The organism is Streptomyces sp. JLBT605 (genome assembly GCF_058215555.1).
The window spans coordinates 502,285-732,970 of the sequence record NZ_CM177087.1; the positions used below are offsets into that span (position 1 = coordinate 502,285).

A 230,686-nucleotide genomic window follows, 5' to 3' on the forward strand; every position below is an offset into this window, starting at 1 on the left:
GGTGCGGCCGGCCGGGACCCGGTGCGCGTCGAGGTCGGCGGTGGGGGCCAGCGCGCCGGACGGCAGGGGTTTGCCGTAGATGTCCTCGCCGAGCGCGTAGCCGATCCGCGCGCTGTTCCCGGCGCGCGCCCGGATGGCGTCCAGCGGGCCGGCGGCGCGGTCGGGGACGACATGCGCGCTGCCGCCGCCGCTGACGAAGGGCACCGCGCCGGTGGGGCCGATGACGGCGATGCTGCGCGCGGCCGCGCCGGTGAGCGGGAGGGTGGCGCGTTCGTTGCGCAGCAGGGTCGCGCCGGCGAGGGCGACCTTCAGCGCGGTGCGGGCGCCGGCGGCCGGGTCGCGGCGGGGGCGGGGCCGGGCGCGGCCGTCGAGCAGCCGGAAGCGGTCCAGGACGGTCAGCAGCCGGCGTACCGACCGGTCCACCAGCGCCTGCGGGACCCGGCCGTCGGCCACGGCCTCCTTCAGCGCGGCGCCGAAGAACCGGCCGTCGGGCATCTCCATGTCGAGCCCGGCCGCGATGGCGGGGGCGGTGCCGTGCGCGGCGAACCAGTCGGTCATCACCCAGCCGGTGAAGCGCCAGCGGTCGCGCAGCACCTCGGTGAGCAGCTTGCGGCTCTGGCAGGCGAAGTCGCCGTTGACCTTGTTGTACGCGCCCATGACGGCGCCGACCCCGGCGTCGACCGCGGCCTCGAAGCCGCGCAGCTCGGTCTCGTGCAGGGTCCGCTCGTCGACGATCACATTGATCGATTCCCGCTGGTACTCCTGGTTGTTCGCCGCGAAGTGCTTGACGGTGGCGATCAGCCCCTCGCCCTGGATGCCGCCGATCTCGGCCGCGACCAGGTCGGCGGCGAGCAGCGGGTCCTCGGTGAAGGTCTCGAAGTTCCGCCCGGCGTAGGGGGTGCGGATGAGGTTGACCATCGGCGACAGCAGCACGTCCTGGCCCAGGGCCCTGCCCTCGCGGCCGATGGTGCGCCCGTACTCGCGGGCCAGCTCGGGGTCGAAGGCGGAGGCGAGCATGACGGGGGCGGGCAGGGCGGTGGCGTGGGCGGTGACCCGGACGCCGGCGGGCCCGTCGGCGAGCCGCAGCGGCGGGATGCCCAGTCGGGGCACTCCGGGCACGTATCCGGCCTGGCCGAGGGGTGCGGGGTCGGTGGCGCCGTGCAGCAGGGAGATCTTCTCGTCCAGGGTCAGCCGGTCGAGGAGGGCGTCGACGCGTGCCCGGTCCGCGGGGCGGGGGGCGCGCAGCGGGTCGGGGTGGTCCGGCTCGGCCGCCTGGGCGTCGCCGGTCCCGCTCAGGCCGCCGGTCGCCGCGGTGGCGACGGAGATCGCGCCGCCCAGGAGTCGGATCGCGGACCTGCGGGTCACGGCGTCGGTCATGGGCCGGCACTCCTTCATCGAAAGGGGTCGCGCTGGTGGCGTGCGGGGCACGGCCGTGACCAGTGTTCGGGCATCGATGAGCGGGGGTGGGTTGACTCGCCGAGCCGTCCCGGCAACGGCGTGCACATTCCACCCGCTGGCCTGCCCGCGCCGGGAATGGGCGTCGCGGTCGTGCCGGGATGGGCGTCGTTCCCTGGGGCCGGGACGCACGTCGGCCGGGGCGCGATGGGCCCCGGCCGACGGTGGAAGGAGGACGTCGCGAGGACGTCGGGAGGTGCGGGCGGACGTCAGGAGTTGGGGCGGAGCGTCCAGGTGATGGACATTTCGCCGGTGACCGCGCCGTCCTCGCGGGTTATGGCGATGTTCACGGGGAATTCGGGGCGCTGTCCGGCGTCGAGCTCGGCGACCACCTCGGCGACCGGGCGACCGATCTCGGCAGTCGCGGTGACCGGGCCCTTGGCGAGCTTCTTGTAGCCGATCTCGGCACGCACGGCGAGCGGCACGGCGCGCGAGAGCTGGTCCTGGAAGGCGGCGAGCACGATGGCACCGCTGGCGGACTCGGCGAGCGTGAACATGGCGCCCGCGTGCGGCCCCGCGACGTGGTTGTGGAAGTCCGGCTGGTCGGGCAGGCGCAGCACGGCACGCTCGGTCGAGGTCTCGACGAACTCCAGGTTCAGGGTGCGCACCATCGGAACGGTGGCGGCAAGCAACTCGCCGATCGACGGCTGGTTCTCTGACATACCCGAAAGTTACCAGTCAGTAGCGTCTGGGGGGAAGGGTGGGCATGTCCGCCCGCCGGCCCCCGCTCTAGGGTTGTTGCCCATGTGGCCAGGACAGCAGCCGCCCGGGGGCGGGCAGAACCCGCAGGACCAGAACCCCTATCAACAGCCGGGATACCAGCCGCCGGGGTATCCACCGCCTGGCTTCCCGCACGCCGGAGCCCACCCGGCGCCGGGTCCCTACCAGCAGCCGCAGCAGCCTCAGCAGCCAAACCCGTATCAGCAGCCGCCGCACCCTCAGCAGCCTCTGCAGCCGAACCCGTACCAGGAGCCCGGCGGGTGGGGCCCCGGGGCGGCGGGCTGGCAGGCACCGGCCGGCCCGCCGGGTCCGCCCAAGCCGCCGCGCGGCGGCAGGAAGCGCACCGCCACCCTCGCCATCGTCGCGGCGGTCGCCGTCGTCGCCGCGGCCGTGGTGACCGGTGTCGTCGTCCTCGGCAAGGACGACGGCGGGAAGAGCGGGGCGCCGGGTGCCCGCCGGACCTCGACGCCGTCGTCCCAGCCGCCCGCGACCGAGGACACCGTCGTCCCGGAGGACGACAATCCGCGCACCGGCGGCGGCGAGGAGACGGACATCGACCCCGTCATCCCCGGCTGGCAGGTGGTGGTCAACCCCAAGCGGCACAGCGCCTTCGACGTGCCCCCGGGCTGGACGGTCAAGGGCTCCAGCTGGTCCACGGGGTTCTCCGACGACAAGGACAAGTCCGGCCTGAAGTCGCTCGTCGCGATGTCCTCCCCCGCGTATGCCGACGAGGACTACTGCACCTACAAGCACAAGGACGGCTACGAGGACAGCACGGCCCTGGCGGGCACCGGCACCAAGGGCGCGCAAGGCGCCGGCACACAGGCCGAGGCCGCCAAGAGCGAGGCTCTGAACTGGGCGTTCGCCGCGTACGACCAGGGCCGGACCGGTGATCTGCGGCTGGTCCGGTCCGAGGTGAAGCCGTTCAAAAGCGATCACGGCCTCTCGGGCTACGCGGCCAAGGCCGTCGTCACCGGGGTGAAGAAGAGCAACAAGTGCAGCACGGACGGCAAGGCGTTCGCGGTCAGCTACACCGACACCGAGGGTGACTTCGCGACGTGGGTGCTCTACGCCGCCAAGGGCGTCAAGGACGAGGTGCCGGACGCCACGATCAAGAAGATCATGAGTTCGCTGCGCCCGCTGAAGCGGGCCTCCTGACCCCGCTTCCTGACCCAGCTTCTGGTCCTCAGCCGACGCTGAACGCCCCACCCGGCGGTTGCGGGGACGGCACCGCCGCCGCGTCCGTGACCTGCGCGGCACCGGCGGCGAACCGCTCCAGCTGCGGGCCGTACTCGACCCGCGCCGGGAAGACGTCGGCGGCCGTCCGGCGGGCCAGGGCATGCACCGGCAGCTCCGTCTGCGCGGCCACCAGCACGGCGTTGCCGAAACGGCGCCCGCGCAGCATGGCGGGCTCGGCGATCAGGCACAGATGCGCGAAGGCGGCGCGGAAGGTGGCCAGTTGGGAGCGGAGGAAGGCGAAGGGGGCGCCATCCGCGAGGTTGGCCGCGTACAGGCCGCCGGGCCGCAGCGCCCGGGCCGCGGCCCGGGCGTACTCGACCGAGGTGAGATGGGCGGGCACCCGGGAGCCGCCGAAGACATCGGCGATGATCAGGTCGACGCCGGCAGGCGGCGCCTCCTCCAGTGCGGTACGGGCGTCCGCCGCGCGCACCGCGATCCCGGATCCGGGCTCCACCGGCAGGTGCTCGGCGACCAGCTCGATCAGCCGGCGATCGGCCTCGATCACCTGCTGGCGCGAGCCCGGCCGGGTGACCGCGGCATAGCGGGGCAGGGTGAGGGCCCCGCCGCCCAGGTGGAGGATGTCCAGCGGGGCGCGCTCGGCCGCCATGGTGTCGATGACGTGCGCCAGCCGGCGCGCGTACTCGAACTCCAGGTGCGTGGGGTCGTCGAGGTCCACATACGACTGGGGCGCGCCGTCCACGGTGAGCAGCCAGGCCCGCTCCCGGTCCACATCCGGCATCAGCTTGGCGGTGCCGCAGTCCACGGCCCGGCTCACGGGTATCGGCTCTGTCACCCTCATATTGTGACCGCGCTCGGTGCGGTGACCGTACCGGCGGCCCGCGGGTCGCCCCTCCCGGGCCGGGCCCTTCCTCGACCGGGTCAGTCCTCCCGTACTGGGTCAGTCCTCCGTGACCGTCAGCACGGTCCCCACGCCGACCGTCACCCCGCCCTGGCGCATCGCGAAGCCGAGCCCCGGCTCCAGGGGCAGTCCGTGGTCCAGCTCGACCGGGACGGTGACCCCGCCGCCCGGCCGGGCCGTCCGGCGATGGCCGAGGTGGACGGCACCAGGGACGTCGGCCGTACGGATGTGGAAGCGCATGCGCCGGCCGGGAGACGCCAGGCGGTGCGGCCCGCCCTCCCCCGCGGAGCCCAGCGACACCCGGGCGGTGAAACGGCGATGGGCCACGGCACTGCCCGCGGCCACCGCGACCTGGCCGCGGCGCACCGCGCTGGGCGGCACCGCCTCCAGCAGCAGCGCCACCGGGTCACCGGCCTGCGCGAATTCCATCGGCCTGCCGGACATCCCGACCTCGCCGACCGTGGTCCGGACGGGCTGCCCGGTCGCGCCGCCGAGCAGGTCGAGGCGGTCGCCGGGCCGGACGGTGCCGCGTTCGACGACGCCGGTGACGGCCGTGCCGCGCCCCGCGGTGTGCGTCACGCCGTCGACCGCGAGCAGGAACGGCCCGTGGAGGGAGCGCGTCGGCGTCGGCACGAAGGTGTCGACGGCGTCCAGCAGTGCCTCGACGGCCCCGGTCCAGCGCGGGTCGCCGTCCAGCGCCCGCACCCCGCTGACATGGACCAGGGGGGTGGTCGGTCCGGGATATCCGTGCGCGGACAGCAGCTCGCGGACCTCCCGCTCGACCTGGCCGCAGTGCTCCCGGTCCCCGGTGTCGGCCTTGCTGAGTGCGACGACGATGTGGTCGACACCGGCTTGCCGGGCGAGCAGCATGTGTTCTGCGGTCTGCGGCATGATGCCGTCGGCCGCGGAGACGACCAGGATCGCGCCGTCGAGCCGGGCCGCGCCGGCGACCATGTCGCTGATGAGATCGGCATGGCCGGGCAGGTCGGTGTGGGCGTAGTGCCGGGTGCCGGTCTCGTACTCCAGCTGCGCGGGGTGGATGGTGATGCCGCGCACCCGCTCCTCGGGGGACCGGTCGATCCGGTCGACCGGGACGTAACGGCCGGATCCGCGCTCGCTGAGCACTTTGGTGATCGCGGCGGTCAGGGTGGTCTTGCCGTGGCCGAGGTGGCCGAGGGTGCCGATGTTCAGGTGGGGCTTGGTGCGGACGAAGCTCTGCGGCGACATGCCGGGCGTTTCCTTCCTGATGGAGCCGCCGGACCGCGGCGGACAGGGCGGCGAAGGGGTCACGGAGAGTGCGGAGAGTGCGGAGTGAGCGCCTCGGCGACCGCGCCGCCCCGCCGCTCGCGGGTTCGCTGTCTTCCGAGGTCCTGCGAGGCCCTGCAGGCCCTGCGAGGCCCTGCGAGCTCCTTCGAGGTCTCTCGACGACGTTCGAGGGCTTCGAAAAGGCTTCTTCGAGGTCTTCGCGGGGATCGGCTGGGGGCCGGCGGGCGGGCTGCCGCGGGCTCCGAGCGGTGGACGGCCGCCTTCGGCGCGTCCGCGGTCGCGGACGTCGGCTTCGCGAGGCGTACCGGGGTATCCCGTCGATCATGGCGCCACGGCCGACCGGGGGCGAATGGTTTTCGGGGCCGGAATGTCCGGTTTCTGTCGCAGCTCACCGCACTCCCGGTCCGCTCGCGGCCGGGTCGGATACGCTCCTTCGGTGCTCGAACCCGCTGCCACGACCCAGAATCCGGCCCGGCGCCTGGCCCGCGTGCTGCTGTCGCCCTGGTCGCGGCTGGCCCTGCTCGTCGCACTGCTGGCGGGCGCGGCGAGCGCCGTGCTGGTGTGGCAGCCGCACCGGCTGATCGCCGACGGCTGGCCGGAGCGGCTCTCCGGCGGTGGCGCCGTGGTGGTGTTCGCGCTCGCCTATGGCGTGTGCACGGCGGCCCTGGTGCCCCGACCACTGCTGAATCTGGCGGCGGGCGCGCTGTTCGGCGCCCAGGCGGGGCTGCCGGGCGCGGTGGTGGGGACCGTGCTGGGCGCGGGGATCGCCTTCGGGCTCGGCCGGGTGCTCGGGCAGGACGCGCTGCGGCCGCTGGTGCGCGGCCGCTGGCTGACGGCGGCTGACCGGCAGCTGTCGCGGCACGGCTTCCGCTCGATGCTCGCACTGCGGCTCTTCCCCGGAGTGCCGTTCGCCGCGGCCAACTACTGCGCCGCGATCTCCCGCATGGGCTGGCTGCCCTTCCTGCTGGCGACCGGGCTCGGCAGCGTCCCGAACACCGCCGCGTACGTGGTGGCGGGCAGCCGGGCCGCCACCCCCACCTCGCCGGTCTTCCTCGCGGCGGTGGGCTTCATCATGCTCACCGCGACCGGTGCGCTGGCCGTGGCCTGGCGCAGGCGGGGCCGCCTGGCGCAGGCGCGCGAGCACTGAGCCGGCTACCTCCCCCGCCATGGAGCGGCCGAGCCGACCCGGCCGCTCCCCTCCCTGCTCCCCTCCCCCGCGCTCCGGTGCCGGGGGCTGTGGCTCGCGTCGTCCGCAGGGGCGCTACGCTGCCTCCCGACTGGCGCGCGATCACCGCCCGTTTACCGCGCCACCAGCCATCCAGAGAAACTGACTCGCCGTCAGTCACGTCAGCAAAGGCTCAGCATGCGTAAGGCCGCACCCTTCCTCACATGATCGAACGCGCACTTCGTCCGGCTGCCCACAACCGGCCCCCGACCTGTGAGCTCACCGGTCAGGCCATGATCACCTCTCGGATGGCCTAGTTTTCATGTCTTGGTTCGAATCCTTCATCCTCGGACTGGTCCAGGGGCTGACCGAGTTCCTGCCGATCTCCTCCAGCGCACATCTGCGGCTCACCGCCGCCTTCTCCGGCTGGGAGGACCCGGGCGCGGCGTTCACCGCGATCACCCAGATCGGCACCGAGGCCGCCGTGCTCATCTACTTCCGCAAGGACATCGCACGGATCATCTCGGCCTGGTTCCGCTCGCTCGTCAACAAGAGCATGCGCTCCGACCACGACGCCCAGATGGGCTGGCTGGTGATCGTCGGCTCGATCCCCATCGGCGTGCTGGGCATCACCCTCAAGGACCAGATCGAGGGTCCGTTCCGCAACCTGCTGGTGACCGCCACCATGCTGGTGGTGATGGGCATCGTGCTCGGCATCGCGGACCGGCTGGCCGCGCGTGACGAGACCGGCGGACGCCACCGGGCGGTCAAGCAGCGCAAGACGCTCCAGCAGCTGAACGTCCGGGACGGCCTGATCTTCGGCGTGTGCCAGGCGATGGCGCTGATCCCCGGCGTCTCCCGGTCGGGCGCCACCATCAGCGGCGGGTTGCTGATGGGCTACACCCGGGAGGCCGCGGCGCGGTACTCCTTCCTGCTCGCGATCCCCGCGGTGCTGGCCTCCGGCCTCTTCGAACTCAAGGACGCCTCGGAGAGCGGACACGTCTCCTGGGGCCCGACGATCTTCGCGACGATCATCGCGTTCGTGGTGGGTTACGCGGTGATCGCGTGGTTCATGAAGTTCATCACCACCAAGAGCTTCATGCCGTTCGTCTACTACCGCATCCTGCTCGGCCTGCTCATCTTCGGGCTGGTGGGCTTCGACGCGCTGAGCCCGCACGCCGGCGAGGCCGCCGACTGACCGTCGTCTCCCACCGGTCTCCCATGAAGCCGGTCCCATACGTCCCCTGGGCGTGCGGGACCGGCTTCCCTGATACTGGGAAGCAATCTGCCCGGCGGGGACAGGCCCCCCACCAGCCAGGAGCACGATGGGCGCCAACGCAGGCATCGAGCGCCCCGGCGACGGGGCGGGTCTCTTCGATGCCGTCGCGACCGCCGTACTCGACGCCGACGGCACGGTGCTCCGCTGGTCCGCCGCCGCGGCGGCGATGCTGCAGCTGCCGGCCGCGGAGGTCTGCGGTCGCCCGGTGCGCGCGCTGCTGGCCGACCCCGACCCGGAGGCGGAGGCAGCGGCGGCGGGCGCATTCCCGGAGTCCGGACGGGCCCGGCTGCGGCACGGGGCCGGCGGCACGGTCGACGTCAGCTTCCGGATCATGCCGCTGGACGGCTCCACCGAGTCCCTGGTGGTGGCGGTGGAGACCCGGCGGGCCACGGAGTGGGAGCAGAGCACGGCCTTCGTGCGCGCGCTGTTCGCCCAGGACATGTTCGGGGTCGGGATCCACGACACCGACCTGCGGACGGTCCGTACCAATGCCACCGCGGCGATGATGTTCGGCGACCGGACGGCACCGCCGGCGGCCGGGCTGGAGGAGGTCCTGGCGTCCGGGGGCATCGAGGGCACCCTGCGGCAGGTCCTCCGGACGGGCATGCCGGTGCTCGGCAACCAGCAGCGGGTCCCTCCGCCCGGATCCCCGGGGCAGTGGCGCACCGTGGCACTGTCCGCGTTCCGGCTGGAGGACGGCCGGGGGCGGCCGTCGGGCGTCGCCTCCGCGTTCTTGGACATCACCGAGCAGCAGCGGGCCCGTGACCACCTGGACCTGCTGAACGAGGCCGCCACCCGGATCGGCGGGTCGCTCGACGTCACCCGCACCGCACAGGAGGTGGCGGACGTCCTGGTCCCGGCCTTCGCCGATCTGGTGGGGGTGGACATCGCCGCGGCGGTGCTGGAGGGCGAGGAGCCGCCGACGGTGCTGGGCCGCCGGCAGCATCCGCTGCGCCGGGTGGCGGTCGCCTCCTCCTCCGGGGTCTGGCCGCCCGGCTTCCTGGACCGCGGCGCGATCGTGCCCCGGCTCCCGGACTTCCCGCTGCTGCGCCAGGTGCAGCAGGGCCACGCCGTGGTGACCGACCGGGAGCATGTGATCGCCGAGTTCGGCAAACCGCACCTGGTCAAGGCGCTGGTGCCGCCGGGCGGGCACTCCCACGCGGTGGCGCCGCTGTTCGCCCGTGGCCTGATGCTGGGCACGGTGATGGCCTGGCGGATCGAGCGCCCCGAGCCGTTCGACGGGGAGGACGCCGAGCTGCTTCTGGAGATCGCGTCCCGGGCCGCCCTGACCGTCGACAACGCCCGGCGCTTCACCCGTGAGCACCGGACCGCGATCGCGCTCCAGCAGAGTCTGCTGCCGCCGGCCGTGACGGACACCGCGGCGGCGGAGACCGCGGGCATCTACCAGCCGGCCGGTGGCGGGGTCGGCGGCGACTGGTTCGACGTGATCCCGCTGCCGTCGCTGCGGGTGGCCCTGGTCGTGGGGGACGTGGTCGGCCAGGGGCTGCACGCCACCGCCACCATGGGGCGGCTGCGCACCGCGATCCAGACCCTCGCCGATCTGGAGTTGGATCCCAAGGAACTGCTGACCCACGTCGAGGACCTGGTGCTGCGGCTGGCCCGGGAGGCCGGGCCCGGTGTCCCGGACGCGGTGGGCACCACCTTTCTGTACGCGGTCTACGACCCGGTCTCCCGCCAGGTCACCTTCGCCGGCGCGGGGCACCCGCCGCCGGTGGTGGTCGGGCCGGACGGCACCGCGCGGGTCGTCGAGATCGCGCCCGGCCCGCCGCTGGGCGTCGGCGGCCTGCCCTTCGAGACGACCACGGTCGATCTGGCGCCGGGCAGCGTGCTCGCCATGTTCACCGACGGGCTGGTGGAGCGGGAGGCGGAGGAGCCGGCCGCGGCGCTGCGGCTGCTGACGGAGCGTCTGGCCAGGCACTGCCGACCGGACCGCGCCCTGGACGAGGCGGGCACCGGGCTGCTGGCGGATGCCGGCGGCCGCCCGCCGCACGACGACATCGCCCTGCTGCTCGCGCGGACCCGGGCGGTGGCGCCCGAGTCCACCGCGGACTGGGAGTTCCCCGCCGACCCGGCCGCGGTGGCGGACGCCCGCGAGGCGGCGAGCCGGCAGCTCGCCGCCTGGGGTCTGGACGACATCGCCTTCACCACCGAGCTCGTGGTGAGCGAGCTGGTCACCAACGCCATCCGGTATGCCGGCGGCCCGATCGGGCTGCGGCTCATCCGGGGGAACGTGCTGGTCTGCGAGGTGACCGACCCGAGCAACACCCAGCCCCGGCTGCGCCGTGCGCTCACCACCGACGAAGGCGGCCGCGGTCTGTTCCTCGTCGCCCAGCTCACCGCGCGCTGGGGCTGCCGGTACGGCCACCGGGGCAAGACCATCTGGGCCGAGCAGCCGCTCACCCCCCAGGCGGGGTGAAGCGGCCGCCGGTGGGGTAGGACCCGGGCCGTGCCAGGCCCTGTGCGTGATCGCTTCCGTCGCGCACACTGGTGACCAGCGGAGTTTGGAGGCAGGAGGGACGTGCCCATCCCGGTCGACCGCGGGAAGCGCTGGGGGCGCCGCTCGTCCCCGGGGCTCACCTCGGCTCAGCGAACCGGCTCGTCATCCCGGAGAACGGGTTCGGCGGACCGGGCCGGCGCGCTCGGGCCGCTCGCCTCCCCGTGGGCGCGTGGCGGCGCCGCGGTCGTGGCGGGGGCGCTGCCCGCGCTCGCCTTCCCCGAACCGTCCCTGTGGTGGCTGGCGTATGCCGCGCTGGTGCCCTGGCTGCTGCTGGTGCGGTCGGCCGGTACGCCGCGGCGGGCGGTGCTGGACGGCTGGCTGGGCGGGGCGGGATTCATGCTCGCCGTCCACCACTGGCTCCTGCCCAGCCTGCACGTCTTCCTCTTCGTACTCGCCGCGCTGATGGGGCTGCTCTGGGCGCCGTGGGGCTGGCTGGTGCACCGGCTGCTGCACGATGCGCCGGGCCCGGGCCGGGTGGCCGCCGCGCTGGTGCTGGTGCCGTCCGGCTGGCTGATGGTGGAGCTGCTGCGCTCCTGGGAGTACCTGGGCGGGCCGTGGGGGCTGCTGGGGGCGAGCCAGTGGCAGGTGGAGGTGGCGCTGCGGCTGGCCTCGGTCGGCGGGGTGTGGCTGGTGAGCTGGCTGATCGTGGCGGTGAACACGGCGCTGGCGGTGCTGATCGCCCTGCCCCGGGCGCGGTACGCGGCGGTGGCCGGCACGGCGGCCGGGGCGTGTGCCGCGACGGCCGCCGGGGTGTGGGCGTGGGCGCCGGAGCCCCAGCGTGCCGGGACGGTGCGGGTCGCGGTGGTCCAGCCGGGGGTGGTCTCCGGGTACGAGAAGCGCTTCGACCGCGATGCGGAGCTGACCGCGCGGCTGGCCGGTCAGGACCTGGACCTGGTGGTCTGGGGCGAGAGCAGCGTCGGCCAGGATCTGACCCGGCGGGCGGACCTGCGGCAGCGGCTGGCCGCGCTGTCCCGCGCGGTGGACGCGCCGCTGCTGGTGAACGTGGACGCGCGGCGCCGGGACGCGGCCGGGATCTTCAAGAGCGCGGTGCTCGTCGGCGCCCAGGGGCCGACCGGGGAGCGCTACGACAAGATGCGCTTGGTGCCGTTCGGCGAGTACATCCCGCTCCGTTCGGTGCTGGGCTGGGCCACCTCGGTCGGGAAGGCCGCGGCCGAGGACCGCAAGCGCGGCACCGCGCCGGTGGTGATGGCGCTGCCGGGGGCTGGGGGCCTGCGGATCGGCCCGCTGGTGTGCTTCGAGTCGGCGTTCCCCGACATGAGCCGGGCGCTGGTGCGCAAGGGGACGCAGCTGCTGATCGCCCAGTCGTCGACCTCGACCTTCCAGCACAGCTGGGCCCCGGAGCAGCATGCCTCGCTGGCCGCGCTGCGGGCCGCCGAGACCTGGCGGCCGATGGTGCACGCGACGCTGACCGGGGTGAGCGCGGTGTACGGGCCGCGCGGTGAGGCGGTGGGCCCGCGGCTGGGCACCGGCCGCAGCACCGCGGTGGTGTACACGGTGCCGCTGGGGCGGGGCACCAGCCCGTACGTGGCCCTGGGGCCCTGGCCGGTGTACGGGTCGATGGGCGCGCTGGTGGTCTTCGGCGCGGTGCTCGGGGCGCGGGCGGTCAGCGGGCCTGGTCGAGCACGTCCCGCACGATCCGCTCGCACAGCTGGTGTGTCAGCAGGGCGTCCTCCGCGGTGACCAGCACCTCGGCGCGGACCGCGTCGAGGAAGGCGAGGGTGATCTGCTCGATGCCGCGCTGCCGGGCCACCGGGACCCAGTCGCCCCGGCGGCGCACGCTGGGCTGGCCCTTGTGGTCGATGACCTCGGCGAGGTTGACGACCTGGCGCTTGGTGTCGTGGCCGGCGACCTCCAGGATCTCCTCGACCGAGCCGGACCGGCGGTTCATGCTGCCCAGCGCGGTGAAGCCGTCGCCGGAGAGCTGGAGCACGATGTGCTCCAGCAGGCCGTCGCGGACCCGGGCCGTCACGCCGACCTGGTCGATGGGGCCGGGGGCGAGGAAGCGCAGCGTGTCGACGACGTGGATGAAGTCGTCGAAGACCATGCTGCGCGGGTCCTCGGGGAGGCCGACGCGGTTCTTCTGCATCAGGATCAGGTCGCGGGCGTGTTCCCGGCACTGGGCGTAGCCGGGGGCGTAGCGGCGGTTGAAGCCGACGGTGAGGCTGACGCCGCGCGCGGTGGCCAGCTCGACGAGCCGCTCGCAGGCGGGCAGGTCGTAGGCGAGCGGCTTGTCGACGTAGGTGGGGACGCCGGCTTCGAGGAGCCGGGTGACGATCTCGGGGTGGGTGTCGGTGGGGGCGTGGACGAAGGCGGCGTCCAGCCCGGCCCCGAGCAGCGAGTCCAGATCGGGGTGGCGGTGCAGCGCCGGGATGCGGTGGGCGTCGCCGACCCGGTCCAGGGTCGCGGGCGTACGGGTCGTCAGGTGCGGCTCCACGCCGGGCTGGGAGGTCAGCACCGGAAGGTACGCCTTCTGTGCGATGTCGCCGAGCCCGATGACCCCGACCTTCACTGCGCTCTCCCTGTGTTGGCGGTGTGCGGACCCGTATCGCCGGAAGGGGCGGCCGGGCTGTTCCGCGGCGTCTTCTCCCCGGGCAGCATACGTGCGGGCCGGCGGCGGCCCATCGGCGGTCCCGGCCGGCGTGCGCGGCACGGCACGGCACGGCAGCGGAACGGCCAGGGAGCCGTCGCGCGGCGGGCGGTGCCGATAATCGCTGGTGGGCCGTACTGCCCGTTGCCATGATGACCGCCATGACGACGACCGAACGCATCGAACGCATCGACCCGCCGCTGCGGACCGATGAACGCACCATGCTGGAGAGCTGGCTCGACTACCACCGGGCCACCCTTGAGTTGAAGTGTGAAGGGCTGGACGACGCGCGGCTGCGGGAGGTGTCGGCGCCCCCCTCGACGCTGTCGCTGCTCGGGCTGGTGCGGCACATGGCGGAGGTGGAGCGCAGCTGGTTCCGCCGGGTGCTGGCCGGTGAGCAGGCCCCGCCGCTCTACTACAGCGAGGAGCATCCGGACGGCGAGTTCGACCTGGCCGGGCAGGACACCGCCGAGAAGGCGTTCGCCACCTGGCGCGCGGAGATCTCCGCCGCGCGTAAGGCCGCCGCCGGGCGCTCGCTGGACGACACCGGGCTCCGCGGCGAGAGGGAGTACAGCCTGCGCTGGATCTATGTGCACATGATCGAGGAGTACGCGCGGCACAACGGCCACGCCGACCTGCTCCGCGAGCGGATCGACGGCGTCACCGGCGACTGAGCCCCGTTGGGGCGTCACCCCTGGGGCGGGGTGGGCTCTCCGGGCGTGCCGCGCCGGGCGCCGTCCCCGGCCGGCTCGTCGAGCCGCAGGCCGAGCCGGGCGATGGCCGCCCGGACCCCGTCGCTGTACTCGTCCTGGCCCAGCATGCCGCAGGCCGCCCGGGCCAGAGCCAGTTGGCTGCGGGCGGCGGCGAGCTGACCGAGCTTCACGTAGTCGGCGGCGAGGTTGAGGTGGAGCGAGGGGTAGAAGGCGCGGACCGCGATCCGCGCCGTGTTCCGCTCGGCGCCGTCCCCGGCGACCGCGTCGGCCGCCGCCAGCGCCAGCAGGTCCCACATCAGCTCGTCGGCCGGATCGTCCTGGGTGTCGGCCATGTAGTGGGCCAGGGTGCAGCGGTGGTACGGATCGCCGTCCTCCCCGATCTCCTCCCACAGCTTGCCGAGCCGGTTGCGAGCCTCCTCCCGGTCACCGCCCTGGTGCAGCATCGCCGCCTGGCCGATCCGGGTCATCACGGCGTCGTCCGCCGGGTCCTGCTGCGCTGGTGCCATCACGGGCTCCCGTCCGTCTGCCTCTGCCGCGCCTTCCGCCGTCCTCCCGACGCTAACCGCAGCCAGGGAAAATCCTGGTCAGGCGCTCGTATCTCCGGGGCGGTCGGCCCACAGCACTCCGCCGCCCCGGTGATGGCGAGCCGGTGATGCCCGGCCGGTGACGGCGCCCGGGGCGAGGTCCGGCCGGCGACGGCGAGCCGCCGTCAGGCACCCAGGTCCGGGATCCGCCAGTCGATCGGCTGGTGCCCCTGGGCGGCCACCGCCGCGTCGATCTGGGTGAAGGGCCGGGACCCGAAGAACTTCTTCGCGGAGAGCGGGGAGGGATGCGCGCCCTTGACGACCGTGTGCCGCGCCTCGTCGATCAACGGCAGCTTCTTCTGCGCGTAGTTCCCCCACAGCACGAACACGGCCGGATCCGGGCGGGAGGCCACGGCCCGGATCACCGCGTCGGTGAACTTCTCCCACCCCTTGTTCTTGTGGGAGTTGGCCTCGCCGCCGCGCACCGTGAGCACCGCGTTGAGCAGCAGCACGCCCTGGCGGGCCCACGGCATCAGATAGCCGTTGTCCGGGATGGGGTGGCCCAGCTCCGCGTGCATCTCCTTGTAGATGTTGCGCAGCGAGGGCGGGGTCTTGACGCCGGGCCGCACCGAGAAGCACAGACCGTGGCCCTGGCCCTCGCCGTGGTACGGGTCCTGGCCCAGGATCAGCACCTTGACCTGGTCGTACGGCGTGGCTTCCAGGGCCGCGAACACCTGGTCGCGCGGGGGGTAGACCGGGCCGTTCGCCCGCTCCTCCTCGACGAACTCGGTGAGCTCCTTGAAGTAGGGCTTGTCCAGTTCCTCGCCGAGGACGGCCTGCCAGGACTCGGGCAGTGTGTCGGTCACGTGGGTGTTCCTCCGGTGCGTGTCTGCGTAACGGGAAGAACGTACCGGCGACCACTGACAACGCACGGCCGGGGGCGGACCGTGCCCGGGAGGCCGTGCCCGGGAGGTGGGAGCCGGGGGGTGGGAGCCGGGGGTGGGGCCGTGGTGCCGCCGGGGGTGTCCGGCACCACGGCCCGCCCCGGGTCTCAGGCCCCGACGCCGGCGTTGAGGAAGATGCCGCCGTCCACCACCAGGGTCTGGCCGGTGATCCAGCCGGACTGGTCGGAGGTGAGGAAGGCGGCCGCGCCGCCGATGTCCTCGGGCACGCCCAGACGGCCCAGCGGGTAGGCCGCGGCCGCCTCCTCCTCGCGGTTCTCGTACAGCGCCTGCGCGAACTTGGTCTTCACCACCGCGGGGGCGATGGCGTTGACCCGCACCAGCGGGGCGAACTCGTGTGCCAGCTGCGCGGTCAGGTTGATCATCGCGGCCTTGCTGACCCCATAGGCGCCGATGAACGGCGACGGGGCGAGTCCGGCGATGGACGCGATGTTCACGATCGCGCCGCCGTTCTCCTTCTGCCAGGCCGCCCACGTCCGCTGGGCGAAGCCGAGCGCGGAGACGACGTTGATCTCGAACACCTTGCGGGCCACACCGAGGTCGAGTTCCGCCAGCGGTCCGAAGACCGGGTTGGTGCCGGCGTTGTTGATCAGGAAATCGATGCGGCCGAACGCCTCCATGGCGCGCTCGACGGCGGCCGCCTGGTGCGCCTCGTCGTGCGCCTTGCCCGGCACCCCGATGGCCCGGTCCGTGCCGAGCCGCTCGACGGCCTCCTTGAGGGCGTCCTCGTTGCGGCCGGTGATGCAGACCCGGTCACCGCGGGCCACCAGGGCCTCGGCGACGCCATATCCGATGCCCCGGCTCGCCCCGGTGATGAGGGCGACCTTGCCGGAGTCCGGTACCTGTGCGGTCATGTGCTCTGGTCCCCTGTTCAGTTGAGCGGGCCGCCGGCCACGTACAGGACCTGGCCGGAGACGAATCCTGCGGCGTCGCCGGTGAAGAAGGCGATGGCGTTGGCGATGTCGTCGGGCTCGCCGACGCGCTGGACCGGGATCTGGGTGGCCGCGGCGGCCTTGAAGTCCTCGAACTCCATGCCGACGCGGGCCGCGGTGGCCGCGGTCATGTCGGTGGCGATGAAGCCGGGGGCGACCGCGTTGGCGGTGACGCCGAACTTGCCGAGCTCGATGGCGAGGGTCTTGGTGAAGCCCTGGAGGCCCGCCTTGACGGCCGAGTAGTTCGCCTGGCCCCGGTTGCCGAGCGCGGAGCTGCTGGAGAGGTTGACGATCCGGCCGAATCCGGCGTCCACCATGTGCTTCTGGCAGGCCCGGGACATCAGGAACGCGCCGCGCAGATGGACGTTCATGACCGTGTCCCAGTCGCTCTCGCTCATCTTGAACAGCAGGTTGTCGCGGAGCACACCGGCGTTGTTGACCAGGATCGTCGGCGCGCCGAGCTCCTGCGCGACCCGCGCGACCGCGGCGGCCACCTGCTCGGAGTCCGAGACGTCTGCGCCGACCGCCAGCGCCCGGCCGCCGGCCTCGGTGATCTTCGCCACGGTGTCCGCGCAGGCCGCCTCGTCGAGGTCGAGTACGGCGACGGCGCGGCCCTCTGCGGCCAGTCGCGCAGCGGTGGCCGCGCCGATGCCGCGGGCCGCGCCCGTCACGATGGCAACGCGCTGCTCGGTGGTGGACATGCGGGTTCTCCTCGCCTCGGTAGCGGCTCACCGCCCGAGCCGGAGACCCCAGCCGGTGAGCAACCGCTTAGTCGCTTCAGCAGACGAGACGCTAGAAGCCCCACCACCGCATGTCAACGCCGCGCCCCGGCCTGCCGGGGAGCGCGATCCGGTCAGCGGACCAGCAGCTCCAGCAGCCGCTCGACCTCCGCCTCCGGGTCGCGGGTCAGGCCGGTGTGCACCGGGCCGGGCTGGACGACCGTGCTGCGCGGCGCCACCAGCCAGCGGAAACGCCGCCCGGCGTCGTCCCCGGCGGCCTGCCCGGCCTGCGCGCCGCCCCGGCAGACACCTTCGACGGCGTGCAGCGCGGCCTTGACCCCGTCCAGGTCCGCGGCGGGGTCCAGGGCGCGCAGCCGCTCCTCGTCCAGGTGGGTCCGGGCCGCCACGAAGGACGCGGCCTGGCAGTAGAGGACCACACCGGCGTTGATCTGCTCGCCGCGCTCGACGCGCGGGACGACACGCAGCAGCGCGTACTCGAAGACCTCGCGGCGGGCCGGCTGTCCGCTGTGCTGTTCACTCATGTCACTGCCTTCCGGTGCAGCCGGGCGGCGACCCAGTCCGGTGCCTGCGCTGTCTTGTCCTCGGTGCGCTCACCGATACGGATCCGGTCGCCGATCACCGCTGCCCGCTCCAGCAGCACCTCGACGTAGACGCGGCGCACCGCGTCGGGGCCCTCGAAGCCCGGCTCGTCGGCCAGCCACTCGTCCGGCACGTCGGCCACCACCTCGGTCAGCAGCTCCTCGGTGATCTTCGGAGCCAGCTCGGCGGCGGCCGCCGCGACGTCGGGGTCGAAGGAGGCGAGCACATGGTCGGAGGCGTCGTACGGCTTGGCGGCCGCGGCCTGGGCGCCACGCCAGCTGTGGTGCCAGATCATCGTCGCGCCGTGGTCGATGAGCCACAGCCGGCCATGCCAGACCAGCAGGTTGGGATTGCGCCAGGACCGGTCGACGTTGTTGATCAGCGCGTCGAACCACACCACCCGGCCGGCCTCGGCGGAGCCGACCTCGAAGGCCAGCGGGTCGAAGCCGAGGGAGCCGGGGAGGTAGTCCATCCCGAGGTTCAGCCCACCGCTGGCCTTCAGCAGCCCCTGGACCTCCTGGTCCGGTTCGGCCCGGCCGATCACCGGGTCGAGCCGCATCCGCACCAGGCCCGGCACGCGCAGCCCCAGCCGCCGGCCGAGCTGCCCGCAGATGACCTCGGCGACCAGGGTCTTACGCCCCTGCCCGGCGCCGGTGAACTTCATGACATACGTACCGAGATCGTCGGCTTCGACGATCCCCGGCAGCGATCCGCCCTCCCGCAAGGGCGTGACATACCGGGTGGCGACGACTTCTGTCAGCATTTACCCAGGCTCCGCGACTCTTTTGCCCTGCAATCCATGGCCACCTTCAAACCGGTCCAACCGGGCGAACCACCCGCGATCAGCCCCGGGGAGAATCCGGGGGAGTTTCGACAGGCACGCCGAGCCCCCTTCCCCCCGAGCAGCCCGTCAGTGGTGGTGCGCCCCTTCCTGCCGGCCTCCGGCATGAAGTGAGCATAGTAACCGAGCGTGACCACCGGCGAGGAGTGGCCGAGCCGCCGCACCAACGTCACCTGCTCCACCTGCTCCACCTGCTCCACCTGCTCCACCTGCTCCACCTGCTCCACCTGCTCCACCTGCTTGAGGAGACCACCGGGAGGCTGCGGCACTGTGGCAGGGCGCCGCAGCCAGCGCAAGGTGACGGGGCGGGCGCAAAGGGTTGCACGATATGCCCGGAATGCGGGCATGAGAGAAGGGTCACCGCCCGAACAAAACGGATTATCTGGATCTTCCGCCCCTGTTCGGCCTACGGTCGTAGGGCTACCCCTGACTTCTCACCACACCGGGAGGGTGTGTGCGCCGCCGCTCCACGACCGACCACGCCGCCGCGAGCCCGACCGGGTACCGCGGTCACATACGCAAGGCGGCGATCGCGACCGGCGCGGTCGCGGCCGTCGCCGGCGGACTGTACGTAGCGGGTCTCGTCACCACCGGGGACGACATCTCGGCGGGTACCCGGGTCAACGGGATCGACATCGGCGGCCTGAGCCGTGCCGAGGCCGCCGCCCGGCTCGCCTCCGCGGCCCCCGCCGCCTGGAAAGACCCGATGCGGGTCACCGTCGGTGACGCGACGACCACTGTCGACCCCGCCTCGGCCGGGCTGACGGTCGATGTCCAGGCCACCGCGGATCGGGCGGCCGACCCGTCCCGCGGTCCGTTCGCCGCGATCGGCCGGCTCTTCTCCTCCGGTGCCCGCGACATCGAGCCCGTCGTCTCCTTCGACAGGACCAAGGCACACGCGGCCGTCGCGGCGGCCGCGAAGGAGCACGACCGCCGGGTCCGCGAGGGCGCCGTCGCCTTCAAGGACGGGAAGGCGGTCGTGACGCAGCCTCGCGACGGGCAGATACTGGACACGGACAAGGCCGTCGAGGCGTTGCGCACCGCCTACCCCGCGGCCGGCGATGGCGCGCCTGTGGCGCTTCCGGTCTCCGTGACACAGCCGCATGTGCGGGGGGCCGAGCTCTCCCGCTTCGTGAACGAGTTCGCGAAGCCCGCCATGTCGGGCCCGGTCACGCTCACCTCGGACGACAAACGGCTCCAGATCCCGGCGGCCACCCTGGGCGACCACCTGACCGTGAAGGCAGACGGCGGCCGACTCACCCCGTCCCTCGACGCCCGGGCACTGATGCGCGACCCGGCGATTTCCCATCCGCTCGACACGTTCACCGGCGCGCCCGTCGATGCTCGCACCAGGGTGCGGGACGGCAGGCTCGTCGTGGAGCGGGACGGCCGACCCGGCCGTCAGGTGTCGGCCGAGGCCCTCGGCCGGGCCGTGGAGCCACTGCTGACCAAGAAGGGCGCGGCGGCCCGTACCGGCCCGGTCGCCGCCACGGTGACCCAACCGAAGCTGACGGCGCAGACGCTCGCCCGGCTCGGGATCACCGAGCAGATGTCGACGTTCACGGTGAACTTCCCGACCACGCCGTACCGCACGACCAACATCGGTCGGGCGGTCGAGCTGATCAACGGCTCGGTGGTCCAGCCGGGCGAGGTGTGGAGCTTCAACCGCACGGTCGGTGAGCGCACCGAGGCCAACGGCTTCGTCGACGGCACGATGATCATGGACGGCCAGTACCGGAAGGCCCCGGGCGGCGGTGTGTCGGCGGTCGCCACCACCGTCTACAACGCCCTCTTCTTCGCCGGGGTCGAGCCCCTGGAGCACGGCGCCCACTCCTTCTACATCGAGCGCTACCCGGCGGGACGGGAGGCGACCGTCGCCTGGGGCACGCTCGACCTGAAGTTCCGCAATGACTCCGGCAAGCCGATCTACATCAAGGCCAGTTCGACGGACTCGTCGGTGACGGTGAGCTTCCTCGGCACGAAGAAGTACGACTCGGTGACGGCGCACGCCGGCCCCCGAACCAACATCACGCCGCCGAAGGAGCGCAAGGGCACCGGCGAGACGTGCGAGGTGCAGGAGCCTCTGGAGGGCTTCGACACCAAGGTCGATCGCGTCTTCACCAACGACGGCGTGGAGGTGAAGCGCGAGACATTCAGCACGCACTACACCCCGCGGGACAAGGTGACCTGCGACTGATCGACAGCCGGGGCGCGGCGACCGCCCGCGCGCACCGGCACCCAAAGAAGCCCTGAGAATCTCACCGTGGCGACATGGAGGCCATGGCCTCGTGAGGCTTGGAGGGTTTCACGAACTCGCCCCTGGCCGGCGTGGACGCCGCGATGTTGGACGAGGGCGGACACGTTCTCGTTGGGCGCGCGTACGACGGCTACTCGGTAACCGAGATGCCGATGTACCCGGCCGCATCCCTTACGTTCAGGAGGTGGGCTACCCCATGACCGATCGGGCCGCGTCGAGGAACGCCAGCCGGTTCTCCTCCAGGTAGTCCCGTACGCTCTCGCCGTCGGGCAAGCCTTCCCATACTGTTCGGTTGAGGTCGAGGAAGTACGCACGCGCCGCGTCATGCACGGGCAGGGGGAACTGAATGCGGATGAGTCGCTCGGCGACCCAGAGCCTGTTCATGACGTCCTGAGTCTTCAGGCACCAGGGGTGGGTGTCGTCGAACTCGGAAGGCCGGCTGAACGCGGAGCGTTCGGCCTCGGCCCCCAGCTCCACGAACCGCTCCAGTAGCGCCAGCCGTTCCGCGCGCCGCGCCTCCGCCAGGGCGTTCCGCTGCCGTTGTTGTTCACCGCGTTCCGCTGACAGATGGGTCCTGTACTGAACGAGGTAGGACAGCATGCCGCCGAGCGCAACGCCGCCCAACGATATGAGTGAAACCCAGACCTGACCTGACATGGTGGTTATCGTTGCACGCCGTCGATCCGGGCGGACGTGCCCCACGATCTTGGGGGACGACACCCGGAGCCGATGACTACATGACCTGCCGCGACGCGTTCGCCGGCAGATCCCGGAGGGTCGCTGAGCCTACGCGAGTTCCTTCCGCATCAACGTGCAGATCGTTTCGTAGCGGCGCAACGATCCATCAGGGGCTTGCTCATCCCACGAGTCCGGCTGACGGTCGTACGCGACATATCCCAGTCGTTCGTATAGTGCCCGTGCCCGGGGGTTGTTCTCCTCCACCGCCAGCTCGGCCTGCCGCAGACCGCGGCTCCTGATTCGCAGTTCTGCAGCTTCGACAAGGAACGTGCCGATCCCGCACGACTGCAATGCGGGGTGGACCGCCAGCTGCCACAAAGTGCCGACACCGCCCTTGACCTGGTAGTCGACGCCACCCTTCGCCACAGGAATGTTGGTTGCGGGGCAGACCGCAAGGTAGTCGACCTCACCGATCCGCGCACGTTCCAACTGCTTGGCGACGCCGGCCAGGTGGTGGTCAGACCCTGCCCACCCGCACGATGCAAGGTCCGCATGCACCAAGTCACGGGCTGACAGCTTCAACACGATGTCGGTCATCTTCAGTACCTCCGGCGAGCCAGCTTCCACGCTGATCACACGGGGCGCAAAGCCGTTTCCTCGGCCCGCACTCGTGGCTCACCGGTCACCGCGATTGGCCGGTAGTTGACACTCGGGCACCGCCACCAGGGTCTGTCCGGCGGATCATGTAACTGCGAGTGCCCGGTCGTTGAGCCCCTACGAGACAGCCTTCATCATCGCGGGACATGGCGCGTCACCCGGTGCACCGCCCACGCGGCAAGCGCCCACCCTGCTGCGGCACTGCCGTAGCGTGCCAGAGGGCCGCGCCCTTCACCACCGATACCGTGACCGGGCAATAATCCCCCACGCACTGCGCCCTCCTGCCCGGCAAGAACACGCAGAACAGCGCGCGCCTGGTCCATGGCGCTGTCACCGACCGCCAGCAGCTCCAGCCCTCGCCGTGCCACCTGATCTTGTGACAGGTGCTTGCGCGCGAGCTCACCCATGACATCCATCAGCGCCTCACGGAAGACTTCCGTGGCTGACAGGTTCGGGGCCATGCCGCGCACGGTGCCCTCGACGTTGGCCATGGACTTGCCCAACATGCCGATCATGGGGCTGGTACGGATCCCGCGCCGGGCGGCGCAACGCAGAATCGTGGACAGGGCCGAGCCGAAGTTCATGTCGTCGAGCCGGCTCGTGGCCAACTGCGGCACCAGGCGCGTCAGATCGTCCCGGAAGCCCGGCATGTCCGTGCGCGGGGTCGACCGGCCGAGCTCAAGCCAGGCAGCGGCCAGCCCGCGCGCGTCGTTCTGGGCAATGCTGGTGAACGCGAGCGCTCCCAGCGTCCCGGTATGCCGGTCGACGCGCCCGGCCATCCCCCAGTCGATCAAGGTCGCCCCTGTCTCGGGGTGGAGAAAGACATTTCCCGGATGCGGATCGGCGTGGAAGAAGTGCTCGACGAAGTATCCCCGGTACATGTACCTGAGCAGTTCGGCGCCCACCCGCTCACGCTGCTCCTCGCGCAGGTCGGCCGCCGCCCCGGCGCTGAGTGCCCGTCCGGGCGCAACGCTCTGGATCAGCACCCGCCGCCCGGCCTGCCGTACCGCAGGCACCGTAAGGTATTCAAAGCCCCGGGCCGCCCGGCGGCCGGCCTCCATGTGAGCGGCCTCAGCGGTGAAGTCCAGCTCCGGACGCATACAGTCAAAGATCCCTTGCAGGACCGCGTCGAGGTCCAGCACCTCTGCGAGCCGGGGAACCGCCCGCCCCGTCATCCGGGCCGCTCGGCTCAGCGCCGCCATGTCCGCCTGCATCCGGCCCCCGGCCTCGGGCCGCTGCACCTTGAGCACCGCATGGCTGCCATCGTGCAGCACCACGGGATACACCTGGGCCAGCGATGCGGACCCGCAGGGCCGACCGGTGTCGACCTCGCGGAACAGCTGCCGCCAGTTGCGCCCCAGTTCCTCCTCGAGGACCGGCTCGAAAACGGCGAACGGCGCGACCTTCACCGTGCCTTGCAGCCGTTCCAGTTCCGTCACCAAGGCGCCGGAGACCAGATCCGGTCGGGTGGCCAGTACCTGTCCGACCTTGATGTAAAAAGGCCCCAGCCCCTCCATCGCTTCGCGGATCCGCCGCGCCCGGGAGCGGTGCGCATCCGCTCTTCCCTCAGCCGTATCGGCATTCTCCTGGGCCGTGAGCACGTCGTGCGCAAGCAGTCTGGCCAGCCGGACCACGGCAACGCCCCGAACCGCGTCCATTACTCGGGCCCAGCAGGCATATTATTTCTCACACCCCGACCATGCCCCGCGAGAACGCGGTACAACCAATTGTCGTGACACATCGTAAAACGCGGCAGTTGACCGACGCGGGGAATGGCTCGATCACCGAGTTCGCTCCTCCATTACTTCGCCGGTAATGACCTGGATGACCTCAGGCCCGTCCCAGCAACTGGGTTCCGGCCACGCTTGATTTCCGGGCCATGAAGAAGGCGGTGAAGCCGTCCAGGAGTTCGGGCAGGCTGATCGTGCCGTCTTTGTCGACGTCGAGTTCGTCGAAGCCGCGGTCGAGGTCACCTGGGTCGATACGGCCGCCCGCGAACACCGTGCGGTATTCATGCCGCTCGATCACCCCGCTGCCGTCGGTATCCACTGCCTCGAACATGGCGCGCACAGCGTGGTGCACGCCGTCGCGCACATATCCGGGATCTGCGTCGCAGTTTCGGAGGGTTGCCGTAATCCACTCGTTCTTGCTGATTCTTGCGTCACCGTCGGTATCCATGGTGGAGCGCATGTGCTCCCACCACGCGGTGAATCCGGCGTACACCCTGTCTTCCTGCTCCGGCGAGAGTTCCAGCGGCCAACAAACGGCACGGGCCATCGCTTGGAGGTCGTGGGCGTCGATCCTGCCGTCACCGGTTTGATCGAGCACCTGGGAGAAGAAACGGCCCAGCCGGTCCGCCCTGGAGTCGCGGTCCGGCCCGCGGACGGCTGCGGAAGCCACCGCTTTGACCAGCCCCAAGGGCCGGGCCAGTAAACCAGCGCCGGGAAGTTTGAAGCCGCCGGGGCGGCCCTCGTCCGTCTCGTCCAGGGCCTGGCCCGTCATCGCGGCAGCGGCGATCGGCATGTACCTGCCGCGCACGGGCAACGGTTCCATCGCGGTGCGCGCGGTGTGGTGCACGGTGCGCACCAGCGTGCGGTCGGCCTGACCCACGTGCAGATGGAGCCGCTCCCGGTAGGTCCGCGGCAGTTGTGCGGCCACCGCGCCGGGCATCAGCATCGCCGCTGAGGAGCGCATCAGTGCCCACAGAGGCGGGCACCAGTCCAGCAGTGACGGTGTCGCGGCACCTCTGTACATGTCCCGCATCAGGAAACGGACCTCAGTGTTGTCCTCCAGCACATCACGCTGCATCCGCTCGAAGTAGTCCCAGAAGCCGTCGAGATCGGGCGGCAGCAGGTCGTGGTCGAGACCGAAGGCGCCCAGAGTGGCACGCCACTCGTCGTACAGCCTCGCCTCGTAGGCAGCCTTGAGCGGCCTGCCGGCGAACCGCTCCATGCTGCTCATCGCCTCGAAGACGGTGCCGAGCACCCAGGCCCGCACCTCCGGCTGCTCGGCGGTGTAGGCGCGGCCCCGCTCATCGGTGCCCTTGATGCGCCGGTGGGCGCGCAGGATCCGCTGCACCTCCTTGTGCCGCTGCTCGGGCGGGGCGTAGACGAATCGCTGAAGGCTGATCAGGGTGTGATCGACGCGTCGCCAGGGATGGGTGCGATAGGTGGAGTGCTTCGCCAGGCCGGCACCGACCACGGGGTGAGCCGCTTGCAGCACCAGCAGGCGGGGCATCACCAGTGCCATCCGCCACTGGCCCAGCAGGTTCCAGGTCACCGACCCGGGGCCGGGGAAACCCGTCCAGTCGATGGGGACGTCGGGCTGGGAGGTCGGCAGGGGTGCGGTCATGACGGGATGCCTTCCATGTGCTGTCGCCGGGCGCTGAGGAGGACTCTGAGCGAGGGCATCAGGGGGGTACGGATGGTGTTCCGCGTCAGGTGGCGTCCGGCTCGTCCGACTGCCCGCAGCTGGATCTGGTGCACGTCGAGGAACGCCGTCATGACAGGGGCGAACTCCGGTGGCAGGAGCGGCAGGATGTCACGGGCCCGGTCGAGGGCCGCACCGGCGAGCTCGATCTGTTCGTGCAGCTGTCGGCCGGTGTGCGGCAGGCAGGGCAGCCCGGCCCGCAGGTCATCGGCGAGGTCGCTGAGGCAGTCGATGCGCTGCGCCGCCTCGGCCGCGTCGCGCAGGGCGCGGACCACCTCCGGCGTGCGGCATCCGGGGTGGACTCCGCTGAGCAGGAGCATCAGGGGATGCGAGACGCGGTCCACGTAAGCCTGGAAGCCGGCCTCCGAGCCGAAGTCACGGTAGCCGAGGTCGCCGGCCATGCCGTCGATGAAGTTGCCCACCCACGCGTCGGGCAGCCCGGTCCGATCCAGGGTGTGCAGCAGCGCGGCCAGCCGGGGATCGTCCGCACGACGGTCGGCGAGAGCTGCCCGTACGGTGGCCTCCCACGCACGGAAGCGGTGCGGGCGCCAGGCGACCGGCCCACTGTCGGCAGCGGTGTCCGTGGCGTGAGCGAAGGCGTACACGCACAGGATGTGCGGCTGCAGCCGGGATGGTGCGAGGAGTCGAGTGGCCGCGTAGTAGGGGGGCTCGAGTCGGCGAACCTCGCGGGCGATATCCCGATACGTGTTCCGCACCCAAGGCTCGTGAACTCCGGCACGATCCAGCACGGCCCGGTACGAGGCGGGCGGCACGAGCTTCATTCAGGCCGCCCCTGCGCTTCCGAACCGGCGTTCCCGCCCGGCATAGTCGGCCACCGCCTGCCAGAGGGCGAAGCGGTCGAAGTCCGGGAAGAGAACGTCGGTGAAGTACAGCTCCGCATAAGCGCACTGCCATAGCAGGAAGTTACTGATCCGGTGCTCGCCCGAGGTACGGATGAGCAGGTCCACATCGGGTACACCGGGTTGGTACAGCCGGCTGGTCAGCGACGCGACATCGATGCGGTCAGGGCTCAGCCGTCCGTCGGCGGCGTCCCTGGCCAGCTCGGCGGCCGCCCTCAGCAGTTCGTCGCGGGCGCCGTAGTCGACACAGAAGACCAGGTCCAGAGTCTGGTTGCCTCGGGTGAGCTCTTCGAACTCGGCGAGGGTACGGCCCAGCGCGACAGGTACCCGGTCGCGTCGGCCGCACCACAGCGCACGTATGCCCTTGGCGTGCAGCGCAGCACGATGGTCGGTGACGAAATCACCGATGATCTCCAGAGTCCTTGCGACTTCCTCCGGCTCGCGTCGCCAGTTCTCGGTGGAGAACAGATAGAACGACAGGTACCGGATCCCCGCCTCCACAGCACCGTCGATGGTGTCGAGCAAGCGCGGCACGGCGGCGGCATGCCCGGCGTTGCGGGCCAGTCCGCGACGAGTGGCCCACCGGCCGTTGCCGTCGACGATCAAGGCAACGTGTGCGGGGAGACGCTCCGGCACCAACAGGGGCGACCGGCCTCCGGACTGATGAGACTCGGACGATAACGGTGTACCGGCCATTCAATTCCATTCTCTCTTTCGCGCTGCTTCCGGCCTCGTTCGTACCCAACCCCCATCAGCCTGAATCGCTCTGACTTTTCGGCCGCACTGTTGTGCGACGCCAGAGGGGAGGATCCACGCGGGAATTCAGATTGACGTAACGCTTTGCGACGGTCCGCCGGGAGTGTTCGCCGACCTTTGTTCGATAAGGCGATAACACGAAAGGGGGAGTTTATACATGCGCCACAGGAGAAGGCGAAAAGGACGTGAGGCGAGAGCCCGAGGTATGGACGGGCGGCGCTGTCTACCGCCCTGGGCCCGGGCGGCCTCGCGCAGCTGCTGCGGCCCGGCGGGGGAAGCCGCTCTGGATGCCGCGCAAGAGGCACGCATGGCCGCGCTGGGGTCAGGTGATCGACGTGTCCCCGAGGGCCTCACTGATTTCGCGCAGCGCGTCTGCGGCCCGCGCGACCGTGTCGCGGTCGACGTCGGCCAGCAGCCGCTCGTAGTTGCGCAGGTGGTCGGCCATCGCGGAGTCGATGATGCCGGCGCCGTGCTCGGTGAGGCGGATGTACACGATCCGGCGGTCACCGCCCTCCCTGACCCGCTCGACCAGCCCTTTCGCCTCCATCTTGTCGATGCGGTTGGTGATGGCGCCGGAAGTCACCATGGCGGCCTTGAGGAAGGCACCGGCGGTCAGCTGGTACGGCGGGCCGGAGCGCTTGAGCGTGGTGAGCACGTCGAACTCGCCGTAGTCCAAGCCGTGCTGGGCGGCCGTCGTCTTGCAGCTCTTCTCGACCACGCGCGCGAGTCGCTGAATCCGGGCCAGTGCGTGGACCGGCCACAGGTAGGGGATCAGGTCGGGGCGCTCCTTCTCCCACTGCCCGACGATCGCGTCCACGGCATCGCTCATCATGACCCCTTCCTGTTCATCCCAGCGAACACAATCTCAATGTTAAGACACTTGACGTTGAGATGACAGTCGTGCTGTTATCTCAACGTTGAGATTGTTAACGCTGAAGGACTGGAGCGACACGCCATGAGCCTCGTTGTGGTACCCGCGCTCCCCGCGCCTCGCCTACGAGGACGTCGTCACCACCGTCTGAACCTCTCTCCCCGCCTCCTGCTCCTGCCTCTGCTCCTGCTCCGCCTGCCGATGGAGACCGCCATGTCCTTGCTCACCCGTACGAAGGCCGCTACGACGCCCACTCCCCCAGCAGCGTCTCCGCCTCCGGTCCTGTGGCTCGCACTGCTGGCCACGCCGATCGCCCTGAGCGCCAACAGCCCGGTGCTGATCCTCCCGGAGATGGCGGCCGCGCTGAACGTCCGTACCGCCACGGTCACCTGGATCGTCACCGCCTTCGCCTGGGCGATGGCCGTCGGCACCCCGCTGATGGCGAACGTGCTGCGCCGCCGTGGCCTGCGCACCGCCCTGCGCACAAGCGCCGCGGCCGTCGTGGCGGGCACGGTGCTGGTGGCCTTCTCGCCCTGGCTGCCGCTCGTGATGGGCGGCCGTGCGGCCCAGGCCGTGGGCGGCGCGGGCCTGGTGACCGTGGCGATGAGCCTGGCCGGCTCGGCCCGACGGATGGGCGTCATCACGGCCGGCTTCGGAGTCCTGGGCGCGGTCGGCCCGCTGCTCGGCTCGCTCCTCGCCGAGACCGTCTCCTGGCGCCTCTCGCTCTCCGTGTCCGTGCTCGCGCTGCCGGCCGTCCCCGCGGTACTGCGCCGGGCGGACACCACGGCCCCCACGACGCGAACACCCTTCGACGCCCGCGGCGCCCTGCTCCTCGTCCTGACCGCGACGGCGCTGGTGTTCCTGCCGCGCTACCCGCTGGCGGCCCTGCCCGCCGCGCTCCTGGGAGCGGTCCTCCTGGGCCTCCACGTACGCGCGGTCCCGCACGGCTTCGCGCCCCTCGCGGTGCTCCGCAGCCCGGTGTTCGCGGTGTCCGCCCTGCTCGCGATGGCCCTGTCGACCTCGTACTTCACCCTGCTGTTCACGATCCCCCAGTTGCTTCGCGACCGCACCGACTGGTCGACCCCGGCCATTGGCACGGGTCAGATGGCCGCCCTCCTCGTCGGCTCCCTGCTCTCCTGGCTCCTCGCGGCCGCGTCCGCCCGGATGAACCGCTCCCGGGTCATCACGATCCTCCTCGTCCTCGGCGCCCTGGCACCCCTCACCACCCTCCTCACGCCCTGGGCCCCGCTGCTCCTCCTCGCCGCCTCCCTCGCGGTCTTCGCCACCACGGCCGGCAACGGAGTCCTCGCGGTGCAGGCCGCCCAGGCCGCTCCCGCCTCCGACCGCCCCACCACCATCGGCCTCTTCAACCTCGCCTACCAACTGGGCGGCGCCTTCGGACCGGCCTTCGCGGCCCTGCTGACCCTGGGGACATGAGCCCAGCCGGCGAAGTGCCACGACGGCAAAGCCGTGTGACGCGGAACGCATCGTCGTCGGCCGGCGGGGCGGGACCAGGCGTACCGCGGCATGGGTCTGCAGGCGGGATCGACCGACTCGTGGTCAGTCGTGCTGTTCCCGGATCAGGGCCGCCAGCCGGTCAAGCCCCAGTTCGATCCGTTCCGGTGTGAGCAGGCTGTAGGAGAGCCGGATCTGCGTGGCGGCCGACTCGCCCTCGTAGAAGTGGCGCATGGGTGTCCAGAGCACGCCGTGCTCTCTGGCGGAGTGCTCGAGGAGGGCGTCGTCGGCTCGGAACGGCACGGTGACGACCAGGAAGAACCCTCCGCCGGGGGTGTTCCAGCCGACCCGGGGTTCGCTGCCCGGAGGGAAGCGCCTGGTCAGGCCGTCGAGCATGAGGCGGAGGTTGCTCCGGTACACCTCGATCTCGCGCTGGTTGGCCTTCTCCAGGCTGTATCCGTGTTCCAGCAGCTTGCCCGCGATCACTGCCTGGGAGAGGGGCGAGGTGTTCACGGTCACCATGCTCTTGAGCTTCGAGAGCTCGTCGGCGAAGAGCCCGGTCCGTCCGTCGGCGGTCCGGACGAGCTGGTCGGCGACGGCGAAGCCCACCCTGGCTCCGGGAAAGCCGGTCTTCGCGAAGGATCCGAGGTAGACCACCTGCCCTGTGGTGTCCAGGGCCTTCAGGGTCGGCAGGCGCTCGGCGGTGGCGTTGAACACTCCGTAGGGATTGTCCTCCAGAAGCAGCAGGTTTTCCCGGCCCGCGAGTTCGAGGAGGGCGCGCCGGGTCGGGAGGTCCAGGCTGACGCCGGTCGGGTTCGAGAAGTCCGGAACCACGTAGCAGGCCCTGGGCCGCAGCCCTTCGCGCCGGGCGCGGTGCAGTGTGGTCGTCAGGTCCTCGAGGTCCACCCCTTGCGGTCCCGAGGCGACGGGCAGCACCTCCATGTCCACCAGGCGTGCGGCACCCGCGAGTCCCACGTACGCCGGAGCGACGGCCAGGACGGCGTCCCTGTCGTCGGCGCGCAGCGCTCGCAGCACCAGGTACATCGCCTCCTGGCAGCCCACGGTGATGACGAGTGCCTCCGGGTCCGTGCTGATGCCCTCGTCCACCTCCAGGTAGTGGGCCACGACCTCGTGCACGATGCCCTTGGTCCGGCCGTACTGGAACAGCGTTCGCCGCACCTGGTCGGGCGACTGCTTCCGCTCGTCCGTCAGATAACGCTCGTAGCGGCGCAGGTGGCCGTGGATCTGCTCGACTTCGAAGAACTCCTCGTACGGCCGGCCGGGGGCGAACGAGATCGCGTCGGGGTACCGTCCCGCGACCTCGTTGAGGAAGTTCATGGACTCCATGGCCGGGTCCCGCAGTCCCGCGTGCAGGTCCGCGAGGTCGAGCTGTAGGTGTCCGATTCCGGATGGCGGTGTTGCGGTCATCGGTGATCGTCTTCCTCGTGTTCGGGGGAGGTCTGCCGGGGCCGCGCCGGGGTGCCGACGGTGCCCAACCGTGCCGCGTCGGCGACGGAGGCACAGCCTGCCAGCCCCAGTGCAGTGTGCAGTTCGGTGGCGAGCAAGCGCAGGACGTGCTCCGCACCGGCCGCGCCGCCGGCCGCCAGGCCCCAGAGCACCGGGCGGCCGACGAGCACACCGTCCGCGCCCAGGGCGAGGGCCTTCAGGATGTCGAGGCCCGAGCGGATCCCGCTGTCGAACAGCACCTGGCAGCCGGGGCCGACCGACCGGCGCACAGGGTGCAGCGCGTCGATGCTGGGCACGGCGCCGTCGAGCTGCCGCCCGCCGTGGTTGGAGACCACCACGGCATCGGCACCGCACTCCTCGGCACGCCGGGCGTCGGCCGGGTCGAGCACCCCCTTGACGACCAGGGGCAGCCGGGTGAACGCCCGCAGCCGCTCCAGTTCGGCCCAGCTCACGGCCGGCGAGAACGCCTCCCTCGTGTGCGCCGCCAGCGCCGAGCCGCCGGAGCCGGTGCGGTGCGCGGCGGTTCCGGCGGGCTCGGAGAGGTTCGCCGCGGTGACGTCCGCGGGCAGGGCGAACTGGTTGCGCATATCGCGCAGTCGGCGCCCCATCCACGGCACGTCGACCGTGAGCACGATCGCCGTGCAGCCCGCTTCTTCCGCCCGGCGGACCAGTCGAAGGGACTCCTCGCCGTCGCGCAGCCAGTAGAGCTGGAACCAGGTCTCGGCGCCGATGCCGGCGATCTGCTCCACCGGCCGGCTGCTCAGCATGGCCGCGGCGAAGGGAATGCCCGCCTGTGCGGCGGCCTTCGCCGCGGCGATCTCCCCGTCGGGGTGGACCAGCCGGTGGTAGCCCATGGGGGCGACCACCACCGGCATCGACACCGCCTTGCCCAGGAGGGTGGTCGAGCTCCGGCACCGGGAGACATCCCGCAGCACGCGGGGCAGTAGGTGGACGCGGTCCAGCGCGGCGCGGTTGGCCGCGAGGGTCAGCTCGGCGCCGCTGCCCCCGGCGACGAAGTCGCGTACCGCCGCGGGCAGTACCGCCGCCGCGATACGTTCGACGTCGTCCAGGCACACCGCGTCCTGCCACCGTTCGCGCACCTCGTCCGCGGGCACGGGTGGGCCGGCGTGCGCGGCGGCACCCGTCATCGCCGCGCCCCGCTGTGCTCGCGCAGGCGCTCCACTTCGACGGCCTCGTACAGGGCCTTGATGTTCGAGCTGCCGAAGGTGCGGGCGCCGATCCGTTCGATCACCTCGAAGAACAGCGTCCGCCGGGGGTGTTCGGACCGGGTGAAGATCTGGAACAGCTGGCCGGCGTGGTCCTCGTCCACCAGGAGCCCGAGCTCCCGGAGCTCGGCCTCGGCGTGTCCCCGGGGCGCGATCCGGTCCGCCAGTGCGTCGTAGTAGGCGCCCGGGGTCGTCAGGAAGTCGACGCCCGACCGGCCCAGGGCGCGCACCGCCCGTACCGCGTCGTCGGTCCGGAAGGCGACGTGTTGCACCCCGGCCCCCGCGTGGTTCGCGATGAACTCGTCGATCTGGCCCGGCTCGGCGGTGGGATCCGGCGCGATCACCGTGAAGGTGACGCCGCCCGCCGCGCTGCGTACGACTTTGGAGACCATCGCCTGGTTTCCGACGACGATGTGCTCCTCGAAGGCTTCGTGGAAGCCGAGGGCCCGCTCGTAGAACTCGATGGTGCGGTCGAGTTCACCGACCCCGACGCACACCGCGAAGTGGTCGACGTCGAGGAGTACCGGGTCGTCCGCCGCAGGCCGCCGGGCCTCCGCTGTCTCCGGCAGGGGCCGGAATCCCGCGGGCCGGCCCGGCTCCTCGCCCGGGGCGCGCTCCACGAGGGTGTGCACGACGTCGCCGAAGGTGGCGACGGTCGCCGTCACGACCGGCCCCGGGCGCGGCGCGGGTTCGGCGACCGGCCTGGCGCCCCGCCGGACGGCGGCCGCGAAGGCGGTGCGGACGTCGGCGCAGCGCAGCGCGATGTCCGCGACTCCGTCGCCGTGCGCGTCGACGTAGACGGCGGCCGGATGGCCGGGCGCCGTGCCCTCGGTCAGCACCAGGGAGATGTTTCCCTGGCGCAGCTGCGCGCTGCGGAATCCCAGCTCCGCCGAGCCCGCCGTGGCCACTGTGGTGAAGGCGTAGCGCTCGGTCCATTCGGCCGCGGCGACGTCGAGGTCGCTCACGTACATCTCTGTGTAGTCGAGTTCCAGGTCGTGGGGGAAGCCGTTGGAAGATGCCGTGCGCATGGGTTCCTCGTCTCAACTCGACATGGGGGATCGCCCGCGGTCGGCCGCGGCGACGGTGTACGCGCCGAACCGGCGCGCGTGCCGGCCGAGGGGGGCGGCGATGCGGGGCGGCGGCGGGAGGTCGGGCGCGCTGAGGACGCAGCGCAGGAAGGCCGGGCTCCGGCAGTCGGCGAGATGTGCCTCCAGGTGCTTCCTCAGCTCCGTGGTGTCCCGCACCGTCGCCACCGTCGGGAATCCGGCACCGCGTGCCATGGCCTCCAGGTCGACGCCGTCCGCGCCGGTGCGTTGCCCGCCGGTGGAGGCGTACCGGCCGTCGTCCAGGACGATCTGCACGAGAGGGAGGTCGGGGTGGTGTGCGGCTGCGAGCAGTCCGGCCGGGTTCATCAGGACGCTCCCGTCGCCGTCGACGACGACGGTGGCGGCCTTGGCCGTGAGGGCGACGCCCACACCGATGGGCAGTGCCAGGCCCATGGAGCCGGTCATGTAGAAGTGTCCGGGACGGTCGACGATGGATGCGCCGATCCGGGCGGCGTAGCCGGTGGTGAAGACGGTCGGAGCGGTCCGGGCGGTGTCGAGGACGGTCGCGATGGCCTCGGTCTTGTTCACGCGGTCACGCCTTCCATCCAAAGGTGTCCGGGCGTACCAACAGGGCTGCCGCGGAGCGGTGTTCATGGAGGACCTGGCGGGCCCAGTCGACCCGTTCCGCGACGTTTCCGGGGTCCAGGACGCGGTGCGGGATGCCGAGTGCGTCCAGGACGTTCGCGGTGATCCGGCCCATGCCGAGGTTCTCCGGCGTGGGGTCCGGGTCGACACCGCGCAGGCTGACGATCAGGAGCATCGGGATCTCGTACGGGACGACCAGCGACGCGAGGGCGTTGACGGACTGTCCGAACCCGGAGTTCTGCATGAGTACCACCGGCGCCGCGCCGGCGAGTGCGGCTCCCGCTGCTTGGCCGATGGCGTTGTCCTCGCGGGTCACGACGTGGTAGTCGGGTTCGGCCTCCAGCCGGTCCAGGAGCGGCGCGAGGATGCCGCACGGGGTGGCGAAGTACGGTCCGAAGGCGTGCCGGACCAGCGCCTCATGGGTGTCGTGGACCGTACTGACGGCGGTGGTGGTGCTCTGCTCTGCCACTGTCCCTCCTGCTGTCCCTGGGCGATGGGCCCCGGGCGGGTGTGCCATGGGGGGCCTCCGCGCGGCGTTCATGATCCGGTGCCGGCGGCGGGCAGCCTGGACCACAGGAAGTAGTAGTCCTGAAGGCCCGGGCCGCAGTCGAAGACGCCGACGTGGTCGAGCCCGGCCTCCCCGGCGAGGACGGTGAAGTCCTCCGGGGAGGAGAACCGGTGGTTCTCCTGGAGGATGACGTTGCCGCCGGGGCGCAAGCGGTCGCGCACCTGCCGGTAGAAGCGCCGGTGGATGGCCCAGTCGCTGTCCTGCCAGATCAGCGGGGAGTGCCGGCGCCGGTAGTCGGTCTGCGCGTCCTCCGAGTTGACGTGCGGCGGGTTCCCGATGATCAGGTCCCAGCTCAGCTCTGGCGGAATCTGCGCGAAACAGTCCGATACGTGGGCGGCTGCCCGCCCGTCCAGGCCGTTCGCCAGCACCGTGTCCCGGACGACCGGTTCGGTGTGCTCGTTGATGTCCGCCAGGTCGAGGGATTGGCACAGCCCGGCGGCGAGCAGGGAGAAGCCGATGAACCCCGGGCCGGCGCACCACTCCAGGAGCCGGTCGACCGGGCCGAGGTGCTTTTCCACGAACGGCACGTAGGCCTGCCCGAACTCCCTTCCGCCGCCGTCGAGTTCGGGGGTATACGACACCCGGATGTCTCCGAATGTCACATGGCGGTATGACGACGTCACGGACTCTTCCTCTGCCATCAGGGCCGGACCAGGCTCTGCGGTCGCGTATCGGTCCAGTTCTCGTTGATGTAGTCGATGCACGCTTGACGGGGTCCGGCGAAGGCCGGTTGCCAGCCCGTCGGCACACTGGCGAATTCGGGAAACAGCGAGTGCTGCCCTTCCCGATTCACCAGGACCGTGCATGCGCCGTTCTCGTCCTCGAATGGATTGCTCAAGGTTCACCTTCTCTGCGAACGGATTCGCGCTCTCGGCACACGCCGTCCGGGACGGCCCTCAGCGCAGGAACTCGTCCAGCTCGACATGGCGTACGCGGTACCCGTCCGGCGACTTCGCCGACAGTTCCACTCGGGCGGGGCGGTCCTGGTCGCGGAAGTAGACCGCCTCCATGGACCCGTCATCGGCCTCGGCGAGAATCGGGTTGGCCACCAGGAAGTCGCGTACGGCCGGGGAGTCACGCTTCACCTGGAGCCAGAGCCGCTTTTCTCCGAAGTGGTTCGGGGGCAGCACGATGCGGGTGCCGAATCGGCGTTTCCACTGGAAGGTTCCCTTGCTGAGAAAGGGTTCCGTGCCGCCGAAGTCCAGGCGCCGCACGCCGTTCTCCGCCGACCACATGATGAGGAAGTGGAAGATCGCGCCGAGGGCACCGCTCTCGTAGTGCTTCTTCTCGCCGTCCAGCACGCCGAAGAGCCTGAGCGTCATGACCTCGGCCGACGCGTTCCAGTGGCAGAGCGCTCCGCCGATGCGCTCGCCGCCCTGGCAGAGGAAGAACAGCCGGCCGGTTCGGAAGAGGCATTCATAGGACGCCTCCTTCTCTTCGACCCGCTCTCGGTCACCGTGGCTCTGCCACATGGTCGGCCGGTAGATGCGGTCGTAGAAGAAGTCGAACAGTTCCGGGTCGTCCTCCGTTTCCCACGTCCATTGCGCCAGGCGCTGGTTGCGCAGATACTGCGCGCGTTCCCGTTTCGAGATGCGTTTGTGGAGGGACTCGGCGTCGTCGTCGATGTCCACCACGAAGTGGAACCGCATGGGGAAGACCAGGGAAGCGGCGGAGGGCAGTTGCCTCGCCTTGGCCGCACTGGTGCCGACGATCACGATGTCCGCGTCCGGTAGTCGCGCCGGGTCGGCCAATTGGTGCCCGCGCACTGTTCCGCCGGCCCGTTCCGTCGCCGGGCCGCCCCAGTTCTCCCGCTGCAGCTCTGTGAACTCCAGGGTGTATCGCAGCCCTTCAGGGAGTCCGGCGTAGGCGACGGACATGCCTCCCATGCGGGAGACCACCGCGGGAAACTCGGCGCCGTCGCGGCTCTCCCACCGCGTGCGCAGGCCGGTGAGGATCGGGTTGCCGCTGTTGCGCCACTGATATCCCGCGTGCAGGCGCAGTCGGCGCAGCGGGTTCACCTGGCTCACGGCGATCCCGCCGTTGTGCCATGCCTCCATCGTGCCTTTGCTCCCTTCGTGAAATGGACCGGCTTTCGCTGCCGGCGGGCCGTCGGAGTCAGGCCACCGTTTCCCTGTTCGCGGCACGCGTCCAGGGATATGCGCCCCAAACGATCAGGGAAGCCAGGGCAATCGCGGCCACCGCCAGGAGCAGCCCCGCACGCACATCGACGGCGACCGTCACCGAACTCGCGACCAGCGCTCCCAGCGGGACCCCGAGGCCCGACGAGAGCATCCGCCGGGTCGTGTTCACCCGGCCCTGGAGTTCCTCGGGGGTGACTTCCTGGGCGTAGGTCATGGTGTTGACGATGACCATCAGATAGGTCGAGCCCCATGCGGTGATCGCGACCAGCGCGACGCGCCAGTCGGTGGCCAGCACGGCCGCGAGGCCGAGCACCGTACTCGCCGGCAGCGCGACCAGCATGATCCGCAGGGCGCTGACCCGGCGCCGCAGCCGTGGCAGCAGCAGCGATCCCAGGATGCCGCCGGCGCTCCACGACGTGAACAGCAGACCGATCCGGGCGTCCGACGCGCCGATGCCGAGCTCACGGTCGGCGAAGATGACCAACTGGCCGATGAAGGCGCCGCCCGCGAAGGACTGCAGGCTGCCGGCGAGGGTCATGGTCCGCAGCACGGGGTGCCCCCACAGGAAGCGCAGCCCCTCGGATATGGACGCCACCAGGCCGGGCCGGTCCCCCGTGGCGTCGCCCAGGTGGGCCGGCGTGTAGGTGATGCCTCGGATCAGCAGCGCCGAGGCGAGAAAGGACAGTGCGTCCAGGGCGAGCGCGCCGGAGGCGCTGGTGACCGCGATCAGGGTGCCGGCCATCGCCGTGCCCGCGATCCGCACGGCCGTTTCGCCGCCCCACAGCGCGCTGTTGGCCTCGGAGAGCCGGTCGCGGCCCACGGCTGCCGGAATCAGTCCATAGCCGGCGGCGTCGAAGAAGATATACAGCGTGGACGACAGGAACGCGGCCGTGAGGATATGGGCGGGCGTCAGCGCGCCCAGGGCGGCGGCGAGGGGCACGCTGCCGATGCAGGCGCAGTTGAGCAGGTCGGCGGCGACCATGAGACGGCGGCGGTGCACACGGTCGGCGATGGCTCCGGCAATCAGCCCGAAGAAAACGTAGGGAAGAGCCTCGCCCGCGGCAACCAGGGAAACGAGAAAGGGAGATTTCGTCTCCTGATAAACCAGTACCGGCATCGCCACGAGCGTGACGGCCGAGCCTGATACGGAAAGCACCCGGGACAGCCAGAGGTTCCGGAAATTGTGCATCTTGCGGAGCGGAGGCTTTACGGTCACCGACTGGCTGCCCGCCGGATCAGCTGGTGATGTGGTCATGAGAAGTTGTACACATATCGCAACCCTGTCTGTCAAAGCGCGAGAGATCACAGGTCGAAAACGTAGGCCCCCGGGCCCGTACGACGTGTCGAGACCTTTTCCGCCATCGCCACCAGTGTCCGGCGGCTTCCGGTGTAGGGGCGCCGGCCGTGCGATACGAGGAGATTGTTGACGAGCAGCAAGTCGCCGCGCTCCCAGGGAAAAGCGAAGGAACACGCATCGTACGCCGCCCGGATCAGCTCCATATCCTCGTCCGGGATCGTCGTGCCGTCCCCGTAGTGGGCAGCGCGCGGCATGTCCTCCTCCGCGTACAACTCGGCGAGTGTTTCGCGGACATCGGGCGGAAGGTTGGAGGAATGGAAGAGGTGGGCCTGGTTGAACCAGGACTCCTCTCCGCTGCGCGGGTCCGCGACCAGGGCCGGTCCGTGCTGCTGGGTGCGCAGTCCGTCCGCGGTCCATTCGAGGTCGATGCCGTGCGCCCCGCAGTACCGCTCCACCTCCCGCGGATCGTCGGTCTGGAATGCCTCCTGCCAGGTCAGGCCCATACCCTCGCGATAGCTGCGGGAGTAGCGGACGCCCTTGTCCCGGAAGCGGTCCACCAGCTCCCGCGGCAGGTGCCGGGCCAGCGCACGGCTGTCGGCCAGCGGCGTCTCGCCTCCGGACGTGGCGGTCTCCAGTGCGGCGAAGAACAGCCATCGGGGGTAACTGAGGGCGTATGCGTTCTCGTTGTGCTGCGCGATCGTCTGGGCGGCCGGATATTCGGTGGACGTGTAGACGTGGCCGCCGACCCGGCTGCGCGGCGTGGATCGCTCGGTGTAGTCGAGCAGTTCACCGCCCACGCACGCGGCCACCTGGTCGAGCGTCTCCGCACTGTCGATGGCCCGCCGCACGAGCACGGCCCCGGACCGGTCGAGGGCGTCGATGAGGTGCGACCGGTGCTCCGCCACCCACTGGGTCGTGCGCAGTCCGGCCGGACCGGGTTCGTACACGATGACGCGGGTGTGCGCGCTGCCCTGGACATAGCCGGAGCACTCTCCGAGCGCGGCCGGATACGGCGGTGGTTCCGTTGGCATGGCCCCTTGTCTCCTTTGGCGCTCAGTGGTTGGCACGCACGGGCGTCGTCGGCCCCTCGGCCACGGCGGCAAGGGCGCGGATGTTCTGGCTGCGGTAGACATCGGTGGGGGTCAGGGCGTATCCGGCACGCCGGGCCCGTGCGGCGAGCCGGATGGCGAGGATGGAATCGCCCCCCACGGTGAAGAAGTTGTCCGTGACGGATACCGCGTCGAGCTCCAGGAGCTCGCGGCAGATTCCGGCGAGCACCCGTTCCGGTTCCGTGGCCGGCACGGCGACCTCCGGCGGTGCTTCGGAGGCTCCCGCGGCCGGGCCGCCGGCGGACCCGGGAGGCGGCAGCGCCTCGCGGTCCACCTTGCCGTTGACGGTCAGTGGCAGCCGGTCCAGGACGACGATGTCCGCCGGGCACATGTACCGCGGGAGCCGGTCCTCCAGGTGTTCGCGGAGCCGGTGCACATCGAGCGTGGCGGTGTCCGGGTCCGGGGCCACGTAGGCGACGAGGCGCGCGCCCCCGGGTCCGTCGGCGGCGATGACGCAGGCCTGGCCCACGCCCACCCCGCCGACCAGGCAGCTCTCCACCTCGCCGGGTTCGATCCGGTAGGAGCGGATCTTGAGCTGGTCGTCGGTCCGGCCGAGGAATTCAAGGAGCCCGTCGGAGGTCTGCCGTACGAGATCACCCGTGCGGTACATCCGCGCTCCGGCCGGCCCGTACGGGTCGGCCACGAATCGCTCGGCCGTCAGGTCGGGCCGCCCCAGATAGCCGCGGGCCAGCTGCTCACCCGCGATGTACAGCTCTCCGGGTGTTCCGGCGGCCACGGGGCGGAGTCGCTCGTCCAGCACATGGGTGCGTGTGTCCCCGCGAGGCACGCCGATGGGCACCGCGCCGGTGCCGGGGTTCTCCCCCGGTGCCACCCGGTGCGCCACACAGCCGACGGTGGCCTCGGTGGGCCCGTACTCGTTGACGACCGAGACCTGCGGGTGCCGAAGGCGGAACCGCGCCAGGGACTCGCCCCACAGCTGCTCTCCGCCGACGACCAACTCGCCTGTGGTCAGCGCGCCTTGGGGCAGCGCTTCGAGCAACGGCAGATGGCTCGGCGTGACTTTGAGAAAGGTGGGAGCGGGCCGTCCGGCGCGCCACAGCCCCGGGTCGAGGTCGCTCAGGTCGCCCAGGTAGAGGGTGCCGCCGGCGGTGAGCGGCCCGAAGAGTGTGGTCACGGTGAGGTCGAAGGAGACCGAGGAGTGCAGGATCGCGCCTCCGCCCAGGCCCGGATATGCCTCTCGGGCCCAGCTGAGATAGCCGCTGAGCGCGTGGTGGTCGACCACCACGCCCTTGGGCCGGCCGGTCGATCCGGAGGTGTAGATGACGTACGCCGCGTTCCCCGGCCGCAAAGGGCTGCGCCGGTCCGCGTCCGTGAGGTTCTCGGCGGGCAGCTCCGCGAGCGTGGCGCGGGTGACCGGCGAGTCGGGGCGCAGGAGCTCGGCACCGGAGGCCGCCGTGTACGCGTCGAGGCGCTCGGCGAGCGACTCGTCGGTGATCACGCAGACCGGCTGTGCGTCGTCCAGGATCGTCGCGATGCGGTCGGCCGGATACTGCGGATCCACCGGCAGACAGGCGGCTCCGGCCTTCATCACCGCATACAGGGCCACCAGCAGTCCGGCGGTCCGCTCCAGCGCGACGGCCACGATGTCCTCGGGCCCGACGCCGCGGGAAATCAGCAGCCGGGCCAGTCGGTTGGCGCGTGCGTTCAGCTCGGCATAGTCGTACTCGGCGCTGTCCGAGGCCACCGCGATGCTGTCCGGCGTGCGAGCGGCCTGCGCCTCGAACCGATCGATGACGAGGGCCGTCGGCCGGGATGCCGGGGCGGTCACAGGCCCGAAGCCTTGAGTACGACGTCCTTGAGCGAGGACTCGTCCTCGACGGGCCACATGTCCTGGACGGAGAGCGGGGCATAGTCAGTGGCCGCATAGCTGCCGGAGCCGTGCACGAGGATGTCCCGCTCCTGGACGAGGTCGCGGTCGATGGCGTTGAGGATTCCGGTCATCGCCATGACCAGTGACCATTCGCGCACCGCGCGCGGGTCGGCCGGCAGCTCCACTCCGGCGTCGCCGAGCACGGCGCGGATGTGGGGGTAGCGCTCGAGGCACTCGTGGAACGAGACGACGATGCCGCCGCCGCCCTGTTCTCGGATGAGCTCGTTCATGCGCGGCGAGGTGACCGGCTTGCGCGTGTAGAAGGTCGTGTCGAGGACTTCCCTCGGGTCGAACGTCAGCGCCGGGAAGCGCTTGTCCCGCTGCTGGCCGTAGAGGCCCGAGGCCGGGTCGTAGACGTAGGCGGGCGCGTGCTCGGGGTCGGCCGACCCGTGGTAGAGGCTGAGCACCATGTCCGGGGCGCCGAGGTGCTGGACGAGGAAGTACCGCGGCGGCAGGCCGCGTTGGGGATGCGTCTCCCCCAGGAGGCTGTGACCTCGGGCATGGCCGAGCAGGCCGTACGCGCTGGACACCGCGTGCACATGGAGGCGGGGTTCGTCGGCGGCGGGCGCGAAGTAGTCCGCCTCGGCGTAGGCGCGCACCACATCGGCCGCGATGTAGTTCTCCAGCTGCAGCGTGTACCAGAGGTTGGTGCCCACGGCCTTCCGTATGTGCCGGCCGTGCTCCTCGACGACGTTCTGCGCGAGGGCCTTCACCGTGCCCGGCTCGTCTCCCGCGTAGACGGCGATGGGGTTGCGGGCCCGCAGTTCGGAGTCCGTGAACAGCTCGGAGTCGCGCATCTTCGGGACCGACCCCGCGGGCACGACGACGACCACGTTGAGCTGCTGCGGGGTCACGAGCCCGGTCTTGATCGCGCGCAGCACCGCGTCGCGCAGGGCGGTGGCCTTGTTGGCCGAGGAGGGGGTGACGATCGTGACCCGCTCCCCCGTGTCCTGGATGAAGCGGATGGCGCGGGCCACGATGACCAGTGAGGCGAAGGTCTTGGTGGTGAGCGTCGCCGGATTGCGCATCAGGTCGAGGAGCGCGAGGCTCCTGCCCCGGTATTCGCGCAGGGGTGTGTGCGCCAGATCGGAGGCGGCGAAGTACTCCCGGACCTCTTCGGTGAGCTCCGGCAGTTCGATGCCCGGTGAGAAGGCGGATCCGGAATCGTTTCTCGATTCCGGAAGCAGCCGGCGCAGTACCGGCCCGAGGCGCTCGTAATAGTGGGAGATGGCGTTCTCAAGAAGCATGCGAATCCCTTTTCATGCGCCGCCTGGTGGTCATACGCCGCCTAGTGGCTGCCGATTCCGTGGAGTTGCCCCCTGCAAATGCATCCGGGCCCATGATGCATGGGCCGCCCAGGCAAAAACTAGCCACGGGCTGCACATCGACTGATAAGAGATGTTCTCAACTGACCGATTCGCAGGCTAACTTGGCGCAGATCGACCAATATCTGACAGAACCTGCAGCGCATGTAACACAAGAGGGCGCGCGGTGACAAGGTCGCCTGTCCAGACAACTTGCCTTACGGGCTTGCCCACCCGACAACCCCTGGCGTTGTGTATGCCTTCGGTCTCACGACTCCCCACGTCCCCACCCCTCCACCACTTCACGGACGGCGTCAGGAAGAGGCACCATGGCATTCTCGGGCGAGAAAACTTCAGGGCTGCGGAAAGCAGCGGAGGGCTGCCCCGGATCCGGTCTCATCACATGGATTTATCAGGCCGAGGATCTGGCCCCCGGAGAGGCCGTGGAGTTCGAGAAGAGCCTCTACGAGCGTTACTCCACGGCAGCCGCGACCATCGACTTCGACTTTCGGGTGCTCAGGGCGGGCGAGCTCATACCGTCATGCCTCGGGAAACCGGTACTGCGTTACCAGGGCACAGATATTCTCGAGCAGCGGCAATGCTTCATCGTCGAGGATCAGAGCCAGGACCCGCAGGGCCTGCAGGGATTGCGCGCCATCTACCGCACGATCCAGGCCAGCGATTCCGTGTTGCTCAACCGCTCGTTGACCGGTCCGGACTATCTGGAGCGCGACAAGCTCGCACTCCTCCAGCATGCCGTCGGGCTCGGAATACCCACGCCCAGGACCATCGCAGTGCCCTTCGGCCGGTACGCCCGCAGCGTGGTCACCGAGGCCGTACGAGAAATCGGCGACGGGCCCTACATCGTCAAGCCCCGCGAGATGGGCATGGGCGTCGGTGTCCTCAAGGTCGACTCCGAGCGGCAACTCACCGCCACCATCGACATCGTCGCGCAGGCCACCGGCGGATATATCGTGCAGCCCTTCATCCCGCACTCCGGTGATATGCGGGTGTACGTGGCCTGCGGGGAGGTGGTCACCTCCCTGACCCGCAGGCCCAAGCCCGGCGACTACCTCGCCAATATCAGCCAGGGCGGCAGCGCGGCCGCCACGGACGACCACCGTCTGGTGGCGGACATGTGCCGCCGCATCGCCGAGAGCCTCGGAGCGGAGTACATCTGCATCGACTGGCTGATGACCGAGCAGGGCCCTGTCCTCAACGAGTGGAGCACGGCCAGCGCCGGCTTCACCGTGCTGCCGGAGCCCCAACGCACCCAGGTCGTCGAGGCGTTCTTCGGCTGGATCAAGCGCACATTCGAGAAGGGGGCGTAACCCATGGCACTCCGCCACTGGTACGGGACCGATGGAGTCCCCCTTTCCACCCGGATGCCGGTACCCGAACTCACCGACCACCTGCACCGGGCCCTGGACGACCTGGACTATCCGGTGAATCTCCGGTCGATGCGGCCCGTGGTCCTGCCGCACTCGTCGTACCAGGAACTCTTCACCGCGACCCGCCGCGTTCTGGGCCTCCTGCGAAGGGCACTGCTCGACAGCGCCCCCGACGCCCCGGGCCGGATGGCGGCGCTCGGCATGTCGGAGGAGCACTACCCACTCTGGGTGGACAGCCCGTGGGAAGAGGAATACGCGACGTGCATGGCCCGCCCGGACATCTCCGTGACCGCCGGCGGCCCCAAGTTCCTGGAGATGAACGTCGGTTCCGGTATCGGCGGTGTGGTCGAGACACACGTCAACACCCTTGCCTGGCAGACCGCGTTCGGCGGTGCCGACCAGGCCCCCTTCACCGGATACGACCCGCTGTCGGCCCGCGCCGAACTCTTCGCCCGCGCGGCACGGGAGTTCGGTGTCACACCGGCCGTCGCGGTGGTCGGCACCCTGCGCGACCTGGGCTCGGTGCGGACCACGCGCTACTTCGATCTGCAGGTGGCGGCGCTCCGACGCCATGGGCTGCAAGCCGAGTTCTTCGAACCCGAGGATCTCCTCGACGGCCTGGGCCTTCCGGGCACACAGCGCTACGCACTCGGGCTGCGCCACCTCACTGTCTACGACTGGACCCGCCTCGGCCTCGACCTCACCCCGATCCGTACGGCCCTCGACGAGGGGTGTGTGCTCCTCGCCCCGCAGAGCGCCTATCTCATCGCCAACAAGCAGGTACTGGGCTGGATTTCCGAAGGCCGGCCCTGGATGACCGAGGACGACCGGGCCGTGGTCGACCGCTATGTGCCCTGGACGAGGGTCGTGGGCGACCGGCCCACCGAGTGGCGGGGCATCACCAAGTCGATCCCCGACCTGCTCCTGGCCCATCCCGAGAAGTTCGTCCTCAAGCCCGGCCTCGGCCTCGGCGGCCACGGCGTGGTGTTCGGCCGCTCCAGCGACGAGAGCACATGGCAGGACGCGGTCGCCCATGCCGTGCGCACCGGAGGCTATATCGCCCAGGAACACATCGACTCCGTCCCCCACCGGATGGAGCTCGCGGCCGAGGACGGCTCCGGAACCTACGAGGACGACGTCTTCCCCCTCCTCAGCCCCTACCTCTTCGACGGCCGGCCCGCCGGCTGCCTGGTCCGCTACCTGCCCCCGGGCGGGGACGGCCTCATCAGCGTCCAGGGCACCGGGGCCCTGCCCTCGATAGCCGTCGCGGCGCGCCCGTAACACGCGTCAGCTGCGCCGCCCACAATCGGCGTGGTTGGCGTCGGTGCTCAGCGACGGGCACGGGCTACGGATCCAACGGGACTGGATTCGGCCTTCACTTCATATCGCACACTTTTCCGATAGCCATTCTCCGAGCACTCCAAGACCATTGCGGATCCCGATGAATGCGCCGGGTTCTGCTAGTGGCGGCGAGACTCCACGGGATACGATATCGCGCGCTGCTCGCGATGGCGGTCGGTGAGTCAGGGGTGGGGGCGAAGGCGCCGTGATTGAGCTGCGAAAACAGGCAACCCAGGGCGGTCCTGCTCGAGGCCGTGAACACGCGTTCGCTTTCCCTGGTCTGCGGCGCTTACCAGTCACCCGCAATAGCCTCATTTGCTCACCACAAAACGGTCCACGCAACACTAGTGGGCCGTTTTTTCTTCTGTGACATTCGCGACCGGTGTCCGCGCCTGGGGTCACGAAGTGACCGTGTAGCGAGGCGGGTTCCTCGTTTTCACGACAAGCGAAGTGTGGAGTGTGATGCCATGAACCGACTCGGGAGAGACTCGCACTGGTTAGCCTGGAGGCTTGTGGAGCCGCCGGCGCGCATCGCGTTGTCTGTTCTTTTGCTCGCAGGCGGCGCCGTGGGAGCGACGGCCGCACCGGCCGCCGCTTCGACCACAGACGGCACGCTGACGGTTGAGGTGCTGCGCGACTTCTTCGGCACCGGCGTGCTCAACGCGACGATGGACGTGCCGCAGCGGGGCATGAAGGTGGAGATCTCCGACCCCGCCGGGCACATTGTCACCGGCGTCACGGATGCCACCGGAAAGGTCGTGGTGTCGCGGTCGACCGTGCTGAGCGGCGGCCAGTACCGCGTCGACGTCAGCATTCCGGCGCCGTACAGCGGCTATCTGCGCGCGGCGCCCGCGTCGACGGAGACGAACCACTTCGACAGCTTCACGTCGTTCGTGGATGTGTCGGGCGGGAAGAACGCCTCGGTGGTGACGGGGGTGTGGGATCCGGCCGATTACGCGCTGCCGGACTCGCGGTACTTCGTACCGATCCACAACGGCGCCAACGGGACCGACAACCGGGCGTTGGTGGCGTTCGGGACGAAGACCCGGGGCACGTGTCCCACCGATGTGGCGTGCCCGACGACGCTGGCCACGCAGGACCAGGTGGGCACGACGTTCGGGTTGGCGTACGACACGTACCGGACCCGGCTGTTCCAGAGCGCGTTCGCCCGCCGGTACGCCCCGTACGGGCCGCAGGGCGGGGGCGCGATCTACACGGTGCCGGTCGACGGCTCGGGGGCGCCGGAGCTGTTCGCGCGGGTGCCCGACGCCACGGTGACGCGCCACGACACCGGCAACATGATCAAGGATGCCGGGTTCACCGACGCGCCGGGCAAGGAGAGCATCGGTGGCCTGGCCCTGTCGGAGGACGGCTCCACGCTGTACGCGGTGAACCTGCGGACCCGCAGCCTGGTGAGCTTCGACGCGACAGGGGCCACCGCCGCGGCGCCCAGGTCGACGGTCCCGATCCCGGACCCGGGGTGCGCGAGCCCCGAGGACTGGCGGCCGTTCGGTCTCCAGGTCCACGACAACACGCTGTACGTCGGCGGCGTGTGCAGCGCGGAGAGCACGCAGCAGCGCGCGGACCTGAAAGCCTTCGTCTCCACCTACGACGGCAAGCGGTTCACCACGGTGCTGAGCCACCCGCTCACGGACGAACGCGGCAGCGTCTTCGGTTCCGGCGACAAGGCCACCCACTGGAACCCGTGGAACACCAGCCTGGACACGTGGGACGACCGGAAGGCGGGCAACGTCTTCATCGATCCGCAGCCGGAGCTGTCCTCCCTCGCCTTCGGCCGTGACGGCTCGATGGTCCTGGGTTTCCGCGACCGGTTCATGGACGTGCTCAGCTGGGGAGGGCTGGACCCCCGCCCGGGGAACGGCACGGCGGAAAACGGCATGTCCGGTGGTGACATCACCATGGTCTGCGCCACTCCCACCGGTGAGTACCAGTGGGAAGGCACCGGGAGCTGCCCCAACCACGCCACCCCCGCCAACAGTGGCGGCCAGGGCGCCGGTGTCGTCGAATACTTCCCGGGTGACTCCTACGCCAACGCGCACCAGGAGACCGCGCTGGGGTCGGTGGCCTATATCCCGCGGCAGCAGTGGGTCGTCAGCACGGAGTTCGACCCGGTCGCCGACGTCGCGACCTCAGGTACCGGGTACCACGACATCACGACCGGTCAGGGCCCGGGCAACGACCCGACCCACAACGGGTTCCAGTTCGTCAGCCGGGAACAAGGCGGGTTCGGCAAGGCCGGCGGGCTCGGTGACATCGCGTACGCGGCGGCGAACGCGCCGATCCAGATCGGCAACGTCGTGTGGTTCGACGGCGACCACAACGGGATCCAGGACCCGGGGCACGTGCTGCTGCCGGGTGCGACGATCAAACTGCTGGACGCGGACGGCAAACAGGTCGCCACGACCAGGACCAATGCCGCCGGCGAGTACTACTTCGGTGGTGTCGGCGCCGCGTACGAGCTCACGCCCGGCGCGGAGTACACGGTGCAGTTCGACGTGTGCACCGCGGACACCAGCCAGGTGCCCGAGCAGCCCCCGGCGAGCGAGCTGAGGTTCACGCTCCCGCGGGCCGGTGCCCACCGTGCGCACGACTCCAATGTGGCCCCACCGACCACCGGACCGTTGTGCAACGGCTACGCGCCTGTCACGGCACCGGACAAGCCGGGCGGGGTCGATCACACGATCGACGCCGGGGTCTACATCCCGAAGGAGACGCCGACCCCGACGCCGACTCCCACACCGACGCCGACTCCGACGCCACCCGCGGCCTCCACGCCGCCGTCGCCCGCGCCATCCGCCAACCACCCGGCCCCGGCCGGTGGAGACGGGGGTTCGCTGGCGAACACCGGTGCGCCCGGGCTGGCGGAGATGATCGGCATCGTCGGTTCGCTGGTGGGTGCGGGCCTGGTCATCGCGTTCGTGACCCGGAATCGTCGCGCCCGGCAACACTGAACCAACCGCACAACGGTGATCTGCCCGTCCGCGATCCGGACGGCGCGGACAGGCAGATCACGTCTCGGCCGGTCCACGAGGGCCGGCCCTCGGCGTCGCCCCTGCCACCGGACTGCCGAGTGCCGCCGCGAGCTCGCGGCGGCCGGACGGTGTGGTGATCGAAAGGATGAATCGGAGAGTGTCAGCGTCGAACCGCGTGCGGAGCGCGAGAATCCGGCAAGCCCCACCGGCTCGTCCGGCCGACCGGCGCCGATGGCCGCGGTCGCGCCGGGCCGCGGCCGTCGTCGGCATCGCGGCCGTCGCGCTGGCCGCCGCGGCCGCGGTGGCCGCGTTCCTCGTCGCCGACGGCGGCTCCGGCGCCGGCGGTCCGCGCCCGCTCACCGGGGATGAGGCGAGCCGGCTGGCGATCACGCGATTCCGCAACTACCAGGCGCAGGGCCGCGCGGTGACGATCAACGTGCCGGGCACTGCCGGCGGGCTGACCGTCACCGGGTCCGTCGACTACCGGCGCAAGACCGGTTACGGCGTGGTGCACGGCACCGGGCGCGAGAAGTCCAGCGACGGGCTGATCCAGTGGACGCCCACCTCGGTGCACGTCCACCCGATGACGGACGCCCCGGCGCACGCCCCCGCGTCGCCACCCCGTTCGGGCTGGTACGACCGTCCGATGCTGTCGTCCGGCAGCGCGCTGGACACCTCCCTGTCCATCGCGCTCGGTCTCGGCGGCGACCGGCCGGACAACGCCGAACTGCTGCCGCAGAACGGCGCCGCCTGGTGGGGGCGGGAGCAGCTCGACGGGCGCCGGGTGGACGTCATGACCGGGCCGTCCTCCCCTGACCGCTCCGGTACGGCGGGCAACGTGCGCTACTGGATCGGCTCCGACGGCACCATGTACCGGGTCCGCGTCAGTCTCGGTTCGCAGCCGGAGCCGGTGGTCATCGACTTCGACACCCACACGTACGTTCCGGTCGAGCCGGTACCCGGAACCATCCCGACCCGGTAGCCGCTGTTCAGGACGTCCGCACCCGCGCGTTCGCGGCGAGCAGGGACGCCGGCGGCAGCCGGATGCCCTCCGTCTTCGGCAGGTCCGGCACGGGCGGGAGAGCGGTGGCGCCCGCGGTGGCGGCGTCGGGGAACTGCGGCTGCCCAGCGGGCGCCGCGACCTCGGTGAACGGGATGCCACCGGGTGCCGTCGGCGCCGCCCAGGTGCCGGCCGGCGAGGACGACCCGACCGGAAGTGGGCAGGCCGCGGTCGTCGCGAGCCGGGCGGGCACGGTGGTGCGCAGCTCGTTGCCCCGCAGGCAGTTGCCCCGTCCCCGCGTGGCGGTGGGGAACGTCCAGCCGACGTCGACACCGTTGCCGGTGAACGTGTTGTCCTCGATCTGGTTGCCGAGCGGAGGCATGTCGGCGGTCGCGGTGATCACCAGCCCGGCGTTGCGGTTGCCGGCGACGCGGTTGCGGATGAACCGGTTGTCGCTGCCGCCGTCGATACCGGCGCCGATGCCCCACCCGCCGTCGGCCTGCTCCGGGGTGGCCGTCTGCTGGTTGGCGGCGATCAGGTTGCCCGCGATGACGGAGCCCTTCTGCGGGAGCAGTTTCTCCTGGTGGTCGGAGTTGGTGGTGAGCCCGACCCGGTTGCCGACCAGGCGGTTGCCGACCACGTACATCTCCTCGCTGGCGTTGGTGCCTTCGTAGCCGACCGCGTTGAGTTCGGCGACGTTGTCCCGCACCACGATGTTGCAGGGCTTGCACTGGCCGACGTAGATCCCCGAGTCGGCGCCACCCGACGCGTACGAGTGCTCGATGACACCGTTCTGGGCGGAGAACGCGTAGATGCCGTACAGACCGTTGCGGGTCGCGGTCACGTGGGAGACCAGGAACGACCTCAGGAAGGTGACGGGCTCGTCGCCGGTGTCGTAGCCGCCGCTTGCCCCCGGCAGACCGGCGGCCGCCTTCGCCGAGCCGGTGACCAGGACCCCGTTCTGCGTGTTGTTCTGCACGGTCAGGTTCTCCACGGCCACCCCGGGCGCCGAGACGACGACGCCGTTCGGCTGCCGCAACCGCCCGTCGATGACGACCTTGTCCCGGGACGAACCACGAAGAGTGATGCGCGCCGTGTCGATCCTCACCGACTCGTGGTACACGCCCGGCCCGACCAGAACCAGGTCACCGGGGTGGGCCAAGGACACCGCATCCGAGATCGTCGGGGCATCGGCAGGTACTCGGATCGTCACATGCGCACCGGCCGGACGCCGGCTTTTGTTCGATTCGCCATCGCCGCCGCAGCCTGCCACCAGTGTCAGCGTGCCCACTACCGCCGCCAACACGCGAAGGGTTAATCGAGGCATGATCCCAGTCTGGCATGGTGCCCAATTCCCCGCCAGAATCCCGAGGTTGACCGGCAGGCGCGATTCGGTTGTGGCACTCTGCACCCCATGCGCCGAGCCGATCACCACCCGTCACGCCGCGCGTTCCTCGATATCACCGGCGCCATGATGGCCGCCGGTCTGGCCGCCGGGTGCACATCGGACTCCGCCCAGCCAGGCCGGCACGCCCCCGCCCCAGGGGCCACGCCGATACCGGTTCCGGCGACGGGCCGCCATCAGGCGGGCATCACACTCCCCCAGCCGGCCCAGCCCAACCTGCTCGCCGTGGTGGCCGACCTCGGCGCCACCGTGGCTCCCGGTCCGTTACTGGCCGAACTCGGCCAGGCCATCCGCACGCTCACAGCGGGGACCGACACGCGGCTGCTGGGTCTGCCGCCGGGCGACCTCACCGTGACCGTCGGCGTGGGCCCCCGGCTGGTGCGCACGGCCGGTGCCTCGCTGCCCGGCGCGGCCGACCTCCCGCGATTCTCCCGCGAGCGGATCGCCCCGCAAGCACGCGGCGGAGACCTGCTGATACAGATCTGCGCCGGCGACGCGCTGCTCCTACCGGTCGTCGCCGCCGCGCTCGCGGACCAGGCCGGTGACCGCATCCGCGAACGCTGGCGCCAGTCCGCACGCCGCGGTACGAACGTCTCCGTCGGCGAGGGCCTTACCGCGCCACGCAACCCGCTCGGTTTCATCGATGGCATCGTGGGCCCGCACACGACCGCCGAACAACAACGCGACCTGTGGCTGGCGGGGCCCCCCGCGGTCGCCGGCGGCACCCTTGCCGTACTGCGGCGTATGGAGCTCGACCTGCCGCGGTTCGCCGCCCTGTCCGTAGCCGAACAGGAAGCGGTCTTCGGGCGGCGCCGGGCCAGCGGCGTCCCCCTCTCCGGCGGCACCGCCGCCTCGGGCCCGGAGCTGGGAGCCAAGACACCAGACGGGCGCTATCTCGTCCCCGCGGACGCCCACGTGCGCAGAGCGCACGCCGCCGTGGTCGGGGTCGGGCTCATGCTCCGCCGCTCCTACAGCATCGACGAGCCCGCCCCGGGCCTGCTCTTCATCAGCTTCCAGAACGACCCGCGGACCTTCACCGCCACCCTCACCCACATGGACACCACCGACGCACTGCTGCCCTTCACCACCACAACCGCCAGCGCGACATTCCTGATCCTCCCCGGCTTCGACCGGCAACGCCCGCTCGGTTCCCAGCTGTTCGGCTGATCACGATCAACTTCAGGGCGGGGAGACCGCGATGCCTCACGCCGCCTGTCGATTCGCACCCGAACGGGAGAGCGCGGATGCGACCCGCAGGCGTCTTCGATCAACTTCAGGGCGGGGAGACCGCGATGCCTCACGCCGCCTGTCGATTCGCACCCGAACGGGAGAGCGCGGATGCGACCCGCAGGCGTCTTCGATTCACTCGCGGATCCGACTGGTACGTTGATCCCCATGACGGTGGCATTGATCGACTCAGGATTCGGCCTCCTCTCCACCGCCGGCTGGCTTCGGCACCTCGCCCCGGAACTCGATCTGCTTCTGTTTCTGGATCCCGAGGGCGCCCCTTGGGGCCCGAAGACCGCCTCCTTCGTCACGGACCGCCTGCTCACCGCCGCCCAACTGGCCGCACAGCGGGGCGCGGAGGCCATCGTGGTCCCCTGCAATACCGCCACCGTCACCGCGATCGACGCCCTGCGCGAGCGGTTCGAGCCTGGCATTCCCGTGATCGGAACCGTCCCCGCCGTGAAGCCGGCCGCGGCAACCAGTGAAAACCTCGCCGTGTGGGCGACCGTCCGCACCACCGCAAGTGACTACCAGGACCGTCTGATCAGGGACTTCGCGAACGGCAGGCAGGTCGCGCGGGTCGCGTGTCCCGGCCTGGCCGAGGCGATCGACCACGGTGACATGGCTGCCGTAGCGGAGGCGATCGCCGATGCGACCGAGCGAACCCCCCGGGATTGCGACGCCGTGGTGCTGGGATGCACGCACTACCCCCTGGTGGCTCCGGAGATTCTGCGGAGCCTGCCCGCCGGAACCATCCTGCACGACAGCGCCGAGGCGGTCGCCCACCAAGCGCTGAGACGGTTGAACCGCACCAGGGAAGCAGCCGGCGTCCTCGGCTCCATCGAGGTGCTACTCAGCGGTCGCCCCGGCCGCCTCCCGGCAGGCGCGCACGCCTATCCGGTAGGCCGCGCCCTGGCCGCCGCGGCGCGAGTACCTCGCGAAGCTCTCATCTCCGCCACCACCCGAGCCTCGGTGACCGCTCCGGCCGTCTGAGCGAACCCCCCGTCCCTGTCCGCACCGTATGGACGGAACGCTCAGATGCCGCCTAACGTCTCCGCCATGATCCACAGAATCGAACCTCCGGTAGAGCCCCCGGTGACCCTCACCGACCCGACCGAACTGCTCACCGGCTACCTCGACTTCTACCGAGACGCCGTACTGCGCAAGCTGGAGGGAATGTCCGACGCGGAGCTACGACACAGCCGGCTGCCTTCCGGCTGGGCACCGCTCGGCCTGCTCAAACACTTGGCGTGCGTCGAGCTGCGCTGGATGAGGTGGGGGTTCTCCGGGGAGCACATCGAAGAGCCCTGGGGCGACGTGAAAGCCAAGGGCGAACCATGGCACTTCACGTCGAACGAGACCTTCGATGACATCAGGGCGTTCTTCCAGGAGCAGTGCGCACACTCCCGCGCCATCGTCGCCGGGGCGCGGCTGGAGGACAAAGCAGCCACGCTCGGTGGCCGCGTGCCGGCCGAAGAGGATCGCCCGACGTTGATCTGGATCCTCTTTCACCTCCTCCAGGAGTACGCCCGGCACGTCGGCCACCTGGACATCGTGCGCGAACTCGCCGATGGCACCATCGGCGAATAACCGCCGAACGGAACCGGGGAATACCGGGCGATGATCGCCCGGCCGGGTAGTCGTGGGGAGGGGAGAACAAGCTCAGCGAGCCGTGAGTGCCTCGTCAGTCAGGCCCAGGTGCCGTCGGAAGGCGTCGCGCCCCTGGTCCGTCAGCCGCACGACACGGGAGCCTTCGGCCGGGACGAGCCAGGACTCCTGAACCGCATGGTGGAATACGGCCGCGGCGACCGCGCCCGCCAGATGCAAGCGCCGCTCCGTCCAGTCCAGGCAGGTGCGTACGTGTGGCGCCGTTTCCTGGGTGATGCCCCTGTCCGTGAGCCATGCGGCGCCCGAGAGAGTAAGGACCGGGCCGGACTCCCAGGCCAGAAACCCCCGTTCGGTCATCGCGTCGGTGATCGCCACGGACAAGGAGCCGCCGAGATGGTCGTAGCAGACGCGGGCGAAGGCCACGGCACGGTGCCGGCGGGCGGCATCGAGCGAGCGGACCGGGACGAGCTGCTGCGGTGCCCGGGCGGCAAGGGCTTCGATCATCTCGGCGACGGCGGGGTCCGCCAGGCGCACATAGCGGTGCCGCCCCTTGCGCTCCTCGGCCAGCAGGCCGCCGGTCACCAGCCGGTTCAGGTGGCTGGTCGCTGTGGACGGTGCGATCCCCGCGAGCTGTGCCAGTTGCGTCGCTGTCCATGCGCGGCCGTCGAGCAGCGCGAGGCAGAAGGCGGCGCGGTTGCGGTCGGCCAGCAACGCCCCCAGGGCGGCGAGGTCCGGTTCCTTGGCGTACACATAGGGGCTGATCACAGCACCATTGTCGTCGGCCGATACTTCGACGCACATCGAAACGTCCCGCCCCTAGCGTCTTGAGGCATGACGACTGACACCCACCGAGTGGTCCGGCCGAGCATCCTCTACTTCGGCACGCCCGTGGTCCTGCTGACCACCGAGAACGATGACGGCACGTTCAACCTTGCCCCGATCTCCTCCGCCTGGGCGCTGGGACAGCACATAGTGCTCGGCCTGGGCAGTGAGAGCCAGACCGCGCGCAACCTCTCGGCACGCTCCGAGCTGGTGATCAACGTGGCCTCGCCGGAGCAGTGGGAGCAGGTGGAGCGCCTGGCCCCGCTCACCGGGGCCAACCCGGTGCCCGAGAGCAAGCGAGCGGTGTACCGGTACGAGCCCGACAAGTTCGCCGCGTCCGGCCTCACCCCGGCCGATTCCCACATCGTGAAGCCGCCGCGGGTCGCCGAGTGCGGGCTGCAGTTGGAGGCACGGGCCCGTGCACTGACGCCGGGCGGAACGGGGCTCTTCTTCAGCGTCGAGTGCGACGTACTGCGCGTCCACGCCGACGAACGCATCGTCGTGCCGGGCACGCACCACATCGACCCCGCTCTCTGGAGCCCGCTCATCTACAACTTCCGCCACTATCACGGTCTGGCACCGGAGGTCGGCTACGGCTTCCGATCGGAAACGGTGAACACAACGACCCGCGCCGCATGACGGCGTTCGGCATCCAACCGAACGGCAAAACGGCAAGCAGAGCCGCGGCCGCGAGAAGCTAGCGTCGACACAGCTGCACCGCGAGCATCTGACCTGCGAAAAACGGATCAGCGGCACCGGCTGCCGGTAGGGTCAGCCGGTATGGCTGTCGCTCGTTCCGTTGCCCTGTTCGTCGTCGCCGCCCTCTTCGAGATCGGCGGCGCCTGGTTGGTCTGGCAGGGCATCCGCGAGCACAAGGGCTGGATCTGGGTCGGCACCGGCGTCATCGCCCTCGGCCTGTACGGGGTCGTGGCCACCTTCCAGTCCGACGACGACTTCGGCCGCATCCTCGCCGCCTACGGCGGGATCTTCGTGGCCGGGTCGATCGCCTGGGGCATGGTCGCCGACGGTTACCGCCCCGACCGTTTCGACGCCATCGGCGCCCTGGTCTGTCTCGCCGGGATGGCCATGATCATGTACGCCCCGCGCGGCCACTGACCAGCCGGGATCGGACAACGGCACATCGCAGACTCTAGGAGCGGGTGGCGTTCGCGCAGCCGTTGCCCGCGGCCGTCGTGCCGTTGCTCGTGTCGATCGGCTTGCTGCGGTCGTACGGATCGACCTGGCGGGCCTCCTCGGCGGGGTGCTCGTCGGCCGTGCCGAAGGGCGGCGCGAAGTAGCCGGTCGAGGCGGAGCAGCCGCCGTTGGTCATGTCGAGCGCGTACGAGACGAGGGACATCGTGCCCGGTTCGGTGATGACCTTGGCCGGGTCGTCCCAGCTCATCACCACCTCGCGCCGCACGATCGTACGGACGATCTCGCCATCCCGCCCGCCGCCGTCCCCCGGGGTGACCGGGTACACGAAGGTGACGTCCGCCGTCACCTGGACCGCCCCCCGTTTCCCCTCCCGATAGGTGAGCCGACCGCGCGTCTTGACCACGTCACCGACCAGCCGGGTCTGCTCCGGCCGGAAGCGGCTGAACAGCAGCAGCGGGTCGGTCTCGGGAGCGGGCGCCGTCGTTGACAGGGCGGTACGGAGATACTCCTGGACGTCCTTCTGGTGCGGGTTCAACAGCGCGATCGCCTTGGTGGGCCGCTCGCCGCGCAGTACGCGGGAGTCGAGCCCCGCGGCCACCAGGAAGTCCCGGCTGTGCCGCAGTGCCCGCTCGACCTGGGCGGCGTCCATCCAGCCGGTCGCCTTGGCCGGTGGCACCGTGATCCCTGCCGCTCCGTCGGCCCAGCGGGCGGCAGGCGAACCCCGGAAGGGTTCGGCGAGGGTGGGGCGCAGCTCCGGCTCGGCGCCAGGCGCCTCCCGCGGGGCTTCCGACTCGGCGGCCAACGGCGTCCCGTCCTGCCCGCCCTCGTCGCCACCGAACCAGCCGACGACCTGTTGCGGGAAGAGCCCCACGGCCAGGAGGGCCACGGCCGCCACCAGCCCGGTCAGGTACCAGCCGGTCCTCCGCCGGGGCCGGGCCGGTGAGTACGTACGCCACCCCTCCGGCTGCCCGGAGGGCTCCCGCAGCCGCCGCTCCACCTCACGGGCGCGCGCCGACGGCTCCACAGGGCCCCCGGCCGCACCCGCCACCGATTCACGGAGGAACCGCTCCCACTCCTCATCGGACACCGACGACCCGTCCTGCCCCCCAGCCCCGCTCACACCGCACTCCCGTCCTCGCTCGATTGCTCGATGCATTCGATGACTCGCTGGCTCGACCGTCTGATCAGTTGACCGTGCACGGTCGATCGAGAGCCGCCCGCATGATCGCATGAGCAAGCCGCCGGCCTGCCGGGGCGGTGGGTGAAGTGTCACCCGACCCGTGCGGCTGTTCTCCTATCACGGCCCGACGGGACGGTCACCGTGTCCGCCGAGGCCGTGAAGCCGCTCGGTCTGAATCGCGTCTACCGGAATCTCGAAGACGATCGCGAGCCCGTCGCGCTCGTTCCCCTTCTCGCCGACACGCGTGAAACCGAAGCCCGCGATGGTGGCCAGGGAGGCGTCGTTGTCGGAGCTGATCGTGGCCCGCACGGTCCTGACACCGGGTTCGGCGGCGGCCCTGACGAGCAGCGCCCTCAGCATGGCGCGGGCATAGCCCTGGCGGCGGTACCCGGGCACGACGGTGTAGCCGACCTCGACAACGCCGGCCTCGTCCGGCGGCCCATGGAACCCTGCGTCGCCGACGACGGCCCCGTCCGGCTCGGACACCGCGGCCCGCGTGAGCCAGGGCGCGGCAGACGGGTCCTTGGCGAGCTGGTCAGCGCGGTAGCCGAAGATCCAGCGGGCCCGGTCGCAGACGAAGTGTTCGTCAAGAGCGACCCCGGCCTCGGCGCTGCCGCCGGCGAGGTCACCGTCGGCAAGCGCCCGCAGCGCCTTTGCGCTGAGCTCGACGAAGCGGACGCGTTTGGGGACGGAGAGAGGTTCCTGGTTCATCGCGGAGATGCTCGCCCAGTGCCGGAGGGCTGTCCACCGCTTTACGATCCCGGCGGACACGCACGCAGCAACCCCCACCGGCCTGACCTGCGAAAACGCTGCTGATCTAGACCACCTGGACGGCACAGGGCGCTCCCGACAACCTGTGCCAGGCGGTACCGCGGGAAGCCCTTGCCCGCATCGAGCGCCTGTTTCATTGACCACACCAGGGACAGACCAGCCCTCGTAGGAACCCACGAAGCATCGGTCTCGTGGCACCCACATTTCATGTTTTCGGCGCCTGGCTGATTCCCGCCGGACGGCTGTGTACTGCTCAAGCAATCCCGACCGACGAAGAACTGGGAACGCCTTGCCAAAGACGCTGCCCGATCGAGACACCGAGATCGCCTGGCCCGACCTCGGCACCATTATCACCGCGGAACTCGATGGCCGAAACCCGGCCGACGCGCTGTGGGAGTCCCTGCCCCGCCGGAGGCCGGGCGCGCCATCCGGGATGCCGTCCGCCATGGCGTCGGCGAGCCGCCCACCCTCTCCGCCACCCCCGCCGTCGTCACCCCACCGCGTCTGACCGGACCCCCCTGTTCGCGCGGGTGCCGCCGCCTCCCCGATGGCGCCCGCATCCACTCCACCCCACCGTATTCGACAAGGAGCAACCGTGACCGTGAGCACCGCGACCATCGTCCAGGACGAGCAGGCATGGATGCAGCAGGCCATCGCCGTGGCCACCGACAGCGCGAACAGCGGAGGCGGCCCCTTCGGTGCCTTGATCGTCAAGAACGGCACAGTCGTCGCGACCGCACACAACCAGGTCACCGCGACGAACGACCCGTCCGCGCACGCCGAGGTCAACGCGATACGCGCCGCCTGCACGGCACTGGGCACCTTCATCCTCGAAGGCTGCACCCTGATCACCTCGTGCGAGCCGTGTCCGATGTGTCTGTCCACCGCCCTGTGGGCGCGCGTCGACCGGCTCGTGTTCTCCGCGGACCGCGACGACGCCGCGGCGGCCGGCTTCGACGACCGCAAGTTCTACGACCTGTTCGAGAAGCGGCCCCAAGAAGCGTGGCCCATGGAGGTCGTCCACCTGGACTTGCCCAACCGCACCGCGCCGTTCGACGCGTGGATCGCGAAGTCCGACCGCATCGACTACTGACCGCGGGACGAGGAAACGGCGGCGTAACGGCTACGCCCCATCCGGCCGGAATGTCGGGGCGCGCCACCGATCACAGCGGTGGCGCCCCCCGACCGGCCTCTTCGCGCTCCCGACTGGGCCCTTCCCGCTCCCGACCGACCCCTTCCCGCTGTCCGCGCGATTCGAGATCGAGTGCGCGCGACCACCCGGCGGTGGCTCCTCAGCCTCGAATCCGATCGGCTCTCGATTGACCAAGGTCAATCTCTTGACCCCGGTGGCACCAGCCACTAATTTGCGGTGAACGTCGACCCATGGCTACCGAAAGGAGGCGACCAGCGGATGTACACCAGCTCTGATCTCGGTCGCCTCGCCCAGTGCACGGTCTGGGTTCCGGGTCGGATCGCGCACGGCTGCTGAGCACGCCGTTCTGAGGTGCCCGCTCGTGGCACATTCCGGGTTTCCCGTCACCATTTCTCGGCACGTCGCTGTCGCGTGGTGTTGTGCGCCCGCTCCTCTCACGTGGCGTGTCTGAACACAGAAAGCTGCCTGACATTGGCGAACATAATGAATCGACCGATCGCGCACCGAAACGAAGGCCTGTCATGGTAGCGGCGCGGATCACGGTCAATGGGGAAGTAGCACCGATTTCACCGGCTGCGCCGCACACCACCGTGCTGGAATTTCTGCGCGAGCGCGGGCTCACCGGCACGAAGGAGGGCTGCGCCGAGGGTGAGTGCGGCGCCTGTTCGGTTCTGGTGGCCCGTCCGGGGGTGAACAAGCCCACCGACTGGGTGGCGGTCAACGCCTGTCTGGTCCCGGTCGCGGCGCTCGACGGTCAGGAGATCATCACCTCCGAGGGTCTCGCCACCGCCGGTGAGCCGGGCATGCCGCCCACCCTGCACCCGGTGCAGGAGGAGATGGCGGTCCGCGGCGGATCCCAGTGCGGCTACTGCACGCCGGGTTTCGTCTGCAGCATGGCCGCCGAGTACTACCGGCCCGACCGCTGCGCGCACGCGGACCCGGCTGAGGGCACCGATGCCGAGCACGGTCCGAACGGCTTCGATCTGCACGCGCTGAGCGGAAACCTGTGCCGCTGCACCGGCTACCGCCCGATTCGCGATGCCGCGTTCGCCGTTGGTACGCCCACCGATGAGGACCCGCTCGCGCGGCGTCGCGAGCAGTCCCCGCCCCCGCCGGTTGCCACCGAATACGCAAGGGACGACAGCGCGTTCTGGCGGAAGAGCACCCTGGCCGAGACGCTGGAGCTGCTGCGCGAGCGGCCCGACGCGGTGGTGGTCGCCGGCTCCACCGACTGGGGTGTGGAAGTGAACATCCGTTCCCGCCGGGCGGATTGCGTGGTCGCCGTCGACCGGCTGCCCGAATTGCGGGAGCTGCGAGTCGAATCCGATCACATCGAGATCGGCGCGGCACTGACGCTCACCGAGATCGAGCGTCGCCTCGACGGTGAAGTCCCGCTGCTCGCCGAGCTGTTCCCGCAGTTCGCGTCGCGGCTCATCCGCAACGGTGCGACCCTCGGCGGCAACCTGGGTACCGGCTCCCCCATCGGTGACAGCCCGCCGGTGCTGCTCGCGCTGGAGGCGTCGCTGGTCCTGGCCGACGCCGACGGTGAGCGCGAGGTTCCGCTGGCGGACTACTTCACCGGCTACCGGCAGAGCGTGCGCCGTCCTGGTGAGCTGATCCGCGCGGTGCGCGTTCCGCTGCCGTTGTCGCCGACCGTGGCCTTCCACAAGATCGCCAAGCGGCGCTTCGACGACATCTCCAGCGTGGCCGTCGCTTTCGCGCTCGACATCGAGGACGGGGTCGTCCGCAAGGCACGCATCGGCCTGGGCGGTGTGGCCGCCACCCCGATCCGCGCCCTCGCCACCGAGGCGGCCCTGGAGGGCAAGGTGTGGTCGGCGGAGACTGTCGAGGCCGCGGCGCGGGTGCTGCGGGGCGAGGGCACGCCGATGGACGATCATCGCGCCAGCTCTCTCTACCGCTCCGCGATGCTCGGCCAGAGCCTGCTGAAGCTGCACGCCCAGACCACCGAGGCGGTGTCGTCATGAGTCATCTGTCCGAGCGCCCCGAGAAGCCCGTCGTCGGCGTCTCGATGCCGCACGAAAGCGCCTTCCAGCACGTCACCGGCACCGCGCTCTACACCGACGACCTGGTGCATCGCACCAAGGACGTGCTGCACGTGTACCCGGTCCAGGTCATGAAGGCCCGCGGCCGGATCACCGCGCTGCGGACCGAGCCCGCGCTCGCCGTGCCCGGCGTGGTCCGCGTGCTGACCGGGGCCGACGTGCCCGGTGTCAACGACGCCGGGATGAAGCACGACGAGCCGCTCTTCCCCGACGAGGTCATGTTCCACGGCCACGCGGTCGCCTGGGTACTCGGTGAGACCGTGGAGGCGGCCCGGCTCGGGGCCGCGGCCGTCGAGGTGGAGCTCGACGAACTGCCGTCCCTGATCACCTTGCAGGACGCGATCGCGGCCGAGAGTTTCCACGGCCCTCGGCCCTTGATGGTGCACGGCGACATCGACGCCGGCTTCGCCGACTCCGCTCACGTGTTCACCGGCGAGTTCCAGTTCTCCGGTCAGGAGCACTTCTACCTGGAGACGCACGCGGCGCTGGCCCAGGTCGACGAGAACGGGCAGGTGTTCATCCAGAGCAGCACCCAACACCCTTCGGAGACCCAGGAGATCGTCTCCCACGTGCTGGGCGTGCCCGCCCACGAGGTGACCGTGCAGTGTCTGCGGATGGGCGGCGGCTTCGGCGGCAAGGAGATGCAGCCGCACGGGTTCGCGGCCATCGCCGCGCTCGGCGCCAAGCTGACCGGTCGGCCGGTCCGGTTCCGGTTCAACCGGACTCAGGACATGACCATGTCCGGCAAGCGCCACGGATTCCACGCCACGTGGAAAATCGGCTTCGACGCCGACGGCCGCATCCAGGCTCTCGACGCCACCCTGACGGCGGACGGCGGCTGGAGCCTGGACCTGTCCGAGCCGGTGCTCTCCCGCGCGCTGTGCCACATCGACAACACCTACTGGATCCCCAACGCGCGCGTCGCCGGTCGCGTCGCCAAGACCAACACGGTCTCCAACACCGCCTTCCGCGGCTTCGGCGGACCGCAGGGGATGCTGGTGATCGAGGACATCCTGGGCCGCGTCGCGCCGCGGCTCGGCCTGGACCCCATGGAGCTGCGGGAGCGCAACTTCTACCAGCCGGGCCAGGGCCAGACGACGCCGTACGGACAGCCGGTCACGCAGGCCGAACGGATCTCCACCGTCTGGCAGCAGGTGCGGAACGACGCCGGCATCGCCGACCGCAAGCGCGAGATCGCCGCGTTCAACGCCGCGCACCCGCACACCAAGCGGGCTCTCGCCATAACCGGCATCAAGTTCGGCATCTCGTTCAACCTCACCGCCTTCAACCAGGGCGGCGCGCTGGTGCTGATCTACAAGGACGGCTCGGTCCTGATCAACCACGGCGGCACCGAGATGGGCCAGGGCCTGCACACCAAGATGCTGCAGGTGGCCGCGACCACGCTGGGCATCCCGCTGCACAAGGTCCGCCTCGCCCCGACGCGAACCGACAAGGTGCCCAACACCTCCGCCACCGCCGCCAGTTCCGGGGCGGATCTCAACGGCGGGGCGGTGAAGAACGCCTGCGAGCAACTGCGCGAGCGGCTGCTTCAGGTGGCCGCCACCCAGCTGGGCGCGAACGGCTCGGACGTGCGCATCGTCGAGGGCGTCGCGCGCGCCCTGGGCAGCGACAAGGAGCTGGCCTGGGACGACCTGGTGCGCACCGCGTACTTCCAGCGTGTCCAGTTGTCGGCGGCCGGCTTCTACCGCACCGAAGGTCTGCACTGGGACGCGAAGTCGTTCAGGGGCTCTCCGTTCAAGTACTTCGCCCATGGCGCCGCCGCGACCGAGGTGGAGGTGGACGGCTTCACCGGCGCGTACCGCATCCGGCGGGTCGACATCGTGCACGATGTCGGCGACAGCCTCTCCCCGATGATCGACATCGGCCAGGTCGAGGGTGGTTTCGTGCAGGGCGCGGGCTGGCTGACGCTGGAGGATCTGCGCTGGGACACCAGCGCCGGGCCGAACCGCGGCCGGCTGCTGACCCAGGCCGCGAGCACCTACAAGCTGCCGAGCTTCTCGGAGATGCCCGAGGAGTTCAACGTCACGCTCCTGGAGAACGCCGCAGAAGAGGGGGCGGTCTACGGTTCCAAGGCGGTGGGTGAGCCTCCGCTGATGCTGGCGTTCTCGGTGCGAGAGGCGTTGCGGCAGGCCGCCGCCGCGTTCGGGCCGAGCGGGGTCAGCGTCGATCTGGCCTCGCCCGCGACGCCGGAGGCGGTGTACTGGGCGATCCAGGAGTCCCGCCGGAGCGCCGCCTCCGAGAACGGTCACGCCACCGATGGATCCGCCGTCAACGGCGAGGTCCGGGCCGCCACAGAAGCGTTGAGCGGTGCCTGACATGACGTGGGTCGCCGCGGTCGCACGGTTGCGAGCACGCCGGGAGTCCGGCGTGCTGGTGACCGTCGCGACCGTGCGCGGCCATGCCCCGCGCGACGCCGGTGCGAAACTCGTGGTGGGGCAGACCGAGACATGGGGCTCGATCGGTGGCGGCAACGTCGAGGCCGTCGCGATCGATCGGGCCCGGGAGATGATCGCCGCGTCCAAGCCGGAGCCGGAGCTGATCGATTTCGCCCTGAACGACAAGGTGACCAACCAACACGGCGTGCAGTGCTGCGGCGGCACGGTCTCGGTGCTGCTCGAACCGCTGCCGGTGGTACGGGCGGTGGCGATCTTCGGCGTCGGGCACGTCGGGCTGGAACTGGCGCGCGTCCTGGCCCGTCAGGACCTCGACCTCCACCTGATCGACAGCCGCTCCGACATCCTCACCAAGGAACGGCTCGACGTGCTGGCGGACGCGGTGGCGCAGGTGCACGTGCATCACACGCCGTTGCTGCCCGAGGAGGTGCTGGCCCAGTTGCCGCGCGGCACCCACATCCTGATCATGACTCATGATCACGCCGAGGACGCCGCTCTGTGCGACGCCGCCTTGCGCACCACCCACCTCGGCTCCATCGGGCTGATCGGCTCGGCGGCCAAGTGGGCGCGGTTCCGCAAACGCCTCACCACCGAGGGCGGCCACGACGAGGCCACTATTCGCCGGATCAAGACCCCGATCGGACTGGCCGACATCACCGGCAAGGAACCCGCGACCATTGCCGTGAGCGTCGCCGCCGATCTGCTGCGCACCTTCGAAACCGAAGGGAACTGACTCCTACGGCCCTGACGACCCGCATCCCCGCCGGTGCCCGCACTCAGCGCGCGGTTCCCTGCGGCTTCGCCGCCCAGCGGGGAAATCAGTGGAGCCGCACTCCCGTGTGCCGTTAGCATCCTCCCGCCCGCAACCACCCTGTCAAGGACGTGCCGTTGTACACCAAGTGAGACCCCCCGAGCGCTGATCCGTCGCGCGTCGCACATATGCGCCGCGCCCCTTTTCGCTGCGGTTATCTCACTGGAACCGGTGTATCTCTGTGTCCGAAAACTGGGTGGTCATGCCCACCTGCCTGCCGATCCTTCTCCGCCATTGCCATGGGTGCGCCTCCGGGCTCCTGAACCTGCCGCACGGCCGCGGCCTGCCGGCCGAACTGCTCCAAAACCCGGCCGCACACCGCCGCGACGTGGGCGGCTCGGGTCGAGCCGACCGGCCGGCCTGGCAGTCGCCGTACGGTCCGCCGCCGCGCCGGGCGCACCGCGGCCGGTGGGCGCCTGTGCCGGTGTTGCCCAGCTCTCGGTCCGCGTTGCGGCCCGGACACCTGTGCGGCCGGTGCGACTGATCCGTACGGTCCCGACTGCTGGGCACGCGTGGGGGCCAGGGCCATCAGGGCTGCCTCGGCCCCGACGCGGTCGAGCTGTTCCCCTGCCGTAATTCGTTTGACCGGGCCACGGGTCACCGCTGCACTGTGGCGGGGCACCATGAATCGTGGTGCCGGCATTCCGGGGAGGCAGCGGCAGCAATGGAGATCCGTCCCACCACCGACAAGGATCTCGAGGTCTTCGTCGACACACTTCACGGCGCGTTCGGGCGCTTCCCGGAGACCCCGGCCGAGGGTGGCGGCGGGGTCTGGTGGTCGGCGCTGGAAATGGACCGCAACCTGCTCGCCATGACGGCGGACGGGCGGCCCGTCGGCACCGCCGGTGCCTACTCCTTCGAGCTCACCCTGCCCGGTGAGATCCTCGTCCCGGCGGCCGGGGTGAGCTTCGTCGGTGTCCTGCCCTCGCACCGACGCCAGGGCGTACTCAGCACGATGATGCGGCATCAGCTCACCGAGCTGCGGGCCCGAGGGGAGTTCCTCTCCGTACTGCTGGCCTCCCAGGCGCCGATCTACGGCAGGTTCGGCTACGGACCGGCGACCTACACCCAACGGCTGACGGTGCCGCGCCACCAGGCCGCTCTCGCCGTCCCCCGGGCGCGCGGAACGGCCGACGCCGCAGCGACCGGCTCGGACACCGGCTCGGACACCGGCTCGGTCGAGCTGCTGCGGCGCGCCGAGTGCGGCGCGATCCTGGAAGAGGTCTACGACCGGTACCGCCGCGCCCAGCCCGGCGCGCTGTCCCGGCCCCACCGCTGGTGGGCCTTGGGCGCGGGGCAGCCCCCGATCTCTCCGGCGCCGCGCTACGTCGCCGTCCACCGTGACGCCGACGGCGTCCCGGACGGGTACGCCAGCTACTCGGTCGAGTCCGGCACCCTGAAGGTCGACGAGACCATCGCCACCGACGACGCCGTCTCCATGGCCCTGGTCCGGTTCGTACTCGGACACGACCTGATCACTCAGGCCGTGTTCAGGCACTTCCCGGCCGATCACCCGCTGCGCTGGCAGCTCGCCGACTTCCGCGCCGGCCAGGTGAGCGACGACACCGACTGGCTCTGGGTGCGGCTGCTGGACGTCCCGCGCGCCCTGACCGCGCGCGGCTGGTTCAGCGACGGCGAGCTCGTCCTCGACGTCGACGACCCGTTCCTCGGCGAACACGGCCGCTACCTGCTGACCGTCCGGGACGGCAAGGCCGACTGCGTCCCGACGGACCGGGAGCCCGACCTGTCCCTGGACGTGCGCGATCTGGGCTCGGTCTACCTCGGCGGCACCGCCCCGAGCAGGCTCGTACGTGCCGGACACATCCGGGCCCACCACCCAGGCGCGGCCGCCCTCGCCGACGCCCTCTTCCGCACCGACCGCCCCCCGCACTGCCTGCACTGGTTCTGACCGAAGAGCCGGGGAAGGCGGTCCGGCGTTCGGCCTGCACGACGCACGGCATGACCGCCGCTACCGCGGCGCGCCCTCGTCAGCCGACGTCCCGGCGTCGGAAGAGGACGGCGGCCAGGCCGGTCCGCGGCGAAGGTGCCTGGCAGGAGGGTGGCGGCGAGTACGGCCTGCCAGAGCACCGCGGTGACGAACGCGGCGCCGGTGAGCGCGCCGTCAGGCGGGCGGCGAAGACGCGGCGTCGACGGCCTTCCCAGGTCAGCACGGTCGGCATGAGTCCGGCGTGCCAGTCGGCGCCGATGGAGGAGGCGCCGATGACGAAGGAGCCGGCGATCAGCAGCGGGCCGGTGGTGCGGTAGACCTGGTCGAGCTGGCGCAGGTGGAAGTCCGGGTCGAGGGCGGGGGTGACCTTGCGGCACAGGCGGTCGCGCTCGGCCGGGTCGGCCGACCAGGCGGCGCGCTGCCAGCGGCCGCGGCTCCACCCACAGCAGCCGCCCCACGCCTCACGCCCTCCCTCATGGTCGTCCCCGGACTCGTGGTCGTCCCCGGGCCGCTCGGGCCGCTCGGACTGCTCACGATCCGGCCCTGAACCCGCGCGTACTCGCTGGCGGAATCCGCGCCCAGCACCCGGCACGAGCCCGCCGTCGGACGCGCCAGTCCGAGCAGGCACCGGATCGTGGTCGTCTTGCCCGAGCCGTTCGGCCCCAGGAACCCGAACACCCCACCGGTGGCACACGCAGGTCCAGCCCGTCGACCGCCGCGATCCGGCGACCGCGGCCGTGCCGGTACTCCTTGCGCAGCCCCCGGACCTCGATGGCGTACAACGACCAGACCTCCGCCCACACCGTAAGCAGCTCCCCCGCCGGCGGCGACCCGAGCGACCGCCCCGGCCCTCATCCGCGACGACAACCACATCCGGTGCGCGGAGACGCTTCGGGGGATACGGAGGTGACGGTCCCGTCACGCCCGGGTCGGCACACTGCGTCGGGGTGTCCCTGAGGCACCGAGCTCTGGTCGCCACCGAGACGCTGGGGGAGGGATTCCGTCCGATGCCGGCGCCGAAGGCTCTCGCGGTGCGGCCGGCGGTCTCGACAGCGGTCTCCGCGCCGACGAAGCAGCGGCCGGAGACGAGCGGTTCCGCACCGCCGACGGCCACGTCCAACGCGGTGGTGACGGCCGCCCTGGTGGGCGGGGGCGGGCCGGTCCTGGTGGGCGGGGGCGGGCCGGTGACGGCTCCGCCCTTCCCTGGGCGGCCGGCGCCCGCCGCCCAGGACATGGTCGGCAACGGCGCCGTCGCCGCGGCCGGCCGCCGCGAGGAGGGTGCCGCCCGGGCGGCGACCGCCGTCGCCCCACCGGCGCAGGGCGCGGAGGCGGAGGCTCCCGCGGTCCACGGCGCCGGACAGGAAGTGAAGGCCCGGCCGGGCCCGGACGCGGACCCGAAGTTCGCCTCGTTGAAGAAGGACGTACGGCGCAAGAAGCGGGCGCTGGCCGCCTCGCACCCGCCACCGCGCGCGGAGGCGGTGGCGGCACAGGACGCCGCGCTGCCCCCCAAGGACGACGAGGAGGCGCAGGGCAAGACCGCCAACGCCGAGAAGATGAACGAGGCCCAGCCCAAGGAGTTCGACAAGGACGCGTTCATCAAGGCGGTCGAGAAGGCGATCGCGGACAAGGCGCCGAAGAACCTCGACGAGGCGGACAAGTTCGCCGACTCCGGCAAGGCCGACGAGGTCCGCGCGGAGGTGCACGGCAAGGTCGGCGAGGGAAGGTCGGACTCGGCCGAGCAGATCGCCACGACGACCGCCGCCGCACCGGACACATCGGCGGCCGTGCCCAAGAAGGTCGTACCGATGGGCGCGGACCGGCCTCCTGGCACGCCGGGCGCGCCGAACCCCGCGCAGGCCGTGCCGGACAGACTGCCGCCGTCGGCCACCGACATGTCGGCGGGACCCGCCGAGGTCAACCAGCGGATGACGGACGCCCAGGTCACCGAGGCGCAGCTGCGCAAGTCCAACGAGCCCACGTTCAACCAGGCGCTGGGCGAGAAGAAGGCCGCCGAACGGCACTCCGACACGGCCCCCGGGCGGCTGCGCAAGCACGAGGCGGCCGAGCTGCGCTCGTCCACCGCGCAGGCCAGGCGGCTGGGCACCGCCGCGATGAACGCGATGGGCGCCCAGCGGGTGCGCACCGGGCAGCAGGTCGACATGGGCAAGACCGGTACCAAGAGCCGGGACGAGGAGAAGCGGGCGCAGGTCACGGCGGTCCTGCAGGGCGTCTTCGACACGATGAAGAAGGACGTGGAGGGGATCCTGGAGGGCCTCGACAAGCTCGTCGACGACCAGTTCAGCCGGGGCGAGAAGGCGGCTCGGGAGGCGTTCACCGCCGAGCACCGTCGGAAGATGGACGAGTACAAGGACCGCCGTTACAAGGGCGCGATGGGCAAGATGCGCTGGCTGCGGGACGCGTTCGCCGGGCTGCCGGCCGAGGCCGACAAGATCTTCGAGGAAGCCCGCGACCATTACGTACGCCGGATGCGGCAGGTGATCTCCGAGGTCGCCGACACCATCGGCGCGGAGCTGAACCGGGCCAAGCGGCGCATCGCCCAGGGCCGGGCCGAGCTGCGGGACGCGGTGCGCAGGCTCCCTGCCGAGCTGCGGACCATCGGGCAGCAGGCGGCGGCCGAGTTCACCGACAAGTTCGACGCGCTCACGCAGACCGTGGACGACAAGGGCACCCAGCTCGTCGACACCCTGGCCACCAAGTACACCGAGGCGCTCAAGTCCGTCGACGACGAGATCGCCACGGAGAAGGAGAAGAACAAGGGGCTGGTCGCCAAGGCCGTGGACGCGGTCAAGTCCGTGATCAACACGATCCTGGAACTGAAGCGGCTGCTGCTGGCGGTCCTCGCCAAGGCCGCCCAGGCGGTCCTGCTGATCCTCAAGGACCCGATCGGGTTCCTGCGCAACCTGGTCTTCGCCGTCGGCGCCGGTCTGCGGCAGTTCCTCCAGAACATCGGCCGCCATCTGCAACAGGGCATCATGTCCTGGCTGCTGGGGAAGACGGCCGAGGCGGGCATCGAGATGCCGGCGCGGTTCGACACGCAGGGCGTCCTGCGGATGCTGGCGAGCCTGCTCGGGCTGACCTGGCAGAACATCCGCTCCCGGATCGTCCGCAAGGCCCCGGGGATGGAGCCGGCGATCAGCCAGGCCGAGTCGGCGGTGCCGCTGGTCGCGGAGGTCCGCAAGCGGGGCGTCGCCGGGATGTGGGACGACCTCAGGACGCGCGTGGGCGACCTGCGCAAGGACCTGCTCGACAAGGTGATCGCGTACGTCACCCCGACAATCGTGGTGGCCGGGATCATGTGGGTGATCTCGCTGCTCAACCCGGCGTCCGCGTTCGTCCGCGCCGTGAAGCTGATCATCGACATCGTCCGGTTCGTCGTCACCCAGGCCCGGCAGATCTTCGAGTTCGTGAACGCGGTGCTGGACGCGGTCATCGCCATCGCGCGCGGCGGCAGCGGGGGCGTGCCGGCGATGATCGAGCGCGCCCTGGCCGGCTCGATCCCCGTCCTGCTCGGCGTCCTCGCCGCGATCCTGGGCGTCGGCGGCATCGCCGCCAAGGTCAAGGGCATCGTCCAGGCGATGGCCAAGCCCGTGAACCGGGCGGTGGACTGGGTGATCGACAAGATCGTGGGGCTGGTGAGGAAACTCTGGGCCAGGATCAAGTCCGGGTTCGAGAAGAAGAAGCCGCGCAAGGACCGCCCGGGCCGCAAGCGGCCGGACAGGCCGCGCCGCCGCAGGCGTCCGGACCAGCGGCGACGTCCGGACCGGCGCAGGCCGAAGCCGCGGCGCGACCCGAAGAGGAAGCGGCCGGACAAGCGCTCCGAGCAGGCCAAGAGGCGCGCCTTGGACGCCGCCGTGCGCGACGCGACGCGGCTGCTCAACGAGGAGTCGGCGACGGTGAAATCCGTACGGGCCGGGCTTCCGGCCATCAAGCGGCGCCACCGCCTCACGCGCATCCAGCTCAAGAAGGTGGCCGGCGACAAGCACCGCATCAAGGTGTCCATCAACCCGGACGCGGAGACCCCGATCGAGGACCTGGGGGAGAAGTTCCCCTACAAGATCGGCTCAGCGGAGGGGCATTTCAAGATCAGGAAGCATGGGAAGGTGGCCGACCAGCTCAACGAGATCAAGAACCTCCCCATGGCGGGGCGCGACAAGCGGACCGGCTTCGTCGTCAACATCGCGGCGATCCCGGGCGAGGTCAAGAAGAACCCGGGCATGGCCGCCCGCTATCTCCACGACGCGTGGAAGCACCCCGAGACCAAGCACTTCGGGGCGGTGAGCACCGCCGTCGTGATCGGCGTCAACACATTCGAGCACCTCGACCAGAAGAACGACAGCAAGGTCCTCAACGAGGCCATCGACACCGTCAAGCGGCCGCTCAAGCTCATCATGGCCGTGTTCGGCTTCATCTGGACACCGAGGTGGCTGCACAAGGACGGTCATGAAGTCCCCATGGCGGAAGTGCGCAAGAAGTACCGGGAGCTGAAAACGGCCGACGAGAAGCGGATCGCCGAAGAGCACGAAAAGGGCCTGCGCGACAAGGGCGCGCTCCCCTACGGCCTCTTCCGCGAGCAGGTGATGAACTCCTCGTACACCCGCGAGGCGGCCGCCATCCTGTCGCACGCGAACGACCAGGTCCACATCCTGGGCCAGGACGCCGACACCGCGGCCGCGGTCTCCGAGACCACGGGTGTCATCGCGGCGTACAAGCAGATCCTGGACGCGATGGAGAGCCATCCGCAGATCACGATCGGCGGCTACCACTTCAAGGGCTTCGACTGGAGCCCGGAGGGCGACCAGCGCCCCAAGCAGCTCACGCTGCTCGCCAACGAACTGGATCGGGCGATCCGGGTGGCCATCTCCAAGCGGTTCCCGCAGATGCTCTACCCGACCGAGCCGAACATGCTCATCAAGGCGTGGGACCGCCGCCGGCCCGACGGCCTCTTCCAGAACAGCCGCATCGATGCCCTGCGCCAGATCCAGGGCGGGCTCTACGGAGTGGGCAGTGCGGAAGGACGCCACCTGCGGGTCCAGTTCATGGAGCTCTTCGGCCGGGACTTCACCGTCGCCTACACCCCCGAGGCCTCCACCACCACCAGCCCGGAGCCGAAGGACGACGACCGGGGCCTGACGGTGCAGCCGGCGGCCGTCCACCGCGCCGATCGTGGCGTGATGCGGGTCAAGGGCGGCGAGGAGAAGGCCATCCGCGTCGCGCACCGCATGTACGCGATCATCATCCAGTCGCAGTCCTACGCCAGTGCCCGTACCCTGACCAGGGAGTTCTTCTACGCCAATCCCGGGATGCTTCCCAGCATCCGGAAGAAGCTGGAGAAAACGGTGTTCCCCCATGTCGAGGACATCGCCATGCTCATGGCCGACAACCCCGGGCTGAGCACGAGCAGCGGCCCCGTCCAGGCGCACCTGCGACGACTCGCGGAGACCGTCGGCCGGCTCACCCGCGGCGCCGAGCAGCGGGGCGACGAGCAGACCAAGCAGATCGTCGAACGGGCACATGCCGTGACGCGGGAGATCGTCACGGCGATGACCGCACCCCAGATGCGCCAGTTCTGGGAGAGCATCGGCACGGCCCTGGACGAGGCGATGAGAGACGCACCGGGACGGGGAGAACAGCCGCAGTGACACCGGAGACCGTCAACCGGCTGCGGAACGAGGCGTCGCGCGGCGACTACGCGTCGATGGCACGGCTGGCGCAGGCGCTGTACGAGAGCGGTCTCGGCTCGCGCGAGGTGGTGCGGGAGTGCTACGGCGTCGGCCTTCCCGAGGAGTTCTTCGCCCTCACCGAGGCCGGGTCACGGGTTCGGTACCTGCTGGCCTACTTCACCAACCAGCCCTGGCAGCTGGCCGTACCGCCCCGACGGGGTGGCCCGGCCGACACCCCCGACGAGATGGCTGACGTCGAACTGCTGCTGCTGGCCCGTGACCCCGATCTGATGCCGCTGTTTCAGATTCCGGCGCACGATCCGGCGGAGGATGACCGTGTCGTCTGCTACCGGCTCGAGGAGCTGCGGGCGGGCCGCTCCACGGTCTACTGCCTCGCCATGTCGGTCTACCCCGACGTCGAGCTCCGTCACGCGGAGCCGGTGCGATGCGGGGGGACCATGCTCGCAGCCTTGTACGACGCGCACGCCGACCACCTCCGCAGCCTGGAGGAGGAAGCGAGCCTCCCGTCGAACCGGGGCGCCGGGTCGGTCGACCGCAGCGAGGTGGAGCAGGCGCGGGAATCGGTCGAACTGCTGGCGGAGTTGATCCGGAGGGTGGCCGGGTCCCCGTCTCAGGAGGGATGAACGCTCTTCGGTTTCGCCGCCGGGAGCACGGCCACGGGCAGCGCCATGACTGCGCCCGCATGGGCCGCCGCGTCCGCCACTGCCGCGTTGCCCACCTGGTTCTGGCCTGCCAGGAGCAGACGTTCGAGGACGGTCGGCGGTCTCGTGGGAGCTGGGGCGGGCGAGGCCGCCGGGGCCGGTGTCTGGCGGGTCGCCGTCGCGGTCTCCTGGGGGCGCGCCGGTGGGACCGGGGCCAGGAGCCGGTGCAGGGAGAGCGGGGGTTCGGTGGGCAGCATCGGCGTCACCCCTGGGATGCGTCGTCGAGCAGATGGGCGTGGGGACCGAGTTCGGACGGACGCAGCAGGCGGGCCTCGCGCTGGAACTGGCGCGCCACCCCGCGTACGACATGCCGCATGGCGATAGCGTCGCCGCCGCCGTCCGCCGCGGCCAGGGCGGCGGTGCGGGCAGCCGCCGTGATGCCGGCGCCCGTCATGTCCAGGCGGGCCAGCGCGGCCAGGTCCACATCGGCACAGAGCGGGGCCTGTTCGGGAAAGGCCAGCCGCCACAGCCTGCGTCGCTCGGCCACGCCCGGGCGGGGGAAGTGGACCACGAAGTGGAAGCGCCGGGTGAACGCCGGGTCGATGTTGTCCTTGAGGTTGCTGGTGAGGATCACCAGGCCGTCGCTGGCCTCCAGGCGCTGCAGCAGGTAGCCGACTTCCAGGTTGGCGTAGCGGTCGGTGCCGTGCTTCACCTCGCCGCGCTTGCCGAACAGCGCGTCCGCCTCGTCGAAGAGCAGCACCGCGTGGCTCTCCTCGGCCTGCCGGAAGGCGGTCTCCATGTTCTTCTCCGTCTCCCCCACCCACTTGGAGACGACCTGGGCGAGGTCCACCTTGAGCAGTTCCAGGCCGAGCATGCCGGTGACGATCTCGGCGGACAGGGTCTTGCCGGTGCCTGGCTCCCCGGTGAACAGCGCCTTGACCCCGCCGTGCGCCGAGCGGCGGGCGAAGCCCCAGGTCTCGGCGATCCGGGGCCAGGCGCGGAAGGCCGAGGCGATCTCCAGGATCTGGCGGAACTGGACCTCGGGCAGGACCAGGTCGTCCGCGGTGCGCCGGGGCGCGATCGCCTGCACGGCGCTTCCGCCGCGCCCTCGGGTGACGGTGGCGATGGCGGGTTCGACATGGTCGGCGACCGGTTCGGGGCGGCCGTTGCCCGCCAGCCGCGCCGCGGCGTCCGCCACCGACGCCACGGCACGCAGTTCGCCGCCGCTCATCCGGTACCGCACGGCCAGGTCTTCCAGGAGCGTTCCGTTCAGGTCGGGGAGGGCTGCCGACCACATCGCGCGCCGGTCGGAGAAGCCGGGGACGGGGACGGTGAGTTCGGCGTACGCGCGCGCGGCGAGCAGGGCGGCCGGGCGCCAGGGTTTGAGGCCGGTCAGGCAGACCGGCACGCGCGAGCGGAGCAGCGCGGCGGACACGGTGTCGAGGTGCTGCCGCTGCGGCTCGGCGCGCAGGTCGTCGGTGGGGATCCACAGCACCGCGCCCAGCGCGGCGGCCGTGCGCAGGTCGGCCTCGGGGTCGCCGGTCAGGGTCCGCAGCGGTGCTCCGGCCGCTTGGGCCAGGGCCTGTACGGCGTCGAGCTGGCCGTCGGGTGGAGTGCCCCACAGCCCGGCCAGGTCGATGGCGCCCGATCCCAGCGCGCGGCCCAGCCGGCCCAGCCGCTCCGAGGACAGATGCGGGGTGAGGGCCTGTGGATCCGGTCGCGCGACCTCGCCGGGGTCGTGGCCGAGCAGACCGGCGTCCGAGCCCCAGCCCAGCAGGAAGTCCAGGACCCCGGGGCCCAGGACGAGCTCCTGGGCGAGTCCGACCGCGGCCTCCTGGTAGGTGCGCAGCAGGCCGTACCGGCGCAGTGGCCCGGCCGGTCCGAGCGCGCGGCGCAGGGCGAGCCGGGCGGCCGCGCTGGGCTCCTGCGGCGCCTCCGCCGCAGCGGGCTTCCCCGGCGCTGCCGCCGCGCTGGACGCCCCCACGGTGACCAGCAGTTCCACGCTCGGCAGCCGGCGGTTGAGGTTGTCCACGATGTAGGCGTAGATCCGCTCATAGCCGCGGTCGAGTTCGGGCGCGGCAACCAGCAGCAGCGCGTCCTGCTCGGCGCGGGTGAGGCCGAACCGGGTGGCGAGCGCGTCCAGCGGAAGGGTCCGGCCCTCGGCCGACGCGCGCCGCCTCAGCTCCCGTTCGGCCTCCGGCTCCGGGCGCTGGGGTGCGCGGCGCTCGGCCATCGCGTCGGTGAAGGCGCCGACCTGGCCGAGCAGCACGTCGACCTGTTCATCGGTCACGCAGTACGGCGTGAGGTCCGGCCGGGTGAGCCGGGCCGCGATCCGCGCCTGCCGCTCGACGGCGGCGCGCAGCGCCCGGTGGAGCTCCGCGAGGCGGATCCGCAGGTGTTCCAGCGCCGGTTCGGCCATGTGACTCACCCTCCCGAGAACGTGAGGGTCCGCCCACCCAGCCAGACCACGTCGGGCACGTCGGCGAGCAGTCCGCCGCGCAGCAGATCCGCGTGGCGCCGCCCCATCGGGACGCGCACCCGGACGGCGGCGGGCTCGAACCGGACGGTGGCCTCCAGGTCGGCGAAGCGGCGCAGGGCCAGTAGTGGATCGGGGGTCTCGTGGTCGCGCCAGAGCGTCCAGGCGATCGTGGACAGGCCCAGGGCCGCGGCGAGGGTGACGGTGCGCTCTAGGGGGTGTCCGACGGGTCTGCGCGGCGTCGCGACGCCGACCCATCGGACATCCCCTGGTCCACCGTCCGGTGCGAGTGGTACCGCCCTGCGCTCGGTGACCAGGGCGGTGACCAGCCCCGCGAGCCGGTCGGCGTGGCCGGGCAGTTCGGCGGCGATGCGCGGATCCGGCAATCGCTTGGCGGTGCCTGTCCACAGGGGCGTACGCCAGGGAAGCCGCTCGACCGGATCGCCGCGCAGCGGCCGTACGCCGGTCAGGAACGGCACGCCCGCCGCGTCCAGTTCGCGGAGCGAGCCGGGGGGAAGGGGGCCGCCGCAGACCAGCACGGGGGGCCGCCCGCAGCTTGGCCAGTGCGGCAGCAGCGCGGCGACGTCCGCCGCCCAGGCGATCGGGAACATGCCCTGTCCGTCGACGAGGAGCAGCCCGTCGTCGGCGCCGGTGAGCAGGAGCGGGTCGGCGGGGTCGTGGCCGCGGCACACCGAGAGCGCCAGGACGCCGTCGAGCACCGGGAGCGCGGGGCGCACGACGCGGGCGAAGGCGGCAAGCCGCTCCTCGGCGACGGGGGGTTCGAGTCCGGCGAAGGCGGCCGCGGCCTCGCTGTCCTGTTCGCCGCGGCGCCAGCCGCGCGCGGTCACGCCGAGCACCTTGTACGCCAGGGCGGCGGCGAACAGCGGTGCGTCCTCGGCCAGTTCGGCAGCGGCCAGGGCGGGGCCGATGGCGTCGAGGTAGCCGATGCGCGCCAAGGGGCCGGCGAGCAGGAACGGCAGCGCGGACGTCACGTGTACTTCTCCGGTGGTGCGGACCAGGGCGGCGCCGTGCGCCGGCGACGCCGGCTCCCCCGCCGCAGGCTCATCCGGGTCGGCCAGGGCCCGCACCAGCCGTGCCGTCTCCTCGCGTCCGGCCGACCTCAGGTACTCGGCGACCGGCTCGGGCAGGGCCTGGGCGCCCGCGCCCCCGGCGCCGGCCCTGGCCCCTGCCTCGGCCTCGGCCTCGGCGAGCAGGCGCTCGGGCAGCACCTCGGCGAGCCTGTCGGGGCCGGCGTGCCGGCAGAGCTCCACCAGCAGCCGGGCGGCCGTCATCTCGTCGGCGTCCAGCAGGGCGAGCGCGCACAGCCGGAGCGACCCGGGGGGCAAGAGCGTGAGCAGCGCGTCGAGTTCGCCCCGTTCGGCGAGTTCGCCGAAGAGCGCGGCGGCCGAAGGCGCCTCCCATGGCGCCGCCTCGGCCGCGAAGGAGTCCGCAAAGGAGTCCGGAAACGACCACGCCTGTGCCTGCTCCTCGCCGGGGAGCTCGACCGTCGCGACCGGCGCGAAGTACGCCTCGGCAGGCGCCCGATCGGCGCCGGGCCACCCGGGCCCGCCCGGCCGGACGGTGACGGTCACCGGCTCGGTGATCTCCAGGTCCGGGCCGTCGCCGTCCAGGTGCGCTGCGAAGTGGTCCGCGAGCAGCTCCGGGAGGGTGTCGATCACCTGCCGCACCAGGCCGCGCGGGTCGGGCCCCCAGCTCCACCCACCGCGCCGGACCACGGTCACCGTGCACCGGTGAACGGTGATCTCACCGGTCTCCCCGGCGGCCGGTGCGGTGGGCGCGGTCACGGCACCCTCCCCTCCTCCAGGCGGCCCGCCCAGCCGGCCACCAGCACCAGCACGCCGTGCACGCTCTTCGCCGCGAGGCTCACCGGCAGCTTCACCTGGGTCTGCCGGGCGGGGAGTTCCCCGGCGAGCACATGCGTGTCCTGCTCGTCGGAGATCAGGGCGATCACCTTGGCGGTGCCGGTGGACTCGACGGGCACCTTGATCGTGAGCCCGTCCGTCCCCAGTCCGATGGTGCCGCCATCGGTCCACGACGCGAGGTGTTGCAGCGTGGGTTTGGGCTTGCCCTCGGCTGTGACCTCCACCCCGAAGGCCAATGGGTCGGCGAGCGCGGCCGGTTCGTCGTCCACGACCGCCACGGCGAGCTCCCTGGCGTTCAGCGGGAGGGTCGCGACGCGGCCGTCGTCGAGCGAGACGCGCAGCGGCAGGGCGCGTCCGACGAGCGCGGCCACGTCGGGCCGGGCGCTCGCGCTCGCGCCGGTCAGCGCCAGCGCGCCCAGCACATGGCCGGTGTCGGCCGCGTACACCACGGTGAGAGCCATAGTCAGCCACCGCCGTTCGTCGCCGCGACCGTCGCCAGGACGAGGAAGTCGACGGCCCCGGGCCGTTCGGTGATCGGGGCCGTCGCGTTGAGGGGATCGTACAGACGGGCCCGGCACCTGACCCTGCGGTCGCCGTCCACGGCTGCCTCCACCGTGCTGACCAGCGTGGAGCGCGTCGTGGTCGGCGGGATACGCGGGGTCAGCTGGACATGGATCACGACCCGGCCGTCGGCGATCTGCTCCGGGGTGACGCCGGAGGGCAGCGGGAGCAGCATTCCGTCGGTGGCCGCCCCGGACGTCACCAGGGTGCTGCCGGCCGGCATCCGGCCGCTGAAGCTGCCCTCGATGGTGAGGTTGCCGTTGGCCGCGAGGGTCATCAGCGGGGCGACCGTGCCGCTGCCCTGGTAGAGGCCGAAGACCAGGCTCGGCTTGTCGCCTCCGGAGAGTACGAGCGCGGGCTTGCCTTCCTGGGCTGCCGGACCGGTGCGCAGGGTCAGCGAGCCGGAGCGGGCCGAGAGGGTGTCCGCGCGCACGCCGGCGAAGCGCACCCCGATCCCGCGCGCCTTGGTCTCCACCCCGCTGAAGTGGCCTTCCGTCCAGCGGACGTAGCCGAGCAGGACGAGCCAGCGGGAGGGGGGATCGGCCGGCGGGGCACCGACGGCGGGCGGCCGCTGCTCCTGCACCAGCCGCTCGTCGCCCAGGCGCCCGAAGAGGATCTGGGAGGACTCCTCCACGCGCGTGCCCGTGGCGCTGCCGGCGCAGGGGACGGGCCCGGCGGTCTGGGCGGGCTTCCGGTCGGCCGCGGTGAGGAAGACCGGGTAGGGCTCGTCCGTCGGCTGGTCCGCGCCGTTGACCTCCTCGAAGTCGCTCTCGCGCAGCACGACCGGCTCGGTGACGACCACCTCGCGGCCGGTACCGTCCAGGGCGATCCCCGGCGCCACGCTCACTTCGACATAGCGGGCGCCCGTCAGCGGGTCGGTACGGGGCGCGGTGAGCAAGCCGAGCCCCTCGGCGATGCCCCAGTCGTGCAGATGGCGTGCGTGCCGGACGGCCAGGCCGCGCGCGTACTCCACCGTGGCCGACAGGTCCGCGGCGGCCAGCACCTGGCCCTCGTGGAAGGTGGGGCGCAGCGGGCCCGTCATGGCGTCTCCCCGGACTTCGGGCTACGGGAGGGACGGGCGCGCTTGGCGGGCGGCTTGGCCGGCGCGCCCTGACCGGGCGGTTCGCCAGAGGTGTCGTCCGCCCCGTCTTCGAGCTGGGCGAGGCGCGCGGCGAGACCTTCCGGAACCTGCGCGCTCAACCTGCCGACCTGGCTCTGCGCGCTGCCCAGTTGCGCGCGCAGTCCCTCCAGGGTGTCGGTCAGCTCCGCCACTTGGGTGCGCAGCATCGCCATCTCGTGGATGCTGTCGGTCACTTCGCTGGGCGTGGTGTAGACCTGCTCGTGCAGCGCCTTCGGCGGCGTCTCCCCGGGCGCGGGGGTGAGCAGCAGGGACAGCATCTCCTCCAGGTCCCCGGTGCGCGGCCAGTCGCCGAGCAGCCCCTCGACGTACGGCCGCACCACGTCCCCCTCGGGCGGGAGCGTCGGCTTCCGGTGGAGCGGCAGGGGTTGGCAGCACACCCGCTCGGAGAGTTCGCGCAGCCGGTAGAGCTTGGGCAGCCACTCGCCGTACGCCGATCCGCCCGGCAGCACCTGTTCCCGGGTCGCCGAGCACACCCGCACGACATCGCAGCCGTCCAGCTCCAGGTGTGCGAGCAGCACGTCGGTGTCCGCGCAGTCCCCGCACGGCGGGTTGAGCGTGGCGCACGCCGCGTCGGTCAGGAAGCGCCGCAGCGCGACGGTCAGTACCGCCGCCGCTTCGGCGATTGCCTGTACCTCGGCGATGGCCGCCTTCTCCGCGCTCTCCGGGGGCGGGGCCGGCAGCGGCGGCGGTGCGTCGGCGGCGGCGATCTCCGCGCGCAGCCGGCAGTCGCCGATCTCGCCGATCTGGTCCAGGCGGCACAGCAGCCACTCCCGGATCAGGCCGAGGTCCGCCCGGAACTCCACCCGCAGGGCGTGGCTCAGCGGGGTGCCCTGGGCCAGCATGCGCACTTCCAGGGGCGCGTCCGGATCACCCCGTTCGGGCACCACCCGGGCCGCCGTCTCGGTGCGGACCGCGCGGGCGAGGGTACGGCGCAGCGGATCGGGCCAGGCCGCTTCGGTGTCGGTGCCGCCGAGCCGGTCGCAGGCGGTGCCCAGGACGCCGCGGGCCTCCCGGACGGTGGCGAGGTCCGGGTACTCCCGGGTGAGCCGTTCCTGCCCGGCGGGGTCGTGGGTGTCGTACCGGGCCACGCAACTGGCGAGGGCGCGGACGTGCTCGGTCATCTGGCGGGCCGCCGGCGGTGGCGGCGGGCCCTCGCCGCCCGCGTTCTCGCGCAGCCAGGCCAGCGAGGCGGCGTACCGCTGGGCGTCGGCGGCGTCGAAGCGGAAGGTGCGGCCGGTGGAGGCCGAGGCGCTGGTCAGGGCGTCGATGTAGTGGCCGAGCCGCCGGTCCCGGGTGCGGGCGCGGTCGGCCCGTGCCAGGTCGCCGATGGTCGCGAGCAGCCGGGTGCCGGGGTTGTGGCGGTGGTCCTCGAAGTCGTCGCATCGGACGACGAAGCGGAATCCCTCCTGGATACGGGAGGGCACGCAGCCCGGCGAGGGGCAGGGCTCCTCCGTGGCGTACGGCGCCACGGGCTCGATGGGGAGCTCCTGGTAGCGCACGTAGAGGCCGTAGCGGCGGCCGCCCTCGTCGTCGCAGTCCTCCCCGCAGTCCACGCCGAGGGCGTTGATGCGCTGCTCCTGTACCAGGGCCCGCACGTCGACCTGTTCGGTGCAGGGCACCACGATGTCGTTGCCCGCGCAGTCGAGCGCGTGCCCGGGATGGACCGCCACGGTGCCGCCGCCACAGGGGGCGCAGGTGACGCCGAGGCCGCAGATGACACCGGGTCCGTACAGCGAGCGGTTGTGCAGCCGGCTCTTCGCGGTCATGTAGTCGACCAGCAGACCGAGGTCGTCCTCGGTCAGCAGCTGGCCCGCGAAGAAGCGAGGGCGCACGAAGGCGGAAGTCCGGGTGGCGTCACCACCGCAGCCGCATCCGCAATCTGTTCGCATGATCAGCGCTCCTTAACGAAGAACCAGCTCTCGAAGACGTCCCCGCCCGCCCCGGTTCCGGACGTCCAGGGACCGATGCCGGACGGCGGTGTGTCGCAGCCCTCGCGGGCCGCCGGCTCGTCCGTGCAGGCATCGATGGTCGGTACCCGTCCGCCGACATGGGTGCCGTCGACCGGGCGGCAGCAGCGGTCGAGGAGGAACGCGGCGCGGACGGTGATCATCACGCGGTCGCCGTCCTGCAGCGTCTCGCGCGTGGTCTGGCGGTAGCGGAACTCCTGGGTGAACTCGCCGCATTCGTCCTGCGGTTCGGCGAAGGCTCCGCCCATGTACCAGCTGGAGGCGTTGCGGCCGCTGCCGCCCTCGATCACCTGGAGCTCCACCACGCCCGGTTGCAGCGAGTCGGTGCGTACGCCGGCGGAGAACCGCACCACCAGCCCGCCGTCCTGGTCCTGGGTGCCGAGGAGGGCCTTGGCCTCGTCGATGGTGTACGTATGCCCGTGGATCCAGTTGACACCGGTGATGACGGTGGGCAGATGGCGGCCGAAGGGGCGGCGCACGTTCAGGTGGATCCGGTCCTGGCGCACCGGCTCGTGCCAGTCCACGTAACTGATGCGGGCCAGCCACAGCACCGTGTGCCCGCAGGCCGAGCAGCAGGTGTCGCAGCGCTCGTCCACCGGCGGCTCGCAGCCGGTGACGACGACCTGGTAACACTCCTCCGTCCAGCCGAACTCGCAGTCGGACGTGTCCGCGCAGGCGTCGTTGTAGACGGCGCGGGTGGGCTCGACGGGCCGCTCGGCGTACCGGATGCCGACCCATACCGTGTCGGTGTCCCGCTCCTCGGGGCTCAGCGCCTTCCACAGATCGATCGCGCAGCCGCCGCGCACCACGACCTCGTTGCCCTCGCAGTCCACGGCGAGGCCGGGGGTGATCCGCACCTTGGCCCTGCGCCGGGTGTGCCGCTGCTCCGCGTCGCCGTCCTCGGTGCAGTCGCCGTCCCACGGCACCGGCTCCACGAACAGACCGCACACCACGCCGTAGCCGAGCAGGCAGCGCATGCGCAGCTTCAGCTTCTCGCGGTGGTACTCCTGTTCACGCTGGAAATCCCTGGCGCCCAGCATCTGGCCGTGGAAGTACCGCAGCCTGCGCAGCGGCGGCGCGTCGAACCCCGCTGTCGCCTGTGTCCCTGTCTCCGGCATCGCCTCGTCCTCTCCATCACACTTGCGTATGCACACCGACGGCGGAGACGACTCCCACACCCACCCCTCGGCGCAATCCTCTGGGTCCCGGCCTGAGCACCCCGTCGCGGTCCAGCCGCAGCGGGTTCGCGCCGCCGAGCACGGGCGGCGGAAGCGGGACGAACGCGGTGTCCACGCCGACCGTGGACCGGGAGCCGACCACGAAGCCGGCACCGCCGGTCCGGACCGACCCCACCGTGTGTGCGGGCGCCTGCCGCTCCACCAGCCGGCGCAGCGCCTGCGGGTCCGCCGATCCGGCGGGCAGGAGCACCCGGAACCGGTGCGCGTGCTGCGTGAGCGGATCGCTGTCCGGGTCGCCGAACGCGCGCAGCGGCGCCGCGCCCAAGGCCGAGCCGCCGACCCGGAAGCGGCCCGCCGAGCGGCCGAACAGCCGGACCGCGCCCAGCGCTTGGTCCGGTCCCGGTCCCGGCGCCGGGGCCGGCCCGGCGCGGCCGACGGCGGCGGCGCGCAACTGTGCCCAGCGGCGGTCCGTGGCCAGCTCGTCGATGACCGGGGCCACCCCGAAGACGATGCGCACCGCCTCCTTGAGCGCCCAGGGCGTCCCGCGGCGCCGGTACAGCTCCGGGGCCGCGGCCAGCAGCGCGCGCCGGGTCCGCGCGTCCCAGCCCGCCTCGAACGACAGGCCCAGCAGCCCGGCGAGCCACGGCAGCACGCGGTCCGGGACACCGGCCGGGTCGAGCAGGGCCGGGTACCTCTCGATGACCCGGTCCAGCTCGGCGAAGGTGGCGTCGAACAGCGACAGGAAGCGCTCGGTGAAGTCATCGGCCGCGGGGTCCTGACGGAAGGCGGGTGGCAGCAGCTCGGCGCTGGTGGCCCGGGGGAAGTCCAGCCGTATCCGGTGCACGACCGGGGTCGCGCCGCCGTCGCCCGTCAGGCGCAGGCGCAGCCGCAGGAAGCGGCCGGGCGGCTGGTCGATGAGGAAGTCGGTGACTCCCGGGGCCGATGCCTGCCAGTCGCTCTCCTGGTACCGGCCGTCCTCGGTCACCACGATCTCCACGGCGACCGCGGTGCCGGCGGGCACGTCGGCGTCAACGCGTACGCGGTGCCAGCGGCAGCGCGAGAGGCCGCTGTCGATCAGGGTCGTGAGGTAGGAGCCACTGGTCAGGTACGTGTCGGTGCGCGGCGGCATGGGGTCCCTGGGTACGCCCCGCCAGGTGTAGCAGTGGGCCACGGGCCCGTCGGGGCCCTTTTCGGCGAGGCAGAACCCGTCCTCGTCCACCGAGGCGAGCGCGGACGGCGCCAGGGCCGCGGCCAGTTCCTCCGCGGTGGCGGGGCGGAAGGGACGGTCCTGACCGCCCCGGTGGATCCGCAGCCGGCCGCCGTCGTCGGTGAGCAGCCAGATGCTCCGCTCCGGTCCGGTGCGCAACCCCATGACCTCGCCCCGCGCCCCGGTGCGCAGCGCTCCGCGCGGGCCGCCCGTCGAGTCGAACCGGCGCAGGTCCGTGCTGCCCTGACAGGCGACCAGGACCTCGTCGCCGGGCCCCAGCGCGGCCCACCTCGGCCGCCGTACCCGGATCACCCCGGCGAGCTGGGCGCCCTCGCGGCGCCAGACGAGCACCCGGTCGGACTCCACCACGGCCAGCCGGTGTCCGCGCGCGGCGACCGAGACGGGCTCGCGCAGCGGGCCGGGGTCGCAGTCGGGCGGCCATACGGGTGTGAAGGCGCCGGTGCACACCTCACGCCGGAGCAGCCGCCGCTCCTGGGGAACGAGCAGGTACCAGCCGCACGGTCCGCAGCCGGGCGCCAGGCGCGGGTCGGGGAACCACGGCAGCAGCTGGGCCCTGGTGGGGCCTTCGGGGGCCGGCCCCCGGTAGGCGAGCCGGACGCCGGCCGGGTCGTCGAATCCGACGATGCCCCCCGTGCCCGGCTCGCTCCCGTCGGAGCTCTCGTCCCAGCCGACGTAGCCGTCCAGGAGACGGAAGGTCGCGGGGTGCGGTGTGCACGTCATGGCCGGTCTCCTACCGGGATCAGCAGCGGGCGCTCCGGCCAGACCAGGTCGTGGGGTCCGATCGCGTGGTCGGTGCAGGGCGGCAGCCGCATCCCGTCGACGGTGAGCGAGAGCCGGGCGACGCCCAGCACCCCGTCGACCGCGAGGAGGCGCCGGACCAGTGCGGTGTGCCGCAGCGCGCCGCCGAACGGCCAGCCCGCGCCCTCCTCCCCGCCGCGCAGCGGGTCCAGATAGGTGCGCACGGCGTCGCCAGCCCTCGCCAGGACCACCGCCCGGTCGAGGTCCGGGTCGAGGGCGACCCACGACTCGACGGCGACCCGGCGGTACGGCGCGGGGGCCGCGACCACGGTGACCCCGGCCGGGGCGGCCTCGCGGGTCAGGAAGTCGGCGACGGCCCGCAGCGTCGCGGCGGTGGGGACCGGCGGCTGACCGCTGTCGTCGCCCGGCGGCACCACCAGGACCCCCACGACGCCGGGGATCGGCGCTCCGGCGAAGTCCGGGTGCAGCCCGGGCACGCCACGGGCGCGGGCCACCGACGCGCCGGGCGCGCGGAGGGCCAGCAGCCCGTAGTCGGCCGGGGCCACGGCCCGGCCCCGGGCGCGCAGTTCGCCGACGCCGCGGCGCATCGCGTCGGCGTCGGGTTCAGCATCGGTGCCTCCCGAGGCCGGGAAGGGGTTGTTGACGCCGATGACGTGCGGCAGGGCGGTCACCACGGCGTTGACGGCGCCGGCGCGCACGGCGCCGGCGCTGCCGCCGCCCACGCGGTAGCGGACGGCGCGGACGTTGCGGAATCCGGGCGGTACGGCCGCGCCGTGGACGCCGTCGCCGAAGGTCACTTCGCCGCTGCCGTGGTCGACGGTGAAGACCCGGTCGTCGGCGCCGTAGCCGGCCAGGCTCTCCGCCTCCCGCCAGCGGGAGGCGGTACCGGCGGTGGTGCCGAACACATCGGCGCCGGGATCGTCGTCGACCTCGATGACCACGGACCCGGTGAGGATGGGCGTCTGGCTGAGCGTCATCCGGCGGCGGCCTCCCGCCCCGCTGTCCCCACTGTCCTGGGTTGGCTGCAGCGGCTCGTCCCTGATGGTGCGGGCGGCCGTGGCGGAGACCATGTTCAGCCGCAGTCCCGAGAGCACCGGCGCGGGTCCGTCGAAGGCGCCGTGCGCGATCCGCAGCCGCAGCCAGCGCAGCGGGGGGCCGGGCCGGGCGCCGGGCGGGCTGCCCGGCGCCCATGAGCGGGGGACCCGCAGCTCCACGGTGCCGCTCGCCCGGAACGCGGCCGTGGAGTCGCGCGCCGGCTCGGCGGGGACGAGCCGGGTGCCGTCCAGCACGTCCCACAGCAGCAGCGGCGCGGGCGGCAGCGGCAGGGGCACCAGGCCGCCGGAGTCCGCGGGCGCGGGCGGGGCCGCGACCACCACGAAGCCCAGCGACAGGCGCGGGTAGGGGGCGGCCGTCCCGGCGAGCCCGATCCACAGGCCGTTGCCGGGCTCCGGATCGCGGCCGAAGGGCGCGAACGGACGGCTGGGCCCCGCCGGTCCCAGCGGCAGGGTCTCCAGCGTCCCGCCCTCCTGTACCGCGAGGGCGGCGAGGGTGGCCGGGGTGGCGTACAGGTCCTGGTCCGTCTCGTACACCACCTGCCCCGCCGGGCCGGAGGCCGCGCTCTGGAACCCGGCGGGTATCAGCACGGAGGCGCCGTCCGGCGGGTTCACGGTGAACTCCAGCAGGGCGGCCGCCGCTCCGGCCGGGCGCCGTCGCACGCCTGCCGTCGCCAGGTGTTCGGCCAGCACCTTCTCCGGCAGCCGGTTGACGCGCGTGAGCGCGGGTTCGGCCTGGGTGCCGAAGAGCCGGACGAGCGCGACGCCGGCGTCCTGGCGGTCGGGATCGGTCCAGTCCGGGGTGTATCCCGCGATCCGGCCGCGCACGCCGGCCCGGACCGCCTCACGGGTGGCGTCGGTCAGCTCGGGCTGGAGACCGGTCGGTCCGGGGCCCGGTACCACCCGCCCCTCCGGCTCGCGGGCGGCCTTCTCCCACCACACCTCGCCGGTCATGCCAGCCCCTCCCCCGGTTCGACGGCGGGCACGAGCCGGGTGCGGACCGCCCGCAGGACGGGTAGTTCACCCGGCCCGAGCGGCACGTCCCGGCAGGCTTCCTCCGGGTCGGCCCCGTCCAGGGCGATCGCCACGGCGGAGACGTCCGCGAGGTCGCCCAGCGCGCGGGCCGCGGCCCGCAGCAGCGCCGAAGGACGCAGCGGCCGGCCGAACGGCCAGCCGTCCTGGTTCTCGCCTCCCACCAGCGGGTCGAGGAAGCGGCGCAGCGCCCCGGTGAGCCGGTCGGTCACCCGGGCCCGGTCGGCGGGGTCGCCCGACAGGTCGACGCGCAGCGCCACATCGCGGTAGCGGGGCGCGCGGACGAAGACCTCGCAGGTGAGCAGCCGGGCCTGCTCCAGCCGGGTGGCGACCGCGCAGAGCATGCCCGGGTCGGGGTGCGGCGCGGCGACGAAGTCCTCACCGGCCAGGTCGTCCCGGGGCACCGCCGGGACGAGGTGCACGGTCACCGCGGCGGGCACCGCGGAGCAGGGGAAGCCGGGGTGCTCGCCCAGACAGGCGTAGGCGCGGGCGACGGCGACACCCGGTGTCGTACGGGCGAGGGTGACGTAGTCCTCCGCGGTGACCGCACGGGTCACCTCGCCGAGCGAGGCGGCGGCGCGCTGCCGCGCCTCGGTGACGGTCTCCGGGTCGGCGCCGCCCTCGGCGCGTACCAGGTTGACGGCGGTGATCGCCGATGTGGAGTCCCCGGCCGGTGCCCAGTTCGCGGTCATGCCGCCGTTGCCGTCCCGGCCGCCGCCGACGGCGTAGGTGACGCTCGTGTCGTGCGTGTCGTGGCCGGGGCGGGGGATGCGGCCGGTGAGTCCGTCGCCGAAGACCAGCGCGCCCTCGGTCCGGTCGAGCAGGAAGATCCGGTCGGCCGGCCCGCCGAAGGTGAAGTCCGGCACCGGCCGCCACTCCTCCCCCGCGAGCCGCAGGCTCGCCTGAAGGAGCCGCTCGGCGGCTTCGGGCAGCACCAGGTGCGAGCCGGGCAGCTTGAGCCAGGCGTCGATCTGCTCCTGGAGTTCGGCGCCGCTCGCGGTGCGCCACCGGCGGTGGTGCGCGGCGGAGACGTTGACGGCGAGCTGGAGCAGGCGCGGCGGGGCGGCGTGGGTGGCGGCCGGGGTGGACACCCGGATTCCGCTGTCCTGGGTGGTCCAGCCGGCGGGCGGGTGGAGCCGTACGACTCCGGACCGCCTGAGTCCGGCCGTGCCGTCCTCGACCTTCTCGAACTCGCCGCGGACATCGGTCCCGGGCCGGAACCAGGACCAGGTCAGCTCGGCGGGGGGCGGCACGTCGGCGGCCGCGCCGGGCAGCCATGCCGGCGCGGAGGCGGCCGGCGCGTCCAGCTCGAAGAGCAGGCTGAGCGGACCGGGCGCCGGATGCGCGCCGGTGAGCGGCAGGGTGAACCGGACCCGCGCGGGGGCCCCGTCACTCGCCAGGAGCGGGACGCCCCGGCGGGCGGCCAGATCCGCCGTACGGTCGCGGTCGGTCCGGACGGTGGCCTGCGCGCCCTCGGCGAGCGGGAAGACGGCCACCTCGTCGTCGAGGGTGAAGACGAGCTGCCCGGCCGGGTCGCGGGTGAGCTCGGTACCGGCGGGGACGACCGGGACGGCGGTGCCCGCCCGCCGGGCCGCGACGCACAGCACGGTGGCGGCGGGCCGGGCGGGGCGCGGGGGCTGAAGGCCGAGCAGCCGCAGCACGGCGACCACGAGCGCGTCCGGCACCTGGTCGAGCCAGTACAGCCGCTGTTCGAGGAGGTAGGCGAAGAGTTCCAGGAGGGTGACGCCGGGGTCGACGGGCGCGTGCAGCGTCCAGGTGCCGTCCGACTCGGCGGGGATCCGGCGGCGGATGGCCGCCAGCATGTCGGCCCAGGTGAGGTCGTCCAGCTTGGGCGCGGGCAGGGTCATGGCGTCCTCCCCGTGGGGCCGGTGGGGCCGGTGAGCCCCGCGTAGAACGGGAACACCAGGTTGGCCTTGGTGTTGCTGCGCCGGATGCGGTAGACGACCGAGACGGTGATCCTCGACGGGTCGGCCGGGTCGGCCTCGGCGCGGACCTCCTCGAGCTCCACCCGGGGCTCGTGGGTGCGGACGGCGGCGGCGATGGAGTTCTCCAGGTCGCGCAGGTTCTGCACGCTGCCGGGCGCGAAGACCAGCTCATGGGCGCGCGTGCCGAGTTCGGGCCGCATGACCCGCTCGCCGGTGCCGGTGAGCAGCAGCGCCCGCAGGCAGTGTTCGATGCTCTCCTCGCCGACGGCGTACCCCAGCCGCCCGGACGCGTCGGGCAGGATCGGGAACCGCCAGCCGGTCCCCAGGAACTCCTCGCTCATGCCGTCCTCGCCTTCTTGGCCAGTACGGCGGGGGTGAGCGGCGGGGTCGGCGGGCCGGTGGGCCCGGCGGCGGACGGGTGGGTGTGGGTGTTGAACGCCTGGAGCAGCGCGTTGCCGAGCACCAGGGGCTCGGTGGCGCCGCCGCCGAGGTCGATGGAGGGGGAGTCGACCGTCACCTTCGGCGCCTTGAGCGTGATCTCCCCCTGCGCGGTCACGGTCACGCTGCCGCCCTCGGCGGCGGTGATCCGGATCGCCTTGCCCTGGTCGTCCAGTTCCACCGTGTGCCCGGCGGCCGTGGTGATCCGCACGGCGGCCTTGGACGGCGTGTCGTCCAGGAGCACCTGGTGGCCGTGCCTGGTCCGGATCACCTTCTGGTCGCGGCCTTGGGTGCGGGCGGTCGGCGGCTTGTCCTTGCCGTTGTAGAGGCCGCCGAGCACGATCGGGAACCGCATGTCCCCGTGGACGAAGGCGACGAGGACCTCGTCGCCCTTCTCGGGCACGAACACGGTGCCGTAGCCGTGCCCGGCGTACGGCTGGCTGACGCGGATCCAGTCGGTGACCGTGACGTCGTCGAACCAGGGGAACTTCAGCTTCACCCGGCCCTCGTCGTCGCCCTCGTTCTCCACGACCAGCGCTTCGACGACGCCGTAGTAGCGCTTGTCGGTGCTGCGGGCTCGCGGTGTGGTCCTTGAGGTCACTGGTCCCCCTGGTGGATCCGCCGTCCGGTGAACTGGGTGAAGAACCCGCTGGTGTTGAGCGTGTGCTCGACCCGTTTGACGAAGTACATGCCGGAGAAGCGGCGCCCGAGGCCGAAGATCTCCAGGTTGTCGCCGGGCCGCAGCTCGGGCAGGCCGGCGACCTTGCCGGTGGCGGTGATGAACTCATAGGCCCGCTCCCGCAGCAGGCTGATCGCCAGTTCGCGGGCCTCCTGGTCGCTGCCGACCGGTGCGTCCACGAGCACCTCCTGGCGGCCCTGCAGCGTGGACTCGGCGACCTGCGGCCCGCTCTGCCCGTCGGCGGTGTTCTGCCCGGCCGGCAGGTTCTCCGCGGTCGCGGTGAACGCGATGGGCTGCTTGGTGCGCGGGTCCCAGCCGCGCACGGTGACCTTGCTGACCTGCTGGGAGACGGTCAGGGTCGGGGTGAACTCCAGCAGGTTGGGGATCAGCCCGGCGGGCTGGGCGGTGGGTCCGGTGGACAGCCCCGGCGCGTAGGCCAGCCGGTACACCCGGATGGGGCGGCTGTCGCGGCCGTCGGTCGGTTTGATGAAGTAGAGCGTGTCCTCGCCGGACTTGGGGTCCGGCAGGATGTAGCAGTCGAAGTCCAGCCGCTTCGCCCGCTCCAGCAGGAACGTCGCGTCGTCCTGGTTCTTCTGCACCACCCGGTCGTGGGTGGGCCCCTCCCGGGTGACCTCCACGCGGAGATGGTTGCGCTGGGCGATCTGCTCGGCGATCCGCCAGTCGGGCTGGTTTCGGTAGATCTTGGTCTCGTTCTCGGTGGGCTTGCGGTCCTTCAGCCGCAGCAGCCCGTCCACCCCGCTGACCTGGACGGTGGGGGAAGCGCTCTCGGTGAACTTGGGGCTGAGCGTGGAGATGGTCCCGGTGGCGACGGTGAGCAGCTTGTCGGCGTAGCCGAGCCGTACCGAGACCCGGCCGCCGAGCCGGAAGCTCGGCGAGTCGCTGTGCTTGAAACGCAGGTCGGCGTCGTCCCAGTTGTTGAGCGTCAGGTCGAAGCCGGACATCTCGTCGATGTCGCGGTTCACCTTGATGTCGATGATGTCGTTCTTGGTGGACGGGTCCATCTCCAGGCCCTCGATGCGGACCTCGAACTCGGGCGCGTACCGGTCGGGAGAGGCGACCTCGGGGGTGGGGGTGCTCATCACGCGCTCCTCACGGCAGCCGGGGCACGGTCAGCACCCGGCCCGGCCGCAGGTCCCGTGGATCGGTGATGCCGTTGGCGCGCGCCAGTTCCCGCCAGGCGTCGGGCCGCCGGTACAGGGCGCTGGAGATGGAGCTGAGCGTGTCGCCGCGGCGCACCACATAGCTCTTCTCCACCGTGGGCGAGGAGCGTGGCGTCTCGGCGACCTGGAGGGCGGCCGGGCGGAATTCCTTGAGGCTGAGGTCCAGCATGGCCCGCAGCGGTACGCCGTCGGGCCGGAACAGCTGGTAGTTGACGTCCAGTTTCTCCACGACGCCGGTGAAGACCTCCTCGTCCCACACGAACCGCACGACCGGCGGCGCGTGTTCGCGGCTGTCGGGCCGCAGCAGGTTGCGCAGTGCGTCGACGTAGGTCTTCCGTACGTTCTCCAGGGTGTCGGAGGTGTCGACGAGCGCCTGGACGGTGAGGGTCTCGGAGCCGCCGCGCACGTACTGCAGGGGCGGGGTCTCCAGGCCCGGGATGGTGATCTCGGCGAAGGTGTTGGACTTGCTCAGCTTGTAGTCGGTGGGGTTGAACCGCAGCGGGATCCGCCGCCGCCGCTCGTCGGCGATCACCGGCCGGACGATCTCCAGGCGGGCCTGGGCCGCGCCCTGGCGGGCGAAGGACACGGGCGTCACGCTCACGGCAAGTCCTCCCCGTCCCCGAAGCGGCGTTCGGCCTCGGTGTGCGCGGCGCGGGCGCAGGCGTCCTCGTACAGCTTCGACCAGGCCTGGATGTGCTTGTTGAACAGGCGGGTGAAGACGGCGCCGTCGTCGCCGTCCACCTGGAACCGCACTTCGAGATGGTGAATGGTCACCTTCGCCACGGCGGTCACCTCCCTTGGTTCCGTCGCGGCAGGGCGCTCGCCGGGATGTCCCCCAGGACCTTGGTCAGTCCCTCGTGGGCGATCTCCAGCGACTCGATGGCGATCGCGTTCTGTTCGCCGTGCAGGTCCGGGCCGGTCCACTTGGCGGCGAGGCCGCCGTGGAACGCCCAGGCGGCGGCCGGCAGCCCGTCCGTGCCGAGGACGATCACCGCGCCGTCGCGGCGGGCGCCCAGCGAGTCGGCGAGCCCGGCCTGGTACCAGGCCCACAGGCCCGGGTCGCGCACCACGCCGCGCTTGAGGGTGATCCGGCTCCAGGAGTGGCGCAGCGGCAGCTGGTGCACCGAGTCGTTGCGTCCGCCCTCCGGATAGCTCACCACCTCCAACTGCGCGCCCAGGCCGGTGACTTCCTGGAAGGCGCCGGAGGCGGCCAGGGGCAGCAGCAGCGCCTGCGCGGGCGGCAGGTAGGCGTCGCCGGGGTCGAGGGTGACCAGGAAGCGGTACTTCGGCAGCGGGTCGGTCTTCATGCCTCGACCACCTCCAGACCCCTGTCCTGGCCGAGTACCAGGCGCAGCCGGATGAACTCCATGGGGACGGCCGGGGCGACGTCGATCTCGCAGACCAGTTGCCCCGGGTCCTGCTCGGGCGGGTTGTTGGTGTCGTCGCACACCACCAGGAACGCCTCTTCGGGCCGCGCCCCGGCGAGCGCCCCGGCCCGGAAGGCGGAGAGCAGTACCGAGGTGATGGCTCGCACCAGGGTCAGCCGCAGCTCCGCTGAGTTGACGTCGAACACCAGCGGGCCCGCCACCCTCCGGATGGCGCGGACCAGGAGGTGCACGAGGCGGCGGTGCGCGATGTAGCGGGTGCGGGGGTCGGCGGAGAGGGTGCGCCCGCCCCACACCATCAGGCCCCGCCCGCGGGTGCACCGCACCAGGTTCAGCCCCGCGTCGAACAGCCGCAGCTGCTGCGGCTCGGGGAGCTCCTCCGCCAGGTCGACCGCCTCAAGGATCACGGCATTGGCGGGCGTGTGGTGCGCTCCGCGCTCGCCGTCGAGGCGGGCGATGACGCCCAGGACGTGCCCGGAGGCGGGGACGGTGCGCAGCCCGTGCCGGTCGGGGGTGCGCAGCGCCGGGTGGTAGACGGCCGCGCAGTCCAGAAGCCGGCTGTCGCCGGTCGCCGTGAGCGACCCCGCCCAGTCGACCACCTCGTCGACCGAGGAGAGCCGGGGCGGTACGTCCAGGACGGCCAGCCGGTCGTGCAACGGGGCGACACTGCGCAGCAGGGTGAGCACCACCTCGGTGTGCGCGCCTTCCGGCAGGTCCGTGCCGAGGTCCGGCAGCGCCACCAGCGCCGGTTCCGGGAGTTCGGCGGTCACGGCCACGGCGTCCTCGTACCGGCCGCGGGTGGGCGCGGAGTCGGTGCCGCCCGCGAGCGTGAGGTCCCAGGACAGCGAGATCGGGCCGGGGTGCCCGGGCGGCGGCGGGGGCCCGTCGGGGACCAGCCGGATGAGACGGGACGCGGCCAGCCGGTCCGCCGCTTCGGCGGGCGGCAGGCCGGGGAAGGTCTCCGGCGGTTCGCCGGGCACGGTGACCCGTACGCGCACCGTCGGCGGTCCGGCGACCGTGCTGGCCTGGTAGCGGATGGCGACCCGCCCGCCGTTGGCCCAGACGCCCGGGCTGGTGGCGACCACCCGGTAGCGCGTGGCGGGGAATCCGCTGATCGGACCGACCGTCCACCGGGTGCGGGCGGTGGTGGCCGGCCCGGACACCCGGAGCACCCAGGCCGTGCGGCCGCCGTTCTCGAAGAAGCCGCGCAGGGCGTAGGGGGTGGCGAAGGCGCCGGCCGGGGGGTTGCCCCTGCCCGAGGAGCTCGGCGGAGGCCCGAAGACGCCCACGACGTCGTTCCAGCTCTCCACCCGCACCGGGACACCGACCGGGCCCCGGCCGAGCCGGCCGAGGAACGCCGCCACGTCCGTGCGCAGCGGCTCCGCCTCGGACCCGCGCGGTGGGTGCGTCAGGGACACCCCGGGAAGCGCTTCAGTGGTCATGTCAGACGTCGATCTCCAGCTTCTCGACCGCGAGGACGAGCGTCTCCATGGCGATCTCGTTCTTGGTGGCGCTCAGGGTCGGGCCGGTGTACTTGGTCGGCCAGCCGCGGTCGAAGTTCCAGCGCATGGCCTCCTGGCGGTTCTCGTCCAGCAGCACGATCGAACCGGAGGTGCGCCGCACCTTGCCGTTGAGCGCCTCGACCACCCAGTTCCAGAAGCCGACATGGCCGGTGATGCCGCGCTTGAAGGTGAGGTTGGTGTACTTCTTGAGCCCCGGGATCTTGCGGACGGTGATGTCCTCGCTCCCGTTGCGGTACTCGATCGGCGGGATCTCCAGCTCGAGGCCGCTGGCCTCGGTGAAGGACCCGCTCACCGCGACGCCGTCGTCGCTGACGTTGGTCACGATGATCTGGAAGTTGTAGGACGCGTATGGGTCGTCCCTGGTCACGGGCGGCATGATGGCCCCTCCTCAGTCCTTGAGTGGGATGCTCAGGCGAGCTGGGTCTCGCGGGTCTTCTGCTGGATCCGGAAGATCACGAACTCGGCGGGGAAGACCGGCGCGACGCCGATGACGCAGATGAGCCGGCCGCCTCCGAGGTCGTCCTCGGTCATCGTGGTGCGGTCGCAGGCGACGAAGAACGCCTCGTCGGCGGTGGTTCCGGCGAGCGCGCCGCTGCGCCAGACCGTGGTCAGGAAGTTGGTGACGGTCTGGCGGACCAGGGCCCACAGCGACTCGTCGTTGGGCTCGAAGACCACCCACTGGGTGCCCTCGTCGATCGACTCCTCCAGGAAGAGGAAGAGCCGCCGGACGTTGATGTACTTCCAGGAGCTGTCCGAGGAGAGCGTGCGCGCGCCCCATACCCGGTGGCCGAGGCCGGGGAAGTACCGCAGCGCGTTGATCCCCTTGGGGTTCAGCAGGTCCTGGTGGCGCTTGGTGATGTCCTGCGCGAAGCCGTCGGTCTGCCGGATGCCCCGGACGACCACGTTGGCGGGTGCCTTGTGCACACCCCGCTCCACGTCCACCCGGGCGTAGATCCCGGCCATGTGGCCGGACGGCGGCACCTCGACGTCGCGGTTGGTGGACGGGTCCCGGGTGACCAGCCACGGGTAGTACAGCGCCGCGTACTTGGTGTCGAAGGGCTCGCGGAACGCCTGGATCCCCTCGATGTCCAGCCCGTCGCGCGGGTCGAGGATCGCGAACCGGTCCTTGAGCAGTTCGCAGTGGGTGACCAGGCTGGATTCGACCGTGCCGGACCACATGCCGGGTACCGCGCAGACCGCGACCTCGTCGATGTCCTCCAGCGCGACGATTCCGGTGCGCCGCCCGCTGCCTCCGTCGGTGCCGACGAAGTCGGCCACGCTCAGGGACTCGTAGGCGTCGTCGCCGTCCGCCAGCGTCAGCCAGGAGCCGATCGCGGGCACCGGGAACTTCGTGGGGTCGGTGGACAGTCCCGGCAGCGCGGTGGCCCGGATCAGCTGCGACCGGCCGGCCAGGGCGGTCACCAGGTTCGACGGGGCCTCGCCGGTGAGCCGCAGGCCCGGGAAGGTCTCGGTGACGGTCGTGCCTCCGGGGTCGGTGAACCGGGTGCTGACCTCGGCCTCGATCAGGTGGATCCGGTCGGTCTCGAAGAACGTTCCGGGTACGTCGCGGTCGAAGGTGACGGCGTCGCCGGCGACCGTCTCGACGTTCACGGCGGTCAGGGTGGTGCCGTCGTCGAGTTGGACGACCGCTCCCCCGTACAGCCGGCTCGCGCCGCCGACCCTGAGGTTCCGCCCCGCCGCGAGGTTGGCCCGCCGCACCCGGCGCACCGTGAGTCCGGTCTCCCACTCCGGATGGGTGGTACCCGCCGGGAAGGTCAGGGTGACCTTGCCGTCCGCGGGCGGGCTCGCCTGGACCTTGAACCGGGCGGAGCCGATCTGGGCCCAGACGTCATCGGGCAGTTCGTCCGCGGCGAGCCCGGGCGCCGCGGCCACCTCGACCGTCTCACTGTCGGCGGCCGCGTCCGCGACGAGCCGTGTGATGAACAGCGGCCCCTCCTGCGGGTCGGGCAGCACCGGCAGCGCGGCGCCGACCATCGGCTGGACGCGGACCTGGACGCCGGCGCCCCACGCGCCGGGGCTGACGGCGGACAGCCGCAGCGTCTGCTCGGTGGAGCGCGCCCCGACCTGGACAAAGTCCCCGCGGGCCGTCCTGACCTCGGCGGTGAGGGCGGCGTCCAGCGTGACGCGGCGGGTGGCCATGTCGTAGGCGGAGACCGTGGCGGTGTGGATGGCCTGCTGGTCGTCCCCGCGGAAGATCTCGATCCGCTGTCCGACACCGGTGAAGCCGACGAGGTGGGCGAGTTGCAGGCTGGTCGCGCCGCGTGCGGCGTCGGTGGCGATCCGGCTCACCAGGCCCTGGGCGAGGGTGCCCGAGGCGGGCTTCGCGGCCGCGCTGGCGACCCGCTTGACGTAGAGCCGCTGACCGCCGTTGTCGAAGAAGCCCTTGACGGCCAGCGGGAACAGCCACCAACGGCCGCCTTCGGCAGGGTTGTCGGCCCACGCGTCCCGCACCGAGACCTCCGGCTCGGGCAGGAAGCCGCCGAAGGTGTTCTGGAACTCCAGGAAGTTGGTGACCAGTTTCGGCTTACCGGTGTACGGGCCGCGGGCGGTGACCCCGACCATCCCGGCGGTGCTGGTGCTCACCCCCGCGATCGGCCGCGGCCCCGCGTCGATCTCCTCCACATAGACCCCGGGGCTCAGATACTCGGCCATGAATGGGCTCCTCAACTCTCACGGATCTCGATGACGTGCCGGCGCTCCGCGTCCTGGGGCAGGCGCACGAGCAGCGACCCGGTCCGGCCCGGCCGCTCGGTGGCCTCCAGGTGGAATGTCTCCTCGGCCGCGTGCTCTGCGGCCTTCTCCCCCTCCCACCGCAGGGCGAGCCGGAAGGCTCCCCGGGCGTCGGAGAGAGTGCGTTCGTGCCACGGCGTCAGGTCCTGGCTGGTGTGCCCCCTGGCCTCGACGAGCGCGTTGGCGACGGGCTCCCCTCGGACTGCGTCGAGCACGACACCGCGGACCGTGCGCGCCCCCGGCGGGTGGGGAAAGGCGGCCGCCGGCAGCAGCCGGACCAGCCGCGGGGCGGCCTCGACGGCGGGCGGGTGGGTGTCGTCGTAGGGGTGGACCAGGAACTCGACGCCGAGGAGGTCGGCCGAGAACGGCTGACCGTCGGCCGGGTACAGCGGCTGGAAGCCGGCCGCCGTGAAACGGGCCCGGTGGCGCTCCGGCCGGGCCGCCCACGGCTCCGCCCGCCTGCCGAGCCAGGGGAAGGCGATGGATCCGCTGGGTGTGCGCACCGCCTTGTCGTCCAGCGCCAGCCAGCCGCCGCTCGCCTCGTCGAACCGGTCGAGACGCACCTCCACGCCCGCGGCGCGCACCCGCCGTGCGTAGTCGTCGAACGGCACCAGCCAGACGGGGCTGTAGAGCGTGGACCGGGCCAGCGGCAGGAAGGCGCTCATGGTGTCGCCGTCCCCTCGATGGTCCGGCTGCGCACCGGCCGCACGGCCCGCTCCACCGCCGAGTCCAGGTTGACGACGCGGACCTCGTAGTTCAGCGAGAGCCGGTACGGCTTCTGGATCGCGTACCAGACCCAGGACTTCTGGTCGAGGGTGAGCGGCGTCAGGGTGAGGTGCAGCGAATCGACACTGCCCGCCAGGGAGCCGGACAACTGCGCGCCGTCCAGGATCGCGTCGTCGTAGCAGGTCTGCAGAGCGCGTCCGAGCATCCGGTGCTGAGTGGCCTGGTCGCCGCCCCAGGGCGTGATCAGATACCGCAGCAGCAGGGCCATCGGCGGCTTGCGGACGGTCGGCGGTTCGGGCGGCTGGGAGCGCACCGGAGGCCGGTTGCGCGAGGCGGGATCCTCGGCGATCTCGTAGAGGAACACCGTGAGTTTGGGAGGCGGCGTCTGCACCGTCTCGGAGAGGTCGTTGAGTTCCGCGATCGGCGGTTCCACCTGGCTCAGCCCGCGCAGGGACTGCGTCAGCGTGTTCACGATGACCGACGAGACATCGGCGATCACACCGAAGTCACCCATGCGCAGCCCCCCCTCGACCCGGCTCCGTGCTCACCACGTATGCCGAAACGATGCAGACTCGCTGTGTTCGCACCGCGACTCACCTGTCGCGCCGGCGTCACCGCCGCGTCGTCACCGCGCGCCGTGACGTCACCGGACACGGATCGACGACGGCAGGGTGACACCGGTGCGGAACACTTGGTCTCCCATGGAGACCCCTTCAACGCGGTCCGGCGTCCTCATACTCCGGGTGTGGGTGGAAGGCGGCAGGTCGGACGGCTTCCGCGCGCGCATCATCCAGACCGTCGACGGGGAGCAGAAGCCCCCCGCGGCGGCGAGCGAGACCGTCGACGTCTTCCTGGCACTCCGGACCTGGCTTGATGAGCTGCTGGAACAGGACGGGTGACGTTTCCGCGACGTTCCGCTCATTCTTCATTGACGGCTGTCCCGATAATCGTCGACCCTGCGGTCACAACATGCCCGTAACATGGCTTGCCAGAAGCCAGCGAGCCGGACCGAAGATCACCCGCCGACATCGGTAACGGGGGCCTCGATGAACGGACAAGCACATCTCATTACTTTGAGGCTGCTCAAGGGCTTCACGCTCGCGGTTGGCCACACGCGCATTCCGGTTTGCTCCAGCACTCAGCGGCTCCTCGCATTCCTGGCTTTGCAGGAAGTTCCAAGATCCCGGGCCTATGTGGCCGGCATCCTCTGGCCGGACGTCACGGCGTCCCGCGCCAACGCGAATCTGCGGTCCTCTCTCTGGCGTGCGGCGCGAACGGGCCAGCCCATCATCGACGTCTCCGCGCGCGAGTTGGCCCTCGCCAAGCACATCGCCGTTGACCTGCACGAAGCGGTCGCCCGCGCACACCGGCTGCTGGACAGCTCCCGCCCGTGCGACGACATCCTCACCATGCAGACGCTGACCAACCTGTCGGCGGACCTCCTGCCGGAATGGCCAGAAAACGACTGGATGCTGATCGAGCAAGAGCAATACCATCAGCTCCGCCTTTATGCCCTGGAAGCGATGACCGAGCGACTGACGTCGGCGCGGCGCTACGGTGAAGCCGTCGCCGCCGGTCTCGCCGCCGTACGTACCGAACCCCTGCGGGAAAGTGCCCATCGGGTCCTCGTGAAGGCGCATTTGGCTGCCGGCAATAGAGGCGCGGCACTGCGCCAATACGAACAATGCCGCCGCATCCTGCGGGAAGAATTGGGACTGGAACCCTCCCCTTCGCTTAAAGCCCTCGTGCCCCTGCGCGCCGAGCACAATGGACAGCCGCGGCTCCAGGCCTTCGGCACCTAGAGATCTCTCCCGGGTTCACCGGCGGCGTGACGGAGGTCCTCTTACCCCGAGCGCCGCGCCATCCCGAAGCTGCGCGCCGCGCCGTCTCAGAGCGCACCGCACCAGAGGGTGTCCACCCCACGCCTGACCACCGGTCTCGCGCCGCGCGCGCGGCTCGAGGTCTTCCCCTTCCCACCTCACCCCCCGAGGAGCGCCATGACCACCTTCCACGCTGCCGTCGTCCACCCCGACCGGTCCGTCACCTACTGCGGCGAGGTGAGCGGGGCGCACGTCGATCAGGTGCGCGCCATCGCCGCCATCGAGACCACTGCGTGCTGCGCCGTCCAGCACCCGCGCCACCCCGGCTCGGTCTTCGTGCTGCGCGAGGACGGCGACCTCGACTGGTACGAGCCGGTGGACGCCGAGCCCTTCGCCGCCCACGACCCGGACCCGGAGCCCGGAAGCGGCGCCGGCACACCCGCCGACGACGACGAGCCCAACGCCGAGGACCGGTCCGTCGCCCACGAGCCGGCGCGCGGCGCCACCGGCACCCTGTGGATACCCGGTGCGATACGGCTCGGCGACGGCGTCATCGGCGGGGCGATGGACACCCCCGGCAACCCGCCCCGCGTCGTGCACCACACCACCGAGTCCCCGGCCGGTGGCAGATACCTGGAATCCGTCGGGTCGTATCTGATCCGCGTGGCCTGTGAGCCGCAGCTCATCTACTGCCCGGTGACCGACCGGGTCGGCCAGTTCGGACCGCTGAACCACAGCGGCCGGGCGCTGCGCAACGACGGCGCCCGGCGGACCAATCGCGAGGGCAGGGTCTGCATCCAGATAGAGGTCCTCGGCTACTCCAGGAACCCCTGGACCACCGGCTGGGATCCGGCGAAGAAGCCGGGCTGGCAGAAGATCACCGCCGCGGCCCGCTCCTGGGGGGTGCCGGACGTGTTCCCGGCCGGACCGCCGTCGGCGTACCCGGGGCCTGGCAAGCCCCGCCCGCGCAGCGTCTGGCAGTCCGAGGGCGGCCACTACGGGCATGTCGACGTCCCGGGCAACGACCACGGCGATCCGGGGGCGATCGACACCGCCAAGGTCCTGTATCACGGCGGCACCAACGGGCCGAGACCCACCAAGCCGAAGGTCAGCGTCGCCCATCTGGTCGCCGCCGCGAGGAAGGACGTGCCGGCCCCGGACCGGCACACCACCTACCCGGCCGAGGTGCGCGTGGTGGAGAACGCCCTGGTGGCCGAGGGGCTCCTCGCGCGCCGGTACGCCGACGGTTCCTTCGGCTCCAAGACGGTCTCCGCGTACGCGGCCTGGCAGCGCAGCAGCGCCGGCGGCTCCTACACCGGCGCCGCCGCCGACGGCATCCCCGGCCTCGCCTCGCTGAAGCGCCTGGCCGCCCGGCACGGCTTCATCGCGACCGCCTGAGGCGGGCACGCCCGAGCCGGGCAGTCCGGATCTCCCGTCGCGGACGGCGGAGCAGAGGTGGCGCGGAGCGAAGAATCGTCGGGCACCGGCTGAACGCCCGGCGCGCCCGGTCCGTATGTGCTCGGCGTACGCATCCTCTGTCGTCCCGTCCGCCGGCCCAGCCGCGGACCGGACGCCTCCGGCGATCAGGAGTGACCCCTATGACGAACCCGGCCCAGGCGCAGTCGGAACCGACCGGACGGGGCGCCACCCGGCGCGCCGTGGTGGCCGCCGCGGGAGCGGTCGGTCTCACCGCCGCGCTCGCGGCCTGCGGCGATGACGGCGGTTCGAAGGCGGGCGGCGAGCTCGCGAAGACCGCTGACATCCCGCAGGGCGGCGGCAAGATCTTCCCGGACCAGAAGGTCGTGGTGACGCAGCCCTCCCCCGGCGAGTTCAAGGCCTTCTCCGCCGTCTGCACGCATCGCCAGTGCGCGGTGACGGAGGTGTCCGACGGGACCATCAACTGCCCGTGCCACCACAGCAAGTTCGACATCGGGGACGGGAGCGTGAAGGGCGGGCCGGCAGAGAAGCCGCTGCCGGAGGCGAAGGTCACGGTGGAGGGGGACACCATCAAGCTGGCGTGAGGCCGCGGGTTCACCACGGCCGGGGTGCGGCGTGCCGCCAGTGGCCGCAGACCTCCTCGGCGGTGGTGACCGTGGCGACCAGGGCCAGCGTGTGCTCGACCATCGCCGGGGTGTAGGCCGCGGGCACCCCGGCGATGGCGTCCGCGGGCACCACGGCCGTGTAGCCCAGGTTGACCGCGTCGAAGACCGCGTTGGGGATCGCGATGTTCGCCGAGACGCCTGCGATGACCAGGGTGCGGCAGCCGAGGTTGCGCAGCAGGGCGTCCACCTCGGTCCCGGCCAGCGGGGACAGCCCGTGCAACCGTCGCACCACGAGGTCGTCGGAGGTGACCGGAATCCGCTCGGCGATCCGCACCGCGTCCGTTCCGCTCAGTTGCCGCACGGGCAGCCGCTCGGCGGCGCGGAAGAGCCGGGCGTTGCGGCCGGCGCCCCGGCCGTCGGGGCGCCGCTCGGCGACCGCGTGCAGCACCTGGACGCCGGCCCGGTGGGCGGCACCGGTGAGCAGGGCGACCCTGTCGAGCGCGCCGGACCGCTCGGCCTCGGCGGCCAGTTCGGGCAGCGCGCTGGGCGTCCCCACGACCCCGCGCTGACACTCGACGGTGAGCAGCGCGCAACTCCGCGGCGCGAGGAGTGCGGCCAGGCGGTCTTCGCCGTCGGATGCCATCGGATCCCTCCCGGGGTGGGCCGGCGCGTGAGGCTACTGGGCATTGCCCTCACCGGGAAGAGGCGCCATGCTGCCTTTCTGATGGTACGTCAGATGCGATTTCCGGGTGCGGGGAGAGGCGGGGACGGATGGCTGTCGGCCGGCGGCGGGGCCGTCGCATCATGCTCAGCCCCGAGGAGCTGGACGCCTTCCTCGGCGAGGCGCGGACCTGCCGGATGGCGACGACGGGGAGGGACGGAGAGCCGCACGTCAGCCCGCTGTGGTTCGTCTGGGACGGCACCGCGCTGTGGATCTACTCCCTGGTGCGCAGCCGCCGATGGGCCCAGCTGCGCCGGGACCCGCGCACCGCCGTGCTGGTGGACGACGGCGAGAGCTACGGCGAGCTGCGCGGCGCCGAGCTGTCCGGCGAGGCCGAGTTCGTCGGCGAGTCCCCGCGCACCGGCGAGCCCTGCCCGGAGCTTCGGCTCCCGGAGCGGATGTTCGCCGCGAAGTACTTCGGGCTAGACGCCATGCCGCACGACGGGCGGCACGGCTGGCTGCGGATCGCTCCGCGGACGGTGTCCTCCTGGGACTTCCGCAAGATCCGCCAGGGCTGACAGGAGCAAGGCAGGCCGCCAGGGCCCGTCATGCCGGCGAGTCCGCGTCCGCTGCCGTGCGCTGCCGGAGTTCCGGCAGCAGGTGCGGGTTGACGATCGAGATGATCCGCTCGATGTCCTCGGCGTCGGCCGCCGCCCACAGGACGTCGCGTGCGGCACGGTACTTCGCGGCGAGGCGGGCGCGCGCGTCACCGGGAAGCCGTGCGGCCCGGTCGGGGTGGCTGTTGTGGGCGTTGTCGGCGATCTTCACCAGGGTCGCTTCCCGGCTGCCGGCGATCCGCCGGATCTTCTCGCCATAGGGGACGCCGGGCTGGTTGGTGACGATCTCGACCACGCCGACCACCCGGTCCGGGATTCCGGCGGCGCGGAGCCGCTCGGCCGTCCAGTCCGTGTCTTCCAGGACATCGTGCAGCAGCCCGGCCATGTGGAGGTCCGGGCCGAACGGCGCCAGTCCGGCGGCGACCGCACGGACGTGCTCCAGATAGGGCACACCGATCTTGTCGACCTGCCCCGCGTGCGCCGCGCTCGCGAAGGCGTCGACCTCCGCCACGGTCTCCATGCGACCTCCGTAGGGGGTGTACGAGTGCCACACCCCGGGCAGCGTCTCCTGTTCGACCTCGCGCGCGGACGGCCGGGGCGCCGTCCGCACGGCGAGCTTGTGCCGGCAGCCGGCGCCCAGCCCCCAGGTGCGCGCGTCACGGTCACGAAGGGGCCGGCCGCAGGCGCGGCAGCGTACGAGCGGGCGCGCCCGCGCCGACGACTCGTCGAGATCGAGGTCGAGGCCGGGAAGGGGCGCGGGGTCCGGAGCGGTCACCCGCCGATTCCACCATGGGGGGGCGGACAACACGACCCACGTCACTCGGTCATGAGCCGCTCCCCCGCCGCGCGGAGCACTTCCACCGCGGCCCGGATGGAGGGCCGCCGGTCCGCGTCGGTGCGCCAGATCGCGTAGATGTGGCGCCGCATGGTGTGCCGCACGGGCACGATCCGCACCCCCTCGGGCACCGGCCCGCGCCCCAGCCGCGGCGCGACCGCGATCCCCAGTCCGGCGGCGATGAGCGCCATCTGGGTGGAGTGCTCCTCCGCGGTGTGGCAGATGCGCGGCTCGATGCCCTTGGCGCGCAGGGTGAACACCAGCCAGTCGTAGCAGAAGCCGCTCGGCCAGGAGATCCACTCGTCGGCGGCGAACTCCTCCAGGTCGACCTCGTCCCGGTCGGCCAGCGGGTGGTCCGCGGGGATCGCCACATCCGCGGGGTCGTCCATCAGCGCGGCCTTGACCAGGCCGCCGGGCATCGGCAGCGGCTTGTTGTACCAGTCGAGGACGATCGCGAGATCGATGTCGCCGCGCACCACGCTGGGCACGGACGCGTCCGGCTCCATCTCCGACAGCCGGGTGCGCAGCTGCGGGTGCTCTACCCGAAGCGTCGTCAGCACCTCCGGGAGCAGGCCGCGGGCGGCGGTGGGGAAGGCGCCGAGCAGCAGTTCGCCGACCGCCTGGCCGCGCTGCGCCTCGAGGTCGGACTGGGCGAGCTCGACCTGCGAGAGAATGCGTTCGGCGTGGTCGGCGAGGAGCCGCCCGGCGTCGGTGAGGCGGATGCCCCGGCCGTTCTTCGCCAGCAGCTGCTGACCGGTCTCCCGCTCCAGCTTGGACAGCTGCTGGGAGACGGCAGAGGTGGTGACGTGCAAGCCGTCGGCGGCGCCGCTCACGGAGCCGTGCCGGGCCACGGCATGCAGGGTGCGCAGTCGGTCCAGGTTCAACACGTAAGCAATGCTACGCGATGGCGCGCACGAAATCTCGCTTGTTCTAAGTGATCGCGCCGTCCATCGTTGTGGCCATGACCCCAGCCGCCTCCGGAACCGTCGCCGCCCCTGCCTCCAGCGCTCCGACCGACGCCGACCCCTGCCCCGCCCCGGCCACCGCGCCCGCCCGGCCCGTCACGCCCGCCGCCGCCTCGATGCCCGGCCAGACGGTGCGGCGACGGCTCGACTGGCGGATCCGCTTCGGCGTCCTCGCCCTGATCTGGGGGTTCAGCTTCCTTTTCATCAAGGTCGGCAACGAGTCGTTCGCGCCGATCCAGGTCTCCCTCGGCCGGATGGTGTTCGGCACCCTGGTGCTCGCCGCGGTCCTGCTGGCCAAGCGGGAGCGGCTGCCGCGCGGCGCCGGGATCTGGGGTCGTCTGGCCGTCGCCGCCTTCTTCCTCAACGCCCTGCCGTTCTCGTTGTTCGCCTACGCGGAGCTGACGATCTCCTCCACCCTGGCCGGCATCTGCAACGCCACCTCCCCGCTGTGGAGCATGCTGCTCGCGGTGCTCGCCGTCTCCGACGACCGGCCGACCCGGCAGCGTGTCACCGGGCTGGGCGTGGGCTTCATCGGCGTGCTCGTCGTCCTCGGCGCCTGGCAGGGCTTCTCCGGCCAGGACCCGGCCGGCACCGCGATGGCGCTGATCGCATCGCTCAGCTACGCGATCGGCTGGCTGTACGTGGGGCGGACGCTCAGCGGCACCGGCAACTCCCACCTCTCCATGTCCGGGGCACAGTTGCTGCTCGGCACGGTGGAGATCGCGCTGGTGGCCCCGGTGTTCGCCCCGGCGCCGGACTCCTTCCCGGTGCTGCCGCTGCTGTCGGTGGTCGCCCTCGGCGCGCTGGGCACCGGAATCGCCTTCCTGATCCAGTACGGCCTGGTCGCGGAGGTCGGGCCGACCACCGCGATGATGGTCACCTACTTCATCCCGGTCATCGCGACCGGGGCGGGCGTCGCGATCCTCGGTGAGCACATCGGCTGGAACACGCCGGTCGGCGCCCTGATCGTCCTCGCCGGCGCGGCGCTGACCCAGACCCGGCCGCGAGCCGCCAAGGCCGCCGCCCCACGCTGAGCCTCGACCGGCCGGCGACAGGGGGCGGCACCCACCGGCGGCAGGGGGCGGCAGGCCGGGCCGGTTCAGTCGAAGCGCCCGGCCGGGGCCGGGGAGGTCGCCGCCGCGACGGCGTCGGCGACCTCCTCGACGTCCGCCAGGGCCAGCCGCGAGACGGTCAGCCGGATGCCGGGCGGGGAGGCCGTCCGGAAGCGGGCACCGGGGGCGACCGCCCAGCCGGCGCGCAGCATCCGGGCCACCGCCCCGGTCTCGTCGGGGACCGGCACCCAGACGTTCATCCCGCTGCGCCCGTGCGCGGCGATCCCCCGCGCCCGCACCGCGCCGACCAGCGCGTCACGCCGTCCGCCGTAGGAGGCGGCGACCGCGGCGGCGTCCACCGCACCGGTGCGCCACAGGTGGGTGACCGCGTCCTGGAGGAGGTGGCTGACCCAGCCGGGACCCAGCCGCTGACGGCCGCGCAGCCGGTCGACCGTGACGGTGTCTCCGGTGAGCACCGCGAGCCGCAGGTCCGGCCCGTACGCCTTGGCCACCGAGCGCACCAGCACCCAGTGGGCGGTGGAGCCGACGAGGGGGTGCGGGGGCAGCTCCACGATGCCCTGACCGTTGTCGTCCTCGATGAGCAGCGCGCCCCGGTGGCCGTCGAGCACCGCCCGCAGCGCGGCCGCGCGCCTGGCGCTGATCGCCGCGCCGGTCGGATTCTGGGCCCGGGCGGTGACGATGAGCGCGCGGGCACCCCGGCTCAGCGCGGCGTCGACGGCCTCGGGCAGCGGTCCCTCGTCGTCCACGGCGACCGGCACGGCGCGCAGCCCGAGGGCGGGGATCAGGTCGAGCAGACTGCCCCAGCCGGGGTCCTCCACCGCGACCTGGTCGCCGGGGCGGAGATGGGCGGTGAGCGCCCGCTCGATGGCGTCGAGGGTTCCCGAGGTGACGGCGACCGGGCCGGGCGGCACCCCGTCCGCCTCGAAGGCGGCGCGGGCCAGCCGCCCCAGCTCCGCGGAGATGTCCGGCTCGCCGTAGAGCGCCGGGCGGGCGGCATGGTGCGCGGCGGCGGCCGCGAACGCCTCGGCGAGCGGCGGCAGCAGAGCAGGGTCGGGGTTGCCGTCCGCGATGTCCCGGCCGCCTTCCGGGGCTTCCACCCGGATCTCCTCCCGAGGGCTGCTGGCCGGGCGAGAGCGGACCCGGCTGCCCCGCCGCCCGCCGGTCTCGATCACTCCGCGCTCCCGCAGCGTGCGGTAGGCGGCGGCGACGGTGTTCGGGTTGACCCCGAGATCGGCCGCCAGGTCCCGCATGGACGGCAGCAGATGACCGGGGAGCAGGTCGCCGGCGCCCACCGCCCGCTCCACGCTCGCCGCGATCTCGGCTGCGCGCCGTCCAGTGATCCGATACTCTCCTAGCACAAACCTCATTATGCACTAGTGCAATGGAGTCCGCGATGTCAGGAGCAGCCGCTTCCGGGTACGAACCGACCGAGCGCACCGTCCCCAGCCGCGACCGCCACCGCGCGGCCTACGACCGGGAGACGGTGCACGCGATACTCGACGCCGACTACCTGTGCCACTTCGGCTTCGTGCGCGACGGCGCGCCCGTCGTGCTGCCCACCCTGTACGCGCGGGTCGGCGAGCGCCTCTATCTGCACGGCTCCACCGGCTCCCGCCCGCTGCGGATGGCCGGGACGGCGGACGACCCCGGGCTGCCGGTGTGCGTGACCGTCACCCACCTCGACGGCCTGGTGCTGGCCCGCTCCCACTTCAACCACTCCGTCAACTACCGCTCGGTGGTGGTGCACGGCATCGCCCGCCGGGTGACCGACGAGGCCGAGTGCCGCGCCGCCCTCGATGCCCTGGTGGATCACGTCGTGCCCGGCCGCGCCGTCGACTCCCGGCCCGCCAGCGCCAAGGAGCTGGCCGCCACCGCCGTCCTCCGGCTCGATCTGGACGAGGTGTCGGCGAAGATCCGCACCGGCGGGCCCGAGGACGAGCCGGAGGATGTGGACCTGCCGTACTGGAGCGGTGTGCTGCCCATCACCCGCGGCTACGGCGCCCCGCTGCCCGCGGACGACCTGGCACCCGGCATCCCGGCCCCCGGCTACCTCGCGCGCTGAGAGAAGGACCACCGACGATGCTCATCCACCCCTGGGACGCCGCGCGGGACGACGCCGAATGGCGGAGCTGGCTGGCCCGGCACGACTTCGGCCAGCTCGCCGTCAACGGACTGCCCGGCGAGCCGCCGTCCGTCCAGCCAGCACACTTCGCCTACGACGCCGAGCGCGCCGAGGTCGTCACCCACCTGGCCCGGCCGAACCCGATCTGGCCCGCCCTGGAGGCGGATCCGCGGGTGCTGCTGAGCGTGGTCGACGACTACGTCTTCGTACCCGGTCCCTGGCAGGCGCCCGACGGTGTGCCGCCCGAGCAGGGCGTGCCGACCAGCTTCTACACCGCCGTCCAGCTGAGCTGCACCGCGCACATCGTGGACGATCCGCGGGAGAAGGCCGCCCTGCTCCACCGCCAGCTGGGCCACTTCCAGCCGGCCGGCGACCACGCGCGGGTGGCGCCCGGCGAGGAGCCGTACGGCCGGATGCTGGACGGCATCCGCGGGCTGCGGCTCGAGGTGACCGAGGTGCGCGCCAAGTTCAAGTACGCCGGGCACAAGCCGGAGTCGGTGCGCGAGCGGACCGACTCCGGCCTGGCCGAGCGGGACGCGCCCGGCGACGCCGCGGCGCTGGCCCACCGGCTGCGCCGGGGCGCCTGGACCCGCACCTGAGCAGCGCGGCGTCCAGCCCACCGGTGCGGCCGCGCGCCGACGCCCACCCACTCGTGCGGCCGCGCCGACGTCAGCCGACCAGTGCGGCCGTGTCGACACCGGCCCGCTCGTGCGCGTCGCGCCGGCGTCAGCCCGCGCCCAGCGGGACGCCGGTGCCGACGTCAGCCGACCGGTGCGGCCACGGGCGTCAGCCCGTCGGTGCGGCCGCGGGCGTCAGCCCACTGCTGCGGCCGCCGCGCGCGCCTCGGCCACGGCCAGCGCGGCGACCGCGCTCAGCAGGACGCCGGTGCCGAGCACGGTCGCCGGGGTGAGGTGCTCGTCCAGCAGCGACACCGCGATGACCGCCGCGGTGACCGGCTCGATCAGCGTGATCACCGAGACCGTGGTGGAGCGCACCGCCGCGAGCCCCGCGAAGTACAGGCCGTAGGCGAGCGCGGTGGGCACCGCCGCGATGTAGACCAGCACCGCGAGGGTGCGCTCCAGGTCGTGCGCGTGCGGCCACAGCCCCTCCGCACTCGCGAAGGGCAGCAGGCACACCGCGCCCACGGCGAACGACGTCAGCGTGGTGGTGTGCGGATCGCTGCCGCGGCCGGTCCGGCCCAGGTGCCGGGTGTGGACGGTGATGACGGTGTATCCGGCCGCCGACAGCAGCCCGAGGGCGACGCCGAGTGGCCGGACCTCGCCGGACCCACCGCTGCCGAGCACCAGGATCAGCAGACCGGCGAGCGCACCCGCCACCGCCAGGACGCCGCCCGCGCCGAGCCGCTCCCGCAGGAACAGCCGGCCGCACAGGGCGACCATGACCGGCGCCGCGCCGAGCGTGACCACGGTCCCGACCGCGAGCCCGGTCGCCTGCACGGCGCCGAAGTAGGCGGTCTGGAAAACGGTCAGCGCGAGGCCGGTGACGAGGACCGGGGCGGCGCGGCGGCGCCGGGACTCCCTCGGCCGGGGAGCGGGACGCGCGGCTCGGGGCCGGCGTATGGCCCGGGCGGCGAGCAGCAGCAGGGAGCCGCCCAGGGAGCGCCAGAAGGTCAGCGCGACGGGGCCGAGCCCGCTGTCGCCGTAGAGGAACGCGGCGGCCGCGCCGGCCGTACCCCAGGCGACGGCGGCGACGGTGACATAGAGCAGGCCCCGGCCCACGGGCAGGGCAGGGGGAAGAGTGTTGAGCACGAGGTGTTCTCCCGCGGAAGACATGAAGGGTTCGCGTCATCCGTGTGCGGGCACTGGCCATGGCCGTGGCCGTCGCGGCGGTGATCGCCGGAACGGCGGCTCGAACGGCGAATCAGCGGTCCGGGGAGCATGGCCCCGGACCGCGTACTCCCACCGGCCCGGCCACTGGGCGGCCCGGGGCGTCGGTGGTGGCTGCCCGCGTCAGACGGCGGGAGGCGGAAGAACGGCCATCGGCATGATGATCACCTTAGCCCATCGTTCGCTGCGGCTCGGCCCGTTCGGCTTCGGCCCGTTCGCGTTCGGCCCGGTGCGGCTCGGTGGACGGCCGGTCCACGGACGCGGCGCCCTCGCCGGATCCGGCGCCGCCGCCCGCGGCAACGCCCGCACCATCGTCTTCACCGTTGGCGGGTTCGGCATCGGCGGAGGCGGCCACCGGCTCCGGGGTGCCCGCCTTCGGCGTCGAGGTCTGCGCGATGAACGCCCCGGCCAGCACGATCGCGCCACCGATGATCTGCGGCACCCCGAGGTGCTCGCCGAGCAGCACCCAGGCCAGTACGGTCGCGACGACCGCCTCCAGGCAGGCGACCACGCCGGCCACCTGGGGGGACAGCTTCCGCACGGACAGCACGCCGGTCAGGTACGCGACCACGGTGGCGACCAGGACCAGCCAGGCCAGCAGCAGCACCGCCGGCACCCGGGCGCCGTCCAGGTCCGCGCGGCCGGTCAGCACCGACCAGTCGAGGTCCCAGGGGTGCGCCACGGCGGTCAGCGCGAGGGCGCCGATGAGCAGCCCGTAGGCGATCACCCCGAGCGGGTCCGCCGCGTCCTCTCCGTCACTGCCGTGGTCGGAGAGGACGAAGTAGCCGACCTGGCAGCAGGCCGCGCCCAGGGCGAGCAGCAGTCCCAGGGCGTCGAAGCCGAGCCCGGACCAGACCTCGACGACGCTGGCCAGGCCGCTGGCCGCCAGCACCACACCGACGGTCGCGGCCCGGCTGACCCGTCGGCGCTGGACGAACCGGACCCAGCCGAGCACGAGCGCGGGTGCGAGGTATTCGACGAGGAGGGCGATCCCGACGGGGATACGGGAGATCGCCGCGAAGTAGCAGGCCTGGACGCCGGCCACGGCCAGCAGGCCGAATCCGGCCAGCAGCGCGGGGCGGCGGACCAGCAGATCCCGGTGGCGCCAGGCGACCGGCAGCATGACGACCGCCGCGAAGGTGGCCCGCAGCCAGGTCACATGGAGCGGCTCCAGCCCAGCCTCGATCAACGGCTTGGCCGCGACACCCGATCCACCGAACGCGAGCGCCGATGCCAGGGCAAGGCCCAGGCCGGCGCTCCTCCCCTCAGACGCTTGCATCGGGCCATCATGCCAGCCCCGGACAGCACCGTCATCCCGTTGACTGCTGGCAGACCTGCCCGTCCAGCTCCGCGATGAGCAGGTCGGGGTCGACGCCGGCCCGGCGCAGCACCTCCACGGCGCGGCACTCGTGGTCCCGGGCGATGGCGACCAGCAGGTCCAGCGGAGCGGCTCGTCCGGCGCCGCGGCGGCGGGCGCGGGCCAGCGCGCTCTCCATGGCCGAGGCCGCGGCGGGTGACCAGCGGTCGGCGCCCGGCCCGGCCGCGCCGCGCCCGCCGGCCCGGGTCAGGGACAGTGGCAGCGCGCCGGAGTCCTCCACCGTGCCGCTCCACCGCAGTCCGTAGCCGATGGTGCGCTGGACGAGATAGCCGAGCAGCCGCGCCACCTGGGACGGCCCTCCGGCGAAGGCCGCCCGTACTTCGTGGTCCGACTCCAGCAGGCTGTGCAGCAGATGCGCGGTGTCGATCTGCCGGTCACCGTCCCGGACGGCACGTCTGCGGGCAGCGGCGACCGCCGACGCCAGCTCCACGCTGAGCCCGGCGTCCGCTCCGGCGTCCGCCGGGTCGGCGGAAGGGGCAGGATTTCGCACCCTGCCACCCCATCAGTCCCGCACTGCCCCAGCCGTCCCCGCCAGGGCCCATTTGCGTATCCCCCTGTGGGTGCGCACAGCTGACCGGATCTCATCCTTGCGGAGGAGACGCACTCTGTGCTGGCGCCCGTCCCCCGCCCGGCTCGACTTCGCCCCCGTCACACGCGTCGGCGCCGGTACGGGCGGTCCCGTACCGGCGCCGGCGCGGCGGGGTGGCGTCAGTCCTCGTCGGCGAGGATGAGGTACAGCTTCTTGCGGAGGTCGTTCATGGCCGCCAGCGCCTTCTGCCGCTGCTCGGGGGTGCCGGTCTTCCAGACCTGGGTCAGCGCCTCCATCACACCGACGCCGACCTGCCGGACTTCCTGGAGCGCCTCCCAGTCGACCCCGCGCCCGGCCGCCTCCCAAGGCGCCTGCGAGCCCGCCTCCGCCTCGGCGCGGCCGGCCTCGGTGAGCGCGAAGAGCTTCTTGCCGCCCTCGCTCTCGCTGCTGATCAGCCCCTCGTCCTCCAGCAGCTGGAGGGTCGGGTACACCGAGCCGGGGCTCGGCTTCCAGGCCCCGCCACTGCGCTCGGCGATCTCCTGGATCATCTCGTAGCCGTGCATCGGCCGGTCCCGCAGCAGCGCCAGGATCGAGGCGCGGACATCACCGCGCCGCGCCCGGCCGCGCGGCCCGCCGGGTCCCCGGCCACCGAAGAACGGGCCACCGAAGGGCGGGCCGAACGGACCGAAGGCCGCGCGCAGCCCCTCGTACTCCCCACGGCCACCCCCGTGACCCGGGCCGCAGTGACCTCGCCCATGACCGAATTTCTGCGAACGCACCGTTACGTCCTTCCGATCGCTGATCTGTCGTGATGCTTCAACGATATATCGCAACTGTTCGCATGCCAAGGCCCTGCGGCGAGCAGGTCAGACGGTCAGGCGGTGGGCAGCCAGTCCACACGCCCCTCCAGCAGGGCGTATCCCACGAAGGCCACGGTGTCGATCAGGGCGTGCGCGGCCACCAGCGGCCCGACCCGGCCCCAGCGCCGGTACAGCAGCACGAAGATCACGCCCATCGCCAGGTTGCCGAAGAAGCCGCCGATGCCCTGGTACAGGTGGTACGAGCCGCGCAGCACCGCGCTGACCGCCAGCGCCGCGGCCGGTGTCCAGCCCAACTGGCCGAGCCTGCGCAGCAGGTAGCCGACGACGATCACTTCCTCCAGGACGGCGTTCTGCACCGCGGAGGCGATCAGCACCGGGATCTTCCACCAGACGTCCGGCAGGTCCTCCGGCACCACGGTCAGATTGCCGCCGGCCGCCCGCGCACCCAGGTAGAGCAGCAGCCCGGTGCCGCCGATGGCAGCCGCGAGCACGGTTCCCCAGCCCAGGTCGAACCGCGGGCGCCGCAGGTCGAAGCCGATGGATCGCAGTCCGGCGCCCTCGCGCAGCAGCAGATGCGCGACCAGCAGCACCGGCACCAGCGAGGTGGTGATGGAGAACAGCTGCCAGGCCAGGTCCAGCCAGGGCCTGCCGGGCGCCTCGGAGGCGTTGAGGGTGGCCGCCTGCTCCTTCAGCCCGCCCGGTTCGGTCGCCGAGCCGATGAAGCTGATCAGCGCGGACACCCCGCTCGCGCCGAGCGACAGCGCCAGCACGAGCAGCAGCTCGTTGCGCCGCAGCCGGCGGAGCCACGGCTCGTGCCCGTCCCCGGGGGCGGAGACCGCCGCATCGTGCGCCTGTGCCTGCACTCCAGCCTCCACCACGTGTCGCCGTCCCCCGGGAAAGGTCCGAGAAGCTCCTAGCTTGCCGCACGGCTCGGCGCCGCGGACAACAGGGGACGCGCCTGGTCAGGAGGGTTCGGTGACCGGCCAGGTGTGCACCGGCTCTCCGGTGCGCATCAGCTCGCAGTAGCGGCGGGTCGTCGCCGCCAGGGCCGCTTGGCGGTCCAGGCCGGCCTCGCGGGCCCGATGGTAGGTCGCCACCTGCCAGGAGGCGCCGTTGACCCGCCTGCGGCAGCGCTCCTCGATGACGCCCAGATAGCGGTCGCGGTCGGCCGGCTCCATCCCCCAGGCGTCCAGCCCCGAGGCGGCCAGCGGCAGCAGTTCGTCGAGCACCAGCCGCACCGCCGGGATCCGGGCCGTCGACGGGGAACGCCCCGAGCGGGGCCAGTGCAGGACGGCGTCGATGCCGTACCGGCAGGCGGCGTCGAAGTTCGCGGCGGCGGCGCTGAACGGCAGCCGGGTCCACACCGGACGGGACTCGTCGGCGAGCGCGCGGACCAGCCCGTAGTAGAAGGCGGCGTTGGCGATGACGTCGGTGACGGTGGGGCCCGCGGGCAGCACGCGGTTCTCCACCCGCAGGTGCGGCACGCCGTCGGCGATGTCGTAGACCGGGCGGTTCCAGCGGTAGATCGTGCCGTTGTGCAGGGCGAGCTCGTGCAGCCGCGGTATGCCGCCCTGGTCCAGGACGCGCAGCGGTTCCTCGTCCTCGTCGGTGGCCAGCAGCGGCGGGAAGTAGCGCAGGTTCTCCTCGAACAGCTCGCGCACATCGGTGATCCAGCGCTCGCCGAACCAGGTGCGCGGGCGCACGCCCTGGGCCACCAACTCCGGCTGGCGGACGTCGGTGGACTGGAGGAACAGCGGCGGACGGGACTCGCGCCACACCTCGTGGCCGAAGAGGAAGGGCGAGTTGGCGCCCACCGCGATCTGGGCGGCCGTGATCGCCTGGGCGGCGTTCCACACGGCCGCGAACCGGCCCGGGGTGACCTGGAGATGGAGCTGCACCGAGGTGCACGCGGCCTCCGGCGCGATGGTCCCGCAGGCGTACCGGAAACGCTCGACCCCCTCGATGTCGATGGCGAAGTCCTCGCCGCGGGCGGCCAGCATGTGCTCGTTGAGCAGCTTGTAGCGCTGGTCGAAGGAGAGGTTCGAGGCGCTCAGGTCCGCTGCGGCGAGGGTCGGCAGAATTCCGATCATCACGATCGCCGAGGACTCTTCCCGCGCCTGTCGGTCGGCATATGCCAATCCGGTGCGCAGTTCCTCGGCGAGCTGGTCGAGAACCCTGCCGCTCAACCGGTGCGGCACGATGTTCACTTCGAGGTTGAACTGCCCTAGCTCGGTCTGGAAATCCTGACTGGCAATGCGCTCCAGCACTTGCGCGTTCATCATTCTCGGCATCCCGTCGAGCCCGGCGAGATTCAGCTCGATCTCCAGCCCCATGAGATTCCTGGGACGGTCGAACCGCCGCTCTTCCAGCAGTCGCGCCAGCCCCTCCAGACACTCGCGGAGTTTTCTGCGCTGTCGCTGCCGGTCGGACACGTCGAACCTGCTGGCCACGGTCTTCTCGCCCATCGGCGCGTCCTCCTGGGAGTTCGGCGGTCCGCGGCACCAGCCGCTGATTCACGGTCGATGATGCCCAGGCAATGTGATCGATAACGCCCCGCGCACACCGCCCGGACGGTAGGCTCTGCGCGAGTGCACACAAGCACGGCGGAGTGCGCACGACGCATTGCCCCGAAAGGCCGCAAATGTTCTGGTGAAAAACACCGACCGGAATCGGCCTACCGCTTCGGCCACAGAAGCCGAGGTCAGGTCCGTGCGCAGGGAACATATTTGGCGAAAACCTCTCGCCGCACCGGACCTGAAAAACCCTTGCCGGTAATTTGGGAAGCGACTAGCGGAAACCTCGGGGGAACACGTGTCGTATAAACTTTGCGAAGAGGGCAGAGAGTTGACGCCCGGTGGCCTGGTCCCGGCCTTCCTCTGACCCGCACAGCTGACAGCGCCGTCCGCACCCGACCCGCCCCGCACCACCGTGTCTCCGAAGTGAGAGGCGACCCATCATGCCGCTGCATGCCCCATCGGCTCCCGCACCCGCCCTGCGCAGCGTCCTCACCGCTCTCGGCTCCCCCACAGCCGTGACCGAGGCCCGCACCCCCGCGCTCCGCCTGCTGTCCGGGCCGTTCACCGTCGAAGCGCCGCTGCCGGTCCATGTGTTGGAGGGTGTGACCGAGCCCGGCGCCCCGCCCCGCACCCGGCTGGCCGGCTGGCGGTTCCTGATCCGCTGCGGCGATCGCTGTGTCGCCGTCGCCGAGGCCATGGTCACCCCGGACGGCTGGGCGTTCTCCCGGTTCAGCGAGGGCCCGTACGTCGCCTCCACCGAACAGGCGCTGCGGCAGGCCGACTCGCTGCCGACCGCCTACCAGCCCCGGCTGCTGTCGGTGCCCGAGCTCTACATGCTCACGCTGTGGCTGCACGGCGAGCCCGGCGCGGACCCGGCCGAGGGAGCCCCCGCGCCGGGTGACCTGCTGGTGCCGCTCGCGCCCGCGCCGCCCGGCATCGCCGCGCACCGCCGGCACCTGGCCGCCGAGCTGCTGCCGGTACTGACGCTGCGGATGACCCGGCGCACGTTGCCCGGCGCGCTGCCCGGCCCACTACTCGGCTCGCCGGCCTGAGGAGCCGACGACGCCGCACTCACCCCACCCGCCCGACCGCCGAAGAGACACCATCAGCGCCCCGCGCCCCGGGACTTCCCGACCCGCGCGGGGCGCTTGGCACGCCCGCGGGCGACGGGAGAGGTGGGCGCGACCCGTTTCCCTGGGAAGGGTGGTGGTGGGTGAGGGCGCGGAGCGCTTCCTTGGAAGGGTGGTGGCGGGCGACGGGAGAGGTGGGCGCGGAGCGCATCCTTGGAAGGGTGGTGGCGGGCGACGGGTGGGCTAGTCATTGCGGGTCATGCGGAACCCCCCGAAGAGGCCGTACGGTTCCGCTGAACCGTCCGCACGGGTGACGCGTCCTATTCCAGCGAGTACCGCTGCCGCGAAATCCCTGCGGAATCACGGCCACAGAGCAAGACTGGGACCAAGCCCGCAGGGCGACACCAGGACCGACAAGCCGACCGACAAACGGGGGGCGGCCATGAACGAGGCATCGAGCCGCAGGACAGTCACCACATCGCAGCGAAAGAACCCTTCCATGTGCCAGCACCAGCCACCGTGCCCATCCGCTGACTCCGCCGACCGGGAAGCCGCGCGTGCCGTGGCGCACTACCCGGAGCAGGGCTGGAGCCTGCTGTGCAACGGCGTCCTGTTCTTCGAGGACACCGGCGAGTTGCTGCCGGACGGGCAGATCATCGCACCGCACCGCCCGCTCGCGGCGGCGCACATCATGACCGCCGCCTAGCGGGCGGCACAGCACCACACGCCGCGGGGACGCGGCGAGACACCAAGGGGCCGGCCCGGCGTCACCGCCGAACCGGCCCCCGCGCATGTCAGCGCCGATGCCGACCACCCGCCCGCATCAGGCGTCGTACTCCTCCAGCGGCGGGCAGGAGCAGACCAGGTTGCGGTCGCCGAAGGCACCGTCGATACGGCGCACCGGCGGCCAGTACTTGTCGGCGGCCGAGACCCCGGCCGGGAAGACCGCTTCCTCGCGGCTGTAGCCGTGCGTCCACTCGCCGCCCAGCGCGGCCGCGGTGTGCGGCGCGTTCCGAAGCGGGTTGTCGTCCTTGGCCCACTCCCCCGAGCCGACCTTCTCGATCTCCTCGCGGATGGCGATCATCGTCTCGCAGAAGCGGTCCAGCTCGGCGAGGTCCTCGCTCTCGGTCGGCTCGATCATCAGCGTGCCGGCCACCGGGAAGGACATCGTCGGCGCGTGGAAGCCGTAGTCGATCAGCCGCTTGGCGACGTCGTCGACCGTCACACCGGTGGCCTTGGTGAGCGGGCGCAGGTCGATGATGCACTCGTGCGCGACCAGGCCGCCGGGGCCGGTGTAGAGCACCGGGTAGTGCGGCTCCAGGCGCTTGGCGATGTAGTTGGCGCTCAGCACCGCGACCTGGGTGGCCCGCTTGAGGCCCTCCCCGCCCATCAGCCGGACGTACGACCAGGAGATCGGCAGGATGCCCGCCGAGCCCCACGGCGCGGCCGAGATCGGCCCGACACCGGTGGCCGGACCGGCGGTCGGCTGCAGCGGGTGGTTGGGGAGGTAGGGGGCCAGGTGCTCGCGGACCGCGACCGGGCCGACGCCCGGGCCGCCGCCGCCGTGCGGGATGCAGAACGTCTTGTGCAGGTTCAGGTGCGAGACGTCGCCGCCGAACTTGCCCGGCCCGGCCAGGCCCACCAGCGCGTTGAGGTTGGCGCCGTCCACGTACACCTGCCCGCCGGCCTCGTGCACGGCGGCGCAGATCTCGGTGATGTGCTCCTCGAACACGCCGTGCGTGGAGGGGTAGGTGACCATCAGCACGGCCAGCTCGTCGCGGTGCTTGTCGATCTTGGCGTGCAGGTCGGCGGTGTCCACCTCGCCGTCCTCGCCGGTCTTCACCACCACGACCTTCATGCCGGCCATCACGGCGCTGGCGGCGTTGGTGCCGTGCGCGGAGGAGGGGATCAGGCACACGGTGCGCTGCTCGTCGCCATTGGCCCGGTGGTACGCCCGGACGGCCAGCAGACCCGCGAGCTCGCCCTGCGAACCGGCGTTGGGCTGGAGGGAGACCTTGTCGTAGCCGGTGATCTCGGCCAGCCGCTCCTCGAGCTCGTGGATGAGCGTCAGGTAGCCCTCGGCCTGCTCGACCGGCGCGAAGGGGTGCAGCGCGCCGAACTCCGGCCAGGTGACCGGCTCCATCTCGGTGGTGGCGTTGAGCTTCATGGTGCAGGAGCCGAGCGGGATCATGCCCCGGTCCAGCGCGTAGTCCCGGTCGGCGAGGCGGCGCAGGTAGCGCAGCATCGCGGTCTCGGAGCGGTGCTGGTGGAAGACCGGGTGGGTGAGGTACGCGTCGGTGCGCAGCAGCGCGGCCGGCAGCGCGTCCTCGGTGGCCGCGTCCAGCGCGTCGACGTCGCCGCTCACACCGAAGGCGGTCCACACGGCGGCCAGTTGCGCGCGGGTGGTGGTCTCGTCGCAGGCGATGCCGACGTGGTCGGCGTCGGTGAGTCGCAGGTTGACCCCGGCCTCGCGGGCCGCGGCCACGACCTCGGCGGCGCGGCCGGGCACCCGCGCGGTGAGGGTGTCGAAGAACGCTCCGGGCACCACCTCGACGCCTGAAGCCCGCAGACCGGCGGCGAGCACCGCGGCGTACCGGTGGGTACGGCGGGCGATGCCGGCCAGCCCCTCCGGGCCGTGGTAGACGGCGTACATGCCGGCCATCACCGCGAGCAGGACCTGCGCGGTGCAGATGTTGCTGGTGGCCTTCTCGCGGCGGATGTGCTGCTCGCGGGTCTGCAGCGCCAGCCGGTAGGCCAGGTCGCCGTCGGCGTCGACGGACACACCGACCAGGCGGCCGGGCAGGCTGCGGGCGTAGGCGTCGCGGACGGCCATGAAACCGGCGTGCGGGCCGCCGAAGCCCATCGGCACACCGAACCGCTGGGAGGAGCCGACCGCGATGTCCGCGCCCAGCTCACCGGGCGAGGTCAGCAGGGTGAGGGAGAGCAGGTCGGCGGCGACGGTGACGATCGCGCCCAGCTCGTGCGCCCGCTCGATGACGGCGCGCGGGTCGCGGACCGCACCGGAGGCGCCCGGGTACTGGAGCAGCACACCGAAGACGCCGCGCTCGGCGATCTCGGCGGGAATGCCCTCGGAGAGGTCGGCGACGACCACCTCGACGCCGGTCGGCTCGGCGCGGGTCTCGATGACCGCGATGGTCTGCGGCAGACAGTCGGCGTCGATCAGGAACACGCCGTCCTTGACCTTGCCGACCCGGCGGGACAGCGCCATGGCCTCGGCGGCGGCGGTGCCCTCGTCGAGCAGCGAGGCACCGGAGGTGGGCAGCCCGGTCAGGTCGGCGACGACGGTCTGGAAGTTGAGCAGCGCCTCCAGACGACCCTGCGAGATCTCCGGCTGGTAGGGCGTGTAGGCGGTGTACCAGGCCGGGTTCTCCATGACGTTGCGCAGGATGACCGGCGGGGTGAAGGTGCCGTAGTAGCCCAGGCCGATCATGGGGGCGAGGACCTGGTTGCGGTCGGCGAGGCCGCGGAGTTCGGCGAGCACCTCGGCCTCGGTACGGGCCTCGGGCAGCCGCAGCGCCTCGGTGCTCTTGATGACGTCGGGGACGGCGACCTGGGTGAGTTCGTCAAGGGACCCGAAGCCCACCTGGGCGAGCATCTTGGCCTGGGCCTCGTCGTCGGGACCGATATGGCGCTGGGCGAACGGAATGCCGCGCTCCAGCGCTGCGAGGGAGATGCGGTTGGCGGTCATCTGCGGAGGCCTCCTGGTCGTTGCGACCTGCGAGGGGCACCACGGCGCGGGTACCCGGACGGCCTCCCCCTCTGTCATCTCAACCTGAGAGCTTCACCGGGCCGCGGGCGACCCGGCTTTCACCGTCGGTGAGGAAGGGTCCCGGAGTGGTGCTCGTCCAAGTCCCGCCCTGCTTTCCAGAGTGACCTCGCCCGCACGGTACGTGTGCCTGAGAGATTCCGGGGAGGATTTGCTCCTTCGGCGCCTCCGACGATCTCCGGGGATCTCGACGAAGGACTCTCCCGCATGGGGTCTGCAGCCACTGGCCAGCCTACCAGCGCCGGTTTCGCCGGGGCCGGGCCGGGAACCCCCGGGCACCGCGCTCAAGTGGCCTTTTGCACCGTTCTGGCTTTTCGTAGGTGTCACGGGGAGCCATTGCCGTCAGCTGGAGGGACCGTGCAGACCGACATCGATCCGCGCCATCTCATCGGGCGCAAGGCATTCGACCAGGAAGGGACACGGCTGGGCACGGTGGACGAGGTGTATCTCGACGACGCGACCGGCGAGCCGGAATGGGCGGCGGTGCGCACCGGCCTGTTCAGCCGCGATGTGTTCGTGCCGCTGGGGCCGAGCGAGCTCGTCGAGGACGCCCTGCGGGTGCCCTTCGAGCGGCGTCTGATCAAGGACGCCCCGGATTTCGGGGTGGGCCGCCATCTCTCACCGGAGCAGGAGCTTCAGCTCTACCACCACTACGGGCTGGACGTGGCCGGCTGACCGCCGTCCGCCGGGGCCTGGACGCGCCCCGGCGGGGACGGCGGCGGGGCGGGCGACGGGGCCGAGTGCGGCCCGGTCGGGGCGAGGATGGAGGGCGGATCGGCCGGCTCCAGCCGAGGGTCGTCGACGGCGAAGGTACGCACCCGGCCCGGCGCCGACCACGGGCCCTCGAAGCGGATGGTGACCCGGCCGACCCCGCTGCCCTGCACCCAGCCGTCGCCGTACTCGGTGTGCCGCACGTCGGAGCCGGGCAGCCAGCGCCGCGTGCGGCCCGCTTCTCCGAACGCCTCAGCGGCCTCCTGCGCCGCCACCGGAGCCGACCCCGGTATCGACGTGCCGACCGGAGCGGACAGGGCGTCCTGGCTGCTCTCAGAGGTGCCCGCGGCATGTGCGGAGGGCGCGGCCTCGGCTCCGGCGGCAGCCGGAGCGGCCCCGGTCGCCCGCGGATCACCCGCCGCGGCGTGCGCGACCTGAGCAACCTGCACGGCTTGTGCGGCCTGGGCGGCCTGCGCGAAGAGGTCCTCCTGGGTGTAGTCGGCGAGGCCGGTGACGCCCACGCCCAGCAGCCGCACCCCGGCGGTGGTGTCCACCTGCTCGAGCAGCCGGGCGGCGGCCTCCCGCACCACCGCGGGATCGTCGGTCGGGCCGCGCAGCGTCTCCGAGCGGGTGAGCGTGGAGAAGTCGTACCGCCGCACCTTGATCACCACCGTGCGCCCCGACCGCCCGGCACCGCGCAGCCGACGGGCACACCGCTCGGCCAGCCGGTCGATCTCCAGCTGCACCCGGGTCCGGTCGGTGAGGTCGACGTCGAAGGTGTCCTCCACCGACACGGATTTCGACTCCCGCTCCGCGACGACCGGGCGGTCGTCCCATCCGTTCGCCATCGCATACAGCGAGGAGCCGTGGGCCCTGCCGAGCAGCCGGACCAGCTCCGCCTCGCCCGCGTCCCGGGTCTCGGCGACCGTGTGGATGCCCGCCCGGCGCAGCGCCTCCCCGGTCGCCGGGCCGACGCCGGGCAGGGTGCGCACGGTCATCGGGCCGAGCAGCTCCCGCTCGGTGCCGGGCTCGATGACGACCAGGCCGTCCGGCTTCGCCTGCTCGGAGGCGATCTTGGCGAGCATCTTGGAGCCCGCCAGCCCCACCGAGCCGGTGAGCCCGGTGGCCTGCCGGATGTCGGCCCGCAGCCGTTCCCCCACCGCGCGGGCCGCCACGGCGTCGCCGGCGACGCCGCCCGCCTCCAGGTCCACGAACGCCTCGTCCAGACTGAGCGGCTCCACCAGCGGCGACAGTGCGCCCAGCAGCTCCATGACCCGCCCGCTCACCTCGCGGTACAGCGAGAAGCGCGGGGTGAGATAGGCGGCGTTCGGGCAGAGCCGGCGCGCCTGGGCCATGGCCATCGCCGAGCGCACCCCGAAGACCCGCGCCTCGTAGGAGGCGGTGGCGACCACACCGCGCGGCCCGAGCCCGCCGACGATGACCGGCTTTCCGCGCAGGCTGGGCTTGGCCGCCTGCTCCGCCGCGGCGAAGAAGGCATCCATGTCCAGATGCAGGATCGTCGGTGTGGCCCTCACAGCTACCGATGCTGCCGCATGGCACTGACATTCGACGGGAGGCCGCCCGCGGCGGTGCGGGCGCCGTCAGCCGGCCCGGTTGCGCCGCCGCGCCAGCTCGTCCGCCGGGTTGTGGCCGATCAGCGTCTCGCCGGTGTCGATGCGCTCGCCGTGCAGCTCATCCAGCGCGCTCTCCACGTCCCGCCAGACCACGCCGACGGCGATTCCGAAGACGCCCTGGCCGCCCTGGAGCAGTGCCACGACCTCGTCGGGGGAAGTGCATTCGTAAACGGTCGCGCCATCGCTCATCAGCGTCATCCGCGCCAGGTCGTCCAGGCCGCGGGTGCGCAGGTGCTGCACCGCCGTGCGGATGTTCTGCAAGGACACGCCGGTGTCCAGCAGCCGCTTGACGATCTTGAGGACGACGACGTCCCGGAAGCTGTACAGCCGCTGGGTGCCCGAGCCGTAGGCGGGCCGCACACTGGGCTCCACCAGTCCGGTGCGCGCCCAGTAGTCCAGCTGGCGGTAGGTGATGCCCGCGGCCGCGCATGCGGTGGGGCCGCGATATCCGATGATTCCGGAGGCCCGCTCATGCCGGGGGCCTGCCTGGGCCGTGACCCGATGCCTGGGAGCCGCCTCGGCCGGTGCGCCCCCCTGGAGCGGATACGGACCGCCGGCCGCCGTGCCGTCGCCGGTGCTTCTCACGCCGACCTCCGTCCTTGACCTGCCCACTCGAAGGTAGGCAGTCACTCGGGGTGCGTCAACGATCGCCACACTCGGCACGCCGAGTGATAATCACCCTGAGGGTGGTTTCCCGTGACTGTCTTGTGGGAAAGGCTACTCGAATGCCCGTGCGTGGAGGGGCGAGAAACAGCTCACTGGCTGCTCGTGCCGAAGTCCTCCGGCGAGATCTGGTCGAGGAACTCGCGGAATTTCTCCACCTCGTCCTCCTGCTCGTCCGGGATGGCGATGCCCGCGTCGTCCAGCACCCCGTCGCTGCCGTAGATCGGCGTCCCGGTGCGCAGGGCCAGCGCTATGGCGTCCGAGGGACGGGCGCTGACCTCGACACCGCTGGCGAACACCAGTTCCGCGTAGAAGACGCCTTCCCGCAGGTCCGTGATCCGGACCTCGGTGAGCTGCTGGCCCACGGCTTCGAGTACGTCCTTGAACAGGTCGTGGGTGAGTGGTCGCGCAGGGGTCATGCCCTGCTGGGCGAAGGCGATCGCGGTCGCCTCCCCCGGTCCGATCCAAATGGGGAGGTAGCGATCGCCTCCCACTTCACGCAGGAGCACGATCGGCTGGTTGGAGGGCATTTCCACCCGGACACCCACGACGTCGAGCTCGTTCACACAGCAACCCTAGGACGTGCGCGGCCGGTTTGGATAGTCGGGCCGGTCTTCGGTCAGTCCGGACGGGCTCGCAGGGCCGCCTCCAGCAGGGCGGCGTGCAGCCGGAGGGTCAGCGCGGCGATTTCCCGTGTGGTGGCCTGCGCATGGGCTCTGGTCTGCGGATTCCGGTGCCGTCGCAGGGGCGCGACCACTTGTTCGACCAGGTCCGCCTGCCGGTCCGCGGCAGCCTTGACGGACCGCAGATGGCGCGGTTCCAGCCCGAAACGGCCGAGATCGGCTACCAGGCCCGCGATCGTCACCGCCCCGGCGTCGTATTCGCCGTCCGCGCCCTGGCCGATCAGCCCGTATGACTCCCACTCCGCCACCTCGTCCTCGCCGGCCTCGGTGGCCGCCAGGAACTCGGCCCGGCCCAGCCGGGTCACCGTGCGCGGCTCCGGCTCCACGGCGTCCATCGCGGCACCGTCCAGCAGCTCCCGGGCTGGCGGCCCGGACGCGGCGGGCAGCGGGACCTGCTCGCCGCGCTCCAACGCCTGAAGATGCTCCCGGATGACCTTCAGCGGCAGATAGTGGTCGCGCTGCATCCGCAGGACGTGGGCGAGCCGCGCCACGTCCTGCTCGGTGAATTTCCGGTAGCCCGAGGGAGTCCGCTGCGGCTCCACCAGGCCCTCGGCCTCCAGGAAACGGATCTTGGAGATGGTGACCTCGGGAAACTCGTCCCGCAGCAGGCTGAGCACCGTGCCGATGCTCATCGGGCGGCGCCCCGAGGGGGCGGCACCGGAACCGGTGCCGCCCGACGGTGTTTGCAGCATGGACCTTCCCCTGTGGGGTCCCCCCGGACACAGGTCCGGGGAGGGTCAGATACCGACGCCTCGCTGGCTCGCGTAGAAGACCATCCGGTACTTGCCGATCTGGACCTCGTCACCGGTGTTCAGCGGGACCGCGTCGATCGGCTCCCGGTTGACGTACGTCCCGTTGAGGCTGCCCACGTCGGCGACGGTGAAGCGGCCATCCGGACCGCGCCGGAACTCCACGTGGCGGCGCGAGACCGTCACGTCGTCCAGGAAGATGTCGCTCTGCGGGTGGCGGCCGGCCGTGGTCAGCTCGCTGTCCAGCAGGAATCGGCTTCCCGAGTTCGGGCCCCGGCGGACCACCAGCAGTGCCGAGCCGAGCGGCAGGGCATCGACGGCGGCCTGCGCCTCCGGGGAGAGCGAGGGCAGCTGCGTCTGCCCGGTCACCTCGGAGTCGTACGCCTCCAGACCGGAGATGGAGATGGTCGAGGTCGTCTCCGAGGCGCGCTCGGAGGACCCGCCGCCGCGCAGCGGCGTGCCGCAATTGGAGCAGAAGCGGCTGGCCTCGGTGTTCTGGTGGCCGCACCGGGGACAGACCGGCAGACCGTGGCCTCCGCCCGCACGCGCCGCCGGAGCTTCCTGGAAACCTATGCGGCCGGCACCGGCGGGACCGCCGGCCGGCATGTCGGCACCCTGGGAGCCGACCTGGTCACGGAACAGCGGGCGCTGCTCCTCATCGACGCCGCTGCCTTCAGCGGCGCGCGGGGCGCGGTGGCGGGCGGTGCCACTGCCACCGTCCTGACGCGCACTCTTGCCGAACAACTTCCCGAACAACTTCACGGGCGATTCCCCTTGACCGAAACAGACCCGCCCGTGGGGCAGGACAAACCCTCGCTGTAAGCCTCGATACACACACCGGTCGACCCGGACACCCTCACAACGTCCGTGACCGTCAGACAGTTTCCACCACGCACCACTGATCTGGTGCTTCGACCCCCCAGAACTTCACGCGTTGACCAAGATCGCGTCATGCCTCCCCGCCTCATCGCGATGACGACCGAGCGTAGTCAGGCCGCTTCGCCTGCCGCAAGGCGTCCACGACGATCCGCTGCGAACGCCGGATGTCCGCGTTGACCCGCTCTTTCTTCAGGGTCTGCACGACACCGCCCGGGATGTTCAGCGCCGCCTCCAGGTCCTCCGGCTTGCCGATCACCTTGAACACATAGGGTTGCGTGACTTTCTGTCCATCGACCTCCACGCCACCCCCGGTGTCCGTGAGGTACGTGTTCGCGACCACCCGCACATCGTTCACCTGGATCGCCTCGGCGCCCGCGGCACGCAGCTCCTGGATGGCGTCGAGCAGCATGTCGGCTTCCACCGCGCCTGTCGAGTCGCGGATGATGACCTCGATGCCCGGACCCTGAGCGGCCACGGTACCCGCGAGCACACCCAGCTGCTGCTGCTTCTGGAGCGTCTGCTTCCGGGCTTCCTCGGCCTGGTCGGAGCTGGTCTCCAGCTCGGTGCGCTGGCTCTCCAGCCGCTGTTTCTCGTCCTCCAGCCGCTGGGTGCGGTTGTCCAGTTCGTCCAGGATCCGCACCAGATCCTCCTGCCGGGCACCGCGCAGCACGCTGTTCTCGTTCGTCGACCGCACCTGGATGGCGAGCCCCAGCCCCAGGACGAACAGCAACAGGGCGACGATGAGTTGGGCGCGGGTCACGCGCGGCGGCCACAGGCTCGCCACGAGCCGCTGGCGCCCGGTCACGGGCGGGCCGGCGACCTCCCGCCCTGCCCGTTCGGCCGGCTGGTCACCACGGCCGCCGGACGGGCCACTGGGCGCCTCCTGGGGCTCCTGAGGCGCCTGGGGGCCTGGAGGCCGGGGCGGCAGCGCCGGACCCTGCGGCACCTCCCCCTCGGGGCGCCCACCGGACGCGGACGGCGCCGGACCGTTCGCCCCGTTCGTGCCGTTCGTGCCGTTCGGCGCGTTCTCCCCGCCTCGGTCCGGGGTGTTCCCCTCGTTCATCGGCCTCACGCCCGGAAGACGTGCCGACGGATCGCGGCGGCGTTGGAGAAGATCCGGATGCCCAGCACGACCACGACGCCGGTGGACAACTGCGCACCGACGCCGAGCTTGTCGCCGAGGAAGACGATCAGCGCGGCCACCACCACGTTGGAGAGGAACGACACCACGAAGACCTTGTCGTCGAAGATGCCGTCCAGCATGGCACGCAAGCCGCCGAACACCGCGTCCAGCGCCGCGACGACGGCGATCGGCAGGTAGGGCTCGATCTCCGTCGGCACCACCGGGCGGACGACGAGTCCGACCACGACTCCCACGATGAGGCCCAAAACGGCGATCACGATGTGCCTGTGCCCTTCCCTGTGTCCGAGCCACCCTTTCCGGCGGCACCGTCGATCGGCTCTGCGGTCCGTACGATCAGACTCGGCGCGACCGGCAGCCGGACCTCGTCCTCGGCGGAAATGCTCGCGTCGATGCCGTAGTTGTCCCGCAGCACCTGCAGATACTGCCCGTCCGCGCTCTCCTGGAAGGCGGAGCGCAGCCGCTCTCCGTCCCCCACCGCCAGTACCGTATAGGGCGGCACGAGCGGTTTGTTGTCGACCAGTATGGCGTCACCGGCGGCCCTGATCGCCGACAAGGCCGTCAGCCGCTGGCCATTGACCGCGATCGCCTCGGCGCCCGACTCCCACAGACCGTTGACGATCCGCTGCAGGTCGCGGTCGCGGACCCGCCCGGTGTCGGAGAATCCATTGCTCTCCCGGGGGCCGTCGCCACCCTGGTCGGCCGCCTCCGCGTCGTCGACGACCAACTTCACCCCGGGGCCGGTGACCTCGGTCGCCCCGGCGAGCAGCGCGACGAGTTCGGCCCGGTCGCCACCGTACTTCTTGAGCGCCTTGCGCTGCATCTCGCCGACCTGGTCGCGCAGGGTGTCCACGCTCTGCTCGAGGTCGTCCACGTCCGCGGTGTCCGCTTCGATCCGGTCGATGAGCTCTTCGCGTTCCTTGGCGAGGGTGGGCGCCGATATCCGCGCCTCGACCGCTCCGATGGTCACCACGATGGTGACCAGCACCAGCCCCAGAGCCAGTCCCAGTTTGGCCCGCACGGTGCGCGGCAGACCCTGCCGGTCGGCGGTGCCACGTCGCGCGGCGGCCTCGGCGTATCCGTCGTCGAGGCTGTGGTCCATCACGTTGGTCAGCAGCGACATGGACGCGTCGGGCCGCGGGCGGGGGCGCGGGGACGCGGTGCTCCGATCGGGCGGCTGCTGCGGCATGCCGCACATCGTCGCACGTCGCGGGCGCGGTCACCCAATGGCCCCACCGGCGCGCCGGATCCGGGCAGGCCGACCGGCGCGCCGCGCTCATCGGGAAGGGGACCGGGCGGCCGCCGCCGCCCGGTCCGCCGCTCACCGGCCCGCGCTGTCCACGACCTCGGACCACTCGTCCAGCAGTGCCTGCGCGGAGGCGTCGTCCGGCCCTTCCGCCCACAGGTGGGTGACCGCCTCGGCCGGGTCGGGCAGCACCATCACCCAGCGGCCATCGGCCTCCACCACGCGAACGCCGTCGGTGGTGTCCACCGACCGGTCTCCGGCGGCCTCGACGACCCGGCGCATCACCAGCCCCTTCACCGCCCAGGGGGTGGCCAGGTCCCGGCGCAGCACATGGGCGCGCGGAATCCGGGCATCGATCTGACTGAGCGTCAGCTGGGTGCGGGCCACCAGCCCGATCAGCCGGACGAACGCGGCCGCCCCGTCGAAGACGCTGCTCGACTCGGGGATGATGAAGCCGCCGCGCCCGTCGCCCCCGAAGATGGTGGTCTCGCCGCGCCCCACCCGGGTCAGGTCGTCCGGGGAGGTGGTGGTCCACTCCACCTGGGTGCCGTGGTAGGCCGCGACCTGCTCGGCGATCCGCGTCGTGGTCACCGGCAGCGCCACCTTGCCGCTGCGCCGCTCGGCGGCCACCAGGTCGAGCATCACCAGCAGGGCCCGGTCGTCCTCGACGATGCGGCCCTTCTCGTCGACCAGGGAGAGCCGCTCGCCGACCGGGTCGAAGCGCACGCCGAACGCGGCCCGCGCGGACGCGACGATCTCGCCGAGCCGCACCAGCCCCGAGCGGCGGTCGTCCGGCGTCTCGGTCGGCCGTGCCTCGTCCAGTCCCGGGTTGATGGTGAGCGCGTCCACGCCGAGCCGGCCGAGCAGGCTGGGCAGCACCAGTCCGGCACTGCCGTTGGAGGCGTCGACGACCACCTTCAGGCCCGCGTCCGCGATTCCGCTGGTGTCCACGGCCCGCAGCAGTGCGCCGGTGTACGAGTCGAAGACGCTGGAGGGGAAGCTCAGGTCGCCGATCTCACCGGGGAAGGCGCGGCGGTACTCCTGCCGGGCGTACACCCGGTCCAGCTTCCGCTGACCGGCCGCGGAGAGATCCGCACCGCGTTCGTCGAAGAACATGATGTCCACGGAGTCGGGCACACCGGGCGAGGTGCGGATCATGATGCCGCCGGCGCTGCCGCGTGCGGTCTGCTGGCGGGCGACGGGCAGCGGCACGTTCTCCAGGTCGCGCACGTCGATCGCGCTGGCCTGGAGGGCGGAGATCACGGCGCGCTTGAGCGCTCGCGCACCCCGGGAGTGGTCACGGGCCGTGGTGACCGTCGCGCCCTTCTTCAGGGTCGTGGCATACGCTCCGGCGAGCCGCACCGCGAGCTCCGGGGTGATCTCCACATTGAGGATGCCGGACACGCCCCGCGCGCCGAACAGCTGAGCCTGGCCGCGCGACTCCCAGATCACCGAGGTGTTGACGAACGCGCCGGCCTCGATGGTCTTGAAGGGGTAGACCCGCACGTTGCCCTGGACGATCGATTCTTCACCGACCAGGCACTCGTCACCGATGACGGCGCCGTCCTCGATCCGTGAGGCGCGCATGATGTCGGTGTTCTTGCCGATGACGCAGCCGCGGAGGTTGCTCTGCTGCCCGATGTAGACGTTGTCGTGGACGACTGCCTTGTGGAGGAAGGCGCCGCTCTTCACGACGACGTTCGAGCCGACGACGGTGTGTTCGCGGATTTCGACGTCGGCCTCCACCTTGGCGTAGTCGCCGATGTAGAGCGGGCCGCGCAGTACGGCATCCGGGTGCACTTCGGCGCCTTCGGCGACCCACACTCCGGGCGAGATCTCGAAGCCGTCGATGTCCACGTCGACCTTGCCTTCGAGTACGTCGGCCTGCGCCTTGACGTAGCTTTCGTGGGTGCCGACGTCCTCCCAGTAGCCCTCGGCGACGAAGCCGTAGATCGGCTTGCCTTCCTTCATGAGCTGCGGGAAGACGTCTCCGGACCAGTCCACGGGGACATCGGCTTCGACATAGTCGAAGACCTCGGGTTCCATCACATAGATGCCGGTGTTGACCGTGTCCGAGAAGACCTGGCCCCAGGTCGGCTTCTCCAGGAAGCGTTCCACCCGGCCCTGTTCGTCGACAATCGTGATACCGAATTCCAGCGGATTGGGTACACGGGTCAGGCAGACGGTGACCAGCGCGCCCTTTTCCTTGTGGAAATTGACCAGCTCGGTGAGGTCGAAATCGGTGAGCGCGTCGCCCGAGATGACGAGAAAGGCGTCGTCCTTCAGGGCCGCCTCGGCGTTCTTCACACTCCCGGCGGTGCCGAGTGGCTTTTCCTCATTGGCGTAGGTCAGCTCCATGCCGAGCTCCTCGCCGTCCCCGAAGTAGTTCTTGACCAGCGAGGCCAGGAACTGGACGGTCACCACGGTCTCGGTCAGCCCATGCCGCTTGAGCAGCCGCAGAACGTGCTCCATGATCGGCCGGTTGGCTACCGGCAGCAGCGGCTTGGGCATGCTTGACGTCATGGGGCGAAGCCGCGTGCCTTCGCCACCAGCCATCACGACGGCCTTCATGTCGGAAGCGTCCTCCTCGAAGAGACGACGGTGATGCCGACTGCCCCCGTCCGGACGGCCCACGAATACCGTGGGGACATCCGGCCTCCGCTTGGGCCGCTACTCCGGCGCGCTCAGTCGGCCGTGGCCTCCGCCTTGATCAGCCGACGGACCTGAACCACGTAGAGGATTCCTGCCCACCAGTACAGCGTCGTACCCCATCCGGCGAATGCCCATCCGAAAATAGCAGCGAGTGAGTGCACCCAGCCACTTCCGTCACTCAGGAGGAGCAGCGGGAAGGCATACATGAGGTTGAACGTCGCGGCCTTGCCGAGGAAGTTCACCTGGGGCGGCGGATATCCGTGCCGGCGGAGGATTCCCACCATCACCAGCAGCACCAGTTCACGTGCCAGGAGGGCCGCGGTCAGCCAGACCGGCAGGATCTCCCGCCAGGTGAGACCAATGAGGGTGGACAGAATGTAGAGCCGGTCGGCGGCCGGGTCGAGGAGCCGGCCGAGGCTGCTGATCTGATTCCACCGGCGGGCGAGCTTCCCGTCCAGATAGTCACTGACTCCGCTGAGCGCCAGCACCAGCAGAGCCCAGCCGTCGCTCTTCGGACCGCCGAACTCGGGCCGAAGAATCAGCCACAGGAAAAGCGGTACGCCGACAAGGCGGGCCATGCTGAGGATGTTCGGGATGGTGAGGACGCGGTCGGTCTGTACGCGCGTCTCCTGGACCTCCACCCGGGGGCCTCCTGTGAACGTGCCAACGATGCCCCCTGACCTTACCGGTACCGGTGAGCGGGGCCGCACAGACCCCCTGGGAACGCAAAAAGGCTCTGGCGGGGACCGAAGTCCCCACCAGAGCGAGAAAAATTGTTCGGCGGCGTCCTACTCTCCCACAGGGTCCCCCCTGCAGTACCATCGGCGCTGAAAGGCTTAGCTTCCGGGTTCGGAATGTAACCGGGCGTTTCCCTAACGCAATGACCACCGAAACACTATGAAGATATCGAACTCCAGCCAGCAAAGGCGAATTCGTTACTTCAGAACTAACACAGTGGACGCGAGCAACTGAGGACAAGCCCTCGGCCTATTAGTACCAGTCAACTCCACCGGTTACCCGGCTTCCATATCTGGCCTATCAACCCAGTCGTCTACTGGGAGCCTTACCCTCTCTAGGAGGTGGGAGTCCTCATCTCGAAGCAGGCTTCCCGCTTAGATGCTTTCAGCGGTTATCCCTCCCGAACGTAGCCAACCAGCCATGCCCTTGGCAGAACAACTGGCACACCAGAGGTTCGTCCGTCCCGGTCCTCTCGTACTAGGGACAGCCCTTCTCAAGACTCCTACGCGCACAGCGGATAGGGACCGAACTGTCTCACGACGTTCTAAACCCAGCTCGCGTACCGCTTTAATGGGCGAACAGCCCAACCCTTGGGACCGACTCCAGCCCCAGGATGCGACGAGCCGACATCGAGGTGCCAAACCATCCCGTCGATATGGACTCTTGGGGAAGATCAGCCTGTTATCCCCGGGGTACCTTTTATCCGTTGAGCGACGGCGCTTCCACAAGCCACCGCCGGATCACTAGTCCCGACTTTCGTCCCTGCTCGACCCGTCGGTCTCACAGTCAAGCTCCCTTGTGCACTTACACTCAACACCTGATTGCCAACCAGGCTGAGGGAACCTTTGGGCGCCTCCGTTACCCTTTAGGAGGCAACCGCCCCAGTTAAACTACCCACCAGACACTGTCCCTGATCCGGATCACGGACCCAGGTTAGACATCCAGCACGACCAGAGTGGTATTTCAACGACGACTCCACACACACTGGCGTGCATGCTTCACAGTCTCCCACCTATCCTACACAAGCCGAACCGAACACCAATATCAAGCTATAGTAAAGGTCCCGGGGTCTTTCCGTCCTGCTGCGCGAAACGAGCATCTTTACTCGTAATGCAATTTCACCGGGCCTATGGTTGAGACAGTCGAGAAGTCGTTACGCCATTCGTGCAGGTCGGAACTTACCCGACAAGGAATTTCGCTACCTTAGGATGGTTATAGTTACCACCGCCGTTTACTGGCGCTTAAGTTCTCAGCTTCGCCCCGTCGAAACAGAGCTAACCGGTCCCCTTAACGTTCCAGCACCGGGCAGGCGTCAGTCCGTATACATCGCCTTACGGCTTCGCACGGACCTGTGTTTTTAGTAAACAGTCGCTTCTCGCTGGTCTCTGCGGCCACCCCCAGCTCAGGAAGTAAATTCCATCACCGGAAATGGCCCCCCTTCTCCCGAAGTTACGGGGGCATTTTGCCGAGTTCCTTAACCATAGTTCACCCGAACGCCTCGGTATTCTCTACCTGACCACCTGAGTCGGTTTAGGGTACGGGCCGCCATGAAACTCGCTAGAGGCTTTTCTCGACAGCATAGGATCATCCACTTCACCACAATCGGCTCGGCATCAGGTCTCAGCCTTAACGTGTGACGGATTTGCCTACCACACGGCCTACACCCTTACCCCGGGACAACCACCGCCCGGGCTGGACTACCTTCCTGCGTCACCCCATCGCTTACCTACTACCACCTTGGATCAGCGGCTCCACCACTCCCCCTCACTCCGAAGAGATCAGAGGCGGCTTCACGGCCTTAGCATTAATGGGCTCGATATTGGGCGTTTCAAAGCGGGTACCGGAATATCAACCGGTTGTCCATCGACTACGCCTGTCGGCCTCGCCTTAGGTCCCGACTTACCCTGGGCAGATCAGCTTGACCCAGGAACCCTTAGTCAATCGGCGCACACGTTTCTCACGTGTGAATCGCTACTCATGCCTGCATTCTCACTCGTGAACCGTCCACAACTACCTTCCGGCGCTGCTTCACCCGGCACACGACGCTCCCCTACCCATCACAGTCCCCGTTGGGGGTATGTACTGCAATGACACGACTTCGGCGGTACGCTTGAGCCCCGCTACATTGTCGGCGCGGAATCACTTGACCAGTGAGCTATTACGCACTCTTTCAAGGGTGGCTGCTTCTAAGCCAACCTCCTGGTTGTCTCTGCGACTCCACATCCTTTCCCACTTAGCGTACGCTTAGGGGCCTTAGTCGATGCTCTGGGCTGTTTCCCTCTCGACCATGGAGCTTATCCCCCACAGTCTCACTGCCGCGCTCTCACTTACCGGCATTCGGAGTTTGGCTAAGGTCAGTAACCCGGTAGGGCCCATCGCCTATCCAGTGCTCTACCTCCGGCAAGAAACACACGACGCTGCACCTAAATGCATTTCGGGGAGAACCAGCTATCACGGAGTTTGATTGGCCTTTCACCCCTAACCACAGGTCATCCCCCAGGTTTTCAACCCTGGTGGGTTCGGTCCTCCACGAAGTCTTACCTCCGCTTCAACCTGCCCATGGCTAGATCACTCCGCTTCGGGTCTTGAGCGCGCTACTACATCGCCCTATTCGGACTCGCTTTCGCTACGGCTTCCCCACACGGGTTAACCTCGCAACACACCGCAAACTCGCAGGCTCATTCTTCAAAAGGCACGCAGTCACGACATACAAGCAAGCTTGCATGCGACGCTCCCACGGCTTGTAGGCACACGGTTTCAGGTACTATTTCACTCCGCTCCCGCGGTACTTTTCACCATTCCCTCACGGTACTATCCGCTATCGGTCACCAGGGAATATTTAGGCTTAGCGGGTGGTCCCGCCAGATTCACACGGGATTTCTCGGGCCCCGTGCTACTTGGGAAATAAGCAAGCAAGCCGTACAGATTTCAGCTACGGGGGTCTTACCCTCTACGCCGGACCTTTCGCATGTCCTTCGCCTATCCATACGGTTTCTGACTCGCCCAGCCGCCGGCAGACGACTGAAGCTCACTCCCACAACCCCGCATGCGCAACCCCTGCCGGGTATCACACACATACGGTTTAGCCTCATCCAGTTTCGCTCGCCACTACTCCCGGAATCACGGTTGTTTTCTCTTCCTGCGGGTACTGAGATGTTTCACTTCCCCGCGTTCCCTCCACATACCCTATGTGTTCAGGTATGGGTGACAGCCCATGACGACTGCCGGGTTTCCCCATTCGGACACCCCCGGATCAAAGCTCGGTTGACAGCTCCCCGGGGCCTATCGCGGCCTCCCACGTCCTTCATCGGTTCCTGGTGCCAAGGCATCCACCGTGCGCCCTTAAAAACTTGGCCACAGATGCTCGCGTCCACTGTGCAGTTCTCAAGCAACGACCAGCCACCCATCACCCCCGAACCAAACATCCGGAGTGCACTGGGGCCGGCGTTTGAAGGGCAAGCAAACGCTCGCACCCTCAGACACCCAACAGCGTGCCCGACACAATCCCCATCCCCGCATCCCGTTCCACGCCCCGAAGAGCAGTACTAGGAAGACGGATCAGACGATCCTGCCGAGTAGTCAACGTTCCACCCATGAGCTGACCGTGCGAGACATTCGCTCGCAGACGGTGCTGTGCTCCTTAGAAAGGAGGTGATCCAGCCGCACCTTCCGGTACGGCTACCTTGTTACGACTTCGTCCCAATCGCCAGTCCCACCTTCGACGACTCCCTCCCACAAGGGGTTGGGCCACCGGCTTCGGGTGTTACCGACTTTCGTGACGTGACGGGCGGTGTGTACAAGGCCCGGGAACGTATTCACCGCAGCAATGCTGATCTGCGATTACTAGCGACTCCGACTTCATGGGGTCGAGTTGCAGACCCCAATCCGAACTGAGACCGGCTTTTTGAGATTCGCTCCACCTCGCGGTATCGCAGCTCATTGTACCGGCCATTGTAGCACGTGTGCAGCCCAAGACATAAGGGGCATGATGACTTGACGTCGTCCCCACCTTCCTCCGAGTTGACCCCGGCAGTCTCCTGTGAGTCCCCATCACCCCGAAGGGCATGCTGGCAACACAGAACAAGGGTTGCGCTCGTTGCGGGACTTAACCCAACATCTCACGACACGAGCTGACGACAGCCATGCACCACCTGTACACCGACCACAAGGGGGCACCCATCTCTGGATGTTTCCGGTGTATGTCAAGCCTTGGTAAGGTTCTTCGCGTTGCGTCGAATTAAGCCACATGCTCCGCCGCTTGTGCGGGCCCCCGTCAATTCCTTTGAGTTTTAGCCTTGCGGCCGTACTCCCCAGGCGGGGAACTTAATGCGTTAGCTGCGGCACGGACAACGTGGAATGTCGCCCACACCTAGTTCCCAACGTTTACGGCGTGGACTACCAGGGTATCTAATCCTGTTCGCTCCCCACGCTTTCGCTCCTCAGCGTCAGTATCGGCCCAGAGATCCGCCTTCGCCACCGGTGTTCCTCCTGATATCTGCGCATTTCACCGCTACACCAGGAATTCCGATCTCCCCTACCGAACTCTAGCCTGCCCGTATCGAATGCAGACCCGGGGTTAAGCCCCGGGCTTTCACATCCGACGCGACAAGCCGCCTACGAGCTCTTTACGCCCAATAATTCCGGACAACGCTCGCGCCCTACGTATTACCGCGGCTGCTGGCACGTAGTTAGCCGGCGCTTCTTCTGCAGGTACCGTCACTTTCGCTTCTTCCCTGCTGAAAGAGGTTTACAACCCGAAGGCCGTCATCCCTCACGCGGCGTCGCTGCATCAGGCTTTCGCCCATTGTGCAATATTCCCCACTGCTGCCTCCCGTAGGAGTCTGGGCCGTGTCTCAGTCCCAGTGTGGCCGGTCGCCCTCTCAGGCCGGCTACCCGTCGTCGCCTTGGTAGGCCATCACCCCACCAACAAGCTGATAGGCCGCGGGCTCATCCTGCACCGCCGGAGCTTTCCACCACCAACCATGCGGTCAGTGGTCATATCCGGTATTAGACCCCGTTTCCAGGGCTTGTCCCAGAGTGCAGGGCAGATTGCCCACGTGTTACTCACCCGTTCGCCACTAATCCCCCACCGAAGCGGGTTCATCGTTCGACTTGCATGTGTTAAGCACGCCGCCAGCGTTCGTCCTGAGCCAGGATCAAACTCTCCGTGAATGTTTACCGGTAATCCGGTTGCACACTCGCGTTGAGCGGAACCAAGGAGAGGAATAGTCCCCTCGGTTCACAGCGTCCTCGCTGTGTTTTTTTCTTCAAAGGAACCTCGTCCCAGACCATCAGGCCCGGAGACGGGGTATCAACATATCTGGCGTTGACTTTTGGCACGCTGTTGAGTTCTCAAGGAACGGACGCTTCCTTTGGATTCCCTCTCGGGTTTCCGCCGGGCGCTTCCCTTCGGTGTTTCACACTCTATCAGGCTATTTCCCGCTCTCTTACCGCCGATTTTCTGCGAACACGCAGAAGCGGATCCGAGTTCTGGATCTAGATCTGAGGAGTGCCGCCTCCGGTCGACCACTCACGGCGTTCAGTCCGTGGCGCATCTCCCGGGGCAGGAGTACGACATTACAGCGCCGCTGAGGGGGAGGCAAATCGGCGCGGAGGGCCCGTCCGGCCCGCTGCGGTCCGGCTGTGCGGGAATGGTCTACTCCTGTGGCTTACTCTTCTGGTCAGTCGAAACCCCACCCCCTGGGAGGCTTCCCATGACCACCGTGACGTCCCCGCTTGCCGGACGCGCCATCGGCCTCGCGGCAGTGCCCGACCCGGTGTTCTCCGGCGCGATGGTGGGGCCCGGTACCGCGATCGACCCCGAGCGCGAGCCCTCGACCGTCGTCGCTCCCGTCGACGGCGTCATCGTCTCGCTCCACCCGCACGCCTTCGTCGTCGTCGACGGAGAAGGGCACGGGGTGCTGACGCACCTCGGCATCGACACCGTGCAGCTGAACGGCGAGGGCTTCGAGCTGCTCGTCAACAAGGGCGACACCGTCCAGCGCGGTGACGCCATCGTCCGGTGGAACCCGGCCGCGGTCGAGGCCGCCGGCAAGTCGCCGGTCTGCCCGGTCGTGGCGCTGGAGGCCACCGCCGAGGGCCTCGGTGAGCTGCGCGAGGACGGCGAGCTGAAGACCGGCGACGCGCTCTTCACCTGGCAGTGACGCCACCGCCGTCGTTGACGGCACCGACGACAACCACCGCGGCGGGCATCCGCCGCAACGATCCGGAGACGGGTGCAATGGAGACAACGCTGCGAGGCGTCGGCGTGAGCCACGGGGTGGCGATCGGCGAGGTGCGGCACATGGGTACGGCGGTTCTGGAGCCGCCGGCGAGGCAGATCCCCGCGGATGAGGCGCCGCGCGAGCAGGGGCGGGCGCGGCAGGCCGTCGAGGCGGTGTCGGCCGATCTGATCGCGCGCGGCAACCTGGCCGGCGGTGAGGCGCAGGGCGTGCTCGAGGCGCAGGCGATGATGGCGCAGGACCCCGAGCTGATGGCGGATGTGGACCGTCGTATCGCGGTGGGCAGCACCGCGGAGCGCGCGGTGTACGACGCGTTCGCCGCCTACCGGGCGCTGCTGGCCGGTGCCGGCGAGTACCTCGCTGGGCGGGTTGCCGACCTGGACGACGTGCGGAACCGCATCGTGGCGCGGCTGCTGGGTGTGCCGATGCCCGGTGTGCCGGACAGCGACGAGCCGTATGTGCTGATCGCCCGGGACCTGGCGCCGGCCGACACGGCGTTGCTGGACCCGACGCTGGTGCTGGGCTTCGTCACCGAGGAGGGCGGGCCGACGAGCCACAGCGCGATCCTCGCCCGCGCCCTGGGGGTGCCGGCGGTGGTGGCGCTGCCGGGCGCCTGTGAGCTGGCCGAGGGCACCGTGGTCGCGGTCGACGGCAGCACCGGCGATGTCCATGTGGAGCCGAGTGCGGACAAGCGGGCCGAGCTGGCGAAGGCGGCCGAGGAGCGGAAGGCCGCGCTCGCCGCGTCGTCCGGGCCGGGCGCGACGTCGGACGGTCACAAGGTGCCGCTGCTGGCCAATGTCGGCGGTCCGGCGGACGTGCCGGCCGCGGTGGAGGCGGGCGCCGAGGGTGTCGGTCTGTTCCGGACGGAGTTCCTCTTCCTGGACGACAGCCAGCGGGCGCCGTCGGAGGAGAAGCAGATCGACGCCTACCGCCAGGTGCTGGAGGCCTTCCCCGAGGGCCGCGTGGTGGTGCGGGTACTGGACGCGGGCGCGGACAAGCCGCTGGACTTCCTGACTCCGGCGGACGAGCCGAACCCGGCGCTGGGTGTGCGGGGCCTGCGTACCCTGCTGGACCATCCCGAGGTGCTGCGGACCCAGCTGACCGCACTGGCCAAGGCCGCCGAGGGGCTGCCGGTCTACCTCGAGGTCATGGCGCCGATGGTGGCGGACCGGATCGACGCCAAGGCTTTCGCGGACGCGTGCCGGGAGGCCGGGCTGCGGGCGAAGTTCGGCGCGATGGTGGAGATCCCGTCGGCGGCGCTGCGGGCGCGCTCGATTCTCCAGGAGGTGGAGTTCCTGTCGCTGGGCACGAACGACCTGGCGCAGTACACCTTCGCCGCCGACCGGCAGGTCGGCGCGGTGTCGCGGCTGCAGGACCCCTGGCAGCCCGCGCTGCTGGACCTGGTGGCGGCTTCGGCCGAGGCGGCGCGCGCCGAGGGCAAGAGCTGTGGTGTGTGCGGCGAGGCGGCGGCCGATCCGCTGCTGGCGTGTGTGCTGACCGGCCTGGGGGTCACCAGCCTCTCCATGGGCGCCGCGTCCATTCCTTATGTGCGGTCCACGCTGGCCAAGCACACGCTCGCCCAGTGCGAGCGGGCCGCCGCGGCGGCGCGCGCGGCGGACACCGCCGACGAGGCCCGGCGGGCCGCGCAGGCGGTGCTGTCCGGCGAGTGAGCCCGTCGGCTTCAGGTCAGGGGCGTCCCGGTGTCCGGGGCGCCCCTTTGTCCTGCCCTCGTTTTCCGGCTTCGCGCCCCCTTCCGGTGGTGGCCCTGTGCTAGCGGTGCCCGTGCTCTTCCCGGGGGCGGGTGAGCGGGTATCCGGCGCGGTGCTCCACGCCGTGCTCGGGTGGGACGGGTTCGCCGGTCTCCGCGTCGGTGCAGTAGGCGGCGAAGACCTCCGCTTCGGTGAGCGGGCGCAGCCAGCCGCCGCTCAGCGCCCAGCCACGGACGGTCTCCGGCATGCCGTCGGCCATGGTCCGCATCACCACGCCTCCGGCGGTCTCGGTGACGATGCCGGCGGCGAGCACGGTGCTGAAATCCAGTGCTTCGGACTCGACCAGCCGGGGCGCCCCGGCCGTGCCCGCGGCCGTCCGCGGAATCTCCGCGTGCAACGCCGCGAGCAGCGGTGGCTCCGCTGCCGGGATGCTGCACGCGAGGTGGTGGAGTCCGGGGCCGGCCGCGTCGAGGAGCTTGCGTAACAGCGTCGCGGCACGGCGGAAGGCCACGTCCCCGAGGTCGGTGCCGCAGTCCGGGCAGTCTCCGGCGCGGACGAGCAGCTCGGTGGCCGATTCCCGGATCACTTGTCGGGTGACCGCGTCGAGGAGCTCGGGCACCAGGTCGTCGACGGGCTGGCCCGCGTACGTCACCGTGGCGCCGGCGGCCGCGACCCGGGCGACGTAGCGGGTGCGGCTGTCGGCGGTGTCCGGGTCGAGGCGGTTGTCCGCACAGAACTCCGCGTACCGCACGGGGTCGAAGAGGGCGACGGTGGTGTGCACCTCGCGGGCGGCCAGGTCCCGCAGCAGCCCCTGCACCTGCCGCAGATAGGTGGCGTGATCGTCGAAGGCGAAGGACCGGTAGCGGCGCATGGCCGCGAAATCCTCCTCGTCCACGAGCACGGCCACCGTGCTCGGCACTTCGCGGCGCAGCGCCTGCCGGGCGTGTCCGCGTGCGGTCCGTGGTCGTCGGCGGGCCTTCTTCGGGCAGGGGTTCCTGCCGTTCTTGCTGTTCTTGTTGTTTCTGCCGTTCTTGCTGTTGCGGCTGTTCCTGCGGGCGTTGTTGACGGGCGCCATGCCTCCCCCTCGGTGCGCGGTGATCAGTGCTCACTCACCGTAACCGGGGGCACTGACAGCGGGGTGGCGAGGCGGTCGCGGACCAGTCGGCGCTGGACGCAGCTGGTGGCGAGGAGCGCGCCGCCCAGCCCGAGCCAGCCGATCGGTCCGAGGGCGATGGCCCCGGTCACCGCGAGCGGGCCGGCGCTGCGCTGGACCGCCCCGCCGAGGCTGTGCACGCCGAGGTAGGCCCCCTGGGCCTGGACGGGGGCGAGGGCCACGGAGAGTTCCCAGGAGATGGTGGAGTGCAGCATCTCCGCGACGGTGAAGGCGGTGGCGGCCAGGGTGAGTGCGCCGATCGCGAGCCAGCCCGGGTCGAGGACGGAGGCGGCGAGTGCGCCGGCTCCGGCGAGGAAGATCGCGCCGAGGGGCCGCAGGGCGGTGCGTGCGCCGTCAGGGGTGGCGCCGAAGCGGGCGAACGGCACCTGGAAGAGGACTACCAGCACGTTGTTGAGGACGAGCAGCAGCGGGATCAGGCCGTGTGGCGCGTCGGTGGCGGTCGCGATCCACAGCGGCAGCCCGATCTTGAAGAAGGAGTCGTGCAGCATGAGCACGGCCTCGGTCGCCGAGTAGAGGAGGTAGGTGCGGTCGCGCCAGGGGGTGGGGGTGCGGTCGGGCTGCTCGGCGGGCTGGTCCGGGACTTCCGAGGTGGTGCGGGGGCCGGTGGTGACGACGCGTGCGGCTGAGGGCGGTTCCTGGCAGGTGAGGGTGATGAGCGCGGCCGCGACGAAGGAGAGGGCGTCGCCGATGAGCATGGCCCGGTAGGCGGTCGCGGTTCCGATGGTGAGGGCACCCGCCGCGGCGAGACCGCCGATGGCCCAGCCGAGGTTGGCGACGGTGCGGTTGATGGCCTGGTAGCGGGCTCGGTCGGGGCCGGCCACGCGGGTGGCGTAGAGCTTGGTGAGCACCGAGGAGGCCCGGTCGCCGAGGCTGCCGAGAGCGGTGATGGCGAGCAGCAGGCGCAGGTCTGTCGTGGTCAGCAGGGAAAGGGAGGCGATGGCGCGGATGGCCTGGACGGTGCAGAGCAGGGGGCGCAGCGGCACCCGGTCGGCGAGGTGTCCGGCGAGTGGCGGGCCGGCTATGCCGATGGCGCCGGCGACGGCGAGGAGCAGGCCGATCTGGGCGGCGGTGAGCCCGGCGACGTAGGTGAAGTACAGGGCTGCGGTCGCTCCCCAGAGTCCGGAGCCGATCCGGTCGACGAGCGCGACGACGAGCATCCGGCGGCCGTCGCGGCCGCCGGGGATGCGGGCGCGGAATGCGGTGAGGCTGGATGGCCGGCTCACCTGGTCCCCCCTTGACAGAATTTTTGTATTGATACATATTCTTCTCTGTGGCGACACAATATGAGATCACCGGTACCACCGCCAAGGGGATTGCCGCGTCCATCGAGCGCGGGGTGGCGGAGGGCGCGCTGCCGCCCGGCTCCGCCCTGCCGCCGGTACGCCGCCTCGCCGAGCGGCTCGGGGTGAGCCCCGGCACCGTGGCGACCACTTACAAGGAGCTCCGGCAGCGCGGCATCGTCGTCACTCAGGGGCGCGGCGGCACGGTCGTCGCGGCGGCCCCGGCGGTCGCCTCCCGGCGGCCGCCGCCGGTTCCGGACGGCGTGCGTGACCTGGCCGGTGGCCACCCGGACCCGGCGTTCCTGCCGGCCCTGCTGCCGCCGGCCCGGCTCTCCCCCGGCGCCCGCTCACACCGGTCGACGCCGCGGCTCGCGCGGCTGGAGGAGCTGACCCGGGCCTGGTTCGAAGCCGACGGCGTGCCGGGCGGGCAGGTGACCTTCGCGCACAGCGCGCTGGACTGCGTGGCGCGGCTGCTCGCGATCGAGCTGCGGCCGGGGGACGCGGTGGCGATGGAGGACCCGGGCTACCACCATCTGCTGGACCTGATCGCCGCCCTGGGGCTGCGCAGCCTGCCGGTGGCCGTCGATGACGAGGGGATGCGGCCGGAGGCGCTGCGGGCCGCGCTGCGGGCCGGCGCGCGAGCCGTCATCTGCAGCCCGCGGGCCCAGAACCCCTACGGCGGCTGCTTCTCCGAGCGGCGCCGCGACGACCTGGTGGCGGTGGTGCGGGCGGCCCCGGATGTGCTGGTGATCGAGAACGACTACGCCGCGGACATCGCCGGGGCGCCGCTGCACACGCTCACCACCAGCGGCCTGCCGCGGTGGGCACAGCTTCGTACGGTCACCAAGTACCTCGGCACCGACCTGCGGTGGGCCGCGCTGGCTTGCGACGCCACGACGCTGGCCCGGCACGATGGGCGGCTCCTGCTCACCTCGGGCTGGGTGAGCCATGTGCTTCAGGAGACGGTGACCCGGCTGATGGCGGATCCGGCGATGGACGAGCTGGTCGGCCGGGCGCGGGTGGCCTATGCGCGGCGGCGCACCGCGCTCATCGCGGAGCTGGCGGCCCGTGGGGTGACTGCGCACGGCGCGGGCGGGCTGAATGTGTGGGTGCCCGTGCGGGATGAGGCGGCGGTGGTCAACGGACTGCGCAGCCGCGGGTGGTGGGTGGCAGCCGGGGCGCGCTTCCGGATCGCGTCGGCGCCGGGGGTGCGGATCACCACGGCGGGGCTGCTGCCGGAGGAGGCGGTGCGGCTGGCGGAGGACTTCGCGGGGGTGTTGGGGGAGGCGCAGGCCACGTATGGGGGGTAGGGCCGCGAGTGGGGGGCTTGATGAGCGGGGTGGGGCTCGGTGGGCGGGTGGGGGCGCTGCGCGCGCGTGTTCCCCTACCCGCCCCTTCCCGCGCCGGGGCTCCGCCCCAGACCCCGGTCCTCAATCGCCGGACGGGCCGGATGGTTCGCCCGTCGGGCTGGATGGGCCGGGCCAGCTGGAATTGCCGGGTCAGCTTGACGGGCTGGTTTTGGCGAGGCGCTCGTAGAAGCGGAGGAGGTCCAGGTTGTCCACTGAGCCCGGGTTGACGGCCTTGTCCAGCGGGGTGCCCTGCATCAGCCGCTTGATCGGGACCTCGATGCGCTTGCCGGTGAGGGTGTGCGGGACGCCGGGTACCTCGATGACCTCGTCCGGGACGTGCCGGGGCGACAGCTGCTCACGGATGGTGCGCTTGATCCGGTCGCGCAGGGCGTCGTCGAGGGTGGCGCCTTCGGCGAGGTGGACGAAGAGCGGCATCCAGTAGCCACCGCCCGGCTGTTCGACGCCGATGACCAGCGACTCGCGGATCTCCGGGAGGCGTTCGACGGCCTCGTAGATGTCGGCCGAGCCCATCCGGACGCCCTGCCGGTTGAGGGTGGAGTCGGAGCGGCCGTGGATGACGACGCTGCCGCGCGAGGTGAGGGTGATCCAGTCGCCGTGCCGCCACACCCCCGGGAACATCTCGAAGTAGCTGTCGCGGTAGCGGCTGCCGTCGGGGTCGTTCCAGAAGTGGATCGGCATCGAGGGCATGGGGCGGGTGACGACCAGTTCGCCGACCTCGTCGATCACCGGCTTGCCGTGCGCGTCCCACGCCTGGAGGTCCGTGCCCAGGCAGGGGGCCTGGAGTTCACCGATGTGCACCGGGAGGGTGGCGACCGCGCCGGCGAAGCAGCTGCACACGTCCGTGCCGCCGCTCACGGAGGCGATCCACATGTCCTCGGCGACCTCGTCGTGGATCCAGCGGAAGCCGTCCGGCGGCAGCGGGGAGCCGGTGGTGGCGACGCAGCCGATCCGGGACAGGTCGAAGTCCCGGCCGGGCCGGACCCCGTCCTTGCGGCAGGCCATGATGTACGCGGCGGAGGTGCCGAAGATCGTGGCGCCGGTGCGCTCGGCGACCCGCCACTGGGCCGCGGTGTCCGGATAGCCGGGGCTGCCGTCGTAGAGCACGACCGTGGTGCCGACCAGCAGGCCGGAGATGAGGAAGTTCCACATCATCCAGCCGGTCGAGGTGTACCAGAAGAACCGGTCACCGGGGCCGAGGTCGGTGTGCAGACCCAGCTGCTTGAGGTGTTCCAGCAGGATGCCGCCCTGGGACTGGACGATGGCCTTGGGCAGCCCGGTGGTGCCGGAGGAGTACAGGACCCACAGCGGGTGGTCGAAGGGGACCTGCTCGAAGACCGGCTCGGTCGCGTCCCCGGCGAGCTCGTCCCACTCCAGGGCGCCTTCGGGGGCTTCGGTGCCCAGCAGCGGAATGTGCACGACCGCGCGCAGCGTGGGCAGCTCCCGGCGCAGCTCGGCCACGGTCTCGGTGCGGTCGTGCGTCTTGCCGCCGTAGCGGTAGCCGTCGACGGTGAACAGCACCACCGGCTCGACCTGCTGGAAGCGGTCCAGAACACTGCGGGCGCCGAAGTCGGGGGCGCAGGAGGTCCACACCGCGCCGACGGCCGCGGTGGCGAGCAGGGCGACGGCGGCCTGCGGGACGTTGGGGACGTAACCGCTGACCCGGTCGCCGGGGCGCACGCCCAGCCTGCGCAGCGCGGCGGCGAGCGAGCCGACCTGGCCGCGCAGCTCGGCCCAGCTGATCGGGCGGGGCTCGTGCGTCTCGTCGACGTGGAGCAGGGCGGGCTCATCGGCGCGCGCCGGGTCCTCGGCGGCGCGCAGCGCGTGCTCGGCGTAGTTCAGGGTGGCGCCGGGGAACCACGTCGCGCCCGGCATCCCGGTATCGCCGAGCACGCTCTGGTACGGGGTGGCGAAGCGCACGTCGAACCACTCGGCGACGGCCTGCCAGAAGCGCTCCAGCTGCTCGGTGGACCAGCGGTGCAGCGCGGCGTAGCTCGCGGCCGGGTCGCCGGGGATCCCGGCGGGCGCGCCGTGCCGCTCGGCCGCCCACGCCTGGAAGCGGGTGACCTGGGCGGCGGCGATCCGGTCGTCGCCGGGCTGCCACAGGGGCACCGGCGAGTCCTCCGGCGGGGTGGCTGGCTGCGGTGCGGTCGTCATCATCGGCTCCCGGACTGTGCGCGTGGTGTGCGTCGGCGCGCGCCCGGCTTGGGTGTGCGCGTGACGCGGCTCAGCAGACGATGCCATGTGATCACTCCGTGCACCAGAGCCGCCCGCCCGGACCCCGCTCACACCCCGCTCGCGAAACGATGTGGCGGGATGTGGGTCTACCTCGAGTGAACGGCAGTTGAACGCGCCGCGATCCTCGAGTCGGCGATGGCAGGCTGATCAGCATGGATGCGCGTGACCTGGTGCGGTCGGTGAAATTGGTCGGTACGGCGCAGGGGCTGCGCTCGGTGCGGTCGGCGTGGCGGCGCCGGCGTGCCGACGCGGTCGGGCTGCCGCGACGGGGCACGGAGCTCGCCCGGGTGCCGGGGGCCGCGCTGGGGGCCGATCCTGAGCCGGGCGGCGGCCTGGTGCGGTTCACGCGGTCCACGCTGCGGGTGCGGGTGGCGGCGGGCGGCGCGGTGTTCTGCGGCTGGGACGGTGCCGAGCCGGAGCCGTCGTACGCGCTGGCCGGCTCGTGCCCGGCGGTGGACGAGCGGGCGGTGCTGGAGCCGGACACCGACGGCGGCTGGCGGGTGGTGTCGGAACGGGTGACGGTCGCGGTGTCCCGGGTGGGTGCGGTGGAGGTGCGCACGCCGGGCGGCGTGGTGCTGCGCCGTGATCTGCCGCCGCGCTGGTGGGAGCCGGCGGCCGCGGGCGGGCAGCGGGCGGACGGAGGCGAGAGAGCGACGCCGCCTGACGGGGCGGGTGCCGGGCCGGCGCCCGACGGGAACGGGCCGGCGGCGCACGGTGCCGTCGCGGAAGCCGGGCGAGGGGCGGGCACGGTGGGGGCGGCCGCGGCACGGCGGCCTGACGGGGGCGGAGGGGCGGAGCCGCCCGGCGGGAACGGGACGGGGCCGGGGCCGGGGGCCGGTGGGGCGGCGGGTGGGGCACCGCGGTGGATGCAGCGGTCGGAGGTGGCGGCGGACGCGCGGTTCTTCGGGCTGGGCGGCCGGGCGGCGGGGCCGCGGCTGCGGGACGGCTCGTACCGGCTGTGGAACACCGATCCGGGCGGCAGTTTCGAGCCGGGCGACGACCCGCTGTACCTGACCATGCCGGTGCAGCTGGTGGTCGCCGACGCGGGCACGCACCTGGTCTTCCACGACAACTCCTGGGACGGGACGGTGACCCTGCACGAGGGCCGGGAGGGCGCCGGGTCCGGGCACGACCGGCCCGGCCGCTGCCGGCTGCGGATGGAGGGCGGCCCGCTGCGCTACTGGGTGATCGTCGGCACCCCGGCGCGCGTGCTGCACGGCTGGACGGCGCTGACCGGCGCGCCCGCGCTGCCGCCGGCCTGGGCGCTGGGCCACCAGCACGCCCGCTGGGGGTTCGACGACGAGCGGGAGGTGCGGCGGGTGGTCGCGGGCTACCAGGAGCGGGGGCTGCCGCTCTCCGCGCTCCACCTGGACATCGACCACTACCGGGGGCACCGGGTCTTCACCGTGGACACCGCGCGGTTCCCGGATCTTCCGGGGCTGGCGGCGGGGCTGCGGGAGCAGGGGGTGCGGCTGGTGTCGATCGTCGACCCGGCGGTGAAGGTGGAGCCGGGCGAGCGGATCTACGACGAGGGAGCGGCCGCGGACGCGTTCGTGCGGGATGCCCGGGGGCGCCGGGTGCGCGGGGTGGTGTGGCCGGGTGAGGCGGTGTTCCCTGATTTCACCGATCCGCGGGTGCGCGAGTGGTGGGGCGGGCTGTACGCGGAGCGGCTGGCGCAGGGCTTCTCCGGGGTGTGGCACGACATGAACGAGCCGGTGTCGTTCGCGGCCTTCGGCGATCCGACGCTGCCGCGCTCGGCCCGGCACGCGCTGGAGGGCCGGGGCGGCGATCACCGGGAGGCGCACAACGTCTACGCGCTGGCGATGGCGCGCGCCGGGTACGAGGGGCTGCGCCGGCTGCGCCCGCAACAGCGGCCGTTTCTCTTCTCGCGCTCGGGTTGGGCGGGGATGCAGCGGTACGGCGGCACCTGGTCGGGCGATGTGGCGACCGGCTGGTCGGGGCTGCGCGCCTCGCTGGCGCTGGTGCTGGGGCTCGGGCTGTGCGGGGTGCCCTATTCGGGGCCGGATGTGGGCGGCTTCACCGGCACCCCCTCGCCGGAGCTGTATCTGCGCTGGTTCCAGCTCGCCGCGTATCTGCCGCTGTTCCGGACCCATTCGGCGATCTGGGCGGGGCGGCGGGAGCCGTGGGAGTTCGGGCCGCAGGTCCTGGAGCACGCGGCGGCCGCGCTGCGGGCACGGCAGCGGCTGATGCCGTACTTCGTCACGCTGGCCCATGTGGCACGGCGCACCGGGGCGCCGTATGTGCGGCCGGTGTGGTGGCGCCGGCCGCAGGACCGGGCGCTGCGCGACTGCGAGGACGCGTTCCTCCTCGGTGACTCGCTGCTGGTCGCGCCGGTGCTGGAGGAGGGTGCGCGGGAGCGGTCGGTGCGGCTGCCGCGCGGCCGCTGGTACGACACGGTGACCGGCCGCGCCTTCGAGGGGCCGGCCCAGGTGCGGGTGGCGGCACCGCTGGCGCGGCCCGTGGTGCTGGCCCGGGCCGGCTCGGTGGTGCCGGTGGCGGGCGAGGACGGCGCGGTGGAACTGGAGGTGTGGCCGCCGGCCGTGGGGCGCACCGGCGGTGGGCTGCTGATCACCGATCCGGGCGACGGATGGGAGGAGCCGACGGTGGCGCGGTTCACCACGCGGCTGCGCGACGGTGAGCTGGTGGTGGAGCAGGAGGGGGCGGAGAAGGTGGAGTACCCGGTGCGGGTGCGGGGCGCCCTGCCGGGCACCCTCTGAGGAACACCACGCGCCGGCGGGGCGGCGAACGAGCGGCCCTTGTCGGGCGCCTGACGAACTGGTATCTGAAAGGGCCATGCCACGACTTGCCACCGCACTGCGCGCGCTCCTGCCCGTCGCCGCCTTGATGGCCGTCGCCGCGCCCGCCCCGGCGCAGGCGCGGCCGGAGCCGAAGGCGCCCGAGGAGTTCGTGGCCTTGAGCGAGGTGGATCCCACGATCCGGCAGGAGATCCGCTACTTCACCGCGCACAACTTCACCGGCCACCGGATCGACGGCTACCGCAAGCCGATGTGCATCCTGACCCGCCCCGCCGCCGAGGCGCTGCACCGGGCGCAGCGCACCCTGCTGCGGCGCGGCTACACCCTCAAGGTGTACGACTGCTACCGGCCGCAGCGGGCGGTCGACTCCTTCGTGGCGTGGGCGAAGGACCTCGGCGACCAGGCGATGAAGGAGGAGTTCTATCCGGACGTGGACAAGTCCCGGCTCTTCCTGGACGGGTACATCGCGGAGAAGTCGGGGCACAGCCGGGGCAGCACCGTCGACCTGACGGTCGTGAAGCTGCCCGTCGTGCCGACGCGCCCTTATGTGCCGGGCGAGCGGCTGGTGCGCTGCCACGCGCCGCAGGCGGAGCGCTTCCCCGACAACTCGGTGGACATGGGCACCGGGTTCGACTGCTTCGACACCCTCTCCCACACCCTGGATCCGCGGATCCAGGGTGAGCAGCGGGCCAATCGGCTGCTGTTGAAGAACACCCTGGAGGGGGTCGGATTCGTCAATCTGCCCGAGGAGTGGTGGCACTACACCTTCAAACCGGAGCCGTTCCCGGACACGTACTTCGACTTCCCCGTCTCCCGGCGGTCGCTGGCCGGCCGTGCGCCGCGGGCTTCGAATGGCGCGTGAACTCCGCGTGAACCGGGCCGGGTTGAGGACGCGTGCGGTCCATCCTGGCTGCCGTGCTCTCCTGGACGGACGATCTCCGCTTCGCCTATCAGCCCGTCGTGAACCTCACCACCGCCTCGGTCACCGCGCTGGAGGTGCTCGCCCGCCCGGAGACCGGTGATGTGCTGGCGGCGGCCCGCCGGGATCCGCGGCTGGACGCCGAGCTCGCCGCGCTGGCGGTGCGCGCCGCCGCGCGGCAGGAGACCCTGCTGCCCCTGCATGTGAACGTCTTCGCCTCGACCGTGGCGGAGCTGCCCGAGATGACACCGCTGTGCCGGGCGGTACGGCACAGCGGGCGGCGCCCTTACGAGATCACCCTCGATCTCGGGCCGCCCTACACCCAGGTGCCGCAGCGTGCTCTGGTGGCGGCCGTGCGGCGGCTGCGCGAGCTGGGCTACCGGGTGTGCGTGGACGGGGTGGGCGACGGCGATGTGCCGCTGCGGCTGCTCACCCGGCTCGCCCCCGACCTGGTCAAGCTGGATCCCACCCTGATCGCGGCGCTTCCGGCGGACGCGGCCTCCCGGTCGGCGGTCAGCGCCATGCGGGCGCTGTGCGACGGTCTGGGCGCGCTGCTGAGCGCGGAGGGCGTGGAGACCGAGCGGCAGTGCACCGCCGCGCGTGAGGCGGGGGCGCAGCTGGCGCAGGGCAATCTCTTCGCGCCGCCGGCGCGCCGCCCGGCCGCCGAGGTCTACCACCCGGTGCCGGCCGCCGGGCCGCCGGTCGCCGTGGATCCCGGCGGGCCGCGGATCGCGCAGTTCGTGCGGCCCGCCGCGCTGCTGCCGCTGTCCGCGTCCGCCGATCGTGTCCGTACGCTGCTCACCGGCTCCCCGGATCTGGCGGTGGTGCTGGTGGACGGCGAGGGGGTGCCGGTGCGCGCCGTGCACCGGGACCGGTTCCTGCTGTCGCTGTCCGGGCGGTACGGGCACGCGCTGTACGCGGACCGGCCCGCGCAGCGGCTCGCGGACCGCCCGCGGACGGTGCCGCTGGAGGCCACCGCCTGGGAGGTGCTGGATGTGGTCGCGGCCGGTGAGCCGGCGCGTACCGGGGACGATGTGGCCGTGGTCGACCGGGTGGGCCGGTGCGTGGGGGTGGTGCATCTGGCGGACATCGTGCGGGCGCTGGCGGAGAGCCGGGTGGAGGAGGCGGTGCGCCTCAACCCGCTGACCCGGCTGCCCGGTTCGGACGCGGTCAACGCGGAGGTCGACCGGCGGATCGCGGACGGCCGGGCGTTCGCGCTGAGCTGGCTGGATGTGGATGGTTTCAAACAGGTCAACGATGGTGCGGGGTTCGCGGCCGGGGACGAGCTGATCCGCTCGGTGGGCCGTGCGCTGGCGGACGCCGCGGCCGGCCGGCGCTCCGCCCGGATCGGGCACATCGGCGGCGACGACTTCCTGGTGCTGACCGAGCCGGACGGTCCCGAGGGACCCGATCCGATCGCGGCCGCCGTCCTCGACGTGCCCTGGACGGCGGGGAGCATGGCGGTGACGTTGTCGCTGGCCACCGTGGTGTGTCCGCCGGGCAGCGTCGCCGACCACCATCAGGCCGCGGCCTGCCTGGCGCCGCTGAAGAAGTCGGCGAAGTCGCTGCGCGGGGCGAGTTGGGTGGTGGGCCGGCCGCGCTCGGCCGGGGTGGAGACGCGTCGCGGCGGGGCGGTTGCCGGGCCGGGCCGGTGCCCGGACGCCGCCCGCCAGGTGCCCGCGCCCGGCTGAGCGGGCGGCGGGCGGACGCGGCGCGGCCCGGCGGTCCGGAGGGACGCGGCAGGGCCCGTACCCCGGGGTACGGGGTGCGGGCCCTGTCAGGGACGGCTGGGTTCAGCGTTGCATGGCGGAGACCAGCATGGCGTGCTCGACGACCGAGATGAGGACCTCTTTGACGGACTCCCGCTCGCGCGCGTCGCAGAGCACGACCGGGGTCTGCGCTTCGAGGTCGAGGGCGTCGCGCACCGCCTGCTCCGGGTAGCGGGGCGCGCCTTCGAAGCAGTTGACGGCCACCGTGAAGGCGATGCCGCGCCGCTCGAAGTAGTCGACGGCGGCGAAGCAGTCCTCCAGCCGCCGGGTGTCCGCCAGCACGACCGCGCCCAGCGCTCCGGTCGACAGCTCGTCCCACAGGAACCAGAAGCGGTCCTGTCCGGGCGTGCCGAAGAGGTAGAGCACCAGGTCTTCGCGGAGCGTGATGCGCCCGAAGTCCATGGCGACGGTCGTGGTGCGCTTGGCTTCCACCCCGGCGATGTCGTCGACCGGCCGCCCGGCCTCGCTGAGCAGTTCCTCGGTGCGCAGCGGCTTGATCTCGCTGACCGCCCCCACCAGGGTCGTCTTCCCGGCGCCGAATCCGCCCGCCACCAGGATCTTCAGCGTGACCGGGTCGGCTGGTGGGGTTTCGACCGGATGGGTAAGGCCACGGTCAGAGTGCCCGTAGACCATTGATCACCTCGCGCAGAATCCTCTCGTCCGGCAGTTCCGCCGGAGGTACGGGCCGGGACACTCGGACGAGCGCCGCGTGCAGCAGATCGCCTATGAGCACCCGCACGACGCCGACCGGCAGGTCGAGTTCGGCGGCGAGCTCGGCGACGGACAGAGGGGTGCCCCGGCTCAGTTCGACGATGTCGACGTGCTCGGGTGACAGTGTCTGATCGGGGACCGACCGGCTGTCCACCCGGTCGGCGACGACGACCGCGATGAGGTCGAGCTTCTCCTCGGCCGCGCTGCGGGTGCGGCCGCGGGTCATGGCGTACGGGCGGACCACAGGGCCCGCCGCGTCGTCGAACCAGCCCTCATTGGCCTCCGTCATGTCACCCCGTCACCCGCCGGAGCGCGGCGCCGTGCCCAGATGGACGCCGACCCGCTTGACCAGCAGCGTCATTTCGTAGGCGACCTGTCCGACGTCGGAGTCGGCGTCGGCGAGCACGGCCAGGCAGCTGCCGTCGCCGGCCGCGGTGACGAACAGGAAGGCGTCGTCGAGCTCGACGATGGTCTGCCGGACCCGTCCGACGTCGAAGTGGCGTCCGACGCCCTTGGCGAGGCTGTGGAAGCCGGAGGCGACGGCGGCCAGGTGCTCCCCGTCCTCGCGTGACAGGTCGCGTGATCCGCCGGTGGGCAGCCCGTCCCCGGAGAGCACCAGCGCCTTGCGGATGCTCCCCACCCGCCCGACGAGTTCGTCGAGCAGCCAGTTCAACTCGCCCGACTTCGCCGGTGTGTTGTGGGCTGCGGCGTTCGGTGCGGTCATCGACCGTCCCCCTCGTAGTTCGTTCCTGGTGCCATCTGCGCTTGACCGCCGAGCGTGTCGGAGGTCTGCCGCCGACCGCGCTGCCAACCCCGTTGGAGCGAGGCCATGGTGGCCCTCGCCTGTTCGGCATCGCGCTCGGGATCGGTCGTTTCGGCAGGGTATCGCTCCGCCTCGGTCCGGGGAGCGGGGTCGTTCTTCAACTGCGGGGCGAGGCTGGCCTGCCGTACGCGGCGCGGCAGCCCCGGCGGGGTGGCGTTCGGTGCGGGCATGGTGGGCTCCCCGGGCGCCGCGGCCGGTCCGGGCTCGGCGGCCCATGTCGGTACGGGCGGCTGCGGGCCCGCCTGGTGCTGGTGCGGGCCGGACTGGTCCTGGCCGGTGTGGAGCGGGCTCGTCTGGTGCGGGCCCGTCTGGTGCTGGTGCGGCTCGGGGTACTGCCCGTAGCTCTGTACCGGGCCCGCCAGGGGCGGGGGCACCGGGGTCGCGCGCGGGGCGGGGTCGGCGCCGGGCCGCCGCTCGGCGCCGGTTCCCGCGTGCCCCTCCCAGCCGGGCGTGTCCTGGTCCCGGCGGGGAGCGGCGTGCCGGCCCGGGCGGGGGCCGCCGACCGGGCGGCCGTGGTCGGAGACCAGCACCGGCGGCACCCGGCGCGGCAGCGGTGCCGGGCCGTTGGTCCGGGCCGGCTGCGGGCCCTGGGGAGCCGGCTGGTGGTGGTCCGGCCGCTCCTGCGGCACCGAGGGCAACGGCTGGATGACCGGGGTGTGCGGGGCGGGGCGGGCCGGCGGCAGGGACGGCAGGCCGCGGCTGCGGAACAGGCCGCCCGCCTCCTCCTCGTCCTCCAGCGCGTCCCGCGGCGCGCTGTCCACGAACCGGCTGACCGGTGCCTCGAGCTCGACCGGGCCGTCGAGCCGCGAGGAGTTGCGGGCCGCGCGGTCCGGGAAGACCGCGTGGATGTCGCCGATGGCGTGCCGGCCGGCGCCGGCCGGGCCCTGCTCGTCGTAGCCGCTGTCGTCGGCGTCCTTGTCCACCTCGCCGCCCTCGGTGAGCAGCTTGGAGGGGATGAGCAGCACCGCGGTGGTGCCGCCGTACGGGGACGGCTGGAGCGAGACCTTCACGCCCTGGCGCTCGGCGAGGCGGCTGACCACGAAGAGGCCGAGCCGGTCGGTGTCGGAGAGCTCGAAGTCCGGGGTTTCGGCGAGCCGCAGGTTCGCCTCCAGCAGGGCGTCGGGCGCCATGCCCAGACCGCGGTCGTGGATCTCCAGGGTGAAGCCGTTGGCGACCCGCTCACCGAGCACCTGCACCGCGGTGTGCGGCGGGGAGAAGACCGTGGCGTTCTCCAGCAGTTCGGCGATCAGGTGGGTGAGGTCGCCGACGGCGGGGCCGTTGACGGCCAGCCGCGGCAGGCGGCGTACCTCGATCCGCTCGTAGTCCTCGACCTCGGCGACGGCCGCGCGCACCACGTCCATCAGCTGGATGGGTTTGCGCCACTGCCGGGAGGGGGCCGCGCCGGAGAGGATGACCAGGCCCTCGGCGTGCCGCCGCATGCGGGTGGTCATGTGGTCCAGGCGGAAGAGGTCGGCGAGCTCGTCGGTGTCCTCGGTGCGCCGCTCCATCTCGTCCAGCAGCGTCAGCTGCCGGTGCAGCAGCACCTGGCTGCGGCGGGCGAGGTTGACGAAGACCTCGGAGACGCCGTGCCGGAGTTCGGCCTGTTTGACGGCGGCCTCGACGGCGGCCCGCTGCACGGTGTTGAGGGCCTGGCCGACCTGGCCCATCTCGTCGTTGCCGTACTCCAGGCGGGGCGCCTCGGTCTCGATGTCGACCTGCTCGCCGGAGGCGAGGCGGCGCATCACGCTGGGCAGGCGGACGGTGGCGACCTCCTGGGCGTCCTTGCGGAGGCCGGACAGGTCGCGGATGAGGGCCCGGCCGATGCGGAACGACACGAAGACGGAGGCCAGCAGGGAGAGGAAGCCGAGGATGCCGGCCGCGCCGGCCTGGATGAGGACGCTCTGGGCCTCGGGTTCGACGCGGTCGTGGAAGCGGTCCATCGCCTCGTTGTTGAGCCGGTCGAGGTCGTCCATGACGGACTTGGCGGCGAAGTCCCAGTCCTTCTTGCCCACCGCGTGCAGGGCCCGGGAGGGGTCGCGGTGGCCGAGGATCGCCTCTTCGGCGATCCGCAGGGCCTGCGGTGCCGAGCTGTTCTTGCGGTAGCCGAGGAAGATCTTCTGGTCGGAGGCGGGCAGGACGGGCATGTTGAGCGACTGCACCAGGTTGCGCTCGGCGACCAGGTCGCCCATCGCGCGCAGCGTCTCCATGTCCATCTTGTTCGCGGTGACCGCGGCGGTGTAGAGCGCGTCCTCGCGGGAGAGCGCCTCCCGGCCACGGATCATCGCGATCAACGCGCGGCCCTGCTTGTCGAGTTCGGCGTCCGGCACCGAGTGCAGCGAGCTGCGCAGGTTGTAGCAGAGGTCGACCAGGTTGTTGTAGTAGATGAAGGCGTTCTTGGGGCTGATCGCGCGGTCCTCGACCTGGCGGCGCAGGTTCTCCAGACCGTCGGCCTTCTCCAGGATCTCGCTCAGCAGGGTCTTGGCATCGCTGGTCAACTTGTCGCGCGTGTCGCCGTCTTCGGCGGTGGCGCGGACCTTGTCGATGACCTGGTTGGTCTTCTGCTGCCGGGCGTGCAGGACGGGGATCACATCGGACTGCCGCGGGTCGGCCAGGAAGATCAGGGCCTGGCGGCGCTCGACCTGGATGGCCTTCACGGCGTCCTCGACCGGGTAACCGACGTCGTCGACGATGTCCGCGGCATCGAGCAGCTGCATCGCTTCGCGACCGGTGATCACTGTGGCGAACGCCCAGATTGCCGTCAGTGAGACGAGCGGCACCAGCAACAGCGCCACGATCTTCCGGCGGATGGATTTCCCGCGAAAGCGCATGGCCTCCCCAACGTCAACCCCGAAGCACGGGGGCTAAGTTCCGACAACAAGCGGGCGCGAGCCTACTACCGTGAGTAGGCCAACTCGAAGGGTTGTCCGGTTGATGACGGACCGTAGGCGACGACCTTGATCACGATGTGTCCGGGGATTGCCGGACTTACCCCCCGGCTGCTGGCAGGTACCGGTCTCCCCGCCATGGCAAGCACCCGTTCGTGTCTGGCTGGATTTGCCCTCCCGCTGGGAACCATCCCTCATGGTCGTTCGTGCCCCCCAGGGAGAAGCCCGGGGGGAACACCGGGCGAACCCTGGGGGAATAGGACCCATGTCCGACTTTTTGAAGCGAGTGGGCCAGGGCAGCCAGAGTGAGGGGTGAGGACTTCATGGGCAAGGATCGCGACATCCCGCAGCGCACCCCGGGCGGTGTCCCGCCGGCCGGGGTGCGGCCCCTGTGGGTCGAGGAGCCGGCCCGGCGGCGCCGGCTGCCGGATCCGGTGCGTACGGCGGCGGTTCGCGCCGTGATCATCCTGGCGGTGACGCTGGTGCAGGGCATGATCGCGCTGCTGTGCACGCTGGGCGGCTCATGGCTGGCCTTCCCCATGGTGCTGGGCACCGTGGCCGGCGTCATCGCGGCCACCTGGGGGGTTCTCGACGTCTGGGTGACGCGGCAGGTGTGGCGGCAGCGCCATGGTGTGGTCTCGGCGCCCAGCAGCTCCGCGCGCCGAGTGCGGGGCTCGCGGGCGCCGCGCCAGATGTCGGGCGTCTGAGCGACGCCCGACATCCGCGGAGCCCCCTCGGGCGCCTCCTAGCTCTGCTGCCCGGTGCGCTGGTCGCCGCTGCCGCCCTCCGGGCGGCGGAACATCCGGGTCGCGGTGATCTGGCCGTGCACCGGTTCGGCCTCGGGATCCTGCTGCGGCAGACCGGGCCGCAGATGCTCCTCGACGCTGATGTACTTCAGCCCCGCCCGCAGGTCGGCGTCGTTCCGCAACCGGATGACCAGCGGGAACTCCGCCAGCGCGGTGGTGTCGAACAGGCCGGTGGTGTACAGCAGCTGGACGCCCAGGGCATCGGCCACCGCCCGCTGGAGCTCCAGCAGGTAGGTCGCGTTGGCCCGGCCGATCGGGTTGTCGAGGAACAGCGTGCCCGCGTGCCGCTGCTTGTCCCGCCCCCGGTCGTTGCTGCGCAGCGCCGCCATCGTGCAGTACAGCGCGATGGCCGCGGTCAGCAGCTGGCCGCCGGAGAACACGTCGCCCATCTGGCCGACCGGCACCCGCTCGGCGCGCAGCACCGCGTCGGGCTTGAGGATCTCGACGGCGACGCCGCGCGGCTGGAGCGCGGCGTGCACCCCGCGCAGCAGCAGCGACATGCCGTCGCGGCGCAGGTCGGAGTTCTTCCGGACGGCCGAGCGGGTCGCCTCGTCGATGACCTCGCCGAGCCGCTCGGTCAGCGTCGCCTGGTCCGGGTCCTCGAAGCGGATGCGCAGGAACTCCTGCCCGGACCATTCGCCGAGTCCTTCCGGCAGCCTCGAGAGCCGTTGCGCGGAGCGGAGGGTGGCCAGGCAGGACTCGACCAGGCCGCGCAGCCGGTCGACGATGCTGTCGCGGTTGCGTTCCAGCTGCGCGAGTTCGTCGGTGAGGACGCGCAGCCGGGGGGCGAACGCCTCGGACCAGGCGGCGGCGTGGTCCGGCAGGGCCGCGGCGGGCAGCTCCCGGATCTGCTGACGGGCCGGGGTGCGCACCTGTTCGTAGCGGGTGGAGTTGGCGTGCCGGACGAGCACGTCACTCGCCTCCCGCACCGCCGCCTCGGCCGCCGACAGGTCGGCCGCGCAGCCGCGCAGCGAGCGCCGGGCCTCGGCGGCGGCCTGCCGGGCCTCGGCGAGCGAGCCGGTGTACCCGCCGGGCTGGTCCGCGGTGCCGTCGGCGGGCTGCTCGTCCGGCTGCCCGGGGTGGTCCCGGAGCAGGTCGCGGAGCATCGCCGCGATCTCCTCGAAGCCGCCCGCCGCGTCCTCTGCGGCGCGGTGGGCGCGCAGCAGCTCGGTGTGGGCGTCGCGCGCCGTCTCGGTCGCGTCGGTGCGGGCCGCGAGCTCGGCGTTGGCGGTGCGCAGCAGCTCCTTGGCCTGCTCGGCGTCGGCCGGCGCCTGGTCCTCGGGCAGCTCGGTGTGCGCGGTGCCGTCGGCGGGCGCCAGCCGCTCGGCCTCGCCGCGCAGCCGGCCGAGCTGTTCGCTGGCCGCGGAGGCGCGGGTCTCCAGCATCTGCACCAGCGACTCGGCGCGTGCGGCGGCGGCCTGGCGGGAGGGGCCGTCCGCGCCGTCGGTGCCTTCCAGCAGCTGGGCGGCGCGGGTACGGACCTTGTTGGTGAGCCGGTCCAGGGCGGCCAGGGCCGCGCTCTCGTCGCTCTCCGCCCGGGCCTGTTCGGCGCGCAGGTCGGCGCCGACGCCCACCTTCTCGTACACCTGGGAGGCGGCCCGGTATGCCTCGCGCAGGGCGGGCAGCGAGGCGCCGCGGGCGTCCTGTCCCCTGCCGGCCTCCTCGTCCAGGTCGTCGGGGACGCCGGCGATCTCGGCGCGCTCGGCGCGCAGCGCGCGGGCCGTGCGGTGGGCGTCGTCGGCGGCGCGCTGGGCGGCGCGCCGGTCCTCGTCGGCGGCGCGGGCGCGGTCCACGCAGGCGGCGGCGCGCTCCTCGGCCTCGGCGGCCTCGTCGGCGAGTTCCCGCAGCCGGGTCTGCCAGGCGGCGCGCTCGCGCAGCCGGAAGGCGAGACCGGCCAGCGCGTCGGCGGCCCGCCGGGCCCGCTGCGCCGCCTCCTGCCGCTCGTCGCGCACCCGGGCGGCTTCGCCGGCGGTCTCGTCCGCCTCGGCGCGGGCGGTCTGCGCCTCGGTGAGCCGGTGCCGTGCGTCGTCGGCGGCGGCGCGCGACTCCTGGGCGGCGGTGGCCAGTTCGGCGAGGCGGCCGGGCGGGCAGCCCTGCCGCCAGGCGGCCAGCCGGGCGGCCAGGGCCCGGTCCCCGGCCAGCCGCGCGGCCAGCGTGCGGATCTCGGTGTCCCGGGCGGCGGCACGCTCGCGCAGCGCCCGCCGTTCGTCGTCGGCGGCGCGCTCGTCGTGCATCGCCGGGTTCGGCGGCACCAGGAAGACCGCGCTGTCCTGCGTGCCGGGCGGCGGGGTGGGGGCGAGCAGCGCGGCCGCGGTGCCGACGGCGACGGCCGAGCGCGGCAGCAGTGAGGCGGCGCCGAGCACCTCGCGGGCCCGGGTGTGGGTGTCGGGGTCGGTGATCACCACACCGTCGACCAGCTCGGGACGGGCGGCCAGCACCGCGGCGTGGTCGGCCGGGTCCACCGCCTGGGCGAGATAGCGCCAGCCGGGCAGGGCGGGGATGCCGTGCTCGCCGAGGTACTCCACGGCGGCGAGCACGTCGGGGCTGGGCGGCAGCAGTCCGCCGTCGCCGAGCGCGCCGAGGATGCGGGAGTCGTCGGCGGCCGCGGTGCGCAGCTCGAAGAGCTGGCGCTCGGCGGCCGCGACGCTGTCGTCGAGCAGTTCGCGCAGCGCGTCGGCGCTGCGGTCCAGCTCCTCGGCGGTCAGCGGGCCGTCGCCGACCGGGCGCGGCCCGGACGACCCGGGTACGCCGTCGGAGCTCGCCCGCTCTGCGTCCGGCCGCCCGGCGGACGCGGCTCGGCGGGGCTCGCCGCCGGCGAGGTCGTCGCCGACCGGGCCGGTGCCGGGTGCGCCGGGGGTGCCGGCTGTACTGGGTGCGCTGGTTGCGCCGCGGGATCCGTCGTGGAGAGGCGCGTCCTCGGCTGCGTCGGGATCGTCGGTGCACGCCTCCCCCGGCGCGATCGGCTCCGCCCCGCCGCCGGAACCGTCCACGGCCGAAGCCTGGTCGCGGGTGGCGCCATGGGTCGCATCGCCGCCGGAGCCGTCCGCCGGGGCCGGAGCTCCGGTGGCGTCGTCGGCGGCCGCGCCGGTGCCGGCCGCGGGCTCGGCGCCGTCGATCCGCGTCGTCATCCGCCCGTCGGGCCGGGAGTCGGCGGGGATCGCGCGCCGGTCCCGGAGCTCGGCGGCCTCGTCCGAGGCAGCCCCGGACTCGTCCAGCCGGACGGTGATGCGGCCGTCAGGACGCGAGTCGGCCGGGACCGCGCGGCTGCCCCGGGGGCCCGCCGCTCCTTCCGCGGCACCCTCGGACTCGTCCACACGGACACTGATCCGCCCGTGCGGTCGGGAGTCGGCGGGCTGGGGGCGCCGGGTGCCGCGTGGGGCCGGGACCGCGGCGGCGGGGCGCTGGGGGAGGCCGAGCAGTTCGACCAGGCGCTGCTCGGCGCCGAGCGCCTCGGCCGCGCGGCGCTCGGCCTCGTACGCGGCCTGCGCGGCCTGCGCGGCGTCGGCGGCACGGGCCGCGGCCAGCTCGGCGCGGGAGTGCTCGGCGGCGGCATCCCGGGCCTGCTCGGTGGTGTGCCGGGCGAGCTCGCGGGCGCTGTCCCAGGCGGCGACGGCGGTCTTCTCCGCGTCGCTGGCGGCGAGCGCGGCGCGGGCCGGGTCGGCGTTCGGCGCGGAGTCGTCAAGCCAGCCGGCCCGCACCGCCTCGGCGGTCTCCTGCTCGACCTCGGCGAGTCGCTGGCGCAGGTGGTCCGCCTCGCTGCGGGCCCGCTGGGCCTCGGTGGCGGCCGCGGTGGCGTCCCGGTGCGCGGCCTCGCCGGCCTGCTGGAGGGCGGCGGAGCGCTCCTCCTCCTCGGCGGCGACCCGCTCCCCTTCGCCCGCGGCCGAGTGCAGCGCCCGGACGAGGTCGGCGGCGGCCTGGGCGCGGGCGGCGAGGGCGGGGGCCGCGTCCCGCTCGGCCTCGCGGATGGCGGCGGCGACGCGCGCGGAGCGGTCGGCGGCGGCGCGGTGCCGCAGCACCGTCTCGGCGGCCTGCCAGGCGGAGTGCAGGGTGCGTGCGTCGTTCAGTTCGCGGCGCTGCGCGGCGGCGCCCTTCTCGGCGGCGGTCAGGGCCAGCGAGGCGTGCCGGTAGGCGAGTTCCGCGGCGATCAGCGCGGCGCGGCCCCTGGCCTGCTCCGCGTCGGTGACGGCGTGCGCGGCGGAGGCGACGGCTCCGGCCAGTTCGGCGGCGCGGCCGCGCTCCTCGGCGCCGCGGGCGGACAGCCGGCGGGCCAGGGCGCGGGTGCGGCGTTCGGCGCCGGTGTGCACTCCCCTGGCCTGTTCGCGCCGCTGGGCGGCCTCGGAGATCCGGGTGAGCAGGTCCAGCGAGCCGGCGGTGAAGTCGCGCTCGGCGGTGAGCTCGGCGCGGCGGCCGAGCTTGTGTGCGAAGCCGTGCACCAGGTCGGCGAGGCCGTCGGTGTCGCGGGTGTCGGTGACGGCGCGCAGCAGCAGGTCGGTGAAGTCGGAGTCGTTCTTGACGGCGAAGAGGCCGGCGGCCTCGCCCTCGTCGGCGTTCATCTCGCGCTGGTAGCGGAAGAGTTCGGGGTCCAGGCCGAGCTCGCCGAGGTGTTCGTTCCACCGCTCGTGGATCTCGATCCAGACCACGTCCAGGTGCGGATAGGCCTTGCCCGCCTCGGTGATCGCGTCGCGGAAGCCCTTCATGGTGCGCCGCCGGCCCTGGGCGCCGGAGGCCCCTTCGGCCGTGCGGCGCACCGCGGTGGACTCGGCGACCGGCAGCGAGTCGAGGCTGAGGCCGGGGCCGGGCCGGAAGGAGTACCAGGCTTCGGCGAACTTCCGCGGGTCGCCTGAGACCTGGCGGCCGCGCCACTCGCTGACCTTGCCGACCACCACGGTCTCGCCGGTGACGGTGTGCTGCCATTCCAGGGCGACGTGGCCGCAGTCGTCGGCGAGCAGGAACTTCCGCAGCACGCCGGAGCTGGCGCCGCCGAGGGTGTTGCGGTGTCCGGGCAGCATCACCGAGAAGATCAGCTTGAGCAGGACGGACTTGCCGCCGCCGTTCTCCAGGAAGAGCACGCCGGCGGGGGCGGGGCGGCGGGGCGGGCCGACCGGCTCGTCCTCGAAGAACTCCGCCTGGGCGGGCGCCGGGCTGGGCACCGGCGCGCCGACTCCGCGCAGGTCGAGCACGGTGTCGGCGTAGCGCGCACCGGCAGGCCCGATGGAGTAGAGGCGGACCCGGGACAGCTCGTACATGGCGGCGGACTCTCGTTGTCGTGCGGAAGTGGGACGGGGTGGTGGTCAGCGGTGGCCGGGCCGGGCCCCGGAGAGCGTCCGGGGGGCCGTGACGGTGGCGGTGGCCCGCACGCCGCCGGTCAGGAGTGGAAGGGCAGTCCGGCGTCCGCCACCAGGTGGAGGTCGTCGGTGTCCTCGGCGGGCAGCAGGCTGGCGGTGCCGTCGGTGACCGGCACGATGCCCAGCTCCAGCAGCTCGGCCATGGCGGCGCTGCCCGCCATGTCACGGACCTGGAGCTGGTAGCGGGCGGTGGTGCGGTACGCGCCTCCGGCGTCGTCCCCGGTGCGTTGCAGGAAGCCGGAGTCGACGAGGAAGGCGACGGCCTTGCCGATGATGCCGGTGGTGGAGCCGGCGAGCCGCCGGGCGTCCTTGGTGGCACCGGTGGCGCTGCGCCGGGCGTAGACCCGCCAGGCCGCCTCCAGGCCGGGCGCGTCGGTGGCCGGGTCGGTGTTCGCGCCCTCCTCCTCGGCCCGCTCCTCCAGCCGGCGGCAGGCCTGGCGGACGAAGGAGTCGACGCCGTTGACCGTGATCCGGCCGATGTAGCCGTCGTCGGCGAGGTCCTCGGGGCGGGGGAAGGACATCGCGGCGATGGCCAGGTGGGCGAGGCCGTGCAGGAAGCGGTCGGCGGAGTCGGTGGCGGCGCGGCGCGCGTAGTCGCCCATCCGGACGGCGAAGACGGAGTCCTCGGCGGCGGTGACGGCCATGCCGGCGCGGGTGGAGACCTCCAGGACGACCAGGCCGAGGCCGGCGGCGATGGCGTCGGTGAGCCGGGCGAACGCCGGGTCGTCGCGGTGCCGGCGCAGCAGCTCGGCGTATTCGGCGTCGCGGGCGGGGACGAGCTTGGGCTGGAGCCCGAAGGCGACCAGGCGGGCCGCGTCGGCGGCGTCGCCGGGCGTGACATTGCCGCCGGACGCGGCGGGCGTCGGGGCCGGCGGGGCCGGGGGCTCGTCGACGTCGTACTCGGCGGTCACTGCTGTCGCTCCTTGGGTAGCGGGTTTCCGTTGCCGGGTGCGGGCCGCTGTGCCCGTGGCGGGCGGGGCAGCGGACCCACGCCCGGGCGCTGGCGGAGGTTCACTACGCCACCTCCGTGCGGTCGGCGGCCATGCCGGCCGCGTCCAGCAGCGCGGTTCCGACGATGAGGTCGGCGCCGCCGAACTCCGGGTCGTCCAACTCCGTCCCGTCGTCGACGGCGAACAGCAGCCGCTGCTCGCCCTGCCGGTAGGCGGTGCCGACCGGGGGGCTCGCGGCGTGCACCGCCAGCAGGGCGACGAGGTAGGGGAGCTCGGGGTCGGTTCGGCGGGCCTGGGCGAGCAGGCCGGAGAGCCGGCGCGGCGCGTCCGGCGGCAGGTCCAGCAGCTCCATGGCGGCGCCGAGCTGCTCCTCGCTGAACCGGCTGTCGTCCGGGGTGGCGATGAGGTCCGGCTCGGGCATCTCGGCGCCGAGGTGCTCCCGCTCCACGGGCGGGGTCAGCAGCATGTCCACCAGGTCCACCACGCGCACCGAGGCGGGGGTGCGCAGGCCGGTGCCGCGGGCGAAGAAGGCGTCGGTGACGCGGGTCGCCCGCTCCACGGGGAGCGGCAGGACGGGGGCGATCAGCTGTCCGTACAGGTCGAGCCCGGCGCTGGCGGCGGGGGCGGCGAATGCCTGCCGGTCCTGCTCCGCGCGGAAGAGCGGGCCGGCTTCGAGCAGCCGGGACTGCAGCTGGGTGTGGCGGCGGATGCAGTCCTTGACGATGTCGACCAGTTCGGCGGCGCGCCGCTTGTGCTCGGGGTCGCTGCCGGAGGCGGCCTCGTCGCGCACCTTGCGGATGTTGGTGAGGATGGCGTTCTCGTGGCGGTAGCGGTCGGCGACGTGGTCGAGCGCCTCGGCGATCATGTCGGGGACGCCGTGCAGCCAGTCGACGGCGCGGACGTTGCGCCGGGTGGCGTCCAGGGTGCGGCGCAGCGACTCGGAGTACTGCACCGTGCGGTACCGGGCCTGCTCGGCGGCGAGTTGGGCGTCGGCGAGGCGGCCGCGGCTGATCAGCACCTCCAGCTTCACCTCGGCGGCGATCTGGGCGCTGGTGACGTCGGTGTCCAGGGCGCCGACCAGGACGTTGACCGCCTCGTCGGTGGTGCGCAGATAGACGGTGCCGCCGGGGCCGGGCACCTCCTCGATCAGCTTGAAGTCGTAGTCGCGGCGGGTGTAGGTGCCGTCGGCGTCGAAGGTGCCGTAGACGGCGCGGAAGCCGCGGTCGACGCTGCCGACGTTGACCAGGTTCTCCAGGACCCAGCGGGCGACCCGCTCGTGCTCGGCGGCGGGGCGCCCCGGGGCCTGCGCGGCGACCCTGGGGAGGAGCCTTGCGACTATCTGCTCGTGGTCGGCGCCGGTGTCGAAGTCCATATGGAGGGTGACCAGGTCGATGGCGGCGAGGGCGACCTCGGCCATCGCGTAGATCCCGTACTCCCCGGCGAGGCTGGTCTTGCGCGCGTCGAGGTCGTGCAGCGGCGCGGTGCAGGCGAGCGCGCGCAACCGGCGCGCCAGGCCCTCGTCGGCGGCCGGGCCGGGGGCGGGGCGGGCCACCCCGCTGAGCTGGGGCGCGGCGGCCCCGGGTGGTACGGAATTCACGTCGCACAGATTAGGCGGTCGCACCGACAACGGACGAAACGGCGCGGGGCAGGCGCCCTGCCTCGGCCCCCGGCCCGACCTTGTCACGGCCCCCGGCTCGACCTGCCGCGGCCCGCCCGGCCTGACCTGGCCCGGGGCAGGCGGGGCGGGCCGGGCGCCGGAGCCGCGCCTGCCGCCGTGGCTCGGCCGGCGGGCGTCAGAAGGCGAAGGCCGCCATGATCACGATGTTGCAGCAGAGGAGCGCGGCCGCGGTGGGCAGTTGCGCCTTGATCGGCCCGTAGGTGTCCTTCAGCTCCAGCAGCGCGGCCGGGACGAGGTTGTAGTTGGCGGCCATCGGGGTGACCAGGGTGCCGCAGAAGCCGGCCAGCATGCCGACGGCGAGGACGGTGGCCGGGTCGCCGCCGGCCTGCTGGATCAGCACCGGCCAGCCCACGGCGGCGGTCATGACCGGGAAGGCGGCGAAGGCGTTCCCCATGATCATCGTGAACAGGGCCATGCCGACGCAGTAGACGACCACGGCGAGGTAGCGGGAGTCCTCCGGCAGCACCTCGGTGGTGAGCTTGCCGACCTCGGTGCCGACTCCGGCGACCGAGAAGATGCTGCCGAGGGTGGCGAGGGTCTGCGGCAGCAGCAGCGCCCAGCCCATGGACTCCAGCATGGACCGCCCGGCGTGCAGCGGGGCGCTGATCCGCTTCTCGCGCAGCATGACCATGCCGACGACCAGCGCGGTGACCGCGCCGATGCCCAGGCCCAGGATGGTCTCGCTGCCCTTCTGCAGGACCGGCTCGCCGCCGAGGGAGACCTTCTTGAGGCCGACGGCGCAGACCACGGCGACGACCGGGATGGTCAGCGCGGGCACGAAGATCCGGTTGCCGAGGCGGGCGGCGCTCGCGGCGCGTTCCTCGCGGCCGGTGGTGCGGGCCGCGCCGCGCCCGGTGCGGCCGAATCCGGCAAGGCAGGCCATGGCGAGGACGGCGGCGCCGAGCGGCTCGGCCGGGGCCTTCTTCTCCACGACCCAGGAGCTGTAGAGGAAGCCGGCGCCGATCAGGCCCCAGAAGGCGGCCGTGCCGAACCGCCTGGGGTTGGTCCGGTCGGTGGCCATCTGCGCGGCCATCACCAGGAAGATGGCGCCGACGAGCCAGAAGAACCACTCCGCCTTGATCACTTGACCGCCTCCGGGCTGTCCGGGGTGTGCGCGGCGGTGGCGCCGGCCTGGGCGGCGCCGAGTTCGCGCTCCAGCCACCGGTCCAGTCGCAGCAGCCGCCAGCCGTGTACGACGAGCGCGCAGACGGCGGTGGGGATGGCCCACAGCGCGAGGTGCAGGGGTTCGAGGTGGGTCTGGTAGGTGGTGTTGACGAAGCCGGTGATCAGCAGGATCGAGCCGACGGCGAGGAAGACGTCCTCGCCGAAGAAGAATCCGACGTTGTCGGCGCCGGCCGCGTGGGACCTTATCTTCTCGCGGGCCTTGTCCGGGAGCTTGCCCCAGCGGCGCTCCGCGGCGCCCTCGGCCATCGGGGCGACGAGCGGGCGCACCGTCTGGGCCGGGCCGCCGATGCTGACCAGGCCGACCGCGGAGGTGAGCTGCCGCAGCGCGAGATACAGCGCGAGGAAGCGGCCGGTGGTGAGCTTCGCGAAGCGGGTGACGAGCCCGCGGGCCTGCTCCTGGAGTCCGTAGCGCTCCAGCAGGCCGATGACGGGCAGGGTGATGGCGAAGACGGTCACCGCGCGGCTGGAGGCGAAGCCGTTGCCGAAGGCGGCGAGGATCTCACGCGGTGTCAGGCCGCCGAGCAGCCCGGTGGTGATGCCCGCCACCCCCACCACCAGCAGCGGGTTGCGTCTCGTGGCGAAGCCGACGACGACCACGAGCACGCCCAGGAGAACGATCATGGGTCCGCCTTCCGCGCAGGGAGCCCACGGGGCTGTGAGGAGTTGGACCGGAGGCTAGGGGATCGTTCAACGATCCGACAAGGGGTCGATTACTGATCCTTCACCCGCCGGGCAACTGCTCCTTCACCCGCCGGGGATCCGCTCGGCGTAGGCACCCGACAGCTGCCGCCGGGAATCCTCCAGGTAGGAGGCGAGCAGCCCTTCGGCCGCCACCGCCTCCCCGGCCTGCAACGCCTCCAGGATCTGCCGGTTGCGGGTCAGGTAAGGGGCGTGGAAGCGGCGTGGATCGTCCATCACGTGGAAGACCAGCCGCAGTTCGGCCAGCACGCCGCGCATCAGCTCGTCGGTGCGCGGGCTGCCGGCCAGGGCGACCACCGCCTGGTGGAAGCGGATGTTGGCGGTCGACAGCTCCTGCCACTCTCGCTCGCGCGCCGCCCGCTCCCCCGCGAGCACCGCCGCCTCGACCGCGTCCAGCGGGTAGGGCGGCTCTCCCAGGCCGCGCACCGCCGCGCACTCCACCAGCCGGCGCACCCGGTAGATGTCGATCAGGTCATCGACCGTCAGCACCCGTACGAAGACGCCGCGGTTGAGCTCGTGCACCAGCAGCCGCTCATGGGTGAGCAGCCGGAACGCCTCGCGCAGGGTGTTGCGGGAGACACCGAGAGCCCCCCGGATGCTGTCCTCGGAGAGCCGCGAGCCGGGCGGGAAGAACCCTTCGGCGATCCGGTCGCGCAGGATGTCCGCGACGCGCTCGGCGGTGCTGGTGCGCCCGAGCAGCGCCCGGTCCGTCTCCAGGTCCGGCAGCCCGGTCGCCTCGTCCAGACGCCGCTGGGTCCCGTTGGCCACGTGGGTCTCTCCTTCACCGGGCGCTGGTGACGCACCCCTTGTCGGATTGTTCAACAATCCCCTACGTTAGGTGCGGGCTGGTCGGCTCCGCCACACCTTCAGTGGAGAGCGTTACGGATACGGGGTCGGCCGGTCCACTGCTGCCCGCCGCGCCCGCCCCGCAGCCTGATACGCCACGGAACGGAAACGACCGCATGACCGACACCGCCACCGTGCCGGACCGGCCGATCGACCTCAACGCCGATCTCGGCGAGGGGTTCGGCCGGTGGCAGCTGACCGACGACGAGGCCCTGCTGTCGGTCGTCACCAGCGCCAACGTGGCCTGCGGCTTCCACGGCGGCGATCCCACGACGATGCGCCGGGTGTGCGAGCTGGCCGCCGAGCGGGGCGTGGCCATCGGCGCCCAGGTGTCCTACCGCGATCTGGCGGGCTTCGGACGGCGCGCCATGGACGTGCCACCGCGTGAGCTCACCGACGAGATCGCCTACCAGATCGGCGCGCTGGAGACCTTCGCCTGGGCCGCCGGCTCCCAGGTCAGCTACGTCAAGCCGCACGGCGCGCTCTACAACCGCTGCGTCCATGACGAGGGGCAGGCCGCCGCCGTGATCGAGGGCGTGACGCTGGCCGGCCGCAGCCCGCTGCCGGTACTCGGCCTCCCCGGCTCGCGACTGCACGAGGCGGCGCGTGACGCCGGACTGCCGCCGGTCGCCGAGGCGTTCGCCGACCGTGCCTACACCGCCGCCGGGACGCTCGTGCCGCGCGGCACCCCGGGAGCCGTGGTCAGCGACCCGGACACCGTGGTCGCGCGGTCCGTCTCCATCGCCCGCGACGCCACGGTGGTCTCCATCGACGGCCACCGGCTCGACGTCGCGGTCCGCTCGCTGTGCGTGCACGGCGACACGCCCGGCGCCGCCGCGCTGGCCCGCCGGATACGGACGGAACTGCACGGCGCCGGGGTGCGCCTGGCGGCGTTCACATGACCGCCGGCCCGGGCGCGGGCCCGGTCCGCGCCCTGCCCGTCGGCGACCGGGCGCTGCTGCTGGAGGTGGACTCGGCCCCGGAGGCGGAGGCCCTGCACGCCGAGATCCTGCGCCGGGTGGCGAGTGGGCAGCTGCCGCGGATCGGCGAGATCGTGCCCGCGGCCCGCACCGTCCTGCTGGACGGGCTGGAGGACCCCGCGCGGCTCGCCGCCGAACTGACCCGGCTCTCCGTCCCGCCGCTCACCACCGACCGGGCCGCCGCGATCGAGGTGCCGGTCCGCTACGACGGTCCGGACCTGGCCGATGTGGCCGCGCTGTGGGGAGTGAGCCCGGGCGAGGCCGCCGCGCTGCACGCGGCCACCGAATTCCGTGTCGCGTTCTGCGGTTTCGCCCCCGGCTTCGGCTATCTGACCGGCCTGCCGGACCATCTCCACGTGCCGCGCAGGCCCACCCCCAGGACCGCGGTGCCCGCCGGTTCGGTGGCGCTGGCCGGGCCGTACACCGGTGTCTACCCGCGCTCCTCCCCCGGCGGCTGGCAACTGATCGGCACCACGGACGCGGTGCTGTGGGACGCCGCCCGCGACCCGGCGGCACTCTTCGCCCCCGGTACCCGGGTGCGGTTCGTCCCCGCACCACCGAGACCGCGCGCACCGAAGGCGGCGTCCACGCCAGAGGCGGCGTCCGCCCCGGCGAAGCCGCCCGCCGCGCCGGAGCCGCCCGCACCGCTGGGGCCGCCCGCACCGCCGAAGCCTCGCGCGCCGGAGTCGGCGAGGTGACCGACAGCGCGTTCGCGGTGGTCCGGGCGGGTGCCCTGACCACCGTTCAGGACCTGGGCCGCCCCGGGCACGCCCGGCTCGGGGTGCCCCGCTCCGGGGCGCTCGACAGCCACTCCCACCGGCTCGCCAACCGCCTGGTCGGCAACCCGGCGTCGGCCGCGACGCTGGAGACCACGCTGACCGGCTGCGCGGTGCGGGTGCGCCGCGCCACCACGGTGGCCGTCACCGGAGCCGCCTGCCCGGTCACGGTCGACGGCCGGCCGGCGCCCTGGGGTGCGCCGCTGCGCGTCCCGGCCGGCGCGGTGCTGGAGGTGGCGGCGGCGGTCCACGGGGTGCGCTCCTACCTCGCGTTCGGCGGCGGGGTGGAGGCCGAGCCGGAGCTCGGCAGCCGCTCCACCGACATCCTCTCCGGTCTCGGCCCGGCCCCGCTCGCCGCCGGCCAGGTGCTGCGCCTCGGCGCGCCCTGCGGCCCGCCGGCGGCCGTGGACGGGGCGTGCCAGGCGCGCTTCGGCGCCGAGCTGGTGCTGCCCGTCGTGCTCGGGCCGCGCCACGACTGGTTCACCGCCGGGGCGCTGCGCACCCTGTTCACCGGCCGCTTCCGGGTCTCGGCCGCGAGCAACCGGATCGGGCTGCGCACCGAGGGGCCGGCTCTGGAGCGCGCCCGGGCCGGGGAGCTGCCCAGCGAGGGCATGGTGCTGGGCGCGGTGCAGGTCCCGCCGGACGGCCGCCCGGTGCTCTTCCTCGCCGATCACCCCACCACCGGGGGCTACCCCGTGGTGGGCGTGGTCCCCGAGGCGTATCTGGCAGCCGCGGCGCAGGCCGCACCCGGCACCCGGGTGCGCTTCGTCCCCCGGCCGCCACGGCCCCGGCACCGCTGACCGGGCCGCCGCGGATCACCTGCGCAACGGCCGGTGCCGGCACGCGGCGGCCGCCGGGCGCGCAGGTCCGTCGCCGGGCCCGGCAAGGCTGCTCACCGACCAGGCCCGGGGTCATCAGGCTCGTCGGCATCAAGCTCGCGGGCATCAGGCTCAGGGGCGTCAGGCTCGGAGGCATCAGGCTCCGGAGTGCCGTATCCGCCGCCGCCCGGGGTGCGGATGACCAGGACGTCACCGGGCGCGGCGTCCGCGGTGTCGCAGCCGGCCAGTTCCTCGACGGTGCCGTCGGCCCGTTCCAGGAGATTGTGGCCGCACTGCCCCGGCTCGCCGCCCGCCATGCCGTACGGCGGGACCCGGCGGTGGTTGGTGAGCAGGGCGATCGTCATCGGCTCCAGGAAGCGGATGCGCCGGGTGACCCCGCAGCCGCCGTGCCAGCGCCCCCGGCCGCCGCTGCCGGCGCGCACCGCGAAGCTCTCCACCCGCACCGGGTAGCGCCACTCCAGCACCTCGGGGTCGGTCAGCCGGGAGTTGGTCATATGGGTCTGCACGGCGTCCGTGCCGTCGAAGCCGTCCCCGGCGCCGGAGCCACTGGCCACGGTCTCGTAGTACTGCACGCGGTCGTTGCCGAAGGTGACGTTGTTCATCGTGCCGGATCCCTCGGCCTGCACGCCCAGGGCCGCGTAGAGCGCGCCGGTCACCGCCTGCGAGGTCTCGACGTTGCCCGCGACGGTGGCGGCCGGGAAGACCGGAGCCAGCATGGAGCCCTCCGGGATGCGCACGTCCAGCGGTTTCAGGCACCCGCTGTTGAGCGGGATGTCCTCGGCGACCAGGGTGCGGAAGACGTAGAGGACGGCGGCCATCACCACCGAGCTGGGGGCGTTGGCGTTGCCGGGCTGCTGCGCGGAGGTGCCGGTGAAGTCGAGCACCGCGCCGCGTGCCCGGTGGTCGACGCGCAGCACGACCTGGATGACCGCGCCGCTGTCGGTCTCGTAGGCGTACGAACCGTCCTGAAGGCCGGCGAGGATGCGGCGGACGGACTCCTCCGCGTTGTCCTGGACGTGCCGCATGTAGGCGTGCACCACGTCGAGCCCGAAATGCTCGATCATATGGCGCAGTTCCTCGATGCCCTTCTCGTTGGCGGCGATCTGGGCGCGCAGGTCGGCGAGGTTGGCGTCGGGGGCGCGGGAGGGGTAGGGGCCGGCGGTCAGGAGGGCGCGGGTCTCCTCCTCGCGCAGCCGTCCGTCGCGCACCAGCAGCCAGTTGTCGAAGAGCACCCCCTCTTCCTGGATGGTGCGGCTGAAGGCGGGCATGGAGCCGGGTGTGATCCCGCCGATCTCGGCGTGGTGGCCCCGGGAAGCGACGAGGAACAGCAGGCGTGCGCCCCTTCCCGCGGCGCCGGCAGCCGATGCCGCGGCGCCGGTCACTGAAACCACTGGTGTCGCCGATGCCACGGTGTCGAACACGGGGGTGACGACGGTGACGTCCGGCAGGTGGGTCCCCCCGTGGTACGGGTCGTTGATCGCGTACACGTCGCCGGGCCGCATGCCGTCCTCGTTGCGCCGCAGCACCTCCTTGATGGACTCGCCCATGGAGCCCAGGTGCACCGGGATGTGCGGGGCGTTGGCGATGAGGTTGCCCTCGGCGTCGAAGAGGGCGCAGGAGAAGTCGAGCCGCTCCTTGATGTTGACGGAGTGGGCGGTCTTCTCCAGGCGCACGCCCATCTGTTCGGCGATCGCCATGAAGAGGCTGTTGAAGACCTCCAGCATCACCGGATCGACATCGGTGCCGACCGCCGTCGTACGCGGCCGGGGCCGGACCCGGGTGAGCAGCAGATGGCCGCGGTCGCCCGCGGTGGCCCGCCAGCCGGGATCGACGACGGTGGTGGCGTCCTCCTCGGCGATGATCGCGGGCCCGTCGACGCGGTCGCCGGGGCGCAGCCGGGCGCGTTCGTGGAGCGGCACGCGCCGCCAGCCGCCCTCGGTGAACATCGGCACCGTGGCGGGCTCGGCGGGCGCGCCGTCCGGCTCGGGGCGGTCGGCGTGGTGGAGGCCGGCCGCCGCGCCGCCGGGCGCGCCGGTCGCCTCCACCGACACCGCCTCGGCGATCAGGGGTTTGTCCATGGTGAAGGCGAAGCGGGCGCGGTGGGCCCGGACGAAGGCGTCGCGCATCGCGTCGGCCGAGTCCAGCGGGACGGGGAGGGAGGCGTCGGTGCCCGCGTAGCGCAGGTGCACCCGGGCGGTGGTGCCGATGGTGTCCTCGGGGATGCCGTCCTCGCGGAGTTCGGCGCGGGTCCGCTCGGCCAACTCCTCGCACAGCCGGCGGATCCGCGGCAGCGCCTCCTCGGTCAGCTCGGTCTCCACGGCCTGCTCGCGCATGGCGGTGGCGTCCGCGACCCCGATGCCGTAGGCGGAGAGCACGCCGGCGAGCGGCGGGACGATCACGGTGCCGACGCCCAGCGCGTCGGCGACCGCGCAGGCGTGCTGGCCGCCCGCGCCGCCGAAGCTGGTGAGGGCGTAGCGGGTGACGTCGTGGCCGCGCTGCACGGAGATCTTCTTCACCGCGTTGGCCATGTTGAGGACCGCGATGCCGAGGAAGCCGGCCGCCACCTCCTCGGGCCCGCGCCGGTCCCCGGTGGCCGCCGCGATCTCCTCGGCGAGCGCGCCGAAGCGGGTACGGACCAGCTCGGCGTCGAGCCGCTGGTCGCCGTCGGGGCCGAAGACGGCGGGGAAGTGGGCGGGCTGGACGCGGCCGAGCATGACGTTGGCGTCGGTCACGGTGAGCGGGCCGCCGCGCCGGTAGCAGGCAGGCCCCGGGACGGCGCCGGCCGAGTCGGGTCCCACGCGGTAGCGGCGGCCGTCGAAGTGCAGCACCGATCCGCCGCCGGCCGCGACGGTGTGGATGTTCATCATCGGCGCGCGCATCCGCACGCCCGCGACCTCGGTGCCGAACAGGCGCTCGAACTCCCCCGCGTAGTGCGACACATCGGTCGAGGTGCCGCCCATGTCGAAGCCGATCACCCGGTCGTGCCCGGCCTCGCCGGAGGAGCGCGCCATGCCGACCACACCGCCCGCGGGGCCGGAGAGCACGGCGTCCTTGCCTCGGAAGTGGGCGGCCTCGCGCAGCCCGCCGTTGGACTGCATGAACATCAGCCGGATGCCGCTCAGTTCGGCGGCGACGCCCTCGACGTAGCGGCGCAGGATCGGTGAGAGATAGGCGTCCACCACCGTGGTGTCGCCGCGCGGGACCAGCTTCATCAGCGGGCTCACCTCGTGCGAGCAGCTGACCTGGGTGAAGCCGAGGGCGCGCGCGGCGGCGCCGACGGCCTGTTCGTGCGCGGGGTGCCGGTATCCGTGCAGCAGCACCACGGCCACGCTGCGGAAGCCGTCGCGGCGGGCGGCGCGCAGCGCCTCGGTCACGGCGGTCAGATGCAGCGGCCGCACCTCGCCGCCGTGCGCGTCGACCCGCTCGGGGACCTCCACCACCCGGTCGTAGAGCGCTTCGGGCAGCAGGATGCGGCGGTCGAAGAGGCGGGGGCGGTTCTGGTAGGCGATGCGCAGTGCGTCCCGGAAGCCCTCGGTGATGACGAGCACGGTCGGCTCGCCCTTCCGCTCCAGCAGGGCGTTGGTGGCGACCGTGGTGCCCATCTTGACGACCGAGATCCGCTCGGCCGGGACCGGCTCCCCGGGAGCCAACCCGAGTGTCCGGCGGATTCCGGCGACGGCCGCGTCCTGTGACCGGCCGGGGTCGTGGGAGAGCACCTTGCGTGCCATCAGACGGCCGTCCGGGCGCCTGCCGATGACGTCCGTGAAGGTGCCGCCACGGTCGATCCAGAACTCCCAGCGTCCGGTCGTCACCCGGCCATTGTCGCAGCGCGAGCCCTGCCGGGCGGGTTCATCAGACCCGCGGCGGGCGGCGATCCCTGGCAGGCGCTCACCCTGGCGCAGGCCCGGCGAAGCACCGCCGGGTGCGCCTCCGCCCGGCCGCCGCGCCCTCAGGGCGAGGCCGGCGCGGACGCACCACCCCGGAGCGGTACGGGCGGGGCCGCGGCAGCTGAGCGCGAGGCGGCGGCCGGAGGCGCACCCGCCGGCAGGACAGCCGGCGGCGCGTCGTGGGCGGCGAGGAAGGCGGCCACGGCGGCGGGCCAGCCGAAGCACTCGGCGCGGGTGCGGGCAGCCGCGCGGCGATCGTCCGCCGGGCGGTCCAGCAGCCGTTCGACCGCGTCCGCGAAGGCGGTGCCGCTGTCCGCCGCCGTCTCACCCGCCCCACCGACGATGTCCGGCAGCGCGGACACCTCGCTGACCACGACCGGCGTCCCGCAGGCGAGGGCCTCCAGCGCGGCCAGCCCGAACGTTTCCGCGGGCCCGGGCGCGAGCACGATGTCCGCGCTCGCCTGGAGGGCTGCCAGCGCGGCGCGGTCGGCCAGATGACCGAGGAAGGCGACCGGCAGGCTCTCCGTCTGAGCCCGGGCCTCCAGCCGGGCGCGGAGCGGGCCGTCGCCCGCGACCACCAGCCGGGCGGCCACCCGGCGGCGCCGGAGTTCGGCGAGCGCGTCCAGCGCGCGCCCGGGCCGCTTCTCGGGTGAGAGCCGGGAGCAGAGCAGCAGCAGCGCCGATCCGCCCCGCAGGTGCCGGGCTCGTAGCGCCGCGCTGTGCCGCTCGGGGTGGAAGTGGCCGAGGTCGACACCGAGGGGTGCGCGGACGACATTGCGGGCGCGGATCCGGAGGAACTCCCGCGCCGCCCATTCCGTGGTGCAGACGATCCGCGAATAGGCCAGCGTGGTCCGGGAGTTGAGCCGGTCCGCGACCTGGCGCGCCGCGGCCTCGGGCACGCCCCAGGCGCGCAGCACGCCGTCGGCGCTCTCGTGGGAGACCATCACCGCGGGCACCCGGGCGCGCCGGGCCCACTCCCCCGTCCAGCGGAGGGTGGTGCGGTCGGAGACCTCCAGCCGGTCCGGTGCCAGGCCCTCCAGCAGCCGGGTCACTCGCCGCCGGTCGGTGAGCAGCCGGTAGCCGCCGGTGCCGGGGATGGCCGGGCCGGGCAGGGTGATGACGCGGCCCTGTGGGGTGTGCCGGTCCGAGGCCCGCTCGCCCGGCACGATCAGCACCGCCGTGTGGCCCGCCGCCTGGTAGCCCGCGCCCAGCTCGCGCAGGGCGGTGCGCAGCCCGCCGGAGGCGGGGGTGACGAAGTTGGCGAGCCGGACGATGCGAAGCGAGGGATGGCGGGAGGGGTGGCCGGTGGAATGGCCGGTGGTCATGCCGCCACCGCCGTCCGTGCCGACAGCACCTCGGTGTAGTGGTCGATCAGCTGGTCGCCGACCGCCGTCCAGGTGCGCCCCGCCACCGCTGCCCGGCCCTGGCGGGCCAGCCGGGCGCGCAGCCGTGGGTCGGCGGCGAGCAGGGACACCGCGTCGCGCACCGCGTCGGCGTCGCCGGGCGGCACCAGCAGGCCGGTCCGTCCGTGGCTGACCAGGTCCAGCGGGCCACCCGCCGCGGGGGCGATCACCGGCACGCCGCTGGCCTGCGCCTCCTGCACGGTCTGGCAGAAGGTCTCCTGGGCCCCGGTGTGCGCGAAGACGTCCAGTGAGGCGAAGATCCGGGCGAGCTCGGTTCCGGTGCGGCGGCCGAGGAAGAGGGCGCCGGGCAGCGCGGGGCGGAGCGCGGCTTCGCTGGGGCCGTCGCCGACCACCACCAGCCGTACCCCCGGAAGGGTGGAGACGGGAGCCAGCAGGTGGACGCTCTTCTCCGGGGCGAGCCTGCCGACGTAGCCGACGAGGAGTTCCCCGCCGGGGGCGAGAGTGTGGCGCAGCTCGGGGTCGCGGCGCCGCGGGTGGAAGCGTTCGGTGTCCACCCCGCGCGGCCACAGTGCGACCCGTGGAACGCCCCGGTCGGCCAGGTCCTGGGCGGCGGCGCTGGAGGGGGCGAGGGTGCGGTCGGCGGCGGTGTGCACGGCGCGGATCCGCCGCCAGGCGGCGTTCTCGCCGGTGCCGAGATAGGTGCGGGCGTAGCCGCCCAGGTCGGTCTGGTAGACGGCGACGGCGGGGATGCCCAGCCGCAGCGCGGCGGACATGCCGCGCGCGCCCAGCACGAAGGGGCTGGCGAGGTGGACCAGCTCGGTGCGGTGCGCGGTGAGCGCGGCCGCCAGGCGGCGGCTGGGGAGCGCGACCCGCACCTGCGGATAGCCGGGCAGCGGCAGCGATGGAATACGGACAACCGGGCAGGGACCGGGGGCGGTGCCCTCCGGCGGCGGGTCCTGGGCGCCGGCCGGGGCGATGACCAGGGGATGGTGGCCTCGCCGCTGGAGATGGCGGGCGGTCTGCAGGGCGCAGTGGGCGACACCGTTGACGTCGGGCGGAAAGGATTCGGTCACTATGGCGACACGCATAACCGTGTTGTCGGCGCACCAGGGGTAGCCCCGGCGGCGTGGATCTGTCCGCCCGGGGAACGTCCCATGAGCGTTCGTCCCCGCGGTCGCTCGCCCCCCGGACGCGACGGCCGATACCAGGACCGCCCGGGCGTACCGGACGGGCCCGGTCCGCGCCCGGCGGAAGCACCCGTGCCGCCGGCGGCAGCCGACCGGCGCGCCGAGCGTCCCCGGCAGGTGCCGGCGGAGTGCGGCGGCCCGCCGCACGTTCAGGATCCGTCCCTGCCCTGCGAGCCACGACGCATGGGCGCAAGGCACGCGCCGGGGGGCGAGGACGGCCGGGGCCCGGAGGCGCGTACTGGGGCGGCGGCGTTCGGCCGGGCCGGCCCGAGGACGGCGAGGGCCGGGCCCCGCGCCCCTTCGCAGGGAGCGTGCTCCCGCAGGGAGTGGCCCTTGCGACGCACGGTACCGGGCGGGGCAGCGCTTCGCGGGGCCGCGCCGCACCCCGACGGCCGCTCGCCGCGAGGCGCTACGCCTCGGGACCGATGCGGCTGCGCACCGCCGTCTGGACCTCGGCTTCCTCGGCCGGGTCGGTGGCGAGCCTGCGGAGCTGGTCGACGACCCGGGTGTCCGCGGTGGCGGCGTGCCGGGCGGCCACTTCGCGTGTGGTCTCCTCGCAGTCCCAGAGGCACTCCACCGCGAAGCCGGCGGCGAAGGAGGGGTCGGTGGCGGCCAGTGCCTGGGCTGCGCGGCCGCGCAGCTGGGAGGAGGAGGTCTCGCGGTAGATGTGGCGCAGCACCGGGGCGGCGCAGCCGATGGCCAGTCGGCCGGCGCCCTCCACCAGCGCCCACAGCGCCGGGGCGTCGGGGCCGGCGCCGCGCACGGTGCGGCGGAGCGCGGCGAGGACCGGGCCGGAGTCGTACTGCCCGCCGCGGCAGGCGAGCATCGCGGCGGCCGCGTCGCCGAGCGCGTCGGGCCGCTGGGCCCACAGCCGGGCGCGGTCGAGCGCGGCGACGCTGCGCATGCGCTCGAAGGCGGTCAGGGCGGCCTGGGTGAGGAACTCCTCGGCAGGCTCGGTGGCGGCGGCCTCGATGAGGTCGAGCACCTCCGGGTCGCCGACCTCCGCGAGGTAGCGCAGGGCGGCGGCGCGAGCGGTGTCCGGGCCCGCGGTGGCCGCGGCGAGCAGCTCGGGGCGGTCCTCCGGGCCGGCCACCGCGGCCAGGCAGCGGGCGGCGGCCTCGTGGCGGCGCGCTCCGGGCAGGACGTCGTGGTCGGCCTGCGCCCACCGCAGGACGTCCTGGACGCTCCAGCCGGGGCGCGGCCCGGCCGGGCTCAGCTGGCGCTGCCAGCGGTCGAAGGCGCCGCGCTCCTGGGCCGCGCGGACCCGGGCGCCGTGGAGCGGGTCGTCGGCCCACAGCCGCCAGGGGCGTGGTTCATAGGCGCCGCGGGCGGCCGCGGCCAGCTCGGCGTCGCCCTCGGGGGTCTCCGGGAACCTGGCCAGGACGGCGGGGGCCAGGGCGCGCAGCCCGGCGTCGTCGTCGCGCAGCGCCAGCTCGTCCAGGGCCCAGGCCCAGTTGGCGCCGGTGGCGGCGTAGCGGCGCAGCAGCAGCAGCGCGTCCTGCCGACCGTAGGAGGCGAGGTGGCCGAGCACGGAGAGGGCGAGTCCGGTGCGCTCCTCCTCGGTGTCGAGGAGATCGTCCGGGTGAAAAAGATGCTGTTCGATTCGGTCGAGTCCGCACTGGAGGTCCATGCACAGGCGCGCGTAGTAGAGCGAGCGGTTCTCGACCTGCCAGTCGCGGCGGGGGTCGTGCAGCACGCAGTGGTGCAGTGCCGCGAGCGCCTCGGCCCGCGGCGCGGCGAGGGCATGCAGGGTCCCGTCGCCACGGCCTCGCTGCAGGAGGCCGAGCAAGGTGCCGCTGGGCGCTATGTCTGGATCGAACATGAGGTCAGCATCCGGTGCGGTGAGTTTCGCTGGCAACGGGATTTCCGTCGACCGGCATTCTTGCCGGTGTCCGGCCGTGGTATGCCTGATGAACGGCAATGAGCTGCGGGTTCCCGAGCGCCGCAGCTTACCGGAGTGACTTGTTCCGCCAAGCTCTCGCCGGGTTGCCAGAGGAAGGCCGGTGGCATATGCCAAAAGCACCACCGTATCGGGTATTGCGGAATCCCTTACGCGATGTCGCAGCCTGTGCAACAGTCGTAACCGGTCCTTTCCGCCTCCACTGGCCGCGCCGCGCCCTGTATCGGAGTACGTCATGCCGTCCCCTCGCTCTGCGGACCACCCCGCCGCCCAGCCGCCCGAGAGCGGCATGGTCGATGCGCTCATCTCGCAGACCAGGCAGTTGCGGGGCGGCATCGACGCGGTCCGGCGGGACACCAGAGCCGGCGGCCTGGCCGAGCTGGACGACCCGCGGCTGCGCTGGCGGCGCGCGCTGTGCGACCTGGCCGTGCACCACCTCGACGACCTGGGCTCCCACCTCGGCCAGCTGCGCGAGGGGCTGCCCGGCGACCCACCCGAGCCGGAGGCGCAGTGGGACCGGCTCACCTCCTCCTGCGAGCCCGCGGAGCGTCCGGCGGCGCAGACCCGCGTCGGCAGCGCCGAGTGGAATTTCCTCACCGACGAGGTGACCTGGTCCGACGAGCTCTGTGCGATCTTCGGCCGGTCCCCCGCGGAGGGCGGCCTCAGCCTGGACGAGCTTCCGTCCTGGCTGGTGCCCGAGGACCAGCCGATCCTCACCGGGCTGGTCACCGGCTGCCTGGTGGACGGAAAGCCGATCGACGGTGAATTCCGCGTGCAGCGTGTTGACGGCGGCATCCGCACGCTGCACATGGTCGGCGAGCCGGTCCTCGACGCCGAGGGCTGCACCTCCTCGATGTGGGCGGTGCTGCGCGATGTCAGCGAGCTGCGCCGCAGCCAGCGCGTGGTCCACGAGTCACGGGACTCGCTCCAGCGCCAGCGGCAGATCGCGCGCACCGAGCACCGGATCGCCGTCGAGCTGCAGGAGACCGTGCTGCCGCCGTGGCGCGGCGCCCTCCGGCACCCGCACGGCGGTTCACCGGCCCTGGACCTGGCCGCCCGGTACCTCCCCTCCGCCAGCAGCGCGCTGATCGGTGGCGACTGGTACGACGCCCTCCAACTCCCCGGCGGACGCACCCTGTTGACCGTGGGCGACCTCACCGGACACGGCGTGGCCGCGACGACCGGCATGGCCATGCTGCTCGGCGCGGTGCGCGGGATGGCGGTCGCCGGCATCGAGCCGGGGCCGCTGATGGGGTGGCTCAACCAACTGCTCGACACCGCCTCCCAGCCCGCCCTGGGCAGCGCCGTCTGCGGGATCTACGACCCGGCCGACCGCACCCTGGTCTGGGCGCAGGCCGGGCACCCCGCCCCGCTGCTGTTCCGCGACGGGACGGGGCGCGCACTGCAGTCGCCGGACGGCGTGCTGCTCGGCGCCACCTCCGGCGCCGCCTACGACCAGCGCAGTGAGCAGCTGCTGCCCGGCGATCTGCTGGTGCTGCACACCGGCGGACTCTCGCCGCGCGGCCTCGACATGGACGCGGACACGGGGGCCGAGCGCCTGCTGGAGCTCGCACCTCGGTTGACCGCGGCGCGCGGCGCCCAGGACTGCGTCCGCACCGTGGTCGAGGCGTTCGGCGACGAGGAGCGCGAGGACGACGCCTGCGTGCTGATCGCGCGAATTCCCGACTGACCGACTCGTGGCCGACCGCGAGCGATCCTGACCGCCACCTTGTCGACCATTGTCGCGCCTGGCCGACACCTGACCGGCGCGTCACCGCCATCCGACCGGCAGCCGACGGCATCCCGGCCGCCGGCGCCCCGGCTACACCGTGGCGCTCCTGGTCGGCCCCTGCCCCTTCGGCATCGCCAGCTGGATCTCCTCGCGCAGTTCCTTGATCCTGGGGTAGCCGGCGTACTGCGCGGTGAGCCGGTACATCTCACGTAGCCGGTCCCAGGTCCGGTGCGAGGAGTTGTCCTTTATCGACAGCAGCGCCATGCGTGCGTACCGGTCGGCCTGCTCCGGGTCGTCGGCGATGAAGCACGCGGACGCGATCGAGATGTGGTCGAAGATCTGCGAACGGCCCCGGCCGTTCTCCCGCATGTCCAGCGCCTCCTTGGCGTGCTTGTGCGCGATGGTCGCGACCGCCGGCTCGTGCTCCGCCAGGGTGCGGTAGACCAGCCCTTCCATGCCGTGCAGATCGGCCTCGTTGAACAGCTGCATCCAACTCGGCGGCGGCACATCGGTCTTGTCCGAGACGAACAGCTCCTCGGCCTCGCCCAGGGTGCGGCGCACCGCCTGACTCTGCCCCATCGACGCCTGGGCCCACGCCTCGATGGTGGCGAACATCGCCCGGGTGCGCGGCAGGGTCTGCTCCCCCGCCCCGGCCTTGGCCAGCTTCATCAGGTCCAGCGCGTCCTCGGGACGGCCCAGGTGCACCATCTGCCGGGCGGCCCGGGAGAGTGCCTCGCTGGCACGCGGCCGGTCGCCGCCTTCGCGGGCCGCGTGCGTGGCGATGAGGAAGTACTTCTGGGCCGTGGGCTCCAGGCCGACGTCGTGCGACATCCAGCCGGCGAGCACCGCGAGGTTGGCCGCCACCCCCCATAGTCTGCGCTGGAGATGGTCGGGATGGTGGAAGGAGAGCATCCCTCCGACCTCGTTGAGCTGGCCGACCACCGCCTTGCGCTGGAGTCCGCCGCCACGGGCCGCGTCCCAGGCGCGGAAGACCTCCACCGAGCGCTCCAGCGCGTCGATCTCCTGGGAGCCGACGGGCGCCGCCTCGTAGCGGTCGAAGCTCGCCTGGTCGGCGAAGAGGGGATCGTCGAGACGGGGCGTGTCGGCGGCGAGGGCCGGGTCGGTGTGCAGCCAGTCGTGCATGGCGCTGCTGAGTGCTGAGCCTGCGGCGAGCGCTGCGCCGGCGCCCACCAAGCCGCGTCGGTTGAACATAAGGTCCATTCCCGTGAATTCGGTGAGGACCGCGGCCACACGCTCGGGTGCCCAGGGCAGGCCGTCGCCGGACGGCCCTCTCCCGGTACGCCCTTGTCGCCCGAATCCAAGGTCCTCGGTGGTCACAACACGACCGAGACGCTCGGTGAACAGGGCTGCCAAAACCTTGGGCACGGGATCACGCGGCGTCTCACCGGTCTCGATCCAGCGCCGGACCCGGGAGGTGTCGGTCGCCAGCTGCGGATGGCCCATGGCCGCCGCCTTCCGGTTCACGAGTCTCGCGAGCTCACCCTTGGACCAGCCGGCCAGGCCGAACAGGTCCGCGAGTCGGGCGTTGGGTTCCCTTGTCACGTCAAGCCCCCAGGTTCCTCGGCTGGTTCGACACTAACGGCCTGTCACGGGCCAGGCGACTATTCGCCAGGGTTCGCCAGGGTCCGCCAGATGGTGTGCCACCCGCTCGGGGGTGTGGTGTAGGAACGCGCCACCCGGCCCGGCGTCCGGGCCGCATTCCCCAGGGTGCGGACCACCCGGGGCCGGGAGCGCACCACTCGTCGGCACACGAAGGGATCTGTATTGCCCATGTACGCAGCATCGTCCTCCGTGTCCGTTCCAACTCGGCCGCACCGCCCGCACACCGGCGGCGGCCCTTACCTCGACCCCACTCATGGCGGGCGGGTGCGACGGGCCCCGGGGCTCGGGCCGCAGTCGCTGAGCGGACGGCTTGACCTGTCCGGCCCGCAGGGGGCGCAGCTGCGCACCGTGATCGCGTCGGTGCATCGGATCTGCCCGGAGTTCAACCCCGTTCAGGTGCTGCGTCGGAGCGGACGATCCGTACTTCTGGTCGGCACCACTGGGCGCGCAACGGCGGTGGCCAAGTGCCTGCTGGACCACTCGCCCGCCTGGTCGGAGCGATTCCGGCACGAAATAGGGGCATACCGTGCGTTCGTCCGGCACCGGCCGCCGGTGCGCGTCCCCCGGCTGATCGCCGCGGACCCGGAGAACTGCACGCTGGTCATCGAGCGGATGCCGGGCCGGGTAGCGGCTCTCCAGCGGTATCCGGTCGAGCCGCCGCCGAGGGCGGACATCCGGGCCGCGCTCGGCGCGATCTGCCGGATCAACAGCTGGCGGCCGCCGGCCGGCCGGTTCGACGCGCCGATCGACTACGCCGCCCGCCTCTCCCGCTACCACGAGCTGGGCTTACTCACCGACCGGGACATGGGTGATCTGCAGAAGCTGCTGCACGGGCTGGCGCACGCGCCGGGCCGGCAGGGGCGGGGGCAGTTCTGCCACGGCGACGCACTGCTCAACAACATCCTGCTCTCCCCCGCCGGCGCGGTGCTGGTGGACTGGGACCACGCGGGCTGGTATCTGCCGGGGTACGACCTGGCGACGCTGTGGACGGCGCTCGGCGACGCCCCGGCGGCACGGCGGCAGATCGCCACCCTCGCCCAGACCGAGGGGCCGGCGGCGCGGGACGCCTTCCTGGTCAACCTGATGCTGGTGCTGACCCGCGAGATCCGCACCTATGAGACGGCCGTGCACCGCACCATGACCGACCCCGCCCCACTCGCGCCGGGCACGGTCGGGGCGGGCGAGGAGCAGCGGCTGCTGCTGCGCCGGCTCCATGACGACTGCGCGATGGCACGGCGTGCGGTGCGGGCCGCGGTCGGCACCCGATGAGGGGATGACGGCACGTCACCGGTTTGGACCAGTGACGTGCCGCAGGCCCAGCGCCCGTGCCGGGAAAGGAGCCGGCACGGGCCGGACGTGTGCATTTTGCAGGTCCGGAGATGATTGACGAGACGTCTGGCAGCGGATACCTCTAGGGCGTTCGACCCCGCACGCTTCACCACTCCCCAGCCACGGCTGGGCGGTGCCCGGGCACGCCCCAACCCGAGGAGGCCGCATTGCGAGGTATCCCCCAGGCACGAACACGCATCCCAGCGGTGCGGCGCACGCCGGCGCTGCGGGCCGCGGGCGCCGTCGCCGGCATGGCGCTGCTGCTGCCCCTCCTCTCCGCGGCCCCGTCCGCCACCGCCGGGCAGCCGCGGACCGGCGCGCTCCAGGAGGCGTTCACGGACGCAGCCGAAGAGTTCCACGTCCCGCGGAGTGTGCTGCTGGGCGTCTCCTATCTGGAGTCCCGCTGGGACGGGCACCAGGGCGCCCCCAGCGTCACCGGCGGCTACGGCCCGATGCACCTCACCGACGCGCGCACCGCGCTGGCCGAGGCGCCGCACCACAGCCATGGCGCGGAGGACGCGCGCGGTGACGCGGCGCGGGCGGTGAAGGCCGTCGTCGCCGAGCTGCCCGAGCCGGCCAGGATGCCGGCGCGGCTGCGCACCCTGGACCGGGCCGCCCGGCTGACCGGGCTGTCCGCCCGGGAGCTGCGCCAGGACCAGACCGCCAATGTGCGCGGCGGCGCGGCGCTGCTGGCCGAACGCCAGCGCGAGCTGGGGCTGCCGCTGAGCGGGGATCCCGCCGACTGGTACGCCGCGGTGGCGGGCTACTCGGGGGCGTCCGACGCCGAGACCGCGGCGGTCTTCGCCGACGACGTCTTCGCGGTGATGCGCGGCGGCGAGCGGCGCACCACCGACGCGGGCCAGCGGGTGGTGCTGGCGGCGGACCCGGGGCTGGCGCCCCGGACCGGGCTGCTGCGGTCGCTCGGGCTGCCCCGGCGGGAGCGCGACGGGAACGTCGAGTGCCCCAGGCACGTGGCCTGCGAATGGATCCCGGCACCCTACGAGGACCTGGGCGGCGGCGACTACGGCAACCACGACAAGGGCGACCGCCCCGTCTCGCAGCGCGTCGACTACATCATCATCCATGACACAGAGGGCTCCTGGGAGACCACGCTCAAGCTGGTGCAGGATCCGACGTACGTGTCCTGGCACTACACCCTCCGCTCGGCGGACGGTCACATCGCGCAGCACGTGCCGACCAAGGACGTCGGCTGGCACGCGGGCAACTGGTACGTGAACGCCAAGTCGGTGGGGCTGGAACACGAGGGCTTCCTGGCCGCGCCGGACGCCTGGTACACCGAGGCGATGTACCGCACCTCGGCCCGGCTGGTGCGGTATCTGGCGAAGAAGTACGACATCCCGCTGGACCGGCAGCACATCCTGGGCCATGACAACGTGCCCGGCACGACCACGGCGACCATCCGGGGCATGCACACCGACCCCGGCCCGTACTGGGACTGGGCGCACTACTTCACCCTGCTCGGCGCCCCGTTCCACCGCACGGCCGGGCCGCACGGCGGGCTGGTGACGATCCGTCCGGAGTACGACGAGCACGAGCCGGTCTACACCGGATGTGTGAAGCCGGCGCAGCCCTGCGATCCGCACGGCTCGGGCGCGGTGCGGCTGCACACCGGGCCGAGCGAGGAGTCCCCGCTCGTGAAGGACATCGGTCTGCGGCCGGACGGCAGCCCGTCGACCACCGGGGTCAACGACACCGGTGCCCGCGCCTCGACGGGCCAGCGGTTCGCGGTGGCGGACCGCTCGGGCGACTGGACCGCGGTCTGGTACCTGGGGCAGAAGGCGTGGTTCCACAACCCGCGGAAGCAGCCGACGGCGGTGGACGGCAAGGGGCTGGTGGTCACCCCGAAGGAAGGGGCGGCCGAGGTCCCGGTGTACGGGCGCGCCTACCCGGAGAAGGAGGCGTATCCGGCCGAGGTGCCGGTGCAGGCCGTCTCCCCGCTGCCGTACAAGCTGCCGGCGGGCCAGGAGTACGCGCTGGGGTTGCGGACCCAGGGCGAGTATCTGTGGGCGACGACCTTCGACCCGGCCGGGCACCGGGTGGTGCGGGGTCAGGAGACGTACCTCCAGGTGCAGTTCGGGCACCGGGTGGCGTTCGTGAAGGCCGCCGATGTGACGGTACGGCGCTCGGGCGGCTGAGCGGTGGCGGGTGACGGCCCGCGGGGCGCCGGCTGGCGCACCCGCGGACCGTCACCTGTCGGCTACCGGCGGCTCAGGAGCCGGTCACCGGGTAGTGGTCGGAGAGGTTGGTGTAGGTGTACTCCTTGCCCCAGCTGGAGACCGTCCAGGGCCCGGACTGCTCCTTGATCACCTCGTTGTGCCAGGTGGCGGGGCGGGCGTGGCCCTGCCGGTGCAGCACGTAGTCGAGGTCTTCGCGCGGGTCGGTGGGGTAGCGCTCGGCCGCGATGGAGTTGTCCTGGGTGTCGAAGGAGTAGGGGTGGCCGGTGCGCTCGGCGTCGTCCAGGCCGGCGTCGGCGAGCATGGTCGCGTGCTCGGGGCTGCGGGAGTCGACGTTGAAGTCGCCCGCGACGATCACCTGTTCGCCGGCCGGGATGGCCTTGGCGTCCAGGAAGGCGTCCAACTCCTTGAACTGCTGGCTGCGGACCTTCGCGGCCTCACCCGCGGCGCAGCCCGGGTCGGTGGACTGGGCGTGCGTGCCGACCACATGGACCTTGGTGCCGTTGACGTTCAGCACGACGTATACGAAGCCCTTGTTGGAGTACCAGTCGGCGCCGCAGGCGTTTTTGTAGACGAACTGCTCCTTGCGCACGATCGGCCACTTGCTGAGGACGGTCACGCCGCCGTCCTCGGGGGTGGTGGACGAGTAGCTGCCGCCGGTGGCGTCCCAGCCGGTCTTGGAGCGGCCCATGACCGGTGTCTGGTACGGGTAGTCGGTGGCCGCGTTCGCCTTGAGGGCGTCGGATGCGGAGTTGTCGAACGCCTCCTGGAGCACGACCACGTCGCGGCCGCGGAAGAAGTCGGCCTGCGGGATGGCCTTGGCCCGGTGGTCCTGTCCCCAGTTCGGGTAGAGCGTCTTGCTGAAGAGGAAGACGTTGTAGGTCAGGACGTTCAGCCCGGGGGTGTCCGCGGCGGCCGACCGGGGAGCGTCCGCGGTGGTGGCGGTGGCCGACGGGGTGGATGCCACGAGGGCGGCTCCGGCCAGCGCGGTCGCGATCGCGGCACCCTGGGCACGGCGGAGCATGGGATGCGGCACGGCATCTCCTCAAACACGTGGGGGAAGTGACGCGCACATACAAGCAGGTGAAATTACCCTCAGGTAACACCCTGGAGACGAAAAATCTTCCGTGAACCGTACGTTCGGTCGCCGACGGGCGCGGAAGACCGGCGAAAGCCTGGCGGGATCCGGGGAAGAGCGGACGCCGGGCCGGGAAACGCGGACGCCCCGGTCCCCCGCCGGGCGGGTCCGGGGCGTGCGAGGGGGAGGCCGGTCAGCCCTGCTGGAACATCTCCGCGGGCAGCGGCTTGAGCAGCCGGTAGAGATCGTCGGTGATGGGCCGGTCCCAGCTGGCGATGGTGACCAGCACGCCGTCGCTGCGGTCGAACTGGGCGCAGGAGATGCGGCTTTCGGAGAGCTTGATGCGGCGCACGATGAGGAGGTTGTCCTCGTGCATCACGGGTGTGTCCTCGGCATCGACCACCTGCACCGGCTCGTCGTTGCCGAGCGCGGCGAGCAGCTGCGTGACCTCGAAGGGCACCTGGCCCTCGGCCAGCTCCCGGGCCGGCGATCCCTCGGGCAGATTGCCGATGATCATCGCGGGGCCGCGGCCGCCGAACAGGTCGTACCGCAGGAAGACGCCCTGGCAGCTGCCGTCCGGCGCGGGCAGCAGCCCGGCACCGAGATCGCCGGGCCAGTCGCCCGGATCCATGGCCAGGACGTCGAAGTCCGGGCCGGTGGGTGTGGCGGCGCTGCGGCGGCGGAGGAACGACATGCGGACATGGTACGTGCCCGGCGCCGCCGACCGCCGCACCGGGCGGGGGCCCGACCCACGGCGCGATCGCGGTGCGTCAGCGGCACCGCCAGCCGGCGTCGTCGTCGATCTCGATGACCTTCGGCAGGCCGGCGCGGTTGGTGCCCAGCTTGCGGTAGACGCCGGACAGCAGCCGGGCCACCGTCTGCTCGCTGATCCCCAGCTCCTCGGCGATCCGCGCGTCGCTGACGTCGGCGGCGGCCCGCTCGGCCGCGGCCTGCTCCTGCCGGGTCAGGGTGCCGGTGTCGTCGGCGTGCAGCGGGAGGGTGCGCAGCCCGACGGCGGAGAGCTCGTCGCGGGCGCGCAGCACCAGGGCATCGGCCCCGCACTGCAGGGCGCCCTCCAGACCCCGGTAGAGCCGGTCCCCGGCCTCCTGCGGGAGCCCTATGCGGCGCAGCGCGGCGCCGTGGTCGACGAGCGCCAGCGCGAGGTCGTAGCCGGACGGCGATCGCTCCAGAGCGCTGACGGCCTCGGCCAGCAGCTTGATCCGCTCCGGCCCGCGGGCCACCGAGGCGGCGTTGTGCAGGGCCTGGCCGATGGCGGAGGCGGTGCCGAACTGCTGGGCGCGGCGCAGCGCTTCCTCCGCGAGCTCTATGGCCTGGTCGGGGTCGGTCAGCGCGACCGCCTGCGAGAGGTGCAGCTGCCAGGGGCACCAGGCGGGGTTGCGCATGCCGCGGCCGTCCAGCCGCCGCCCTGCCGCGGCGAGCTGCTGGCGGGCCTCGCGGTGCAGGTTGCGGGCGAGCAGCAGCTCGCCGTAGGCCGCCTGGGCGTCGGGGTAGACCACGGCCTTGGGCACCGTGCCGTCGTAGCCGTGGGCCTCGGCCACCTCCTGGGCCTCCGCGACGCGTCCGCGCGCCAGCAGGGTCTGCACCAGGGTGCCGACGGCGGCCCACTGCGCCGGGGTGGAGGTGCCGACCCGGTCGGCGATCCGCAGTCCCTCGCGGACGAGTTCCTCGGCTTCGGTGAGCCGGCCGCGCCGGTAGCGGATGTAGCCGAGCAGGGTGAGGCCGAAGGCGAGGTGGGAGCCGCGCCAGCCCTTGCGCTCGCACTCGGCGATGCCCCGCTGGAACAGCGCCTCGGCCCGGCCGGGCTGGTCGCCGTAGGCGAAGGTGAGGGCGACCAGGATGGGGACCTCGAAGCCCCAGTCGTCGCCGGTCCAGCTGAGTCCGGAGCCGAGCGCCTCCTCGGCGTACCGCAGGGCGGTGGTGGCGGGCTCGCCGCGCACCACGGCGTCCCAGGCCCGCAGCCCGAGGAGGTAGCGCTCGGGGAGACCGCGGTCGCCGAGGTGCTCCACCAGCCGGGCGAGCCGCCGTGAGCGGGCGGGCGAGTCCTCCTCGTCGGCGCGGAAGGCGTTCCACATGAACTGCTCGGCCTGCATGCGCAGCCGGGTGCGGATGCCGGTGGCGCGCCGGGCTTCGTCCTCGACGATCCGCGCGGCCTCGTCCATCCGTCCGCTGTGTCCGTACGCCTGGGCGAGCCGGACGGTGGCGGCCTCGCGGAGCGCCGGGTCGAGGACGGGCTCCTCCAGCGCGGCCCGCAGGTGGTTGACGGTGGTGGCGGGTGCGGTGAGCGAGGTGGAGCAGCCGAGTTCGAACAGGACCGCGGCGCGGTCCTCCAGGCTCGGTGGTTCGCGCAGCGCCCGCTCCAGGCAGCGGCGGGCAGCCTCCGGGGCGCCGGCCCGCAGGTAGTCGCGGGCCGCCTCGCGCAGCTGGTCGACCACCCAGGAGTCGGCCTCCGGGTACATCTCCAGCATGTGGCGTCCGGCGGCCGCGGCGCCGAGTCCGGCGTCGACGACGACGGTGGCGGCCTGGCCGTGCATCGCGACGCGCATGGCCGCCGGGATCGCCTGGTAGACGGCGGTGGCGATGAGCGGGTGCAGGAACTCCAGGGTGTCCTGGCCCAGCGTGCCGCGCGCCAGTATCCGGGCGTCGCGGAGCCGCCCGATCAGCTGGCGGGTCTCGGTGGCACTGAGCGCGGAGACGCTGGCGGCCAGCGCGGGTGTCGCCTCGGTGCCGAGCACGGCGATGGCCGAGGCGAGCCGGACGGCGGAGGTGCCGAGCCGCTCCAGCCGGTCGATCAGGCCGTTGTCCCTGGCGGTGGAGACCAGCCCGCGCAGCTCGGCGGTGTTGGCGGAGCGGGGTTCTAGCTCCTGGTCGCGGATCTTGGCGGTGAGTTCGACGATCTCGAAGGGGTTGCCGCCGGTCACCGCCCAGCATTCGCGGCAGAAGCCGTCCTCGGCATCCTCGCCGAGGGTGGCGCGCACCATGCGGCCGACGGCGCCCGGGGTGAGCGGCGCCAGGACGTGCGGCCGCGAGCCCTGGCGCTCGGCGAGGCGCCGGAAGCCCGCCGCCTCGGCGGTCAGGTCCTCGGGGCGGTAGCCGACGGCCAGCAGGATGGGCAGGTCCTGGGTGCGGGGCGCGAACCCGGTGAGCCAGTCCAGGGATTCGGTGTCGGCCCAGTGGGCGTCGTCGAGGATCACCACGACCGGTCCGTACTCGACGGCGAAGCGGGTGGCCAGCCAGTCCAGGCCGTCCCGGACGCCCTGTGGGTCGGGGGCGCCGCCGTCGCGGGAGACGACCAGTCCCACGGCGGGCGCGACGATGTCGTACCAACTGCCGAGGATCTTGCGGTGTTCGGCTTCGCCGGCCGCCGCGAGGACGGGCTGCACGATCTGGCGTACGACATGGAAGGCGACGCCCTGTTCGCGCTCGCCACCGCGCGCGGAGAGCACGGTGCAGCCGCGGGCGGCGGCCCGGCGGCGCAGTTCGCCCAGGAGGGCGGTCTTGCCGACGCCCGCCGGCCCGGCGAACGCGATCACTCCGCCGGTGCGAGGCTCCCCGGATTCCTCCCCGGCGTCGGCCAGCTCGGCCAACACGGCGTCCACCGCGCTGAGTTCGGCATCCCGCTCGACCAGCATCCGGCCCGGTCGGGCTTTGTTCGCCACGCCCTCGTCCACGTTGCGTCCTCTCCCGGCAGGTCACGCTGAGCGTATCCCTACGGAACACTCCGTAGCACCCTCGTGGCCGAAATCTCACGGGCACAGGACCCTGGCACACACCAATTCGACGTACGTACTATCGACCAATCATTGGATCGCGCCCCCGCGCACGACCGCGCGACGGCGGGCGAAACATGGCGCGATTGCGCTCATTTCAGGCGACGCTCAGGGCCGGAGACAAGCGGGGGCAAGATGAACACGACGACGGTGCGACCTCAGGCCGCGGTGGCCGGCCTGGCCGAGCGGGCCGGACTGCTCGAGATCCCGGTGACCACGGCGGCCAGCCCGGACGGGGAGGCGGCGCGGCTGCACACCATCCAATGGCTGCGCCGCTTCGGCGTGTTCGGCCGGGAGACGGAGATCGCGGAGTACGACGCCCAGCGGCTGGACCGGTTATCGGCGCTGTTCTATCCCGGGGCCACCGGCTCCGAACTCGCCCTCGCCAACGATCTCAACGGCTGGTTCTTCGTCTTCGACGACCAGTTCGACGGGGAGCTGGGCTGCCGGCCGGAGGCGGTCGCCCGGCTGGTGGACAGCGTCATCCGGATCACCGAGGAGCCCGCGGCCGGGAGCGGACTGCACGACACCGCTTCCTCCACTCCCCTACTGGACAGCTTCCGCGATCTGTGGCGCCGCATCAACGCCGGTATGCCCCAGCTGTGGAGACAGCGCTTCCGGCGCCACTGGTGCGGCTATCTCAGCGCCCACACACGCGAGGCCCAGGAGCGGGCCGGGCGACCCGTCGAGTCGCTGGACGCGCTGCTGGCGGTGAAGCGCCACTCGGTGGGCGTGCAGCCCTGCCTCGACCTGCATGAACGCTTCGGCGGCCAGGTGCTGCCCCAGGCGGTGCACCAGGGCTATCCGCTGACCCTGATGCGCCAGGCCACCGACGACGTGGTGATCTTCATCAACGACATCGTCTCGCTGGACAAGGAGCTGGCCGCCGGCGAGGTCCACAACAGCGTGATCCTGCGCCGGGAGCGGCACGGCGGCACCCTCGACGCGGCGGTGCGGCACATCGCGGCGCTGGCCAATGCCCGGTTCCGGTTCTTCGAGGAACTGGCCGCGCAACTGCCCGTGATGCTCGCCCGGGACGGCGCCCCGGCCGAGCTGCGGAGCCAGGCGGCGGCCTACGTCGACGGGATGCGCCATGTGATGGCGGGCAGCCTGGCCTGGTCCCTGAGCACCTCGCGGTACGACGAGCGGGGCGTCGCCGCGGTGAGCAGCGGACGGCAACGTCCCTGGGCGGACCTCACCCCGCTGGGCGACCTGGACTCCGCGGCGGACGGCGGAGCGCGGGCCGCGGGCGGTATCGCCTGAGGTGTCAGGAGTCGGACCGGTGCCGCCGCTGGTGACGGGCGACGCGCGCCCGGTTGCCGCAGGACGGCCCGCACCACTCCTGGCGCGGGTGCCCCTTGAGGAAGTACCGCACACAGCGCGGGGCCTGGCAGGAGCGCAGCTGCTCGCGCAGCGGTCCGGCGAGGAAGGCGATGGCCTCGCGCGCGAGGACGGCGGCCAGCAGCTCGCCATCCGACGCGCCGGGCCGGCGCACCGCGCGGAGCACCGGCTCGCCGTCCTCGGGCCAGTCGAGGTGGGTCACCGCCGGCACGCGGGCCGCGGCGGCGTTCAGCCGGGCGATCGCGGCGTCGGCGGGCGGCAGCCGGTGGGCGTCGGCGGAGCTGGGCGGGCCGGGCCGCACCGCGCGGGCGAACAGCGCCCGGACCGCGGCCCGCACCTCGCGGACGGCGGCGAGTGCCGCCGCGTCCGCCCCGAGCCCGCCGGTCTCCCGCCCCTTGCGGCCCCCTTCGCCGGATGGCGCCTCGCCCTTGGCAGGGGTCGCCTGGCCCGGCCAGCCGGCCGCACGCAGCGCCTCGGCGTGCTCCCGCACCCAGGCGTGGAGTCCGGCGCCGTCGGTGAGGTCGTCGGCGACACCGCCGTGCCCGTCGTGGCGGATGGTGACGGCGAGGGCGAGCGCGAGCGGAGAGTGCGGTGAATCCGGCATGAGGCTAATGCTACTCTCACGATCCAACCATTAGCCATGGAGGGGGAGGTGCTGCTGTGATCTTGGCGGACGACGAGCTGCGCGGTGCGGTGCTGGCCGGGCACGACCGGCTGCCCGGCCTGCTGGAGGGGCTCACCGAGGCCGCGGTGCGGGAGCCGAGCGCGCTGCCGGAGTGGAGCCGGGCCCATGTGCTCGCCCATATCGAGGGCATCGGGCTGGCTTTCGCCCGGCAGGCCCGGTACGCGCTGCGCGGCGAGCTGATCGACGTATATGACGGGGGACGGCCGGCCCGCGCGGCCGGGATCGAGGCCGGGTCCCGGCGCACCGCGGAGGAGTTGCGCGCGGCGGTGACTGCCGCGCTCGTCGAGGCGGAGGACGCCTGGCGGGCCGTCGGGCCGGAGGACTGGACGCGTCCGGTCCGCTACCGCGACGCCGATCTGCGGGCCACTTTGCTGGGCTGGTGGCGGGAGTTGGAGATCCACTCGGCGGATCTGCTGCTCGGCTACGGTCCGGGCGACTGGCCCCGGGAGTTCTGCCGCCACGCCCTGGCGCATCTGGCGGTGCGGGCGCCCCAAGGGGTGCGGCTGGTCCTTGAGGCCACCGACGGCCCGGAGCGGCACACCGCCGAGGGCGACGGCGAGCCGGTGACCGTCCGGGGCGAACTGGGCGATCTGGCCGCGTGGCTGTCGGGTCGTGAGGTGTCCGGGCGGCTGGACAGCGGCACGGCTCCGCTCCCCGTCCTCGGGCCCTGGCCGTGACCGCCGGGCCCACCGACGCGGGCGGAGACGGCGGGGGCGGAGCCGGTGCGCCCGAGGACCGCGCGGCGGAGTGGCTCGATCTGTGGCGGGCCGGGCTGGGCAGCGTCCCGGAGGAGGTGTGGCGGCGGCAGGAGCTGCGGGTGCTCGTCCTCGCGGACAACCAGCTCACCGCGCTCCCGCCCGGCATCGGCCGGCTGCGGCGGCTGCACACCCTGGACCTGGGGCACAACCGGCTGACCGAGGTGCCGGAGGAGATCGGCGAGTTGCCCGAGCTGAGCCGCTACCTCTATCTGCACGACAACCGGCTCACCCGGCTGCCCGGCACCATCGGCCGGCTGTCCCGGCTCGGCTATCTCAACGTCGGCGAGAACCGGCTCGAGCGGCTGCCGCCGGAGCTGGGCGGCATGACCGCCCTGGTCGAACTCCGCGCCCAGCACAACGCGCTGGAGCAGCTGCCGGAGAGCATCGGGCGGCTCGGCGCGCTACGGGAGCTGTGGCTGCGCGGCAACCGGCTCACCGGCCTGCCGGGGAGCGCCGCCGGGCTGCGGGAGCTGCGCCATCTGGATCTGCGGGAGAACGCCCTCGGCGCACTGCCCGAGGCGCTGCGCGGGTTGCCGCTGCTGCGCCACGTCGACCTGCGGAGCAACCGGCTGCCAGAACTCCCGCACTGGATCGCGGAGCTGCCGTCGCTGGAGAAGCTCGACCTGCGCTGGATGGGGCTCGATGACGACCATCAGCACCTGCGCGCACTGCGGGCGCGCGGCTGCGTCGTCCTCACCTGACCGGGCCCGTGGGACCGATCGGTCAGGGGTGTGCGAGCTGCCCGGGGTGCCCGGGCAGCTCGCACCGCGCTCAGGTGAGGTCGAACTCGCCGTCCCGCGCGCCCAGCACGAAGGCGCGCCACTCGGCCGGCGTGAAGATCAGGGCCGGGCCCTCGGGGTGGCGGCCGTCGCGCATCGCGATGAAGCCCTCGACGAAGGCGATCTGCACATCGCCCGTCCCTTGGCTGCTGGAACGCCACTGGGCGTCCGTGAGGTCCAGCTTCGGCTTCTTGTCGGCTTCCGGTCGCTGCTCGGTGGTGGTGTCGGCCACGTCCTCTAGCTCCTCCCTGTTCGTCGTCCGCGCCCACCCTAGCGATCGCCGACCGTCCCGGACAGGTCACCGGAAATCCCCCGGCCGGTGTGGTAAGAGAGCTCGCCGGGGCGGGGCCGGGACGATGGCTCGGCGGGGCGGGTCAGCCGGTGGGCGGGGCGGCGCCCACCACCCACATCGCGAAGAACTGCGCGCCGCCGCCGTAGGCATGGCCGAGCGCGGTCCGCGCGCCCTCGATCTGGTGCTCCCCGGCCTCTCCGCGCACCTGGAGGGCCGCCTCGGCGAAGCGCAGCATGCCGGAGGCGCCGATGGGGTTGCTGGAGAGCACCCCGCCGGAGGGGTTGACCGGCAGGTCGCCGTCGAGGGCGGTGGCCCCGGACTCGGTGAGCTTCCACCCCTCGCCGGGCGCGGCGAAGCCGAGATTCTCCAGCCACATCGGTTCGTACCAGCTGAACGGCACGTACATCTCCACGACGTCGATCTCCCGCCGCGGGTCGGTGATGCCCGCCTGCCGGTAGACATCGGCGGCGCAGTCCCGGCCGGCGCGCGGCGAGACGAAGTCCTTGCCCGCGAAGAGCGTCGGCTCGCTGCGCATGGCCCCGCCGTGCAGCCAGGCGGGGGGACGCGGCGCGCGTCTGGCCCCGGCGCGGTCGGTGAGGACCATCGCGCAGGCGCCGTCGGAGGAGGGGCAGGTCTCGGAGTAGCGGATCGGGTCCCAGAGCATCGGCGAGGACCGCACCTGCTCCAGGGTCAGCTCGCTCTCGTGCAGATGGGCGTACGGGTTCTTCAGGGCGTTGCGCCGGTCCTTGAAGGCGACCAGCGCGCCGATGCCGTCGGGCGCCCCGGTGCGCCGGATGTAGGCCCGGACGTGCGGGGCGAAGAAGCCGCCCGCGCCGGCCAGCAGCGGCGGCTGGAAGGGGACCGGCAGGGACAGGCCCCACATGGCGTTGGACTCGGACTGCTTCTCGAAGGCGAGGGTGAGCACGGTCCGGTGGCGCCGGGCCGCGACGAGGTCGGCGGCGACGAGCGCGGTGGAGCCGCCGACCGAGCCGGCGGTGTGCACCCGCAGCAGGGGTTTGCCGACCGCGCCGAGGGCGTCGGCGAGGTAGAGCTCGGGGGTCATCACGCCCTCGAAGAAGTCGGGAGCCTTGCCGATCACCACGGCGTCGATGTCCGCCCAGGTCAACTCGGCGTCGTCCAGGGCCCGCCGGGCCGCCTCGCGGACCAGTCCGGCGATGGACACGTCCCCGCGGGCCGCGCTGTGCTTGGTCTGGCCGATCCCGACGACGGCCACCGGCTCCGCGCTCATCGCGTCTCCTCCGCTTCGAGGACGGCCACCAGGTTGTGCTGGAGGCACGGCCCCGAGGTGGCGTGGGCCAGGGCGCGGTCCGAGGTGCCCCGGTGGATGCCGGAGGCGGCCTCGCCGAGCCGGATCAGTCCGGCGGCCATCATGGGGTTGGCGGCCAGCGCCCCGCCGGAGGGGTTGACCCGGGCCGGGCCGTCCTCGGGGAGGTCCAGCGCCCGGCGGAGGATCACCTCCTGGGCGGTGAAGGGGGCATGCAGCTCCGCGGTGTCCACCGGCGCCTCGAAGAGACCCGCGTGCCGGGCGGCGAGCCGGGTGGAGGGCGAGTCGGTGAGGTCCCGCACGCCGAGCGAGTGCGCCTCGACGCGGTGGTCCATGCCGCGGATCCAGGCGGGCCGTTCGCACAGCCGCCGGGCGGTGTCCCCGGCGGCGAGGATCACCGCGGCGGCCCCGTCGCCGACCGGCGGGCAGTCATGCCGGCGCAGCGGCTGGATCAGGTAGTCCTCGTCCAGGAGCCGATCGGGGGTGGCGGAACCGGCGAGCTGGGCGTGCGGGTTGCCGGTGGCGGCGGCACGGTTGCGCGCGGCGATCCGGGCCAGGGCCGGCTCGTCGGTGGCGCCGCTGTCGATGAGGGCCTGGGTCTGGAGGGCGGCGAGCGCCACCGGGTCGGGCCACAGCGGGGCGAGGTAGTAGGGGTCGAGCCGGCGGGTGAGGACGGAGCGGAGGTCGCCGGCCGAGGACTTGCCGTAGGCGTAGACCAGGGCGGTCTCGGCCCGCCCGGTGAGCAGCTTGACCCACGCCTCGTACAGGGCCCAGGCGCCGTCCATCTCGACGTGGGACTCGGCGACCGGCGGCCAGGCGCCGACGCCGTCCAGGGCCATGGTGAAGGAGAAGGGCCGCCCGGCGAGGTAGTCGCAGGAGCCGGAGCAGGTGAAGCCGATCTCGCCGGCCGTCAGGCCGGTCTGGCCCAGCACCTGGTGCAGCACCGGCATCAGCATCTCGACCTCGGAGACCTCCGGGGTGGCGGGCCGGTGGTCGGTCTGCGCGAAGGCGACGACCGCGACGTCGATGGCGGCGCCTGGGGCGGCGGTGGCGTCGTCGGTGGTGGCGGGGTCCGTGGCGAGGCGGCTCACAGCAGCTCCCGGTAGCTGTCGTAGTCGGCGTCGGGCTCTGAAGTGGGGCGGTAGTGGTCGGGGTGGCGGCTGCCCTCGCTCCACACCGGCTCCACGCGCAGGCCCATCCGGACCTGGTCGTAGGGGATGCCGCCGATCCGCCCGTGCAGGGCGAGGTCGGCGCCGTCGAGCGCGATGTGGGCGTAGACGTAGGGGACTTCGATGTCCAGGTTGCGGGCCTTGATGTTGACGACGCAGAAGGTGGTGACGGTGCCGCGCGGGCCGACCTCGATCGGCTCGCCGGTGGCCACCCCGCAGGTGGGGCAGGCACCCCGGGGCGGCACGTAGACCTTCCGGCAGGCCGGGCAGCGTTCCCCGAGGATGGTGCGGTCGGCGAGCGCGGCGAGATGGCGGGACTGGGCGCGGCCGGGGGTGTAGGTGTACTCCAGGCGGGCGGGTGTGGTGATCGCGGTGACCGGGTCGGCGAACCGCCCGCTGTGCGGCCTGGGCACGGCCTCCTCGCCCGGGCCCGCTCCCGTGCCGCTCTCGCCCTCTCCGGCCCGGTCCCCGTGGGCCCCGTCCTCGTGATCCCGGCCCTCGTGGTCCCGGTCCTCGTGGTCCCGGTCCTCGTACGGTTCGAAGCAGGCGATGTCCGTGATGGCGCCGCGCCGCGTCGCGGCCCAGCGCACCCGTACGCGCATGCCGGTGCGCAGGGCGTCGGGGCCGGGAGCGTCGAGGGCGTGCAGCAGGGCGGTGTCGGCGCCGTCCAGCCGGACCAGCACCCAGGCGAACGGGGTCGGCAGCGGCTGTCCGGGACGCGGGGCCGGGTTCCAGGCCCAGGTGGTGACGGTGCCGGTGGGAGCGACCTCGACCAGCTGGCGCAGTTCGGCGGCGGTGACCGGGTCGTACTCGACCGGCGGCACCAGCACCCGGCCGTCACCGGTCCGCACCCCGAGCAGGGTGCCCTCGCGCAGCCCGGTGAGGAAGGCGCTCTGCACCGGACCGAGGGAGCGGGTGAAGGGGAACTCGACGGTGAGCGGGGCGGTGAGGAGTTCGGACACGGTGGCTCCTTGTCGGGCCTCGGCGGCTTCCGCGGCTACGGCGGCCTCGGCGGCTTCCGCGCTCTCGGTCAGGCGCGCCGGAAGACGGGCGGGCGTTTCTCGGCGAAGGCGCGGGAGCCCTCCTTGGCGTCTGCGGTGGCGAAGATCGGCCAGCCTCGGGCCAGTTCGAGCGCGAGGCCCTCGGCTTCCGGGAGTCCGGCCGTGTCGTGGACGCAGGCCTTGACCGCCTCCACGGCCAGCGGCCCGTTGGCGTTGATCAGCCCGGCGATCTCCAGAGCCTTGCCGAGCGCGGTGCCGTCGGGCACCACATGGCCGATCAGTCCGATGCGCTCGGCTTCCCGGGCGGTGTACGGGCGGCCGGTGAGCAGCATCTCCAGGGCGTGGGTGCGCGGGATCTGGCGGGCCAGCCGCACCGTGGAGCCGCCCAGCGGGAAGAGGCCGCGGCGGACCTCGAAGAGGCCGAAGACGGCGCTCTCGCCGGCGATCCGGATGTCGGTGCCCTGGAGGATCTCGGTGCCTCCGGCGACGCAGGGGCCCTCGACCGCGGCGATCACCGGTTTGCGCGGCCGGTGGTGGCGGAGCATCGCCTTCCAGTGCAGGTCGGGGTCGGCTGCCAGCCGGTCCCGGTAGGCCTCACCGGCCATCCGCCCGCCGTCCGCGAGGGCCTTGAGGTCCATGCCCGAGCAGAAGGCGCCGCCCGCGCCGGTGAGGACGATCGAGCGTACGGAGTCGTCCTCGTCGGCGGCCAGCCAGCCGTCGTGGAGCCCGACGAGCATGGGCAGGGACAGCGCGTTCCTGGCTTCCGGCCGGTTCAGGGTGATCACCAGGGTCGCCCCGGCCCGCTCCACGGCCACATGCTCGGTTCCGCCCATGGCGGCCCTCCCGTCCTCGGGTACCCGAGCAGGTTGCAGGAGGCGTGGAGCGACTTCAATAGTTTTCTGACAGTCAGTCAGATTTCTTTGCGAGGGCTCTTCCCACGGCGGTCGCCCGACGCTCTAATGACCGCCGGAACCCCGCTCCCGTTCCCCAGGAGGAGCCGTGGAGTACAACCTCGCCGATCTCTTCGAGTCGATCGTGGACACGGTCCCCGGCCGTGAGGCGCTGGTCTTCGTGGACCACACCGGCGGCGGGGCCACCCGGCGACTGACCTACGGCCGGCTGGACGCCGCCGCCAACCGGCTCGGCCACCATCTGCGCCAGGCGGGGATCCGCCCGGGCGAGCACGTGGGGCTGCATCTGTACAACGGGGTGGAGTACCTGCAGACCCTCTGGGCCTGCCTGAAGATCCGCGCCGTACCGGTGAACATCAACTACCGTTACGTCGCCGACGAGCTGGCCTACCTCTACCAGGACGCGGAGCTGGCCGCGCTGGTCTACGACGCGGAGTTTGGCCCCAGGGTGGCCGCCGCCGCGCCCAGGGCCCGCACCCTGCGCCATCTGATCCGGGTCGGCACCCCGCCGCCGGACACGCCCGAACCCGCCCCGGCACCGGTGCCCTTCGCCGAGGCCGAGGCCGCCGGCCGGCCCGAGCGCGGCTTCCCGCGCCGCCGCGCCGACGACCGGTTCATCATCTACACCGGCGGCACCACCGGGATGCCCAAGGGCGTGGTGTGGCGGCAGGAGGACCTGTTCTTCGCCGGGCTGGGCGGCGGCGCGCCGACCGGCGAGCCGGTGCGCCGCCCCCGGGAACTGGCCCAGCGGGTCGCGGAGGGCGGCGAGGGCCTGGTCTTCTTCCCCACCGCCCCGCTGATGCACGGCACCTCCACCCTCACCGCCTTCATCGCCTTCGACTTCGGCCAGAAGGTGGTACTGCACCGCCGCTACGCGCCCGAGGAGGTGCTGCGGACCGTCGCCCGGGAGCGGGTCACCAGCCTCTCGCTGGTCGGCGACGCGATGATGCGGCCGCTCGTCGACGCGCTGGCCGGGCCGTGCCAGGGTACCGACTGCTCCTCGCTGTTCGTCGTCAGCAGCTCGGGGGCGATCCTCACGGACACCGTGCGCGCCGAGTTCACCGCGCTGCTGCCGCAGGTGCGGCTGCTCGACAACTTCGGCTCCTCGGAGTCCGGCTTCAACGGCACCGCCACCGACGACTCCGGGCCGCGCAACGGCTTCCGGCTGCACGTCAACGCCCGTACGACGGTGGTCGATCCGGTGACCCGGCGGCCGGCGCCGGTCGGGGTACCGGGCCGGATCGCGCTGCGCGGCCATGTGCCGCTGGGCTACCACAACGACCCCAAGAAGTCGGCCGAGACCTTCTTCGAGGCGGACGGGGAGCGCTGGGTGCTCCTCGGCGACCTGGCCACGGTCGACGAGGACGGCGTGGTCACCGTGCTGGGGCGCGGCTCGCAGTGCATCAACACCGGCGGCGAGAAGGTGTTCCCGGAGGAGGTCGAGCAGGCGCTCAAGGCCCATCCGGACGTGTACGACGCGCTGGTGGCGGGGGTGCCCGACGAGCGGTGGGGCAGCCGGGTCGCCGCGGTCGTCCAGCCCCGGGCGGGCGCCGGGCCACTGACCGCCGACGCGGTGCGGGCGCACTGCCGCGCCCGGCTCGCCGGCTACAAGATCCCGCGCACCGTCGTCTTCACCGACCGCATCCAGCGCTCGCCCAGCGGCAAGGCGGATTACCGCTGGGCCCGGGCGGTGGCCGCGGAAGGGGAGGCGCCGCGCGGCAGCCTTCCGTAGCAGGGCGGTGGTGGGCTGGGGGCACCTCCCTGGGGGCACCCCCGGACGGAGTCTGGGGGAGGTAGCTGGGGGAGGGAGGGCGGACGCGGGATCAGGCAGGGAGCCTCAGGAACTCAGGAACTCCACCACCGCGGTGAGGAATTCCTCCGGCCGCGCCTCGTGCACCAGGTGTCCGGCGTCGATGGTGATCAGCCGGCCGTCGGGGACGCGGGCGGCCAGCTCGGCCACCTCATCCTGCGGCAGATGGCTCTGCGGGCCGCCGGCGATCACCAGGGTGGGGGCGGTGATGTCCGCCAGCCGCCTCGTCCAGAGCGGGTCGGGCGCGTTGCGATGCTCGGTGAACTGCGTCTTGACCGCCCAGTCCAGGGTCAGCGGCTCCTGCGGCGGGTCGGGCACGGGCAGCGGCGGGTCCTGTGGCAGCAGCGGCGGCGCGTCCTCGATGACCAGCCGCTCCACCAGGTCGGGGCGGTGCTGGGCGACCAAGTAGGCGATCACTCCGCCGTAGGAGTGGCCGATGACGACGAGCCGGGCCAGGCCGAGTGCGTCGGCGAAGCCGAGGACGTCGTCGCGGACCCGCTCCAGGTTGTAGTCCCCCGGCCGGTCGCTGGCTCCGTGGCCGCGCAGGTCCAGGGCGAACACCTGGCGGTCGGCGGCGAGGCGGGGAGCCACCGCCGCCCAGTCGGCGCCGTCGGCGCCGAGGCAGTGCAGGAGCAGCACCGGGGTGGCGCCGCCGGGGCTGCCCCAGGTGCGGTACGCGAGCCGGACTCCGCCCGCCCGCGTCGTGTCCCCCGCCCGCACCGTCTGAACCATCGGAACCGTGGTGTCCCCTGGAACTGTCACATGATCGCTCATCCGTCCGAGCGTAGGCCCTGCCAGTACGGTTCGCGCAGCCGCCGCTTGTAGAGCTTGCCGTTGGGATCGCGTGGCAGTCGCGCGAGGAAGTCGATCGAGGCGGGGCACTTGTAGCGGGCGAGCTGCCGCGCGCAGTGCGCGATCAGTTCGGCGGCCAGCTCCGGGCCGCCGCGGTGGCCTTCGGCGGGTTCGATGACGGCCTTGACCTGCTCGCCCCAGTCGTCGTGCGGGATCCCGAAGGCGGCGGCGTCGGCGACCGCGGGGTGGCTGAGCAGCGCGGCCTCGATCTCAGCGGGGTAGATGTTGACCCCGCCGGAGATGATCAGGTCGATCTTGCGGTCGCGGAGGTAGAGGTAGCCGTCCTCGTCGAGCAGGCCCATGTCGCCGACGGTGAAGTAGTCGCCGATGCGGTTCCGGCGGGTCTTGTCCTCGTCCTTGTGGTAGGCGAAGCCGCCGGTGCTCATCTTCATGTAGACGGTGCCGACCTCGCCGGGCGGCAGTCGCTTGCCGTCGTCGTCGAAGACGGCCAGTTCGCTGATCGGCCATGCCTTGCCGACCGTGCCCGGCCTCTTCAGCCAGTCCGCCGCGGTGGCGAACGCTCCGCCGCCCTCGCTGGCCGCGTAGTACTCCTCCACGCACTCGCCCCACCACTCGATCATGGCTCGTTTGACGTGGTCCGGGCAGGGGGCGGCGCCGTGCACGGCGTGCCGCATGGACGACACGTCGTAGGCCCGCCGGGTCCGTTCGGGGAGGGCGAGCAGCCGGTGGAACTGGGTCGGCACCATATGGGTGTGGGTGCAGCGGTGGGTGGCGATGAGCCGCAGCATCTCCTCCGGCGCCCAGCCGTCCATCAGCACCAGCCGGTGCCCGATGTGCAAGGAGGCGGCGGCGAACTGGAGCACCGCGGTGTGGTAGAGCGGCGAGCACACCAGGTGGACGTTGTCCTCGAAGGGCCGGATGCCGAAGAAGCCGAGGAAGCCGCCGAGATGGCTCTCCTCCGGCGGCCTTCCGCCGAGCGGCCGCCGCACGCCGCGCGGCCGGCCGGTGGTGCCCGAGGTGTAGTTCATGACCCAGCCCAGGGTGCGGTCCGCCGGGGGCGTGTCCGGCTGCCCGGCGAGGAGGTCGGTGTACGGGCGGAAGCCGCTGGCCTCGCCGACCGCGTAGCGGTGGCCGGCGGGCAGCCCGGCCTGGTCGGCGGCGTGGCGGGCCGCGGCGGCGTACCGCTGGTGGGCGATGAGCACCCGGGCACCGGAGTCGCCGACGATCCAGGCGATCTCCGGTCCGGTGAGGTGGTGGTTGACCGGCACCAGGTAGAACCCGGCCTGCGCGGCGGCGAGATAGGCGGTGATGAACTCCGTGCCGTTGGGGAGGACGACCGCGAAGGCGTCGCCCTGCCGCAGCCCGGCCGCGCGCAACCCGGCGACCAGCCGGTTGCAGTCGCCGTGCAGCCGGGCGGCGGTCCACTCCTCGCCGCCCGGGGCGATCAGGGCCGTGGTCTCGGGTCGCGCCGCCGCGTTGGCCCAGAACCCCTTGGCTTCCTGCCGGTTCCCGCTCGTCGTCATCCTCGCGTTCCTCCTCAGCTGCGTCCGGCGATGCGGTTGACGCGGTCGATGGCGCGCTCGAAGCCGCGGGTGAGGTCGTCGAAGACGGCCTGGACGGGGCGCCGGGTCGTCATCAGCCCGACGACCTGGCCGACCGGGGTGCCCAGCAGCGGCTCCACCTCGTACCGCTGGATACGGGAGACGGCCTCGGCGACCAACAGGCCCTGGAGCGGCATCGGCAGCGGGTCGGGGCCGGCCGGGTCCTCCCAGGCGTCGGTCCAGGCGGTGCGCAGCTGGCGGGCGGGCTTGCCGGTCAGCGCCCGGGAGCGGACGGTGTCCCCGGAGCCGGCCGCGAGCAGCTTGCGGCTCAGCGCCTCGGAGTGCAGTTCGGCCTCGTCGGTGGTGAGCCAGACCGAGCCCAGCCACACCCCCTGGGCGCCGAGCGCGAGCGCCGCGGCGATCTGCTCGCCGGTGCCGATGCCGCCGGCGGCGAGCACCGGAAGCGGGTCGACGGCGCGCACCACCTCGGGGGTGAGGACCATGGAGGCGATCTCGCCGGTGTGGCCGCCCGCCTCGTAGCCCTGGGCGACGACGATGTCGATGCCGGCTTCCTGGTGGTGCCGGGCGTGGCGGGCGCTGCCGGCGAGTGCGGCGACCAGCATGCCGTGGTCGTGGGCGCGGCGCACCACATCGGCGGGCGGCGGCCCGAGCGCGCTGGCGATCAGCTTGACCGGGTAGTCGAAGGCGACGTCCAGCTGGCCGCGGGCGACGTGCTCCAGCCAGCCGGTGATGCGCCAGCCGCCCGCCTCGTCCGCGGCGAGTTCGGGCACGCCGTACCGGGCGAGGGTCTCGCGGACGAAGGCCCGGTGGCCTTCGGGGATGAGTGCCTCGATGGCCTCTTCGGTGATGTCCGCCGCCTCCGCCGGCCGGTGGGCGGGCATGACCACATCGAGTCCGTAGGGTCTGCCGTCGGTGTGCTCCTGCATCCAGTCCAGATCCCGGGCGAGGTCCTCCGGCGCGCGGTAGCGGACCGCGCCGAGCACACCGAATCCGCCCGCCCGGGAGATCGCGGCGGCGACCGCGGGGAAGGGGGTGAAGCCGAAGATGGCGTGTTCGGCGCCCAGCGTCTGGCTCAGCTCGGTCTGCATGGGGGCAGGGTGCCGCAGTGGGCGTGCGAACGGAAGGGTTTTTCTGACGGGGCGTCAGCTGGCTTCCAGGATTGCCATGGCCGCGTTGTGGCCGGGGACGCCGCTTACGCCGCCGCCGCGTACCGCGCCCGCTCCGCAGAGCAGCACATTGGGGTGGGCGGTCTCCACGCCCCAGCGGCCGGTGCCCTCCTCGGCGCAGGGGAAGGCGAGGTCGCCGTGGAAGATGTTGCCGCCCGGCAGCCACAGCTCCCGCTCCAGGTCGACCGGTGTCTTGGCCTCGATGCACGGCCGGCCGTCCGCGTCGAGCGCCAGGCAGTCGGTGATCGGCTCCGCGAGGTGCGCGTCGAGCTGGGCGAGGGTCGACTCCAGCAGCGTGGCGCGCGCCCCCTCGTTGTCGGCCGTGAAGAGCTCGGCGGGGGTGTGCAGTCCGAAGAGGGTCAGGGTGTGGCATCCCCGGCGCACCAGGTCGGCGCCGAGGATCGAGGGGTCGGTCAGCGAATGGCAGTAGATCTCCGAGGGCGGAGCGGACGGCAGCTCGCCCGCCGCGGCCTGCCGGTACGCCTCGCCCAACTGCCGGTACCCCTCGGCGATGTGGAAGGTCCCGGCGAACGCCTCCCGGGGGTCGACCGCGGTGTCCCGCAGCCGGGGCAGCCTGCTCAGCAGCATGTTCACCTTCAGCTGCGCGCCTGTCGCCGTGGAGTGCGCCGGCTGCTCGCCGAGGAGTTCGGCCAGGTGGCGCGGGGAGGCGTTCACCAGTACGTGCCGGGCGGCGGCCAGATGCTCGCCCGCGGCGTCCCGGTAGGTGACCTCCGCGGCGGTGCCGTCGGTGGCGATGGCGGTGACCGTGCGGCCGGTGGCGATCCGCGCGCCCGCCGCCCGGGCGGCGTCGGCGAGGGCGTCGGTGAGCGCGCCCATCCCGCCCACCGGCACGTCCCAGTCTCCGGTGCCGCCGCCGATCACGTGGTAGAGGAAGCAGCGGTTCTGCCGCAGCGAGGGATCGTGGGCGTCGGCGAAGGTGCCGATCAGGGCGTCGGTGAGCACCACTCCGCGGACCAGGTCGTCGGTGAACGCCGCCTCGACGGCCTCGCCGATCGGCCGTTCGAACAGCGCCCGCCAGGCCGCCTCGTCGTCGATCCGGGCGCGCAGCTCGGCGCGGGTCGGCAGCGGTTCGGTGAGGGTGGGGAAGACCCGTGCGGCGAGCCGCCCGGTCATGCCGTAGAACCGCTGCCAGGCCGTGTACTCCCGGTCCGAGCCGGTGAGCCGGGCGAATGCCTCCCGGGTCCGGTCCGTGGCCGCGCCGTCCACCAGCAGCCCGGTGGGGCGTCCGCCGCGCACCGTGGGGGTGTACGAGGAGACGGCGCGCTTGCGGACGGCGAAGCGCAGGCCGAGGTCGCGCACGATCTTCGGCGGGAGCAGGCTGACCAGGTAGGAGTAGCGCGACAGCCGCGCGTCGACGCCGGTGAACGGGCGGGTCGAGACGGCCGCTCCCCCGGTGTGGTCCAGCCGCTCCAGTACCAGCACGGTCCGCCCGGCGCGGGCGAGATAGGCGGCGGCGACCAGCCCGTTGTGGCCGCCGCCGACGATGACTGCGTCGTACGCCTCGCTCGTTGGCATGGCTCCTGGTTAGCACAGCAGGCGGCGGACGGGCAGTGGTGCGTCAGCTGGGGGAGCGTCGCGACGCCGCGCAGACCCATCGGACACCCCCTAATGCGGCCGGCCGAGCTGCTCCAGGCACTGAGCCTCGTCGCCGCGGCTGGTGAGGGTGTCCGGGTGGTCGGCGCCCAGCACCCGCTCCCGGGCCCGGGCCACCTGCTGGTAGAGGCTCAGCGCGTCGGCCCAGCGGCCCAGCCAGCCCAGGGCGACCGCGATCTCGCGTCGGCTCACCAGGGTGTCGGGGTGATCGGGCCCCAGGGTGCGCTCGCGGATGGCGCAGATGTCCCGGGCTTCGATGAGCGCCTCCTCCCAGCGGCCCAGCCGCCCCAGGTTGACGCCCAGTCCGTGCCGGGCGCGGAGCGTCTCCGGGTGGCTGGGGCCCTGGGCGCGGGTCCGGTCGTCGGCGAGTTCGCGGTAGAGCTTGAGCGCTTCGGCGCTGTCGCCCAGCCGCCCCAGGCAGATGCCGATCTCGTAGCGGGCGGCCAGCGTGTCGGGGTGGTCGGGGCCGAGCACCCGGGCGCGGGCCTCGGCGACCTGGCGGTAGCCGCGCAGGGCGTCGTGCCAGCGGTCCATCCGGCCCAGCGCGTGCGCCACCTCGTGGCGGGTGACCAGCGTGTCGGGGTGGTCCGGGCCGAGCACCCGGGCGCGGGCCTCGGCGACCTCGCCGGCCATGGCGCAGGAGTCCGCCGGCCGGCCGAGGCGGGCGAGGGTGAAGGCGAGGTTGTGACGGCAGCGCAGGGTCTCGGGGTGGTCCGCGCCCATGATCCGGGTGCGGGTTTCGAGCACCGCGCGGTAGATCTGCTGGGCGTCGAAGTGGCGGCCCAGCTGGCCCAGGACGAACGCGGTCTCCTGCCGGGCGGCGAGGGTGTCGGGATGGTCGGGGCCGAGTCTCCGCTCCCGGCCGTCGGCGACCATCCGGTATTCGTGCAGGGCCTCGCCGGGCCGGCCGATCCGGCTGAGGGTGTACGCGACCTCGTACCGGCTGGCGAGGGTGTCGGGGTGCTCCGGGCCCAGCGCGGCGGCGCGCACCTCGGCCACCGACATGTGCACCGTACGCGCCTCCTCCCAGCGGCCCTGCCGGGCCAGGCCGAGGCCGGTGCGGTGGCGTTCGGCGAGGTCGGCCTCGCCCGCCCCCGGCGGCGGGAGGGGCCGGTCGGGCACGGTGAGCGGCAGCGGCACATCCGGACTGCGGTCGGGCACGGTGAGCGGCAGCGGCACCTCCGCGCTGCGGCGGCCGGTCCAGGTGGTGGTGAGCCCCTCGGCCGCCGGCAGGGGCGCGCCGCCCGCCAGGTGTGCCCCGGCAATGGGTCCGGCGGTCATGGCACGGGCCCAGCCGGGCAGCCGGGACGGCGCCCCGGTGTGTCCGTCGGCGGCGCGCGCGGCGGTGATCGGAGCGGCCAGCGCGGCGGCGTCCCCGGGCCGGTCCTCGGGCTCCTTCGCCAGCAGGTCGAGGATGAGGCGTTCCAGCGGCTCGGGGAGCCCGGGGTGGTGGTGGCGGGGCGGCGCCGGCTGCGTGTCGCGGTGGCCGACGATGATCGACCAGGTGTCGCCGAGGTCGAACGGCGGAGCCCCGGTGCACAGTTCGTACAGCACGCAGCCGAGCGAGTACAGGTCGCTGCGGTGGTCGATGGCCGCGCCCTCGATCTGCTCCGGCGACATGTAGTGCGGGGTGCCCATGTGGATGCCGCTGCCGGGGCCGGTGAGCCGGGCGGTGAAGCCGATGTCGTGGCCGAGGCGGGCGATGCCGAAGTCGCAGATCTTCACCGTGCCGTCGGGCAGCCGCATGATGTTGGCCGGCTTGAGGTCGCGGTGCACGATGCCCTGCCCATGGGTGTAGGCGAGGGCGCCGGCCACCTGGTCGGCGATGTCGAGGACCTCGTGCGCGGGCAGCGGCCGCTGCCCGCGGTCCGCCAGCAGCTGGCTGAGATTGCGGCCGTCCAGCAGCTCCATGACGAGGAACAGGACCCCGTCGTCCTCCCCGAAGTCGTGCACCACGGTCACACCGCGGTGCTGGAGCGCTGCCGCCACCCGCGCCTCACGGCGGAAGCGCTCCTCGACCATTCGGGTGAAGGACTCGTCGCGCTGCGGCGCCCGGGGCTTGAGGCACTTGACGGCGACACGGCGGCCGAGCGATTCGTCGCGGGCCCGCCACACCTCGCCCATTCCGCCGCGCCCGATCAGGTCGAGCAGCCGGTACCGGCCCTGGATCAGCCTGGTCTCAGCCATTCTCCGCAGCCGCCCCCGTTCCTGGCTCCGCCTGTCGCCCACCACCGCTCTCGACACGATGCGGCGCTGACCCGTCCGGTGGGCGCGCCCGACTCGCGGTCCAGTATGGCGGCCGGGCGGCGGAGGGTGGAGACCGCCACGGGCTTGGCGGCGTGGCGCGCGGTCAGCGGCGGACCCGTGGCATCCCCAGGCCGATCCAGGTGATGATCTCCCGCTGGACTTCGTTGTTGCCGCCGCCGAAGGTGAAGACGACGCTGCTGCGGTAGCCGCGCTCCAGCTCACCGTGGAGCACCGCGCCGGACGATCCCTCCTTGAGCGGGCCCGCCGCGCCGAGCACCTCCATCAGCCAGGCGTAGGCGTCGCGGCGCGCCTCGGATCCGTAGACCTTCACCGCCGAGGCGTCCTGCGGGGTGAGGGTGGAGTGCGCAGCTGCGTCGACCATCTGCCAGTTCAGCAGCTTCATGGCGTCCAGCCTGACGTGGGCGCGGGCCAGCCTGCCGCGCACCCAGCCCAGGTCGATGACGCGGCGGCCGTCGGCGAGCTTGGTGTCGGCGGCCCAGCGCTGCACACCGCGCAGCGCGCGGATGGCAGTGGAGCCGTGCGCGGCGAGGGTGACGCGTTCGAAGTTGAGCTGGGTGGTGATCATCTTCCAGCCCTCGTTCTCCGCGCCGACGCGCCGGCCGGCCGGGACCCGGATGTTCTCGTAATAGCTGGCCGTGGTGTCGTGCGAGGCGAGCGTGGTGATGGGGGTGCAGGAGTAGCCGGGGTCGGATGTCGGCACCAGCAGGATGCTGATGCCCTTGTGCGGCGGGGCCTTGGGATCGGTGCGCACGGCGAGCCAGACCCAGTCGGCGGTGTCGCCGTTGGTGGTCCAGGTCTTCTGCCCGTTGACGAGGTAGTGGCCGGTGGCCGGATCGCCCTCGCGGACCGCGCGGGTGGTGAGCGAGGCGAGGTCGGTGCCGGCGTCGGGCTCGCTGTAGCCGATGGCGAAATCGATCTCGCCGGAGAGGATCCGGGGCAGGAAGTGGGCCTTCTGCTCGTCGGTGCCGTACCGCATCAGTGTGGGGCCGACGGTGTTGAGCGCCATGAGCGGCAGCGGGACCCCGGCCTGCGCCGCCTCGTCGAAGAAGATGAACTGCTCCAGCGGGCTCATGCCGCGGCCGCCGTACTCCTTCGGCCAGCCGACGCCGAGCCACCGGTCCTCGCCCAGGCGCCGGATGGTGGAGCGGTAGAAGCGCTTCTGCTCGGCCCGGTCGGCGAAGCGCGCGTAGGCGTTGTCGGGGACGAGGTCGGCGAAGTAGGCGCGCAGTTCGGCGCGCAGCCGCTGCTGCTCGGGCGTGTATGCGAGGTGCACGGCCCCTCCTGGAGTCTCGCGTCAGCCGCGACGACGGCCTGGGATCGAGGGGCACGGTAGAACGCGTTCCAATAGATGGGAAGGGACGCGCAGCGGACTTCGTTTGAGGGTGGTGGTGGGCGACGGGAGGGAGGAAGGGACGCGCAGCGGACTTCGTGGGCGACGGGAGGGGCTCAGTCGTGACTCGGCTCCGGCGTCCCGGTCGCGCGCAGCAGCCGGGCGCCGAGCCCGCGCAGGTAGTCGGTGAGCACGTCGGGCGCGTGGACGAGGAACTCGCAGTCGACGAGTGCGAGCCGGAGGGCGACCCATTCGAGGGAGTCCACCGAGGTGGTGCGCAGCCGGCAGCTGTGTTCGCCGGTGGCCTCCGGGGTGCCCAGCCAGTGGGGCAGCCGGGAGGCCACGAAGGCGGCGGGGGCCTCGAAGGTGATGTCCAGCCGGAGTTCGGGCTGGCGCCGGGTCATCGCACGGCTCACGAACTGCGCGGCGTCCCCGGCCGGCAGCTCGCGCGGGGTGAACCGGGCGCCGGTGGCGAAGGGCTCGTCGACCCGGTCGACCCGGAAGGTGCGCCAGTCCTCGCGCTCCAGGTCGTACGCGACGAGGTACCAGCGCCGCCCGGTCGACACCAGCCGGTAGGGCTCCACCTGGCGGCGGCTGGGCGTGCCGTCGCCTGAGCGGTAGCGGAAGCGGAGCCGCTCCAGGCCGGTGACCGCCGAGGCCATCACCGTCAGGGTGTGCGGGTCGACCGTCGCCGCGTCCCCGCCCGAGCCCATGACCAGCGGCATCGTCGCCGCCTGGAGGGTGGTGACGCGGTGCCGCAGCCGGGACGGCAGCACCTGCTCCAGCTTGGCCAGGGCCCGCACCGACGCCTCCTCGATGCCCTCCACGGCGTGTCCGGCGCCCGCCCGCAGCCCGACCGCGATGGCCACCGCCTCCTCGTCGTCCAGGACCAGCGGCGGCATGGCCTTTCCGGCCACCAGGCGGTATCCCCCATCGGCTCCGCGCGCCGCCTGGACCGGGTAGCCCAGCTCGCGCAGCCGCTCGATGTCGCGCCGGACGGTGCGCCGGCTGACGGCGAGGCGCTCGGCCAGTTCCCCACCCGACCACTCGCGCGGGGTCTGGAGGAGGGAGAGCAGGGTCAGCAGTCGTGCGGGTGTGTCCGTCATGACACCAGGATGCCGCTCAAGTAGGACATGATCTGACCTATAGGGGTGGTTGGCTACTCGACATGACTTCCCCAGCCCCTCAGTCCGACCGGCGCCGCTGGTTCGCGCTCGCCATCGTGATGACCGCCGCCTTCATGGATCTGGTCGACGTCACGATCGTCAACATCGCCATACCCAGCATCGAGCGCGACACCGGCGCCTCGTTCAGCTCCATCCAGTGGATAACCGCCGGTTACGCACTCGCCTTCGCGGCCGGCCTGATCACCGGCGGCCGGCTGGGGGACATCCACGGCCGCAAGCGGCTGTTCCTCGTCGGCATCGGCGGCTTCACCCTGGCCTCCGCGCTCTGCGGCTTCGCCGCGAACCCGGAGATGCTGGTCGCCTCCCGCATCCTCCAGGGCGGGATGGCCTCGCTGATGGTGCCGCAGGTGCTGTCGATCGTGCACGCCACCTTCCCCGCCCATGAGCGCGGCAAGGTCTTCGGCATGTTCGGCGCGGTCGTGGGCCTGGGCGCGGTGTCCGGTCCGCTGCTGGGCGCCCTGCTCACCCAGTGGAACATCCTGGGCCTGGAGTGGCGGCCGATCTTCCTGATCAACCTGCCGGTGGGAGTCGCGGGTCTGCTGCTCGGCGTCAAGTACATCACCGAGTCCAAGGCGCCCCGGGCGCTCCGCCTCGACCTGCCCGGCGTGGGGCTGGTCACGCTCGGCCTGGTGATGCTGATCTACCCGCTGACGCGCGGCCGCGAGCTGGGCTGGCCCGTGTGGGGGTATGTCTCGATGGCCGGCAGCCTGGTCGTCCTCGGCGTGTTCCTGGCGTACGAGCGGCACAAGACCCGCAAGGACGGCTCGCCGCTGGTCGAGCTCAGCCTGTTCCGGGTCAAGAGCTTCGCCGCCGGGATCGCGGTGCAGCTGACCTTCGGTCTGGTGTGCGGCATCTTCTTCCTGGTCTGGACGCTGTACATGCAGGTCGGGCTGGGCTGGAGCGCGCTGAAGGCCGGCACCACGGGTATCCCGTTCTCGCTGGCGGTGTCGGTGGCCGCCGGTATCTCCGTGCAGAAGCTGGTGCCGCGCTTCGGCCGCAAGGTGCTCCAGGCGGGCGCGCTGACCATGGGGATGGGCGTGCTGCTCTACATCTGGGAGGCCGACCGGTACGGCACCGGCATCGCCCCCTGGCAGATGGCCCTGCCGCTGGTCGTGATGGGCGCCGGGATGGGGCTGATCGTGGCGCCGCTGACCGACGCGGTGCTCTCGGAGGTGCCGCGTGAGCACGCCGGCTCGGCCTCCGGCCTGATCAACACCACCATGCAGATGGGCAACGCGATCGGGCTCGCGCTGGTCTCCGTGGTCTTCTTCGGCTCGATCGACGAGGACCGGCTCAAGGTCGTCCCGACCGAGACCGGGACGGCGTTCTCCGAGGCCTTCCAGCACTCCCTGGGGTGGGTCGCGGCCATCCTCGTGGGGATCTTCCTGGTGATGTTCGCCCTGCCCGCGCGCCCGAAGCAGCACATCGAGGGCGCGGAGGAGCAGGACCCGGCGGAGGAGCAGCTCCCGGCGGCGGACGCCCCGGCCGGGCCCGGCGCCACTGCGGAGGCGACGGTGACGCGCTGACCGCCTCGGCGCCGGCGCCCCGCACCGCACACCTCGCACCCGTGCCCCGAGCCGCAGCGGCTCGGGGCACGGGTGCGTCCGCATGCGGGTGAGAAGCCCCACGGACGGGAAGGGATGCGGGGGCGTCGGCATGACCAACGCGGCGCTTGGCTCGATACTGAGCGGAGCCGGCAGCTCACGTGCCGCTGCTCTCTCCCAGCTCGGAGGCGTGCATGAAGATGCTGATCAACGTGGCCGAAAGGGTGGTCGCCGACGCGCTGCGCGGTATGGCGGCGGCCCATCCGGAGCTCACCGTCGACACCGAGAACCGGGTGATCGTGCGGCGGGACGCGCCGGTCGCGGAGAAGGTCGCCCTGGTCTCCGGCGGCGGCTCCGGGCACGAGCCGCTGCACGGCGGATTCGTCGGGCGCGGCATGCTGGACGCCGCCTGCCCCGGTGAGATCTTCACCTCGCCGGTGCCGGACCAGATGGTGCGGGCGGCGGCCGCGGTGGACAGCGGCCGGGGCGTGCTCTTCGTCGTCAAGAACTACACCGGCGACGTGCTGAACTTCGACATGGCGGCCGAGCTGGCCGAGGACGAGGGCATCGCGGTCGCGAAGGTCCTGGTCAACGACGATGTCGCGGTGACCGACAGCCTGTACACGGCGGGCCGGCGCGGCACCGGCGCCACGCTGTTCGTGGAGAAGATCGCGGGCGCGGCGGCCGAGGAGGGCGCGCCGCTGGAGCGGGTGGAGTCCCTGGCCCGCCAGGTCAACGAGTCTTCGCGCAGCTTCGGGGTCGCGCTCAGCGCCTGCACCACACCGGCCAAGGGCAGTCCGACCTTCGAGCTGCCCGCCGGCGAGCTGGAGCTGGGCATCGGCATCCACGGCGAGCCGGGGCGGGAGCGGCGCGCCATGATGACGTCCGGCGAGATCGCCGACTTCGCGGTGAACGCCCTGCTGGAGGACTTGGCTCCGGATCGCCCGGTGCTGCTGCTGGTCAACGGCATGGGCGCGACCCCGCTGATCGAGCTGTACGGGTTCAACGCCGAGGTGCACCGGGTCCTCGCCGAACGCAAGGTGCCGGTGGTGCGCACCCTGGTCGGGAACTACGTCACCTCCCTGGACATGGCGGGCGCCTCGGTCACCCTGTGCCAGGCCGACGAGGAGCTGCTGCGGCTGTGGGACGCCCCGGTGGCCACGCCCGGCCTGCGCTGGGGATGCTGACCGGCCCCCTCGTCCCCGCGGACCGCGGACCGCAGACCGACCTGGAGGACACCTGTGACCAGCAGTGACGCGGTCGGCGACGGCGGCTTCGACACCGCCTTCGCGCACCGCTGGATGAGGCTCGCGGCCGCCGCGATGGAGCGCGAGGCCGGCCGGCTCACCGAGCTGGACTCGCCGATCGGCGACGCGGACCACGGCACCAACATGCAGCGCGGTTTCCGGGCGGTGCTCGCGGCCCTGGACGAGCGGCCCGCGGACACCCCCGGCGGCGTGCTGGTGCTCTCCGGGCGCAGGCTGATCTCCACCGTGGGCGGGGCCTCCGGTCCGCTGTACGGGAGCCTGCTGCGCACCGCGGGCAAGGCGCTCGGCGAGGCCGAGCGGGTCGATGCGGAAGCGCTGCGCGAGGCGCTCCGTGCCGGGGTGGACTCGGTGGCCCGGCTGGGCGGCTCGGGGGTGGGCGACAAGACGATGCTGGACGCGCTGGTTCCGGCGGTCGAGGCGCTGGGCGAGTCGTTCGCGGCGGCGGCCGCGGCGGCCGAGCAGGGGGCGCTGGCGACGGTTCCGCTCCAGGCGCGCAAGGGGCGGGCCAGCTACCTGGGCGAGCGCAGCATCGGCCATCAGGACCCGGGCGCGACCTCCTCCGCCCTGCTCATCACGGCGCTGGCGGACGCGGCGGCGTCGGGGGGCGCCGGGTGAGCGGCGCGGGCGGCGCGGCGGGAGCCATGACCGGGCCGGGTGGCGGGCAGCCGCTGGTCGGGGTGGTCCTGGTCTCGCACAGCGCGACGGCGGCCATCGCCGTCGCCGAGCTGGCGATCGGGCTGGCGCCCGGCGGCGACATCGCGCCGGTGGCCGCCGCGGGCGGGGCCGAGGAGGGCGGGCTCGGCACCAGCGCGGAGCTGATCTGCGAGGCGGCGCGCCGCGTCGACCGGGGCGCGGGCGTGGCGATCCTGGCGGACCTGGGCAGCGCGGTGCTGACGGTGAAATCCCTGCTGGCCGAGGAGGACGAACTGCCACCCGGCTCGCGACTGGTGGACGCGCCGTTCCTGGAGGGAGCGGTGGCGGCGGTCGTCACCGCCTCGACCGGTGCGGACCTGGAGGCGGTCGCCCAGGCCGCCGGGGAGGCGTACGACTACCGCAAGGTCTGAGGGGGCGCGTACCGCGAGGTCTGAGACGGGCGCGTACCGCGAGGTCTGACACGGGCGCGCGCACCGCATGAGCCGGGCGGGCGGCCGGACGGACCGGGGCCGGGCAAGCGGCCGGACGGACCGCGGGGGCGGGCAAGCGGCGCCACGGCGGACGGGCAGCCGCACACGCCCTGGGGCAGGCGATCAGCCGATGGTCAGCCGAGCTCGTTGTCGGAGACGATGTGCACCGCGGCCTCCTCCGCCGAGGCGGCGGCGCCGTCGATGCCCACGTCCCTGCCGATGAGGTCCTTCTCGGCGTGCTCGTGCGCGCCCTCGTCGGGGGCGACCAGGCGGCCCGCCCGTGCCGTGCCGACCTCCTCGTCGTACGGCTCGCCGTCGCCCATCACCTGGTCCCCGATGCCGTCGCCCTCCATGGGCCCGATGTCGGGCAGCTCGCGGGCGAGGCGGGCCTCCAGCGGAGCGCGGTCGTGCTGCTCGGCCGCGGTCGTGCCCCAGCCTTCCACGGCCCAGGGCCGCTCCGGGGGTGAGTAGCCCTCGTCGAGCGGGGAAGACACGCCACGGTCGTCGAGCGTGTCCTCCGGTTCCAGCAGTCCCACGTCGTCCTGCTGCTTCTCGGAGCCGTCCGGCTGGTAGACGTCGTCACCCATCTCGCTCATGCCCTGTCCTCGTCTCGCCTCGTTCCCCAGGTGGCCCCCGACGACCGCCGACCGCTTCAACGACTCAACACCAGTATCCACCCCAATCATCACCAATCAGAACATCTCGCGCAGCACCCCGGCGCGGTCGGCTCCGCGGCCACGGCGGGCAGCGGCTGCGGCCGGGAACCGGGCGTCGCACACTTGACAGGGTGACGGCACAACACAGCGCCGGGATCCTGCTCTTCCGCCGGACGGCGGGCACGGGCCCTCAGGGGGGACCTCAGGTGCTTCTGGCCCATATGGGCGGGCCGTTCTGGGCCGGAAAGGACGCTCGCGCCTGGTCGCTGCCGAAGGGCGAGTACGACCCGGAGGGGGAAGAGCCCTCCCTGGCCGCGCGCCGGGAGTTCGAGGAGGAGCTGGGCCTGCCGCCACCGCCCGGCGCCCTGATCCCGCTCGGCGAGGTCCGGCAGACCGGCGGCAAACTGGTCACCGCCTGGGCCCTGGAGGGCGACCTCGACCCCGGCCGGGTGGTGCCCGGCACCTTCGAGATGGAGTGGCCCAGGGGTTCCGGACGGCTGCGCAGCTTTCCGGAGATCGACCGCGTCGCCTGGTGGGAGCTGGATCCGGCGCGCGACCGGATCGTGGCGAAGCAGCAGGTCTTCCTCGATCGCCTCGCCGAACACCTGTCGCTGTGACCGCGCCACGGGCTGACGTCCCGTCATCAGGCCCGTCAGGTCGTCCTGCGTCCGGTCTGGCTGCCGCGGCCGGGGCTTGGTAGCGTCCCCGCACTCGGTCGCGGAGGGGGGCATGGACATGCGCGGTCGCGGCCCGGTGGACCTCACCGGCCAGGTCGTCGTGGTCACCGGCGGCGGCAGGGGCATCGGTTTCGCCATCGCCGAGAGCTTCCTGGCCGCCGGGGCCGAGGTCGTGGTGTGCGGGCGGCGGGAGCCGGCGGCGCTGCCGGCCGCGGCGGGGCGGACCGCGGTGTTCACCGCGGCCGACGTCCGGGATCCGGCCGACGCGGCGGGGGTGGTGGACACCGCTGTGGCCCGCTTCGGCGGGCTGGACGTCCTGGTGAACAACGCCGGGGGCTCCCCCGACGCCAAGGCCGCCACGGTCTCCCCCCGGTTCGTGGAGAAGATCGTCGCACTCAACCTGCTGGCCCCGTTCTACCTCTCGCAGGCCGCCCACCGCGTCATGCGGACCCGGCCGGGCGGTGGTTCGATCATCAACATCGGCAGCGTCTCCGCGCACCACCCGCAGCCGGGCACCGCCGCGTACACCGCCGCCAAGGCCGGGCTGCTCGCCCTGACCAGAGCGCTGGCGCTGGAGTGGGCGCCCGAGGTGCGGGTCAACCACATCACCCTCGGGCCAGTCCGCACCGAGGGCGCCGCGGAGCGGTACGGCGAGGACGGCGGCGCGGCGGTCGCCGGGGTGATCCCGATGGGGCGGATGGCCCACCCATCCGATGTCGCCGACGCCTGCCTGTACCTCTCCGGCCCGCTGGCGGCGTACGTGAACGGCGCCGACCTCGCGGTGCACGGCGGCGGAGAGGTCCCGGCGCGCCATGTCGCCGTCCGCCCCGCGCGGGACGCCTGACCGGCCCGCGGTCCGGGAGACGACTACGGCGCCGAGGCCCCGGCCGGACCGGTCGCCCCGGTCGGACCGGTCGGACCGGTCGGACGGGTGCTCAGGCGCCGTAGACCGGGGGCGGGGGCGGGGCCTGGGCGATCAGGCGGCGGACGGCCGGGCCGACCTCTTGCTGGGTCCAGCGGCGTTGGCGGGTGGCCCGGGGGCCGGGGCGCCAGCCGTCGGCGAGCCCGATCATGCCGCCCTCGACCTCGAACACCTGGCCGCTGACGTCCCCGGAGTCGGCGCCCGCGAGCCAGACGACCAGTGGGGAGACGTTGCCGGGGTGCATCGCGTCGAAGCCGGACTCCGGGGCCCGCATCCGTTCGGCGAAGACCCGCTCGGTCATCGGCGTCCGGGCGGCGGGCGCGATGGCGTTCACCGTGACGCCGTAGCGGGCGAGTTCCACCGCCGCGATCCGGGTGAGCGCCGCGATCCCGGCCTTGGCCGCGCCGTAGTTCCCCTGGCCGACGCTGCCCAGCAGCCCTGCCCCGGAGGTGGTGTTGACGATGCGCGGCGCGGGCACCGGCCGGCCCTGCTTGCTCCGCTGCCGCCAGTACGCCGCGGCGTGCCGCAGCGGCGCGAAGTGCCCCTTGAGGTCCACCCGCAGCACCTGGTCCCACTCCTCCTCGGACATCGAGACCAGCATCCGGTCGCGGTTGATGCCCGCGTTGTTGACCAGCGCGTCGAGCCGGCCGAACGCGGCTGTCGCCGTGCCGATGAGCGATTCGGCGTAGGACCAGTCGCTCACGTCACCGGTGTCGGCGACGGCGGTGCCGCCGAGCGCGGTGATCTCCTCGGCGACGGCGGCGGCCGCTGGGCCGATGTCGTTGACCAGCACCCGGGTGCCCGCGGCGGCGAGGGCGAGGGCGTGTTCGCGGCCCAAGCCCTGACCCGCGCCGGTCACCACGGCGACCCGGGCGTCAGCCGAGTTGGTCGGTGGCATCGGCCCCTCCCGAGTCCTTGGTATCCCGGCCGGCGTGCCGGGCGTCGTCGGCGGCGCGTTGGGCATCCTGACCAGCGCGTGGGGCCTCGTCGGCTCCGCGCCCGGCATCCTCGCCGGCGCGCCCGGCGTCGTGGCCGGTGCGCCCGGCGTCGCGCATGCTGCGGGCGTCGTGGCCGGCGAGCGCGTCCTTGCCCGTTTCGGCGTTGTGGGCGTGGGCGAAGTGGTGCAGGCCGAACGCCGAGTCCATGCCGGTCTGCAGCCCCATCAGATCCTCGGCCTGGTTGACGGCCTTCTTGGTCAGGGCCAGCCCCATCACCGGCATGGCGGCGATCCGGGTCGCCAGGGACATCACCTCCGCCGCCAGCGCCTCGCGCCGCACCACTCGGTTGATCATGCCCATGGCCAGGGCGCGGTCGGCGGGGACGCGTTCGCCCAGGAAGAGGAACTCCTTCGCGAAGCGGGGGCCCATCACCCAGGGGTGGGCGAAGTACTCGACGCCCGGGATGCCCATCCGCACCACCGGATCGGCGAAGAACGCGTCGTCGGAGGCGACGATCAGGTCGCACACCCAGGCGAGCATCAGCCCGCCGGCCACGCAGGCGCCCTGCACCTGGGCGATGACCGGCTTGGGCAGCTCCCGCCAGCGGCGGCACATGCCGAGGTAGACCTCCTGCTCGCGGGCGTACCGGCTCTCGCCGCCGGGCCGGCCGACGTGGTCCCACCACAGTCCGGCGCGGCGGTCGAAGCTGGTGCCGGTGTCCCGCCCGGGGCTGCCGATGTCGTGTCCGGCCGAGAAGTGCTCCCCGGCCCCGGCGAGCACGACGACCTTGACGTGCCGGTCGGCGGCGGCCCGGTAGAAGGCGTCGTCAAGCGCGTAGGTCATGGCGGAGTTCTGCGCGTTGCGGTACCGGGGCCGGTTCATCGTCACCACGGCGACCGGTCCGTGGCGCTCCCAGCGGACGATCGCCTCCCGGTCCGCCGGGTCCTCGGACGCCGTCCGCGTCCCGGGGGCGGGGTCGGTGGTCATCTGCGGGCTTCCTCTCGCGTCAGGCGCAGCTCGCGGGCGAGCAGCGCGCGGTGGTCGGCGGGGTCGCCCCAGGCCGCGCTCAGCGCCCAGGCCCGCTTGGCGTACAGATGGAGCGGGTGGGCGGTGGTGCAGCCGGTCGCGCCGTGGCACTGCACGGCGGTGCGGGCGGCCTTCCGGGCGGCCTCGGAGGCCAGCACCTTCGCCATCGAGGTGCGGACGGTGGCCTGGTCGTCGCCGGTGGCCAGGGACCAGCCGGCGGCGAGCACGGCGGGGCGGGCGAAGCGCAGCGCCAGCGCGGTGTCGGCGAGGGCGTGCTTGACGGCCTGGAAGGAGCCGACGGGCACCCCGAACTGCTCCCGCCGCCGGACGTGTTCGACGGTCAGCTCCAGCATCCGCCCGCCGAGTCCCAGGAGCAGCGCGGCGGTGCCGAGCACCCCGCGCCGCCGGGCCGCCGCCAGGGCCCGCGCGCCCTCGCAGAGCAGCAGGCCGCCGGTGGGTGGCGCGGTCACCCGGGCCATGGCCCGGGAGCCGTCGACGGTGCCGAGGCCCTCGGCGCGCACCTCGGCGCGCTCGTACAGCCGCAGGGTGTCGCCGGCGGGCAGTACCAGCAGCCCGGCGCAGCCGCCGAAGGGCACCAGCCCGGAGCCGTCCGGATCGATGGCCACCAGCCGGCGCCCGGCCAGCACGTCCGGCAGCTGGGGCGCCCGGGCGGCGGCCAGCAGCGGCGCGGCCACCGCGACGGTCTCCACCACGGGCACCGGCAGGGCCCAGTGGCCGAACGCCTCCAGCAGCGGCGGCAGGGCGTTCTCGTCCAGGCCCAGGCCGCCGGCCGCTTCGGCCACCAGGGTGCCGGTGACGCCGACCTCGGCCAGCCGGCGCCAGACGGCGGCGACGGATCCGTGGCCTGGACGCTGCCAGCCGTCCCGGACGGTCTCCGCGGTGACCTCCTTGGCCAGGACGTAAGCGGCGGCGTCACGGAGTGCCGCGTCGTCCTCGGCGATGCGCAGTCGCATCCTCGCCCTCACCTCCTGGGCAGGCCGAGGAGCCGCTCGGCGACGATGTTCCGCTGGATCTCGTTGGTGCCGGCGTAGATGGGTCCGGCGAGGGCGAAGAGGAATCCCTTGGACCACGGGCCGTGCAGTTCGGCCTCGGGTCCGAGCAGGTCGAGGGCGATCTCGTGGAGCCGGATGTCGAGTTCGGACCAGAAGAGCTTGGTGAGGCTGGACTCGGCGCCGATCGCGTGGCCTTCGCCGATCGCCGTGACCTGCTCCAGGGTGAACAGCTGGTAGGCGGCTGCGTCGATCCACGCCTGGACCAGCCGGTCGCGGTGGGCGGCGGCGCGCCCGGGGCGGCGGCGGGCCTCGGCGAGCAGCCGCTCGGCGGTGGTCAGGAACCGGCCGGGTGAGCGCAGGGTGAGGCCGCGTTCGGAGCCGGTGGTGGCCATCGCCACCGACCAGCCCTCGCCGACGCCGCCGAGCACATCGGCGTCCGCGACGAGGACGTCGTCGAAGAAGACGTCGGCGAAGCCCTCGTCGCCGTCGAGGCGTTCGAAGCCGCGGACGGTCACGCCGGGGGCGTCCAGCGGCACCAGGAAGTAGGTGAGGCCGCGGTGGCGCGGGGCCGTGGGGTCGGTGCGGAACAGGCCGAACAGGTGGGTGCAGAAGGCGCCGCGGGTGGTCCAGGTCTTCTGGCCGGTCAGCCGCCAGCCGCCGGCGGTCTCGTCGCGTACGGCGCGGCTGGTCAGAGCCGCCAGGTCGCTGCCCGCGCCGGGCTCCGACCAACCCTGGCACCACAGGTCCTCGGCGGCCGCCATGCGCGGCAGGAGGCGCCGCCGCTGCTCGGGGGTGCCGAAGGCGAAGAGGGTGGGGGCGAGCAGGAAGATGCCGTTCTGGGTGACGCGCTGCGGGGCGCCCGCCCGGTGGTACTCCTCCTCGAAGATCAGCCACTCCCACACCGTGGCGTCGCGCCCGCCGTACTCCTCGGGCCAGGAGACGGCGGCCCAGCGGTCGGCGTGCAACTGCCGCTCCCATTCCAGGTGGGCGGCGAAGCCCTCCCGGGTGTCGCCGGAGGGCAGCGGCCGGGCGGGCACATGGGCCGTCAGCCAGCCGCGGGCCTCGGCGCGGAAGGCGTCCTCCGCCGGGCTCCAGGTGAGGTCCATCACCGCTCACCGCCCGTGCCCGGCAGGCCGCCGAAGGAGGCGCGGACCCGGTCGGCTACGCCGGAGAGGTTGAGTTCGAAGGTGAAGCCCTGCTCGAAGCGGTAGCTCCGCTTGACGTCCCACAGGTCGATGCCGTTGAACGCCTCCTTGGCGGCGCGGATGACGGCCGGGTCCTTGGCGGCCACCTCGGCGGCGATCCGCCGGGCGCGACCGGGCAGTTCGCCCGCGGGGACGACGTCCAGCACCGAGCCGAAGGCATGCAGTTCGGCGGCGGTGGCGGTCGCCGCGGTGTACATCAGGGCGCGGGCCCGGTGCGGCGGTACGAGCCGGGTGAGGTGGGTGGCGGCCCCGAGCGCTCCGCGGTCGACCTCGGGGAGCCCGAAGACGGCGTCCTCGGCGGCGATCAGGATGTCCGCGTTCCCGGCCAGGCCGATGCCGCCGCCGAGGCAGAAGCCGTGCACGGCGGCGATCACCGGCACCGCGCAGTCGTAGACGGCGGAGAAGGCCGCGTGGCAGCCGCGGTTGGCCCCGATCAGGGCGGTGAATCCGGTGTCCGCCTGGATCTCCTTGAGGTCCACGCCGGCGCTGAAGCCGCGGCCCGCGGCGCGCAGCACCACGACCCGGACGGCCGGGTCGGCGCCGAGCCCGGAGAACGTTTCGGCGAGCCGGTACCAGCCGGCCACGGGCAGCGCGTTGACCGGCGGGTGGTCGATGACGACCTCGGCGATGCCGTCGTGGTCGACCTGGCAGCGGATGCTCGGGCCGGCGTCGCCGCCGGTGGTCCGGTCGGCGTCGCCGCCGGTGGTCCGGTCGGCGTCGCCGCCGGTGGTCCGGTCGGCATCGCCGCCGGTGGTCCCCTCCCCCATCGTCTCTCCTGTTCGTCGTGGGTCCGTGCGGGCCGGTCAGGGGTGGCGGCTGCTGACCGACACCACCTCGCCGGTCATGTACGAGGAGTAGTCGCTGGCGAGGAAGACGATGACGTCGGCGACCTCCCAGGGTTCGGCGGCCCGGCCGAACGCCTCGTCGCGCGCGAGCCGGTCCAGCAGCTCCTCACTGGTGGTCTTCGCCAGGTGCGGGTGGCGGGCGATGCTGGGGGCGACCGCGTTGACCCGCACACCGCGGTGGCCCACTTCGACGGCGGCGCAGCGGGTCAGGGCCATCACCCCGGCCTTGGCGGCGGCGTAGTGGGCCTGGCCGCGCTGGGCGCGCCAGCCGATGACGGAGGCGTTGTTGACGATGACGCCGGTGCCGCGGGGCACCATGTGCCGCAGCGCCGCGCGGGTGCAGCGGAAGGTGCCGTTCAAGGAGACGTCCAGCACGGTGTGCCACTGGTCGTCGGTCATCTCGGTCAGCTCGGCGGTGCCGCCGAGTCCGGCGTTGTGGACGGCGATGTCGAGGTGACCCAGCTCGGCGACGGCGGTGTCGAACATGCGCTGGACGTCGCCCTGCGAGGTGACGTCGGCGACGATCGCCGGCGGCCTGCGGCCGGTGAGGCCGGCGAGCCGGTCGGCCGCCTGGGCGAGACGGCGCTCGTGGCGGTCGCTGATGGCGACCCGGGCGCCCTCCTCGGCGAAGCGGCGGGCCGTGGCGAAGCCGATGCCGGTGCCGGCGGCGGCGGTGATCAGGGCGGTGCGGCCGGCCAGCAGCCGGTGTCCGGGGTGCGGGCGGGGCGGGACGGCGGTCATGGGGCTCCTCGGCCGGGGGTGGCGGCGGGGCGCGGTGCGGTGAGCCGGGTGAGGACCTCGGTGGCCTCGGCGACGATGCGTTCCATCAGCTCGGCGCAGCTGGGCAGGTCGTCGATGAGGCCGGCGATCTGGCCGCTGGCGAGGGTGCCGAGGTCTATGCGGCCCTCGACCATGGCGGCGCGCAGCAGCATGGGGGTGTTGGCGGCCATCACCAGCTGGGCCCAGGTGAGTTCGCGGCTGCGGCGCATGGCGAGGCCCTCGCGGATCAGGTCGCGGCGGCGGCTGCCGGAGATCCGGGCGAAGGCCAGGGCGTGCCGCACCGAGCGGGCGGTCCGGCCGAGGGGGCCGCCGTCGGCGAGCCGGTCGACGAGTTCGGTGCGCAGTACGCGCTGGTCCACCCCGTCCAGCGCCGAGGTGACGACTGTGTCGGTGACGCCGCGCCGCAGGTACTCGGCCTTGACGCCGTCGGGGACGGTGGAGTCGCTGGTGAGCAGGAAGCGGGTGCCCATGGCGATGCCGACGGCGCCCTGGGCGAGGGCGGCGACCAGGCCGCGGCCGTCGCGGTAGCCGCCGGCGGCGATGACGGGGATGTCGACCGCGTCGACGATCTGCGGCAGCAGGATGGAGGTCGGCACGCTGCCGGTGTGGCCGCCGCCCTCGCAGCCCTGCGCGATGACCGCGTCCACGCCCCAGTCCCGCACCTTCTCGGCGTGCCGGCGGGCGCCGACGGAGGGGACCACGACCAGTCCGGCGTCCTTCAGGGAGCGGATGGTCCGCTCCCCGGGGGCGAGCGCGAAGGAGGCGACCCGCACCCCTTCCCGCACCAGCAGCCGGGCGCGTTCGTCGACGTCCGGGGCGTCGCCGCGCAGGTTGACGCCGAAGGGCGCGTCGGTGCGCTCCCGGACGGCACGGACGGCGGCGCGGGTCTCGTCCAGGGTGAGGGTGGCGCTCGCCAGGATGCCGAGCCCGCCGGCCTCGGCGGTGGCCGCGGTGAGTTCGGGCCCGGAGACCCAGCCCATGCCGGTCTGCACGATCGGGTGGCGTACGCCGAACAGCGCGCAGGCGGCGGTGCGCAGTGCCGGGTGGCTCATGCCGGCACCTCCCGCTCGCGCAGCCCGCGCGGATCGATGACGGTGCGGATGAGGCGCAGTTCCTCGGGGGTGGGCGTGCGGGTCGCGGTGACGGGGTCGGCGGTGTGCAGCGGGAATCCGGTGGCGGCGGTGACCTCCTCGACGGTGGTGCCGGGGTGCACGGAGACCAGCCGCATGGTGTGGCCGGGGCCGCCGAAGTCGAGCACGGCCAGATCGGTGACGACGCGGCGCAGTTCGTGGAAGCGGGTGGCGGAGCGGCCGGCGCGGGCCGCGCTGTCGTGGCCCACACCACAGACCACGTCGACGCGGTCCACGAAGGTACGGGGGCTGTGCCGGCGCACCCAGTAGCTGGTCGGGTGGTTGACGGTGTTGCCCGGTGCCCCGCGCACGCCCAGCAGCTGCCGGTGCGGGCGGTGGAAGTCGCCGATGGCGGAGATGTTGGCGTTGCCGTGCCGGTCGATCTGGCTGGGGCCCATCATGACGTGCCGGCGGCCGGCGGCCAGCAGCTCGAAGACGGCCCGGAAGGGCAGGTGGCCCTCGACGGTGGGCGGCGGCGCGGCGTCGATCGCCCAGACCCCCGCGACCAGCGCCGCCTCGCCGTCGGAGAGCAGCAGGGCGGGTTCGAAGACGGCGCGGGCGAGGCGGGCCCCGATGCCGGGGATGACGCCCATCGGGCTGGCCAGGATCTCCCCGTCACCGCGCCAGGCATCGGCGCAGGCGGTGACGCAGACCTCGGCCCGGGTGACGGCGCTCATGCCGCGCCCCCGGCCCGCGCGGCGCGGGCGGCGACCGCCCGCCGGTAGTCCTCCTCGTCCCCGGACAGGAAGGTCCGGCGGAAGGCGTCCCAGGTGTCGGGCTCGCCCGCGGCGCGGGCGTAGGCGCGCTGGAAGTCCTCGTCCCGGCCGTAGTCGGGCGCGCAGGAGGTGAAGTGGGCACCGCCGGGGGCCTGGACCACACCGGTGACCATCCATCGGTGGATCCGCAGCCGGGTGATGTCGGCGGCGGCGAACTCCCCAGTGGGCACGAGGCGTTCGCAGGAGACGAAGGCGCGGTCCGCGGCGGCGCAGTACAGGTCGTCGAAGTAGAGGTCGGGGCCGAGGTACTGGGCGTTGCCGGCTCCATCGGCGCGGTTGAGGTGGACCAGGGCGGCGTCGAGGTGGAGCGCGGGGACGGCGACCAGTTCCTCACCGTCCTGGTAGGGGGAGGCGACGGTGCGCAGGCCGGGGTTGACGCGCAGCACGTCCGAGCCGAGTCCGGCGCGCACCGGCAGGAACGGCAGGCGCTGCGCGGCGGCCTGCAGCCCGGCCTGGAGCATCCCCTCGTCGTATTCGGTGACCTCGATCCGGCCGCTCTGCCGGGCGGCCCGGAAGTGCGGTTCCAGGGGGATCGAGTCGAGCGAGACGAAGCCGTAGACCAGGCGGCGCACCTTGCCGGCGGCGCACAGCAGGCCGACGTCGGGGCCGCCGTAGCTGACGACGGTGAGGTCGGTGAGCGGGGAGCGGAGGATGGCGCGGACCAGCGACATCGGTTTGCGGCGCGATCCCCAGCCGCCGATGCCGATGGTCATGCCGGAGGCCAGCTGCCGGATGACCTCCTCGTGCGTCATGCGCTTGTCGGTCATGAGGGGGTGCCGCCCTTCTGGAGACCCTCGCGCTGCGGAGACCCTCCAGTGAGGCTACCAAGCGTTTGTTAGGTTCCCAATGGGTCGTCAGAAACCGAGGCTCCGACCACGATGGGTGAGGAGCGGGCCGCGTTGACTTCCCTCCGGCGGGCCAGCACTGTGGAGCCGGCACCGAAGGGCCCTGGCCGCCTGCGGTGACCTCCCCTGCCGTCACCTTTCCTCGAAGGCGAGACCATGAGCACCGCCCCCCGGCGCAAGGCCGGCCCCTGCCCGGCCTTCCCCTTCGACGAGCGGGATCTCCAGCGCTTCCGCGAGGTCCAGCGGCTCGCCTACCGCTGCGCGGAGCGGGTCGGCGACTGGCTGGCGCCCGGGGTGACGGAGCGTCAGGCCGCCGCCCGGCTGCGCCGGGAGCTGGTCGCCGAGGGCGTGCGGGACTTCTTCCACATCCCCTTCGCCTGGTTCGGCGACCGCACCGCCTTCCGGCGCTTCCGCACCCCGCTGCAGTTCTTCCCCAGCGGGCGCCGCCTGGAGGAGGGGATGGCCTTCATCCTGGACTGCGCGCCCGTGGTGGACGGCTACACGGCCGACATCGGCTACGCCGGGAAGATCGGCGAGAACCCGGTCTGGGAGCGCATGGCGCTGGACCTGCCCGCCTACCGCGAGCTCATCGTCGAACAGGTCCGGCTGCGCAGGCCGCTCGACGAGATCTACGCCGCGGTGGACGCGCTGATCGCCCGGCACGGCTACGACAACCGGCACCAGGTCTACCCCGGCCGCGTCATCGGCCATCAGGTGACCCGGACGACGGCCCGGGGCCCGGCCGGGGTGAGTGTCTTCGGCTTCGGCGTGCGCACCCTGCAGACCCTGGGCCGGGAGCTGATCAGCGAACGGCTGCACGGTCGCTCGCCGCTGTGGGCCGACGGCCGCGCCTCCCGGCACGCGCCCACCCCCGGCCTGTGGGCCGTCGAGCCGCATGTGGGCTTCCGCGAGGTGGGGCTGAAGTTCGAGGAGCTGCTGGTGGTCACCGAGGACGACGCCTACTGGCTCGACGACGACCTGCCGCACGTACGCCGCCGGCAGCACGGCACCGCCCGCTGACCGCGCCCGCTCGGCGGGGCGTGCCACCGAGCTCTCGTTCTCAGCAGTCGCCAGGTGAGCCCTCCGCGCCGGTGGCCGACCCCTCGCGGCGCGGCCCTACGGATAGCGCAGCAGTACCCCGGCCCCGTCGCGCAGGGTCAGCGTGTCGTCGGGCACAACCAGCAGCTCGGCGCCCGTGCCCACCGCGGACCACAGCAGCGCCTCCTGGGCGGGTTCCTCCCGGATGTCGGGAGCCCTGAAGGCCCGCAGCTCCTCGGAGGACAGGGCGATCTGCGTGGGCTCGGCACCGGCCCAGACGCGCGGCGGCAGCCGCAGCGGATCGTTGAGCAGCAGCGTGTCGGCCTGACCGCGCTGCAAGGCGGCGACGACCGCGGTCATGCCCTCGGACGTCTCGCCATGGCGTGCCCGCTGGGCCTGGTAGCGATCCAGCCGCTCGTGGTCCAAGATGCTGAAGCGCCCGGCGAGCAGACCACTGAGTTCCTGCTCCAACAGGGCCCGGCCGCTGCCGGCCCGGGGCGGCACCTCGTCCGCGGTGGCGATGCTCTGCACGGTGAGCAGCCGGTCGCGCACCCCCGCGGAGAGGCGGTTGACCAGCGCTCCGCGCTCCTCTTCGTCGCCCGCGTCGGCCCGGATCACGACCACGTCGGCGCCGGCCTGGGCGACCAGTTCCTCCACGTACCGGGCGAGGCCCGGCACCTGCTGCTGCCAGTCGCCCGCCGCCACCCGGTGGACGTCCGACGGGCCCGGGACCACCCGGCTCATGGGCCAGCGCCCGCTCTCCACCTCGACGACCACCTCCTCCTCGGGGCCGTGCGCCTCCCCCGAAGCCACGCGCTCGAGCGCGACCGCCAGGTAGGGAATGTCCGGCGCGTACTGCACCGCCAGCGGCAGCGCGTGCGGCAGGGGGCCGAATCGCGCGGTATCGGGCCAGGGCGGTTGCGGCAGCTCCTCGACCAGCACCAGTCGGCCCCGTGCCGCGAAGAGCGCCTGCCCGTGCCGCCCCGCCACCTCACGATCGGCACCCACCACCTCCGCGAGGGCGTCGACGGTCGCGCTGTCCGCGCCACCGGCGACGAGCTCCTCCCGCAGGTGCCGCCACCGCAGCGCGATGGCCTGCTCCGGATCGTCGATGTCCTGGGAGGTGTCCAGGTACACACTGGCCCAGGGCCCCGGCTGTTCGTACAGCCGGTCGAGGAACGACAGCTTCACCGCACTCTTCCATCCTTCGGTCAGCCAGGGCCGCCGGCTTCCGGGTCCGCCACGGCGGGTCCGGGGTGCGCCGCCTCCGCCCTGGGCGACCGGGCTCGGCCCTGCACCTCCCCTTCCACGCTCGCATGCGCTCGCGGTCCCCGCACGACGCGGGCGACCACGACGTGGCCGCAGCGCCTTCGACAGGACGAGTCAGCCCATGCTGTCCATGCCGGACGGTGTGAGGCCCGGTAGCAACCAGTCCTGGAAGGGGGCGAAGAGGGTGAGGACGGCCAGGGCCAGGAAGGCGATGCCCACCGCCGTCGCCACGTATGGGCCCTGTCGCCACAGCTTCTCCACGAAGATGACCGCGGCCACCCCGGCCATCGCGGCGATGTTCATGACGCCCAGCGGGATGAGGATGAGCATCAGGCCCCAGCAGCAGCCGACGCAGAAGAGGCCGTGGTGGGCGCCGACGCGGAAGTCGCGGGCCCAGCGGTGGAAGCCCGCGTAGCGGACGAGTTGGCCCATGGGGCTGCGGCAGTGGCGTAGGCAGATGTCCTTCAGGGGGCCGAGTTGCTGGAGGCCGGCGAGGGCGAAGGCGCCCGCGCCGAGCCGGCGTCCGGCGCCGGGGTGCGCGTCGACCAGGTCTCCGGTCGCGCCGAGGGCCGCGTAGATCAGGAGGCCGAAGGCGAGCCATGCCAGGAAGTAGCCGCCCGCGAACTGAGTGATGCGGGCGGCGCGGGCGGCGCCGGTCGTCTGGCGCCGGATCCCCCGGACCCAGGTGATCGCCACCGGCGCCACGGACGGCAGCATCATCGCGATCATCATCGCGAGCCAGAGCAGCAGGAACAGCACCAGGCCCATGCCCATGGTGCCGGGCTCGACCCCCATGTCCCGCGCCTGCTCCACGGTTACCAGCCATGCCGCCAGCGCGAGCAGCACCATCAGGGACCAGGCGTACACCAAAGCCCGTACGGGGAGCAGGTTGCCCGTCCGTAGCGGCGCCGCCGTACCGACGGTACCGACCCGGCTGCGCATCCGCAGCATGACCTCAGAACATCACATTTCGCCGCGAAAGTCGCTGTTCCGGTCCGCGCAGCCGGGGTGCACGATGGAAGGGAAGCCTCGGGAGCCGCGAGGAGGTACCTGCGATGGCTGAAACCGCAACGACCATCCCCGACTGGCACGTCGAAGGCGACTGGTTCGACACCTGCAAGTGCAATGTGCCCTGTCCGTGCTCCTTCGCCCAGCCACCCACTTTCGGAGACTGCGACGGCGTCCTGGCCTGGCACATACGTGAGGGCCACTACGGCGACGTACGGCTGAGCGGACTGAACGTGCTCATGCTCGGGTCCTTCGTGGGCAACGTCTGGGCGGAGCACTCCGACGCGTACGCGGCCGTCTTCCTCGACGAGCGGGCCGACGACGCGCAGCGCGAGGCGCTCGCAAAGATCTTCGGCGGCGAGGCCGGAAGCTGGCCCGCCCAGATGGTGCCCATGTTCAACCCCGAGATGCGGGGGATGGAGACCGCCCCCATCGAGTTCGAGGTCGCCGACGACCTCGCGTCCTGGCATGTCCGGATCCCCGGCCGCGTCGAAGCCGGCGCGGAGGCGCTGACCGGCCCCACCACACCGGAGGGCACCCGGGTACAGGGCCACAACCTGCCCGGATTGGAGACCGGACCGGGCCAGATCGCGACCTGGGGCAAGTCGACCGCCGACCGGGTAGACGCCTTCGGGTTCACCTGGAGCCGGGAGGGACAAGCCAGCAAGCACATCCCGTTCGACTGGACCGGACCCGACTGAGCGGGATCGCGTCATCGACGGCTGACGGCTGCTGTGGCGCCGCAGGATCTGATCGATGTGGTGAAGGCCGCTGGGTACGGGGCCGGCCTTCCCGCCCTGCCTGCCACAGCCGAGTCCCCGGCCGCTGCCGGCGGTGAGGGTCCGGTCGGGGAAGAGGAGCGCCACGTACGCCCGCTGCGGGACCGGCTGATCGCTTCGGCGGTGCTGACCGTGCCGGTGGTGGTGCTGTCGATGGTGCCCGCCGCGCAGTTCCGGTTCTGGCGGTGGCCGGCCTTCGCGCTGGCCAGGCACGGCGGACCAGATGAACAGCGCGGTCTCCAGCCCCTCACTGGCTGTTGAGGAAGCCGATCAGGCTGGCGCCCCACCAGCCGAGCTGGCTGACGGTGGCGGCCGCGCCGGACTGGATGAGCAGGCGGCGGGGGACCGGGGCCTCCCGGTACGGGGCGAGGCGCTGCCCGAGCCAGTGGGCGAAAAGCCCGTTGAGCGTGATGACCAGGACGAGGCCGACCTTGATCTGGGTCAGCGGCGAGGCGAGGTCCGGGCGGAGGAAGAGGCCGGTGACGACCAGTCCGCCCAGTCCGAGCCAGATGGGGACCTGGAGCGCGCAGGCGGTGCCCAGGACGTCGGCGAGTCGCCGCCGCCCCAGCATCCACAGGAGGGCGAACCAGTCGACGGCGAGCACGGATCCCAGGCCGACCACCAGCGTCACGAGATGGACGAAGCGGGCCGCGAGCAGAAGCGGCGGGTCGGCGTGGACGTGGTGGGCCACCCAGCAGGCGGCCGCCAGGCCGGTGAAGCTCAGGACGGCCAGGACGGCGAGCACCCAGACCGGCGTGGTCGGCTGGCCGGGGGCTTCGCCGGCGCCGGCGGGCGCGGGCCGCCCCCGTCGCCCGGCGGAGCGGGGAACCGGGGCGGCCAGGGGTCTGCCGGAAGTCGCGGACGCGGAGGTCGGGCTCACGTTCAGCTCTCGGGCTTCAGTTCGACGTCGCGGAAGGTCACCACAGGCTTCTCGCTCAGCGCGGGCTTCTCACCGCTGGCGCCATGCCGCAGGAACGTCGGCGGCTGGAGCGTCGCGCGCGGGACGGCCGCACAGAGCGAGCGCAGCGAGGGTCTAGGCATGGCTGGAAACCTTCGGTCAGAAGTAAGGTTAGGCGAACCTAAACTGCCGTCGTGTGCGAGTCAAGCCACTAGAAAATACGGACACAAATTCCCATATCGGACGTCACTTCAGCGGGATCCCGGCCCCCGCAAGGGAATTGAAGAACCATCAACGGCTCGCAGCGCTCATCGAGTGACAGCGCGAGGGTCACTATCCGGACAGCCAGGCCGAGCTCTCCCCTGTGAGTTCACCGTGACGCATGGGGTTCACAGTGGTTGAAGGACCATGAGGACCTCGTCGCGGTTGTCTCCAGGGGCGAAGCGGAGGGCGTCGGGCCAGCGGCCGACTTCCTTCCAGCCGAGCCGTGCGTAGAAGTCCTCCAGCCCCACTCCGCCGCGTGCCGCCAGGTGCAGGTGCTCCAGGAGCATCTCGTCCCGGGCGACCTGGCGAGCCCGTTCCATCAGCAGGACCCCGATACCGCGGCCGCGGACGCGGGGATGGGTCTGGACGTGGTGCAGCGTCCCCCAGTGCGCGATGAGTGCGAAGGTGTCGCGGCGTATGTTCAGCCACCCCGCCACCTCCCCCTCCACCAACGCCACGATCAGACGGCAGGTGTCCGGGGCGAGGCTGGTGAGGATCGCGTCGAGAGCGGGTGCGGCCTGCCGGGCGTCGATGGGCGGGAAGGGGAAACCGGCCGCCCCGCCGGCGTTGGTGACCTCGACCCAGCAGTCGATCAGGGCCTGCCGGAGTCCGGCGTCGACATCGTCGGGGGAGGTGAACTGGCGTAGTTCGAGGGAGTGCGTGCTCATCCCCCGGAGTGTGCCAGCGGCCACCGACAACACACCCACTGCCTCCCGACTCGGCCCGGCCGACCGTCGCTCACGCCTCGCCGATGCCCTCGAACCAGGTCGGTCCGCCCTGGGTGGCCAGCTTGATCCGGGTGATGGCGAAGTCCTCCATGTCGGGCAGCGCGTCGATCGGGAACCACGCCACATCGAGGTTCTCGTCGTCGTTCACCCGCGCCTCGCCGCCCGTCGCACGCGCGACGAAGCAGATGTCCATGAACTGGCAGACGTCGTTGTTGGGATAGACGAACGGCTTCAGGGACTCCACGAGCAGCACCCGCTCCGGGACGCAGGTCACCGCCGTCTCCTCGAACACCTCGCGCACCACGGCGGCGGCCGGCTGCTCGCCCGGCTCCGGGATGCCCCCGATGACCGACCATCCGCCGGTGTCGGACCGGCGGACCAGCAGCACCCGGCCGGCGTCATCGAGAACGATGGCGCTGATGCCGGGAAGGTGCAGCAGCCGGTGGCCGATGTCGGACCTGAGATCGCGGATGAAGTCGGGAATCGCCATGCGCCAGAGGGTATCCGGCATCCCGCCGGCCCCGTGCCGACCGCAGTCCGTCATGCCTCCGAGGCGCGCCGGGCGATCATCCTCAGATGGCTGCGGATCACCCGGACCGCGGCCTCCGCGTCGTCCACGGTGACGGTGAAGACCCGGCCGTCGCCGAGGCGCAGCGCCACCCCCTCGCCGCGGCGGACGACGACGGCGGTGCCCTTCTCCGGACGCCAGCGGTAGCCCCAGCCGCCCCACTGGCGCGGGGTGACGCGAGGGACGAAGTCGGCGCCGACCACCTGGCGGAGCGGGATGCGGCGGCGCGGCAGGCCCATGTGGCCGCACCGCACCTCCAGCGCGTCGGCGTCGACCCGCACCGCCACGTGGACGAAGGCGAGGGTGCCGAAGAGCATCAGCAGCCCGGCGGCGACGCAGCCGATCACCGACATCAGCAGCGGGGCGATGCCGGAGGTCCAGTTGGAGTCGACGGCGAGATCGATCCCGAGTGCCAGGCAGGCGGCGCCCAGGGCCGCCAGCGGCCATTGCACGCGGTTGGTCGCGCGTCCGGTCCATACCGGCGGCGGAAACTCGGTCACCCCAGGCATCAGGCCCTCGCGGTGGTCCCTCATGGCAGGAAGCCTACTCAAGGCGTCCGCCACCAGCAGGGGACGCTATGACCCTTTTTATCCTGATTCTGGCCGAGCTTTCGCCCGCTTTCGGTGCCGGTGTGCGCGGTGGTTCACCCGGGGTCCTGCCGGGCGCCCGGCGCATTCGGGGCGCCGCGGGGCAGCCGGTCAGCCGCGGACCGCGCCCGCCGCGGCGGTCAGCATGTCGCCCTCGGGGTAGGCGAGGGCTTCCGCCGGAAGGGTGGCGGTCCGGCCGCTGAGCAGCACGGCGAGCGTTCCGGTCGGCGCGGCCGTCGGCGCCGGGGCGGCGCCGAGCCGGCGCAGCGCCTGGGCGGCCACCGCCTCCGCCGAGCCGTACAGGGCGAGCGGGGGCGCTCCGGCGGGCTGGACGGCGTCCCGGATACGGTCGGCGACCAGCTCGTAGTGGGTGCAGCCCAGCACCACGGCCCGCAGCCCGGGCGGGGTGGCGGAGGCGGCGGCGGCCACCGTCTCGTCGATGGCGCGCCAGTCGGCCTGCTGGACGGCGTCGGCGAGCCCCGGGCAGGCGACCTCGGTGACCGGCACGCCCTGGGCGAAGTCGCGGATCAGCCGGCGCTGGTAGGGGCTGCCGGTGGTGGCCGGGGTGGCCCAGATCGCCACCGGGCCGCCGCCCGCCGCCGCGGGCTTGATCGCCGGCACGGTGCCGATCACCGGCAGCGCGGGCTCCAGCTCGGCCCGGAGTGTGTCCAGGGCGTGCACCGAGGCGGTGTTGCAGGCGACGATCAGCGCGTCGGGCCCGAGCGCGGCGGCGGCGCGGGCGCAGGCGAGCGCCCGGCTCGTGAGGTCCTGCGTGGTCCGCGGCCCCCACGGCATGCCGTCCGGGTCGGAGGAGAGGATGAGATCGGCGTCGGGCCGCATACGGCGCATCGCGGCCGCCGCCGCGAGCAGGCCGATACCGGAGTCCACCAGCGCGATCTTCACCGAGTTCCCCCTCGCAATCTGCCGTGCAATGTCCTGAGCCTGACCCGTTCCGCCGGCCGCTGGTGACCGCGGCGGGCGGCGCACACGGCACCGGGCCACTTTAGTCGATCGCCCGTGCGCGCCCGCCTCGGCTCAGCCGCCCGGTCCGGCAGACTGCGAGGGATGAGCGCGCTGTTATGGATCGCCGCCGCCGCGGCCGTCGCCTGGCTGTGGCTGCTGCTGGGGCAGGGGTTCTTCTGGCGTACGGACGTGCGGCTACCGCGCCGCAGGGATCCGGCCGAGTGGCCTTCGGTGGCCGTGGTGGTGCCGGCCCGGGACGAGGCGCCGGTGCTGCCGCTCAGCCTGCCGTCGGTGCTCCTCCAGGACTATCCCGGCCGCGTCGAGGTCTTCCTGATCGACGACGGCAGCACCGATGGCACCGGCGAGCTGGCCCACGAGCTGGCTGCCGGACTGGGCGGGCTGCCGCTGACCGTGGCCTCGCCGGGCGAACCGGAGCCCGGCTGGACCGGCAAGCTGTGGGCGGTGCGGCACGGCATGGAGCTGGCTCGCACCCGGACCGACGCCGACTGGCTGCTGCTGACCGACGCCGACATCGCCCATGAACCGGACAGTCTGCGGGAGCTGGTGCGCGCCGCCTGCTCGGCCGATCTGGACCTGGTCTCGCAGATGGCCCGCCTGCGGGTGGCCACCTTCTGGGAGCGGCTGATCATCCCGGCGTTCGTCTACTTCTTCGCACAGCTGTACCCCTTTCGGTGGATCAATGCCGCCGGGAGCCGGACGGCGGCCGCGGCGGGCGGCTGTGTGCTACTGCGACGGGCGGCGGCCGAGCGGGCGGGCGTCCCGGACCGCATCCGGCAGGCGGTGATCGACGATGTGGCCCTGGCCCGGGCGGTGAAGCGCGGCGGGGGCAGGGTGTGGCTGGGGCTGGCCGAGCGGGTGGACAGCGTGCGCCCGTATCCGCGCCTGGGTGAGCTGTGGCGGATGGTCTCGCGCAGCGCCTACGCCCAGCTGCGGCACAACCCGCTGCTGCTGGTGGTGACGGTCGCGGGGCTCGCGGTGGTCTATCTGGCACCGCC

The 230,686-nt window shown here is 72.4% G+C and carries 189 protein-coding genes, 3 rRNA genes, 2 pseudogenes and 2 riboswitches (2 of these 196 running past the window's edge); of the genes and pseudogenes, 62 read left to right on the forward strand and 132 right to left on the reverse strand.

Annotated elements, in window-relative coordinates; all coding sequences use genetic code 11:
- Together AC4BDD_RS02450 and AC4BDD_RS02455 are read right to left on the reverse strand one after the other, a co-directional pair.
- Positions 1–1,377 carry the 5' portion of a beta-glucosidase family protein gene (locus AC4BDD_RS02450; RefSeq protein WP_490689297.1) on the reverse strand. Its footprint begins 1,137 nt before the window's first position, so only the first 1,377 of its 2,514 coding nucleotides appear in the window; the start codon lies at positions 1,375–1,377; the stop codon falls past the left edge of the window.
- Positions 1,378–1,664: 287 nt separating this feature from the next.
- Complete coding sequence (locus AC4BDD_RS02455; protein ID WP_490689298.1) at positions 1,665–2,117, reverse strand: DUF4442 domain-containing protein; 453 nt, start codon at positions 2,115–2,117, stop codon at positions 1,665–1,667.
- An 82-nt stretch (positions 2,118–2,199) separates the two neighbouring features.
- Here AC4BDD_RS02455 and AC4BDD_RS02460 point away from each other — a divergent pair, with 82 nt between their 5' ends.
- Entirely contained in the window at positions 2,200–3,333 is a 1,134-nt protein-coding gene (locus AC4BDD_RS02460; protein ID WP_490689299.1) for a DUF8017 domain-containing protein, read from the forward strand.
- A 28-nt stretch (positions 3,334–3,361) separates the two neighbouring features.
- Here AC4BDD_RS02460 and AC4BDD_RS02465 read toward each other — a convergent pair whose 3' ends face one another.
- Together AC4BDD_RS02465 and AC4BDD_RS02470 are read right to left on the reverse strand one after the other, a co-directional pair.
- On the reverse strand, positions 3,362–4,207 hold the full coding sequence (locus tag AC4BDD_RS02465) for a spermidine synthase (protein ID WP_490689300.1): 846 nt from the start codon (positions 4,205–4,207) through the stop codon (positions 3,362–3,364).
- Between the two features lie 105 nt (positions 4,208–4,312).
- Positions 4,313–5,500 carry a GTP-binding protein gene (locus AC4BDD_RS02470; protein ID WP_490689301.1) on the reverse strand — a complete coding sequence of 396 codons (1,188 nt, stop codon included), beginning with the start codon at positions 5,498–5,500 and terminating at the stop codon, positions 4,313–4,315.
- A gap of 406 nt (positions 5,501–5,906) precedes the next feature.
- On the opposite strand from AC4BDD_RS02470, the gene AC4BDD_RS02475 reads away from it, so the two are divergent.
- From AC4BDD_RS02475 to lnt, 4 genes are all read left to right on the forward strand, one after another.
- On the forward strand, positions 5,907–6,686 hold the full coding sequence (locus tag AC4BDD_RS02475; protein ID WP_490689302.1) for a TVP38/TMEM64 family protein: 780 nt from the start codon (positions 5,907–5,909) through the stop codon (positions 6,684–6,686).
- A 340-nt stretch (positions 6,687–7,026) separates the two neighbouring features.
- Positions 7,027–7,902, forward strand: coding sequence for an undecaprenyl-diphosphate phosphatase (locus AC4BDD_RS02480; RefSeq protein WP_490689303.1), 876 nt, complete (start codon positions 7,027–7,029; stop codon positions 7,900–7,902).
- Positions 7,903–8,029: 127 nt separating this feature from the next.
- Positions 8,030–10,420 carry a SpoIIE family protein phosphatase gene (locus AC4BDD_RS02485; protein ID WP_490689304.1) on the forward strand — a complete coding sequence of 797 codons (2,391 nt, stop codon included), beginning with the start codon at positions 8,030–8,032 and terminating at the stop codon, positions 10,418–10,420.
- 102 nt (positions 10,421–10,522) lie between these two features.
- The gene (gene lnt, locus AC4BDD_RS02490; RefSeq protein ID WP_490689305.1) at positions 10,523–12,202 is read left to right on the forward strand and encodes an apolipoprotein N-acyltransferase; all 1,680 of its coding nucleotides are present in this window, start codon (positions 10,523–10,525) and stop codon (positions 12,200–12,202) included.
- Here lnt and AC4BDD_RS02495 read toward each other — a convergent pair.
- Complete coding sequence (locus AC4BDD_RS02495) at positions 12,126–13,031, reverse strand: Gfo/Idh/MocA family protein (RefSeq protein WP_490689306.1); 906 nt, start codon at positions 13,029–13,031, stop codon at positions 12,126–12,128. The two genes, lnt and AC4BDD_RS02495, sit on opposite strands and share 77 nt — an antisense overlap.
- A gap of 239 nt (positions 13,032–13,270) precedes the next feature.
- Here AC4BDD_RS02495 and AC4BDD_RS02500 point away from each other — a divergent pair, with 239 nt between their 5' ends.
- Positions 13,271–13,783: a DinB family protein gene (locus AC4BDD_RS02500; RefSeq protein WP_490689307.1), complete on the forward strand. Its 513-nt coding sequence runs from the start codon at positions 13,271–13,273 to the stop codon at positions 13,781–13,783.
- A gap of 14 nt (positions 13,784–13,797) precedes the next feature.
- On the opposite strand, the gene AC4BDD_RS02505 is transcribed toward AC4BDD_RS02500, so the two are convergent.
- The 7 genes from AC4BDD_RS02505 to AC4BDD_RS02535 form a co-directional block, all read right to left on the reverse strand.
- Positions 13,798–14,328 (reverse strand): hypothetical protein, encoded by a 531-nt coding sequence (locus AC4BDD_RS02505; protein WP_490689308.1) that lies wholly within the window; start codon positions 14,326–14,328, stop codon positions 13,798–13,800.
- Between the two features lie 203 nt (positions 14,329–14,531).
- The gene (ung, locus tag AC4BDD_RS02510) at positions 14,532–15,212 is read right to left on the reverse strand and encodes a uracil-DNA glycosylase (RefSeq protein ID WP_490689309.1); all 681 of its coding nucleotides are present in this window, start codon (positions 15,210–15,212) and stop codon (positions 14,532–14,534) included.
- A gap of 185 nt (positions 15,213–15,397) precedes the next feature.
- The gene (locus tag AC4BDD_RS02515) at positions 15,398–16,162 is read right to left on the reverse strand and encodes an SDR family oxidoreductase (RefSeq protein ID WP_490689310.1); all 765 of its coding nucleotides are present in this window, start codon (positions 16,160–16,162) and stop codon (positions 15,398–15,400) included.
- A gap of 17 nt (positions 16,163–16,179) precedes the next feature.
- Positions 16,180–16,941, reverse strand: coding sequence for a 3-oxoacyl-ACP reductase FabG (gene fabG / locus AC4BDD_RS02520; protein ID WP_490689311.1), 762 nt, complete (start codon positions 16,939–16,941; stop codon positions 16,180–16,182).
- A 152-nt stretch (positions 16,942–17,093) separates the two neighbouring features.
- Positions 17,094–17,501, reverse strand: coding sequence for a DUF3037 domain-containing protein (locus AC4BDD_RS02525; RefSeq protein ID WP_490689312.1), 408 nt, complete (start codon positions 17,499–17,501; stop codon positions 17,094–17,096).
- On the reverse strand, positions 17,498–18,322 hold the full coding sequence (locus tag AC4BDD_RS02530; protein ID WP_490689313.1) for a HipA family kinase: 825 nt from the start codon (positions 18,320–18,322) through the stop codon (positions 17,498–17,500). Before AC4BDD_RS02530 ends, AC4BDD_RS02525 begins: the two co-directional genes overlap by 4 nt.
- Positions 18,316–18,636 carry a hypothetical protein gene (locus tag AC4BDD_RS02535; protein WP_490689314.1) on the reverse strand — a complete coding sequence of 107 codons (321 nt, stop codon included), beginning with the start codon at positions 18,634–18,636 and terminating at the stop codon, positions 18,316–18,318. The genes AC4BDD_RS02530 and AC4BDD_RS02535 overlap by 7 nt, the downstream gene beginning before the upstream one ends.
- Positions 18,637–18,854: 218 nt before the next feature.
- Here AC4BDD_RS02535 and AC4BDD_RS02540 point away from each other — a divergent pair, with 218 nt between their 5' ends.
- On the forward strand, positions 18,855–20,597 hold the full coding sequence (locus AC4BDD_RS02540; protein ID WP_490689315.1) for a VanW family protein: 1,743 nt from the start codon (positions 18,855–18,857) through the stop codon (positions 20,595–20,597).
- Between the two features lie 249 nt (positions 20,598–20,846).
- Here the strand turns inward: AC4BDD_RS02540 and AC4BDD_RS02545 are convergent, their stop codons facing one another.
- The 7 genes from AC4BDD_RS02545 to AC4BDD_RS02575 all read right to left on the reverse strand — a co-directional run bounded on the left by AC4BDD_RS02545 (position 20,847) and on the right by AC4BDD_RS02575 (position 27,869).
- Positions 20,847–21,314 (reverse strand): hypothetical protein, encoded by a 468-nt coding sequence (locus AC4BDD_RS02545; RefSeq protein ID WP_490689316.1) that lies wholly within the window; start codon positions 21,312–21,314, stop codon positions 20,847–20,849.
- Between the two features lie 129 nt (positions 21,315–21,443).
- Positions 21,444–21,932, reverse strand: a complete 489-nt coding sequence (locus AC4BDD_RS02550) for a GNAT family N-acetyltransferase (protein WP_490689317.1) — start codon at positions 21,930–21,932, stop codon at positions 21,444–21,446.
- A gap of 194 nt (positions 21,933–22,126) precedes the next feature.
- Positions 22,127–23,626 (reverse strand): ABC1 kinase family protein, encoded by a 1,500-nt coding sequence (locus AC4BDD_RS02555; RefSeq protein WP_490689318.1) that lies wholly within the window; start codon positions 23,624–23,626, stop codon positions 22,127–22,129.
- Between the two features lie 196 nt (positions 23,627–23,822).
- Positions 23,823–25,343, reverse strand: a complete 1,521-nt coding sequence (locus tag AC4BDD_RS02560) for an oxygenase MpaB family protein (protein WP_490689319.1) — start codon at positions 25,341–25,343, stop codon at positions 23,823–23,825.
- Positions 25,340–26,026 carry a squalene/phytoene synthase family protein gene (locus AC4BDD_RS02565; protein WP_490689320.1) on the reverse strand — a complete coding sequence of 229 codons (687 nt, stop codon included), beginning with the start codon at positions 26,024–26,026 and terminating at the stop codon, positions 25,340–25,342. The genes AC4BDD_RS02560 and AC4BDD_RS02565 overlap by 4 nt, the downstream gene beginning before the upstream one ends.
- Before the next feature lie 177 nt (positions 26,027–26,203).
- On the reverse strand, positions 26,204–26,887 hold the full coding sequence (uppS, locus tag AC4BDD_RS02570) for a polyprenyl diphosphate synthase (protein ID WP_490689321.1): 684 nt from the start codon (positions 26,885–26,887) through the stop codon (positions 26,204–26,206).
- Between the two features lie 472 nt (positions 26,888–27,359).
- Positions 27,360–27,869, reverse strand: a complete 510-nt coding sequence (locus AC4BDD_RS02575; RefSeq protein ID WP_490689322.1) for a MarR family winged helix-turn-helix transcriptional regulator — start codon at positions 27,867–27,869, stop codon at positions 27,360–27,362.
- A gap of 252 nt (positions 27,870–28,121) precedes the next feature.
- Between AC4BDD_RS02575 and AC4BDD_RS02580 the strand changes: the two genes are divergently transcribed.
- On the forward strand, positions 28,122–29,345 hold the full coding sequence (locus tag AC4BDD_RS02580; RefSeq protein WP_490689323.1) for an MFS transporter: 1,224 nt from the start codon (positions 28,122–28,124) through the stop codon (positions 29,343–29,345).
- A 123-nt stretch (positions 29,346–29,468) separates the two neighbouring features.
- Here AC4BDD_RS02580 and AC4BDD_RS02585 read toward each other — a convergent pair whose 3' ends face one another.
- The 12 genes from AC4BDD_RS02585 to AC4BDD_RS02640 all read right to left on the reverse strand — a co-directional run bounded on the left by AC4BDD_RS02585 (position 29,469) and on the right by AC4BDD_RS02640 (position 42,000).
- A complete protein-coding gene (locus AC4BDD_RS02585) occupies positions 29,469–30,791 on the reverse strand; it encodes an aminotransferase-like domain-containing protein (RefSeq protein ID WP_490689324.1) in 1,323 nt (440 codons plus the stop codon).
- A complete protein-coding gene (locus AC4BDD_RS02590; RefSeq protein ID WP_490689325.1) occupies positions 30,788–31,978 on the reverse strand; it encodes an alpha-hydroxy acid oxidase in 1,191 nt (396 codons plus the stop codon). Before AC4BDD_RS02590 ends, AC4BDD_RS02585 begins: the two co-directional genes overlap by 4 nt.
- On the reverse strand, positions 31,975–33,084 hold the full coding sequence (hppD, locus tag AC4BDD_RS02595) for a 4-hydroxyphenylpyruvate dioxygenase (RefSeq protein WP_490689326.1): 1,110 nt from the start codon (positions 33,082–33,084) through the stop codon (positions 31,975–31,977). The genes AC4BDD_RS02590 and hppD overlap by 4 nt, the downstream gene beginning before the upstream one ends.
- Before the next feature lie 12 nt (positions 33,085–33,096).
- Positions 33,097–33,690: a thiamine pyrophosphate-dependent enzyme gene (locus tag AC4BDD_RS02600; protein ID WP_490689327.1), complete on the reverse strand. Its 594-nt coding sequence runs from the start codon at positions 33,688–33,690 to the stop codon at positions 33,097–33,099.
- A 4-nt stretch (positions 33,691–33,694) separates the two neighbouring features.
- Positions 33,695–34,216 carry a thiamine pyrophosphate-binding protein gene (locus AC4BDD_RS02605; protein WP_490689328.1) on the reverse strand — a complete coding sequence of 174 codons (522 nt, stop codon included), beginning with the start codon at positions 34,214–34,216 and terminating at the stop codon, positions 33,695–33,697.
- 68 nt (positions 34,217–34,284) lie between these two features.
- The gene (locus tag AC4BDD_RS02610; RefSeq protein WP_490689329.1) at positions 34,285–34,938 is read right to left on the reverse strand and encodes a methyltransferase; all 654 of its coding nucleotides are present in this window, start codon (positions 34,936–34,938) and stop codon (positions 34,285–34,287) included.
- Positions 34,939–34,955: 17 nt separating this feature from the next.
- The gene (locus AC4BDD_RS02615; protein WP_490689330.1) at positions 34,956–35,153 is read right to left on the reverse strand and encodes an MbtH family protein; all 198 of its coding nucleotides are present in this window, start codon (positions 35,151–35,153) and stop codon (positions 34,956–34,958) included.
- Positions 35,154–35,211: 58 nt separating this feature from the next.
- Positions 35,212–36,372: a GNAT family N-acetyltransferase gene (locus AC4BDD_RS02620; protein ID WP_490689331.1), complete on the reverse strand. Its 1,161-nt coding sequence runs from the start codon at positions 36,370–36,372 to the stop codon at positions 35,212–35,214.
- A gap of 58 nt (positions 36,373–36,430) precedes the next feature.
- Positions 36,431–37,645, reverse strand: a complete 1,215-nt coding sequence (locus AC4BDD_RS02625; protein ID WP_490689332.1) for an MFS transporter — start codon at positions 37,643–37,645, stop codon at positions 36,431–36,433.
- Between the two features lie 113 nt (positions 37,646–37,758).
- Positions 37,759–38,784: a TauD/TfdA family dioxygenase gene (locus AC4BDD_RS02630; protein WP_490689333.1), complete on the reverse strand. Its 1,026-nt coding sequence runs from the start codon at positions 38,782–38,784 to the stop codon at positions 37,759–37,761.
- 22 nt (positions 38,785–38,806) lie between these two features.
- Positions 38,807–40,651, reverse strand: coding sequence for an amino acid adenylation domain-containing protein (locus AC4BDD_RS02635; protein WP_490689334.1), 1,845 nt, complete (start codon positions 40,649–40,651; stop codon positions 38,807–38,809).
- Complete coding sequence (locus AC4BDD_RS02640) at positions 40,648–42,000, reverse strand: DUF6002 family protein (RefSeq protein WP_490689335.1); 1,353 nt, start codon at positions 41,998–42,000, stop codon at positions 40,648–40,650. The genes AC4BDD_RS02635 and AC4BDD_RS02640 overlap by 4 nt, the downstream gene beginning before the upstream one ends.
- A 386-nt stretch (positions 42,001–42,386) precedes the next feature.
- Between AC4BDD_RS02640 and AC4BDD_RS02645 the strand changes: the two genes are divergently transcribed.
- The 4 genes from AC4BDD_RS02645 to AC4BDD_RS02660 all read left to right on the forward strand — a co-directional run bounded on the left by AC4BDD_RS02645 (position 42,387) and on the right by AC4BDD_RS02660 (position 48,764).
- Positions 42,387–43,388, forward strand: coding sequence for an ATP-grasp domain-containing protein (locus tag AC4BDD_RS02645; protein WP_490689336.1), 1,002 nt, complete (start codon positions 42,387–42,389; stop codon positions 43,386–43,388).
- 3 nt (positions 43,389–43,391) lie between these two features.
- Positions 43,392–44,729 carry a hypothetical protein gene (locus tag AC4BDD_RS02650; protein WP_490689337.1) on the forward strand — a complete coding sequence of 446 codons (1,338 nt, stop codon included), beginning with the start codon at positions 43,392–43,394 and terminating at the stop codon, positions 44,727–44,729.
- A gap of 626 nt (positions 44,730–45,355) precedes the next feature.
- Positions 45,356–47,761 (forward strand): SdrD B-like domain-containing protein, encoded by a 2,406-nt coding sequence (locus tag AC4BDD_RS02655; protein ID WP_490689338.1) that lies wholly within the window; start codon positions 45,356–45,358, stop codon positions 47,759–47,761.
- A gap of 322 nt (positions 47,762–48,083) precedes the next feature.
- Positions 48,084–48,764 (forward strand): hypothetical protein, encoded by a 681-nt coding sequence (locus tag AC4BDD_RS02660; RefSeq protein ID WP_490691626.1) that lies wholly within the window; start codon positions 48,084–48,086, stop codon positions 48,762–48,764.
- Positions 48,765–48,771: 7 nt separating this feature from the next.
- Here AC4BDD_RS02660 and AC4BDD_RS02665 read toward each other — a convergent pair whose 3' ends face one another.
- Positions 48,772–50,109, reverse strand: coding sequence for a right-handed parallel beta-helix repeat-containing protein (locus AC4BDD_RS02665; RefSeq protein WP_490689339.1), 1,338 nt, complete (start codon positions 50,107–50,109; stop codon positions 48,772–48,774).
- Positions 50,110–50,196: 87 nt separating this feature from the next.
- Between AC4BDD_RS02665 and AC4BDD_RS02670 the strand changes: the two genes are divergently transcribed.
- The 3 genes from AC4BDD_RS02670 to AC4BDD_RS02680 all read left to right on the forward strand — a co-directional run bounded on the left by AC4BDD_RS02670 (position 50,197) and on the right by AC4BDD_RS02680 (position 53,004).
- Positions 50,197–51,354, forward strand: a complete 1,158-nt coding sequence (locus tag AC4BDD_RS02670; RefSeq protein ID WP_490689340.1) for a Dyp-type peroxidase — start codon at positions 50,197–50,199, stop codon at positions 51,352–51,354.
- 228 nt (positions 51,355–51,582) lie between these two features.
- Positions 51,583–52,407, forward strand: a complete 825-nt coding sequence (locus AC4BDD_RS02675; protein ID WP_490689341.1) for a glutamate racemase — start codon at positions 51,583–51,585, stop codon at positions 52,405–52,407.
- 66 nt (positions 52,408–52,473) lie between these two features.
- Positions 52,474–53,004, forward strand: a complete 531-nt coding sequence (locus AC4BDD_RS02680) for a DinB family protein (RefSeq protein WP_490689342.1) — start codon at positions 52,474–52,476, stop codon at positions 53,002–53,004.
- Positions 53,005–53,076: 72 nt separating this feature from the next.
- Here the strand turns inward: AC4BDD_RS02680 and AC4BDD_RS02685 are convergent, their stop codons facing one another.
- Complete coding sequence (locus tag AC4BDD_RS02685; protein ID WP_490689343.1) at positions 53,077–53,823, reverse strand: ArsR/SmtB family transcription factor; 747 nt, start codon at positions 53,821–53,823, stop codon at positions 53,077–53,079.
- 30 nt (positions 53,824–53,853) lie between these two features.
- Here AC4BDD_RS02685 and AC4BDD_RS02690 point away from each other — a divergent pair, with 30 nt between their 5' ends.
- Positions 53,854–54,483 (forward strand): flavin reductase family protein, encoded by a 630-nt coding sequence (locus AC4BDD_RS02690; protein WP_490689344.1) that lies wholly within the window; start codon positions 53,854–53,856, stop codon positions 54,481–54,483.
- Between the two features lie 141 nt (positions 54,484–54,624).
- Positions 54,625–54,960 carry a YnfA family protein gene (locus tag AC4BDD_RS02695; RefSeq protein WP_490689345.1) on the forward strand — a complete coding sequence of 112 codons (336 nt, stop codon included), beginning with the start codon at positions 54,625–54,627 and terminating at the stop codon, positions 54,958–54,960.
- A gap of 34 nt (positions 54,961–54,994) precedes the next feature.
- On the opposite strand, the gene AC4BDD_RS02700 is transcribed toward AC4BDD_RS02695, so the two are convergent.
- Together AC4BDD_RS02700 and AC4BDD_RS02705 are read right to left on the reverse strand one after the other, a co-directional pair.
- Entirely contained in the window at positions 54,995–56,086 is a 1,092-nt protein-coding gene (locus AC4BDD_RS02700) for a hypothetical protein (RefSeq protein ID WP_490689346.1), read from the reverse strand.
- A gap of 210 nt (positions 56,087–56,296) precedes the next feature.
- The gene (locus tag AC4BDD_RS02705; RefSeq protein WP_490689347.1) at positions 56,297–56,890 is read right to left on the reverse strand and encodes a GNAT family N-acetyltransferase; all 594 of its coding nucleotides are present in this window, start codon (positions 56,888–56,890) and stop codon (positions 56,297–56,299) included.
- A 700-nt stretch (positions 56,891–57,590) separates the two neighbouring features.
- Here AC4BDD_RS02705 and AC4BDD_RS02710 point away from each other — a divergent pair.
- The 5 genes from AC4BDD_RS02710 (at position 57,591) to AC4BDD_RS02730 (ending at position 65,300) form a co-directional block, all read left to right on the forward strand.
- A complete protein-coding gene (locus AC4BDD_RS02710) occupies positions 57,591–58,043 on the forward strand; it encodes a nucleoside deaminase (RefSeq protein WP_490691627.1) in 453 nt (150 codons plus the stop codon).
- Positions 58,044–58,624: 581 nt separating this feature from the next.
- Positions 58,625–60,088 (forward strand): xanthine dehydrogenase small subunit, encoded by a 1,464-nt coding sequence (locus tag AC4BDD_RS02715; protein WP_490689348.1) that lies wholly within the window; start codon positions 58,625–58,627, stop codon positions 60,086–60,088.
- Complete coding sequence (xdhB, locus tag AC4BDD_RS02720) at positions 60,085–62,502, forward strand: xanthine dehydrogenase molybdopterin binding subunit (protein ID WP_490689349.1); 2,418 nt, start codon at positions 60,085–60,087, stop codon at positions 62,500–62,502. Before AC4BDD_RS02715 ends, xdhB begins: the two co-directional genes overlap by 4 nt.
- Position 62,503: 1 nt before the next feature.
- Positions 62,504–63,313: a xanthine dehydrogenase accessory protein XdhC gene (gene xdhC, locus AC4BDD_RS02725; protein WP_490689350.1), complete on the forward strand. Its 810-nt coding sequence runs from the start codon at positions 62,504–62,506 to the stop codon at positions 63,311–63,313.
- Positions 63,314–64,055: 742 nt separating this feature from the next.
- Positions 64,056–65,300, forward strand: a complete 1,245-nt coding sequence (locus AC4BDD_RS02730) for a GNAT family N-acetyltransferase (protein WP_490689351.1) — start codon at positions 64,056–64,058, stop codon at positions 65,298–65,300.
- A gap of 330 nt (positions 65,301–65,630) precedes the next feature.
- On the opposite strand, the gene AC4BDD_RS02735 is transcribed toward AC4BDD_RS02730, so the two are convergent.
- Positions 65,631–66,212, reverse strand: coding sequence for an ATP-binding cassette domain-containing protein (locus tag AC4BDD_RS02735; protein ID WP_490689352.1), 582 nt, complete (start codon positions 66,210–66,212; stop codon positions 65,631–65,633).
- A 134-nt stretch (positions 66,213–66,346) separates the two neighbouring features.
- Here AC4BDD_RS02735 and AC4BDD_RS02740 point away from each other — a divergent pair, with 134 nt between their 5' ends.
- Positions 66,347–70,999 carry a phage tail protein gene (locus AC4BDD_RS02740; RefSeq protein WP_490689353.1) on the forward strand — a complete coding sequence of 1,551 codons (4,653 nt, stop codon included), beginning with the start codon at positions 66,347–66,349 and terminating at the stop codon, positions 70,997–70,999.
- Positions 70,996–71,664, forward strand: a complete 669-nt coding sequence (locus AC4BDD_RS02745) for a hypothetical protein (protein ID WP_490689354.1) — start codon at positions 70,996–70,998, stop codon at positions 71,662–71,664. Before AC4BDD_RS02740 ends, AC4BDD_RS02745 begins: the two co-directional genes overlap by 4 nt.
- A gap of 280 nt (positions 71,665–71,944) precedes the next feature.
- Here AC4BDD_RS02745 and AC4BDD_RS02750 read toward each other — a convergent pair whose 3' ends face one another.
- The 20 genes from AC4BDD_RS02750 to AC4BDD_RS02845 are packed head-to-tail and all read right to left on the reverse strand — an operon-like array spanning position 71,945 to position 96,102.
- Complete coding sequence (locus AC4BDD_RS02750; RefSeq protein ID WP_490689355.1) at positions 71,945–74,101, reverse strand: ATP-binding protein; 2,157 nt, start codon at positions 74,099–74,101, stop codon at positions 71,945–71,947.
- Between the two features lie 5 nt (positions 74,102–74,106).
- Positions 74,107–75,963: a hypothetical protein gene (locus tag AC4BDD_RS02755; protein ID WP_490689356.1), complete on the reverse strand. Its 1,857-nt coding sequence runs from the start codon at positions 75,961–75,963 to the stop codon at positions 74,107–74,109.
- The gene (locus AC4BDD_RS02760) at positions 75,960–76,502 is read right to left on the reverse strand and encodes a hypothetical protein (RefSeq protein ID WP_490689357.1); all 543 of its coding nucleotides are present in this window, start codon (positions 76,500–76,502) and stop codon (positions 75,960–75,962) included. The genes AC4BDD_RS02755 and AC4BDD_RS02760 overlap by 4 nt, the downstream gene beginning before the upstream one ends.
- Positions 76,503–76,504: 2 nt before the next feature.
- Entirely contained in the window at positions 76,505–77,644 is a 1,140-nt protein-coding gene (locus AC4BDD_RS02765; protein ID WP_490689358.1) for a hypothetical protein, read from the reverse strand.
- Positions 77,641–79,632, reverse strand: a complete 1,992-nt coding sequence (locus tag AC4BDD_RS02770; RefSeq protein WP_490689359.1) for a hypothetical protein — start codon at positions 79,630–79,632, stop codon at positions 77,641–77,643. The genes AC4BDD_RS02765 and AC4BDD_RS02770 overlap by 4 nt, the downstream gene beginning before the upstream one ends.
- Before the next feature lie 2 nt (positions 79,633–79,634).
- Positions 79,635–80,828 (reverse strand): hypothetical protein, encoded by a 1,194-nt coding sequence (locus tag AC4BDD_RS02775; protein WP_490689360.1) that lies wholly within the window; start codon positions 80,826–80,828, stop codon positions 79,635–79,637.
- A gap of 16 nt (positions 80,829–80,844) precedes the next feature.
- Complete coding sequence (locus AC4BDD_RS02780) at positions 80,845–82,836, reverse strand: phage tail protein (RefSeq protein WP_490689361.1); 1,992 nt, start codon at positions 82,834–82,836, stop codon at positions 80,845–80,847.
- Positions 82,833–84,881: a putative baseplate assembly protein gene (locus AC4BDD_RS02785; RefSeq protein ID WP_490689362.1), complete on the reverse strand. Its 2,049-nt coding sequence runs from the start codon at positions 84,879–84,881 to the stop codon at positions 82,833–82,835. Before AC4BDD_RS02785 ends, AC4BDD_RS02780 begins: the two co-directional genes overlap by 4 nt.
- Positions 84,878–86,827 (reverse strand): putative baseplate assembly protein, encoded by a 1,950-nt coding sequence (locus AC4BDD_RS02790; RefSeq protein ID WP_490689363.1) that lies wholly within the window; start codon positions 86,825–86,827, stop codon positions 84,878–84,880. Before AC4BDD_RS02790 ends, AC4BDD_RS02785 begins: the two co-directional genes overlap by 4 nt.
- Entirely contained in the window at positions 86,824–87,246 is a 423-nt protein-coding gene (locus tag AC4BDD_RS02795; protein WP_490689364.1) for a GPW/gp25 family protein, read from the reverse strand. Before AC4BDD_RS02795 ends, AC4BDD_RS02790 begins: the two co-directional genes overlap by 4 nt.
- Positions 87,243–87,944: a phage baseplate assembly protein V gene (locus tag AC4BDD_RS02800; protein ID WP_490689365.1), complete on the reverse strand. Its 702-nt coding sequence runs from the start codon at positions 87,942–87,944 to the stop codon at positions 87,243–87,245. The genes AC4BDD_RS02795 and AC4BDD_RS02800 overlap by 4 nt, the downstream gene beginning before the upstream one ends.
- A complete protein-coding gene (locus tag AC4BDD_RS02805; RefSeq protein ID WP_490689366.1) occupies positions 87,941–89,122 on the reverse strand; it encodes a phage late control D family protein in 1,182 nt (393 codons plus the stop codon). Before AC4BDD_RS02805 ends, AC4BDD_RS02800 begins: the two co-directional genes overlap by 4 nt.
- Positions 89,123–89,132: 10 nt before the next feature.
- Positions 89,133–89,804, reverse strand: a complete 672-nt coding sequence (locus tag AC4BDD_RS02810) for a CIS tube protein (protein ID WP_490689367.1) — start codon at positions 89,802–89,804, stop codon at positions 89,133–89,135.
- Positions 89,801–89,986, reverse strand: coding sequence for a putative phage tail protein (locus AC4BDD_RS02815; RefSeq protein ID WP_490689368.1), 186 nt, complete (start codon positions 89,984–89,986; stop codon positions 89,801–89,803). Before AC4BDD_RS02815 ends, AC4BDD_RS02810 begins: the two co-directional genes overlap by 4 nt.
- A gap of 5 nt (positions 89,987–89,991) precedes the next feature.
- Entirely contained in the window at positions 89,992–90,510 is a 519-nt protein-coding gene (locus AC4BDD_RS02820) for a phage tail protein (protein ID WP_490689369.1), read from the reverse strand.
- Entirely contained in the window at positions 90,507–92,030 is a 1,524-nt protein-coding gene (locus AC4BDD_RS02825) for a phage tail sheath family protein (protein ID WP_490689370.1), read from the reverse strand. Before AC4BDD_RS02825 ends, AC4BDD_RS02820 begins: the two co-directional genes overlap by 4 nt.
- A 1-nt stretch (position 92,031) precedes the next feature.
- Positions 92,032–92,487, reverse strand: coding sequence for a phage tail protein (locus AC4BDD_RS02830; protein WP_225830072.1), 456 nt, complete (start codon positions 92,485–92,487; stop codon positions 92,032–92,034).
- A gap of 32 nt (positions 92,488–92,519) precedes the next feature.
- Positions 92,520–94,784: a phage tail sheath C-terminal domain-containing protein gene (locus AC4BDD_RS02835; RefSeq protein ID WP_490689371.1), complete on the reverse strand. Its 2,265-nt coding sequence runs from the start codon at positions 94,782–94,784 to the stop codon at positions 92,520–92,522.
- Positions 94,785–94,795: 11 nt separating this feature from the next.
- Complete coding sequence (locus AC4BDD_RS02840; RefSeq protein WP_490689372.1) at positions 94,796–95,527, reverse strand: carboxypeptidase-like regulatory domain-containing protein; 732 nt, start codon at positions 95,525–95,527, stop codon at positions 94,796–94,798.
- Entirely contained in the window at positions 95,524–96,102 is a 579-nt protein-coding gene (locus tag AC4BDD_RS02845) for a Pvc16 family protein (protein WP_490689373.1), read from the reverse strand. Before AC4BDD_RS02845 ends, AC4BDD_RS02840 begins: the two co-directional genes overlap by 4 nt.
- A gap of 187 nt (positions 96,103–96,289) precedes the next feature.
- On the opposite strand from AC4BDD_RS02845, the gene AC4BDD_RS02850 reads away from it, so the two are divergent.
- From AC4BDD_RS02850 to AC4BDD_RS02865, 4 genes are all read left to right on the forward strand, one after another.
- Complete coding sequence (locus AC4BDD_RS02850) at positions 96,290–96,487, forward strand: hypothetical protein (protein WP_490689374.1); 198 nt, start codon at positions 96,290–96,292, stop codon at positions 96,485–96,487.
- 147 nt (positions 96,488–96,634) lie between these two features.
- A complete protein-coding gene (locus AC4BDD_RS02855; protein ID WP_490689375.1) occupies positions 96,635–97,390 on the forward strand; it encodes an AfsR/SARP family transcriptional regulator in 756 nt (251 codons plus the stop codon).
- 195 nt (positions 97,391–97,585) lie between these two features.
- Entirely contained in the window at positions 97,586–98,806 is a 1,221-nt protein-coding gene (locus tag AC4BDD_RS02860; RefSeq protein WP_490689376.1) for a peptidoglycan-binding protein LysM, read from the forward strand.
- A 200-nt stretch (positions 98,807–99,006) separates the two neighbouring features.
- Positions 99,007–99,429 carry a Rieske (2Fe-2S) protein gene (locus tag AC4BDD_RS02865; protein WP_490689377.1) on the forward strand — a complete coding sequence of 141 codons (423 nt, stop codon included), beginning with the start codon at positions 99,007–99,009 and terminating at the stop codon, positions 99,427–99,429.
- Between the two features lie 10 nt (positions 99,430–99,439).
- On the opposite strand, the gene AC4BDD_RS02870 is transcribed toward AC4BDD_RS02865, so the two are convergent.
- Entirely contained in the window at positions 99,440–100,093 is a 654-nt protein-coding gene (locus tag AC4BDD_RS02870; RefSeq protein WP_490689378.1) for a cysteine hydrolase family protein, read from the reverse strand.
- A gap of 128 nt (positions 100,094–100,221) precedes the next feature.
- Between AC4BDD_RS02870 and AC4BDD_RS02875 the strand changes: the two genes are divergently transcribed.
- Positions 100,222–100,689, forward strand: coding sequence for a pyridoxamine 5'-phosphate oxidase family protein (locus AC4BDD_RS02875; protein ID WP_490689379.1), 468 nt, complete (start codon positions 100,222–100,224; stop codon positions 100,687–100,689).
- 28 nt (positions 100,690–100,717) lie between these two features.
- Here the strand turns inward: AC4BDD_RS02875 and AC4BDD_RS02880 are convergent, their stop codons facing one another.
- On the reverse strand, positions 100,718–101,248 hold the full coding sequence (locus tag AC4BDD_RS02880; RefSeq protein WP_490691628.1) for an HD domain-containing protein: 531 nt from the start codon (positions 101,246–101,248) through the stop codon (positions 100,718–100,720).
- A gap of 296 nt (positions 101,249–101,544) precedes the next feature.
- A complete protein-coding gene (locus AC4BDD_RS02885; protein WP_490689380.1) occupies positions 101,545–102,450 on the reverse strand; it encodes a LysR family transcriptional regulator in 906 nt (301 codons plus the stop codon).
- Between the two features lie 74 nt (positions 102,451–102,524).
- On the opposite strand from AC4BDD_RS02885, the gene AC4BDD_RS02890 reads away from it, so the two are divergent.
- A complete protein-coding gene (locus AC4BDD_RS02890; RefSeq protein ID WP_490689381.1) occupies positions 102,525–103,562 on the forward strand; it encodes a DMT family transporter in 1,038 nt (345 codons plus the stop codon).
- A 65-nt stretch (positions 103,563–103,627) separates the two neighbouring features.
- Here AC4BDD_RS02890 and AC4BDD_RS02895 read toward each other — a convergent pair whose 3' ends face one another.
- Entirely contained in the window at positions 103,628–104,959 is a 1,332-nt protein-coding gene (locus tag AC4BDD_RS02895) for an aminotransferase class I/II-fold pyridoxal phosphate-dependent enzyme (protein WP_490689382.1), read from the reverse strand.
- Positions 104,960–104,994: 35 nt separating this feature from the next.
- Here AC4BDD_RS02895 and AC4BDD_RS02900 point away from each other — a divergent pair, with 35 nt between their 5' ends.
- Positions 104,995–105,663, forward strand: coding sequence for a pyridoxamine 5'-phosphate oxidase family protein (locus tag AC4BDD_RS02900; protein WP_490689383.1), 669 nt, complete (start codon positions 104,995–104,997; stop codon positions 105,661–105,663).
- A gap of 17 nt (positions 105,664–105,680) precedes the next feature.
- Positions 105,681–106,322: an FMN-binding negative transcriptional regulator gene (locus AC4BDD_RS02905; RefSeq protein ID WP_490689384.1), complete on the forward strand. Its 642-nt coding sequence runs from the start codon at positions 105,681–105,683 to the stop codon at positions 106,320–106,322.
- A gap of 213 nt (positions 106,323–106,535) precedes the next feature.
- Here the strand turns inward: AC4BDD_RS02905 and AC4BDD_RS02910 are convergent, their stop codons facing one another.
- The 6 genes from AC4BDD_RS02910 to AC4BDD_RS02935 all read right to left on the reverse strand — a co-directional run bounded on the left by AC4BDD_RS02910 (position 106,536) and on the right by AC4BDD_RS02935 (position 112,763).
- Positions 106,536–107,516, reverse strand: a complete 981-nt coding sequence (locus tag AC4BDD_RS02910; protein ID WP_490689385.1) for a DMT family transporter — start codon at positions 107,514–107,516, stop codon at positions 106,536–106,538.
- A gap of 223 nt (positions 107,517–107,739) precedes the next feature.
- Positions 107,740–108,849 carry an EamA family transporter gene (locus AC4BDD_RS02915; RefSeq protein ID WP_490689386.1) on the reverse strand — a complete coding sequence of 370 codons (1,110 nt, stop codon included), beginning with the start codon at positions 108,847–108,849 and terminating at the stop codon, positions 107,740–107,742.
- 31 nt (positions 108,850–108,880) lie between these two features.
- A complete protein-coding gene (locus AC4BDD_RS02920) occupies positions 108,881–109,438 on the reverse strand; it encodes a Clp protease N-terminal domain-containing protein (protein ID WP_490689387.1) in 558 nt (185 codons plus the stop codon).
- Positions 109,439–109,656: 218 nt separating this feature from the next.
- A complete protein-coding gene (locus AC4BDD_RS02925; RefSeq protein WP_490689388.1) occupies positions 109,657–110,256 on the reverse strand; it encodes a PadR family transcriptional regulator in 600 nt (199 codons plus the stop codon).
- 95 nt (positions 110,257–110,351) lie between these two features.
- The gene (locus tag AC4BDD_RS02930) at positions 110,352–111,173 is read right to left on the reverse strand and encodes a CPBP family intramembrane glutamic endopeptidase (RefSeq protein ID WP_490691629.1); all 822 of its coding nucleotides are present in this window, start codon (positions 111,171–111,173) and stop codon (positions 110,352–110,354) included.
- 87 nt (positions 111,174–111,260) lie between these two features.
- Complete coding sequence (locus AC4BDD_RS02935; protein ID WP_490689389.1) at positions 111,261–112,763, reverse strand: glutamate-cysteine ligase family protein; 1,503 nt, start codon at positions 112,761–112,763, stop codon at positions 111,261–111,263.
- 491 nt (positions 112,764–113,254) lie between these two features.
- On the opposite strand from AC4BDD_RS02935, the gene AC4BDD_RS02940 reads away from it, so the two are divergent.
- Positions 113,255–113,866 carry a hypothetical protein gene (locus tag AC4BDD_RS02940; protein WP_490689390.1) on the forward strand — a complete coding sequence of 204 codons (612 nt, stop codon included), beginning with the start codon at positions 113,255–113,257 and terminating at the stop codon, positions 113,864–113,866.
- Between the two features lie 517 nt (positions 113,867–114,383).
- Positions 114,384–114,590 (forward strand): DUF5999 family protein, encoded by a 207-nt coding sequence (locus AC4BDD_RS02945; protein WP_490689391.1) that lies wholly within the window; start codon positions 114,384–114,386, stop codon positions 114,588–114,590.
- Positions 114,591–114,707: 117 nt separating this feature from the next.
- Here AC4BDD_RS02945 and gcvP read toward each other — a convergent pair whose 3' ends face one another.
- Complete coding sequence (gene gcvP / locus AC4BDD_RS02950; protein ID WP_490689392.1) at positions 114,708–117,593, reverse strand: aminomethyl-transferring glycine dehydrogenase; 2,886 nt, start codon at positions 117,591–117,593, stop codon at positions 114,708–114,710.
- Positions 117,594–117,654: 61 nt separating this feature from the next.
- Positions 117,655–117,779: riboswitch (glycine riboswitch) on the reverse strand.
- A riboswitch (glycine riboswitch) is annotated at positions 117,780–117,887 on the reverse strand.
- Between the two features lie 141 nt (positions 117,888–118,028).
- Between gcvP and AC4BDD_RS02955 the strand changes: the two genes are divergently transcribed.
- Positions 118,029–118,346, forward strand: coding sequence for a PRC-barrel domain-containing protein (locus tag AC4BDD_RS02955; RefSeq protein WP_490689393.1), 318 nt, complete (start codon positions 118,029–118,031; stop codon positions 118,344–118,346).
- On the opposite strand, the gene AC4BDD_RS02960 is transcribed toward AC4BDD_RS02955, so the two are convergent.
- The 13 genes from AC4BDD_RS02960 to AC4BDD_RS03020 form a co-directional block, all read right to left on the reverse strand.
- The gene (locus AC4BDD_RS02960) at positions 118,322–119,917 is read right to left on the reverse strand and encodes a DNA polymerase IV (RefSeq protein WP_490689394.1); all 1,596 of its coding nucleotides are present in this window, start codon (positions 119,915–119,917) and stop codon (positions 118,322–118,324) included. The genes AC4BDD_RS02955 and AC4BDD_RS02960 overlap by 25 nt on opposite strands.
- Before the next feature lie 66 nt (positions 119,918–119,983).
- Positions 119,984–120,601 (reverse strand): MerR family transcriptional regulator, encoded by a 618-nt coding sequence (locus tag AC4BDD_RS02965; protein ID WP_490689395.1) that lies wholly within the window; start codon positions 120,599–120,601, stop codon positions 119,984–119,986.
- A 170-nt stretch (positions 120,602–120,771) separates the two neighbouring features.
- Positions 120,772–121,245 carry a bifunctional nuclease family protein gene (locus AC4BDD_RS02970; protein ID WP_197987530.1) on the reverse strand — a complete coding sequence of 158 codons (474 nt, stop codon included), beginning with the start codon at positions 121,243–121,245 and terminating at the stop codon, positions 120,772–120,774.
- A gap of 53 nt (positions 121,246–121,298) precedes the next feature.
- Positions 121,299–122,054: a transcriptional regulator FtsR gene (ftsR, locus tag AC4BDD_RS02975; protein WP_490689396.1), complete on the reverse strand. Its 756-nt coding sequence runs from the start codon at positions 122,052–122,054 to the stop codon at positions 121,299–121,301.
- Positions 122,055–122,099: 45 nt separating this feature from the next.
- On the reverse strand, positions 122,100–123,014 hold the full coding sequence (locus AC4BDD_RS02980) for a double zinc ribbon and FHA domain-containing protein (RefSeq protein WP_490691630.1): 915 nt from the start codon (positions 123,012–123,014) through the stop codon (positions 122,100–122,102).
- Between the two features lie 61 nt (positions 123,015–123,075).
- A complete protein-coding gene (locus AC4BDD_RS02985; protein ID WP_490689397.1) occupies positions 123,076–124,053 on the reverse strand; it encodes a DUF881 domain-containing protein in 978 nt (325 codons plus the stop codon).
- A 5-nt stretch (positions 124,054–124,058) separates the two neighbouring features.
- A complete protein-coding gene (locus AC4BDD_RS02990; RefSeq protein WP_197987533.1) occupies positions 124,059–124,391 on the reverse strand; it encodes a small basic family protein in 333 nt (110 codons plus the stop codon).
- On the reverse strand, positions 124,388–125,320 hold the full coding sequence (locus tag AC4BDD_RS02995) for a DUF881 domain-containing protein (protein WP_490689398.1): 933 nt from the start codon (positions 125,318–125,320) through the stop codon (positions 124,388–124,390). The genes AC4BDD_RS02990 and AC4BDD_RS02995 overlap by 4 nt, the downstream gene beginning before the upstream one ends.
- A 132-nt stretch (positions 125,321–125,452) precedes the next feature.
- Entirely contained in the window at positions 125,453–127,948 is a 2,496-nt protein-coding gene (locus AC4BDD_RS03000) for a sugar phosphate nucleotidyltransferase (protein ID WP_490689399.1), read from the reverse strand.
- A gap of 113 nt (positions 127,949–128,061) precedes the next feature.
- The gene (clsA, locus tag AC4BDD_RS03005; RefSeq protein ID WP_490689400.1) at positions 128,062–128,670 is read right to left on the reverse strand and encodes a cardiolipin synthase ClsA; all 609 of its coding nucleotides are present in this window, start codon (positions 128,668–128,670) and stop codon (positions 128,062–128,064) included.
- Between the two features lie 134 nt (positions 128,671–128,804).
- A 5S ribosomal RNA gene (rrf, locus tag AC4BDD_RS03010) occupies positions 128,805–128,921 on the reverse strand.
- A 78-nt stretch (positions 128,922–128,999) separates the two neighbouring features.
- Positions 129,000–132,123, reverse strand: a 23S ribosomal RNA gene (locus AC4BDD_RS03015).
- Between the two features lie 288 nt (positions 132,124–132,411).
- Positions 132,412–133,939, reverse strand: a 16S ribosomal RNA gene (locus tag AC4BDD_RS03020).
- The 16S, 23S and 5S rRNA genes sit together here, the layout of an rRNA operon.
- 542 nt (positions 133,940–134,481) lie before the next feature.
- Here AC4BDD_RS03020 and AC4BDD_RS03025 point away from each other — a divergent pair.
- Both AC4BDD_RS03025 and ptsP read left to right on the forward strand, forming a co-directional pair.
- Positions 134,482–134,931 (forward strand): PTS sugar transporter subunit IIA, encoded by a 450-nt coding sequence (locus tag AC4BDD_RS03025; protein ID WP_490689401.1) that lies wholly within the window; start codon positions 134,482–134,484, stop codon positions 134,929–134,931.
- A 77-nt stretch (positions 134,932–135,008) separates the two neighbouring features.
- Positions 135,009–136,679, forward strand: a complete 1,671-nt coding sequence (ptsP, locus tag AC4BDD_RS03030) for a phosphoenolpyruvate--protein phosphotransferase (RefSeq protein WP_490689402.1) — start codon at positions 135,009–135,011, stop codon at positions 136,677–136,679.
- Between the two features lie 100 nt (positions 136,680–136,779).
- On the opposite strand, the gene AC4BDD_RS03035 is transcribed toward ptsP, so the two are convergent.
- Together AC4BDD_RS03035 and AC4BDD_RS03040 are read right to left on the reverse strand one after the other, a co-directional pair.
- Positions 136,780–137,793 carry a DUF8829 domain-containing protein gene (locus AC4BDD_RS03035; RefSeq protein WP_490689403.1) on the reverse strand — a complete coding sequence of 338 codons (1,014 nt, stop codon included), beginning with the start codon at positions 137,791–137,793 and terminating at the stop codon, positions 136,780–136,782.
- 23 nt (positions 137,794–137,816) lie between these two features.
- The gene (locus tag AC4BDD_RS03040; RefSeq protein ID WP_490689404.1) at positions 137,817–139,115 is read right to left on the reverse strand and encodes an MFS transporter; all 1,299 of its coding nucleotides are present in this window, start codon (positions 139,113–139,115) and stop codon (positions 137,817–137,819) included.
- Between the two features lie 47 nt (positions 139,116–139,162).
- On the opposite strand from AC4BDD_RS03040, the gene AC4BDD_RS03045 reads away from it, so the two are divergent.
- Positions 139,163–140,482 (forward strand): aminotransferase class I/II-fold pyridoxal phosphate-dependent enzyme, encoded by a 1,320-nt coding sequence (locus AC4BDD_RS03045; protein WP_490689405.1) that lies wholly within the window; start codon positions 139,163–139,165, stop codon positions 140,480–140,482.
- A gap of 189 nt (positions 140,483–140,671) precedes the next feature.
- On the opposite strand, the gene AC4BDD_RS03050 is transcribed toward AC4BDD_RS03045, so the two are convergent.
- Positions 140,672–142,696, reverse strand: a complete 2,025-nt coding sequence (locus tag AC4BDD_RS03050; protein ID WP_490689406.1) for an acetoacetate--CoA ligase — start codon at positions 142,694–142,696, stop codon at positions 140,672–140,674.
- A gap of 233 nt (positions 142,697–142,929) precedes the next feature.
- Between AC4BDD_RS03050 and AC4BDD_RS03055 the strand changes: the two genes are divergently transcribed.
- The 3 genes from AC4BDD_RS03055 (at position 142,930) to AC4BDD_RS03065 (ending at position 148,164) form a co-directional block, all read left to right on the forward strand.
- Entirely contained in the window at positions 142,930–145,515 is a 2,586-nt protein-coding gene (locus AC4BDD_RS03055; RefSeq protein ID WP_490689407.1) for a glycoside hydrolase family 31 protein, read from the forward strand.
- Positions 145,516–145,591: 76 nt separating this feature from the next.
- The gene (locus AC4BDD_RS03060) at positions 145,592–146,416 is read left to right on the forward strand and encodes a M15 family metallopeptidase (protein WP_490689408.1); all 825 of its coding nucleotides are present in this window, start codon (positions 145,592–145,594) and stop codon (positions 146,414–146,416) included.
- 53 nt (positions 146,417–146,469) lie between these two features.
- Positions 146,470–148,164, forward strand: coding sequence for a GGDEF domain-containing protein (locus tag AC4BDD_RS03065; RefSeq protein WP_490691631.1), 1,695 nt, complete (start codon positions 146,470–146,472; stop codon positions 148,162–148,164).
- A 102-nt stretch (positions 148,165–148,266) separates the two neighbouring features.
- Here AC4BDD_RS03065 and AC4BDD_RS03070 read toward each other — a convergent pair whose 3' ends face one another.
- Genes AC4BDD_RS03070 through AC4BDD_RS03085 form a run of 4 tightly spaced genes read right to left on the reverse strand, consistent with a single transcriptional unit; the run spans position 148,267 to position 152,604 of the window.
- Positions 148,267–148,875 (reverse strand): GTP-binding protein, encoded by a 609-nt coding sequence (locus AC4BDD_RS03070; protein ID WP_490689409.1) that lies wholly within the window; start codon positions 148,873–148,875, stop codon positions 148,267–148,269.
- Positions 148,856–149,242, reverse strand: a complete 387-nt coding sequence (locus tag AC4BDD_RS03075; RefSeq protein ID WP_490689410.1) for a DUF742 domain-containing protein — start codon at positions 149,240–149,242, stop codon at positions 148,856–148,858. Before AC4BDD_RS03075 ends, AC4BDD_RS03070 begins: the two co-directional genes overlap by 20 nt.
- A 9-nt stretch (positions 149,243–149,251) precedes the next feature.
- Positions 149,252–149,677 (reverse strand): roadblock/LC7 domain-containing protein, encoded by a 426-nt coding sequence (locus AC4BDD_RS03080; protein WP_490689411.1) that lies wholly within the window; start codon positions 149,675–149,677, stop codon positions 149,252–149,254.
- The gene (locus tag AC4BDD_RS03085) at positions 149,674–152,604 is read right to left on the reverse strand and encodes a nitrate- and nitrite sensing domain-containing protein (protein ID WP_490689412.1); all 2,931 of its coding nucleotides are present in this window, start codon (positions 152,602–152,604) and stop codon (positions 149,674–149,676) included. The genes AC4BDD_RS03080 and AC4BDD_RS03085 overlap by 4 nt, the downstream gene beginning before the upstream one ends.
- 380 nt (positions 152,605–152,984) lie before the next feature.
- On the opposite strand from AC4BDD_RS03085, the pseudogene AC4BDD_RS03090 reads away from it, so the two are divergent.
- Positions 152,985–153,477, forward strand: a pseudogene (locus AC4BDD_RS03090) (hypothetical protein).
- Here the strand turns inward: AC4BDD_RS03090 and AC4BDD_RS03095 are convergent.
- The 6 genes from AC4BDD_RS03095 to AC4BDD_RS03120 form a co-directional block, all read right to left on the reverse strand.
- Positions 153,407–158,713, reverse strand: coding sequence for a hypothetical protein (locus AC4BDD_RS03095; protein WP_490689413.1), 5,307 nt, complete (start codon positions 158,711–158,713; stop codon positions 153,407–153,409). The pseudogene AC4BDD_RS03090 and the gene AC4BDD_RS03095 sit on opposite strands and share 71 nt — an antisense overlap.
- 119 nt (positions 158,714–158,832) lie before the next feature.
- Positions 158,833–159,723 (reverse strand): hypothetical protein, encoded by an 891-nt coding sequence (locus tag AC4BDD_RS03100; RefSeq protein WP_490689414.1) that lies wholly within the window; start codon positions 159,721–159,723, stop codon positions 158,833–158,835.
- A gap of 103 nt (positions 159,724–159,826) precedes the next feature.
- Positions 159,827–161,359, reverse strand: a complete 1,533-nt coding sequence (locus AC4BDD_RS03105; RefSeq protein ID WP_490689415.1) for a hypothetical protein — start codon at positions 161,357–161,359, stop codon at positions 159,827–159,829.
- A gap of 196 nt (positions 161,360–161,555) precedes the next feature.
- The gene (locus AC4BDD_RS03110; RefSeq protein ID WP_490689416.1) at positions 161,556–162,524 is read right to left on the reverse strand and encodes a DUF979 domain-containing protein; all 969 of its coding nucleotides are present in this window, start codon (positions 162,522–162,524) and stop codon (positions 161,556–161,558) included.
- A complete protein-coding gene (locus tag AC4BDD_RS03115; RefSeq protein WP_490689417.1) occupies positions 162,521–163,246 on the reverse strand; it encodes a DUF969 domain-containing protein in 726 nt (241 codons plus the stop codon). The genes AC4BDD_RS03110 and AC4BDD_RS03115 overlap by 4 nt, the downstream gene beginning before the upstream one ends.
- A gap of 123 nt (positions 163,247–163,369) precedes the next feature.
- Positions 163,370–164,092: a GntR family transcriptional regulator gene (locus tag AC4BDD_RS03120; protein ID WP_490689418.1), complete on the reverse strand. Its 723-nt coding sequence runs from the start codon at positions 164,090–164,092 to the stop codon at positions 163,370–163,372.
- A 194-nt stretch (positions 164,093–164,286) separates the two neighbouring features.
- On the opposite strand from AC4BDD_RS03120, the gene AC4BDD_RS03125 reads away from it, so the two are divergent.
- Genes AC4BDD_RS03125 through AC4BDD_RS03135 form a run of 3 tightly spaced genes read left to right on the forward strand, consistent with a single transcriptional unit; the run spans position 164,287 to position 166,726 of the window.
- Positions 164,287–165,072, forward strand: coding sequence for a LamB/YcsF family protein (locus AC4BDD_RS03125; RefSeq protein ID WP_490689419.1), 786 nt, complete (start codon positions 164,287–164,289; stop codon positions 165,070–165,072).
- Entirely contained in the window at positions 165,069–165,848 is a 780-nt protein-coding gene (locus AC4BDD_RS03130; RefSeq protein WP_490689420.1) for a 5-oxoprolinase subunit B family protein, read from the forward strand. The genes AC4BDD_RS03125 and AC4BDD_RS03130 overlap by 4 nt, the downstream gene beginning before the upstream one ends.
- The gene (locus tag AC4BDD_RS03135; RefSeq protein WP_490689421.1) at positions 165,845–166,726 is read left to right on the forward strand and encodes a 5-oxoprolinase subunit C family protein; all 882 of its coding nucleotides are present in this window, start codon (positions 165,845–165,847) and stop codon (positions 166,724–166,726) included. Before AC4BDD_RS03130 ends, AC4BDD_RS03135 begins: the two co-directional genes overlap by 4 nt.
- A 92-nt stretch (positions 166,727–166,818) precedes the next feature.
- Here the strand turns inward: AC4BDD_RS03135 and AC4BDD_RS03140 are convergent, their stop codons facing one another.
- The 4 genes from AC4BDD_RS03140 to AC4BDD_RS03155 form a co-directional block, all read right to left on the reverse strand.
- Complete coding sequence (locus AC4BDD_RS03140) at positions 166,819–170,577, reverse strand: hydantoinase B/oxoprolinase family protein (RefSeq protein WP_490689422.1); 3,759 nt, start codon at positions 170,575–170,577, stop codon at positions 166,819–166,821.
- A 137-nt stretch (positions 170,578–170,714) separates the two neighbouring features.
- Entirely contained in the window at positions 170,715–171,977 is a 1,263-nt protein-coding gene (locus tag AC4BDD_RS03145) for a glycosyltransferase (protein ID WP_490689423.1), read from the reverse strand.
- Complete coding sequence (locus tag AC4BDD_RS03150; protein WP_490689424.1) at positions 171,974–173,104, reverse strand: glycosyltransferase family 4 protein; 1,131 nt, start codon at positions 173,102–173,104, stop codon at positions 171,974–171,976. Before AC4BDD_RS03150 ends, AC4BDD_RS03145 begins: the two co-directional genes overlap by 4 nt.
- Positions 173,105–173,612: 508 nt before the next feature.
- Positions 173,613–175,025, reverse strand: a complete 1,413-nt coding sequence (locus AC4BDD_RS03155) for a HEAT repeat domain-containing protein (RefSeq protein WP_490689425.1) — start codon at positions 175,023–175,025, stop codon at positions 173,613–173,615.
- 313 nt (positions 175,026–175,338) lie between these two features.
- Between AC4BDD_RS03155 and AC4BDD_RS03160 the strand changes: the two genes are divergently transcribed.
- On the forward strand, positions 175,339–176,793 hold the full coding sequence (locus AC4BDD_RS03160; RefSeq protein ID WP_490689426.1) for a PP2C family protein-serine/threonine phosphatase: 1,455 nt from the start codon (positions 175,339–175,341) through the stop codon (positions 176,791–176,793).
- Between the two features lie 132 nt (positions 176,794–176,925).
- On the opposite strand, the gene AC4BDD_RS03165 is transcribed toward AC4BDD_RS03160, so the two are convergent.
- The gene (locus tag AC4BDD_RS03165) at positions 176,926–178,398 is read right to left on the reverse strand and encodes a DNA-binding protein NsdB (protein ID WP_490689427.1); all 1,473 of its coding nucleotides are present in this window, start codon (positions 178,396–178,398) and stop codon (positions 176,926–176,928) included.
- A gap of 228 nt (positions 178,399–178,626) precedes the next feature.
- Between AC4BDD_RS03165 and AC4BDD_RS03170 the strand changes: the two genes are divergently transcribed.
- Both AC4BDD_RS03170 and AC4BDD_RS03175 read left to right on the forward strand, forming a co-directional pair.
- Complete coding sequence (locus tag AC4BDD_RS03170; RefSeq protein ID WP_490689428.1) at positions 178,627–179,727, forward strand: aminoglycoside phosphotransferase family protein; 1,101 nt, start codon at positions 178,627–178,629, stop codon at positions 179,725–179,727.
- A gap of 311 nt (positions 179,728–180,038) precedes the next feature.
- Positions 180,039–181,943, forward strand: coding sequence for an N-acetylmuramoyl-L-alanine amidase (locus AC4BDD_RS03175; protein ID WP_490691632.1), 1,905 nt, complete (start codon positions 180,039–180,041; stop codon positions 181,941–181,943).
- A gap of 73 nt (positions 181,944–182,016) precedes the next feature.
- Here AC4BDD_RS03175 and sph read toward each other — a convergent pair whose 3' ends face one another.
- The 3 genes from sph to AC4BDD_RS03190 form a co-directional block, all read right to left on the reverse strand.
- On the reverse strand, positions 182,017–183,018 hold the full coding sequence (sph, locus tag AC4BDD_RS03180) for a sphingomyelin phosphodiesterase (RefSeq protein WP_490689429.1): 1,002 nt from the start codon (positions 183,016–183,018) through the stop codon (positions 182,017–182,019).
- Positions 183,019–183,253: 235 nt separating this feature from the next.
- Positions 183,254–183,754 (reverse strand): hypothetical protein, encoded by a 501-nt coding sequence (locus AC4BDD_RS03185; protein ID WP_490689430.1) that lies wholly within the window; start codon positions 183,752–183,754, stop codon positions 183,254–183,256.
- A 76-nt stretch (positions 183,755–183,830) separates the two neighbouring features.
- Entirely contained in the window at positions 183,831–186,710 is a 2,880-nt protein-coding gene (locus AC4BDD_RS03190) for an ATP-binding protein (RefSeq protein ID WP_490691633.1), read from the reverse strand.
- Between the two features lie 273 nt (positions 186,711–186,983).
- Here AC4BDD_RS03190 and AC4BDD_RS03195 point away from each other — a divergent pair, with 273 nt between their 5' ends.
- Complete coding sequence (locus AC4BDD_RS03195; protein WP_490689431.1) at positions 186,984–188,111, forward strand: isoafricanol synthase; 1,128 nt, start codon at positions 186,984–186,986, stop codon at positions 188,109–188,111.
- Between the two features lie 4 nt (positions 188,112–188,115).
- On the opposite strand, the gene AC4BDD_RS03200 is transcribed toward AC4BDD_RS03195, so the two are convergent.
- On the reverse strand, positions 188,116–188,793 hold the full coding sequence (locus tag AC4BDD_RS03200) for a CGNR zinc finger domain-containing protein (RefSeq protein ID WP_490689432.1): 678 nt from the start codon (positions 188,791–188,793) through the stop codon (positions 188,116–188,118).
- A 56-nt stretch (positions 188,794–188,849) separates the two neighbouring features.
- Between AC4BDD_RS03200 and AC4BDD_RS03205 the strand changes: the two genes are divergently transcribed.
- Both AC4BDD_RS03205 and AC4BDD_RS03210 read left to right on the forward strand, forming a co-directional pair.
- Positions 188,850–189,551: a maleylpyruvate isomerase family mycothiol-dependent enzyme gene (locus tag AC4BDD_RS03205; RefSeq protein WP_490689433.1), complete on the forward strand. Its 702-nt coding sequence runs from the start codon at positions 188,850–188,852 to the stop codon at positions 189,549–189,551.
- Positions 189,552–189,631: 80 nt separating this feature from the next.
- The gene (locus AC4BDD_RS03210) at positions 189,632–190,333 is read left to right on the forward strand and encodes a leucine-rich repeat domain-containing protein (RefSeq protein ID WP_490691634.1); all 702 of its coding nucleotides are present in this window, start codon (positions 189,632–189,634) and stop codon (positions 190,331–190,333) included.
- 70 nt (positions 190,334–190,403) lie between these two features.
- Here the strand turns inward: AC4BDD_RS03210 and AC4BDD_RS03215 are convergent, their stop codons facing one another.
- The 5 genes from AC4BDD_RS03215 to AC4BDD_RS03235 all read right to left on the reverse strand — a co-directional run bounded on the left by AC4BDD_RS03215 (position 190,404) and on the right by AC4BDD_RS03235 (position 194,991).
- Positions 190,404–190,643 (reverse strand): DUF397 domain-containing protein, encoded by a 240-nt coding sequence (locus tag AC4BDD_RS03215; RefSeq protein WP_490689434.1) that lies wholly within the window; start codon positions 190,641–190,643, stop codon positions 190,404–190,406.
- A gap of 142 nt (positions 190,644–190,785) precedes the next feature.
- A complete protein-coding gene (locus AC4BDD_RS03220) occupies positions 190,786–191,952 on the reverse strand; it encodes a thiolase family protein (protein ID WP_490689435.1) in 1,167 nt (388 codons plus the stop codon).
- Positions 191,949–193,016: a thiolase family protein gene (locus AC4BDD_RS03225; RefSeq protein WP_490691635.1), complete on the reverse strand. Its 1,068-nt coding sequence runs from the start codon at positions 193,014–193,016 to the stop codon at positions 191,949–191,951. The genes AC4BDD_RS03220 and AC4BDD_RS03225 overlap by 4 nt, the downstream gene beginning before the upstream one ends.
- 59 nt (positions 193,017–193,075) lie before the next feature.
- Positions 193,076–194,119 carry a Zn-ribbon domain-containing OB-fold protein gene (locus AC4BDD_RS03230; RefSeq protein ID WP_490689436.1) on the reverse strand — a complete coding sequence of 348 codons (1,044 nt, stop codon included), beginning with the start codon at positions 194,117–194,119 and terminating at the stop codon, positions 193,076–193,078.
- A 68-nt stretch (positions 194,120–194,187) separates the two neighbouring features.
- A complete protein-coding gene (locus AC4BDD_RS03235; protein ID WP_490689437.1) occupies positions 194,188–194,991 on the reverse strand; it encodes a crotonase/enoyl-CoA hydratase family protein in 804 nt (267 codons plus the stop codon).
- Positions 194,992–195,157: 166 nt separating this feature from the next.
- Between AC4BDD_RS03235 and AC4BDD_RS03240 the strand changes: the two genes are divergently transcribed.
- Positions 195,158–196,801 (forward strand): acyl-CoA synthetase, encoded by a 1,644-nt coding sequence (locus AC4BDD_RS03240; protein ID WP_490689438.1) that lies wholly within the window; start codon positions 195,158–195,160, stop codon positions 196,799–196,801.
- 105 nt (positions 196,802–196,906) lie between these two features.
- Here the strand turns inward: AC4BDD_RS03240 and AC4BDD_RS03245 are convergent, their stop codons facing one another.
- The 7 genes from AC4BDD_RS03245 to AC4BDD_RS03275 form a co-directional block, all read right to left on the reverse strand.
- Positions 196,907–197,653 (reverse strand): alpha/beta fold hydrolase, encoded by a 747-nt coding sequence (locus tag AC4BDD_RS03245; protein ID WP_490689439.1) that lies wholly within the window; start codon positions 197,651–197,653, stop codon positions 196,907–196,909.
- Positions 197,650–199,215, reverse strand: coding sequence for an acyl-CoA synthetase (locus tag AC4BDD_RS03250; protein ID WP_490689440.1), 1,566 nt, complete (start codon positions 199,213–199,215; stop codon positions 197,650–197,652). The genes AC4BDD_RS03245 and AC4BDD_RS03250 overlap by 4 nt, the downstream gene beginning before the upstream one ends.
- Before the next feature lie 14 nt (positions 199,216–199,229).
- The gene (locus tag AC4BDD_RS03255) at positions 199,230–200,342 is read right to left on the reverse strand and encodes an NAD(P)H-dependent flavin oxidoreductase (protein ID WP_490689441.1); all 1,113 of its coding nucleotides are present in this window, start codon (positions 200,340–200,342) and stop codon (positions 199,230–199,232) included.
- 54 nt (positions 200,343–200,396) lie between these two features.
- Positions 200,397–201,956, reverse strand: coding sequence for a phytoene desaturase family protein (locus AC4BDD_RS03260; RefSeq protein ID WP_490689442.1), 1,560 nt, complete (start codon positions 201,954–201,956; stop codon positions 200,397–200,399).
- A gap of 90 nt (positions 201,957–202,046) precedes the next feature.
- Positions 202,047–204,221 carry a serine/threonine-protein kinase gene (locus AC4BDD_RS03265; protein ID WP_490689443.1) on the reverse strand — a complete coding sequence of 725 codons (2,175 nt, stop codon included), beginning with the start codon at positions 204,219–204,221 and terminating at the stop codon, positions 202,047–202,049.
- Positions 204,222–204,384: 163 nt separating this feature from the next.
- Positions 204,385–205,575, reverse strand: coding sequence for an acyl-CoA dehydrogenase family protein (locus tag AC4BDD_RS03270; protein WP_490689444.1), 1,191 nt, complete (start codon positions 205,573–205,575; stop codon positions 204,385–204,387).
- A gap of 173 nt (positions 205,576–205,748) precedes the next feature.
- The gene (locus AC4BDD_RS03275) at positions 205,749–206,738 is read right to left on the reverse strand and encodes a helix-turn-helix transcriptional regulator (protein WP_490689445.1); all 990 of its coding nucleotides are present in this window, start codon (positions 206,736–206,738) and stop codon (positions 205,749–205,751) included.
- 62 nt (positions 206,739–206,800) lie between these two features.
- Here AC4BDD_RS03275 and AC4BDD_RS03280 point away from each other — a divergent pair, with 62 nt between their 5' ends.
- The 4 genes from AC4BDD_RS03280 (at position 206,801) to AC4BDD_RS03295 (ending at position 210,695) form a co-directional block, all read left to right on the forward strand.
- Positions 206,801–208,345 (forward strand): MFS transporter, encoded by a 1,545-nt coding sequence (locus AC4BDD_RS03280; protein WP_490689446.1) that lies wholly within the window; start codon positions 206,801–206,803, stop codon positions 208,343–208,345.
- Between the two features lie 212 nt (positions 208,346–208,557).
- On the forward strand, positions 208,558–209,550 hold the full coding sequence (gene dhaK, locus AC4BDD_RS03285) for a dihydroxyacetone kinase subunit DhaK (RefSeq protein WP_490689447.1): 993 nt from the start codon (positions 208,558–208,560) through the stop codon (positions 209,548–209,550).
- 114 nt (positions 209,551–209,664) lie between these two features.
- Positions 209,665–210,246: a dihydroxyacetone kinase subunit DhaL gene (dhaL, locus tag AC4BDD_RS03290; protein ID WP_490691636.1), complete on the forward strand. Its 582-nt coding sequence runs from the start codon at positions 209,665–209,667 to the stop codon at positions 210,244–210,246.
- A gap of 26 nt (positions 210,247–210,272) precedes the next feature.
- Positions 210,273–210,695, forward strand: coding sequence for a PTS-dependent dihydroxyacetone kinase phosphotransferase subunit DhaM (locus AC4BDD_RS03295; protein WP_490689448.1), 423 nt, complete (start codon positions 210,273–210,275; stop codon positions 210,693–210,695).
- A gap of 194 nt (positions 210,696–210,889) precedes the next feature.
- Here the strand turns inward: AC4BDD_RS03295 and AC4BDD_RS03300 are convergent, their stop codons facing one another.
- Complete coding sequence (locus AC4BDD_RS03300) at positions 210,890–211,351, reverse strand: DUF5709 domain-containing protein (protein WP_490689449.1); 462 nt, start codon at positions 211,349–211,351, stop codon at positions 210,890–210,892.
- Between the two features lie 191 nt (positions 211,352–211,542).
- On the opposite strand from AC4BDD_RS03300, the gene AC4BDD_RS03305 reads away from it, so the two are divergent.
- Positions 211,543–212,028, forward strand: coding sequence for an NUDIX hydrolase (locus AC4BDD_RS03305; protein ID WP_490689450.1), 486 nt, complete (start codon positions 211,543–211,545; stop codon positions 212,026–212,028).
- Positions 212,029–212,146: 118 nt separating this feature from the next.
- Positions 212,147–212,932 (forward strand): SDR family oxidoreductase, encoded by a 786-nt coding sequence (locus AC4BDD_RS03310; protein ID WP_490691637.1) that lies wholly within the window; start codon positions 212,147–212,149, stop codon positions 212,930–212,932.
- A 91-nt stretch (positions 212,933–213,023) separates the two neighbouring features.
- Here the strand turns inward: AC4BDD_RS03310 and AC4BDD_RS03315 are convergent, their stop codons facing one another.
- The 9 genes and pseudogenes from AC4BDD_RS03315 to AC4BDD_RS03355 form a co-directional block, all read right to left on the reverse strand.
- Positions 213,024–213,908: an SDR family oxidoreductase gene (locus AC4BDD_RS03315; RefSeq protein WP_490689451.1), complete on the reverse strand. Its 885-nt coding sequence runs from the start codon at positions 213,906–213,908 to the stop codon at positions 213,024–213,026.
- A 139-nt stretch (positions 213,909–214,047) separates the two neighbouring features.
- A pseudogene (locus AC4BDD_RS03320) lies at positions 214,048–214,935 on the reverse strand (enoyl-CoA hydratase); the annotation flags it as partial.
- Positions 214,932–215,948, reverse strand: coding sequence for an acyl-CoA dehydrogenase family protein (locus AC4BDD_RS03325; RefSeq protein WP_490689452.1), 1,017 nt, complete (start codon positions 215,946–215,948; stop codon positions 214,932–214,934). The pseudogene AC4BDD_RS03320 and the gene AC4BDD_RS03325, both read right to left, overlap by 4 nt.
- An 8-nt stretch (positions 215,949–215,956) precedes the next feature.
- A complete protein-coding gene (locus AC4BDD_RS03330; RefSeq protein ID WP_490689453.1) occupies positions 215,957–217,093 on the reverse strand; it encodes an acyl-CoA dehydrogenase family protein in 1,137 nt (378 codons plus the stop codon).
- Positions 217,093–217,959, reverse strand: a complete 867-nt coding sequence (locus tag AC4BDD_RS03335) for an enoyl-CoA hydratase family protein (RefSeq protein WP_490689454.1) — start codon at positions 217,957–217,959, stop codon at positions 217,093–217,095. Before AC4BDD_RS03335 ends, AC4BDD_RS03330 begins: the two co-directional genes overlap by 1 nt.
- A 36-nt stretch (positions 217,960–217,995) precedes the next feature.
- On the reverse strand, positions 217,996–218,778 hold the full coding sequence (locus tag AC4BDD_RS03340; protein ID WP_490689455.1) for an SDR family oxidoreductase: 783 nt from the start codon (positions 218,776–218,778) through the stop codon (positions 217,996–217,998).
- Positions 218,775–219,869, reverse strand: coding sequence for an NAD(P)H-dependent flavin oxidoreductase (locus AC4BDD_RS03345; protein WP_490689456.1), 1,095 nt, complete (start codon positions 219,867–219,869; stop codon positions 218,775–218,777). Before AC4BDD_RS03345 ends, AC4BDD_RS03340 begins: the two co-directional genes overlap by 4 nt.
- A complete protein-coding gene (locus tag AC4BDD_RS03350; RefSeq protein WP_490689457.1) occupies positions 219,866–220,624 on the reverse strand; it encodes a CoA-transferase subunit beta in 759 nt (252 codons plus the stop codon). The genes AC4BDD_RS03345 and AC4BDD_RS03350 overlap by 4 nt, the downstream gene beginning before the upstream one ends.
- Entirely contained in the window at positions 220,621–221,490 is an 870-nt protein-coding gene (locus AC4BDD_RS03355) for a CoA transferase subunit A (RefSeq protein ID WP_490689458.1), read from the reverse strand. The genes AC4BDD_RS03350 and AC4BDD_RS03355 overlap by 4 nt, the downstream gene beginning before the upstream one ends.
- 234 nt (positions 221,491–221,724) lie before the next feature.
- On the opposite strand from AC4BDD_RS03355, the gene AC4BDD_RS03360 reads away from it, so the two are divergent.
- The gene (locus AC4BDD_RS03360) at positions 221,725–222,588 is read left to right on the forward strand and encodes a M24 family metallopeptidase (RefSeq protein ID WP_490689459.1); all 864 of its coding nucleotides are present in this window, start codon (positions 221,725–221,727) and stop codon (positions 222,586–222,588) included.
- 96 nt (positions 222,589–222,684) lie between these two features.
- Here the strand turns inward: AC4BDD_RS03360 and AC4BDD_RS03365 are convergent, their stop codons facing one another.
- Positions 222,685–223,797: a baeRF2 domain-containing protein gene (locus AC4BDD_RS03365; RefSeq protein WP_490689460.1), complete on the reverse strand. Its 1,113-nt coding sequence runs from the start codon at positions 223,795–223,797 to the stop codon at positions 222,685–222,687.
- Between the two features lie 192 nt (positions 223,798–223,989).
- Positions 223,990–224,817, reverse strand: coding sequence for a DUF2182 domain-containing protein (locus tag AC4BDD_RS03370; RefSeq protein ID WP_490691638.1), 828 nt, complete (start codon positions 224,815–224,817; stop codon positions 223,990–223,992).
- 113 nt (positions 224,818–224,930) lie between these two features.
- On the opposite strand from AC4BDD_RS03370, the gene AC4BDD_RS03375 reads away from it, so the two are divergent.
- Positions 224,931–225,584, forward strand: coding sequence for a DUF1326 domain-containing protein (locus AC4BDD_RS03375; protein ID WP_490689461.1), 654 nt, complete (start codon positions 224,931–224,933; stop codon positions 225,582–225,584).
- Positions 225,585–225,644: 60 nt separating this feature from the next.
- A complete protein-coding gene (locus AC4BDD_RS03380) occupies positions 225,645–225,923 on the forward strand; it encodes a hypothetical protein (protein WP_490689462.1) in 279 nt (92 codons plus the stop codon).
- Here AC4BDD_RS03380 and AC4BDD_RS03385 read toward each other — a convergent pair.
- The 6 genes from AC4BDD_RS03385 to AC4BDD_RS03410 form a co-directional block, all read right to left on the reverse strand.
- Entirely contained in the window at positions 225,910–226,542 is a 633-nt protein-coding gene (locus tag AC4BDD_RS03385) for a hypothetical protein (protein WP_490689463.1), read from the reverse strand. The two genes, AC4BDD_RS03380 and AC4BDD_RS03385, sit on opposite strands and share 14 nt — an antisense overlap.
- A 2-nt stretch (positions 226,543–226,544) precedes the next feature.
- Complete coding sequence (locus AC4BDD_RS03390) at positions 226,545–226,703, reverse strand: hypothetical protein (RefSeq protein WP_490689464.1); 159 nt, start codon at positions 226,701–226,703, stop codon at positions 226,545–226,547.
- 246 nt (positions 226,704–226,949) lie between these two features.
- A complete protein-coding gene (locus AC4BDD_RS03395; protein ID WP_490689465.1) occupies positions 226,950–227,492 on the reverse strand; it encodes a GNAT family N-acetyltransferase in 543 nt (180 codons plus the stop codon).
- A 70-nt stretch (positions 227,493–227,562) separates the two neighbouring features.
- On the reverse strand, positions 227,563–228,042 hold the full coding sequence (locus AC4BDD_RS03400; protein ID WP_490689466.1) for an NUDIX hydrolase: 480 nt from the start codon (positions 228,040–228,042) through the stop codon (positions 227,563–227,565).
- Positions 228,043–228,092: 50 nt separating this feature from the next.
- Positions 228,093–228,653, reverse strand: coding sequence for a hypothetical protein (locus AC4BDD_RS03405; protein ID WP_490689467.1), 561 nt, complete (start codon positions 228,651–228,653; stop codon positions 228,093–228,095).
- Positions 228,654–228,818: 165 nt separating this feature from the next.
- Positions 228,819–229,610 (reverse strand): glutamate racemase, encoded by a 792-nt coding sequence (locus AC4BDD_RS03410; RefSeq protein ID WP_490689468.1) that lies wholly within the window; start codon positions 229,608–229,610, stop codon positions 228,819–228,821.
- Between the two features lie 162 nt (positions 229,611–229,772).
- On the opposite strand from AC4BDD_RS03410, the gene AC4BDD_RS03415 reads away from it, so the two are divergent.
- Positions 229,773–230,686, forward strand: the 5' portion of a protein-coding gene (locus tag AC4BDD_RS03415) for a glycosyltransferase (RefSeq protein ID WP_490689469.1). Its footprint extends 256 nt past the window's final position; only the first 914 of its 1,170 coding nucleotides appear in the window; its start codon is at positions 229,773–229,775; its stop codon lies beyond the right edge, outside the window.

Coding starts and splice junctions, on each gene's coding strand:
- AC4BDD_RS02730 (WP_490689351.1), top strand. CDS start 64,056: ATGGAGATCCGTCCCACCACCGACAAGGATCTCGAGGTCTTCGTCGAC.
- AC4BDD_RS02765 (WP_490689358.1), bottom strand. CDS start 77,644: ATGACGGGCCCGCTGCGCCCCACCTTCCACGAGGGCCAGGTGCTGGCC.
- AC4BDD_RS02860 (WP_490689376.1), top strand. CDS start 97,586: ATGACCACCTTCCACGCTGCCGTCGTCCACCCCGACCGGTCCGTCACC.
- AC4BDD_RS03130 (WP_490689420.1), top strand. CDS start 165,069: ATGACCGCCGGCCCGGGCGCGGGCCCGGTCCGCGCCCTGCCCGTCGGC.
- AC4BDD_RS02795 (WP_490689364.1), bottom strand. CDS start 87,246: ATGAGCGAGGAGTTCCTGGGGACCGGCTGGCGGTTCCCGATCCTGCCC.
- AC4BDD_RS02645 (WP_490689336.1), top strand. CDS start 42,387: ATGGCATTCTCGGGCGAGAAAACTTCAGGGCTGCGGAAAGCAGCGGAG.
- AC4BDD_RS02940 (WP_490689390.1), top strand. CDS start 113,255: ATGCCGCTGCATGCCCCATCGGCTCCCGCACCCGCCCTGCGCAGCGTC.
- AC4BDD_RS02945 (WP_490689391.1), top strand. CDS start 114,384: ATGTGCCAGCACCAGCCACCGTGCCCATCCGCTGACTCCGCCGACCGG.
- AC4BDD_RS02585 (WP_490689324.1), bottom strand. CDS start 30,791: ATGACCGCAACACCGCCATCCGGAATCGGACACCTACAGCTCGACCTC.
- AC4BDD_RS03355 (WP_490689458.1), bottom strand. CDS start 221,490: ATGACCGACAAGCGCATGACGCACGAGGAGGTCATCCGGCAGCTGGCC.
- AC4BDD_RS03315 (WP_490689451.1), bottom strand. CDS start 213,908: ATGCCACCGACCAACTCGGCTGACGCCCGGGTCGCCGTGGTGACCGGC.
- AC4BDD_RS03260 (WP_490689442.1), bottom strand. CDS start 201,956: ATGCCAACGAGCGAGGCGTACGACGCAGTCATCGTCGGCGGCGGCCAC.
- AC4BDD_RS02545 (WP_490689316.1), bottom strand. CDS start 21,314: ATGTCAGGTCAGGTCTGGGTTTCACTCATATCGTTGGGCGGCGTTGCG.
- AC4BDD_RS03350 (WP_490689457.1), bottom strand. CDS start 220,624: ATGAGCGCCGTCACCCGGGCCGAGGTCTGCGTCACCGCCTGCGCCGAT.
- AC4BDD_RS02995 (WP_490689398.1), bottom strand. CDS start 125,320: ATGCCGCAGCAGCCGCCCGATCGGAGCACCGCGTCCCCGCGCCCCCGC.
- AC4BDD_RS02590 (WP_490689325.1), bottom strand. CDS start 31,978: ATGACGGGTGCCGCCGCGCACGCCGGCCCACCCGTGCCCGCGGACGAG.
- dhaK (WP_490689447.1), top strand. CDS start 208,558: ATGAAGATGCTGATCAACGTGGCCGAAAGGGTGGTCGCCGACGCGCTG.
- AC4BDD_RS02620 (WP_490689331.1), bottom strand. CDS start 36,372: ATGGAGGCATGGCACAACGGCGGGATCGCCGTGAGCCAGGTGAACCCG.
- AC4BDD_RS03390 (WP_490689464.1), bottom strand. CDS start 226,703: ATGCCTAGACCCTCGCTGCGCTCGCTCTGTGCGGCCGTCCCGCGCGCG.
- AC4BDD_RS02770 (WP_490689359.1), bottom strand. CDS start 79,632: ATGCGAACAGATTGCGGATGCGGCTGCGGTGGTGACGCCACCCGGACT.
- AC4BDD_RS02670 (WP_490689340.1), top strand. CDS start 50,197: ATGCGCCGAGCCGATCACCACCCGTCACGCCGCGCGTTCCTCGATATC.
- AC4BDD_RS03160 (WP_490689426.1), top strand. CDS start 175,339: ATGCCGTCCCCTCGCTCTGCGGACCACCCCGCCGCCCAGCCGCCCGAG.
- AC4BDD_RS02805 (WP_490689366.1), bottom strand. CDS start 89,122: ATGAGCACCCCCACCCCCGAGGTCGCCTCTCCCGACCGGTACGCGCCC.
- AC4BDD_RS02775 (WP_490689360.1), bottom strand. CDS start 80,828: ATGCCGGAGACAGGGACACAGGCGACAGCGGGGTTCGACGCGCCGCCG.
- AC4BDD_RS02830 (WP_225830072.1), bottom strand. CDS start 92,487: ATGCCGCCCGTGACCAGGGACGACCCATACGCGTCCTACAACTTCCAG.
- AC4BDD_RS02985 (WP_490689397.1), bottom strand. CDS start 124,053: ATGAACGAGGGGAACACCCCGGACCGAGGCGGGGAGAACGCGCCGAAC.
- AC4BDD_RS03235 (WP_490689437.1), bottom strand. CDS start 194,991: ATGGGCGGAACCGAGCATGTGGCCGTGGAGCGGGCCGGGGCGACCCTG.
- AC4BDD_RS02740 (WP_490689353.1), top strand. CDS start 66,347: ATGCCGGCGCCGAAGGCTCTCGCGGTGCGGCCGGCGGTCTCGACAGCG.
- AC4BDD_RS03115 (WP_490689417.1), bottom strand. CDS start 163,246: ATGATCGTTCTCCTGGGCGTGCTCGTGGTCGTCGTCGGCTTCGCCACG.
- AC4BDD_RS03070 (WP_490689409.1), bottom strand. CDS start 148,875: ATGGTCTACGGGCACTCTGACCGTGGCCTTACCCATCCGGTCGAAACC.
- AC4BDD_RS02890 (WP_490689381.1), top strand. CDS start 102,525: ATGACCCCAGCCGCCTCCGGAACCGTCGCCGCCCCTGCCTCCAGCGCT.
- AC4BDD_RS02705 (WP_490689347.1), bottom strand. CDS start 56,890: ATGAACCAGGAACCTCTCTCCGTCCCCAAACGCGTCCGCTTCGTCGAG.
- AC4BDD_RS02865 (WP_490689377.1), top strand. CDS start 99,007: ATGACGAACCCGGCCCAGGCGCAGTCGGAACCGACCGGACGGGGCGCC.
- AC4BDD_RS02505 (WP_490689308.1), bottom strand. CDS start 14,328: ATGGCACCAGCGCAGCAGGACCCGGCGGACGACGCCGTGATGACCCGG.
- AC4BDD_RS02845 (WP_490689373.1), bottom strand. CDS start 96,102: ATGGGTGACTTCGGTGTGATCGCCGATGTCTCGTCGGTCATCGTGAAC.
- AC4BDD_RS03405 (WP_490689467.1), bottom strand. CDS start 228,653: ATGAGGGACCACCGCGAGGGCCTGATGCCTGGGGTGACCGAGTTTCCG.
- AC4BDD_RS02485 (WP_490689304.1), top strand. CDS start 8,030: ATGGGCGCCAACGCAGGCATCGAGCGCCCCGGCGACGGGGCGGGTCTC.
- AC4BDD_RS03310 (WP_490691637.1), top strand. CDS start 212,147: ATGCGCGGTCGCGGCCCGGTGGACCTCACCGGCCAGGTCGTCGTGGTC.
- AC4BDD_RS02790 (WP_490689363.1), bottom strand. CDS start 86,827: ATGACCCTGCCCGCGCCCAAGCTGGACGACCTCACCTGGGCCGACATG.
- AC4BDD_RS02840 (WP_490689372.1), bottom strand. CDS start 95,527: ATGAGCGCCTTCCTGCCGCTGGCCCGGTCCACGCTCTACAGCCCCGTC.
- AC4BDD_RS02915 (WP_490689386.1), bottom strand. CDS start 108,849: ATGCAAGCGTCTGAGGGGAGGAGCGCCGGCCTGGGCCTTGCCCTGGCA.
- AC4BDD_RS02760 (WP_490689357.1), bottom strand. CDS start 76,502: ATGGCTCTCACCGTGGTGTACGCGGCCGACACCGGCCATGTGCTGGGC.
- AC4BDD_RS03250 (WP_490689440.1), bottom strand. CDS start 199,215: ATGACGACGAGCGGGAACCGGCAGGAAGCCAAGGGGTTCTGGGCCAAC.
- AC4BDD_RS02690 (WP_490689344.1), top strand. CDS start 53,854: ATGACGACTGACACCCACCGAGTGGTCCGGCCGAGCATCCTCTACTTC.
- AC4BDD_RS03360 (WP_490689459.1), top strand. CDS start 221,725: ATGAGCACCGCCCCCCGGCGCAAGGCCGGCCCCTGCCCGGCCTTCCCC.
- AC4BDD_RS02685 (WP_490689343.1), bottom strand. CDS start 53,823: ATGTGCGTCGAAGTATCGGCCGACGACAATGGTGCTGTGATCAGCCCC.
- AC4BDD_RS02870 (WP_490689378.1), bottom strand. CDS start 100,093: ATGGCATCCGACGGCGAAGACCGCCTGGCCGCACTCCTCGCGCCGCGG.
- AC4BDD_RS02910 (WP_490689385.1), bottom strand. CDS start 107,516: ATGTCTTCCGCGGGAGAACACCTCGTGCTCAACACTCTTCCCCCTGCC.
- AC4BDD_RS03395 (WP_490689465.1), bottom strand. CDS start 227,492: ATGAGCACGCACTCCCTCGAACTACGCCAGTTCACCTCCCCCGACGAT.
- AC4BDD_RS03370 (WP_490691638.1), bottom strand. CDS start 224,817: ATGCGCAGCCGGGTCGGTACCGTCGGTACGGCGGCGCCGCTACGGACG.
- AC4BDD_RS03200 (WP_490689432.1), bottom strand. CDS start 188,793: ATGCCGGATTCACCGCACTCTCCGCTCGCGCTCGCCCTCGCCGTCACC.
- AC4BDD_RS03275 (WP_490689445.1), bottom strand. CDS start 206,738: ATGACGGACACACCCGCACGACTGCTGACCCTGCTCTCCCTCCTCCAG.
- AC4BDD_RS02900 (WP_490689383.1), top strand. CDS start 104,995: ATGTCAGGAGCAGCCGCTTCCGGGTACGAACCGACCGAGCGCACCGTC.
- AC4BDD_RS03340 (WP_490689455.1), bottom strand. CDS start 218,778: ATGACCGCCGTCCCGCCCCGCCCGCACCCCGGACACCGGCTGCTGGCC.
- AC4BDD_RS03175 (WP_490691632.1), top strand. CDS start 180,039: ATGGCGCTGCTGCTGCCCCTCCTCTCCGCGGCCCCGTCCGCCACCGCC.
- AC4BDD_RS02480 (WP_490689303.1), top strand. CDS start 7,027: ATGTCTTGGTTCGAATCCTTCATCCTCGGACTGGTCCAGGGGCTGACC.
- AC4BDD_RS02575 (WP_490689322.1), bottom strand. CDS start 27,869: ATGATGAGCGATGCCGTGGACGCGATCGTCGGGCAGTGGGAGAAGGAG.
- AC4BDD_RS03245 (WP_490689439.1), bottom strand. CDS start 197,653: ATGAGCGATCATGTGACAGTTCCAGGGGACACCACGGTTCCGATGGTT.
- AC4BDD_RS03095 (WP_490689413.1), bottom strand. CDS start 158,713: ATGTACGAGCTGTCCCGGGTCCGCCTCTACTCCATCGGGCCTGCCGGT.
- AC4BDD_RS02875 (WP_490689379.1), top strand. CDS start 100,222: ATGGCTGTCGGCCGGCGGCGGGGCCGTCGCATCATGCTCAGCCCCGAG.
- AC4BDD_RS03035 (WP_490689403.1), bottom strand. CDS start 137,793: ATGGCGCCCGTCAACAACGCCCGCAGGAACAGCCGCAACAGCAAGAAC.
- AC4BDD_RS03330 (WP_490689453.1), bottom strand. CDS start 217,093: ATGGACCTCACCTGGAGCCCGGCGGAGGACGCCTTCCGCGCCGAGGCC.
- AC4BDD_RS02455 (WP_490689298.1), bottom strand. CDS start 2,117: ATGTCAGAGAACCAGCCGTCGATCGGCGAGTTGCTTGCCGCCACCGTT.
- AC4BDD_RS02460 (WP_490689299.1), top strand. CDS start 2,200: ATGTGGCCAGGACAGCAGCCGCCCGGGGGCGGGCAGAACCCGCAGGAC.
- AC4BDD_RS03125 (WP_490689419.1), top strand. CDS start 164,287: ATGACCGACACCGCCACCGTGCCGGACCGGCCGATCGACCTCAACGCC.
- AC4BDD_RS03300 (WP_490689449.1), bottom strand. CDS start 211,351: ATGAGCGAGATGGGTGACGACGTCTACCAGCCGGACGGCTCCGAGAAG.
- AC4BDD_RS02750 (WP_490689355.1), bottom strand. CDS start 74,101: ATGGCCGAACCGGCGCTGGAACACCTGCGGATCCGCCTCGCGGAGCTC.
- AC4BDD_RS02475 (WP_490689302.1), top strand. CDS start 5,907: ATGTCCGGTTTCTGTCGCAGCTCACCGCACTCCCGGTCCGCTCGCGGC.
- AC4BDD_RS02695 (WP_490689345.1), top strand. CDS start 54,625: ATGGCTGTCGCTCGTTCCGTTGCCCTGTTCGTCGTCGCCGCCCTCTTC.
- AC4BDD_RS02820 (WP_490689369.1), bottom strand. CDS start 90,510: ATGAAGACCGACCCGCTGCCGAAGTACCGCTTCCTGGTCACCCTCGAC.
- AC4BDD_RS02710 (WP_490691627.1), top strand. CDS start 57,591: ATGCAGCAGGCCATCGCCGTGGCCACCGACAGCGCGAACAGCGGAGGC.
- AC4BDD_RS02580 (WP_490689323.1), top strand. CDS start 28,122: ATGTCCTTGCTCACCCGTACGAAGGCCGCTACGACGCCCACTCCCCCA.
- AC4BDD_RS03345 (WP_490689456.1), bottom strand. CDS start 219,869: ATGAGCCACCCGGCACTGCGCACCGCCGCCTGCGCGCTGTTCGGCGTA.
- AC4BDD_RS02640 (WP_490689335.1), bottom strand. CDS start 42,000: ATGCTTCTTGAGAACGCCATCTCCCACTATTACGAGCGCCTCGGGCCG.
- AC4BDD_RS03155 (WP_490689425.1), bottom strand. CDS start 175,025: ATGTTCGATCCAGACATAGCGCCCAGCGGCACCTTGCTCGGCCTCCTG.
- AC4BDD_RS03170 (WP_490689428.1), top strand. CDS start 178,627: ATGTACGCAGCATCGTCCTCCGTGTCCGTTCCAACTCGGCCGCACCGC.
- AC4BDD_RS02625 (WP_490689332.1), bottom strand. CDS start 37,645: ATGCACAATTTCCGGAACCTCTGGCTGTCCCGGGTGCTTTCCGTATCA.
- AC4BDD_RS03085 (WP_490689412.1), bottom strand. CDS start 152,604: ATGCGCTTTCGCGGGAAATCCATCCGCCGGAAGATCGTGGCGCTGTTG.
- hppD (WP_490689326.1), bottom strand. CDS start 33,084: ATGCGCACGGCATCTTCCAACGGCTTCCCCCACGACCTGGAACTCGAC.
- AC4BDD_RS03080 (WP_490689411.1), bottom strand. CDS start 149,677: ATGACCGCACCGAACGCCGCAGCCCACAACACACCGGCGAAGTCGGGC.
- AC4BDD_RS02905 (WP_490689384.1), top strand. CDS start 105,681: ATGCTCATCCACCCCTGGGACGCCGCGCGGGACGACGCCGAATGGCGG.
- AC4BDD_RS03255 (WP_490689441.1), bottom strand. CDS start 200,342: ATGCAGACCGAGCTGAGCCAGACGCTGGGCGCCGAACACGCCATCTTC.
- AC4BDD_RS02550 (WP_490689317.1), bottom strand. CDS start 21,932: ATGACCGACATCGTGTTGAAGCTGTCAGCCCGTGACTTGGTGCATGCG.
- AC4BDD_RS02680 (WP_490689342.1), top strand. CDS start 52,474: ATGATCCACAGAATCGAACCTCCGGTAGAGCCCCCGGTGACCCTCACC.
- AC4BDD_RS02500 (WP_490689307.1), top strand. CDS start 13,271: ATGACGACGACCGAACGCATCGAACGCATCGACCCGCCGCTGCGGACC.
- ftsR (WP_490689396.1), bottom strand. CDS start 122,054: ATGCTGCAAACACCGTCGGGCGGCACCGGTTCCGGTGCCGCCCCCTCG.
- AC4BDD_RS03375 (WP_490689461.1), top strand. CDS start 224,931: ATGGCTGAAACCGCAACGACCATCCCCGACTGGCACGTCGAAGGCGAC.
- AC4BDD_RS03000 (WP_490689399.1), bottom strand. CDS start 127,948: ATGAAGGCCGTCGTGATGGCTGGTGGCGAAGGCACGCGGCTTCGCCCC.
- AC4BDD_RS02470 (WP_490689301.1), bottom strand. CDS start 5,500: ATGTCGCCGCAGAGCTTCGTCCGCACCAAGCCCCACCTGAACATCGGC.
- AC4BDD_RS03145 (WP_490689423.1), bottom strand. CDS start 171,977: ATGACCACCGGCCATTCCACCGGCCACCCCTCCCGCCATCCCTCGCTT.
- xdhC (WP_490689350.1), top strand. CDS start 62,504: ATGACGTGGGTCGCCGCGGTCGCACGGTTGCGAGCACGCCGGGAGTCC.
- AC4BDD_RS02850 (WP_490689374.1), top strand. CDS start 96,290: ATGGAGACCCCTTCAACGCGGTCCGGCGTCCTCATACTCCGGGTGTGG.
- AC4BDD_RS02630 (WP_490689333.1), bottom strand. CDS start 38,784: ATGCCAACGGAACCACCGCCGTATCCGGCCGCGCTCGGAGAGTGCTCC.
- AC4BDD_RS03295 (WP_490689448.1), top strand. CDS start 210,273: ATGACCGGGCCGGGTGGCGGGCAGCCGCTGGTCGGGGTGGTCCTGGTC.
- AC4BDD_RS02515 (WP_490689310.1), bottom strand. CDS start 16,162: ATGACCGCACAGGTACCGGACTCCGGCAAGGTCGCCCTCATCACCGGG.
- AC4BDD_RS02880 (WP_490691628.1), bottom strand. CDS start 101,248: ATGGAGACCGTGGCGGAGGTCGACGCCTTCGCGAGCGCGGCGCACGCG.
- xdhB (WP_490689349.1), top strand. CDS start 60,085: ATGAGTCATCTGTCCGAGCGCCCCGAGAAGCCCGTCGTCGGCGTCTCG.
- AC4BDD_RS02735 (WP_490689352.1), bottom strand. CDS start 66,212: ATGTGGTTGTCGTCGCGGATGAGGGCCGGGGCGGTCGCTCGGGTCGCC.
- AC4BDD_RS03335 (WP_490689454.1), bottom strand. CDS start 217,959: ATGGGGGAGGGGACCACCGGCGGCGATGCCGACCGGACCACCGGCGGC.
- AC4BDD_RS03325 (WP_490689452.1), bottom strand. CDS start 215,948: ATGCGACTGCGCATCGCCGAGGACGACGCGGCACTCCGTGACGCCGCC.
- AC4BDD_RS03190 (WP_490691633.1), bottom strand. CDS start 186,710: ATGCTGGTCGAGCGGGATGCCGAACTCAGCGCGGTGGACGCCGTGTTG.
- AC4BDD_RS02780 (WP_490689361.1), bottom strand. CDS start 82,836: ATGACGTGCACACCGCACCCCGCGACCTTCCGTCTCCTGGACGGCTAC.
- AC4BDD_RS02785 (WP_490689362.1), bottom strand. CDS start 84,881: ATGACCGGCGAGGTGTGGTGGGAGAAGGCCGCCCGCGAGCCGGAGGGG.
- AC4BDD_RS02665 (WP_490689339.1), bottom strand. CDS start 50,109: ATGCCTCGATTAACCCTTCGCGTGTTGGCGGCGGTAGTGGGCACGCTG.
- AC4BDD_RS03280 (WP_490689446.1), top strand. CDS start 206,801: ATGACTTCCCCAGCCCCTCAGTCCGACCGGCGCCGCTGGTTCGCGCTC.
- AC4BDD_RS02530 (WP_490689313.1), bottom strand. CDS start 18,322: ATGCTGACAGAAGTCGTCGCCACCCGGTATGTCACGCCCTTGCGGGAG.
- AC4BDD_RS02935 (WP_490689389.1), bottom strand. CDS start 112,763: ATGGGCGAGAAGACCGTGGCCAGCAGGTTCGACGTGTCCGACCGGCAG.
- AC4BDD_RS02855 (WP_490689375.1), top strand. CDS start 96,635: ATGAACGGACAAGCACATCTCATTACTTTGAGGCTGCTCAAGGGCTTC.
- AC4BDD_RS03150 (WP_490689424.1), bottom strand. CDS start 173,104: ATGCGTGTCGCCATAGTGACCGAATCCTTTCCGCCCGACGTCAACGGT.
- AC4BDD_RS03220 (WP_490689435.1), bottom strand. CDS start 191,952: ATGAGCGCGGAGCCGGTGGCCGTCGTCGGGATCGGCCAGACCAAGCAC.
- AC4BDD_RS02825 (WP_490689370.1), bottom strand. CDS start 92,030: ATGACCACTGAAGCGCTTCCCGGGGTGTCCCTGACGCACCCACCGCGC.
- AC4BDD_RS03055 (WP_490689407.1), top strand. CDS start 142,930: ATGGATGCGCGTGACCTGGTGCGGTCGGTGAAATTGGTCGGTACGGCG.
- AC4BDD_RS02525 (WP_490689312.1), bottom strand. CDS start 17,501: ATGAGTGAACAGCACAGCGGACAGCCGGCCCGCCGCGAGGTCTTCGAG.
- fabG (WP_490689311.1), bottom strand. CDS start 16,941: ATGTCCACCACCGAGCAGCGCGTTGCCATCGTGACGGGCGCGGCCCGC.
- AC4BDD_RS03060 (WP_490689408.1), top strand. CDS start 145,592: ATGCCACGACTTGCCACCGCACTGCGCGCGCTCCTGCCCGTCGCCGCC.
- AC4BDD_RS02675 (WP_490689341.1), top strand. CDS start 51,583: ATGACGGTGGCATTGATCGACTCAGGATTCGGCCTCCTCTCCACCGCC.
- AC4BDD_RS02650 (WP_490689337.1), top strand. CDS start 43,392: ATGGCACTCCGCCACTGGTACGGGACCGATGGAGTCCCCCTTTCCACC.
- AC4BDD_RS03265 (WP_490689443.1), bottom strand. CDS start 204,221: ATGGCTGAGACCAGGCTGATCCAGGGCCGGTACCGGCTGCTCGACCTG.
- AC4BDD_RS03185 (WP_490689430.1), bottom strand. CDS start 183,754: ATGTCGTTCCTCCGCCGCCGCAGCGCCGCCACACCCACCGGCCCGGAC.
- AC4BDD_RS02560 (WP_490689319.1), bottom strand. CDS start 25,343: ATGACCGCACCCCTGCCGACCTCCCAGCCCGACGTCCCCATCGACTGG.
- AC4BDD_RS03400 (WP_490689466.1), bottom strand. CDS start 228,042: ATGGCGATTCCCGACTTCATCCGCGATCTCAGGTCCGACATCGGCCAC.
- AC4BDD_RS02715 (WP_490689348.1), top strand. CDS start 58,625: ATGGTAGCGGCGCGGATCACGGTCAATGGGGAAGTAGCACCGATTTCA.
- AC4BDD_RS03195 (WP_490689431.1), top strand. CDS start 186,984: ATGAACACGACGACGGTGCGACCTCAGGCCGCGGTGGCCGGCCTGGCC.
- ptsP (WP_490689402.1), top strand. CDS start 135,009: ATGGAGACAACGCTGCGAGGCGTCGGCGTGAGCCACGGGGTGGCGATC.
- gcvP (WP_490689392.1), bottom strand. CDS start 117,593: ATGACCGCCAACCGCATCTCCCTCGCAGCGCTGGAGCGCGGCATTCCG.
- AC4BDD_RS03075 (WP_490689410.1), bottom strand. CDS start 149,242: ATGACGGAGGCCAATGAGGGCTGGTTCGACGACGCGGCGGGCCCTGTG.
- AC4BDD_RS03050 (WP_490689406.1), bottom strand. CDS start 142,696: ATGACGACCGCACCGCAGCCAGCCACCCCGCCGGAGGACTCGCCGGTG.
- AC4BDD_RS02835 (WP_490689371.1), bottom strand. CDS start 94,784: ATGGCCGAGTATCTGAGCCCCGGGGTCTATGTGGAGGAGATCGACGCG.
- AC4BDD_RS03025 (WP_490689401.1), top strand. CDS start 134,482: ATGACCACCGTGACGTCCCCGCTTGCCGGACGCGCCATCGGCCTCGCG.
- dhaL (WP_490691636.1), top strand. CDS start 209,665: ATGAGGCTCGCGGCCGCCGCGATGGAGCGCGAGGCCGGCCGGCTCACC.